This is a genomic window from Streptomyces angustmyceticus, assembly GCF_040701845.1.
Taxonomy (GTDB): Bacteria; Actinomycetota; Actinomycetes; order Streptomycetales; family Streptomycetaceae; genus Streptomyces; species Streptomyces angustmyceticus_A.
Genome location: NZ_JBFBHQ010000001.1, coordinates 371,039 through 598,846 on the forward strand (window position 1 = coordinate 371,039; position 227,808 = coordinate 598,846).

A 227,808-nucleotide genomic window follows, 5' to 3' on the forward strand; every position below is an offset into this window, starting at 1 on the left:
ACGGCTTCGAGGTCTGCCGGCTCATCCGCGCCGAGCGGCAGCTGCCGATCATCATGCTCACCGCCCGCGGCGACGATCTCGATGTGGTGCTCGGCCTGGAGGCCGGCGCCGACGACTACATCGTCAAACCGGCCCGTGGTGAGGTCCTCGAAGCGCGGATGCGCGCGGTGCTGCGCCGTACCGCGCTGCCCGCCGACGGCACCCCGGCCGCCGCCGAGCCGGGCCCCGCCCCGGTGGAGACCTACGGCGAACTGGCCATAGACCGCGCCGGCCTGGTCGTCGGCAAGGGCGGCCAGGATCTGGCGCTGGCCCCCTCGGAGATGAAGCTGCTGCTGTTCCTGTCCGCCACCCCGGGGCAGGTCTTCAGCCGCCAGCAGCTGCTGGAGCACGTGTGGGAGCACAGCTACCACGGCGACGCGCGGCTGGTCGACGCCTGCGTCATGCGGCTGCGGACGAAAATAGAGGACATCCCGCGCAGCCCCCGTTACGTCCAGACCGTGCGCGGTTTCGGCTATCGCTTCGGGCCCCTGTGAAGCGCCCCGCCCTCCGGATACCGCTCCTCCCCCGCCTGCGCACGGGGAACCCCCAGTTGCTGCGGGGTCTGCGGGCCAGGCTCGTCGTGGGGTTCCTGGTGGTGGCCGCCCTCAGCGCACTGACCACCGCTCTGCTGACGTACCAGGAGGCCCGTAACGCCATATTGCAGCGCTCCCAGGACATCGCCGTCAACGACCTGAGGGCGCAGGTCAACTCGCTGGCGCCGGAGCTGCCGGTCCCGCCGGCCCAGGCGGATCTGGACTCCCTGCGCGTCCAGCTGGAGCGCTCCGGGAAGTCCCGCGATTGGGACATCTCCGTGCATTACAGCGGCGTGCGGGACAGCGGCGACGGCAGCCTGCGGGGCGACGTCGTGGTCCCGGACGACCTCAAGGCGTCGGTGGAGAAGCGCCATGTGCCGGCCTTCCAGCGCGTGGACCGCGGCGGGGACCCCTGGCTGCTGATCGGGATGCCGGTACGGCAGTCCGACGGCCGGGCCTCCGCACTGACCGTCTACGCCCAACTCCCGCTGAGCGCCGAGGAGTCCAATGTCGAGGCGCTGGTGAGCGCCGCCCAGCGGGGCGCGCTGCCGGTACTGGTGCTGACCGTGGTCCTGGCGCTGCTCGCCGCGCGCGGGGTACTGCGGCCGGTACGCGGTCTGCGGCAGGCCGCCGGACGGATCGCCGAGGGCAAGCTGGACACCCGGCTGGAGGTCAAGGGCGCCGACGAGATCGCGGACCTGTCCCGGACGTTCAACGACATGGCGGCCCGGCTGGAGGAGAGCATGGCCGAGCTGCGCCGCCTGGAGTCCAACTCCCGGCGGTTCGCGGCCGATGTCTCGCACGAGCTGCGCACGCCGCTGGCGGCGATGACCGCGGTCACCGACGTCCTCGACGAGGACGCCGACTCCCTCGACCCCGACACCGCCTCCGCGGTCCGGCTGATCAGCCAGGAGACCGGGAAGCTGGCACGGATGGTGGAGGACCTGATGGAGGTGTCGCGATTTGACGCGGGGGCCGCGGCGCTCCATCTGGACGAGGTGGACGTCGGCGAGACCATCCGCAAGACCCTGCAGGCCAGGGCCTGGCAGAAGCGGGTGACGGCACAGCTGCCGGCGGACGTACGGGCCGGACTCGACCCGCGGCGTCTGGACGTCGTGGTCGCGAACCTGGTCGGCAACGCCCTGCACCACGGCGGCGAGCCGGTCCGGGTGCGGCTGCACGCCCCGGAGCCGGGCGCCGACCGGCTGCTGATCGAGATCTCCGACAGCGGCCCCGGCATCGACCCCGAGGTCCTGCCGCACGTCTTCGAGCGCTTCTACAAGGCGGACTCCGCCCGCGCCCGCTCGGAGGGCAGCGGCCTGGGGCTGGCCATCGCGATGGAGAACGTACGGCTGCACGGCGGCTCCATGCGCGCCGCCAACTCCCCCGAGGGCGGCGCGGTGTTCACGGTGGATCTGCCGCTGCGCCACGAGGAGGCGGGGGAGCCGGCGTCCGAGGGGAGCGCGGACCCACCGGACGACGAGGCATCGACGGCCGGTGGACCGGCCGCGGACGACGAACGGGACGGCGTACGCTCCCGAGCCGGGAAAGAGACCCACGCATGAGCACCACGAACGCCCCGGGCGCCGCGAACGCCACGGAGACCCCGGACGCCGCGCGGGCGACGCGGGCCCGCCGGCGAGTGGTGACCGGCGTGCTCACCGCCGTGGTGGGCGGGGTGCTCACCGGCGCGCTGGGCGGCGCACTGACCGGCTGCGGTATCGCGCCCACCGATGTCATCGACGCCGGTGAGCCCGCGACCGGAGTACGGTCGCCGGGCCAGCGCACGGCCGATGTCCAGCTGTTCTTCTACGGGCCCTCGGGACTGCGCTCCGCCACCCGGCGGGCGAAGGCGCCGGTCGACCCGGAGGAGGCCATCGAGCTGTTGATGAAGGGACCGAACCACGCGGAGCGGATGCGCGGCCTGTCCAGTGTGCTGCCGAAGTTCCCCGGCCCGCTGACCGCGGTCACCCATCCGGGCAATGTCGTGATCACCCTGCCGATGAACGTCAAACTGCTGGACTCCGGCTCGCTCAACCAGCTGGTGTGCACCGCGGCCAACGCCCGGGTGCCCGGGGGCCGGCCGCCGGGGGAGGTCACCGTGACACTCGTGGGCGACGCCGTCCGGATCGGCCCCATGGTGTGCGGCGGCAACAACGCCTTCCCGGTCGTCGAGCCCAGCCCGACGGGGACCTCATCGGGCCGGGCCACCCCCGTCCCGACGCCGGGACAGCCGGGCCCGACCGACGTGGGCCCGGCGGAACCGGACCCCACGGACTGACCGGGACGCCCACGCCCCCGGTGCCGGAGTTACCGTGAAGACGGGCGGCCCTCCCCCGGCACCGCGCCGGGAGCAGGACCACCGGCCGGCCCCCGGATCCTCGGGAGAATCACGCGATGACCGAGCGCAAACCCCCCGGTGTCAGCTTCGAGACCTGGGTCGACAGACAGATCCGCGAGGCGACGGAGCGCGGCGAGTTCGCCGGTCTCTCCGGGGCCGGCAAGCCCCTCCCCCACGCCGACCAGCCGTATGACGAGATGTGGTGGATCAAGGAGAAGCTGGGCCGGGAGCACCTCTCCTGGCTGCCGCCCGGCCTCGCCCTGCGCAAGGAGGCCGAGGACGCTCTGGAGGCGGCCGCCGAGGCCCCCACGGAGGCCGCGCTGCGCCGCATCCTGACCGCGGTCAACGACCGGATCCACGCGGCGCTCCGCACGCCGCTCGAAGGCCCGCCACTGCGCCTCGCGCCGATCGACATCGACGAAGAGGCCCGCACGTGGCGGGAGCGGCACGGGAGTTGAGCGGGCGGGGCGGCCGGGAGAACCGGCGGTTCACCGCGTCCGCCGCCGCGCCGCACCTCACCCCCCGACGGTCCCCGTCCGCACCCGCAGGAAGCGCGGCCGGTAGAGCTCCACATCACCGTTGAGCCGGGCGTCGGGCGGGACGCCGGGCGGGCCGAGCCAATTGATGTCGTAGCTGAGCAGAAACTCCCCGTTCGCGGTGAATCCGCGGTGTACCTGGGGGTTGTAGGCGGCGACGTACCGCGGGTCGGCGGCCGGTGGGCGGGGCGGGGTGAGACGGCGGTCCGGCCCGTGCCAGGGGCCGCGGGGCGAGCAGGACCAGTAGGTGGTGATCGACCGCATTCCGGCCGCTCCACCGCCCCCGGTGTCCATGGTGAACAGCAGCCAGGCCGGACCGTCGCGCACGACGGTGAAGGCGCTGCCGACGCCCCGCCGGCCGCCGGCGCGCAGCACGGGCGCGGCCCGCCCGGCCCGCCGCTGCCAGCGGGCGCCGTCCCAGAACCGCCAGCTGCCGCGGTCCGCGAGCCGTCCGTGGGGGACCCGTGCGAGAGAGGCGCTGGAGGCGGGCGACGAGGCGGGGTCGTCGCCGCCGAAGGCATCGGTCCGGCCGCCGTCGCGGACCGCCGCCGCTCCGTTGAGGACGCGCCGGTCCGGGTCGGCGGAGGTGCGGCCGACGGTTGGGGCGATGCTCTCCAGGCGCAGGCCGGGCAGCGACAGCGTGGCCACCTCGGTGCCGCGCGGCACGCCGAAGATCCACGGCCCGGTGCCGGGGACACGGTTCCACAGCAGCACCCGGACGACCTTCTCGGCCGCGCCGGGCGTACGGGGCTCCACGCTCGCGCCGACGGGCCAGCGCCGGCCGCCGCCGGGCGGGTCGGGGAAGAACGGGCCGGGGGCGGTCGCGGTGCCGCCGGTCAGGGTGCGCGCCGGCCGGCCCGAACGGGCAGTCACCACGACGGAGTTGTGCCGCAGGAGCGGGGTGCCGCCGGTGTCCGCGGTCCGCCAACGGTGCCGCTCGCCGCGCGGGTTGGGCGGTGGCTGGATCCGGTCGAGGAAGGTGTCGGAGAAGAGCCAGAGCGTGCGGCCGCCGGGGAGGCGCACGGAGTGGGTGCCGTCACCGCCGGTCCAGTCGTCCACCCGGGTTGTCGTCGCCGTAACGGGCGAATTCCGCGGTATGCCGGGAATCGGCGGACCAGGAGGCGATCCGCCGCCCGCGGCAGTCCGCGGCGCGGCCGGGCGGGGGCGCCCACGGCAGCGCCACCGGCAGGGCGGCGGAGGCGAGCAGCGCGACGGCGACGGCCGCGGTGCGGATCATCGGCGGCTGGGGCATCGCACTCCTCCGAGGATCCCCCCTGTCCCTTCAAGCGCTCGGGGGAGGGCGCCGCGTCCACGGTACGGACCCCCGGACTCCGCGCGGCAGGCGCGGCGCGCAGGGAAAAAGACGACTCCGTGCCCTCCGGCCGAACCGCCCCACCTGTCCCTTCCGGCGCATAAATATGAAGATCCATGAGAGGTCAACGAGGGCAACGTCACAGCTGGAGCCCCTGCTCCAGCTAACGGTCGTTCGCCTAGCCTGCTGCCATGACCGCCGAGTCCCCCGAACTCCCCCTGGCCGCCGCCTTCCCCGATGCCGATCGAGAGCAGTGGCAGCGCCTCGTCGAAGGTGTGCTGCGCAAATCGGGCGTCACAGAGGCGACGGGCACCGCCGCCGAGGATGCGCTCGCCACCGACCTGCAGGACGGCATCCGCGTCCGCCCGCTCTACACCGCCGAGGACGGTACGGCCGCCCTGGGCCATCCGGGCTTCCCACCGTTCGTACGGGCCGGGCGGCCCGAGGGCACGACCGTCGCCGGGTGGGACGTACGCCAGCGCCATGTCCACACCGACCCCGTGCGCGCCAATGAAGCGGTGCTGGCCGACCTGGAGAACGGCGTCACCTCGGTCTGGCTGGCCGTCGGCGACGGCGGGCTGCCCGTGGACGGCATGGCGCGCGCGCTCGACGGTGTCTACCTGGACCTGGCCGCGGTGGTCCTGGACGCCGGCGCCGATTTCGCACCGGCCGCCGAGGAGTTGCTGCGGCTGTACACCGCGTCCGGCGCGGCGCTGGGCGAGGCCGTCGGCTGCCTGGGCGCCGACCCGCTCGGTCTGCTGGCCCGGACGGGTGACGACGCCAAGCTGCGCCTGCAAGGGGAGTCGGCCGCCCGGATCGCCGCGCGCTGCGCCGCGGAGGCGCCCGGCGTGCGCGCGCTGGCCGTGGACGCGCTGCCGTACCACGAGGCGGGCGGCTCGGCCGCCGAGGAACTGGGCGCCTCGCTGGCGACCGGTGTCGCCTACCTGCGGCAGCTGACGGAGTCCGGCCTGGGCATCGACGACGCCTGCCGGCAGCTGGAGTTCCGCTACGCCGCGACCGCGGACCAGTTCCTGACGATCGCCAAGCTGCGCGCCGCCCGGCGGCTGTGGGCCCGGGTCGTCGGGGTCTGCGGGGCCTCCCCCGCCGCCTCCGCGCAGCGCCAGCACGCCGTCACCTCCACGGTGATGATGACCCGTCGGGACCCGTGGGTGAACATGCTGCGCACCACCGTCGCCGGGCTCTCCGCCGGCGTGGGCGGCGCAGATGCGGTGACGGTGCTGCCGTTCGACGAGGCGCTCGGCGTGCCCGATGCGTTCGCCCGCCGGATCGCCCGGAACACCCAGTCCGTGCTGCTGGAGGAGTCGCACCTGTCCAAGGTGATCGACCCGGCGGGCGGCTCCTGGTACGTGGAGAGCCTCACCGCCGAGCTGGCCCGTGCGGCCTGGGCGTTCTTCCAGGAGATCGAGGGCGCGGGCGGCCAGGCCGCGGCGCTGCGCTCCGGACTGATCGCCGGCCGGCTGGCCCGTACCTGGGAGCGCCGCGCCGGCGACCTCGCCCGCCGGCGCGAACCGATCACCGGGGTCAGCGAGTTCCCGCACCTCGCCGAGGCCCCGGTGACCCGCGAGCCGGCACCCGATCCGATCGGCGGAGGGCTGCCGCGGGTGCGCAGGGACGACGCCTACGAGCGGCTGCGGTCGCGCTCCGACGCCCACCGGGCGGCGAGCGGCGCCCGCCCCAAGGTCTTCCTGGCCGCGCTGGGCCCGGTCGCGGCACACACCGCGCGGGTGACGTTCGCGGCCAATCTGTTCCAGGCCGGCGGCATCGAGACGGTGCAGGAGCCCGGGCCGGTGGATGCCGAGTCGGTGGCCGAGGCGTTCGCCCGCAGCGGCGCGCGGATCGCCTGTCTGTGTTCGAGCGACGCGGTGTACGGCGAGCAGGCGGCGGCCGTGGCGGCCGCGCTGAAGTCGGCGGGTGCGCTGCGGGTGCACCTGGCGGGCAAGCCGGGCGAGCACCGGGAGGAATTCACGGCGGCCGGGGTGGACTCCTTCGTCTTCGCGGGCTGCGACGCGGTCGAGGTGCTGTCCTCGGCCCTGGATGTCATGGAGGTGGCGTGATGAACGACACGACACAGCAGACGGGCGCCATCCCGGACTTCAGCACGGTCGAGCTGGGGAAGCCGGACACGGCGGATGCCGCGGGCGACACCGGCGAGTGGGCCGCGGCGGTGGCGCAGTCCACCGGCAAGGCCGTGGCGGACCTGACCTGGGAGACGCCGGAGGGCATCGACGTCAAGCCGCTGTACACCGAGGCGGACCTCGACGGCCTGGACTTCCTGGGGACCTACCCGGGCATCACGCCGTATCTGCGCGGCCCGTACCCGACGATGTACGTCAACCAGCCCTGGACGATCCGGCAGTACGCCGGCTTCTCCACCGCCGAGGAGTCCAACGCCTTCTACCGCCGCAACCTCGCGGCCGGCCAGAAGGGCCTGTCGGTCGCCTTCGACCTGCCCACCCACCGCGGCTACGACAGCGACCACCCGCGGGTGACCGGCGACGTCGGCATGGCGGGCGTCGCGATCGATTCGATCTACGACATGCGGCAGCTCTTCGAGGGCATCCCGCTGGACAAGATGACGGTGTCGATGACGATGAACGGCGCGGTGCTGCCCGTTCTCGCCCTCTACATCGTGGCCGCCGAGGAGCAGGGCGTACCGCCCGAGAAGCTGGCCGGGACCATCCAGAACGACATCCTCAAGGAGTTCATGGTCCGCAACACCTACATCTACCCGCCGCAGCCCTCGATGCGGATCATCTCCGACATCTTCGCGTACACCTCGCAGAAGATGCCGCGCTACAACTCCATCTCCATCTCCGGCTATCACATCCAGGAGGCGGGGGCGACGGCCGACCTGGAGCTGGCGTACACCCTCGCCGACGGGGTGGAGTACCTGCGCGCGGGCATGGCGGCGGGCATGGACGTGGACGCCTTCGCGCCGCGGCTGTCGTTCTTCTGGGCGATCGGCATGAACTTCTTCATGGAGATCGCCAAGCTGCGGGCGGCCCGGCTGCTGTGGGCGCGCCTGGTGCAGCGCTTCGAGCCGAAGAACCCCAAGTCCCTCTCCCTGCGCACCCATTCGCAGACCTCGGGCTGGTCGCTGACCGCGCAGGACGTGTTCAACAACGTCACCCGCACCTGTGTGGAGGCGATGGCGGCGACGCAGGGCCACACCCAGTCCCTGCACACCAACGCCCTGGACGAGGCGCTGGCCCTGCCCACCGACTTCTCCGCCCGTATCGCCCGCAACACCCAGCTGTTCCTGCAGCAGGAGTCGGGCACCTGCCGGGTCATCGACCCGTGGGGCGGCAGTGCCTACGTCGAGAAGCTCACGCACGATCTGGCGCAGCGGGCCTGGCAGCACATCGAGGAGGTCGAGGCGGCCGGCGGGATGGCGAAGGCCATCGACGCGGGCATCCCCAAGCTGCGCGTCGAGGAGGCCGCGGCCCGTACCCAGGCCCGGATCGACTCGGGGCGGCAGGCGCTGATCGGCGTCAACAAGTACCGGGTGGAGACCGACGAGGAGATCGAGGTCCTCAAGGTCGACAACTCCTCGGTGCGCGCCCAGCAGATCGAGAAGCTGAAGCGGCTGCGCGCCGAGCGCGACGAGGACGCCTGCCAGGCGGCGCTGCGGGCACTGACCGCGGCGGCCGAGTCCGGCCCCGGCGAGGGGCTGGAGGGCAATCTGCTGGCGCTGGCGGTGGACGCGGCCCGTGCGATGGCGACGGTCGGCGAGATCTCGGACGCCCTGGAGTCGGTCTACGGGCGGCACTCCGGCCAGATCCGTACGATCTCCGGTGTGTACCGAGACGAAGCGGGCCCCTCCTCCGGTGTCGAGCGCACCCGGGACCTGGTGGCCGAGTTCGAGCGCGCCGAGGGGCGCCGGCCGCGCATCCTGGTGGCCAAGATGGGCCAGGACGGCCATGACCGCGGCCAGAAGGTGATCGCCACGGCCTTCGCCGACCTGGGCTTCGACGTCGACGTCGGCCCGCTGTTCCAGACCCCGGCCGAGGTCGCCCGCCAGGCCGTGGAGGCGGACGTCCACATCGTCGGGGTGTCCTCGCTGGCGGCCGGCCACCTGACCCTGGTGCCCGCGCTGAAGGAGGCGCTCGCCGCCGAGGACCGCGAGGACATCACGATCGTGGTGGGCGGGGTGATCCCGCCGCAGGACGTGCAGCCGCTGCGCGACATGGGCGCCGCCGCGGTCTTCCTGCCCGGCACGGTCATCCCGGAGGCCGCGCACGACCTGGTGCGGGACCTGGCGTCGGTCCTCGGCCACGAGCTCTGATCGGGGGGTCATGCCTGCGACGATCGATGTCGAACGGTACGCCGAGGGGGTCCGCGCGGGCTCCCGGGCCTGGATCGCCCGCGCGGTCACCCTGGTGGAGTCCACCCGGCCCGACCACCGGGCGGCGGCCCAGCGGCTGCTGGTCGAGCTGCTGCCGCACTCCGGCGCGGCCCGCAGAGTGGGCATCAGCGGGGTGCCGGGTGTCGGCAAGTCGACCTTCATCGACGCGCTCGGCTCGCTGCTGACCGGCGCCGGGCACCGGGTGGCGGTGCTCGCCGTCGACCCGTCCTCCAGCCGTACCGGCGGCTCCATCCTGGGCGACAAGACCCGGATGGAGCGGCTGGCGACGGACCCGGCGGCGTTCGTCCGCCCCTCCCCCACCTCCGGCACGCTGGGCGGGGTGGCGCGGGCCACCCGGGAGTCCATCGTGGTGATGGAGGCCGCGGGCTACGACGTCGTCCTGGTGGAGACGGTCGGCGTCGGCCAGTCCGAGACCACCGTGGCGGGCATGGTCGACACCTTTCTGCTGCTGACCCTGGCGCGCACCGGCGACCAGCTCCAGGGCATCAAGAAGGGTGTGCTGGAGCTGGCGGACCTGGTCTCCGTCAACAAGGCCGACGGCCCGCACGAGCGGGACGCCCGTTCGGCGGCCCGTGAACTGTCCGGTGCGCTGCGCCTGTTGCAGCCCCCGGACGCGGCCTGGACGCCTCCCGTACTGACCTGCAGCGCCCGCGAGGGCACCGGGCTGAAGGGGGTCTGGGAGCGGGTCGAGCAGCACCGCACCCTCCTGGAGTCCACCGGCGCACTGGCCGAGCGGCGCCGCGCCCAGCAGGTCGACTGGACCTGGTCGATGGTGCGCGACCGGCTGATCGACCGCCTCCAGGAGCACCCGGAGGTGCGCCGGCTGGGCCCCGGTGTGGAGCAGGCGGTGCGCGACGGCGAGATCACCGCGACGCTCGCGGCGGAACGGCTGCTGGAGGCGTTCGGGCTCGGCGACGGCCTGGCGGCCGGGACGTAGAGGACCACCGCGCGCGACCGGCACGGGGGCGGTGGCCGGCTACCCGGCCCCCGCCTCCCCTCCCGACCGGGTCCGTTGTTCCCGTGCGGCGAAGTGGGCGACGGCCATGTCGCGGAACCGCCCGGCGGCCCTGGAGAGATAGCTGTCCTCGCGCCGGACCAGGCTCAGGGTCCGTACGCAGTCCGGGGTGTCGAGGTGCAGCCAGGCGAGCGGCACCTGCGGGAGTTCGGGGCGGGCGAGGGCGGGGATCAGGCCGATGCCGAGCCCGGCCGCGACCAGGAAGTGCGTGGCACCGGGTTCATCGCCCTCGCAGGAGATCACCGGCCGGCGCCCGATCGCGGTGAACAACCGCTCCAGCAGGGCGCGTTGCCAGTGCCCCGGCCTGGTGGTGATGAAGGGCTCATCGGCGATCTCGGCCACCGTGACCCGCTCCCGCACGGCCAGCGGATGACCGGTCGGCACGACGAGCAGCACCTCTTCGCGCAGCAGCCGCACCGCGCCCAGACCGGGCCCGGACAGCGGCTGGGAGGCGATGCAGAAGTCGACGTCCCGCGCCCGCAGTTGGGCCCGCATCACCTCGGGGGTCGACTGCAGGCACCGGACGGTGACGCCGGGGTGGGCGGCGCGGAACCCGGCGAGCAGGTCGGTGAGGGGCAGCAGGGTCTCGGCGGCGACGGCGAGGGAGCCGTCGTCCAGCGCGGCGGCATCGGCCATCTCCCGCCGTGCGTCGTCGAGTTCGTCCAGCGCCCGCTCGACCCGGGCCAGGAACGCGGCGCCATGGCGGTTGAGCCGGATGGTGCGGCCCTGCCGGTCGAAGAGCCGCACGCCCAGCTCCGCCTCCAGCCGGGCGATCGTCCGGCTCACCGACGGCTGGGCCACCCGTAGTTCCTCGGCGGCCCGGCTGATGTGCTCCCGGCGCGCGACCTCCCGGAAGTAGCGCAGCGACAGCAGGTCCATCGGCTTCCCGGGCCTTCCGTGCGGAGGGGACGACCCGGGAATCGTCACACACCCCGCAGGGCCGTGTCCGCCGCGCACGGCGGCCCGCACCGGATCCGTGACGGGCCCGGCCTCAGCCGCGCATCGGCACCGTCGCCCACACCGTCTTCCCGGCCGGGTCCGGCGCCGTCCAGCCCCACGCGTCGCTCAGCCGGTCGACGATGTGCAGACCGCGCCCGGACTCCGCGAGGTGATCCGCCGGCTTGACGACAGGAGCGCCGCTGCCCGCGTCCGACACCGCGCACAGCACCGAGGAGTTCTGCCGGGTCAGGGCGAGCCAGGCGGTGCAGAACGGGGCCGCCGCGCCGGGCGCCCCGGTCTTCCCGGAGTCCTTGGCGCCGTAGCGCAGGGCGTTGCTGACGAGTTCCGAGACCACCAGGGCCACGTCGTCGGCCACGTCGGCGCACATCTGCCAGCCGGCGAGGGTGGCCCGGGTGAACCGGCGGGCCTCCGGCACGGTGCGGGCGGACCCGCTGAGGGCACAGGCGGCGAATGCGTCAGGAGCGGGCATCCACCAGCTGTCCTCACACGGTTCATCCCGAAGGGCGTCGTGCACGGTCTCTGCCGGATGAGTGGTCATCAACATCTCCGCGAGGGGGATTTCGGGGCTGGGCCGGACTGCCTCGGAGAGCTAATATCCTCGTCAGCCGTCGCATGATGCAAGTGCATCTGCAATTACATCAGTAAGGACGGTCGCTCAGGGGCTCGTTCACGCCAAGGTGATCGCAGGCCCGGATCCGTCGGAGGAGCGACCTCCAGCAAGGGAGCAGCTGTTATGGAGCCGGTGACCAACGGCATGCAGGCGACCAGCATCGAAGGCGCCGTCTGGCGCAAGAGCCGCCGCAGCAACCCCAGCGGCAACTGCGTGGAACTGGCGGTCCTTTCGGACGGCGGGGTGGCGGTCCGCAACTCCCGCTTCGCCTCGGGGCCGGCGCTGGTCTACACCCGCGACGAGATGGTGGCTTTCGTCCAGGGCGCCAAGGACGGTGACTTCGACGACCTCATCGCCGGCCGCTGAGCGTGCGCCGGTGCGATTGGCGCATATGTCGGCCGGATAGTCGCCCCGGCTGTACGAAGCACTCGGGGCGGTGGGACACTGGGCGTTCGCCCGACCACTCAGGGGAGTCAGCATGACCGCCGCGCAGCCGAGCAGCGATCCGTCCCTGCGCCGCTACCTGGAGCACCCGCGGGGCGGCCCGACCGTCCTGCGCATCGTGCTGGGCACCCAACTCCGCCGGCTGCGCGAAGGCGCGGGCATCACCCGCGAGGCCGCCGGGGACGCCATCCGCGGTTCGCACGCGAAGATCAGCCGCCTGGAACTCGGCCGGGTGAGCTGCAAGGAGCGCGATGTCGCCGATCTGCTGACGCTCTACGACGTCACGGACGAGGCGGTCCGCGACGACTTCCTCAAGCTGGCGCGCAAGACCAGCAGCCCGGGCTGGTGGCATCAGTACAACGATGTGCTGCCCGGCTGGTTCGAGACGCACATCGGCCTCGAAGAGGCCGCCTCGGTGATCCGCACCTACGAAGTGCAGTTCGTTCCGGGCCTGTTGCAGACGCCGGACTACGCCCGCGCGGTGGCGCAGCTCGGGCATCCGCGGTCCGCCCCGGAGGAGATCGAGCGGCGGGTGCAGCTGCGCGTACAGCGCCAGGAGCTGCTGACCGTCCCGGACGCGCCGCGGGTGTGGGCCGTGATCGACGAGGCGTCGCTGCGCCGGCCGCTCGGCGGACCGGAGGTGATGGCAGGTCAGCTCAGACACCTGCTGAAGATGGCCGAGCTGCCCAACGTCACGCTGCAGATCGCGCCGTTCAGCCTGGGCGGTCTGGCCGCGGCCGGCGGGCCGATCACGATCCTGCGGTTCCTGGAACCGGACCTGCCGGACATCGTCTACCTGGAGCAGCTGACCAGCGCGCTCTATCTGGACAAGCGCGACGACGTCGATCACTACCTCGCGGTGATGGACCGGCTCAGCGCACAGTCCGAGTCGCCCCGCGAGTCCCTGGCGATCCTGGAGCGGCTGCTCAAGCAGGAGGACTGACGCGCGCTACGCACAGACGGAGCGGGATCACGCAGACAGAGCAGACAGAGGGGCGGGGCGCCCACCGGGCACCCCGCCCCTCCGACCGTGCCGTGAGCGCGCTACGGCTTGCGGGCCACTCCGCCGAACTCGATCCACTCCTGGGTGAGCTGCTTGGGCCCGAGGTCGGCGTCCGGCTTCCAGGTGGAGACCTCCACCAGCCCCGGCTCCTGGATCTCCAGCCCCTCCAGGAAACCGGCCAGCTCATGGGCCTGCCGCACCCGGCCCCACTGGCCGTGGGTGCTCACCCGCATGAACTCGGTGACGAAGTCGCGGGTGGCGGCGTCCTCGCTGACCAGCTGGCACACCACCAGGAAGCTGCCCGGCGCCAGCCGGTCGGCGACCCTCTTGATGAGGCCGGCCGGGTCGTCGGCATCGGGTATGCAGTGGAGGACCGAGACGAACAGCGCGGCGACCGGCCGGTCGAAGTCGATCAGCCGCTCGACCTCGGGGCTGGCGAAGATGCCGTCGGTGTCCCGCATGTCCGCCTGGATCACGGCGGTGTGGGCATTCTCCTCCAGCAGCGCCCGGCCGTGCGCCAGCACGATGGGGTCGTTGTCGACGTACACCACCCGGGAGTCCGGGTCGACCTGCTGGGCGACCTGGTGGACGTTGTCCTGGGTCGGCAGGCCTGATCCGTGGTCGATGAACTGGCGGATGCCGTGTTCGCGAGCCAGCCAGCGGACCACCCGCTGCAGGAAACGCCGGTTGTTGATCGCCAGCACCTGGGTGCTCGGGACGACCTTGCTCAGCTCTTCACAGGCCTCGCGGTCCACGGCGTAGTTGTCCTTGCCGCCCAGGTAGTAGTCGTACATCCGCGCCACACTCGGGATGCTGACATCGACGGCACTGGACTGCGGTCGTGATTCCTGGCTCATTCCACACTTTCCCGTCGCTTCGACAGTCATCAGCCATGGGGCAGGGGTGATCGCTCCGTATAGGAGTGACCACGCGCTGCAAGGCCCCAACATACCCACCGGACGGCGGTTGTTGCAGACGAGCGGCAGGGTCCCTTGGGGAGAAGTGCGGGGTGTCGCGCCACTGGTACAGCCGAGCACCCCAACAGACGTACGAATCAAGGGTGTTCAATCGGCCAGAGCACGAGCCCGCGTCCGCCGGCGCGGGGGTACGGGCCGCCGCCACGCCACTCACGGGCAGCGGCCCGTTCCACTTCCCCGGCGACACCCGACGCCGGGCACGCCCCCCGCGCGGTCCGGGCAGTCCCAGGAGCGCACTCCGACCCGGTCCGCATCCGGTTCCGTCACGGCAGGCACCCGAGCAACTCCCGTAGCGGAATGGAGCGTTGTGAGACCACGCCTACCACCGTCGGGCCGCTTTACACCCGTCCATCGAACCCGCCCGTGAGGGCCCGCGGCGGCCCACTGCCTTACTTCGACGTAAACTTACCCGCCAGTAACGTTACGGTAGGCTGGCCCGGATGACTGATACACGCAGGCGACGCGTTCCCCGCCCGGTCCGGGAGCAGCAGATCATCGACGCGGCGATCAGGGTCTTCGCCAAGCGCGGCTACCACGCCGCCTCGGTCGAGGAGATCGCCGAACTCGCCGGAGTCTCCAAGCCGATGGTCTACCTCTACCTCGACTCCAAGGAGGGGCTGTTCCTCGCCTGTCTGCGGCGCGAGACCGAGCGCCTGGTGACCGCGCTCCGGGCCGCGGCGGGCCCGGCACACGGTCCCGAACTCCGGCTGCGGGCCGGGCTGCTGGCGTTCTTCACCTTCGTCGCCGAACACCGGGACAGCTGGGTGGTGCTGCACCGTCAGGCCGCGGAACTGAGCCCGGCGATCGCGGCGGAGCTGGCCCGCACCCGCCGGGCGGTGGTGACGGAGGTCTCCGGGCTGGTCCGGGCCGACGACGCGGCGGACGCCGCTCCCGCCTGCCCCGACGACGAGGCCGACTTCGTGACGTACACCCTGGTCGGCGCGGCGGACTCGCTCACCGACTGGATGACGCTGCACCCCGAAGAGCCCCCGGAGCGGATCACCCTGCGGCTGATGAACATGGTGTGGGTGGGGATGCGCAATGTCCTCGACGGCGAGGTGTGGACGACGCCGGGCCGGGAGCCGTAGCGGGCGGATGCCGCGGCGGCGCGCCGACGTGGCGCCTGCCGTACTGGCCGGGGCCCCTGCCCGGCCGGTACAAGAGAAGGATGACCACAGAGCAGAATGAGCTGTCGGCCGCCCCGGGGGCCTCGCCGGGCACCGAGGCGCCCACCGTCGAGGACATGGTGCGGGCCAACGAGGCGAACTGGGACGCCCGCACCCCGGTGCATGTGGCGAGCCGGTTCTACGGCCTGGACGGGTCCCGGACCGCCGAGGACTGGTTCGCGCCCTTCGAATGGACGGACCTGGGCGAACTGGCCGGGCGGGACGTCCTGCACCTGCAGTGCCATCTGGGCACCGAGACGGCCGCGTTCGCCGAGCGGGGCGCGCGCACGGTGGGGCTCGACTTCTCCGCCGCGGCGGTCGGCGAGGCACGACGGCTCGCCGAGGAGGCCGGCCGCGGCGTGGAGTTCGTCCGGTCGGACGTCCACCGGGCCGTGGAGGCGCTGGGCGAACGCCGGTTCGACGTGATCTACACCGGCAAGGGCGCGCTGTGCTATCTGCCCGACCTGGCCGCCTGGGCGGAGATCGTCAGCTCGCTGCTCCGGCCGGGCGGGACGCTCTACCTCGTCGAGTTCCATCCCCTGCTCGACTCGCTGGGGCCGACGCCGAGCCCGGACCGGCAGCAACTACAGCTTCGTCATGACTACTTGGGCGGCCGCGGTCCGCTCAGGAGCGATACGCCGTGCACCTACACCGACGGTCCGCCGGTGGCGGGTGCCACCACGAGTTACGAGTGGCGGCACGGCCTCGGGGAGGTCGTCTCCGCCGTGGTCGGGGCGGGGCTGACCGTGCAACTGGTCCGGGAGACCGAGCTGCTGCCCTGGAAGAGGTTCGACGCGATGGTGCCGTCCGAGAACGGCTGGTGGCGGCTCCCGCCGTCGGAGCCGATCATTCCGCTGCTGTACGCGCTGCGGGCGGTCAAGGCCTGAGCCGGCGGCCGGGGCGGGCGCCCGGCGGCCACTCCGGCCCGCTCCGGCCCGGTCCGGCCCGGCGGCCCGTCGATGCCGGAGCCCGCGGACGCCTCAGCTCGCCGGGCCGTGGATCCTGCGGTGCGTCAGCGCCCACCACACCTCCGCCAGATCGGCCGGATCACGCAGGCTGGTGCCGGTGATCTCCTCGAAGCGCCGCAGCCGGTTGCGCAGGGTGTTGGGGTGGACGTAGAGGGTCCGCGCGGCCGCCTCAAGACGCAGCCCCTGCTGGAGAAAGGCGGCCGCGGCCTCCTCCAGCTGGGCGCCGTCCTCGCCCCGTTCGGCCAGCGGCGCCAGGCGCAGCCCCACCAGCTGCTCCCCCACGGCCGGCAGCGCCACGACCGTGGCCCGCAGCCCCAGTTCCTCACGGGTGAACGCCCCGACGAGCCCAAACCCGACCGCGGCCCGCAGCGCCTGGGTGGCCCGGGTGAACTCCGCGGCGAGACCGGACGCGGGGGCCGGGGCGCCCAGCCCCAGGACCAGGCCGCGGCACAACCCGCCCGGCCGGCCGGTCAGCAGCCCAGCCACATCCCCGTCCACGGTCGTGACCAGCGGCTTCCCGCCCCCGTCCAGGGCGAGCCAGGGACGCAGCAGAGCGACGACCCGGTCGAAGGCGCGGTCGCCGGGGCCGAGATGAGCGGCGGGGGGCGGGTTCGGACCGGGCTCGGGTATGCGGTCCGGCGCGCCGGACGGGGGATCCTCGGGCAGGCGTGCACGGAAGGGCAGCCGGAGCGCGCCGTGGTCGTAACCGCCCTCCGCCGCGGCCCCGTCGTCCGGGTGCCCGCCGTCCCCGCGCCCCTCGCCCGTGCCGTCGCCGGCCGGCCCGGTTCCCCACGCGCCGCCCGGGGAGGAGGTGCCCCACCGTGCCTCGCCGAGCAGCAGCGCGCGGACCAGCGCCGCGCGCCGGCGGTCCGTCGCCCGGTCACCCGGGAAGCCGACTCGGCAACTGCGCACGATGCGGAGCGTGTTGGCGTCGACCCAGGCGCGCAGGGTCTCGGCGATCGGCAGCAGGTCCTCGGCGGTGCCGCGCCGGGCCGCCATCTCCTCGCCGAACCGCCGCCAGACGATGTCCGTTCCGATCCGGTAGGCCGAGATGATGTCCTCGGCGGGCAGGGAGCGGGCCAGCGCCGTCACCTCGTCGAGGTGGGTCTCGGGGATGCCGTACGCCCGGTCGTCGCCGTGCCCGGACCGCCGGGAGGACCGCCGTTCCTCGGACCAGCGCTGCACCAGGGACAGGCCGTTGCGCAGGGACGCCAGCACCCGTGGCCGCAGCCGGTCCGCCGGCACCGCGGCGTAGGAGGGGAGCTGGGCGCGCAGGCCGCCGATGACCTCGTCGGTGAGGGCGTCGATTCCGGCGTGCAGCGCGGCGACGGACTCCGGCACCGTTGTGGAAGTCTCCACCCGTCCCCTCCCGACTCGGTGTCTTTCCCCATGGCGAAAGCGATCATTCGTCGCCATGCTACGAGGAAGCCGCCCGAACCCCTACAGATGTTCGATCTTGGACGACTTTTCCCCAGCCGTCCGGATCCGTCCGGCAGTTCGGCGCCCGGCCCCGCTGTACCTCCCCATCACCCCCCGCACCACCAAGGAATCCCATGGCCGTTTCCTGGCGCCGTATCGCGGTGCCCGCCGCCGCGGTCGGCGTGCTCGTCCCCGCCGCCCTCGGCACCCATGCGCTGCTCTCGGGCCCCGACACCCCGCGCACGTCCTCGGCCGGCATACCGGCCACCGGGCCGACCGCCCCCGGTGCCGTGCCGGACGACGCCCGGGCCTCCGGTCCACAGGGCACCGCCGCCGTCGCCCGGCCGTCCGACGCGCCGACCCGCTCCGGCAATTCGGTCTCCGTGCAGCTCTCGTCGTACGACGCGCAGCACAAGCAGGCGGAGCTCAAGCCGTCGGCCGGCAAGACCGTACGGACCGGGGACGTGATCGCCGCCGCGCCCAACCGGCACGCCCCCTCGGGTGCGCTGTTCAAGGTCGGCAAGGTCACCGGTTCCCGCGACGGCAAGGTCCGCGTCACCACCGCCCCCGCCACGCTCTCGGAGCTGCTCGGCGATCAGAAGGTGGACCAGCGCGCGGCGTTGCGGCCCGGTGAGGTCTCGGTCAGGCCGCTCTCCTCGGGTGTCACCGTCCAGAAGCCCGCAGCCGGTTCCGCTTCGGAGAGCGCTGCTCCGGCCACCCCGTCCGGCAGCCCCGACGTCACCGCCTCCGGCTCCCCGAGCCCCTCGGCGTCCGGCTCCTCCGGGGTCCGCTCCCCACTCGTGCCCTCCGGTACCCGCCCGGCCCCCACCTCCTCCGGCAGCGCGCTGTCGCCCGACGCGCGCAAGGCGCTCACCACCCTGCGGCTGGGCGTCAAGGTGCCGCTGCCCAAGGGCATCGAGGCGACCGACAAGTCTCCCGCCCGGCTGTCCGGCGAGGTGACCTTCCGGCCCGAGCTGATCTTCCAGTACGAGAAGCGCGGCGGGCTGAACCTGCTGCCGCAGCGCGCGGCCATCGGCCTCGGCGGCTCGTACGCCTACGGCTGGCAGGTGCACGGCAAGGTCCGCGGGACCGCCGACACCGGGCAGGTCGCGGTGCCGCTGGCGGCGGTCACCGGGCGGCACGTCTTCTGGGTGGGCCCGGTCCCCGTCGTGGTCAGCACCGAGGTCACCTTCACCTACCGCTTCACCGCGGGCGGGCGCATCGTGCTCGACGCCGACCAGCGCACCTCCGGCGCGTTCGCCGTCGGCGCGAAGTACGACCGCCAGGGCGGGTGGCAGCCGCTGCACGAGGCGCAGCAGCAGACCCGGGGAGCCGCTCCCCGGGTCGAGGGCGCGGCCTCCGCGACGGCCCGCGTCGGGGCGCACGCCCAGGTGTTCCTCTACGACACCGTGGGCGTCGGCGGCGATCTGTCCGTGCACCTCACCGGACGGGCCGCGGCGGGCGGCGGCAGCGCACCGGCCTGGGCGCTCAGCGCGGGTTACGACCTGAAGACCGAGCTGATGCTGCAACTGAAGATCTTCGGCATCCAGATCGCCGACCTGCGGACCACCCCGTTCGCCCTGCACGACGAGCGCAAGCTCTTCGGCCGGGGGAAGCTGCCGGCCGCCTGAGCCCACGCTCCCCCACGCACGACCGGCGCCCCCGGGACCGTTCTCCCCGGGGGCGCCGGTCGTCCGCATCCGGGACACGGCGGTCGTCCACCTGTCATCCGGCGGTCGTCCGCGTACCGGCGCCGCCGCGCTCACCCCAGCCGCCGGTACTCCGAGCGCAGCAGTTGGTCCTTCGCCGGTCCGGCGACCCGCCACTCCAGGTGCCAGGTGTCCGCCCCGGTGACGGTGAACGTTCCCGCGTAACGGTCCGCGGCGCAGGGGTGGACGGTGCTCCAGCGGCCGGTCCTGAGGTCGAGGTCGTGGAAGGGCCGGCCGTCGGCGAAGTCGACCTCGGCGGTGCCGTCCGGCCGGGGCCGCAGCCGCAGGGTGCGGCTCGCCGGTTGCTCCGCCCCGCCCCAGCGCAGCCGCCCCTCCTCGAGGTGCAGCATCCCGGGACCCGCCGGGTCGGGACGGAACTCGGCGGTGCCGCGGAAGCTGCCCTCGACGCCGGCCCGCAGGTCGTACACGGTGCGCTCGATGCTCCAGCGGCCGCGGAGGTACGCCGCGGCGTCGGGGACGGGGTGCGGAGACGCTCCGACGACCGGCCCCGCGGCCTGGCCCGGTGGCGCGTCCGGACCTGCCGCCCGCACCGGCTCCGCGTCCGGACCCGCCACCGGCGCCGACTTTGCGCCCGGCCCCGGCTCCGCGTCCGGCCGCGCCTCAGCGCCCCGCCCCGGCTCCCGTTCCCGCCCCCGGTCCCGCTCACTGCCCATCCCCTCATTCTCCCGTCCGCCCGCCCGGGTCACTCCGTCGGCCCCACCCGGTGCCGCTCCCCTCTCCCCCGGCCCCTCGTACCGTGCGGAGCCGCACCGCCCGTCTTACTCTCGGTTCAGTGATCGTCACCGAGGCCCGCACGGCGGGCCGCCCGTCGGCCCGACGCCGTCGGCCGGGGCGCCGCGCCCGCCGCTGCCGCCTCGTACGAGCCGGAGACCGAAAGGCACCACCATGCCGGAGCTGTTCATCGGCGGTCAGTGGACCGCAGCGGCCGACGGGGAGGTGCGGGAGATCCGCTGCCCGGCGGACGGCACGCTGGTCGCGACCGTCGACGAGGGCGGGCCGAAGGACGCGGCAACCGCCATCGGCGCCGCCCGGACCGCTTTCGACGACGGGCCCTGGCCGCGGACACCCGCGGCCGAGCGCGGCCGGCTGGTGCTGCGCGTCGCCGAGCTGCTGGAGCGCGACAAGGACGCGCTGGCCAGGGCCGAGTCGCTGGACACCGGCAAGCGGCTGGTCGAGAGCGCCTACGACATGGACGACATCGCCAACTGCTTCCGCTACTTCGGCAATCTCGGTGCGGCCGGCGGCACCGACCGGGTGGTGGACGCGGGCGATCCGGAGATCGACAGCACGGTGCGGCACGAGCCGGTCGGCGTCTGCGCGCTGATCACCCCGTGGAACTACCCGCTGCTGCAGACCGCATGGAAGGTCGCCCCCGCGCTGGTCACGGGCAACACCTTCGTCCTCAAGCCCAGTGAGCTCACCCCGCACACCGCCGTCCACCTCATGCGGCTGCTGGCCGAGGCGGGCCTGCCGGACGGCGCGGCCAACCTGGTACTGGGCACCGGCCAGGCCGTGGGCGCGCCGCTGACCGAGGACCCACGGGTGGACATGGTGTCGTTCACCGGCGGACTGGTCACCGGCCGGCGCATCATGGCCGCGGCGGCCCCCACGGTGAAGAAGATCGCACTGGAACTGGGCGGCAAGAACCCCAACATCGTCTTCGCCGACGCCGATTTCGACACCGCCGTCGACTACGCGCTGATGGCGGTGTTCCTGCACTCCGGGCAGGTGTGCTCGGCGGGCGCCCGGCTCCTCGTCCAAGAGGAGCTGCACGATGCGTTCGTCGACGAGCTGGTCTCCCGCGCCCAGCGGATCCGGCTCGGCGGACCGTTCGACGAGCACGCCAGGACCGGCCCGCTGATCTCGGCCGCGCACCTCGCGAAGATCGAGGCGTATGTGGCGGCCGGGCTCGACGAGGGCGCCGTGCTGCTGTGCGGCGGCGCCCGGCCCGACGATCCGTCGTTGTCGAACGGCTTCTACTACCTGCCGACCGTGCTGGACGAGTGCACCCCGGACATGACCGTCGTCCGCGACGAGAGCTTCGGCCCGGTGCTGACCGTCGAACGGTTCCGCACCGAGGACGAGGCGGTCTCGCTCGCCAACGACACGGTGTACGGGCTGGCCGGGGCGGTGTGGACGCAGGACAGCGGCCGTGCCCACCGGGTCGCCGCCCGGCTGCGCGCGGGCACGGTGTGGATCAACGACTTCCACCCCTATGTGCCGCAGGCGGAGTGGGGCGGTATGAAGCAGTCGGGCGTCGGGCGCGAGCTGGGGCCCGCGGGGCTGGCCGAGTACCAGGAGGCCAAGCACGTCTGGCGCAACACCGCGCCACGTCCGCAGAGGTGGTTCGAGTGACCGACGCCGAGTCCCCCCGCCCCGGCACCCGGGCCGACGGTTCGCACGACGACGACTCGCTCGCCGAGCTCGGCTACAAGCCGGAACTCAAGCGCACCCTGGGCAACTTCCACACCTTCGCCGCCGGGATCAGCTACATCTCCATCCTCACCGGCACCTTCCAGCTCTTCTACTTCGGCATCGCCCACGGCGGACCGGCGTACTGGTGGTCCTGGCCGATGGTCTTCCTCGGGCAGCTGATGGTGGCGCTGTGCTTCTGCGAGCTGGCGGCCCGCTACCCGGTGGCCGGATCGGTCTACAACTGGTCCAAGAAGCTCGGCGGCCCGCACATCGGCTGGCTCGGCGGCTGGATGATGCTGACCGCCACCATGGTGTCGCTGTCCGCGGTGGCGCTGGCGTACCAGGTGACGCTGCCGCAGATCTCGTCCTGGTTCCAGTTCATCGGCGACGGCACCGGCAAGTCCGCGGCCGAGAACGCCGTGGTGCTCGGCACCATCCTCATCGCCTTCACCACCCTGGTGAACGCCTTCGGCGTCAAGCTGATGGCGCGGATCAACTCCGCGGGCGTGGCGATCGAACTCATCGCCGCCGTCGTCCTGGTCATTCTCCTCGCCGCGCACGTCACCCGCGGCCCGGGCGTCGTGTTGAACACCTTCGGTCTGGGCAGCGGCCAGAACCTCGGCTACTTCGGTGCGTTCCTCACCGCGGCACTGGCCTCGGCGTACGTCATGTACGGCTTCGACACCGCCTCGTCGCTCGGTGAGGAGTCCAAAGACCCCGGCCGCAACGCGCCCCGCGCCATCCTGCGGGCGCTGGTCGCGTCCTTCCTCATCGGCGGCCTGATCCTCCTGTTCGCCCTGCTCTCCGTGCCCGATCTGCACTCCGCGAAGCTGTCCGTGGACGGCCTGCAGTACGTGGTGCTCTCCACGCTCGGCTCCACCATCGGGCAGATCGTGCTCTGGTGCGTGGTCATCGCGATCACCGTGTGCGAACTGGCGGTGCACACCGCCGGCATCCGGCTGGCGTTCGCGATGGCCCGGGACAACAACCTCCCGGCCGCCTCGCTGCTCGCCAAGGTCAGCCCCCGCTTCCAGACGCCGGTGCTGCCGGCCGTCATCATCGGCCTGGTGGGGATCGGCATCCTCCTCATCAACGTCAACCAGCCGCAGATCTTCTCGGTGATCACCAGCATCGCGATCATCATGATCTACCTGGCCTACCTGGCGGTCACCCTGCCGATGCTGTTCCAGCGGCTGCGCGGCAACTGGACGCCGGTCAAGGGGCGGTTCTCCCTGGGCAGGTTCGGCCTCCCGGTGAACATCCTCGCCGTGCTCTGGGGCTTCGGGATGTCCCTCAACCTCGCCTGGCCGCGCGCCGCGGTGTACAACGCGACCGGCCCGCAGCACTGGTACCTGCGCTGGGGCGCCTTCTTGTTCATCGGGGTCGTGGCGATCGGCGGGTTCACCTACTACTGGTTCGTCCAGCGCAAGCGCACCGGCGTGCTGGCCATGCACGCCGCCGGCGCCCCCGACAGCGGCAGCCCGGGCAGCAGCACCCCCACCCCCTGATCAGGAGCGCGCGATGTCCCCAGAGGTCCCCGTGGACGAGTTCGACTACGTCGTGGTCGGCGGCGGCACGGCCGGTGCCGTCGTGGCGGCCCGGCTCAGCGAGGACCCGACGGCCACCGTCTGCCTCCTGGAGGCCGGCCCCTCCGACGTCGGCGACGACAACGTGCTGCGCCTGGACCGCTGGATGGGGCTGCTGGAGTCCGGCTACGACTGGGACTATCCGGTCGAGCCGCAGGAGAACGGCAACAGCTTCATGCGGCACGCCCGCGCCAAGGTGCTCGGCGGGTGCTCCTCGCACAACTCCTGCATCGCCTTCTGGGCCCCGGCCGAGGATCTCGACGAGTGGGCCGCGATGGGCTGTACGGGCTGGAGCGCGGCCGACTGCTTCCCCCTCTACCAGCGGCTGGAGACCAACGACGCACCCGGCGACCACCACGGCCGCAACGGCCCGGTCACCCTGCGCACCATCGCGCCCCACGACCCGTGCGGGGTGGCCCTGCTGGAGGCCTGTGTCGCGGCCGGCATCCCGACCACACCGTTCAACACCGGCAAGACCGTGGTCCGGGGCGCGAACTGGTTCCAGATCAACTGCCGCCCGGACGGCACCCGTTCCTCCGCGTCGGTGTCCTATCTCCACCCCCTGATGGGCACCCGCAAGAACCTCGACATCCGCACCGGCCTCCAGGCCAAGCACCTGAACTTCGACTCCGCCCGGCGCTGCACCGGCGTGGACTACCTCGCGCCCGACCTGATCCACACCCGCACGGTCGACGCCCGCCGCGAAACCGTCGTCTGCTGCGGCGCCATCGACACCCCGAAGCTCCTCATGCTCTCCGGCATCGGCCCGGCCACCCATCTGCGGGCCACCGCCATCGAGCCGATCGTCGACTCCCCCGGTGTCGGCTCCTCCCTCCAGGACCACCCGGAGGGCGTGATCATGTGGGACGCCAAGCAGCCCATGGTCAAGACGTCCACCCAGTGGTGGGAGATCGGCATCTTCGTGAACACCGAACCGGGCCTGGACCGCCCGGACCTGATGTTCCACTACGGCAGCGTGCCCTTCGACATGAACACCTACCGCCGTGGCTACCCCACGTCGGAGAACGCCTTCTGCCTCACCCCGAACGTCACCCGGGCCCGCTCCCGCGGCACGGTCCGGCTGCGCACCCGCGACTTCCGCGACAAGCCCATGGTCGACCCGCGCTACTTCACCGACGAACACGACATCCGCGTGATGACCCACGGACTGCGCCTGGCGCGCGAGATCGTCTCCCAGCCGCCCATGGCCGAGTGGGCAGGTACCGAACTCGCCCCCGGCCCGTCCACCCACTCCGACGCCGACCTGTTCGACTACCTCCGCGCCACCCACAACACGGTCTACCACCCCGCGTCCACGGTCCGGATGGGCGCTCCCGACGACCCGTCGACGCCCCTCGACCCCCACTTGCGCATCAAGGGCGTGACCGGTCTGCGGGTGGCCGACGCCTCGGTGATGCCGTTCCTGCCGGCCGTGAACCCGTGTATCACCACGATGATGATCGGGGAGAAGTGCGCGGATCTGATGCGCAGCGACTGACCGCCGGCCCGGCGCACAGCAACGACCTACGAGGTGGGCTCCCTTCGCCGGCATGGTCCGGATCAGGTGCTAGGGGTCGCCGTCCGGTCTTCCGACCTTCCGGCCTCTCAGCCCGGCCTTCCTTCACGTCCTCGGCGGCAACCAGAGCTGCCTTCCCCGAGGCCGGTCCGGTCGGACTCCCTCGCTCGCCCCGTAGGCCTGGTATCAGAGTACTCCCGACCAAAGGGGATGGAACAGGCAATTCAGACTTTTTCTCCACGCTGCCCGGAAATGCAGAAAACCCCTGCTCAGCAGGGGTTTTCGTGAGTGTCCGAGGGGGGACTTGAACCCCCACGCCCGATAAAGGGCACTAGCACCTCAAGCTAGCGCGTCTGCCATTCCGCCACCCGGACTAGGTGTGATCTTCACGGGGCGTTCCCCGCGGCGACGTGGACAACAATACCAAGGTTTCGGAGTGCCTTTCACCTGCATATCCGTCCGCCACATAACCTCGATTTATGGGCATTGAGGGACATGTCGCGCATATCAGTGGTCCCCGCAGGCCACGTGCGCTTTCGCCGCTGCGGGAGCATCTGCGGGACACCTTCTGGTTCGCGCCGACCGCGGGGCTGCTGTGCGCGGTGCTCCTGTGGTGGGCGGCGTCGGCGGTCGACCTCAAGATCATCGCGTTGCTCCAGCAGGCGCATGCGTACGAGGCGGTGCGGGAACTGGTCTCGATCGCCGAGGACACCAAGACGATCGTGACGACGGTCAGCTCGGCGATGATGACCTTCATCGGCGTGGTCTTCAGCATCTCGCTGGTGGCGGTGCAGATGGCGAGCGGTCAGCTCACCCCGCGCGTGGTGCGGATCTTCATCCGGAGCCGGATCAGCAAGATCACGCTCACCGTCTTCCTGGCGACCTTCCTCTTCTCCCTGCTGGTGCTCACCTCGTACGAGAGCGAGACCAACGCCCGGCAGGTCACCTCGGTGCCCGTGGTGCAGAGCCTGCTGACGATGGTGCTGGTGGGGCTCAGCCTGCTCCTCTTCATCGCCTATGTGTCGGCCACCTTGCGGTTGATGCAGGTGGGGCCGGTGGCCGACCGGATCACGCGGGAGGCGCTGCGGATGCTGGCGCGGCAGGGCACGGGCGGGGAGGGCTGGGAGGACGAGGTGGCCGGTCTCGCGGCGGAGACGGGGCGGACGGCGCACGAGGGGCGGGCCGGGGTCGTGCGGGATGTGCATGTGGCGCGGCTGGTGCGGGTGGCGCGGCGGCAGGGGGTGGTGCTGCGGCTGGTGCCGCGGATCGGGGACTTCGTGATGCCGGGGACACCGGTGCTGGCGGTGCACGGCGGAGCGCCGCCGCCGCGGCGGGCCCTGCGGTACACGGTGTCGGTCGGGGTGGAGCGCACCTTCCACCAGGATCTCGGGCTCGGGCTGCGGCAGCTGTCGGACATCGCGCTGCGGGCGCTGTCGCCGGCGGTGAACGATCCGACGACGGCCGTGCAGTGCCTGGACCGGATCGTGCAGATCCTGGCGGCGGTGGTGCGGCGCCCGCTCGGGTCGGTGCTCCACCGGGACCGCCGGGGCGTGGTGCGGCTGGTGCAGAACGTGCCCGGCTGGACGGATCTGGTGGACCTCGGGCTGACCGAGGTCCGGGTGGCCGCCGCGCACAGTCCGCAGGTGACCCGGCGGATCCTGGCGGGGATCGATGATCTGCTGCTGCTCGCGCCGGAGGGGCGGCGGGAGCCGCTGCTGCGGCACCGCACGCTCCTGGTGCAGTCGGTGGAGCGTGCGGTGCCGGCGGCCGCGGACCGGCGGTTCGCCTCGTCGCCCGACCGGCAGGGGATCGGGTAGGGCGGGTCCGGGTGGGGCTTGCGGCCCCTGCCCGCCCTGCCGCCGTGCGGCCGTGCGGCTACGGCATCAGGTGGTAGTCGGGGAAGTTGCCCGGCAGGCGTTCGGAGGCCGGGCCCTCGGTGACCGCGCGGACCAGGAGCTCGCCGCCGACGAACGCACCGCTCCAGGAGTTGCCGAAGCCGCCGAAGAGCTCGTCGCGGTCACCGCGGGAACGGGGCTTGCCGTGGCCGACCTTGAACGCACGGATCTGCGGGGCGAGGCGGTCGAAGGTCCCCTTGTCGTCGCAGGACAGGCTGGCGACCAGGGCGCCGTTGCTGGCGTTCATGGCGGCGAGGAGCTCGGCCTCGGTGTCGACGAGGACGAGGGTGTCCACGGGGCCGAAGGGCTCGGCGTGGTGGAGCGGGGAAGAGGAGGGCGGGGCCAGCAGGGTGGTGGGCGGGAAGTACGCCGAGGTGTCCTGGGAGGGCAGGAAGTGGCCGTCGGCGAGGCCGCCGCGGTGCAGGGGGACGGCACCGCGGGAGATCGCCTCGGTGGTGAGGTCGGCGAGCTCCTTGGCCTTGGCGGCGTTGATCAGCGGGCCGAAGTCGAGTTCGGGCAGCGGGTCGGCGGGGTCGGCGACGGCCAGCGGGTGGCCGAACCGGACGCTGCGCACGGCCGGGAGGTACGCGGCGAGGAAGTCGGCGAAGGCCTCGCGCTGGACGACGAAGCGGGGGTAGGCGGTGCAGCGCTGCTTGGCGTAGTCGAAGGTCTTGCGCACCAGCGGGGTCAGGGACTGCCAGTCGGTGTAGTTCCAGATGCCCCAGGTGTTGAGGCCCTCCTGCTCGAGGATGTGGCGTTTGCCGAGGTCGGCGACGGCGGTGGCGACGCGGGCGCCGGTGTCGCGGCCGCCGACGAAGGAGACACAGCCGATTTCCGGCGAACGGACGAGGGCGGGCGAGAGCTCTTTGCCGCTGCCGCTGACGAGGGTGGCCGGGACTCCTTCGCGGGCGGCCAGGGCGCAGGCCAGCGTGAGACAGGCCAGACCTCCGTCGGTGGGGGTCTTGGCGATCACCGCGTTGCCGGCCAGCGCCTGGACGAGCATCGCGTGGATCAGCACCGACATCGGGTAGTTCCAGCTGGCGATGTTGCTGACCGGGCCGGGCAGCGGTGCGCGGTCGGCGAGCATCCCGTCGATCTCGGAGACGTACCAGCGGACGCCGTCGATGGCGCGGTCGACGTCGGCCTGGGCGAGCTTCCAGGGCTTGCCGATCTCCCAGACGAGCAGCAGCGCGAGCAGTTCGCGGTGCTCGGTCAGCGCGTCGAGCGTCGCGGAGATCCGGGCCTTGCGGTCCGTCAACGGCACATGGCGCCAGGCCCGGTGCTGGTCGAGCCCGGCACGTACGGCGTGCAGCGCGGCGTCCGCGTCGAGGCGCGGCGGGCCGGCGATGGGGGTGTTGTCGACGGGGCTGGTGGCGGGCAGCGGGTCGCCGTCCGGATGCCAGGCGGCGGCCCAGAAGTTGAGGACCCGGTCGTCGCGGAAGGCTTCGGGGGCGGCGGCCAGGCTGCGCTGCCAGGCCTCCTGCCAGGACGTCCCGGGTTTGAGGGCGAGGGTCGGGGCGGGCGTGGTGTGCGCGTGGTGCTGCGGGTTCGAGGAGGTGGTGGGGGCCATCGGTGTCTCCGCTCTCGGTGCACGGCCGGAGGGGCAGGGTGGTGGCGCTCGGGCGGCTCCCGGAGGAACCGTGTTACTGGACGGTAGTGGGCAGGGCGGCACCGCGGGGACGGTCCGGCGTCAGGTATGGCGAGTGTCACGCGGCGCGGGCGGCGGGGCCACCCGGGTGAGGCGACCGCGTGGCTGCCGGGGGCGGCACGGGCCGCCTGCGCTCTCGGCGGACCGGCGCCAACAGGCCGTGGTGGCCGGAAAGTTCCCCGGTGCGCAACACAGCGAGGGCGGGCGGCGCCGCGATGGCACCGCCCGCCCTCGTCCGTCGCACGTACGGGCTCAGCCGGCCGCGGGTTCGGCCTGCTCCCCCGTCTCCTCCTGGGTCCGGTCGGCGATCGCCCGGTGGTGGCGGACGACCTCCCCGATGATGAAGTTGAGGAACTTCTCGGCGAAGGCCGGATCCAGCTTGGCGTCCTCGGCCAGCCGGCGCAGCCGCTCGATCTGCGCGGCCTCCCGGGCCGGGTCGGCGGGCGGCAGGCTGTGCCGGGCCTTGAGCTCGCCGACCTGCTGGGTGCACTTGAAGCGCTCGGCGAGCAGGTGCACCAGGGCGGCGTCGAGGTTGTCGATGCTGCCGCGCAGATAGCTCAGCCGTTCACGGGCCGCCTCGTCGGCGACGGCGGCCGCTTCGCCGGCCGCCGGTGCTGTCCCCTCGCTCATGTGCGTCTCGCCATTCGTGGTTCGGTTGCCTGGTGCGGTGTCGTGCGGGTGCTGCTTCCGCAATGATCGGGTGCACATTACCCGGACGGTGACCGGCGGCCGGGCCGGTCTCGCCGATCGGACCGGAGCGAGCCCTTCCGGGAAGGCCGGTGGGACCCTGCCGGGCCGGAGCGGCGGCGGACGCGGTTCCCCCCTGGCCTTGACGCCCCTCGGGGCCGGATGGCCCGGGGCTTCCCTCGTGGACCACGCCCGGTGGCAGGCTCCCCCACAGAACCCGCCACCGGGCCGCTCATCCTGGGACGCGGCGCGCGGCCCGTCCCCGGCTCAGGCACATACCCAGGTCGCGACCCGGCCATCCCTCATTTCGCTCCGGGGATCCGGGTGATGCGGGTGATGCGGGTGCCCCTGACTGCGGGTCCGCCGTCGTCGGGCCCGTGGGCGCCGGCCGGCACGCGACCGGGGCGGACCTGCCGCTTGGACGCCGCGGGCTTCCCGGCACCGTCCGCCCGCGCGGACAGTTCACTTGACCGGCGGTGGCACCGGGGCCGACCGCCATACGGGCGCACGGACGACGGGACGGTACGGGCTCCCCCTGGGAGGATGTGCCCGGTCGCACCTGGCAGCCGACCGACCATCGGCGCCGGACAACGCAGGGGGTATCCGCCGTATGAGCAGGGACCGTATCCGTATCGCAGGGGCCGATGTCGCCGTCGTGGGCGGCAGTATCGCGGGGTGCGCCACGGCGTTGGCCGCGCACCGGGGCGGCGCGGGCCGGGTCACCGTCTTCGAACGCACCACCGGGCACCTCGCGGACCGCGGGGTCGGCCTCGCGGTGCACAACGCCCGGTACGCCGAACTCGCGGCCGCCGGGTATCTGGACACCGGCATGCCGTGGGTGCAGCTGACCACCCGTCGCTGGTATGTACGCGACGGTGCCGCTCCGCTCGGCCGCGAGATCGGGACGCTGCCCTTTCCGTTCCGCTCGTACTGCTGGGGGCCGCTCTGGCGGGAGTTACGGCGGCGGCTGCCGCAGGAGACCGTCTTCCGGCCGGGGGTGCGGGTGGACGCGGTCGCCGAGACGGCGGACGGCGCCACCCTCCGCCTCGACGGCGCCGGCGGGGGCACCGCGGGCCACGGCGAGCGGCAGCGCCCCGCCCCTGCCAGCGGCCGTCGTACCGAGCGCTTCGACCTGGTCATCGGCGCCGACGGCTATCGCTCGGTGGTCCGGGAGGCCGCGTTTCCCGGCGTGCGGCCCGACTACGCGGGCTATCTCGCCTGGCGCGGCGCGATCCCGGCCGAGCGGCTGGCGGAGCTCCGCTTCCCCGGTCTGCCGGCCGGTCCCTGGGCCGAAGAGGACTGCATCTACGGCGTCTTCGACGGCGGCCATGTCATCATCTACCGCATCCCGGACGGCGCGGGGGGCCACCGCGCGAACTGGGTCCTGTACACCGCCCCGCCCACCGGTCTCGACCTGGGCCTCGACACCCCCACCAGCCTGCCGCCCGGCACCCTCACCGACGCCCTGCACGCCCATTTCACCTACGTCACGGACGAGCTGCTGCCGCCCTACTGGGGCGGTCTGATGCGGCTGACGCCACGTCACGAGCTGTTCATCCAGCCGATGTACGACTTCACCGCGGCGCGCTACACCGAAGGCCGGCTGCTGCTCGCGGGCGACGCGGCCACCGTCGCCCGCCCGCACACCGGCGCCGGCGCGGTCAAGGCACTGCAGGACGCCGCCGCCCTGGAGGCCGCGCTGCGCGCCACGCCGGAGCGGCCCGACGCGCTGGCCGGGTACGGCACCGAGCGCGGCGCGACCGGCCGGACGATGGTCGAGCTGGGGCGCCGGCTGGGCCGGTTCCTGGTCCAGGACACCCCCGACTGGCGGACGCTGGACCAGTCCGGACTGGCGGCCGCCTGGGCCGCGGCCGACGGTTCGGGCTCCTTCGGCGGCCGGGAGCTGAAGAGCTGACGCCGCGGAACACCGCGCACCATGCGCCGCGCACCGTCGGCCCGCGGAGCCGGCAGGTGCGCGGTGCGACGCCCGGCTGCCGCGCCGCTCCCCCGTGCAGGACAATGGAACGCCGGGGCCGCCGCGCCGCATGCCCCCGGTGACACAGCGGCGACCTGCGCACCACGGGCTTCGGCTCGCCACACGGACAGCACCGGGACCGAGCCGGCCCGGTGAGGACAGGACTGATCAGACATGGGACGGGTCACCGAGCGACGCCGCGTCATCCGCATCCGCGACGGTGCCGTGAGCACCCGCCCGGACACCCTCGTCGCCGAGGAGCCGCTGGAGATACGGCTCGGCGGCAAGCCGCTGGCGATCACCATGCGCACGCCGGGCGACGACTTCGCCCTCGCCGCCGGCTTCCTGGTCAGCGAGGGCGTCCTGGCGAGCGCCGACGAGCTGGCGAACATCGTCTACTGCGCGGGGGCGACCGCGGACGGCGTGAACACCTACAACGTCGTGGACGTCCGGCTCGCGGACGGGGTCCCGGTCCCGGACATCACCCTGGAGCGCAACGTCTATACGACGTCGTCGTGCGGGCTGTGCGGCAAGGCGAGCCTGGACGCGGTGCGCACCACCACCCGCTGGCCCCTGGACGCCGCCCCCGCCGCCCCGTTCCGTATCGAGCCGGCGACGCTCGCCGCCCTGCCCGACCGGCTGCGGGCCGCGCAGCGGGTGTTCGAGCGGACCGGGGGGCTGCATGCCGCGGCGCTGTTCACGACGGACGGAGAGCTGCTCGACATCCGGGAGGACGTGGGGCGGCACAACGCCGTGGACAAGATCGTCGGGAGGGCGCTGCAGCAGGGGCGGCTGCCGCTGTCGTCGAGCGTGCTGATGGTCTCCGGCCGGGCGTCGTTCGAGCTGGCGCAGAAGGCCGTGATGGCGGGCGTGCCCGTGCTGGCCGCGGTCTCGGCGCCCTCCTCGCTCGCCGTCGACCTGGCCGCGGAGACCGGGCTGACGCTGGTCGGGTTCCTGCGCGGTTCCTCGATGAACGTGTACGCGGGCGAGCACCGCCTCGCCCTGCCGGCCGAGGCCGCCACCCCCACGGACTGAGGCCGCGTACGGGCGCACCGGTCGATCCTGCCGCCCCCTTCGCCGGCCAGCCGTCCCGGCCCGTGGTTCACTCCTCCGGCAGCGCGATCCGGGTCAGCAGCGCGACCAACTGCTCGCGCTCGGCCGGGGTGAGGTCCGCGGTGAGCTCCGCGTTGGCCTCGTCGCCGAGCTGCTGGGTGCGGCGCAGCCGCCGGCGGCCGTCGGCGGAGATCTCGACGGCGTTCTTGCGCCGGTCGTGGGGGTCGGGGGTGCGGGTCACCAGCCCGTCCCGCTGCAGGTCGTTGACGATCGCGACCATGTCCTTGGGGTCGATGCGCAGCGTCCGGCCGAGCTCCGCCTGGGAGACCGGGCCGAGTTCGCCGACGGCCGACAGCACGGCGTGGTGCATCATCCGCATGCCCTCGGCGGCGAGGGCGTCGGCGACCAGCCGGTGACCGCGGGCGGCGGCGCGGCCCAGCAGCCAGCTGGGGAGCGCGCGGATCCGGCTGGGGGCGTACGGGGTGTCGGCCATAAGACCACCGTACCCAGGAATCCGTTGGAGGGCCCCACGAAAAACCATTGGCTTCCCCAATGAATCTGGTTATTGTTGGGGAACCCAACGAAACCCGGTCGGCGCGTGCCGACCGACGCATCCCGGAGGTGCCCGCCCATGCGCCGAGTCCGATTCCACGCCTACGGCGGCCCCGAGGTCCTGCGCGTCGAGGAGGCCGAGGCGCCGGCGCCCGGCCCCGGCGACCTGCTGGTGCGCACGGAGGCGATCGGCGTCACGCTGCCGTGCGTACGACGGGTGCGCGGGGACGGCAAGGGCGGCGGCGACCCCCTGCCCGCCACGCCCGGCGGCGAGATCGCCGGCACGGTCGTCGCGCTCGGCCCGGGCGTCACCGGCTTCGCCCCCGGCGACCGCGTCACCTCGCTCACCCTCACCGGCTCCTACACCGAACTCGCCCTGGCGCCGGCCTTCCTGGCGAGCCGGATACCGGACGACGCCGGTGCCGTGGAGGCGGTGGCGCTGGTGCGCAGCGGCCAGGTCGCGCTCGCCGCGCTCAGCACCGCGGCACCGCGGGGCGCCGAGTCCGTACTGATCACCGGCGCGGCGAGCGGCACCGGGCACCTCGCCGTCCAACTCGCCAAGCTCCAGGGGGTGCCGCGGGTGGTGGCCGCGGTCGGCTCGGCCGCCAAGGCGGAGTTCCTGTACGGGCTGGGGGCCGACGACGTGGTGGTCTACGACCAGGAGTCCTGGGGCGAGCCGGTCGATGTCGTCCTGGACGGCGTCGGCGGCGACCTGCTGCCCCGCGCGCTGGCCGCACTGGCTCCCGGCGGCCGGCTGATCTTCTTCAACTCCGGTGGCGGGACGGTGCCTGCGCACGAGCTGCTGGCGGGCGCCAAGACCATCACGGGCCTGACGATGCGCCGCTTCTCCACCGTGCACCGCGAGCGGTACGAGCAGCACCGGGCGCAGCTGTGGGAGCTGGCCCGTACCGGCCGGCTGCGGGCCGCGGTGCACGCCGAACTCCCCCTGGACGAGGCCGCGAAGGCGCACGAGATCATCGAGGCCAGGGCCAACCTCGGCAAGGTGGTGCTGCGGCCGTGAGGCACGGCGGCCGTCGGCGGCCTCAGCGGAGCACCCGCCCCACCGGGCGCTCCCGGCACTCGCACCGCACCGGGCGCTCCCGGCGCAGCACCCGCGGGGCCGGGAGAGTGAATTACGGCCGCGGCGCGGAGAACCGGCGCACGCTCCTTGTCGCGGTCCGCACGCGGCAGTAGCTTCCGTCGCGATGCACATAGGACGTGGGATGTCCTGATGACCCGACGCCGATGCCTCGAAGGGCAGGCCGGACCATGACGTCAGTTCTCCGCGCACACCCCAGCCGCCGCAGCAGACCCCGGCGCCCGCGCGCCGCGGCCCTGCTCGCCGCACTGGCCGCCACCGCCCTCGCCCTCCTGCCGACCACCCCCGCACAGGCCGCGCCTGACGGAGCGTCGGGCGGCGTCCCAGCCACCGCAGCACCGTCCCCCGCGGGCGGCTTCGAGCAGCAGATCCTCTTCAAGGCCTCCCAGGAACAGGGCTACTTCTGCTTCCGTATACCGGCCGTCGTGCGGTCCGTGCGCGGCACCCTCCTCGCGTTCGCCGAGGGCCGGCGGCACGACTGCGGCGACGCGGGCGACATCGACCTCGTCCTCAAGCGCTCCACCGACGGCGGCCGGACCTGGGGCCCGCTCCAGGTCATCAACCACGGCGAGGGCGACACCCACGGCAACCCGGCGCCGATCGTGGACCGCCGCACCGGCCGGATCGTGCTCGCCGAGACCTACAACAAGGGCCGCACCGACGGCCTCAGCTGTGATGTCCCCTGCGACCGCACCCCGCACCTCCAATACAGCGACGACGACGGCGCGACCTGGTCCGCGCCCCGGGACCTCACCGCCGCCATCCGCCCCCCGCAGTGGAACTCCTGGTACGCCACCGGGCCCGTGCACGGCATCCAGCTCACCCGCGGACGGCATGCGGGCCGGCTGGTCTTCGGCATCAACTCCGAGAGCTTCGCGGGGGGCCGGGTCACCGCCAACCACGCCGCCCTGGTCCACAGCGACGACGGCGGCGCCACCTGGAAGGTCGGCGCGCTGGACACCTGGCCCGTCGCGGCCGGCTCCGCCCTTGACGGTCCGTCGAGGAACGGGAGCGGAACGCAGGGGAGCGGGACGTTCCGTCAGAAGCCCTCGGAGATGACGCTCCTGGAGCGCTCCGACGGCACGCTCTACATCAACGGGCGGGAACAGGACGGCACCGACCTCGGCCACCGCACCGCGGCGGTCAGCCGCGACGGCGGCGCCTCCTTCGCCGCGCCGTTCCGCGCCCTCCCCGACCTCTACTCCCCGATGGTGCAGGGCTCGGCGCTGCGGCTGGCGCACCCGCGTGACGGCCGCAGCCGCACCCTGTTCGCGGCGCCCGCCGACCCCGACCGGCGCCGGACCATGACCATCCGCTCCTCCTGGGACGAGGGCCGCACCTGGGAGGGCGTCGACCGCGGCGCCCGGGTCACCACCGACTGGTCCGGCTACTCCGACCTGGTCGCCGTCTCCGACGACGTCACCGGCCTGATGTACGAGGGCGGCGCGGTCGACGCCCGGGACGAGATCCGCTTCGCGCGCTTCACCGAGGACTGGCTCGGCCCGCGCCGCGGCCCGGACCCCACCACCCACGACGCCGCCCCCGGCGCCCGGCCGGCCCTCGTCCTGGGCGGCGCCCGGACCACGGCCGGCCGCTTCGGGCAGGCACTGTCCTTCGACGGCACGGACGACGCGGTACGCCTTCCCTTCCGCGGCTCCCTCCCCCTGGGCACCCACGACTTCACCTGCGGCCTGTGGTTCCGCTACGACGCCGCCACGGGCGAACAGCCGCTGCTGTGGATGGGCGGGGTGGGCGCCAGGGCCCCGCAGGTCGCGGTGGAGGGCGACCCCGGCCACCACCGGATCACCGCCCGCCTCACCGCCGTCGACGGCGCCGCCCCGGCCGCCACCGCGCAGGCCGTGACCCACGACGCGTACGACGACGGCGGCTGGCACCACCTCGCGCTGCGCCGCACGGGCGGCCGGCTGCTGCTCACCGTGGACGGCGGCGAGACCAGCGTCGTCCCCGATGTCCCGGGGTCGGTGAGCCAGGGCTCGGTCTTCGGCGTGCACCTGGGCCAGCGGCCCGACAGCCGCGCCCAGTTCACCGGCGCGCTGGACGAGGTGCGCGTCTACCGGCGGGCCCTGACCGACGCCGAACTGTCCGGTGTGCGCAGCGACAACGCCCCGGTGCGCGGCCCGCTGGTCCTGGGGCTGCCGCTGGACCGGGTGCGCGGGGCCGCGAAGAGCTGAGCCGGCGCGCCGCCCGGCCTGCCCGGACGCCACCGCGCCGGGCGGGCCTCAGCCCCGCGCCCCGCCCACCGCGGCCGCGCGCCCCGCACCGGCCGCGGTCGCCGCCGGTTCGGCCGCCGGGCGGGCGGTGCCGGCACAGCGCTTCGCCAGCACCGCACACACCATCAACTGCATCTGGTGGAAGAGCATCAGCGGCAGCACCGCCAGTCCGGCCTGCGCGCCGAACAGCACGCTGGCCATCGGCAGTCCGGCCGCCAGGCTCTTCTTGGAACCGGCGAAGGTGATCGCGATCCGGTCCTCGCGGGGGAAGCCGAGCCGCTTCGCGCCGTACGAAGTGGTGGTCAGCATCACCGCGAGCAGCACGGCCTCCACCCCCAGCAGACAGAACAGCCGCGGGGCCGAGACCTGGTGCCAGATGCCCTCGACCATGCCGGCGCTGAAGGCGGTGTAGACGACGAGCAGTATCGAGCCGCGGTCCACCGTGCCGAGGGCCTTCTTGTGGCGGAGGAGAAAGCCGCCGGTCCACCGCCGCAGCAGTTGCCCGGCCGCGAACGGCACCAGCAGCTGGCAGACGATCGACAGCAGCGCGTCGGCCGAGAAGCCACCGCCGCTCCCGTCCAGGACGAGGCCCGCCAGCAGCGGTGTGACGACGATGCCGACGAGGCTGGAGAACGACCCCGCGCAGATCGCCGCCGCGACATTGCCGCGGGCCAGGGAGGTGAAGGCGATCGAGGACTGGATCGTCGAGGGCACCAGGCACAGGAACAGCAGCCCGGTGTAGAGGGCGGGCGGCAGGACGGCGGGGACCAGGGCGCGCGCGGCCAGTCCGAGCACCGGGAAGAGCACGAAGGTGCAGGCCAGGACGGTGAGATGGAGCCGCCAGTGGCGCAGCCCGGCCATCGCCTCGCGGGTGGAGAGCCGGGCGCCGTACAAGAAGAAGAGCAGTGCGACGGCGCCGGTGGAGGTGCCCTCGGCGACGGTGGCGGCCGGGCCGCGGGCGGGCAGCACGGCGGCCAGGGCGACCGTGCCCACCAGCGCCAGGACGTAGCCGTCCACAGGCAGCCAGGAGGGGAGCTTCGGCAGAGGGCGGCGCATGGTCTCTCTTCGGTCGTTCGACGGCTCACGTACAGGTGGCACGGCCACGGGCCCTCCAGGGTGCCGCGAGCACCGGAAATCGGGAAACCCTCTTACCGTGGTCACTGTTATTCCGTTTCGCGATGCCCCGGACCTCGGGGAGTACGGGGAGGGCGGCAGCGGACGGCAGAGCCGGAGCGGAGGGCCCGTGTTCGACCCCGCGCAGTTGCGCACCTTTCTCGCCGTGGCGCAGACCCTGAGCTTCACCCAGGCCGCGCACCGGCTCGGGCTGCGGCAGTCGACCGTGAGCCAGCACGTACGGAAGCTGGAGGACGCCGCCGGGCGCCGGCTGTTCGCCCGTGACACCCATGCCGTGGAGCTGACCGAGGACGGCGAGGCGATGCTCGGCTTCGCCCGCACGATCCTGGAGGCGAACGAGCGGGCCGCGAGCTTCTTCGCGGGCACCCGGCTGCGCGGCAGGCTCCGCTTCGGCGCTTCGGAGGACTTCGTGCTGACCCGGATGCCGGAGGTCCTGGAGGAGTTCCGCCGGGACCACCCCGAGGTCGACCTGGAGCTGACGGTCGAGCTGTCGGGGACGCTGCACGAGCTGCTGGCGGCCGGGCGGCTCGACCTCGTCCTCGCCAAACGGCACCCGGACGAGGCGCGCGGACGGTTGGTGTGGCGCGACCGGCTGGTGTGGGTGGGCGCCGAGCGGCTGCGCCTCGATCCCCTGCGCCCGGTCCCGCTCGTCGTCTACCCGCCGCCCGCGCTGACCCGCGCCCGGGCGCTGGAGGTGCTGGAGCGGGCGGGCCGGGAGTGGCGGATCGCCTGCACCAGCGGAAGCCTCAACGGACTGATCGCCGCAACTCGGGCAGGTCTGGGCGTCATGGCACATACGAGGGGCATGATCCCGCCAGGCCTGGTCCGGATTCCGCCACGTGCGGGCCTGCCGGAACTCGGCGGAGTGGAGTTCGTTCTGCTCTACGGGCGGCGCGAAAGCGCCGCCCGGGGCCCGGCGGAGGCGCTGGCCGACGCGATCCTGGCGGGCGGCGACCGACTGCAGCTCCCCTAGGGGCGCACCCTTGATCCACCGGAAAAGCCGCTGGCCGCGGGCTCCGCGCCGAGCCGGCCGGTGCGTTCAGCGCCAGGTGCAGAGATTTGGTGCAGATATGGTCCCGGCGTCGTGATCGTCCGGCGTTGAACCGGCTGGATCATGTCCAAGCTTCTCCGAAGTAACCCGATTTCGGCGCGTGGCCAGATCCCGTGCGGCCCGATTCACGACGTGGTACGGCTCTGCCGGATGCCGTCACGGTGGGGTACGGTCGCGGCCTTGTGAGCAACACCACGAGGAGCTGGGTCATTGCGCGAGTTCACCGTCCCACCTTTGGCGACCGCGCCCCGGGTCGGCGGGCTGGCGGATGTCGTCTACGAGTACGCCGAAGCCGATCCCGAGCGCGTCGCCTTCGCCCGTAAGGACGACGCGGGCAACTGGCAGAACGTCACCGCCGGGCAGTTCCGGGACGAGGTCATCGCCCTGGCCAAGGGCCTCCTCGCGCAGGGCGTCCGGTTCGGCGACCGCGTGGGCATCATGTCCCGTACGCGCTACGAGTGGACGCTGTTCGACTTCGCCCTGTGGTCGATCGGCGTCCAGTCCGTACCGCTGTATCCGACGTCGTCGGCGGAGCAGGTCTTCTGGATGCTGCACAACGCGGGCGTCTCGGCGTGCCTGGTCGAGCACGAGGACCATGCGATGACCATCGGCTCGGTCATCGACCGGCTTCCGCACCTGCGCAAGCTGTGGCAGCTGGACGCCGACCCGGTGGCCGAACTGACCGCGGCGGGCGCGCACATCGACGACGACGTGGTGCACCGCCACCGGATGGCCGTCACCCCGGACGCCACCGCGACGATCATCTACACCTCCGGCACCACCGGCCGCCCCAAGGGCTGCGTGATCACGCACGCCAACTTCATGGCCGAGGCCGACAACATCGTGCTGCGCCACGAGACGGTCTTCACCTCCAAGGGCGACGAGGAAGCCGCCACCCTGCTGTTCCTGCCGCTGGCGCACGTCTTCGGGCGGATGGTCCAGGTCGCCGCGGTCCGCGGCCGGGTCAAACTGGGCCACCAGCCCGAGCTGGCGGCCCGGGCGCTCCTGCCCGACCTGCAGACCTTCCAGCCGACGTTCATCCTCGCGGTGCCGTACATCTTCGAGAAGGTCTTCGCCGCGGCCCGGCGCAAGGCGGAGGCGGACGGCAAGGCCGGACCGTTCGACAAGGCCGTCGAGATCGCGGTCCGCTACGCCGAGGCACAGGAGCACAAGGCCTTCGGCACCGGGTCCGGGCCGAGCGCCGCGCTGCGGATGCAGCATCAGTTCTTCGACAAGATGGTCTACAGCAAGGTCCGGGCGGCGATGGGCGGCCGGGTGCGGCACGCGATGTCGGGCGGCTCGGCGATGGAGCGCCGGCTCGGGCTGTTCTTCGACGGCGCCGGCGTACGGATCTTCGAGGGCTACGGCCTGACGGAGAGCACCGCGGCCGCCACCGCCAACCCGCCCGAGCGGACCCGCTTCGGCACCGTCGGCACCCCCGTGCCCGGTACCACCGTGCACATCGCGGAGGACGGCGAGATCTGGCTGTACGGCGGACAGATCTTCCACGGCTACCACAACGACCCCAAGGCGACCGACGCCGTGCTGCACGACGGCTGGTTCTCCACGGGGGACCTGGGCGCGCTGGACGAGGACGGCTATCTGACGATCACCGGCCGGAAGAAGGAGATCCTGGTCACCTCCGGCGGCAAGACCGTCTCGCCGGTGGGGCTGGAGGAGCGGGTGCGGGCGCATCCGCTGGTGGCCCAGTGCATCGTCGTCGGCAACGACCGGCCGTTCATCGCGGCGCTGGTGACCCTGGACCCGGAGGCGGTCGCGCACTGGCTGGCCATGCGGGAGAAGCCGGAGATGCCGCCGACCGACCTGGTGCGCGACCCGGACCTGGAGACCGAGATCCGGCGCGCGGTGGTCGCCGCCAACACGCTGGTCTCGCAGGCCGAGTCGATCCGTACCTTCCGGATACTGGCCAACCAGTTCAGCGAGGAGCACGGGCTGCTGACCCCCTCGCTGAAGCTCAAGCGCAAGGCGATCGAGACGGCGTACGAGGTCGAGGTGGACGCGCTGTACCGGACGTGACGGGCAGTGGGGGCGGCCGCCGGTGCGGCGCCCCACCGCACCCGCGTCCCCACCGCACCCGCGTCCCCGCCGGCCCCGCTCCCCCGTCCGGCGGACCCGGATCGTCCCCGGGGCGGATGGTCGCCGCCCCACCTCCGGCGAGGCTGCTGCCATGAAGAGCAGCCGCCTCACCCACCTCGGCCGGATCGCGGTCGCCGCCTGCGTTCCCTACCTCGCCCTCAAGCTGCTGTGGGTGCTGGGCCTCGACGTCGGCGTCCTCGACACCTCCCGCTTCAGCCGCACCACATGGGTCGCGGGCAATGCCGTCACCTTCCTCCTCGACGCCGTGGCCGCCGTCGTGGCCCACACCCTCACCCGCCCGGCCGGCCGCCGCGCCCCGGCCTGGCTGCTGGCCCTCCCCCTGTGGGCGGCCTCCGGGCTGCTGCTCCCGCTGCTGACGGGGCTCATCGGCGGCAGCCTGACCGGCCTGGTCACCGGTGCCCGCAACCCGTTGGCCGCCGGCGACTTCCTTCAGCCGTGGGTCTTCGGCGTCGTCTACGGCGGCTTCCTCGTCGAGACCGTCACCCTGCTCGGCGCCTTCGCGGTGTACGCGCACCAGCGCTGGGGCACCCTGCTGCGCCGCCCGCTGCACGCGCTGCCCCGCACCGGCACCCGGGCGGTGCAGCGGCTCTTCCTGCTGCCCGCGGCCGCGGTGCTCGCGGCACTGGGCACCGTCCGCATCCTGTGGGGCGCGGGCGCCGACCTCGGCGCGCCGGCGGCCGGTGAGCAGGCCCGCACGGTCCTGTCCGCCGCCTCGGACTGGGCCCAGGGAGGGTATGCGGTCGCGGGCGCCACCGGGCTGGTGCTGCTGGTCCTGCCCGGTCTGCTGCCCCGGCTCCGGGTCCGGGTGCCGCTGGCCCTGGCCTGGGCCGGGAGCGCCACGGTCGTCGCGTGCGGCGGCTGCACCTGGCTGGTACAAGCGGTGGCCGGTGGTCTCTTCGGCGCCGGTGCGGTCCCCGGCGGCCTGCCCGGGCTGGTGGGCGCGCTGGAGCTGTGCACGGGTCTCGTGGTGCTCTGCGCCGGTGCGTTCACCCTCTGCGAACTGACCGCCGCGGCAGGCCCCGCACCGGCCGCGGAGCAGGCCCTACAGGCTCCGCCGGCCCTGGTCGCACAGGAAGACTCCGTTTCGTCCGCATCGCTTCGCGCTGTGCGGGAATGCGCGCCCACGGATGATCGTTGACATCCCTGAACGAGAAAGCCGACGTAAGGATCGATTCCCCCGTGAGCAAGGTTCCCTCCATCACGCTCAACAACGGCGTTGCGATGCCGCAGCTCGGCTTCGGCGTCTGGCAGGTCGAGGACGCCGAGGCGTTCACCACCGTCGGCCAGGCCCTGGACGCCGGGTACCGCAGCATCGACACCGCGGCGATCTACGGCAACGAAGAGGGCACGGGCAAGGCGCTGGCCGCATCCGGCATCCCCCGTGACGAGCTGTTCGTCACGACCAAGCTCTGGAACGCCGAGCAGGGCCACGACGCCACCCTGCGTGCCTTCGACACCTCCCTGGCCAAGCTCGGCCTGGAGTACGTGGACCTCTACCTGATCCACTGGCCGCTGCCGTCGAAGGACCTCTACGTCGAGACGTACAAGGCCTTCGAGAAGATCCACGCGGAGGGCCGCGCCAAGGCCATCGGTGTCTCGAACTTCCTGCCCGAGCACCTGGAGCGGCTGATGGGCGAGACATCCGTCGTCCCGGCCGTCAACCAGATCGAGCTGCACCCGCAGCTCTCGCAGGCCGAGTCCCGCGCCTTCCACGCCCGGCACAACATCGTCACCGAGGCCTGGTCGCCGCTCGGCCAGGGCAAGGGCCTCCTGGAGAACCCGGCCATCGCCGAGCTCGCCGCCAAGCACGGCAGGACGCCCGCCCAGGTGGTGCTGCGCTGGCACCTCCAGCTCGGCAACGTCGTCATCCCGAAGTCCGTCACCCCCTCGCGCATCGCCGAGAACATCGACGTCTTCGGCTTCGAGCTGGACGACGAGGACCTCGCCACCCTCGCCCGTCTGGACACCGGCAACCGCCTCGGCCCGGACCCGGCCACCTTCGACGTGGCCTGACCGACGCGCTCGCACGGCGCCGTCCGGCTCGTCCGGGCGGCGCCGTCGTCGTACCCGAGTGGCGGGCCCGGCGGACGGCAGGAAGTGTGGAGGGTGAGCGTGGGGCGGTCACGGCGGTCCGCCGACCGGGGCCGGTACCCCTGCGCTCCGCCCTTGCTCTCCCGTGCCCAGGCGTGGGAGGTGCCCCCATCGAGGAGGCCACGATGCCCGAAGTCACCTCTCCCTACCAGGCCGGGACGCCCTGCTGGGTCGATCTCGCGGCTCCCGACCAGCAGGCCGCCATCGACTTCTATTCCGAGGTCTTCGGGTGGGCCGGAGAGGTCGGGCCCGCGGAGACCGGGGGCTATGCCGTCTGCACCCTGAACGGCAAACCGGTGGCCGGCATCATGGCCGCGGTCCCGATGGGCGGCCAGCCCGCGCCGCCGACCGTGTGGACGAGCTACCTGGCGGCCGCGGACGCGGGCGCCACCTCCCAGGCGGTGAGCCAGGCCGGCGGCACGCTCCTGATGCCGGTCACGGATGTGATGTCGCTGGGCCGCATGTGCATCGCGGCCGACCCCACCGGAGCGGTGTTCGGCATCTGGCAGCCCATGGACTTCCCCGGTGCCGGCATCGTCAACGAGTCCGGCGCGCTGATCTGGAACGAGCTCAACACCACCGAACCGTCCGCCGCCGCCGCGTTCTACAAGGCGGCCTTCGGCATCGAGAGCGCCCCCATGGAAGGCGCCGAGCACTACTACGGCCTGACGGTGAACGACCGGCCGGTGGGCGGCATGCAGCCGATGTCCGAGCAGATGCCGGCCGACACCCCCTCGCACTGGCTGGTGTACTTCGCGGTGGCGGACACCGACGCCACCGTCGACAAGATCACCTCGGCCGGCGGCGCGGCGCTGCAGCAGCCCTTCGACATGGTCGCCGGGCGGATGGCGGTGGTGACCGACCCGCAGGGCGCGACCTTCGCCGTGATCAACCCGAAGCCGATGAACCAGGGCTGATCGGGGGTCGGCACCCTGATGTGACGTCATGGGCGCCGCCGCCCGGGGCGCACCCGCGGGGACGGCGGCGCTCCCGGCCGTCGACTACTGCGCGCGTGCCGTGTGGACGGTCTGCGCGGACAGCAGGAAGGCGTCGGGACGGCGGACGATGCCGGACGCGTCATCGGGATCGGCAAGGCGGGCGAGGGTGGTGCGGTCGTCTTCGTCCAGGCGGTCGCCGTACAGGTCCAGACCCTGGGTCAGGAGGTCCTGGAGGCACTCGCGCGCGGCGGCGGACAGCGGGCCCGGCAGGTCCAGCAGGAAGCTGCGGCTGCACGGGGTGCGCAGTCCGGCGTCGGCGAGGAAGGCGGGCCAGTCCTCGATGTCGTCGACGGTGCCGGGCAGCGCCGCGCGCATCTCGCAGAACCAGTCCTCGCAGGCCGCGTCGAGCCGGGCCTGCAGCCCCGGGCGCCCGATGCCGATGTCGCGCGGCAGGAAGCGGAGGGCGAGACCGCCCTCGCAGACGGCGAGCAGTCCGCCGGGCCGCAGATGGGCACCGAGGGCGGCGACCACGGCCCGCTGGTCACCGACGTGGTGCAGGGTCCTGGCGGCCCAGATGAGGTCGGCGCCGCCGAGGGCGTCGAGCCCGTCGGGGAGTTCGGCGAGATGGGTGCGGACCCGGTCGCCGAGGCCGAGGCGCCCGGCCCGGGCGTGCGCCCGCTCCAAAAGGGCCGCGCTCGCATCCACCGCGACCACTTCGGCGGCCGGGAAGGCCCGGGCCAGCAGGCAGGTGATGACGCCCGGTCCGCTGCCGATGTCGAGCACCCGGTCCACGTCCCGGCCGGCGTCCGCGGCCGGCCCGACGAGGAGTTCCCGCAGCCAGGCCGCGGCCTGCTCGTGGAGCGGCAGGTGCAGTTCGGCGCCGCGTTCGAGGAGCGGGCCGGCCACCTCCCAGTCGATCTGCCCCCCGTCGTGGGGGCCGTGCCCGGGTGCGGGCCGTTCGTCGTTGCTCATGACATCGAGCCTCCGTTACCGGTCGTGCCCGTGCAATCCGCGTTGCCGCTCCGGCAACCCCGGATTCCGGCGGGGAGCGGCGTAACCGTAGGGTCTGGCCCGTGGCTACTCCGGGATGGATGCCGCCGACGGACACCGAGCGGCGGCTGTGCGAAGCGACGGCGCGTGGGGACTGGGACGGTCAGCTCGCGGCGATCGCCGGTGAGGACCTCTACCTGGCGGCACCGCAGCAGGGGCAGGACCCGCTGCCCGTCTACGACGACCCGGCCGCGGGTGGTAAGTGCATTCCCGTCCTGACCCGCGGCATGCTGCCGCCGTGGCAGCCGCAGCAGTTCTTCGACCGGGTTTCGCTCGACGAGCTGGCGCAGGACTGGCCGAACGACAAATGGCGGCTCGCGGTCAATCCCGGGACGCCGTGCGCCGCGTACCTGGCCGCCTCCCCGGCCCACCGCGCCGGCTGGCTGCAGCGGCGCGGCCAGATCGGGCCCCGGCCCGGCGGGCTGCTCGTCACCCACTTCGGGGGCCCGCTGCACGGCCCCGTGGCCCAGGGGCTGGCGTGCGGCGCGCCGATCGCGGTGCATCACAGCGTGCCGTGGAACGAACTCGGTACGGCCTTCCTCGACCACGCCGCCGACGCGCAGACGCTGCGCGAGCAGTGGTCGGTGACCGACCCCGCCACCTGGCAGCAGCGCCTGGACCAGCTGCTCGGCGGGCAGTTCGTACCGGCGGAGACGGAGGCGGCGCTACGTGCCAGGGCCCGCGACCGGACCGCTCCGGGCACCGGGGGCGCCGAGGACGCCGTCGGCGGCGAGAAGGCCGCAGGCACCCCCGACGCCGCGCCGGCGCCCCCCGTCCCCGAGCTCGTGACCAGGTACGAGGAACGGTTCCGCGCGGACGGACTGCTGCCGGCGGACGGCCGGGTCGTCTCCCTCGTCGCGCTGGACCACGCCCATGCCGTCGGTCTCGTCCGCTGGGGCCTGGGCGCCCGGCTGTGCGCACCGCAGCAGGCCGAGCAGGCCGTGGCGCAGGCCCATGCCAGGGCCCGCGAGGTGTACGGCTCGTGGGAGGAGTTCGCCGCCGGCTATGTGCTGGGCCGGATGCTGGCGTTCGACAACGGCTGGTTCGGCCCGCAGTACGCCGAGGCCGTGCACCTGCACCGGGTCCTCGCCCAGGACCCGTCCTCGCCGTGGCGCGCGCTGCCCTTCGCCTGACGGGCCGCTGCCCGGCGAGGCTCGCGGGGCGCGGGTTCGGTGTAGACGTAGGGCATGGATGTAGCGATCTGCCTGTTCAGCTCCGACCTCCGGCTGCACGACCAGCCGGTGCTGCATGCCGCGCTGCGCTCCGCGACGCAGGTGGTACCGCTGTTCGTGGTCGACAGCGGGGTCGCTGACGCCGGGTTCATGGTGCCGAACCGGGCGGCGTTCCTGGCCGACGCGCTGGCGGATCTCGACGCCGGGCTGCGCGCTCGCGGCGGTCGGCTGGTCATCCGTACGGGGGATGTCGTCGCCGAGACCTGCCGGGTGGCGGCACAGACCGGGGCCGGGGAGGTGCATCTCGCGGCCGGGGTGAGCGGATATGCGCTGCGCCGGGAGCGGCGGCTGGGCGCGGAGCTGGCGGCGGCGGGACGTGCGCTGGTGGTGCACGACGCGGTCGTCACGGCGCTGCCGCCCGCCGCGGTGCTGCCCTCGGGCCCCGGCAAGGACCACTTCGCGGTCTTCACGCCCTACTTCCGGCGCTGGCAGGCCGCGGGGCTGCGGTCGGTGCTGCCCGCGCCGCGGACCGTACCGGTCCCGGACGGGGTGCGGTCGAGGGGCGTGCCGTCGGCGGCGGAGCTGTGCCCGGGCGGGAAGCCGTCGCCCGCGCTGCCGGAGGGCGGCGAAGGCGCCGGGCGCCGCCGGTTCGGGGCCTGGCAGCGCGCGGGCATGGCCGACTACCAGGACCGGCAGGACGATCTGCCCGGCGATGCCACCTCGCGGCTCTCGCCGTACCTGCACTTCGGGTGCCTGTCGCCGGTGGAGCTGGTGCACAAGGCGTCGGCCCGCCGGGACGCCGGCGCAGGGGCGTTCGTACGGCAGCTGGCCTGGCGGGACTTCCACCACCAGGTGCTGGCGGCCCGGCCCGACGCGGCGCAGGCCGACTACCGCACCAAGGGCGACCGCTGGCGGTACGACGACGCCGAGGTGACGGCGTGGAAGGAGGGCCGCACCGGCTACCCCGTGGTCGACGCGGGGATGCGGCAGCTGCTGCACGAGGGGTGGCTGCACAACCGGGCCCGGATGCTGGTGGCGAGCTTTCTGACCAAGACGCTGTACGTGGACTGGCGGGTCGGCGCCCGGCACTTCCTGGACTGGCTGGTGGACGGCGACCTGGCGAACAACCAGCTCAACTGGCAGTGGGTCGCCGGGACCGGCACCGACACCCGGCCCAACCGGGTGCTCAACCCGCTCGTCCAGGCCCGGCGGTTCGACCCGCAGGGCGAGTACGTACGGCGCTGGGTGCCGGAGCTGGCCGGTCTCGCCGGCGCCGCGGTGCACCAGCCCTGGAAGCTGACCGGGCCGGAGCGCGCGGCCTACGACTATCCCGATCCCGTGCTCGACCTGGCGGACGGACTGGCACGGTTCCGGCGGGCACGTGGGCTGGAGTAGCCCGGCCACGGACGGCCGCCGTGTCGTGGACGGCCGCCGTGCCGGGAGATGATGCAGGACGGACCGACGGAGAGGACGGACACGACATGGGCGGGAGCGGTATGCGCCGTGGGCTGGACCGGACGCAGCTGGACCGCGCACTGGGGGCGGTGGGGCCGCGGCAGCCGGCCACGCTGCCGACGTGGGCCCAGTGCCGTACCGCACTGCGCCGTACGCCGCTGTCGGTGTGGCACGACGATGTGACGGACTGGGCCGCGAGCCTGACGTACTACTCGGTGCTGGCGCTGCTGCCGTCGCTGATCGTCACGGTGTCGCTGATCGGACTGGCCGATCCCCCGGCCACCGAACAGCTCATCAACCAGCTCAGCTCGATCGCCCCGGCCCAGTCGGGCCCGACCGTGCACCGTGCGCTGATCGGCATGGCGCACCAGCGCACCGCCGCATGGGTGGTGCTGGGCGGCGCCCTGGTCAGCGCCCTGTGGTCGTCCTGCAGCTATCTGGCCGTCTTCCGCCGCGCCCTGCACGCCATGAACCGGACCAAGGACGACCGCCCGCCGTGGCGCAAGGCTCCGCGGATCCTCATGACGGCGCTGCTGCTGATGGCGCTGCTGATCAGCAGCGCGGTGGCGCTGCTGGTGAGCGGGCCGATCGCCACCGCCCTGGGCCGGGCCATCGGGCTCGGCGAGGCGGGCGAGGCGACCTGGAACCTGCTGAAGTGGCCCCTGCTGGTCGTCCTGGCCACGGTCTTGGCCATGGTCCTCTTCCGTTCCGGACCGCCCAGCTCCCGCGGCGTGCGCAGAGCGGCACCCGGCGGCATCGTCGCGGTCCTCCTCTGGCTGATCTCGTCCGCCGCCTTCGCCCTCTACGCCTCGTACGTCGGCACCTTCAACCGGCTCTACGGGTCGCTCGCGGGGCCGGTGGTGTTCTTGATCTGGCTGTGGTTCTCCCACCTGTCCCTGCTGTCCGGCGCCCAGTTCAACGTGGAGCTGGCACGGGCCGGGCGGGTGGTGCGGCCGCGGTCGGGGAGCTGAAGGCCGGGGGGCGGCAGGCCGGTGGCTCAGCGGGCCCCGTGCACCGGCGCGATCTCCTCGATCCGGTGGGCCAGACCGAAGTCGAGATGGGTGATCCGGCCGCCGATGCTGTGCGTGTTGACCGAGACGGCGAGCCGGTTGTATCCCAGCGTCAGATCGGCGTGATGCCCCAACTCCTCCTGGATCTGCGCGATATGGATGACCATCGCGGCAGCCGGGAAATGCCCGTGAAAGGCATAGCCGCGGCACAGCATCCCGCCCTCGACGGACCAGCCGGGCAGCTCCGCGAGGCGGTCCTCGATCTCCTTGAAGGTGAGCGGTTCCAACGGAGCGTTCATGGCGCTCGCCTCTCGCCGTGCCGGCCGCGATGAGCCGGTTCCCGATACGCATGCCGACCGCGCCACCGTCCCTGCCGCGACGGCCGCGCTCCTTCCAGCCTGGCATGCCGACGGCCGTTTCGCGCACCCACGGCACGCCCCTCCCGTACGGCACACCCGCACCGGCCCCTCGGCTACCGTCCCTCCCATGACAACTGCTGCGGTGTCCTCACCGGAGACGACCACGGGAGCAGGCGTGGGCGCCCTCCTGCGCGAGTGGCGCGACCGGCGCCGGATCAGCCAACTGGAACTGGCGCTGCGTGCCGACTCCTCCGCCCGCCACATCAGCTTCATCGAGACCGGCCGCTCCCGCCCCAGCCAGGAGATGGTGCTCCGCCTCGCCGAACACCTCGACGTCCCCGTACGGGAACGCAACGCCCTGCTGATCGCGGCCGGCTACGCCCCGACCTTCCCGGAGACCCCTCTCGACGACCCGTCGATGGCCGCCCTGCGCTCCGGCATGGAACGCCTCCTGACCGGCTACGAGCCCTTCCCCGCCCTGGTGGTCGACGGGACCTACCACGTCCAGGCGGCGAACCGCGGCATCACCCTGCTGCTGGAAGGCGTCGCCCCCGACCTCCTCCGGCCCCCGCTCAACGCCATGCGCCTCACCCTGCACCCGGACGGCCTGGCCCCCCGCATCCGCAACTACCGGGAGTGGCGCGGCCATCTCCTCGCCCAGATGGAACGCCAGTTGGCCCTGCTGCGCTCCGCCCCCCTGCGCGCGCTCTACGACGAGGTGAGCGCCTACCCCTTCCCCCCGGGCGGCAACGAAACGGCGGCCTCCGGCGAACACGCCCCCTTCGCCCTGCCGATGATGATCGAGCACCACGGCACCGTGCTCTCCTTCATCTCGACCATCGCCACCTTCAACACCCCGATGGACGTCACCGTCTCCGAACTGGCCGTGGAGACCCTCCTGCCGGCCGATCCGGAGACGGCGGCGTACCTGCGGGGGCTGGATCTGTAGCAGCCGGGCGGCCGGGGGTGGCGGCGGTGCGCCGGTCCCCAGGGCCGGGGGCCGCGGCTCGGCTGCCGGTCCCGGCCGGCCGAGGCGTCCGCAGGCCGGCCCCCTCGTGCGGCTGCTCGGCTCAGACCGCGGGCACCCGGTCCAGGAACCCGCACACGGACCGGATCCGCCCGTCCTCCCCCAGCCGCACCACATCGAATCCGGCCACCGGCGCCGAGCCATCCGCCGCACTGACCAGCTCCCACCCGAACCGCGCGAGGTCGTGGTGCCCGTCCACACTCCCCGACTGCCGGAACACGAACCCGGGGAACTGCGCATGCGCCCCCGCGATGGCCGCCGCCAGCCCCGCGTGCCCCGCGACGTCGACCAGCGGATCGGTGTACGTCGCGCCCTCGCCGAAGGCCGCCGCAACCGCCTTGTCCAACGCCGCCTCCCCCGTCGCGTTCCACGCCTCGAAGTACCGCGCCACGGCCACCTCGTACCGCGCTCCCGCATCCGCTGCCTGCGACCCGACCTGCTGCTCGTGCTCCGTCATGGCGTACTCCCACTCCTGATGAGGTCCGAACGGCACTGCTGCCGCTCGCACCGGTTCACGGACCGGAGTGCGCCGGCCCGTGAACCGGTGCCTTCACCTTGCCGGGAGGTGCGGTGGGGGTCGATTACGCGGGAGGTAATGGCGGAAGGGGCCTGTGCTGCCTCCGTACAGGGACCTCGATGGACGCACCGTCCCGTCTACCGGGACGACGACAGGACCCGGACGACCTCGTTCAGTGGCTCCGGCGACGTGGCGAGCTCACCGACGAAGGGACACGTCAGTTCTGTGACGAGGAACAGGTTGGCGGCGACGAGGACGCTCACCGCCGCGACCATCCCGTAGTGCATCCAGGTCTGCTCGGTGCCGAAGATGACGGCAAACCCGAGGACCAGTCCGCTGTTCAGAAAGATCACCAGCCACAACGACAAGGGTGGGCCGGTGTTGGTGCGCGCCTGGAGCAGCCGAGCCGTTCGTGCACCGCTCAAATCCCTCAGGGACGCGAGCGAACTGGTGAGGAAAGCGCGCTGGATGTCGTTGCGCGGTTTGATCGCGTCGTACGTGCTGCTCAGGCGGTTCAGCGCGTTCTCGGCCTCGGGGGTGGTATGCCCGCCCGCCGCGCGCGGCCACTCGGCCGCCGCCGCGCGTCCGTAGTCCAAAAGGCTCTGCCGGATCCGCTCGCCCTCCGCCTTGCCGAACGCATGGAGACCTCCGGCCATCTGCACCGCAGCGGCGCCCTCGGTGCGCGTCGTCTGGTCCGCCGAGTTCACCTGGCCCCAGAGCGCGAGGACCAGGAAGCCGATGAAGAACCCGTAGACGACGGCGACAACGGGAAAGATGAAGTTTGCGATCTGGTTGTGCGCTCCCTGCTGGAGGCCGGGGAAACAGTGCCGGACACATGCCTGGACGACCGCCGTCCCGCCGGCGATGACCACGACGAGCCCGGCGAGCAGCAACCAGGGGGGAACGTTGATCACGAACCAACGGGCCACTGTTCCACGCTCCTGACGTACCCCGCCCCCGCCACCACCGACGCGGTGGCCAACGACCGCACCGGCCCGCGGACACGCCCGCTTCGCCCCTTCGGCGCCGGGACCGGTTTCCGGGCGGGCCTTCGGGCTCTGGAATCCTCAGGGGAGGACAGACGCACAGCCGCCCCCAACTGCCCTTCCACGGGCCGCCGTTGCTCGCCCGCTCGTCGTCGCGCGGTAGACGGGGAGCACGGTGACGACGACGAACACCCCGAAGACCGTGATCGCCGGCCGCGCTGATCGCTCGTCCCGGAGAGGGCACGATCGGACGCCGGCGACCGGGCAGCGAGCGATCCCGGGGGCTTGTCCGAGTCCTGACGTGTGCCTGGCCCGGCTCAGGACGTGCACAGAACGTGGGGCGGCCTAGCCTGGGAGGTATTGCCGCGCTCGCCCCCGGTCCCTGCCGCTGGGCGGCACCCGGCGGCTGCGGCAACCGCGGCGGCCCGTGCCGAGCGGGCGGCCGGTGAGCAACGCCGACGAGAGGACAGGCCATGAGCACTCCGACCCCCGATGAAAACTCGCCCCCGAGCGAGGTCAACGGTTCGCAGGCCGCGGCGGAGGCCGAGGACACCCAGGCCGCCCTGATCGCGCTCGCGACCAGCGTGGCCCTGCTGCCGCAGGCGCCGCCGGCCGAGGGCGAGGGGGAGCGCCCCGAGGGCGCCATCTCACTGCCGGTGATCGAGCAGGACGGCAATCGCTATGTGCCCGTCTTCACGACCGAGGACGCGCTGCTGGCGGCGGGCGGAGACGTGGACACCGCGCTCCGTGTCCCGGTCGTCGACCTGGCCGCGAACTGGCCGGCGGACGACCTGTGGCTGGCGGTCGATCCGTCGAGCGAGGAGGGGCTGGCCCTTCCCCCGGACCTGGTGCGGGCACTGCCCGTGTTCAGCCAGCAGGGCGGCGCCGCCCCGCCGGGCGAGGCCGGTGCGTAGGCAGACGCAGGGGGCCTGACAGCGAAGGGCGGACGGAGCCCAGGGCCGGACGGGCCCGGGAGCGGAGGGAGCCCACGCGGCACGAGGCAGCGGGACGTGCGGAGGGGCAGGGCGGGCAGCGCAGGCCCGGCGCCGCCCCGATGGTGTGCGCCGCCGCGTGCCAGGGGGGTGCGGGCACCCCCTTCAGGGTGCGGCAATCCCCCGGTCGGGTCGGGGGCGGACCGGCTGTCGGGGTGGGCGTGGCGGCTGAAGACTCGGCGGTATGACGACGAGTGTGGAGACCTCTTCCGCGGCCGCCGGTCCGGGAGCGGGCACCGGCAGTGATTTTGCGCGGCTGTCGCGGCGGATCGTGGCGGCGGGGCTGTTGAAGCGGCGGCCCGGGTACTACGCGGTGCGGCTGTCGGCGGTGAGTGCGGCGTTCGCCGGTGGCTGGGCGATGTTCTTCGTGCTGGGCGACAGTTGGTGGCAGCCGGCCGTGGCGGTGTTCCTGGCGTTCGTGTACGGGCAGATGGCGCTGGTCGCCCATGATGTGGCGCACAGGCAGGTGTTCCGCGGGCGGCGGCCGAGCGGGATCGCCGGTCGGCTGTTCGGCAATCTCGGGGTGGGGATGTCGTACGGCTGGTGGATGGACAAGCACACCCGGCACCACGCCAACCCCAACCATGAGGAGCTGGACCCGGATGTCGCGCCGGACATCCTGGTGTGGTCACCGGCCCAGGCACGGGCCGCCACGGGGCTGCCCCGCCTCGTCGGCCGGTATCAGGCGCAGCTGTTCTTCCCGTTGCTGACGCTGGAGGGGTTCAACCTGCGGGTGGCGAGCGTCCGGGCGCTGCGGTCGCCGACCATGAAGCACTGGGGCAGCGAGGCGGTGCTGCTGCTGGCGCACATCGGCCTGTACCTCGGCGCGCTGTTCCTGGTGCTGTCCCCCGGGAAGGCGCTGGTGTTCCTCCTCGTCCACCAGGCCCTCTTCGGTGTCTACCTGGGGTGCACGTTCGCGCCCAACCACAAGGGGATGCCGACGCTGACCGGGGACGCCCGGCCGGACTTCCTGCGCCGTCAGGTGCTGACCTCGCGCAATGTCCGGGGCGGTGCGCTGACCTGCTTCCTGCTCGGCGGGCTCAATCACCAGATCGAGCACCACCTCTTCCCCGGCATGCCGACGCCGCATCTGCGCCGGGCGCGGAAGATCGTGCGGGACTACTGCGCCGAGATCGGCGTCCCGTACCACGAGACGGGGCTGATCAGCTCGTACGCGGAGGCGTTGCGGCACTTGCGGCGGGCCGGGGAGCCGCTTCGTGGTCCGCGGGCCTAGGCAGCTCCGGGGCGGCCTCGGTCTCCGCCTGCCGCACCGTACGCCGGGCGGCCATGAAGGCGTAGACGAGGATGCCGACGAAGAGGAAGAGCACGCCCTGGTAGATCGCGGCGTATCCGGCGCCGGCGACGAGCCAGAAGGTGAAGCCGAAGGCGGTCAGGGCGAGGGTCAGGTCGCGGGCGAAGCGGGCGGGACGGACCTTGTCGCGGCGGCCGGTCAGCAGGAAGTAGACCTGGGCACCGGCGGCGAGGAGGTAGGGGACGGTCGCCGAGAAGGTGGTGATCAGCACCAGGATCTCGAAGACGCCGCCGGCGCCGGTGAGGTAGTTGAGCACCGTCAGGGCGCTGGCCAGCACCCCGGCGGCGAGGACGCCGAAGGTCGGGACGCCGCGCCGCTTGGTCAGGAAGGGCGCGGGGAACAGCCCGTCCTTGGCGGCGGCGTACGGGGACTGGGCGCTCATCAGGGTCCAGCCGTTGAGGGCGCCGACGATCGAGACGACGGCGGCGAGCGCGACGACCGTGCCGCCCCAGTGCCCGCCGAACATGGCGTTCACCGCGTCGGAGAACGGCGCCTTCGACTTCACCAGCTTGTCGTGGGCGACGGTGCCGAAGACGGCGACGGTGCCCAGGAGGTAGACCACGGCGGAGCCGATGGTGCCGAGGACGGTGGCCCGGCCGACGTTCCGCTCCGGGTCGCGGACCTCGCCCGCGCTCATCGCGGCGGACTCCACACCGACGTAGGAGTAGAGGAGGATCGCGGCGGCCGCGGACATCCCGCCGAGCGCGCTGCCGCCGCCCTCGTGGAACGAGCCGAGGTTGGACGGGTCGAAGAAGAACAGGCCGACGACGGCGATGAAGAGCAGCGGGACGAACTTGAGGACGGTGGAGACCGTCTGGACCAGGCCGACGTAGCGGGTCCCGGCGAAGTTGGCGAGGGCCGGCAGCCAGAGCGCACCGAGGGCGATCGCGAGGTCGGTGCCGCCGGACGGGTGGCCGGGCAGCAGGACGTGGACGTAGCCGACGATGGCGACCGCGAGTGCCGCGTTGCTGACCCAGGTCATGGTCCAGTACGACCAGGCGGAGAGGAAGCCGGCGAAGTCGCCGAACGCCTCGCGCGCGTAGACGTAGGGGCCTCCGGTGTCCGGGTGGCGCTCGGCGAGCCGCCCGAAGACCAGGGCGAGGGCGACGGCGCCGACGGTCAGTACGCCGAAGGCGACCAGGCTGACGGTGCCGAACGGGGCCACCGAGGCCGGCAGCAGGAAGATGCCGCCACCGATGATGTTGCCCATCACCAGGCAGGTGGCGGTTCCCAGTCCGAAGCGGCGGGTGTGCCGGTCGTTCATGACGTGGCGGGCCTCTCGTCGTGCGCTGTGCACCCGGGGTTACCGAGCAATGCACATGGTCGGGGATCGGCGGCGTCCGCCAAAATCAGCGGGTTTTGTCCTGCGGGGCGGGGGTCGCCGGTGAAAAACCTTCGGCCGGGGGCACCATGCGCCGCAGTTCGTCCTTGCAGAGCCCTGCAAAGGCCGCGGGGCCCCGGTGTGCGCGGCCCCCGCCCTCGGGGAGGGAGCCGGGGGTGGTGGTCAGCCGCCCGCGGGTGTGATGAGGCCGGCCAGTGCGCGGGACAGGGCGGTCAACGCCTCGGTGAGGTGCGGGAGTTCCAGCGGGTCCGGCGCGGTCAGGACGCGCTGCCGCAGTTCCGGCTCGGCACCGAGCAGGGCCTCGGCGCCGAGCCGGACCCGCAGGGTGCCGGGCGCGTCGCCGAAGCGGTGTCCGCCGCGCGCGCCCCATGGCGCCAGCTTCCGCTCCAGAGCTCGGGACTCCACGATCCCGCGGGCCGCCAGCGGCCGGCGCAGCGGTTCGAGGTCGGCGTAGAGATGGCTGCCGGAGTGCGGCGGACGGCAGACGGCGCCGGCCTCGGTGACGGTGTGGTGGAGCGCGGCGGCGAGCGTGCCGTAGACCCGGGCCATGGCGGCCGTCCGGGCGCGCACCTCGTCGGGTTCGCCGAGCGCGTGGGCGACGGCGCAGCCGAGCGGGCCCGGGACCGGCACCGGGACGGCGGTGAGCGCGTCCAGCGCGGCGGCCCGGAGGACGGCTCCCCGGTCGGTGGCGGGGAAGCGGGCCATGGCGGCCGGCCAGGAGGCGGGCACCAGCGTGGCCCGCAGGTCGGTGAGCACCACGACCTCGCCGGGCAGCATCTCGGCGGGGCTCAGCATGACGGTGTCGTGCGGATCGTGCAGCAGATCGCGGCGCGTCTCGTCGCTGATGATCCACAGACCCTCCTCCGCCGCCGCTTCGCAGACCTCGTGCAGCTGCTCGGGCGCGGGGCAGGTGCCGGTCGGGTCGTCGGCGACGGACAGCACCAGGACGCGCGGGCTGTCGCCGTGCATCCGGGCCCTGCGGACGGTCTCCAGCAGCGCGAACGGGTCGGGCACCCCGCCCGACTCCGCCGGTACGGGCGCGAGGTGCACCGGCCGTCCGAGCAGCCGGGCGGGCGGGGCGTACCACTCGGAGCAGGGCCGCGGCAGCACCACCGTGCCGTCGGCCGCGGCGAACAGCGCGAGGAGCAGGGCCGGCGCCCCGGGGGCGACGAGGACGCGGTCGGGGGTGGTGGCCTGGCCGCGGCGTTCCCAGTAGCCGCAGGCGGCGGTGCGCAGCGGTGCGCCACCGCCGGGGGGCTCGGCTTCGGTGCGGTCCGCGGCCGCGGCGAGGTGCGCGGCGAGTTCCGGGAGGACCGGCAGGCCCGCCGGCGGTTCCGGGTCCGGCTCCCGCTGCGGATCCGGCGCGGTCCGCTGCATCCGTACCTCCACTCCACGACGGCGGGTCGATCGTGGGGCCCAGGGGCGGCCCCGTCCACCTTGGCAGATCGCGGGGGTGGCGACGGGGCCGACACGTCAGCGGGGGGCGGGTCGGGCGGTCAATGCGCCGGGTGCCCGGGTGCCTCGTAGCGGTGCACCGTCACCGCCTCGCCGTCGCCCCAGTCCTGCCGTTCGGTGGCCCGGCGGATCCAGCCCCTCCGTTCGTAGAGGCCGATGGCCGCGGTGTCGGTGGCCTTCACCGCCAGTACGGGACGCACACCACGGGCCGCGGCACGGGTCTCGGCGGCGCGCAGCAGCCGGCCGCCGAGGCCCGTGCCGCGGGCGGCGGGTGCGACCCACAGCCGGCTGACCTCGTCCCCGCACAGCGCCGCATGGCCGACGAGGGCGCCGTCCGCCTCGGCGACCCAGGCCTCGGTCAGCCCGTCCGGGGTCAGCCAGCGGGCCGGGTCGTCCGGCCACCGGTGGGGGTAGCCGCTGTGGGCGTGCACCGCGGCGAGCAGCGCCACACAGGCGTCGAGGTCGGTGTCGCGCCGTTTCCTGATCATGCGGACAGCGAAGCACAGCCGGCCGGTGGGTGTCCGCCGGCCGTGCGCCCGGTGGTGCGCCGCGACACCGCGCGGCGGCCCGAGCTGTCCGTTCCTGCCTGTTGCGGGCAGTCTGGGGTACAAGGTGGCGCATGCGATCGCTACTGACCCATCTCGACCGGCGGACCTTCCACCAGATTGCCGCGCGCGAATGGCCCGGTGCGCAGCGGGTGCTGCCCCGGCTGACCCGCAGCGCCAACCACGGGCTGCTGTGGTTCGGCATCGCGGCCGGCGCGGCCGCGCTGGGCGGCCGGCCGATGCGCCGGGCCGCGCTGCGCGGGGTGGCCTCGCTGGCCGTGGCGTCGGCGACGGTGAACACCCTCGGCAAGCGCTCGGTGCGGCGCGAGCGCCCGCTGCTGGACGCGGTGCCGGTCATACGGCAGCTGCAACGCCAGCCCGTCACCTCCTCGTTCCCGTCCGGGCACGCGGCCTCGGCGGTGGCCTTCGCGACCGGTGTGGCCTTCGAGAACAAGTGGTGGGGGCTGGCGCTGGCACCGGTCGCCGCCTCGGTGGCGTTCTCCCGCGTCTATACGGGCGTGCACTATCCGGGTGATGTGCTGGCGGGTGCCGCGCTGGGAGCGGGCGCGGCGTTCGCCGTCCGCGGCTTCGCGCCGACCCGCGCCCAGCTGGCGCCGCCCGCCAGACCGCGCGCCGAGGCGCCCGCGCTGCCCGGCGGCCGGGGCCTGGTCGTGGTGGCGAACCAGGGCTCGGGGCAGCGCTCGGGCCCCCGCCCGGACCGGGCCGAGGAGGTGCACGGGGTACTGCCGCAGGCCGAGGTGACGCTGTGCGGCGGGCCGGACGGCGAGCCCCTGGACAAGGCCCTCGAAGACGCCGCGGAGCGGGCCAGGACGCTGGGCGGTGCGCTGGGCGTGCTCGGCGGGGACGGCACCGTCAATGCCGCGGCGGAGGTCGCGCTGAGGCACGGGCTGCCGCTCGCGGTGCTGCCCGGCGGCACCCTGAACCACTTCGCCTACGACCTCGGGATCGAGACCTGTGCCGAGGCGGCGCGTGCCGTGGAGTCCGGTGAGGCCGTCGCGGTGGACGTGGCGCGCTTCCGGGCGGGGCCGCATCCGGAGGCGCGGCACTTCCTCAACACCTTCTCGATCGGCGCGTACCCGGAGCTGGTGCGGATCCGCGAGCGGTGGGCGGGGAAGATCGGCGCCTGGCCCGCCGGGGTGCTCGCCGCGTGGGAGGTGCTGCGCACCGCCGAGCCGCTGACCGTACGGATCAATGGCGAACGGCGCGCGGTGTGGCTGCTGTTCGTCGGCAACTGCCAGTACCGCGGGCTGGGGTTCGCGCCGGTGCGCCGGCACGACCTGGCGGACGGGGTGCTGGATGTGCGGGTGGTGCACGGCGGCCGGCTGGCCCGCACCCGGCTGCTCGCCGCCGCCCTGACGGGTACGCCGCGCAGCTCTCCGGTGCTCGGTGAGGCGCGTCTGTCCCGGCTGCGGATCAGCGACCTCCCGAAGGGCACCACGCTGGCCTTCGACGGTGAAGTGGCCCCCGCTCCGGACCAGTTGACGCTGGAGAAGAAGAACGAGGCGCTGACGGTCTACCGCCTGCTGCCCGAATAGTGAGACCGCACTCTCATGATGCGAGATTGCGGCGTACGGTGTGAGCACCACGCCGCACGGCGGCCGCGCCCCGGGGGCGTGCGGCCGCCCGGGCGGTGGCCCGGGGCGCCGCGCGCCCGCCGGCCACCGCTCCCCCGCATGCGAAGGAGCCGGCCATGCCGCAGGAATCCGCCGTCTACACCCACGGCCACCACGAGTCCGTACTGCGTTCCCACACCTGGCGCACCGTCGCCAACTCGGCCGCCTACCTGCGTGATTCCCTGCGGCCGCACATGCACATCCTGGACGTCGGCTGCGGCCCCGGCACCATCACCGCCGACCTGGCGGCGCTGGTGCCGGACGGGCAGGTCACCGGCCTGGAGCAGGCACCGGACGTGCTCGGGCAGGCGCGCGCCACGGCCGCCGACCGGGGCCTGACGAACGTCCGCTTCGCGGTCGGTGACGTCCACGCACTGGACTTCCCGGATGACACCTTCTGCGTGGTGCACGCCCATCAGGTGCTGCAGCACGTCGGCGACCCCGTCCAGGCGCTGCGCGAGATGCGCCGGGTCACCCGGCCCGGCGGGATCGTCGCCGTCCGGGATTCGGACTACTCCGCCATGACCTGGTACCCGGAGGTCGACGGGATGGCCGACTGGCTGCGCCTGTACCTGCGGGTGGCCCGCGCCAACGGAGGCGAGCCGGACGCCGGGCGGCGGCTGCACGCCTGGGCGCGGCAGGCCGGCTTCGCCCCGGACGCGATCACCGCCACCGCCGGCACCTGGTGCTACCGCACCCCGCAGGAGCGCTCCTGGTGGAGCGAGCTGTGGGCGGACCGCACGGTCAACTCCTCCTATGCGCGCCTCGCGGTGGAGGGCGGGCACGCCACGACGGAGCAGCTGGACCGGATCGCCCGGGCCTGGCGGGCGTGGGGCGCCGACGAGGACGGCTGGTTCGGCATCCTGCACGGCGAGGTCCTCTGCCGGGTCTGACACCCGGCCCCACCACCCGCGGCCCGATCCCTGCCAAGTGATCGCGTACCTGCGGGCCACCCAACTAGGGTTGCCCGTATGGACATTCTGGGGACCTCATTGCGGGTGTGCGTCGGCGATCTCGGTGCGGCGATCGGCGTCTACGAACGACTGACCGGCGCCGAGGCGATCCGCTTCCAGCGCGGCGGGGTGGCGGTCGCGGCCGTCGGGCCCTTCTTCCTGATGAGCGGCCCCGAGGCGGAGCTCTCGGTGCTGCGGAAGATCACGGCGACCATCGCCGTCAAGGACGTGGACGAGGCGGTGGCCGACCTGACGGCGGTCGGCGCCGAGATCATCGCCGGCCCCCTGCCGACTCCGATCGGTCGCAACCTGGTGGCCCGTCACCCGGACGGTTCCGTCTTCGAGTACGTCGACCGGCAGCAGGACGGGGAGGCCTAGGAGCCTCCCCGCCCGGGGCGCCGGCAGGCCACCGGCAGGCCGCCGTCAGGCCACCTCTAGGACGATCTTGCCGCGGGTCCGGCCGGCCATGCTCCGCCGGAACGCCTCGGCGGCCTCGGGGAGCGGGAGGGTCACCTCGACCGGCACGGTCAGCTTCCCGGCGTCCGCGAGGGCGCCGAGCGCGGTGAGGTCGGCGGTGTCCGGGCGCACCCACACCATGTGGCCGCCCTTGCCGGTGACCTCGGCGTCGGCGATGGACGCCACCCGGCCGCGGTCCTTGAGCAGCTCCTGCGAGACGTCCACGACGCCGCCGCCGACGAAGTCCACGGCCGCGTCGACGCCTTCGGGCGCCAGCGCCCGCACCCGGCCGGCGAGACCGTCGCCGTAGGTGACCGGCTCGGCGCCCAGGGACCGCAGGAAATCGTGGTTGCGCTCGCTGGCCGTGCCGATGACCCGGGCGCCCCGGGCCACCGCGATCTGGACGGCGAGCGAACCGACACCGCCCGCGGCGGCGTGCACCAGGACGGTCTCGCCCGCCGTCACGCCGACCCGCTTGAGCGACTGATAGGCCGTCAGCCCCGCGAGCGGGAGTCCGGCGGCCTCCTGCCAGCTGAGCGCGGCGGGCTTGCGCGCCAGGGTCCTGACCGGCGCGGCGACCAGCTCGGCGTAGGTGCCGTGCTGCACCTCGTCCTTGCGGACATAGCCGATGACCTCGTCGCCGACCGCGTATTCGGTGGCGTCCGCGCCCACCGCCTCGACCACGCCCGCCACGTCCCACCCGGGGATCAGCGGGAAGTGCCCGTCCATCATCGGGTCCAGATAGCCCGCGACGATCTTCCAGTCCACCGGGTTGATCCCGATCGCCTTGACCCGGATCAGGAAGGAGTCCGGGCCCACCTTCGGGTCGGGGTGGTCGGTGTATTCGAGGACCTCGGGGCCGCCGTAGCTCTTTGCGATGATTGCCTTCATGATCCGCCAGAACACGTGACGGCCCGCGCGCATTCCAGGGCCATGGGCGATCACCGCAATGGCGTACGGCGGTCGCGGCCGGGGAGCGGGGAGGAACGCCCGGCCCGCCGGTCAGCCCGCCCGGGCCCCCAGGGCGCGCAGCAGGAACGGGAGGAGTTCGCGGATGGCCGCCTCGCCGGACGAGGGGCCGCCGGTCGTGCCGGGGTGTGCCGCGTCGGGGGTCAGGAAGAGGCGGCTGACCATCGAGCCGACGACCAGGTCGGCCAGCACATGGGCGTCCTGGAGCGGGGGGATGTCGCCGCGGGCGACCGCGCTGCGCACCACGGCGGCGGCCCGGTCGCGCACCGGCTGGATGATCGCGGTGTCCAGGACGCGGGCCAGCGCCTCGTTGTGCGCGGACTCGCCGATCAGGACGTGCAGCAGCCGGCCGCCGGGGCCCTCCAGGGTCTCGGCCTTGTCGCGCAGCAGGGCGGCGAGGTCGCCTTCGAGGCTGCCGGTGTCCGGCTGGGGGCCGAGGTCGCTCGCCCAGCGGACGGCGGTGCCCACGACCAGGTCCTGCTTGGAGCGCCAGCGGCGGTAGAGGGTCGCGGTGGACACCCCGGCCCGCTTGGCGACCGCAGCCGTGGTCAGGCCGCCGTAGCCGCTCTCCTGGAGGACCGCGACGGTGGCCTCCAGCAGCGCCCGGTCACGTCCGGCGTCCCGCGGCCGGCCCCGGGCGGGCTGCCGCTCGTCGGGGGCGGACTGGTTGCTCTCGGTGCGTTCGGCCACGCCGGGAGTCTACCGGCAGACTTACGAAACGAAATGTTTTCGTTTCGTGTAACCTCGCCGGCATGGCACCGCAGACCTCCACCACCGACCTGGACGCCGCCGCCGTCGTCGACCGGCTCCGCCGCACCTTCGCCACCCGCCGCACGGCCGCACCGGACTGGCGGCGCGACCAGCTGACCGCCCTGCGCGGCCTGCTCACCGGCCACCGCGACGAGCTGCTCGCCGCGCTCGCCGCCGACCTCGGCAAGGGCCCCGAGGAGGCCTACCGCACCGAGATCGGCTTCACCCTCCACGAGATCGACCACACCCTGGCCCACCTCGACGACTGGCTGGCGCCCCGGCCCGCCGAACTGCCCGACCGGCTGCTCCCGGCGACCGCGCAGGTCGTCCGCGAACCGCTCGGCGTCGTGTTGGTGATCGCGCCCTGGAACTACCCGCTGCAGCTCGCGCTCGCCCCGCTCGTCGGCGCGCTGGCCGCGGGCAACTGCGCCGTCGTCAAGCCCAGCGAACTCGCCCCCGCGACCTCGGCCGCCCTCGCCCGGCTGCTGCCGCGCCACCTGGACCGCGAGGCGGTGACCGTCGTCGAGGGCGCGGTGGCGGAGACCACCGCCCTGCTGGCCGAGCGCTTCGACCACGTCTTCTACACCGGCAACGGCACCGTCGGCCGGATCGTGATGGCCGCCGCCGCACGCCATCTGACCCCGGTCACCCTGGAGTTGGGCGGCAAGAGTCCGGTCGTCCTGGACCCGGGCACCGACCTGGCGGCGGCGGCCCGGCGGATCGTGACCGGCAAGTTCCTCAACGCCGGCCAGACCTGTGTGGCGCCCGACTACGTCCTGGCGATCGGCGACACCGCCCGTGCCGTCGAACCGCACCTCGCCGAGGCGGTGCACGAGGTCTACGGCGCCGATCCGTCCGGCGCCGACGAGTACGGACGGATCGTCAACGAGCGGCACTTCGACCGGCTGACCGCCCTCCTCGGCAGCGGCCGCACCGTCATCGGCGGCACCCACGACCGCGCCACGCGCTATCTCGCGCCCACCGTCCTGGCCGAGGTGTCCCCCGACGCACCGGTGATGCAGGAGGAGATCTTCGGCCCGATCCTGCCGATCGTGCCGGTGCCCGATCTCGACGCGGCGATCGCCTTCGTCAACGGGCGCGACAAGCCGCTGGCGCTCTACGCGTTCACCCCGTCCGAGGCCACCAAGCACCGGCTGCTGACCGAGACCTCCTCGGGCGCGCTCACCTTCGGGCTGCCGGTCGCCCATCTCACCGCGCCCGACCTGCCGTTCGGCGGGGTCGGCGAGAGCGGGACGGGGCGCTACCACGGCGAGTACTCCTTCGACACCTTCAGCCACAGCAAGGCGGTGCTCGACAAGCCGCTGGGGTGACGGCGGGCGGCGCCGTGCCGCCCGCCCCGCCCGCCGGCTACACCGGCCGCATCCGGTAGTCGTAGCGCTCCGGCAGCGGATGCCCCGTCCGGGCCTCGGCGCGGACCTGTGCGGTGACCGGCCCGCCGCCGGCGACCAGCCGCTCGGCGATGGCGTACCAGGTGTCGGCGAGCACCTCGTCGCCCTCCCGCAGGCCGGCGATCTCGAAGCCGGCGTCGAAGATCTCCCGGGCCGCTTCCGGCTGCCCCTGGACGAGCAGCACCTGAGCGGTCAGCAGCCGGAGGCGGCCGTCGGCCGGATCGGTCCGCGGCAGTCCCGCCAGCAGCCGCGCCGCCGCATCGGCCCGGCCGGCCGCGAGCAGCGCGGGCACCGCCTCCCGGACGAGAGCGGGCAGCACGGCCTGCCGGTCCCCGGCGGCCGGCCCGTGCTCCGGGGCCGTCCGCGCCGCTTCGTCGCAGGCCTGCAGATAGCGGTCGGCGGCGCGCCCGGTCTCGCCCGCCTCCGCCTCGGCAACGGCCAGGCAGTACAGCGGCAGTGCGCCGGCACCGTGCCCGAGCGCACGCTCCCAGCTGCGGACGGCCTGGGCACGGTCGCCGGCGTGCCACTGGGCGAGCCCCAGGTGGTAGTCGGTGGCCGCGCCCGACGGGGCGGATTCCAGCAGATCGCGCCAGGCCGGCCCGACCAGCGCCGTTCCGGGCACCGGGCGGGCGGCCGGCAGTTCCCCGGTGCTGAGCAGCGTCAGCCAGGGCTGCTGCTCCTCGCCCAGCGTGGCGGCGTCGAACGGTGTACCGGGCAGGTCCAGGCCCGCGCGGGCGGTCTCCAGCGCGCCCCAGCCGGAGCCGGTGGCCAGCGACTCCTTCGGTTCCTGGTCGGCGTACGGCAGCCAGGCGGCGTGGGCGGCGTCGACGTCCGCGCGCGGCAGGGCGGCTGCCAGCCGGGACGCGACCTCCTCGCGGGCCGCGTCCCAGTCCGTGCCGTGCACCGCCGCGGGATCGGCGGCCAGCGGCCCGTACGCCTCCAGCCAGGTGAACTCCCCGCCGGCGTCCAGCGGCAGCTGTTCCAGTTGGGTACGGGCCAGTCCGGCCTGGATCTCGGCGTAGCCGCCGGTGCCCGGCTCGGTGAGCCACTGCTGCCAGCGCCGGCCGCCCCGGCCGGCGCCCCACAGGAAGAGCTTGCGGCCGCGCAGGGTGTCGGTGGAGGTCTGCACCAGGCCGCGGCCGCCGGCGTCGAGGGCGGCGATCCAGCGGCGCGCGTCGTCGGGCACGTCGTAGAAGTAGTCGGCGGGGAACTCGCTGCGCAGCGGGTAGGTCCGGTCGACGCCGCCGTCCTCGGGCACCGGGACGCGGCGCAGGCTGCGTGCGTAGCCGAAGTGCCAGGCCGCGTCGGCGGGGGCCAGCACGCGGGTGCGCTCGTCCTCGGGAACGGCGGTGTTGGACCACCAGTAGACGGGGACCGTGTGGTGGTGCGGATTGCGGATCCGTACGCCCACGTGCAGGAAGTCGGAGCCGTCGGGCAGCCACAGGTCCACCTGGAAGGGCAGGTCGCGCAGCCGCTCCCACTCCCACAGCCGCAGCATCTCCCCGCCGTCCGGCGCCGGGACACGGGCGGCGTGCAGCGGGGCGCAGGAGAGGGTGGTGTGGCCGGGGGCGCCGATGTTCCATTCGATGCCGCCGGAGAACCAGGCGCCGTTGAGGGCGAAGGCGGCGGGCTGCCAGACCGGGTTGCGGTAGAGCAGTTCCCGGCCGGTGGGCTTGTGGTGCAGGGAGTGCACCCGGCCGCCGAGGCCCGGCAGGACGGTGGCGCGCAGCCGGTCGTTCTCGATGACCAGCGCGTCGAGATCGGTGGACCGGCGGGTGCGGCCGTAGCCGTCGCGCATCCGGGCCGGCAGCAGCGAGCGCAGCGGGGCGGCGCCGATCTGCCGTGCCATGTCGGCGGGCAGGCCGGCGTCCCGGGGGATCTCGATGCGGTGGAGGTCCTGGCCGCCGCGCAGGGCGGGGAGGGGGTTGTCGGGGCCGAGGGGGGCTGCGGGGAGGGTCAGGGTGGTGCGTCGCACTCTCGTGGCCACGGCTGCCTCGCAATGCTGGACCGGGCCGCCTCGGCTGCGGCGGCCTCCTGTTGACCATGGAACCGCGTGCCTGCCGCTCTGCACAGGGCTGCCGGCCGCCGGGTGAGGTCAGGGTTGCGCAAAGAGGTCCTCAAGGAGACCCGCGAGCAGCGCCGCGCCGGTGCCTTCGGGGTCGCGGTCCGGGTCGTAGATGGTGACGTTGATGCCGGCACAGCGCGGCGAGGCGGCCAACGGGCCCAGCAGCGCGCGGAGTTCCTCGGTGAGCAGGCCGCCCGGGTCGGGGCTGTCGACGGCCGGCATGACGGACGGGTCGAGGACGTCCGCGTCGAGGTGGATCCAGAAGCCGTCGAGCGGTGCGTGCGCGAAGTCGGTGAGGACGGCGCGGGCGACGGCCTGCGGGCCGCGCCGCCGGATCTCGCCGACCGGGACGTGGCCGATGCCGAGGGCGGTCAACTCCGCCCGGTCCTCGTCCGCGTCGCGCAGGCCCAGTGCGCGCAGGTCCTCGTCGCGGACGTACGGCCGCAGCCCCTCGATGTCGGTGAGATCCGCCTGCCCGCGCCCGGTGATCTGGGCCAGCCCCTCGCCGGCCGCGGCGCCGAGCGGACCGGAGACCGCCGTGTTGCCCGGGTGCCGGAAGTCGCCGTGGCCGTCGAGGTAGGCCACGCCGTACCGCCCCAGCCGGCGCAGCGCGAGCACCACCCCGAGCAGAATGCTGCAGTCCCCGCCCAGCACCACCGGGAAGTCACCGCCGCCGACGTGCTCCTCGACGCGCGTGGCGAGCTTGCCCGTATAGGCGGCGAGGGCGGCGGCGTTGAAGTCCCCGTCGCCCTCCCGCCACTCCCCCAGGTCGTAGCGGGGCGGCACCACCACACCGCCCTCCAGCGCGCCCAGCCGCCGCAGCAGGCCCTGTTCGCGCAGTGCGCCCGCGAGCTTGTAGCAGCCGGGGACGGTGCCGGGCGCGGGCGGCCGCAGTCCCAGGTTGGAGGGGGCATCGATCAGTACGGTCCGGCGCATACCGGGATCGTCACACAGGTGCACGGAAAATGGGGAGGCCCCGGAAGATCCGCTGACATAGCCTGTCCGCCCGGCCCACCGGCGATCGGCAGAACGGACCACGACCCCATGGCGACCCAGCACACCTACCGCGTCATCGTCCGCGGCAAGTGGGACGGCCTCACACCGCAGTCCCGGGCCGACCTGCTCGCCGGGGCGGACGGCGACGCTCTGGCGCAGCTGCGGTTCACGCCCGAGGGCAGCCTGGCGTACGACAGGGCGCTGCACTCCTTCAGCTACCGCTTCGTCGTCGTCTCGGACGCGGCGGACGGCGAGGAGATGGCGGCCGCGCTCGCCGAGGACAAGGCGGAGCGCGCGCTGCGGGCCGCCGGCCTCGGCTACCGGGAACTGCGGTCCACGGTCACCGACATGGACGCCATGAAGATCAACCGCAAGTCCCGCTGAGGCGCCCGGGCCGCGGCCGCGCCTCCCGAACCGGCCGGCTACGCGCCGGCGTCCGGCTCGGTGAAGCGCAGCCGGTTCCCGAACGGGTCGGTCAGCGTGAGCGAGGTACCGGTCTCGTCCTGCTCCAGGCCGGGCCGCAGATACGGATAGCCCTTGCCCGCCAGCTCGGTGTGGAGCGCGCGCACCCCGCTGAGCTCCGTGTGGAGCGTGGAGCCGGGGGTCGCGTCGCCGTGGTGCTCCGACAGGTGCAGCACGAGGTCACCGCGCGAGACCTGGGTGTAGAGCGGCATACCGGGCTCGAAACGGTGCTCCCAGTCGACCGTGCAGCCGAGGTAGTCGAGGTAGAACTCATGGGCCTTGGCCACGTCGAAGATCCGGAAGACCGGCACGGTGCGGTGGAAGACGATGTCCATGGCGGACAGGGAATCACACGGCTTCCCCGGCGACCATCTCGGCGGTGATCGCCCAGCGTTCGTGGTCGCGCCAGGCGCCGTCGATGAACAGGAAGTCGGGGGAGAACCCCTCCAGCCGGAACCCGGCCCGCTTGACCAGGGCGATCGACCGCTCGTTGGCCGGCTGGACATTGACCTCCAGCCGGTGCAGCCCCATCTCCCCGAAGGCATGGTGCAGGACGAGCCGCAGCCCCTCGCTCATCAGCCCCCGCCCGGCGGCGTGCGCGAAGGCGCCGTAGCCGATCGCGCCGCAGCGGAACGCGCCGTGCACGATGTTGTTGATGGTGAGGAAGCCGGCGATCCGGCCGTCGGCGAGCTCGCAGATCAAGAAGCCCTCGCGCGGCGGCTCCTGGAGCCGGTGCAGATAGGCGTCGTAGGCGGCGTCCTCGGCCGGCGGGAACAGCCAGGGCCGGTGCAGCCCGGCGCTCTCCCGCGCCAGCGCGGTGAACTCGTCCCGGTCGGCGGCGGTGAAGTGCCGGATGCCCACCCGCGGGCCGCGTGCGAGGTAGCGGTCGTTGATCGTCACCGGAGGATCGTACGGAGGGTACGGGCGGCGGGCCAGCGGTTTCGGGATGCTGCCGCGGGAGGGTGGGGGCGACGACGTCACCTCGGTGCCCCCGGGCGGCCCGCCGGCTTCACCGGCCGCGCGCGGCCGCACCAGCACCTGCCCCGTCCCGCGGCCGCGTCCCCCTGCTCGCGCGACGGCCCGCCCCTCCCCGCCGCACCGGCGGGTCCGTGGCGCGGCGGCCCCGCCCGGGTCACGCCCGCGCGGCCTCCCGCGCCCCCGCGCTCGGTGCGGCGAGCGCCAGCCGGCGGTGGCAGCGGCGCAGCAGCATGCGGGCGAGGAAGGGGTGGAAGCGGCGCACGACGGCGAAGTAGAGGCGGCCGGTGGTGCGGTGGAGGCGGACGACAGTGCCCAGGGTGACGTGGCCGTCGGCGACCTGGACCGAGGCACGGAAGTCCAGGTGGCGGGCGTCCTTGCCGAGCAGGATCTCGTGGTCCGTGCGCGCGACGACGGGGAAGCCCGGCCGGCCGAACACGCCCTGCCAGGCCTCCGGCTCCTGCGGCATGCCGGGCCGCAGCTCCATCTGCCAGGCGTCCTGGAAGTCCGTGCGCGGGAAGGCGCCGTGCGCCAGGCGGGCCGTGGCGGGGAGGGGGACGGCCCGGGGACGGTCCCACAGCAGCCGGTGGAGCAGGCGGACGCGGGCGGAGCGGCGGACCGGGGCCGGGCAGCGGCCGGTGGCGGCCCGCTCGATGTTGTCGAAGGCCTCCTCCACGACGGCGCCGTGCAGGAGGCGGACTCCCAGTGCCCACCGCAGGGCCGCGGCGGGCGAGGGCCGGCTCTCCAGGACGTGCTCCACCCGGCAGCTGTCGGGCCCCAGCGGCCGGACGCGGAACTCGTGCCACCCGGCGTCGCCCGAGGTGAAGCCGAAGCGGACGCGGCGGCCCGGCTCGTAGGCGGTGACGCGGTAGCGGACGAAGGCGTGCCCGCCGTCGGCGCCGACGCCCAGCGGGCGGTCGAAGCGCATCGGCGGCCAGGCGGGGGTGGGGAAGAGCGGGTCGCCCTCGCCCCGGCCGAGGCGGTCGAGGAGGGCCCCGACCGTCTCCGCCGGGGCGCGGACCTCACGGGCGTGGACGTCGCGGATGGCACGCACAGGACACCTCCATACGGTGGCGTATGTATATCCGTACGGTACCGTATGGATATGGCTCCACCACGGGCGAAGACACCCCGCGACAGCGGTCCACGGCAGCGGCTCACCGCTCGGGACTGGGCCGACGCCGCCCTGGCGGCCATGGGTGAGGGCGGGCTCGCGGCGGTGGCCGTGGAGCCGCTGGCCGCCCGCCTGGGCGCCACCAAAGGCAGCTTCTACTGGCACTTCGCCAACCGGAACGCGCTGATCGAGGCCGCGCTGGCGCGCTGGGAGGAGGTCGGCACGGAGGCGGTGATCACCGAGGTGGAGGCCGTACCCGACCCCGGCGAGCGGCTGCGGCGACTGCTCCTGCGGGCGACGAACTGGTCCGCCGCCGACCCCCGGGACGCCTCGCTGCTGGCGAGCGCCGCGCATCCGCCGGTGGCCGCCGCGCTCGCCCGGGTGACCGCCCGGCGCCTGGGCTACATCGCCGCGCTCTTCACGGCCATGGGCTTTCCCGAGGAGGAGGCGCGACACCGCGGCCTGCTCGCCTACACCGCCTACCTCGGGCACGCCCAGCTCGGCCACGCCGTACCGCAGAGCCTGCCCGACGGCGCCGCGCGCGAGCGCTATGTGGACGTGGTGATCGAGACCCTCGTACGGCCCTGAACGGAGGTGAAGGTTCCGAAAATGAGCGAACCTGAACGAAGTTGGCCGAACTGCGCGTAGACGTGCCCGGCTTCCGCGGCATGAGGTGAGATCGGCGCGCCGAACACGGCGTGCTTGAGCAGGGTCATCGCACACCCGAGCAGCTCGCCCCGCTCGCGCTCCTCGTACGGGAGGAATTCCGTGACCGAAGCCGTCTCCTACTTCCAGGACCGCACCTGTCCCTACCATCCGCCCGCCGGCTACCAGCCGCTGCGCGAGACCGGACCGCTGACCCACGTCGCGCTCTATGACGGCCGAAAGGTGTGGGCGGTAACCGGCCACAGCGAGGCCCGGGCCCTGCTGAGCGACCAGCGGCTCTCCTCCGACCGGCAGAACCCCGCCTTCCCGATGCCGATGGAGCGTTTCATGGCGGCCCGCGAGGTCCGCACCCCGCTGCTCGGGGTCGACGACCCGGAGCACAACACCCAGCGGCGGATGCTGATCCCCAGCTTCAGCATGAAACGGATCGCCGCGCTGCGGCCGGACATCCACCGCATCGTCGACGAGCTCCTCGACCGGATGCTGGCCGAGGGCCCGCCGGCCGAGCTGGTCTCCGCGTTCGCGCTGCCGGTCCCCTCGATGGTGATCTGCTCGCTGCTCGGCGTCCCGTACTCCGACCACGAGTTCTTCGAGGGCCGATCCAGCCGTCTCCTGCGCAGCCGTACCGCCGATGAGGCGAGGGACGCCCGGGCCGAGCTGGAGGACTACTTCACCGAGCTGATCGCCCACAAGGAGAAGCACCCGGCCGAGGGGCTGCTCGACGAGCTGATCACGGACCGGCTGCGGACCGGCGACCTCTCCCACGAGGACCTGGTCGGGCTCGCCATGATCATGCTGGTGGCCGGCCATGAGACCACCGCCAACATGATCTCGCTCGGCACCTTCACCCTGCTCGAACACCCCGAGCAGCTCGCACAGCTGAAGGCCGAGGAAGGCCTGATGCCGGCCGCGGTCGAGGAGCTGCTGCGGTTCCTGTCCATCGCGGACGGCATGCTGCGGGTGGCGACGGAGGACATCGAGATCGGCGGGCAGCTCATCCGCGCCGACGACGGCGTGCTGTTCCCCACCTCGCTGATCAACCGGGACGAGGCCGTCTACGCGTCGCCGGACGAGCTGGACCTCGGCCGTTCCGCCCGCCACCACGTGGCGTTCGGCTTCGGGATCCACCAGTGCCTGGGCCAGAACCTCGCCCGCGCGGAGATGGAGATCGCGCTGCGCTCGCTGTTCACCCGGATTCCCGAGCTGCGCCTCGCGGTTCCGGCGGCCGAGGTTCCCTTCAAGCCCGGCGACACCCTGCAAGGAATGATCGAACTTCCGCTGGCCTGGTAGTGGCCACGACGGCGGACGAACGAAAGGGGTCCGGGATGCGGATCACCATCGACACCGACATCTGTATCGGCGCCGGCCAGTGCGCCCTGACCGCACCGGGGGTGTTCACCCAGGACGACGACGGTTTCAGCGCCCTGCTGCCCGGACGCGAGGACGGCGCGGGCGATCCGCTGGTGCGCGAGGCCGCCCGCGCCTGTCCCGTGCAGGCCATCACGGTCACGGAGGACTGAGCCACCACCCTCGCGGACGGCCCGGCCGGCGCGCGCGGCTCCCGGCGCCGCGGCGCGCCCGGCCCGTTTGCGCTCGCCCGCCTTCCCCACGGCATCCACCCCGTCCGCTACCGCAACACCCCTTGCACGACGGGCAGTTCGAGCACACCGGGGTTCCCGGGCGCCGCGCCGACCGTCACCGGCTTCACCCCTCGATTGCCCGCATAGGCGTCGTCGCTCGCGGCGAGGACGAGCCGCAGCCGGTGCCCCGGCTCGTACCGGTGCACGAGGCCCGGGAGTTCCACGGTGAACCTCCGGGTCACATCGGGCACCCGGGCCGGGGCCACCAACCGGTGCACCAGCGTCTTCCCGCCGTCCGGCGCGATGTCGTAGAGCTTGGCGAAGAGCACCAGCTTGTCGGCCGCGTCCGGGGAGCGCTGCGCCCGCTCGGCCTGCGGCGAGGAGACCTTCAGCGTCACCCTGGGCGCCCCCACCACGTCCACCGGCCCGCCCGCCACCGGCTTCGAGGTCCAGTCCAGGTAGGTGCCCCGGGCGTCGTACGGCGCGGCGTCCGGCAGGCCGAGCAGCCCGGTCAGCGACGTCTCGGAGTGGCTGGTGGGCGTGCGCAGGTTGCGGTACTCCCGGCTGCCGCGCACCACCTCGCCGCGGGTCCCGACGAGCTTGCCGTCCCCGGACAGGTACAGCCGCCGGCTGCCTCCCGCCGGGAAGACGGGCGAGGCGGCATAGGCGGAGCCGGCGGTCACCCAGTCCCGGTAGTAGGCGAAGGCCGGGCCGGTGCCGGTCGCCGTCCGCCGGTGCAGATACCGGTCGAACCACGCGAGGATCCGCCGTCCGACATAGCTGGCGTCCAGGTTCCCCTGGGCCAGGGAGAGTTCCCCCGGTGCGGGCTTCCTCATCCCGCCGCTGTGGCCCCAGGACTGCCAGATCATCTTCGCCGGGGTGCCCTGTGCGGCCAGGGTCCGGTAGGTGGCGGCGGCCTCGTTCAGGTTGAACAGGGTGTCGTCCTCGCCCTGGACGAGCAGCGTGGGCGCCTTGACCGAGGACAGGTACGACACCGGGGAGACGCTGCGCGCGTACGCGAGCACCTCCCGGGTCCGCGCGGCCGGGTATCTGCCGGAGTCCAGCAGCCGCTTGGTGTCGCAGGCCCGCGCGACGAAGTGCAGACAGCCGGCGCCGCCGGTGCGCGACGGGTCGAGGTTCGGGTGCAGCAGCCCCTGCGCCTCGCCGATCAGGAAGAACCCGCCCGTCCACTGCCACTTGTACGCACCGGGCAGCGGTCCGCCGACGCCGTGCGTACGGCCCGCGTTGTCGGGGGCGAGGGAGTAGGCGAGGTCGTGCCAGGTGATGAGCGGGACCAGGGCGTCGATGCGGTGGTCGACGGCGGCGGTGGCCAGTTGGACCGCCCCGCCGTAGGACCCGCCGATCATGCCGACCCGCGGATCGCCCGGCCCGTCCTTGGCGACGTAGTCGATCCGCGTCCCGTCGTCGGCGGTACGGGTACCGGCCAGCAGGTCGACCAGACCGCCGGCCGCCCGGCCGTCGATCCGGGGGTCGTCGAGGGAGATCGGGCAGCCGGTCCGGCCGAAGCCGAGCCCGGAGTAGGCCAGCGCCACATAACCGCGGGCCGCGAGGGCCTTGGCGAGGGCGTCGGTGGAACCGTCCGCCTTGTCGCCGCCGAAGCCGTTGGTGGTCAGCACGGCGGGCGCCGGGTGCGCGGTGCCGGCACCCGCCGGGCGGTAGACGTCCGCGTCGACGGTGCAGGTGCGGTCTCCGGCCCTGACGGTGACCTTCAGCGCGGTGACGGTGTACGGGCCGGCGGCGGCGACCGCGGGGGCGGTCGTCGTGAGCGGGGCGAGAAGGGCGGAGCCGGCCAGCAGGGCGAGGGAGATGCGGAGGGCGGGTCGGGACCCGCCTCGGGACACCTTGCGCACGAAGACCTCCACACACGTCGTACCAACCAGTCGGTACCGGCGCGCTCATGCTGTGGCACCCGTCAGGGGATGTCAACGGACCCGCCGCGCGCCGCCGTTCGGACGTGCGTTCAGTGTCGCCCCCCGGCGCCGCGGTTCACCGGGGGATGGCAAATGGGCCCGTACGGTTGACTTTTGATGCTTCGTCAGTCCAGTCCGGCTGCGGACTCATACGGTCGCCGGCACCTCGAACGTCAGTGTCCCGGCCGTCGCGTCCAGCTCCGCGGGGACGCCCAGCGGCAGGGTCAGCGCAACGTCGCCGTGGCCGAAGCCGAACTCCTCGGCCACCGGCACCCCGAGCCCGGCCAGGCGGTCCACCAGCACCGCCCGCACCTGGTCGTAGGGACCGCAGCGGGCCCAGGAGCCGAGCACGATCCCGGCGACACCGTCCAGCCGGCCGGCGCGCAGGAGTTGGGTGAGCGCACGGTCGAGGCGGTACGGCGGCTCCCCGACGTCCTCCAGCAGCAGGAGCCCGCCCGCCGCGTCCCGCCTGGCCCCCACGGTGCCCACCTCGGTGGCGAGCATGGTCAGGCAGCCGCCGGAGGTGACCCCGCGGGCCCGGCCGGGCACCAGCGGGCGGGCGGACGGCGAGGTCAGGGTCCGCACGCTCTCCGGCGCGAAGAGGGTGCGCCGCAGATGCTCGCGGGTGGCCTCGTCCTTGAGGAAGACCTCACCCGCAACGGCCGGGCCGTGCAGGGTGGACACCCCGGCACGCACCGCGAACGCCTCGTGCAGCACCGTCACATCGCTGAAGCCGACCAGCGGCTTGGGGTCCGCGGCCCGGATGGCGTCCCAGTCCAGCAGGTCGACCATCCGCTGGGCGCCGTAGCCGCCCCGGGCCGCGAACACCGCCTTGACGGACGGGTCGCACCACGCCTCCTGGAGATCGCGGGCCCGCTGCTCGTCGGCGGCGGCCAGATAGCGCAGGGTGGGGTGGGTGTCCCTGGCGTGGGGCGCGGCGACCGGGTCGAGGTCCCAGCCGCGCAGTACGTCCAGCCCGCCGTCGAGCCGCTCCGGCGCGAGGGGGCCGCTGGGCGCCACCACCGCCACCCGGTCGCCGGGCCGCAGCCGCGGCGGCCTGACCGGCAACGCCGGCGTCATCCGCGCAGCTCCAGCGCCGGGACATCGGTCCGGTCGAGGCCGAAGGTCCGGGAGTAGAGGGAGAGTTCGGCCTCCACGGCGCGCACGATGGTGTCCGCCCGGCGGAAGCCGTGCCCCTCCCCGGCGAAGGCGAGGTAGGCGTGCGGTATGCCCCGCCCGGCGACCGCGGCGAGGAAACGCTCGCACTGCGCGGGCGGGCAGATCACGTCGTCCAGGCCCTGGAGCAGCAGGAACGGTGCGGCGATCCGGTCCGCGCGGTGCAGCGGCGAGCGCTCGCGGTAGCGGTCGGGCACCTCCGCGAGCGGGCCGACCAGCGACTCCAGGTACCGCGACTCGAAGTCGTGGGTCTCGTCGGTGGCCCAGCCGGTCAGGTCGAGGATCGGGTAGCTGATGGTGCCGCAGGCGTAGAGGTCGGTGGCGGTCAGCGAGGCGGCGGCGGTCCAGCCGCCGGCGCTGCCGCCGCGGATGGCCAGCCGTGCGCGGTCGGCGGTGCCCTCGTCGGCCAGGCTCCGGGCGACGGCCGCGCAGTCCTCGACGTCCACCACGCCCCACTGGCCGCGCAGCCGCTCGCGGTACTCCCGTCCGTAGCCGGTCGAGCCGCCGTAGTTGACCTCGGCGACGCCGATGCCCCGGGAGGTGAAGTAGGCGATCTCCAGGTCGAGCACCATGGGGGCGTGGCCGGTGGGGCCGCCGTGCGCCCACACCACGAAGGGCGGCAGCTCGCCGTCGGGGGCGACGTGGTCGGGGCTGTGCGGCGGGTAGATGTGGGCGTGGATGTCCCGCCCGTCGGGGCCGGTGAAGGTACGGCTCCGCGGACGGGGGTAGTAGGCCGGGTCCAGGACGTCGGCATGCCGGCAGGCGATCACCCGGGCGCGCCCGGTGCAGGTGTCCAGCTCGACGATCTCGTACGAGCTGTGCGGGCCGGCGGCGATGCCGAGGACGCGGCTGCCGTGCGCGGCGAGGCTGGGCGCCCACTCCGTCCACGGTCCCGCGGAGTCGACGAGGTCGCCGCTCACCGGGTCGAGGATGCCCAGGGCGGTGGAGCCGCGGCCGTGGATCACCGCGAGGGTGCCGTTCTCCAGGGGCAGGAACCAGCGCTGGCCGACGTTCCACAGCGGCCCGCCGAACTCCTCCTGCCGGGAGGGGCACAGGCCGCGGCCCGCCACCGGGCCGCCGCCGTCCGCATCGGGGTCGAGGCGCTGCACCTCCCACCAGCCGCCGGCGTCCGAGACGTAGAGCAGCGAGCCGTCGGCCGCCCACTCGACCTGGGCGACGGACTCGCCGGCCGCGCCACCGTCCGCCGCGCCGGTGCCGAGGTCGCCGGCCAGCGGCCGGATGTCCTCGAATGCGCCCTCGCCGGTGATCCGGGCCCCCATCACCAGCGTGCCGTCCCAGGGCATCAGTGGGTGGTCCCAGGCGATCCAGGCGGCCCGCCGGCCGTCCGGCGAGATCCGCGGCCCGGTCACGAAGCGGTGCCGGTCGTCGCTCAACTCCCTGATGCGGTCGCGGTGTTCAGCGGCCGAGCCGTCGAGCGGCACGGCGGCGATCACCCTGCGCACATCGGTCGGCCGGTCGCCCGTGAACTCCTCCAGGACGCACCACACCTCGCCGAGCTCCGGGCGCAGCACCGGATCGACCCAGCGCAGTCCGGCACCGACGCCGGACAACGGGGTGAGCGGGCGCGGGGCGTCGCCGCTGTCCGGCGTGCAGACGTACAGCCGCTGGTCGGCGAAGTTGCTGAAGACGACGAGCGGTCCGTGCTCGGTGACCGTGCCGGCCCAGGGCTGGCCGCCGTACTCCACCACCCGGCTGCGGACGTTCCAGGGCGCGGGCAGCACCGACTCCCCGGTGCCGTCCGGCCGCAGGCGGAGCAGCGCCCGCCGGCCGCCCTCGGCGGGCCGCGGCTCCGTCCACCACACCTCGTCGCCGACCACCCCGACGAAGCCGGGCCGGCCGTCGTGCGCGGCGACCGCCCGGGCCTCGATCGGGGACGTCCAGGCGCCGTAGGGAGCCGTGGTCACCATGTGCAGTTCCTCTCCTCCACCGGCCGGGCAGCTGCCGGCCGGTCAGACGGTGCGCAGGAAGTGGTCGAGCACCCGGACACCGAAGTGCAGTCCCTCGACCGGCACACGCTCGTCCACGCCGTGGAAGAGCGCCTGGTAGTCGAATCCCTCGGGCAGTTTGAGCGGCGAGAAACCATAGCCGGTGATGCCCAGCCGGGAGAACTGTTTGGCGTCCGTGCCGCCGGACATGCAGTACGGCACGACATGGCCGTCCGGGTCGAAGCGCTCGATCGCGGCACGCATCGCGGCGTACGCCGGGGCGTCGACCGGGGCCTGCAGCGCGACCTCACGGTGGTCGTACTCCCAGCTCACGTCGGGTCCCGTGAGCTGGTCCAGGGTGGTGCGGAACTCCTCCTCGCCCCCGGGGACCACCCGGCCGTCCACCTGGGCGACGGCGGCTCCCGGGATCACGTTGACCTTGTAACCGGCCGACAGCATCGTCGGGTTGGCGCTGTTGCGGACCGTGGGCTCGACCAGCTTGGCGGCCGGGCCGAGCGCGCCGAGCAGCGCGTCGACGTCGAAGTCCGGCGAGGAGACGTCCGCCTCGACGCCGTGCAGCGCGGCGAGTTCGCTCAGCGCCGCCCGCACCGTCGGGGTGAGGCGGACCGGCCATTCGTACGCGCCGATCCGGGCCACGGCCGCGGCCAGCCGGCTGACGGCGTTCTCGCGGTTCACCTTCGAGCCGTGCCCCGCCCGGCCCCTGGCGGTCAGCTTCAGCCAGGCCGTGCCGCGCTCCCCCGCCGCGACCGGGTAGAGCCGCCGCCCGCCGCCCGCGTGGAAGGTGAAGGCCCCGGACTCGCTGATGCCCTCGGTACAGCCCTCGAAGAGCCCGGCGTGCCGGTCGGCCAGGAAACCGGAGCCGTCCTCGGCGCTGGCCTCCTCGTCGGCGGTGAAGGCCAGCACGATGTCGCGCCGCGGCCGCACCCCGCTGCGGGCCCACTCCCGTACGACGGCGAGCACCATCGCGTCCATGTTCTTCATGTCGATGGCACCCCGGCCCCAGACCACGCCGTCGCGGACCTCGCCGGAGAAGGGGTGCACGCTCCAGTCGGCGGGCTCGGCGGGGACCACGTCGAGATGGCCGTGGACCAGCAGGGCGTCGGCTCCGGGGTCGGTGCCCTCGATACGGGCGACCACGTTCGTCCGGCCCCTGCTGCGCTCCAGCAGCGTCGGCGCCGTCCCGGCGTCGGCCAGCCGCTCGGCGACGTACTCGGCGGCCGGCCGCTCGCGGCAGGCGCCGTCACCGGCGTTGCCGGTGTCGATCCGGATCAGCTCGGAGGTGAACCGCACCACCTCGTCGAGCGCCTGCTGACCGACGCCGCCGGTCCGCCCGGCCACCGGGTCCCCGGCTCCTTCGCGCTCAGCCATATTGCTCCTCCACGGCGGACGACACGACCGTCGTGACGGCCTTGAAGCACCGGATCGCCTCGTACATGTCCCCACTGGTATACGCAACGCGGCGCTCCCCCGTTCGCTCCACGCCGGGAACGCAGGTCGCCGCACCCACCAGATGCTCGGCGTCGAACTCCAACTCGACCCGGAACGGCCCGCCCCGGGTCGGTTCATGACGCACCGCCAGCGCCGCACCCTTGCGGGCCGCGGCCCGGATCCCGGCCGCCGTACGGGCCGGCGGCCGGCACACCGCCGCATAGCGCGACACATAGTCCTTGACCGCCACGGCGGGTGCCTGCGGGGCGTAGCCCAGCGCGTCCTGGCAGGTGCGGTCGTCGCCGGTGACCAGCACCACCGGGACCCCGTACTCGGCGACCACAAGGGAGTTCAGATAGCCCTCGCTCGCGCGGATGCCGTCGACCCAGACGCCGGTGACGGTGTTGGCGAGGTAGGTGTGAGCCAGGACACCTTCGGTGCCCGCCCCCGTGTGGTAGCCGACGAAGGCGATGCCGTCGACATCGCCGTGCTGCACACCCTCGACCATGCTGAGCGATTTGTGTCGCCCGGTGAGCATCTGCGCCCGTTCGTCGAGCTGTTCCAGCAGCAGGTTGCGCATCGTCGAGTGCGCCTCGTTGACCAGGACGTCCTCGGCCCCGCCGTCGAAGAATCCGGCGATCGCCGCGTTCACGTCGGAGGTGAACATCCGGCGGCAGCGCTCCCATTGGGGGGTGCCGGGGAGCACATCGGCAGGCCATGTCACGCCGGTGGCGCCCTCCATGTCCGCGGAGATGAGGATCTTCACATTCACCAGTCCTATCGCAGGTAGGAGGCGGTACGCACGATTCCTGACATCACTCGTTCACATCGCGTTCGGAGGGCCCGAACAGCTCACCAGCCTAACCAGCGCCTCCGGGGCTGACACCCCGTCCAGGACGTTCCGGGGCGGCCGCGTTGGCGGCGGCATCACGATTTCTTCGTCTCAGCAACACGATTCCTTCCAAGCGGAACCTGGGGGTACGCTCTTGTGGCGCCGCATCTCGCACAGTTTCTGTCGCAAAGTGGAAGAGCTTCCGACGGAATCCGTAAGGACTTCCGAACGAGTTCTGTCAGCTGCCGACGGCACGTGCCAGGTGAGGTAGAACAGGCCGGACCAGCTTCCCACGCGATGAAACAGAGGCAGAATGGTGAGCGAAGCCCTCAATGACGCCTTACCGCAATGCGGCATCCGGGCCGACAGCGAAGACGACCAACTCGCGATCCTGACCGAACTGATCGCGCAAACACTTTGCGATCGCAACCCAGGCTTCCGGGAAGTCATCGAGCGAGGGGGCCATCAGCAGGTCACCCGCCTGATCGAGGAGGTACTACGCCGCGGCCGGCCGCTGCCCGACAAGGTGCGCGCGATCATGCTGCGCACCAACACCGACATCCACCTCGTGGCGTCCGCACTGGGCGACTGTCTGGTCAGCGCGCCGGACGAAGCGCCCGGACTGCTGATCCCCGCCCAGCTCGCCGACGGCAAGAGCGGACGGGCCCGGCTGAAGGGCGTACTGCGGCACCGCGCCGCGGTGGTCGGCCATGCCGTGCCGGCGCACGAGGCGGCCGCGTCCGCACGCTCGGCGTCCCGACTGCTGGACCTGGCGTCCCCGCAGGACGGGCCGGAGGCCGGCGTGATGTTCGTCGACGACCACCTCTCCGCCCTCCTGCTCCTCCAGGACGAATCGCTCTCCCGCACCCTGATCGCCCGCCACCTGAGCCCCTTGGCGGGACTGACACCGGAGCGGTGCGAGCGACTCGAAGCCACCCTGCTGGCCTGGCTCGGCGGCATGGGGGCACCGGAGGTGGCCAAGGCGCTCAGCATCCACCCGCAGACGGTGCGCTACCGGATGCGCCAGCTCGAGAAGCTCTTCGGGTCCCGCCTCCGCGATCCCCGGACCCGCTTCGAGATCGAGATGGCACTCCGCAGCCGCCAGCTGATGGCCGGGGCGCGCCGGCGCCGGGCGGCCGCCACCCGGCGCCCCCGCGCCGTCGGCAAGGCCCGCAAGGCCCTGCCCCGCCCCTGAAAACGACCCCTGACCACCCCGTCCCACCCCGCGAAGCCACCCCCTGACCACCTCCCGTCCACCCCCCGCACGCCACCCCCTGCCCACCCGCCGGTTTGTCGAAAGTCACACCACGACATACCGCATAAATACGGACATTCCATCCCATCCGTCCGGAGCGTCCCCTTCCCCGCCCCGTATCGTCACCGTGACCTCTCGTCCGGGACCCCGGCCGCCGCGCGGCCACTCAGGCCCGGCGCACCGTCGGTCGCCCGAGGCCGGCCGCCCCATCGCGGGCCTCCGATACCCAGCGGGACAGGACACACCTCCATGCACGGATCACGCACAGCGACCCGCACGCGCCGCGGGCTGGCCGCGGCCGTGGTCGCCGGAGCACTGCTCACGGCACTCACCACGGCGACCTCGGCCTCGGCCAGCTCCGCCAGCACGCCGGTGGGCGGCTCCAGGGTCGTGTGCACCTCGAAGAAGCCCGGCCTGGCGCCCGCGCTGTCCCGGGACCTCGCCGACGCGCTCCACGGGCGCAAGGGCTCGTCGGCGCTGGCGCTCTACGACCGGCAGACCCGCACCCGCTGCGAGTTCAAGGCCGGCGCCCACTTCGACTCCGCGAGTGTGGTGAAGGTCACGGTGCTCGGGGCCCTGCTGCGGCAGGCCCAGGAGGCGCACCGCACGCTGAGCCCGCGCGAGGTGAAGCTGACCACCGACATGATCACCAAGTCGGACAACGCCGCCACCTCCGCCCTCTGGCACCAGATCGGCGCGGCCGGCATCCAGCACTTCCTGTCCCTCGCCGGTATGCGGCACACCGTCCCCGGCGCGGGCAAGGCCTGGGGCCTCACCCAGGTCACCGCCGGCGACCAGCTCAGGCTGATGCAGCTGCTCACCACGGACAACGCGGTGCTCACCACGTCCTCCCGCGGCTACGCCCTCGACCTGATGCACCGGGTGGAGGCCGACCAGCGCTGGGGAGTCCCCGCCGGCGCCCCCGCCGAGACGTCCGTGCACGTCAAGAACGGCTGGCTCCCGCGCGACACCGGCGGCTGGCGGGTGAACAGCGTCGGCACCTTCACCCGCACCGGCCACGACTACGGCCTGGCCGTCCTCTCCACCGGCAACCGCACCATGGACTACGGCATCGACACCGTCGAGAGCGCCGCCCGGGTCGTCCACCGCGATCTGACGCACTGACGCCCGCGAGGCGCGAGCGTTCCGGAAGCGGTGCCTGCGGCCGCCGGCTCGGAGCGCTGGGCACCCGTCGCCTCTCAACCATGCTTTTCCGAGGGGGCGTTGGGGGACCGGGGGCCGAACGCCCGCTCCATCGCCATGAAAGCGGTGGTGCTGCCCCCTGTCTCCCCCTCCCCTGGTGTCTCCTCCGTCCGTTCCGTCCGTGCGGGCGATTCCCGCCTCCTGCGTTGCAGGCATGGCGCCCGGTGCGCGGTACGACTAAGCACCCCCCGGGGTGACCGGTCCCCCGATCGGCCCCGTGCGGGGCGGGTGCGGCGGTATCAACGCGGCATGGGGGCGGTGCGGTCGGTGGGCCCGGGGGGGGCGTGCCGTCGGTGCGCCGCCCTGTCGCACTCTGGGAGGAACTCGGTGCCCGTCCGTGTCATGACAGACCTCAAGGGAGTTCCCGCAACGGCGTTGTGGACGCTCCAGCACCGCGCCGCCGAGGCCGCCCGTCCCGACACGGTGCTGCCCGATCCGCGCGCCGTACAGCTCGTCACCGAGGTCGACTTCCCCTTCACGGAACGGCTGGGAGGCGTCCGGCCGTGGCTGGCACAGGCCCTGGCGCTCCGGGCCCTCGGGTTCGACGGGGTCGTACGGGCGTTCCTCGACGCACACCCCTACGGCACCGTGATCGCGCTCGGCGAGGGACTGGAGACCCAGTTCTGGCGGGTCGACAACGGCCGGGCCCGCTGGGTCAGCGTCGACCTCGCCGAACCGCTGGCACTGCGCGGCCGCGTACTGCCGCACGGGGCTCGGCAGCGGCTCGTCGCCTGCGACCTCCGCGAGCGCCGGTGGATGGCGGGGATCGATGTCGCACGCGGGGTGCTGGTGACCGCGCAGGGGGTGCTGATGTACCTGCGGCCCGCTGAGGTGAGCCGGCTGATCGCCGCCTGCGCGGAAGCGTTCCCCGGTGGCTCGATGGTGTTCGACACCGTGTCCCGGCGCTTCAGCGCCCGCACCCGGGCCGGCGCCAAGGGACTCGGCGGACATCGGTTGCCCCCGATGCCGTGGGGCATGGACGCCGCCGAGCGGGAACGGCTGCACTACGCCCATCCGGCCATCAGCGACGTGGCCGATGTGCCGCTGCCCGCGGGCCGTGGATTCCTCGGCGCGCTCGCACCCCGTGCCGCGGCCGTGCCCCTGCTCCGCGGGGACCGCCCGCTGATCACCCGGCTGCAATTCGGCGCGCCGCCGGCCGAGTGGGCCGCGGGTCGGCTCTGAGGGGTGGGCCCCCGGCCGCTCGCCCGCCCCGCCCCTGGACGGGCGTCCCGCCTCCGACCGACCGCCCCGATCCCGGTCTCCACGTCCCGCTGTTCGTCCGGCTCGGGCAGGGCGTCCCTCGCCTCCCGGTGCCCCGCGGCGAACCGCTCGAACGCCTCCGCGTACCGGAAGCACCGATCCGCCGACGGGCCCGTCCCGGTCCGCGGCGCGACTCCGGGAAACCGAGGTCCGTCATGCGCCCCTCTCCTCACGCGCCCCGGGCGCCACGGGGCACGACCGGACTCTCAGTCCAGGGTCACCGGAAACCGCTCCTGGAGGCTGACCTCCAGTACCGGACAGCCCAGTTCGAGGATCCGGGCGACGATCCGGGCGCTCTCCTGGGGACCTATGCTCGGCAGGATCTCCGGCAGCCTGCGGGCCAGGTCCGCGGCGCCGGGCACCTCGGTGTGCGGCCCGAAGGCGGGCGCGAAGCGCTCGTGTCGCGCGCCGTGGCCCGTGGCTCCCTCGCCGGGCAGCCGGTCGGCGGCCACCGCGAGGACCAGGACACGTCCGGCGCCGGAACCCACCAGGGGGTACGCCCACCACAGCAGGTCCACCGGGCCGGCCCCCGCGGCGGCCATCCGGGCCCGGCCGGCGGTGGGGCAGGCGCCGCCGCCCCATGCGCCCTCCCGGCCGGGCCCGTTGGGCTCCTCGTAGCCGTTGCCCGCCTCGGGGCCGCCCGTGCGCCCGCCCCACCCCTTGTCGCCGAGCGCACCGGTGACCGGCATCAGATCGACGGCGGGGGCGCCCACCGCCTCGCCGGGGGTGGGTCCGAAGAGCCGGTGGGCGCCGCTGCTCCAGTGGGAGATCCGGCCGTCCGCGCCCACCACCACGACCGCCAGCGGAATCCGTGCGGGCACCGCGTCCCGGGGCACGGGCGCCGCGAGGGTCAGGTCGTCGCCGTTCGACGGGCCACGCTCCATGGGTGGTTGCTCCTTCGTACACCGGCCGTGCACCACCCCCACCACGGTACGACCGCCGCACAGTACGGCGGGCGGCATTCCCCGAACAGGGAGTGCCGCCCGCGCACCGTCCGCCGCAGCCGTCGCCCGGAGCTCAGTCCTCGTGCCCCAGTTGGAGATCGCGCTCCGTGCGGCCGCCGCCCGCCATCCGCAGGACGGTGGCCACCGGCGGGTATCCGGCGGCGATGACGGTGTACTCCCCGGCCGACAGGTCCACGAAGCGGAACAGCCCGTCGGCCCCGGTGGTCGCGGTGTCGACGACATTGCCCCCGGCGTCCAGGAGGGTGACCCGGGCGTCCTCGACCGGGCGGCCGCCGCCGGCCCGTACGGTCCCGCGCAGCACCGCGCCGCCGGCCAGCTCGATGTCCTGGCGGGTCTCCCGCGACGCCTGCACGGTCACCGGCAGGGCGGCGGGGCGGAACGCGGGCGCGCTGGAGGCGAGGGTGTACTCGCCGGCCACCAACTCCCCGATGACGTAGCCGCCTTCGCGTCCGCTGCGGGTGGTGGCGACGACCTCGCCGCGGACATCGGTGAGGGTGACCATGGCATCGCGCACGGGCGTGCCGTCGGCGGTGGTGACGGTGCCCGCGAGGCGCCCCGCGCCGCCGAGCACGACGTCCAGCTCGACCGGCCGCTCGCCGACGGTGACGCTGACGGCCTGCGGCTGGTGCCCGCCGGCCGCCGCGATCAGCACATACGAGCCGGCTCCCGGCGTGCTCAGGGCGTAGCGCCCGTCGTCACCGGTGGCGCCGCGGCCGACCTGGCGGCCGGCGACGTCGATGAGGGTCAGCGCGGCGCGCGGCACGATGCTGCCGTCGTGGTGCTGGACGGTGCCGCACACCGGGACGCCGGCCGTGACGGGAGGCGCTCCGGCGGCGCCGTAGCCGTGTGTGCGCGGATACGTCGCCCTGCTGTCACAGGAGTGGGGGGCACTCGCGTCGGTCGTCGAGCGGGCCGGGGGCACGGCGGCGGGGTCGATCGGATCGCCGTACGGGGCCGACGGGGTCGCGGAGGTCTGCGGGGCAGGAGAGGCGTGGGACACCAGGGGTTTCTCTTTCAGGAAGAGGGCGAGCACGAGGCCCAGGACGAGCACCGGCACGAGGTAGAAGAAGATCCCCGGCATGGCGTGCGCATACGCGGCGATATAGCCGTCGCGCAGCGGGGCGGGCAGGGCGCGCACCAGTTGCGGGGTGATCGACTCCGGGTCGGGCAGCCGCGCCGGCCTGGGCAGCCGCTCGCCGAGCCCGCGGGCCAGCCGGTCGGCGAAGAGGGTGCCGAAGACGGCCGCTCCGACGCTGCCACCGATCTGCCGGAAGTAGTTGTTGGCGCTGGTCGCGGTGCCCAGATCGGCGGCGCGTACGGAGTTCTGCACGGCGAGCACCAGCACCGGCAGCACGAGGCCGATGCCGACGCCGAGGATGCCCATCCAGAGGCTGTAGACCTCGCGCGGGGTGTCCTGCTGCAACCGCGACAGCAGCCACATCCCCACGGCGGCCGCCGCGCAGCCCAGGACGGGATAGGTCCGGTAGTGCCCGGTCCGGCTGATCAACTGGCCGGAGACGAGGGAGGCGAGGACGATGCCGCCCATCATGGGCAGCATCAGCAGCCCGGACTCGGTGGCGGTGGCCCCGTCGACCATCTGCAGGAAGGTCGGCAGGTAGCTGGCGGCGCCGAAGAGCGCGACACCGACGACGGCGCCGATCAGACCGGTGAGGTTGAAGACCGAGTCGCGGAACAGCCGCAGCGGGATCAGCGGTTCGGCGGCGATGTGCTCGACGGCGAGGAACAGCACGGCGCAGCCGAGCGCACCGGCGCCGAGCCCGAGGACGACCCGCGAGGTCCAGGCGTACTCGGTGCCGCCCCAACTGGTCAGCAGGACCAGGCAGGTGGAGAACGCGGCGAGCAGCAGGGCGCCGGCGATGTCCAGCCGGGCGCGGCGCGCCGGCCGGGGCAGCTTCAGGACGAGGGCGATGACCAGGAACGTCAGCACGCCGAACGGGACGTTGAGGTAGAAGCACCAGCGCCAGGAGGCGTGGTCGGTGCAGAAGCCGCCGATCAGCGGTCCGGCCACGGAGGCGATCCCGAAGGCGGCACCGATCAGGCCCATGTAGCGGCCGCGGGCCCGTGGCGGTACGACATCGGCGATGATCGCCTGCACGCCGATCATGAGCCCGCCCCCGCCGACGCCTTGGACGGCGCGGAAGGCGACCAGTTCGTCCATCGTCCGCGACCAGCCGGTCAGCGCCGAGCCGGCGGTGAAGACCAGGATGGCGAAGAGGAAGACGGGCTTGCGGCCGAAGAGATCGCCGAGCTTTCCGTAGAGGGGCAGTCCGATGGTCGAGGCGAGGAGGTAGGACGTCACCGCCCAGGACATCTCGCCCAGGCCGTGCAGCTCACCGACGATCTTGGGGAGCGCGGTCGCGACGATGGTCTGGTCGAGGGCCGCGAGCAGCAGCGTCAGCATCAGGCCGAGGACGACCAGGCGGAGGCGGCGGGGGCCGAGCGGCGCCGGTGCGCCGGGGGCGGGGTCCCGGGGTACGCCGGGGGCGGGACCGGGCAAAGTGCCGTACGCGGCCGGGGCCACGGCCCCGGCCGGGCCCGTGGCCGCACCGGCGGCGGGCGGGCCGGTCCGCCCGGCCCGCCCGCCCCGCTCGCTCAGGGTGGTCCCGCCCACGTGCTGCTCCCCTCGTCACGCCTGTTGCCGCCCAATTTCTCGCATTGGGCGACAACACCGATCAACCGCGGCGAAAGGGCGCGTGATGGGCGGGAAGGGACGTCAAGTGCGGTGCCCGGAGCGCCTCTTGGGCTCCCATCAGGGCTTTCCGTACGGAAGCGTTCCGGTGGGCCCAACGCCTCGGCCCACCGGAAACCACCCGAACCGGTGAGTGTGAGGGCAAGCGCTCAGGGTGACGGGTGGGACAGGCCGATCACTTCGCGACGTGGGCGGCGAGCTTGTCGAGGATGCTGTCGTAGATCCGGCCCAGACCCTTGGGCGCGAAGGTCCGCTCGAAGAAGCCGCCGATGCCGCCGGCGCCCTGCCAGGTGGTGGTCACGACGACCTTGGCGCGCTTCTCGCCGGCCGGGGTGACGACCCAGGTGGTCACCATCGAGGAGTTGCGGTCCTTCTCCACGAGCTGGCCCTCGGTCGGCTCGTCGACGTCCAGCAGGCAGTCGCGCACCCGCTTGCTCGTGGCCTGGAGCTTCCAGTGGACGAGGGTGCCCTTGCCGTCGCCGCCCTCCCGGACCTCGTACTCGCTGAAGTGCTCGGGCAGCAGCTGCGGACGCGTGCCGGAGTAGTCGGCGAGCGCGTCGAACACGTCCTCCGGGTCCGCCGCGATCTCGCGCTGCGTGATGGCTTCGACCTGCCCCATGTGTGTGGTCCTCCAGTACTCGGCTGCCGGTCCTGCGATGCGCCGCCAAGCCAACCACCCCGGGGCGGCGCACCCAAATTCAGGGCCGCCGAGCCTCAAGGGAACATGTGTTCTATTATGGCGCAGGGGGGCTCTGCTGGTTCCTGAAGGAGGCCCGATGCGCTGGGACAACCTCGGCGACGGCCCGTCCGCGCTGTTCGGTGCGGACGTCGTCAGCCGGACGGTCGACACCCCCGAATTCCGCGGGATCACCTTTCACGAAGTGCGCGCCCGCTCGATCGTGAACCGGGTGCCGGGCGCCTCCCGGATGCCGTTCGAATGGACCGTGAACCCGTACCGCGGCTGCAGTCACGCCTGTGTGTACTGCTTCGCGCGCAAGACGCACGGCTACCTCGACCTGGACACCGGGCAGGACTTCGACTCGCAGATCGTGGTGAAGGTCAACGCTCCCGAACTGCTGCGCAGGGAGCTGGCCGGGCGGCGCTGGCGCGGTGACCACATCGCCATGGGCACGAACGTCGACTGCTATCAGCGCGCCGAGGGCCGCTACCGCCTGATGCCCGGCATCATCACGGCGCTGCGCGACTACGCCAACCCCTTCTCGATCCTCACCAAGGGCACGCTCGTCCTGCGGGACCTGGCGCTGCTGCAGCAGGCCGCCGAGGTCACCGATGTCGGCATCTCCGTCTCCGTCGGCTTCCTGGACCGCGAGCTGTGGCGCACGGTCGAGCCCGGCACCCCGGCGCCGGAGCGCCGGCTGGACGTGGTGCGCACGCTCACCGCGCACGGCATACCCTGCGGTGTGCTGATGGCGCCGGTGATCCCCTTCCTCGGGGACGCGCCGGACCAGCTGCGGGCCACGGTGCGCGCCATCGCCGAGGCCGGCGCCGGCTCCGTCACCCCGCTCGTGCTGCATCTGCGGCCCGGTGCCCGGGAGTGGTTCCTGGCATGGCTGGAGCGCCACCACCCGCATCTGGTGGGGCGCTACCGGACGATGTACGGCGACGGCGCCTACGCTCCCACGTGGTACCAGCGCCAGATCACCCGTCAGGTCCACGAGTTCGCCGCGGAGTACGGCATCGGCCCCTCCCGGCCCGGCGCGGCCCGCAGGCTCCCGCCGGCGGACCCCGCCCCCGGCCCGGCCGGCGCGCCCGCGGATGACCGGCCCGGATCCCCCCCGGAACCCACCCAGCTGACCCTGATGTGACCGGCGGGCCGGCCCCCGCTCGCCGGCCCCGGCCCGCCGGCCCCGGGAAATCAGGAGGAGCCATCCTCCCGGGGCCCCTACCCTCTGCGGCATGCAGGGACCTGAGGAACGCAGCCGGGCGCAGCCGCCGCGCCCCGTACGGGTACGGGAGATGGCCGAGGCCGACGTGGACGCGGTCTCGGCGGTGCGGGTCCGCGGCTGGCAGTCGGCGTACCGCGGGCTGATGCCGCAGGCGTATCTGGACGCGATGAGCGTGGCGGCGGACGCGGAGCGGCGGCGGGCGTGGTTCGGACGCCGGCCGCCCGAGGTGTCGGAACTGGTGGCCGAGCGGGACGGCGCGGTCGTCGGCTGGGCGAGCGTCGGACCGGCCAGGGACCCCGATCTCGCCCCGGGGCCCGCACAGTTGCCCGCGCCGCTGCCGACCGCCGGTGAGCTGCTCGCCCTCTATGTGGCGCCCGAGTTGATCGGCACGGGTGTCGGGCGCGCGCTGATGGCCGCCGGTACCGCCCGGGCGCGGGCGAGCGGCTACCGTGCGCTGTATCTGTGGGTGGTGCGCGGCAACGCCCGCGCCCGGCGGTTCTACGAGCGGGCGGGTTTTGTGCCGGACGGGGCACAGGAGGCGTACGAGGTGGGCGGCCGCAGCGTCCCGGAGGTGCGCTACCGGCGCCCGCTGACACCCGAACCGGGCGGGCCGCCGCCGGTCCCCTCGCCCCGCTCCGCACCCTGAGCCGGGCCGCCGTCTCCGGCGTCGTCCCCCGCCCCGGGGCCACCGGCCTGCGCCGGCACGTCCTCGTGCACCCCCAGCCGTGCCAGTGACGCCGCCGCCGCGGCCGCGAGCCGGGGATGGGCGACGGCCGCGGTGAGCGCGGGGACCGCCCGCCGGTCGCCCAGCGCACCCAGGCCCTCGACGCAGGCGAGCGCCACCCGCCAGTAGGGGTTGTGCGGGGTCAGCAGGCGCTCCAGGGTCGCGATCAGCGCGGGCACGGACTGCGGCGCGCGGAGCTCGGCCAGCAGCCGGACCGGGTGCAGGGCGTAGGCGGTGCGCAGCGGGTTGGTGGCGAGTGCGGCGGCGGCGCGGGCGGTGCGGGGGTCGCCGAGGCGGCCCAGGGCGTGGGCGGCGGTGGCGCAGCGCACCGGGTCGCGGTAGTTCAGCAGCAGCACGAGCGTCTCGAAGGCCCGCTTGTCGCCGGCGCAGCCGAGGACGAAGGCGGCGATCTCCCTGGCCCACAGCGGACGTTCGACGGCGACCAGCATCCGGGCGAGCTCCTCCCGCCCGGCGGGGGTGTTCTTGCGGGCCAGCCCCAGCAACCGTTCGTAGGCGACCAGATCCTGTGGGGAGCGGAGTTCGGTCCGCACCCGGTCCGTCAACTCGTGGAATTCCTCTTCCATTTGCCGATCCCCTCCCGCCGGGCCGCCCCGGTTCCCGCGACGTGGCCTGCACCACAGCCTAATGACCCTCGCTACCCCTGGCGCTCTGGTTACTCACCGGTTAACCTGCTGGAACGAGCAGCACCACTGCTCGGGCGGCCTGGTGACGCAGCCGCCACAGAGTGAAGTCGGTTCGGCACCGCACAGCACGACATCAGTACGGAGCACACGGCACGGCCCCGGGACAGGGCCCGCCGCGGCTCCCGCACCGCAGGCGTTCCTGCGGCGCTGCGGCTCCCGCGGTTCACCGCCGCGTTTACGCCGCCGCGTACGACAGGCCCCGCGCCCTGCGGACACCCTCAGTCGTCACTTCTCCCCTGTTTTCAGGGGAACACCCTCAGGAGTCTCGCGATGGGCCCTCAGTCCACCCCTGATCTCTCAACTGAAGCCTCCCCCCTGTCCCTTTCCACCGTGGCCGTCGTCGGCCTGGGCACCATGGGTACCGGTATCGCCGAGGTGCTGACCCGGGCCGGCCGCGAGGTCATCGGCATCGACACCGACGAGGCCGCGGCCCGGCACGCCGTCACGGCCCTCGAAACCGCCACCGCCCGCGCGGTGCGGCGCGAGCGGATCACCGAGCGGGAGCGGCAGGACATCCTGGCCCGGTTCCGCACCTTCACCGACCTGCAGGCCGCCGCGGACGCCGACCTCGTCATCGAGGTCGTGCCCGAGGACTACGAGCTCAAGCGGCAGGTGTTCGCGGGGCTCGACGCCGTGGTCCGCCCGGACACCATCCTCGCCACCGGCACCAACGCCCTGTCCGTGACCCGGCTGGCCGCCGATTCGCAGCGCCCCGAGCGGGTGCTCGGTGTGCACTTCTTCAACCCCGCGCCGGCCATGAAGCTGGTCGAGGTGGTCTCGTCCGTGCTCACCGCGCCGACCGCGGTCGCGGCCGTCACGGAGCTGGCCCACGCCCTGGGCAAGGACCCGATCGCGGTGGGTGACCGCCCCGGCTTCGTCGCGGACGGCCTGCTGTTCGGCTACCTGAACCAGGCCGCGGCGATGTACGAGTCCAAGTACGCCACCCGTGAGGACATCGACGCCGCGATGCGGCTCGGCTGCGGCCTGCCCATGGGCCCGCTGGCGCTGCTCGACCTCATCGGCGTCGACACCGCGCGGACGGTCCTGGAGGCGATGTACGCCGAGTCCCAGGACCGGCTGCACGCCCCCGCGCCGATCCTGGGCCAGCTCGCCGAGGCGGGGCTGACCGGCCGCAAGGCGGGCCGCGGCTTCTACACGTACGACGCGCCGGGCAGCGCCACGGTCGTGCCGGACGCGGAGAGCCCGGCGGACGCCGACGAGCTCGCCGGCGGGCGGACCGTCACCGGCGTCGGCGTGGCGGGCTCCGGGACGATGGCCAGCGGTATCGCGGAGGTCTTCGCCAAGGCGGGCTACAAGGTCGTGCTGGCCGCCCGCAGCCTGGAGAAGGCCGAGAAGGCCAAGGCCCGGATCGCGAAGTCGCTGGGCCGCTCGGTGGACAAGGGCCGGATGAGCGCCGAGGCCCGGGACACCGCGCTGGCCGCGATCACCCCGGCCGGGTCGCTGGACGCGTTCGCGGACGTGGATCTCGCGGTCGAGGCGGTGGCCGAGGACCTGGCGGTCAAGCAGGAGCTGTTCACGACCCTGGACAAGGTCTGCAAGCCGGGCGCGGTGCTGGCCACCACCACCTCGTCGCTGCCGGTCGTGGCCTGCGCCCGCGCCACCTCGCGCCCCGAGGACGTCATCGGGATGCACTTCTTCAACCCGGCGCCCGCCATGAAGCTGGTCGAGGTGGTCCGTACGGTCCTGACGGCCGACGACGTCCACGCCACCGTGCGGGCGGTCTGCGCCCAGGTCCGCAAGCACCCCGTGGACTGCGGCGACCGGGCCGGCTTCATCGTGAACGCGCTGCTGTTCCCGTACCTGAACAACGCGATCAAGATGGTCGAGGAGCACTACGCGTCCCTGGACGACATCGACGCCGCCATGAAGCTCGGCGGCGGCTACCCGATGGGCCCGTTCGAACTCCTCGACGTGGTCGGCCTGGACGTGTCGCTGGCCATCGAGAAGGTGCTGCACGCGGAGTTCCGCGACCCCGGGCTGGCCCCGGCGCCGCTGCTGGAGCACCTCGTCGCCGCGGGCTGCCTCGGCCGCAAGACCGGCCGCGGCTTCCGTGAGTACGCCCGGCGCTGACGCGTGGCGGCACCCCGGCCCGGCCGGGGGAGGGTGGGGTGGACTGCTGGAACCCGACGGCGGTCCACCCCCGCTCACGGGGACGAGGGCTGCACCTCATGCCGCAGGTCGCGTAAATATGCAGTACCGTCCCCACATGTCCCAGCCCGCTCGCACGCAACCCTCCGACACCTCCGACACCGTCACTCCCGGCACCCGCCGGGCGGCCGCGCAACGGCTCAAAATGCGCCGCGAATTGTCGGCGGCGGCGATGGAACTGTTCGCGACCAAGGGCTACGAGGCGACGACGGTCGACGAGATCGCGGCCGCGGCGGGCGTCGCCCGGCGGACGTTCTTCCGCCACTTCCGCTCCAAGGAAGAGGCGATCTTCCCCGACCACGACGACACCCTCGTCCGCGCGGAGGCCGTCCTGGACGCCGCTCCGCCGCACGAGAACCCGCTGGACACGGTCTGCCGCGGGATCAAGGAGGTCATGCGGATGTACGCGGCCTCCCCGGCCGTGTCGGTGGCCCGCTACCGCCTGACCCGTGAGGTCCCCACCCTGCGGGAGGCCGAGATCGCCTCGGTGGCCCGCTACGAGCGGCTGTTCACCCGCTATCTCCTGGGCCACTTCGACGAGGGGGCGCACCGCGAGGGCGACGACGATCCGCTGCTCGCCGAGGTCGCGGCGTCCGCCGTGGTCACCGCGCACAACCATGTGCTGCGGCGCTGGCTGCGGGCCGACGCCCAGGGCGATGTCGAGGCGCAGCTCGACCACGCCTTCGAGATCGTCCGGGAGACCTTCGGCGCCGGCATCGGCGCGGGCCGCACCGGCAGCGGGGAGAACCCCCCGGCGGCCGTCTCGCGGGAGGGCGAGGTGCTGGTCGCGGTGGCCCGCACGGACGCCCCGCTGGACGAGGTCATGCGCACCATCCGCAAGGCCATCAAGGAACGCAAGTAACGGCCCTCCGTCCGAAAGCGGAGACGAGCGCGGCCCGGCGCCCTTGGGCGGACCGGGCCGCGACACGGATGGCGTAACGCCGTCCCTGCGCACGCTGCGCGCATACACCCTTTCTCTGGGTCATCTCCAGGCCTCCCATCGGCCCTCTTTTGCTCATGCGTGCCGCCCGGATGACATCTGAGAGAAATTCTTGGCACTCAGTGTCTTGTCGCCTGGCACGCGGTGTCATACGTTGAAGGTGTCCGGGCGGCCGGCGTGCTGAGAACCAACGTGCGCCGGCTGTCCCACCAGCCGTACGCGGCTGTCCGCCCGGATGCCTGCGTCACAGGCAATTCCCAGCTACCGCTGGGCATCGCGCTCACCAGCGCTGCCAGGCTTCGCGGCCGACGGCTCTGCGACCCCCGCAGAGGCGACGGAAGCGGCGCCGCCCCGGCCGAACCGACGGCACCACCTCTGCACCACCCCCGACGTTCCCCAAGCCGTTTCCCTCAACGGTTCCCCGAGCCCGCCGTTCCGGTCGGGCCGGGGAGGCCCCAACCGCCGGAGGCACCCCCGTGAACGAAATCCTGGACGCAATCCTTGCGCCTGACACCACCAGCGCCGACTTCGCCGGCCTGACCATCCCCGAGTCCTACCGCGCGGTGACCGTGCACAAGGACGAGGCCGAGATGTTCGCCGGTCTGGAGAGCAAGGAGAAGGACCCCCGCAAGTCGCTGCACGTCGAGGACGTGCCGGTGCCCGAGCTGGGACCGGGCGAGGCGCTGGTGGCCGTGATGGCCTCCTCCGTGAACTACAACTCCGTGTGGACCTCGATCTTCGAGCCGATGTCGACGTTCGGGTTCCTGGAGCGCTACGGCAAGCTCTCCCCCCTCGCCAAGCGCCACGACCTCCCCTACCACGTGATCGGCTCCGACCTGGCCGGCGTGGTCCTGCGCACCGGGCCCGGTGTCAACTCCTGGGGCCCCGGCGACGAGGTCGTCGCGCACTGCCTGTCCGTCGAGCTGGAGTCCTCCGACGGCCACAACGACACGATGCTCGACCCCGAGCAGCGGATCTGGGGCTTCGAGACCAACTTCGGCGGCCTGGCCGAGATCGCGCTGGTCAAGTCCAACCAGCTGATGCCCAAGCCCCAGCACCTGAGCTGGGAGGAGGCGGCGGCACCCGGCCTGGTCAACTCCACCGCCTACCGCCAGCTCGTCTCGCGCAACGGCGCGGCGATGAAGCAGGGCGACAACGTCCTGATCTGGGGCGCCAGCGGCGGACTCGGCAGCTACGCCACCCAGTTCGCGCTGGCCGGCGGCGCCAACCCGATCTGCGTGGTCTCCTCCGACCAGAAGGCGGAGATCTGCCGGAAGATGGGCGCCGAGGCGATCATCGACCGCAACGCCGAGGGCTACAAGTTCTGGAAGGACGAGCGCACCCAGGACCCGAAGGAGTGGAAGCGCTTCGGCAAGCGCATCCGCGAATTCACCGGCGGCGAGGACATCGACATCGTCTTCGAGCACCCGGGCCGCGAGACCTTCGGCGCGAGCGTCTACGTCACCCGCAAGGGCGGCACCATCACCACCTGCGCCTCGACCTCGGGCTACATGCACGAGTACGACAACCGCTACCTGTGGATGTCGCTGAAGCGGATCATCGGCTCGCACTTCGCCAACTACCGCGAGGCGTGGGAGGCCAACCGCCTGATCGCCAAGGGCAAGATCCACCCGACGCTGTCGAAGACGTACACCCTCGAGGAGACCGGACAGGCGGCGTACGACGTGCACCGCAACCTCCACCAGGGCAAGGTCGGCGTGCTGGCACTGGCCCCCGAGGAGGGAATGGGCGTGCGCGACGAAGAAATGCGCGCCGAGCACCTCGACGCCATCAACCGCTTCCGGAACGTCTGAGGCAACTCGGACTCCGGACCAGGAAGATTCGGGCCTGATATGACTGAGCGTCAGAAGGATCGTCCGTGGCTGATGCGGACGTACGCCGGCCACTCCACCGCCGAGGCGTCCAACGAGCTGTACCGTCGCAACCTCGCCAAGGGCCAGACCGGCCTGTCGGTCGCGTTCGACCTCCCGACGCAGACCGGTTACGACCCCGACCACATCCTCGCCCGCGGCGAGGTCGGCCGGGTCGGGGTCCCGGTGTCCCACCTCGGCGACATGCGACGGCTGTTCCAGGACATACCCCTGGACCAGATGAACACCTCGATGACCATCAACGCGACGGCCATGTGGCTGCTGGCGCTGTACGAGGTGGTCGCCGAGGAGCAGGGCGCCGACATCTCCAAGCTGTCGGGGACGACGCAGAACGACATCGTCAAGGAGTACCTCTCGCGCGGGACGCACGTCTTCCCGCCGGGACCCTCGCTGCGGCTGACCACCGACATGATCACGTACACGGTGGCGCACATCCCCAAGTGGAACCCGATCAACATCTGCAGCTACCACCTGCAGGAGGCGGGGGCCACTCCGGTCCAGGAGATCGCCTACGCCATGTCCACCGCCATCGCGGTGCTGGACGCGGTACGGGACTCCGGGCAGGTGCCGCCGGAGAAGTTCGGTGATGTCGTGGCCCGCATCTCGTTCTTCGTGAACGCCGGCGTCCGCTTCGTCGAGGAGATGTGCAAGATGCGCGCCTTCGGCCGCATCTGGGACAAGATCACCCGCGAGCGCTACGGCATCCAGAACGAGAAGCAGCGCCGCTTCCGCTACGGCGTCCAGGTCAACTCGCTCGGCCTGACCGAGGCGCAGCCGGAGAACAACGTCCAGCGGATCGTCCTGGAGATGCTGGCCGTCACGCTCTCCAAGGACGCCCGCGCCCGCGCCGTGCAGCTCCCCGCCTGGAACGAGGCGCTGGGGCTTCCGCGGCCCTGGGACCAGCAGTGGTCGCTGCGCATCCAGCAGGTCCTCGCCCACGAGAGCGATCTGCTGGAGTACGAGGACATCTTCGCCGGCTCGCACGTCATCGAGGCGAAGGTGGACGCGCTGGTCACCGACTGCCTCGCCGAGATCGAGCGGATCCAGGAGATGGGCGGCGCGATGGCCGCGGTGGAGTCCGGCTACCTCAAGTCGCAGCTGGTCACCGCGCACGCCGAGCGGCGGGCCCGGATCGAGGCCGGCGAGGAGAAGATCGTCGGCGTCAACTGCTTCGAGGGCACCGAGCCCAACCCGCTCACCGCCGACCTCGACACCGCGATCATGACCGTCGACCCGGCCAACGAGGCGCGGGTGGTGCAGGCCCTGCACGAGTGGCGGGACAACCGCGACGAGGTCCGGGCGCAGGACGCGCTGTCGGCGCTGAAGAAGACCGCGGCCGGTGACGGCAACCTCTTCGCGGCCACCCTGGAGTGCGCACGCGCCGGCGTGACGACCGGCGAGTGGGCCTGGGCGCTGCGGGACGTCTTCGGCGAGTTCCGGGCCCCCACGGGCGTCTCCAGCGCTCCCCTGGCGGTCGCCGCCGAGGAGGGCAGCCCGCTCGCAGCGGTCCGCGAGAAGGTCGCCAAGACCGCGGCCGAACTCGGCAGCGGAAAGCTGCGCCTGCTGGTCGGCAAGCCCGGCCTGGACGGCCACAGCAACGGTGCCGAGCAGATCGCCGTACGGGCCAGGGACGCCGGCTTCGAGGTGATCTACCAGGGCATCCGGCTGACCCCGGAGCAGATCGTCTCGGCCGCGGTCGCCGAGGACGTGCACTGCGTGGGCCTGTCGATCCTGTCCGGCTCGCACGCCGAGCTGGTCCCGGACGTCCTGGCCCGTCTGCGGCGCACCGGCGTCGACACCACTCCCGGGCCGGGCGGGCCTCCCATACCGGTCATCGTCGGCGGCATCATTCCCTCCGCCGATGCGGCGGCGCTCAGGGAAGCCGGAGTGGCGGCCGTGTTCACCCCCAAGGACTTCGGTATTACGGAGATCATCGGCCGTATCGTCGACGAGATCCGGAAAGCGAACCAGCTCGACCCCCTGGAGGTCCCCGCATGACCCAGGCCGCACCCCCGGTGTCCCGGCTGCGCCCGCGCCGCTCCTGTCTCGCGGTCCCGGGCAGCAACCCGCGCTTCCTGGAGAAGGCCCAGGGCCTCCCGGCCGACCAGGTCTTCCTGGACCTGGAGGACGCCTGCGCGCCGCTCGCCAAGGAGGGCGCCCGCCACCACATCGTCGAGGCGCTGAACGAGGGCGATTGGACGGGCAAGACCCGGGTCGTACGGGTCAACGACTGGACGACGCACTGGACGTACCGGGACGTCATCACGGTCGTCGAGGGCGCGGGGCAGAACCTCGACTGCATCATGCTGCCGAAGGTCCAGGACGCCCAGCAGATCGTGGCGCTGGACCTGCTGCTGACGCAGATCGAGAAGACCATGGGCTTCGAGGCCGGCCGGATCGGCATCGAGGCCCAGATCGAGAACGCCAAGGGCCTGGTGAACGTCGACGCGATCGCCGGCGCCTCGCCGCGCCTGGAGACCATCATCTTCGGCCCGGCCGACTTCATGGCCTCCATCAACATGAAGTCCCTGGTGGTCGGCGAGCAGCCGCCCGGCTATGGGGCGGATGCCTATCACTACATTCTGATGCGCATTCTGATGGCAGCACGTACCTACGATCTGCAGGCTATCGACGGCCCGTACCTTCAGATCAAGAATGTTGACGGCTATCGCGAGGTCGCCGGCCGCGCCGCCGCCCTCGGCTTCGACGGCAAGTGGGTGCTGCACCCGGGTCAGGTCGAGGCCGCCAACGAGGTGTTCTCCCCTTCCCAGGAGGACTACGACCACGCCGAGCTGATCCTGGACGCCTACGAGTACCACACCTCGGAGGCGGGCGGGGCCAAGGGCTCCGCGATGCTCGGCGACGAGATGATCGACGAGGCGAGCCGGAAGATGGCGCTGGTCATCGCCGGCAAGGGCCGGGCCGCCGGCATGACCCGCAGTTCCAAGTTCGAGGCCCCGGAGGCATAAGCACCATGCAGTTCGGCCGTACCTACGAAGAGTTCACCGTCGGCGATGTGTACAAGCACTGGCCCGGGAAGACCGTCACCGAATACGACGACCACCTCTTCTGCCTGCTCACGATGAACCACCACCCGCTGCACATGGACAGCAACTACGCGGAGCGGACCACCGATTTCGGCAAGAACGTCGTCGTCGGCAACTACATCTACTCGCTGCTGCTGGGCATGTCGGTGCCCGACGTCTCCGGAAAGGCCATCGCCAACCTGGAGATCGAGTCGCTGAAGCACGTGGCGCCCACCTTCCACGGCGACACGATCTACGGCGAGACGACCGTGCTCGACAAGACGCCCTCCCGCTCCAAGACGGACCGCGGCATCGTGCACGTGGAGACCAAGGGCTACAAGCAGGACGGCACCCTGGTCTGCGTCTTCCGGCGCAAGGTCATGGTCCCCACGGCCACCTACATCAAGGAGCGCGGCGGCGAGCAGCCCGGCCGCCCGGAGCTGCAGGCCCCGCCGGCCAAGAAGGAGAAGTAGCCATGACCCGTCTCGCGCAGACCGAGGGCCTGACCGACATCCAGCAGGAAATCCTCTCCACCGTCCGCGACTTCGTGGACAAGGAGATCATTCCGGTCGCCACGGAACTGGAGCACCGCGACGAGTACCCGTCGCAGATCGTCGAGGGCCTGAAGGAACTCGGCGTGTTCGGCCTGATGATTCCCGAGGAGTACGGCGGGCTGGGCGAGTCCCTGCTCACCTACGCGCTGACCGTCGAGGAGATCGCCCGCGGCTGGATGAGCGTCTCGGGCATCATCAACACCCACTTCATCGTGGCGTACATGCTCAAGCAGCACGGCACGCAGGAGCAGAAGGACTACTTCCTGCCGAAGATGGCGGCCGGCGAGATCCGGGGCGCCTTCTCGATGTCGGAGCCGGCGCTGGGCTCGGACGTTTCGGCCATTTCCTCCAAGGGCGTCCGCGACGGCGACGATTACGTCCTCAACGGCCAGAAGATGTGGCTCACCAACGGTGGTTCGTCCACGCTCGTCGCGGTGCTGTGCCGCACGGACGAGGGCCACCCGGAGGGCACCGCGCCGCACAAGTCGATGACGACCTTCCTCGTGGAGAAGGAGGCCGGCTTCGGCGAGGTGCGCCCCGGGCTGACCATTCCGGGCAAGATCGACAAGATGGGCTACAAGGGCGTCGACACCACCGAACTGATCATGGACGGGCTGCGGATCCCGGCCGATCGGGTGCTCGGCGGCGAGACCGGACGTGGCTTCTATCACATGATGGACGGCGTCGAGGTCGGCCGGGTGAATGTGGCCGCCCGCGGCTGCGGCGTCGCCCAGCGCGCCTTCGAACTGGGTGTTTCGTACGCGCAGCAGCGACACACCTTCGGCAAGCCGATCGCCCAGCACCAGGCCATCCAGTTCAAACTGGCGGAAATGGCGACAAAGGTCGAAGCGGCGCATGCGATGATGGTTAATGCCGCTCGCAAAAAGGACTCGGGCCAGCGAAACGACCTCGAGGCGGGCATGGCGAAGTACCTGGCCTCCGAGTACTGCAAGGAGGTAGTGGAAGACGCTTTCCGCATCCACGGCGGTTACGGCTTCTCCAAGGAGTACGAGATCGAGCGGCTCTACCGCGAGGCCCCGATGCTCCTGATCGGCGAAGGAACCGCCGAGATCCAGAAAATGATCATTGGGCGACGGCTACTCGAGGAGTACCGGATCCAGGGGTGAACGTCCCGTTTGGGCTGCTTTGGCCTAGACGAAGATCACACCCCGTCATCGTTCTTCGGCCACGGATTGGCTCTGGCTCTTGGCCAGTTGCCGCTTGTAACCGATAGCATCCCCGGAAAGCCGCCGTCCCCCGTATCCATACGCGGCATCCTCCGCTACGAAGGTCATCCATGCCCCACAGCCAATCCTCTGCACAACGCGGTAGCGTCCGCCTCGCGCGCGGAGCGTCGCCGTGGCTCCTGCCGACCGTTGCCACGGCAGCGGTCAGCCTCGCCCGGTCCCGCCGGTCCGGACGCTGGGCCGCCGTTGCCGTGCCCACCACCGCTCTGGCGGCGGGCATGCTGTGGTTCTTCCGCGACCCGGAGCGGGAGATCGCTCAGGGCCGTGTCATCTCCCCGGCCGACGGCGTGGTGCAGAGCATCATGCCGTGGAAGGACGGGCGCACCCGCGTCGCGATCTTCATGAGCCCGCTGAACGTCCACGTCAACCGCGCGCCGCTGGCCGGCACGGTGACGTCCGTGGAGCACATCCCCGGCGGGTTCGTCCCGGCGTTCAACAAGGAGAGCGAGAACAACGAGCGGGTGGTCTGGCACTTCGACACCGAGCTCGGCGACATCGAGATGGTGCAGATCGCCGGCGCGGTGGCCCGCCGCATCGTCCCCTACGTGCCCCAGGGCACCAAGGTCGAGCAGGGCGAGCGGATCGGGCTGATCCGCTTCGGCTCGCGCGTCGACGTCTACCTCCCGGAAGGCGTCGAGGCCGCGGTCGAGGTCGGCCAGGCCACCACCGCGGGGGTGACACGCCTTGACCGTGATTGATCCCGAGACACAGGCGGGCTGGGCGCCCGAGACCGACGAGGACGAGGACGACATGCCGCTGTCCACGCGGCTGTCAATAGCGGACACCCTCACCCTCGGCAACGCGATCTGCGGCTTCATGGCCGTGTACTTCACCACCACCGGGGTCCTCATCCCGCATCTGACGGGCACCGACGACGGCGGTATGGCCCGGCACAGTGCGGCGATGGCCGTGATCCTGATGCTGCTCGCGTCGGTCTTCGACCTCTTCGACGGGCTGGTGGCGCGCAAGCTGCGGGCCTCGGCGATGGGGGCCGAGCTCGACAACCTCTCCGACCTGATCAGCTTCGGCCTGGCGCCCGCGTACTTCGTCGTGACCTGGGGCATGGTCGCCCAGGACGCGCACCAGCGGGTGTCGGTGGTGGCCGCGGTCGTGGTGCTGTTGGCGGTGGTGCTCCGGCTTGCGCGGTTCTCCTGCGTCACCCTGCGTGACGGCATCTTCCAGGGCATGCCGAGCCCCTTCGGCGCCCTGACCGTCGTCGCCATCGTGCTGCTGGAGCTGCCGTTCGTGCCGACGCTGCTGGCGATCGTCGGGGTGGCCTGGCTGATGGTGAGCCGGGTCGAGTACCCCAAGCCGCGGGGCCGGCTCGCGGTGGCGATGCTCAGCTGGATCGTGCTCAGCATGGGCATGCTCGCGGCCTGGGCGCTGGACGCCCCCGGCGGCCAGCTGCTGCTGCAGACCGGCTGTGCCCTTCAGGTGGTCATGGGCGCGATGATCCCGCTGTTCGCGACGGCCCGGAGGGTCAACACCTTCCGCGACAACCGCCGTGAGTCGCGGGCCGAGTCCCGCGCCGCACAGCTCCCCTAGCAAGAACCACGACGCCGCGGGCCCCGAGCGAATTCCTTCGCCCGGGGCCCGCGGCGTCGTGCGGTGCGTGCGGCCCGCGGGCGGGCCGCACCGCGCCTCAGACCAGGAAGTCCCGCGCCAGCTGCGCCGCCGCCCGCTCCAGCAGCGGGCCCGCCTCCGCCATGCAGCGGGCCGGGTCGGGCTCCAGATCCGTCAGGGCATAGGCCCGCCGGATGCCGGCCGCGGAGAGCGCCTCCTGTGGCAGCTGGAGGCGGCCGCAGACCGCCACCACGTCCAGGCCGGCCGCCCGGGCCGCGGCGGCGACCCCGGCCGGTGCCTTGCCGTGCAGCGTCTGGGTGTCGAGCGAGCCCTCACCGGTGATGACGAAGGTGGCCTTCGCCAGCGCCGGGGCGAAGCCCAGGACGTCGAGCATCACGTCGATGCCCGGCCGGAACGTCGCGTCCAGGCCGACCAGCGCGCCGTAGCCGATCCCGCCCGCGGCGCCCGCGCCCGGCGCCGAGGCGGCCTCCGCGGCCTTCGGGCCCACGGCGCGCCCCAGCACCTCGGCGTAGTGCGCCAGCGCGGCGTCCAGCGCGGCCACGTCCTCCTCGCTCGCGCCCTTCTGCGGGCCGTAGACCGCCGGGGCTCCCTTGGGGCCCGTGAGCGGGTTGTCGACGTCGCTGGCGAGCACGATCTCCGTCGTCGCCAGCCGGGGGTCCAACATCGACAGGTCGGCCGTGGCCAGGTCGCGCAGCGGGCCGCCGCCGGGGGCGACCGGCTCGCCGTCCGCGTCCAGGAACCGGGCGCCCAGCGCCGCGAGCATGCCCGCGCCGCCGTCGGTCGTGGCGCTGCCGCCGACGCCGAAGACGATCGAGGTCGCGCCCGCGTCGAGCGCCGCGCGCAGCAGCTCGCCGGTGCCGTACGTGGTCGCCGTCAGGGGCGCGAAGACGCCCGCCGGGAGGTGCTGGAGCCCGGAGGCCTCCGCCATCTCCACCACTGCCGTACCCTCGGCGCGCAGCGCGAAGGTGGCCGTCACCGGCGCTCCGGTCGGGCCGGTGACCCGTGCCTCGTGGCGGGTGAAGCCGGCCGCGAGCGCCGCCGCGACCGTCCCGTCGCCGCCGTCCGCGACCGGGACGGCCGCGACGTCGAGGCCGGGGACCACGCGCCGGAGACCGGCCGTGACGTGCTCGGCGACCTCGACGGCCGTGAGCGAGCCCTTGAATTTGTCCGCGGCGATCAGCACCTGTGCCGACGGTGTCCTTGCTGCGTCCGCCACCGTGTTTCCCCTTGCTTCCGTACTGGCAGTCGCGCCGCTGTGACCTTATCCGGCGCGGGGCCCGGCGAACAGGGCACTCGAGGCGGCGGTGCTGCCGAGCGCCCCCCGGGTGCACCGCGAAGATCCGCGCGACCGGCACGGCCGCCGGCCCGTTCCGTCTAGGCTCGCGCCGTGACCACCATGGACTACGCCACGTACATCGCCGGCCTGCCCCGCGTGCTCGCGGGCGCGGCCGTCCTCTTCCGCGACGCGGAGGGCCGTCTGCTGCTCGTGGAGCCCAACTACCGCGACACCTGGGTCCTGCCGGGCGGCACGGTCGAATCGGACCAGGGCGAGTCGCCCCGGCAGGCCGCCCGGCGGGAGACCGCGGAGGAGATCGGCCTGGACGTCGAGCCGGGCCCGCTGCTCACCGTCGACTGGGTGCGCGGCAAGGAGCGGCCGCCGCTGGTGTCGTACCTCTACGACGGCGGAGTGCTGGACGCCGCACAGCTGTCCGCGATCCGCGTCCAGGAGGAGGAGCTGCTGTCCTGGCGCATGGTGCACTGGGACGAGGCCCAGACCCTGGTCAACCGCGACCTGGCCCTGCGCATCGGCGCCGCCCTGAAGTCCCTCGCGGACGGCCGCGGCCCGGCGGAACTGGAGGACGGCGTGCCCCCGCACGGGGGCTGACGGTGCGTCGGAGCAGGACGGAAAAATGGTGTGTGGAGCGGGCGTCCGGTTGACAGGCTGAGGGCATGAACCCCTCGCACGATCCCGCCCCCGGCTCCTCCCCCGCACCCACGGCCTCCGGGGCGACGGACCGGATCACCACCCCCGTCACCGCGGACCTCCTGCGCGGCGCGCTCGACCTGGAGCGCACCGAGCACGGGGTGCTGCCGCACCGGCTCCCGGCCCGGGCCCGCGCCCAGTGCGCCGACGGGCAACTCGCGATAGCGGAGTCCCAGCCCTCCGGCGTACGGCTGGTGTTCCGTACCCGGGCCACCGCCATCGAGCTGGACACGCTCCGGACCAAGATGGCCTACCAAGGCGCCCCGCCCCGCCCCGACGGCGTGTACGACCTGCTCGTCGACGGCCTCCTGGCCGGGCGGGGCAGTGTGACCGGCGGCAACACCCTGACGGTGGACATGACCACCGGGGCCGCGGAAACCCGGCCCGGCCCGGTCGGCACCGTCCGGTTCACCGGTCTGCCCGACCGGGTGAAGGACGTCGAGATCTGGCTGCCGTACAACGAGATCACCCAGCTGGTCGCGCTGCGCACGGACGCTCCCGTCGAGGCCGTGGAGCCGGGGAGCCGCAGGGTCTGGCTGCACCACGGCAGTTCGATCAGCCACGGCTCGGACGCCACGAGCCCCTCCACGACCTGGCCCGCCCTGGCCGCCTCCCTCGGCGGCGCGGAACTGATCAACCTCGGTCTGAGCGGCAGTGCCCTGCTCGACGCGTTCACCGCCCGCGCGCTGCGGGACACCCCCGCCGACCTGGTCAGCGTCAAGATCGGCATCAACCTGGTCAACACCGACCTGATGCGGCTGCGGGCCTTCACCCCGGCCGTCCACGGCTTCCTCGACACCATCCGCGAGGGGCACCCGACCACGCCGCTGCTGGTCGTGTCGCCGATCCACTGCCCCATCCACGAGGACACCCCCGGCCCCAGCGCCCCGGACTTCAGCAACCTCGCCGCGGGGAAGCTGCAGTTCCGGGCGGCGGGGGATCCCGCGGAGCGGGCCGCCGGGAAGCTGACGCTGGGTGTCATCCGCGCGGAGCTCGCCCGCATCGTGCGCGAGCGGGCGGCCGAGGACCCGCACCTGCACCACCTCGACGGCCACGAGCTCTACGGCCCGGCGGACTTCGCCGAACTGCCGCTGCCCGACCAGCTCCACCCGGACGCCGCCACCCACCACCGCATCGGCGCACGCTTCGCCGAGCGGGCCTTCGGGCCCGGCGGGCCCTTCGCCGCCGGGGAGGGCTGAGGTGCCCGGTCCGCCTCGCCCGGAAGCCGCCGCCGGCGCGCCCTACTCTGGCGGGATGGACGACATTGCCGCAAAGGTCGCGCAGGTGCCGGGAGTTGTGGGGGTGATGCTCGGGGGCAGCCGGGCGCGGGGCACCCATCGGCCGGACTCCGACTGGGACCTCGGCGTCTACTACCGGGGCACGCCGGATCTGGGGGCGCTGGAGGAGCTGGCCGCCGAGGTGACCGGCGGCCCCGTCGAGGTGTACGGGCCGGGCGCCTGGGGCGCCTGGGTCAACGGCGGGGCCTGGCTCGTCCTGCCCGACGGCAGCCGGGTGGACTGGATCCTGCGGGACGTCGACCGGGTGCGGCGGGTGTGGGCGGACTGCCGCGAGGGCCGCTACGAGATCGGCGTACAGGCCGGGCACCCCCTCGGCTTCTGGTCCCCCGCCTATCCGGGCGAGGCGGCCCTGGGCCGGGTGCTGGCCGACACCGACGGGGAGCTGGCCCGCCTCCGGCAGGAGACCCGCGCCTATCCCGAGGCCCTGCGCACGGCGCTGACCGAGGGCGCGGTGTGGGACGCGGGGTTCTCGGTGGCGATGGCGGGCAAGTCCTGCCGGGCACGGGACGTGCTGCATGCGGCGCTGTGCCTGTCCCGCGCCGTCGGCGGCCTCGTCCAGGCGCTGCACGCCCATCACCGCGTCTGGTGTCTCAACGAGAAGGGCGCGCTCGCGGCGGCCTCGGCGATGCCGGGGACACCGCGTGACTTCGGCGCCCGTGCCACCGCCCTGCTCGGCGGCATCGGGTGCGGGGAAGGGGAGTTGAAGCAGTCGCTGGAGGCCGCGACGGGATTGGTCGACGAGGTGCGCGGCGTCGTCGGGGCCGGGGCGTGATCGTCTGACGTCGCCGGCACCGCGGCACTGCCGTCGCCGCCCCGCACCGCAGCGGACGTCTTAGGGTGGGCGCCATGGCCAGCGCTTCTTCGTCCACGTACCGCGACGACCGTCGCACCGAGCTGCGGGAGTTCCTGCGCAGCCGCCGCGCCCGGGTCTCGCCGGCCGATGTCGGGATGCCGGCGGGCGGCCGGCGGCGCACGCCGGGTCTGCGGCGCGAGGAGGTCGCGGTGCTGGCCGGCGTGGGGGCCTCCTGGTACACGTGGCTGGAGCAGGGGCGGGACATCACGGTGTCCGGCCAGGTGCTCGACGCCATCGCCCGGGTGCTGCTGCTGGACGCCGCGGAGCGCTCCCATCTGTACCGGCTGGCCGGGCTCACCCCGCCGCAGGCGCCCTCCGTGCCGTCGGTGGCGGTCTCGCCCGAGGTGCGGCGGCTGCTGGACGCCTGGTCGCCGAGGCCCGGCTATGTGCGCGACCGGCACTGGAACTTCACGGCCGTCAACGACGCGGCGCGTGTGGTGTTCGGCTACCGCGAGAGCGACCACAACTGCCTGGTCTCCTTCTTCACCAACCCGCGCTACCGGGTGCTGCACCGGGACTGGGAGGAGACCGCGCCCGAGGTCGCCGCCGCGTTCCGGGCCGACGCGGCGCGCTACCCGGACGATCCGGAGTTCGGCCGTATCGCCGCCGAACTGGCCGCCGCCAGCCCGGAGTTCGCGGCGCTGTGGGCGCGTCATGACGTCGCCGAGCACACCAGCGCGGTGAAGGCGGTCGATCACCCCGAGGCCGGGACGATGGTCTTCGACGCCACGCTGCTGCCGCTGCCGCAGCACCCCGGGCACCACCTGATCATGCACAACCCGCGGCCCGGGACCGGCACCCGGCAGCGGCTGGAGACGCTGATGCGGCAGCACAGCCTGGTGGTGGCACACCCAGGATGAGGGGACACTGCCCGCGCCGCTGACATGCCCGCAGGATCGGGGGCATGAACCACAACAGCACGCAGATGAACGCCGTGACCATCCCCGAGTTCGGCGACGCCGAGGTGCTCGGCAGCGCCGCACTGCCGCTCCCCGAGCCCGGACCGGGCCAGGTCGCCATCGACGTGGCGTACGCGGGCGCCAACTTCGCCGAGGTCCTCTACCGGCGCGGGGTGGTCGACGTGCCGCTCCCGTTCGTGCCCGGGATCGAAGTGGCGGGCCGGATCCGGGCCGTGGGCCAGGGAGTCACGCACCTGACCGCCGGGCAGCCGGTGGCGGCCCTGACCATCGTCGACAGCGGCGGCTACGCCGAGGTGGTGGTCACCTCGGCGGACCTGGTCGCGCCGCTGGACGGCCTCGGCATCGGGCTGGGCGTGGCCGCGGCGCTGCCGTCCAACAGCACCACCGCGTTTCTCGTGCTCGACCGGGTGGCCCGCATCGCCCCCGGGGAGAGCGTCCTGGTCCATGCGGCGGCCGGTGGTGTGGGAAGCCAGCTCGGCCAGGTCGCCCGGCTGCTGGGCGCGGGCCGGGTGGTCGGCACCGTCGGCAGCGAAGCCAAGATCGAGACTGCCCGGCAGTTCGGGTACGACGAGGTGATCCTGCGCGATCGGGCCGCCGGGGCCGGTCCGTTCGACATCGTGGTCGACATGGTCGGCGGCCCGGCCCGCCGCGCCGGCCTGGATCTGCTGGCGCCGATGGGGCGTCTGGTGGCGATGGGCAACGCCTCGGGAGCCGAGGACGTGGGTCTCCCGGCCAACGACCTGTGGTTCACCAACAAGACCGTCTCCGGCTTCAACCTGGCCGCCTTCGCCGCGGCCTTTCCCGAGGAGACGGGCCGGGCCCTGCGCCGGGCGGTGGCGGCCGCCGCGGCGGGGGACCTGCGGGTGCGGGTCGAGTCCCTGCCGCTGGGGCGGGCCGCCGAGGCGCACCGCCGCATCGAGTCGGGGACGACCACCGGGAAGCTGGTGCTGGAGGTCGCGGCGTGGTGAACCGGTCCGGCCGGGGGCCCGTTGCCGCCGGGGTCCGGCGGGGCCGCGAGCCCGTTGGGCCGTACCGCCGGTGATCGTCCCCGGCCGGCCTCCGTCACCCGGCCGTCTCCGCGGGGAACAGGGTGTCCGGGGTCCGCTCGAAAGCGAGCAGCCGGCGCTTGCGGTCGAGGCCGCCGCCGTAGCCGGTGAGGCTGCCGTTGGCGCCGACGACGCGATGGCAGGGGACGATGATGCCGACCGGGTTGCGCCCGTTGGCCAGACCGACCGCGCGGGCCGCCGTCGGGACGCCGAGCCGTTCGGCGAGCTGCCCGTACGAGAGGGTCCGGCCGTACGGGATGGTGCACAGCGCCGCCCAGACCCGGCGCTGGAAGGGCGTGCCGCGCAGGGCCAGCGGCAGGTCGAAGGTGGTCGACTCGCCGCGGAAATAGGCCCCGAGCTGGGCGATGGCGGCGGCGAACGGCGGCTCGCCGGGGTCCGCGGGAGCGCCGAAGGTCTCCTGGGGCGGGCGGTGGCGCTGGTCGGTCATGTACAGGCCGGTGAGGGCCTCGCCGGCGGCGACCAGGGTGAGCGGCCCCACCGGGGTGCCGTCCAGGACGGTGTGGGTGCGGGGCGCGTCGGACGCGGGGATGTGCACACTCATGGCTGCGGGCTCAGTTCGTCGGAAGGTGGTTGATGGGGTGGTCGTCGGTCGCCCAGAGGTACTGGACGGCGTAGGCGCGCCAGGGGCGCCAGCGCGCGGAGTGCCGGGTGAGGGCCGCCGGGGTGTGCGGCAGGCCGAGGCCGGCGGCCGCGCGGCGCAGTCCCAGGTCGGTCGGGGTGAAGGCGTCCGGGTCGCCGAGTGCGCGCATGGCGACGCATTCGACGGTCCAGGGGCCGATGCCCGGCAGTGCCGCGAGCCGGGCGCGGGCCTCGTCCCGGTCGCTGCCGACGCCCAGGTGCAGCGCCCCGGAGCCGAGGGCGGCGATGACGCCGGTGAGGGTGGCCCGCCGGGTGCGGGGCATCGCCAGCGACTCCGGGTCGAGGTGGGCGAGCGTGGCGGTGGACGGGAAGAGGTGGCTGAGGCCGCCGCCGGGGTCGTCGACCCGTTCGCCGTGCGCACGGACCAGCCGTCCGGCGTGGGTGCGGGCCGCCGCGGTGGACACCTGCTGGCCCAGGACGGCGCGGACCGCGAACTCCTCGGCGTCGACCGTGCGCGGGACCCGTCGCCCCGGTGCCTTGTCGACGAGCGGCGCCAGCAGCGGGTCGTCGTGGAGCAGCCCGTCGACCGCTTCCGGGTCCGCGTCGAGGTCGAGCATCCGGCGGCAGCGGGCGATGGCGCCGGCCAGGTCGCGCAGATCGGTGAGGGAGAGGCGGCAGTCGATGTGGTCGGGGCGCGGTGCGAGGGCGACGATGCCGTGCCCGTAGGGGAGGCGCAGGGTCCGGCGGTAGGCGCCGTCGCGCCACTCCTCGACGCCGGGGACCGCGGTGGCGGCGAGGTGCCCGAAGAGGTTGTCGGGGTTCAGCGGCTGCCGGAAGGGGAGCCGCAGTGCGAGCGCGCCGGGCGCCGCCGCTCGGGGCCCCGGCTTGGCGCGCTGCCGCAGCTCCGTCGGGGACAGCGCGAAGACCTCCCGCACCGTCTCGTTGAAGGTGCGGATGCTGGCGAAGCCGGCGGCGAAGGCGACCTCGGCCATCGGCAGCGCGGTGGTCTCCACCAGGAGCCGGGCGGTCTGGGCGCGCTGGGCACGGGCCAGGGCCAGCGGCCCCGCCCCCAGCTCGGCCAGGAGCTGGCGCTCGGTCTGCCGGGTGCTGTAGCCGAGCCGGGCGGCGAGTCCGGGGACGCCCTCGCGGTCGACGATGCCGTCGGCGATCAGCCGCATGGCGCGGGCGACGAGGTCGGCCCGCTCGTTCCACTCGGGAGAGCCGGGGCTGGCGTCCGGGCGGCACCGCTTGCAGGCCCGGAAACCGGCCTGCTGGGCGGCGGCCGCGCTCGGGTAGAACCGCATGTTCTCCGGCTTGGGCGGCACCACGGGGCAGCTGGGGCGGCAGTAGATCCGGGTGGTGAGGACGGCGGTGTAGAACCAGCCGTCGAAGCGGGCATCCTTGGACTGCACGGCGCGCAGACAACGCTCGGTGTCGGTGTGCATGACCTCAGGATTGCTCAGTCGACGGCATCCGGCTGGCGAGAATCCGACATCAACGTCGGGCCACCAGGGGCGGCGCCGGTCACCCGGTCCCGTCCCCCGGGCGTTCAGGTCCCGGCGAACCGGTCCAGCGCGCCGATCACCTCGGCACGCATCGCCTCGCTCCCCTTGTGCCCCGCGTCGGGGACGACGGTCAGCCGGGCACCGGGCCAGGCGCGGGCCAGCTCCCAGGCGGTGTGCGGCGGGCCTCCCATGTCCTGGCGGCCGTGGACGAGCACCCCGGGGATGCCCGCCAGCCGCCCGGCGTCCCGCAGCAGGGCGCCCTCTTCCAGCCATGCGCCGTGCGAGAAGTAGTGCGTGCAGATCCGGACCAGGGCCAGCCGGGCCCGGGAGGGCCGGTCGCCGTAGGGGCGGGCGGCGCCGTACGGCTCCAGGGAGAGCACGGCGTCCTCCCAGGCGCACCAGTCGGCCGTGGCCCGCTCGCGCACCGCGGGGTCGGGGTCCGCCGCCAGGCGGGCGTACGCCCCGACGACGTCGCCGTCCGGCCCCACGCCCGGAGCGCCGGCCAGGAAGCGGTCCCACGCCTCCGGGAAGAACCGGCCGGCGCCGCGGTAGAGCCAGTCGATCTCCGAGCGCCGGGTCGTGGTGACACTGGGGATGACGATCTCCGACACCCGCTCCGGATGCCGCTGCGCGTACGCCAGGATCAGCGTCGAGCCCCACGAGCCGCCGAACAGCAGCCAGCGGTCGATGCCCAGATGCGCCCGCAGCCGCTCCATGTCGGCGAGCAGATGGCCGGTGGTGTTGTGCCGCATGTCGGTGGCCGGGTCACTGGCGTGCGGGGTGCTGCGGCCGCAGCCGCGCTGGTCGAAGAGGACCACGCGGTAGCGGTCCGGGTCGAAGGACCGGCGCGCGCCCGGGCCGCAGCCCGATCCCGGCCCGCCGTGGACGACCAGCGCGGGCTTGCCCTCCGGGTTGCCGCAGACCTCCCAGTACACGAGGTTGCCGTCGCCGACGTCCAGCATGCCCCTCTCGTGGGGCTCGATCGGGGGGTAGGGCCGCCTCATCGCACCTGCTCGGCGAAGGCCGCGTACGCGCGCTCGTCGAAGAGCACGAAGCGCACCTCGTCCACGGCCGTGTCCGCGTCCCGGACCGTCGCGACGGCGATGCGGGCGGCGTCGTCGAGGGGCCAGCGGTAGACGCCGGTGGAGATGGCCGGGAAGGCGACCGTCCTGGCGCCCAGTTCGCCGGCGATCCGCAGGGATTCGCGGTAGCAGGAGGCCAGCAGGTCGCTGCGGTCCTCGCTCTCGGAGTGGACCGGGCCGACGGTGTGGATGACCCAGCGGGCCGGCAGCCGGCCGGCGGTGGTGGCGACGGCCTGGCCGGTGGGCAGGCCGCGGCCGTAGTGCGCGTCGCGCAGGGCGCGGCACTCGGCGAGGATCTCCGGGCCGCCGCGGCGGTGGATCGCCCCGTCCACTCCCCCGCCGCCCAGCAGCGAGGAGTTGGCCGCGTTGACCACGGCGTCCACGGTCTGTTCGGTGATGTCGCCCTGGATGAGGGTGAGAGTGGGGCTCATGGTGTCCGAGCCTAGGGACCGTCGTACGGCGCGGCCACCCGATTCGGCGACCGGGCGGCCGGCGGGTCAGCGGCGGTGCGCGCGCAGCCTGCGCCAGACGGCCTTGGCGGCGTAGTGGCCGGACATGCCGTGGACGCCGGGGCCGGGCGGGGTGGCCTGGGAGCAGAGGAAGACGGCCGGGTGGGCGGTTTCGTAGGGGACGCGGGCGAGCTTGGGGCGGATGAGCAACCGCAGGCCGGCCGCGGAGCCGGTGGCGGTGTCGCCGCCGACGTAATTGGCGTTGCGCGCGGCGAGTTGGGGCGGGCCCGCGACCGCACGGGCCAGGACGAGGTCGCGGAAGCCGGGGGCGAAGCGCTCGATCTGCCGCTCGACGACGTCCGTGGCGTCGCCTTCCCAGCCGTGGGGGACATGGCCGTACGCCCAGAAGGTGTGCTTGCCCTCGGGGGCGCGGGTGGGGTCGATCAGGCTGGGCTGAGCGGTGATCAGGAAGGGGACGGAGGGGGCCCGGCCCTGGGTGGCGGCGTTCAGCGCGGCGGAGATCTCGCCGCTGGTGGGGCCGATGTGGACGGTGCCGGCGCGGTGGGCCTCCTCGGCCGTCCACGGCACCGGGGCCGACAGGGCGTAGTCCATCTTGAAGACGCTGGGGCCGTATTTCACGTCGCGGTAGGCGTTGCCCAGGCCCGCGATCCGGGCGAGCGCGGTCGGTGAGGTGTCGAAGACATAGGCGCGGGCCGGCGGCAGGTCGTCCAGGCGCTTGACCTCGAAGTCGGTGTGCACCACGCCGCCGTGGGCGCGCAGCAGGCCGGCGAGCGCGTCGGAGATGGCCTGGGAGCCGCCGCGCGGCACCGGCCAGCCCTTGGCGTGTGCGGCGAGCGCGAACATCAGGGCCATGCCGGAGGTACCGAAGCCGCCGAGCGGGGCGTTGGCGTGCGCCGCGAGCCCGGACATCAGGGCGCGGGCCTTCTCGTCCTGGAAGCGGCGGTTGAGGAGGGTGACCGGCTGCGCCGCGACCAGGCCGAAGCGGGCGTAGGTCAGCGGGTCCTGGGGCAGGCCGAGCCACTGGGTGCGCAGGAAGTCATGGGCCATCGTCTCCCATTTGCCGGTGAAGGGCTCGACGAGCCTGCGGTAGGTGCCGGCGTCGCGCGGTCCGAAGGACATGGCGGTCTCGCCCACGGAGTGGCCGAGCACGGCGGCCGTGCCGTCCGGGAAGGGGTGCGCCATGGGAAGGTCGGCATGCAGCCATTCGAGGCCGTGGCGCTCCAGCGGCATGGTGCGGAAGGCGGGCGAGCCGACGCCGGTGGGGTGCACCGCCGAGCAGGGGTCGTGGCGGAAGCCGGGGAGGGTCAGCTCCTCGGTGCGGGCGCCGCCGCCGATGGTGTCGCGGGCTTCGAAGACCTCCACGGACATGCCGCGGCGGGCGAGTTCGACCGCCGCCGTCAGGCCGTTGGGACCCGCTCCGATCACCACGGCATCGAGCATCCTCGGCACCTGCGCCACTCCCCTCATGTCCGACCCTCGTCGGTGAGGGTCAGTTGGCGGCCGCCAGCAGTCCGAGGATACGCCGCGCCGTTGCGGTGTCCCGCGCCGCGGTGAAGGGCAGCGCATTGCCGCCCTCGATGCGGAACGGCTGCCCGGCGACGGTGCCGCTCGCGCCGCCCGCCTCATGGACCAGCAGCAGTCCGGCGGCGTGGTCCCAGGCGTTTTCCCAGCTGAAGGCCGTGGCGTCGATCTCGCCGCGGGCGACGTGCAGATACTCCAGGCCCGCCGAGCCGCAGGGGCGCGGGGCGATGCCGCCGGTGTCCAGGGCGGCGAGCACCTGCTTCTGGGCGTCGGTCGTGAAGTCGTAGTGGGACGTGGCGACATCGAGGACCGCGCCGGACGACGGGCTGCCGGCCCGGAGCGGTACGCCGTTGAGCCGGGCACCGGCGCCGCGGCGGGCGACGGCCATCAGGCCGAGCGCGGGGGCGTAGGTCCACGACGCCAGGACCTCACCGCGGTGGGCGAGCGCGACGAGCGTGGCGAAGCCGGGGTCGCCGTGCACGAACTGGCGGGTGCCGTCGACCGGGTCGACGATCCAGACGGGGGCGTCGCCGTGCAGCGCGTCGAGGACGCGGGGGTCGGCGTGCACCGCCTCCTCGCCGACGACCACGGACCCGGGCAGCAGCTCCGTGAGCGCGGCGGTGAGGTGCTCCTCGGCGCGCCGGTCGGCGACCGTGACGAGGTCGTGCGGACCGTTCTTCTCGACGATGTCCTCGGCGGCGAGCTGCCGGAAGCGGGGCATGATCTCGTCGGCCGCGGCGCGGCGGACGGCGGCCTCGACGGCGGCCAGGTCCAGCGTCGACACGTCGAACAGCGGGGTCTCGGGGGTGTCGGGGGCGGTCGCGGCGGCCGGTGGGGTGGCAATCGGGGTAATCGTGGTCTCTCCGGTTTCTTCGGTACGAAGTGCATCGATCATGTGTCCATCGAACCATGAGCCACTGACACGGCGGCTGGACTCCAGGTGAACTCGGGATGCCGCGGAGGGCACGGGGCGAGGCCGCGGAGCGCACGGGACGGGGGAGCCCCGGTGCCCCGGGGCGCGCCTCCCCTCGGCGTCAGCCCCTCTCGGCGCCCGTCAGCGCCCGTCAGCGCCCCTCGGCACCGCTCGGCGCCCCCTTCCGCGCCCCGCGGCACCCACCAGCGCTCAGCGCCCCACGGCGTACCCCTGCATCCCCCGGGGATTCGCGGCGGCGGACAGCACACCGGTCTCCGGGTCCCGTGCCACGGCGCAGAGCCGCCCCTCGGACCAGGCGTCACCCACCGTGACGTGGTGCCCACGCCGGCGCAGCTCGGCGATGACCCCGTCACCGATGCGCGACTCCACGGTGACGCTGCCCGGCCGCATCCCGCGCGGGAAGAAGGAGCCGGGGAACGCGTCGTTGTGCCAGTTGGGGGCGTCGACGGCACCCTGCAGGTCGAGGCCGCCGCGGACCGCGCCGCGCAGCGCCACGGCCAGGAAGAAGTGCACCTGCCACTGGTCCTGCTGATCGCCGCCCGGCGTGCCGAAGGCCATCACGGGGACCCCGTCGCGCAGCGCGAGGGACGGGGTGAGGGTGGTCCGCGGGCGGCGCCCCGGGGTGAGGGAGTTGGGCAGGCCCTCCTCCAGCCAGGCCATCTGCAGCCGGGTGCCGAGCGGGAAGCCGAGCTCGGGGACGACGGGGTTGGACTGCAGCCAGCCGCCCGACGGGGTGGCGGAGACCAGGTTGCCCCAGCGGTCGACGATGTCGAGGTGGCAGGTGTCGCCCCGGGTGGCGCCGTTCCGGTCGGTCTCGGGCGCGACGTCCGCCGGAACACCACCGGCCGGAGCGGGCGCGCCGGCCGCCGCCCCGCGCGCGACGGTCGGCTCACCGGCTCCGCTGCCGGCGACACCGCCCGTACCGAAGCCGGACTCCCCCGCCTCCCCGGTCGCGGCCGCCGCCGCGTGCTTGCTCAGGCGCGGGGTGCGGCCGTCCGGGCTGCCGGGCCGCAGCTCGTAGGAGGCCCGCTCGCCGATCAGGGCCCGGCGGGCGGCGTTGTAGCGGGCGCCGAGCAGGGTGGCGAGCGGGACCTCGCTGGCATCGCCGTACCAGGCCTCGCGGTCGGCCATCGCCAGCTTGCAGCCCTCGATGAGCCGGTGGACGTAGGCGGCACTGCCGTATGCGGGCAACTCGTCCGGGAGCAGGGCGAGTTGCTGGAGGAAGGCGGGGCCCTGGGACCAGCCGCCCGCCTTGGCGACGGTCCAGCCGTTCCAGTCGTGGGTGACGGGTGCCTCGTACGTGGCGGAGAAGGCGGCCAGGTCGTCGCCGGTGAGGGTGCCCGCGTGGCGTTCGCCGGAGGTGTCCATGGCCGGGCGGGCCGCGAAGGCGGCGAGCGCCGCACCGATGAAGCCCTCGCGCCAGATGCGGCGGGCGGCCTCGATCTGCGCCTCGCGGCCCGCCGCCGCGGCCTCCGCCTCCGCGAGCAGCCGGCGCCAGGTGGCGGCCAGCGGCCGGTTCCGCAGCAGCCCGCCGGGGGCGACGGACCTGCCCCCGGGGAGGTAGATCTCGGCGGAGGTGGTCCACTCCGTCTCGAAGAGGGCCCGGACCGTCTCGACGGTCGCACCGATGCGTTCGACGGCGGGGTGGCCGTGCTCGGCGTAGCCGATGGCGTACCGCAGCACCTCGGCGAGGGAGCGGGTGCCGTGGTCGCGCAGCAGCAGCATCCAGGCGTCGAAGGCGCCGGGGACCGCGGCGGCCAGCGGCCCGGTGCCGGGCACCAGGTCCAGGCCGAGCGAGGTGTAGTGCGCCACGCTCGCGCCGGCCGGCGCCGGGCCCTGCCCGCACAGCACCCGTACGGGCCCGCCGGCCGGCGCCAGGATGATCGGCACCTCGCCCGCCGGGCCGTTCAGATGCGGCTCGACCACATGCAGCACGAACCCGGCGGCCACGGCCGCGTCATAGGCGTTGCCGCCGTCCTCCAGAACGGCCATCGCGGACTGGGAGGCCAGCCAGTGCGTGGTGGAGGCCATCCCGAAGGTGCCTTGGAGGGTCGGGCGGGTGGTGAACACGGGAGCTCCTCTGCCTGCCGGGGTGGCTCCGCGAGAGGGGCGCGGGCCCCGCGGAGACGGGCAGACCGTATGCCCCATACAACCATCGGGCAAGACGCCCGCCCGGCCCCGGCCGGGCGCCTCGGGCAACCCGCCGTGCGCCCGGCGCACCCGCCCCGAATTCCCTCGCCCTCCCCCGCGCCGCTGCGTACGCTCGCCCCATGACCGGCTCCGATACGCCCCCCGTTCAGCCTCCTCGGCGCCCGCTCGTCGCGATCCTCTCCGGAGCGGGCATCTCCACCGACTCCGGGATCCCCGACTACCGCGGGCCGAACGGGCTGTGGCGGCGGGACCCGGAGGCCGAGAAGCTCGTCACGTACGACGCGTACATGGGCGATCCGGAGATCCGGCGGCGGTCGTGGCGGATGCGCCAGGACAGCCCGGCGTTCCGGGCCGAGCCCAACGCCGCGCACGAGGCGGTGGTCCGCCTGGAGCGGTCCGGGACACCGGTGCGGGTGATCACGCAGAACGTGGACGGGCTGCATCAGCGCGCCGGGATGCCCGAGCGCAAGGTCCTCGAACTGCACGGCACCGTACGGGCGGTGACCTGCACCCGCTGCCATGCGCGGTCGTCGATGCAGGAGGCCCTGGCCCGGGTGGCCGCGGGCGAGCCGGATCCGCCGTGCCTGGTGTGCGGGGGCATCCTGAAGTCGGCGACGGTGATGTTCGGCGAGCGGCTGGATCCGGAGGTGCTCGCCACGGCGCTGGGGGTGGCGAAGGCGGCGGAGGTCTTCCTCGCGGTCGGCACCACGCTGCAGGTCCACCCGGCGGCCTCGCTCGCCGGGGTGGCCGCGGAGCACGGCGCGCGGCTGGTCATCGTCAACGCCGAGCCCACGCCGTACGACGAACTCGCCGACGAGGTGGTCCGCGAGCCGATCGGCACGGCGCTGCCCAGGCTGCTGGCGGGGCTGGCGGAGGGCGCCTGAGCCCGCGCGCCGCCCGGCGGGAGGGACGAGGGTGCACCGGGCCCGGCCGCCGGGTGCGGCCGGGCGCCGTGGCGGTCAGGCCACCGGCGGCGCCCCGGTCACGGCGGCCAGGGCCGTGGGAGTGGGGTGCCGGTAGAGGTCGCGCATGCTCACCGTGCCGAAGCCGTGCCGGCGCAGGGCCTCCAGCAGCCGCACGGCCAGCAGGGAATTGCCGCCGGCGGTGAAGAAGTGGTCGTCCGGGCCGACATCGGCGGCGATCACCGAACGCCACACGGCGAGCATCGCCGCCGCCGGGTCCGTGCCGTCGGGTGCCGCCTGCGCCCCGGCGGGCGGCGCGGTCCGCGGCCGCCGGGCGGCGGGCAGGGCCGCCCGGTCGAGCTTTCCGTTGAGGGTCAGCGGCAGTGCGGGCAGGGCGACGAGCTCCGCGGGAACCATGTAGTCGGGCAGGACCGCGGCGCTCCTGCGGCGTACGTCGGCGGGCGCCGTGCCCTCCGTGAGGACGGTGTATCCGACCAGACGGGCGTGCGCGGGGCCGGCCTCCTGTCCCTCCACGACCACCGCGGCGTCCACCACCCCCGGGTCGTCGACCAGCACCGAGCGCACCTCGCCCAGTTCGATGCGGAAGCCGCGGATCTTGACCTGTTCGTCGAGCCGTCCCTCGTGGTCCAGCGCGCCGTCGAGCCGGAGCCGCCCGAGGTCGCCGCTGCGGTAGAGCCGTTCGCCGCTGAACGGGTCGTCGGCGAAGCGCTCCGCGGTGAGTTCGGGGCGGTTGAGGTAGCGCAGGGCGAGGCCCGCGCCGCCCACCCAGATCTCGCCCACCGCACCGGGCGGCAGCGGCCGTCCCCGGTCGTCGCGGACCGACACCGACCAGCCGGGCAGCGGCCGGCCGACGCAGCGGGGCCGCTCGTGCCCGTCCCAGGAGCGCACGTCCCGCGCGGTGACGTGCACGGTGGTCTCGGTGATCCCGTACATGTTGACCAGGCGGCAGGCGCTGTCGGGATGTCTGCCGAACCAGGTGCCGAGCATGCGGGGGTCGAAGGCCTCGCCGCCGAACACGATCAGCCGGGGCGCGGGGGCGGCGGCCGTCCTGGCGTCCATGTCGAGGAACCCGGAGAAGGCCGACGGGGTCTGGCTGAGCACCGTGACGCCCTCGCGGAGCACCAGGGCGTGGAAGTCCTCGGGCGACCGGGTCACCAGGTGCGGCACGACGACGAGGCGGCCGCCGGTGAGCAGGCAGCCCCAGATCTCCCAGACCGAGAAGTCGAAGGCGGCGGAGTGGAAGAACGTCCAGACGTCGCCGGCGCCCAGGCCCATGTCGGGGGCGGTCGCGTCGAGCAGCGCGCGGACGCTGCGGTGGGCGACCACGACTCCCTTGGGGCGGCCGGTCGTTCCCGAGGTGTAGATGACGTACGCGGGGTCGCCGGCGCCGGCCGCGGGCAGGGCGGTGCCGGCCAACTCGGGGGCGGCCGCGGTGAGTGCGGCGGGCCGGAGGACCCCGGTGCCCTCGGCGGCCGGGAACCCGGACAGGGTGGTGACGACGAGGGCGAGGCCGGCGTCCTCGGCGATGAAGCGCAGCCGTTCGTCGGGGGCCTGCGGGTCGAGCGGGACGTAGGCGGCGCCGGTCTTGAGGACCGCGAGCAGGGCCACCACGAGGTCGGTGGTGCGCTTGAGGCAGACGCCCACGAACTGCCCGGGTCCGGCTCCGCGGTCCACCAGCACCCGCGCCCAGTTGGTGGCCCGGGCGTCGAGTTCACGGTAGGTCAGCCGCCGGGTGGCGTCGCAGACCGCGACGGCGTCGGGCTGTGCGCGGGCGAGGCGGGCCACGGCGTCGTGGAGGGTGGCGGGGCCGGGCGCGCCCGGGCGGGCGGTGCGGCCGAGCGCGAGGACGGCGTCGGCGCCCGCGTCGTCCAGCAGGGCGAGGTCGCCCACGGTGCGGCCGGCGTCGGCGTCGGTGAGCTGGGCGGCGAGGTGCCGGATGTGCCGGACGAAGTCCCGTGCCACGGCGGGGTGGACCGCGCCCGGGGCAGGGGTGTGCCCGGCGGGGCGGACCGCGCTCTCGTCGCCGTGCCAGGTCAGGATGAGGGGAACGGTCCCGGGGGCGAGCGGGACGTACGCCTCGTCCGGGGTGTGGCCGGCGAGGACGACGCACACGGGCGGGAGAGCGCCGGCGTCCTCCCCGGCCGGGGACCCCAGGGCCGTCCTGACCTGTGCCACCAGCGCACTCAGCGGGAGGGCGTCCCCGGTCCCGACCCGGATCACCTTCGCGCCGGGTGCCCGGCCGGCCGGTTCGGTGAGGATCACGGCGAGGCGCACGGTGGTGCTGCGCTCGTACCGGGACAGCGCCACGGCCGCGGCGGCCACGACGACCTCGGGGGCGAACGCATCCGTGGGCAGGGGAAGTTCCGACTCCACGGACTCCGGAAGCCCGGAGGGCGCCGGCGGCTCCGGAGTCTCGTCCTCGGCGAGGCCCCAGGGCGGGGCCGGGGCGGGGGACCAGCCGGCGGCGCCACGGGCGGTGCGCTCGCGCAGTGCCGGGACGAGCGCGGACACCTCGCGGTCCGGTGCCGTCAGTTCCCGGGCGAGTGCGCGGAGTCCGGCGTGGTCGAGGACCCCGCGGCGGGCCACCACGACGAGATCGGCGACGCCGTCGGGGTAGCAGGTGAGCACGGTGCGCAGGCCCGGGTCGCCGTGGTGCAGCGGGCGGTGCGCCTCCCGCTGCCGCATCCGGTCGGCCCGCGGGGCGGTGGAGGGGGTTTCGGCGTGCTGCACCCAGTAGCTGCCGGTGTGCCGCGCCGCGGCGGAGGCGGCCGCCCGCTCGGTGTTCGTCCGGGCGGCCCGGAGGTGTGCCGGGTCGGTGAGCCGCAGCACGATGCCGTGTGCGGCGTCGTCACCGAGGGCGGCCGGGCCGTCGGTACGGGGGCGGGGCTGCTCTGTCATGCTCTCCATCCGCATCGGAGGTCCTTCGGGGTGGCTCATCGCGCGGTGAATCCGCCGTCGACGGTGACCGTGGTGCCCGTCACCTGGCGGGAGCCGTCACCGGCCAGCCACAGCGCGGCGTCGGCCACGTCCTCCGGCTCCACCAGGGCGTTCATGGGCTGTGCGGTGACGAAGGTCTGTTCGTGGTCGTCGGTGTCGAGGTCGAGGCAGCGGGCGATCTCGGACAGCATCCGGCCCTCGACGTGCGGGGCGTCGCGCACCGAACCGGGGCAGACCGCGTTCACCCGGACCCGCAGCGGCGCGAAGTCCAGGGCGGCGGCCTTGGTGAGGCCGACCAGTGCGTGCTTCGCCGCCACATAGGCCGCGAAGTGCCGGTAGCCGACCAGGCCGGCGGTGGAGGCCACATTGATGATGCTGCCCGCGCGCTGTTCCAGCATCGCCGGGGCGACCGCGCGGATCATGCGCCAGGCGCCGGAGAGGTCGACGTCCAGCATCAGCTGCCACTCGTCCTCGCCGATGTCGTGGACGGGCTTGCCCGACGGCGCGGCGATGCCCGCGTTGTTGACCAGGACGTCGAGGCGGCCGAAGCGCCGCAGGGCGGCGTCGACCGCCGCCCCGACGGCCTTGCTGTCCCGCACGTCGGCCCGCAGGCCCAGGACGTCGGCGCCGGACCGCCGGCACAGCTGGGCGGTGCGCTCCAACTGGGCCTCGTCGGCGAGCGGATAGGGCACGCCGGGGATGTCCCCGCCGGTGTCCAGCAGGACCAGGTCGGCGCCCTCCTCGGCGAAGCGCACCGCGCACATCCGGCCCAGGCCGCGCCCCGCGCCGGTCACCACCACCGTCTTGCCCGCTAGTCGCACGGCGCACCGGCCCCGGTGAACCGGCCCGTGGACGGGGCCTGCTGGGCGGTGGTGCCGAGCGCCGCCGCGACCAGCTCCAGGAGCTTCGGGGCGGCATCGGTGAGGTACATGTGGCCGCCGGGCAGCTCGGTGTAGGTGAACGGGCCGGAGGTGGCGGTGTGCCACTCCCGGGCGTCCCGCTCCGTCACCAGGACGTCGTCGGCGCCGCGCAGACAGGTGACCGGGGCCTCGACGGGTTCGTCGGACGGCGGCCGGTAGGACTCGTGCATGGTCACGTCGGCGCGGAGCGTGGGCAGCATCAGCTCCCGGAACTCGGCGGACTCGAAGGCGGGGTGCCGGTAGCCGGCCAGCTCCTCCACCCGGGCGAGGAACTCGTCGTCGTCCAGGGCGGCCGCCTGTGGCGCGCGCCCCCGTGCCGGGGCCGGGGAGCCGCTCACGAACACATGGGCCACCGGCACTTCGGTCCGTTCCTCCAGGGCGCGGGCGAGCTCGTAGGCGAGGACGGCGCCGAGGCTGTGGCCGAAGACGGCGACCCGGGAGTGGCCGCGCGCCGCGTCGAGGGCCTCGGGCAGCAGGGCGTGCACCGCACGGGCCACGTCGCGGTGCGGCTCCTCGTCGGTGCGCTCCTCGCGGCCGGGCAGTTGCAGGGGTTCCAGGCGCAGCCCGGCCGGGGCGGACTGCTGCCACTTGTGGAAGAAGGCGGCGCCGGCGCCGGCGTGGGGCAGGCACAGCACGGGCACGGGGTCTGACGTCATGGCACTCCTTTCGTTGCGTACCGGGCGCTAGGGACGGACGATCGCCGGGGGCCAGGAGGCGGGCTCGTTGACCCGGGACACCAGCGGGATGTCCCGGATGTCGTCGTGGTGCAGCACCCACATGAGGAACCGCTCGACCCCCATGCCGAAACCGGAGGTCCGCATCGGGGCGTCCGCCCGCATCCGGACGTACCAGTCGTAGTCCTCCTCGTGGACGTCGTGCAGCGCGATCGACTTGCGCAACAGGTCCGGGTCGGTGTGCCGTTCGCCGGAGCCGACGACCTCGCCCATGCCGAAGAGCAGGTCGGCGGCGCGGGCCGTACGGGCCTCGTCGTCGCCGAACGCCTGGTAGAAGGGCACCGCCAGGGTGTCCAGGTGGTGCATCCAGACGAACTCGCTGACCCGCTCCATCAGCAGGCGCTCGCCCTTGCGGCTCAGGCTGCGCCACTCGCCGTGGTCGCGCACCGCGCCGTCGACGTCGCCGACGATGCCGACGGCCTCCTCGAAGGTGACCCGGGCGAACGGTGCGCTGTGGCCCGCCATGCGCTCCAGGTGGGAGATGTCGCCGCGGGCCGCGGCCAGCCGGTCGCCGTGCCGGTCGAGGACGGCGGAGGCGAGCGCCTTCACATAGCCGTCGACGTACCGTATGAGGTCGTCGAGGCCGCCGGGTATCTCGGCCTCGCTGTGGGTGAACTGCGTCAGATGCGTCGCGTCGGGCGTCTCGACGCGGAAGCTCGGCAGGAGGCTGTAGCAGCCGCCCGGGGCGAGCCGGCAGCCGTACTCCAGCAGGTACTGCATCGAGTCCTGCAGATAGGTGTCGACGCCGTTGACCCGGACCTTGACCGCCTCGGTGTCACTGCCGAAGCCGTTGGGGCAGGTGACGGTCCGGGTGGTCAGCGGCAGCGGCAGGCTCTTCAGTCCCTGCGCGCGGGCGTACTCCATCGTGGCCCACTGCACCGTGTCCTGCAGATCGGCGACCAGGGAGTACCAGGGGGAGCGCAGGGCGGTCACGAAGGCACGGGGGTCGTTGCTGTCGAAGGTGGCCGGCGGGGTCACGCGCGGCTGCGCGGTCGAAAGCTGCGTCATGGGGTCTCTCTCCAGACGTGCGGACTAGGCGTGCGGGTGCGCTGAGGGAGGGATGTTCTGGTTGCCGGCCAGGACGTTGTCCGGGTCGTAGCGGCGCTTGAGGGCGGCGAGACGTTCGTAGCGGGCGGTGCCGTAGACCTCGGCCACCCGGCCGGGCCGCTCGTCCTGCAGGTAGTTGACGTACGCGCCGCCGTACTGCCACTCGGCGAGCCGCGCGGTGCCCTCCCGGCTCCAGGCCGCGTTCGCCTCGTCGTCCGCGGGGTCGGTCCACTGGGCCGACACCGTGCAGATGTAGGGCGCGTCCCGGCGGGGGAAGGCGGACTCCGCGTCCGGCACCTCTTCGATGGCGCCGCGCAGGTACTCGAAGTCGATGGACGACAGCGCCGACGGCATCTCCCGGGCGGTGTCGGTCAGTTGGGCGACCGCCCCCTCGGTCAGGTCGGTGAGGTAGCAGGACTTGGTGAAGTAGCGGTGGCCGTGCGGCTCGCCGTGGTCGCCGAGGGCCTGCAACTGCGCGTACGACAGCACACGGGAGTCGGTGGCGTCGGGGGCCGCCGTGGCGAACAGCGGCGCGGTGTGCCGGGGGCCGTCGGCCGGGTCGCCGAACCAGACGGCGGTCAGGAAGAGCGCGGGCCGGCCGCGCAGCCGCTCCGGGATCCAGGGGTGGTGGCCGGCCTGCTTGAGGGCGGCGGTGGCGTGCAGGTCGGGGCCCTGCGCGACGGCGAACTCGCGGTAGCGGGCGAGCGCCTCGGGCACGTCCGCCAACGGGTGGACGCCCGTGTGGTAGTGCACGGGGCCGACCGGTCGCAGGCGCAGCGTGAAGCGGGTGACGATGCCGAGGTTGCCGCCTCCGCCGCGCAGGCCCCACAGGAGTTCGGCGTGCTGTTCCTCGGTGGCTCTCACGATCGTGCCGTCGGCCAGCACCACTTCGGCCGCCACGAGGTGATCACAGGTCAGGCCCCACTTACGGGCGAGCCATCCGTATCCGCCGCCGAGGGTCAGTCCCCCGAGGCCGGTGTGCGCGACCACGCCCGACGGACACACCAGGCCGTGGGCGAGGGTGGCGGCGTCGACATCGCGCAGCAGGCAGCCGCCCTGTGCCCGCACGAGGTGTGCGCCGGGGTCGACCTCGACCTCGTTCAGCAGTGACAGGTCGATCATGACCGCGTCGTCGGCGACGGCGGTGCCGGCGACGTTGTGGCCGCCGCCGCGCACGGTCACCGCGAGGCCGGCCGCGGTGGCGTACCGCAGGGCGGCACTGACGTCCGCGGCGCCGGTGCAGCGGGCGATCAGGCGGGGCCGGCGGTCGTGCATGGCGTTCCACACCGCGCGCACCTCGTCGTACGCCGCGTCGTCGGGTCCCAGCAGCGGGCCCTGGAAGTGGTGGCGCAGATGCTGCTCGGCAGAGTCCGGGGACGCCGGGTCCAACAGGTCGGTCATGGGGGTTCGTTGCCTTCCGGTCGGTCAGTGGTCTGCTTGTCGGGCGAGCAGTTCGGCGGTGACGACGCCGGCGATCTGCCGGCGCGGTGCGGGGTCCATGGCCTCTTCGTGGCGGCAGGGCAGGTCGTACCGGTCGAGGTCATCGACGTAGGGGGCCCAGGACGCCGGGTCGGGGCGGGCCGCGCCGCGGCCCTCGGTCGCGGTGAAGTAGACGGTCCGTCCGCGGACCCGGCGGGGCCGGTGGGCGGCCACCAGCCGGCTGCTGGTGACGCCGGCCGCGATCAGCCGGTCGAACGCGGTCTGTTCCAGGCCGAGTTGCCGCTGTCCGGCACCGCGGAGGGCGGCCAGTGCGGCGCCGGGGTCGGCGGCGAGGGCCGCCTCGTCGGCGGCGGCGGGCACCAGCGTGGCCAGCAGAGCGAACTCGTCCCACTGCTCGGGCGTCGCGAACGCGGGGCAGGGCCAGACCTCGCCCGGGTAGGCGTCGACGAGGACGAGGAGCTCGATGCCGGCGCCCTCGTGCTGCAGCCGGCCGGCCAGCGCATGGGCGATGTTGCCGCCGAGCGACCAGCCGAGCAGGCGGTAGGGGCCCTCGGGCTGTACCCGGCGGATCTCCGCCAGCATCCGGTCGAGCAGCTCGTCCATGTCCCGCGGGAGCACGCTGTGTTCGGCGAGTCCGGGCGCCTGCAGGCCGTAGAGGGCGAGGCCGTCCGGCAGGTGCGCGGCGAGGCCCGCATAGCTCCAGGCGAGCCCGGTCGCGGGGTGTACGCAGAACAGCGGGCGCGGGTCGGTGCCGGTGCGCAGCGCCAGCAGCACGTCGTGGTCGTCCGCTGCACCGCTTCGCCCGAGCGCGTCCAGGATGCCCGCGACGGTGGGGGCGTCGAACAGGGTGCGGATGGTGACCCGTTCGCCCAGCGCCGCATGGATCCGGCTCAGCAGCCGCATCGCGAGCAGGGAGTGCCCGCCCAGGTCGAAGAAGCTGTCGTCGACGCCGACCCGGGGCACCCCGAGCACCTCGGCGAACACGCCGCACAGCAGGACCTCCTGGGGCGTGCCGGGCGGTGCGCCGGGGGCCGCCTCCTGCGGGTCCGGGACCGGCAGGGCGCGCCGGTCCAGCTTGCCGTTGGGGGTGAGCGGCAGTGCGGGCAGCTCCACGAAGAGCGAGGGGACCATGTACTCGGGCAGCGCCTGCGCGGTGCGCCGGCGCAGCGCGGCGACGTCGAGGGCGGCGCCCTCGACCGGGACCGCGTAGGCCACCAGCCGCTTGTCGCCGGGGCGGTCCTCGCGGGCCAGCACCACCGCCTGGCGCACCTGCGGGTCCCGCTCCAGGACGGCCTGGACCTCGCCCGGCTCGATCCGGTAGCCCCGGATCTTGACCTGGTGGTCGATGCGGCCGAGGAACTCCAGCTCGCCGTCGGCGTTCCAGCGCACCAGGTCGCCGGTGCGGTACATCCGCTCGCCGGGCGCGCCGAACGGGTTCGCCACGAACCGCTGCGCGGTCACCCCGGCCCGGCCGGCGTAGCCACGTGCCAGTCCCGCTCCCCCGACGCAGAGTTCGCCGGCGGTGCCGGGCGGCACCAACTGCAGATGGCCGTCGACCACATAGGCCTGCATGTTGCGCAGCAGCCGGCCGATCGGGGCGCGGCTGCGGCGATAGGCGTCGCCCGCCTCGATGACGGAGATCGACACGTCGTCCGAGCACTCGGCGGGGCCGTAGACGTTGGCGAGCGGGATGTCGGGGTGCCGGGCGAACCAGCGGTCGACGAGGTCGGGCGGCAGCTCCTCGCCGTGCACCAGCATCCACCGCAGCCCCTTGAACAGGCCGACGGTGCTCTCGTCGAGGTCCCCCATGTCGAGGACCGCGCGCAGCACCTGCGGCACGATCTGCAGCACGGTGATGTCCTCGTCGGCGACGCAGCGGGCGAGCAGCAGCGGATCGCGGGTGGTGTCCTCGTCGAGGACGTGCACCCGCCCGCCGACCAGGGACATCGTCAGCGCCTGCCACACGGCGACGTCGAAGGTGAGCGGCGCGTTGAAGGCCATCGTGTCGTGCGCGCCGAGGCCGTAGAGCTCGGCCACGGCGAGCAGATGGTTCGACAGGCCGCGGTGCGGAACCAGGACGCCCTTGGGGCGCCCGGTCGAGCCGGAGGTGAACACCGCATAGGCGAGCAGGCCGGGGCGGTCCGCGAGGTCCGGCCGGTGCCAGGGGCGCGTCGCGTCGGGTGTGCCGTCGGGCGGGACCACGGTGACCCGGTCCGGCCCGGCCTGGGTGAGCGCCCGGGCGCGGGCGGCGAGTTCCGGGGCGGCCACCAGGTAGCGTGCGGCGCTGTCCGTGAGCATCTGCCGGGCCCGGCCCTCGGGCAGGCCGCCGTCCAGGGCCAGGTATCCGCTGCCGGCGCCGAGCACACCGAGCGCGGTGGTGACGAACCAGGCGCTGCGGTCGGAGAGGATCGCGGTCAGTTCGTCGGGTCCTGCACCCGCTGCTGCCAGGGTGCGGGAGAGGCGGTCGATGTCCTCCGCGAGGTCCCGGTAGGTGTGGCGGACGCCGCCGTCGGACACGGCGACCGCGTCCGGCCGCTCCGCTGCCCAGTGGCGGATGCGCGCGCCGAGGTCGACCGGCGTCTCGGGCCGGTCGGGGCCGTTCCACTCCACGATCTGGCGGTGGCGCTCGGCCGCGGACAGGACGGGCACCTCGCGGATGCGCTGCGCCGGGTCGGCGGCGAACGTCTCCAGGAGCCGGACCAGCCGGTCGGCCATGGCCTCTGCGGTCGCCGCGTCGAACAGGTCCGTGGCGTATTCGAGGGTGACCCCGAGTCCGGCGGGCGCGCCGTCCGGGTGGCGCCGGTCGTCGAAGTCGACGGAGAGGCTGAACTTCGCGGTGTCGGTGGTCTCGTGCAGCGCCTCCACCGCGATGCCGGGCAGTCGCAGCGCCTCGCCGGGCCGTCCCTCGTTCAGCGCGAGCAGCACCTGGAACAGGGGGTGCCGGTGCGGCGCGCGCCCGGGGTTGAGCACCTCGACCAGCCGGTCGAAGGGGACGTCCTGGTGGGCGTAGGCGTCGAAGTCGCTCGCGCGGACCCGGCGCAGCAGCTCGGAGAAGGTGGGGTTGCCGGAGGTGTCGGTGCGCAGCACGAGGGTGTTGACGAAGAAGCCGACCAGGTCGTCGAGGGCCGCGTCGGACCGCCCGGCCACCGGGGTGCCGAAGGGGATGTCGGTGCCGGCCCCGGAGCGGGTGAGCAGCACGGCGACGACGGCCTGCAGCACCATGAACAGGGTGCAGCCGTGGTCCCGGGCGGTCTCCAGGAGGCGTGCGTGCAGCTCGGGGCCCATGCTGCGGTCGGCGGTGGCGCCCCGGGAGGTGTCGGCTCCGGGCAGCCGCACCCGGTCCGAGGGCAGCGCGATCTCCTCCGGGAGGTCCGCCAACTGCTTCTGCCAGAAGGCGAGCTGACTGTTGATCAGACTCTCGGGATCGTCGTCCGCGCCGAGCAGCTCGCGCTGCCACAGGGTGTAGTCGCGGTACTGGACCGGCAGCGGCTCCCAGTCCGGTGCGCGTCCGTCGTGCCGTGCGCGGTAGGCGGTGGACAGGTCGCGCAGCAGCGGGGTCAGGGACCAGCCGTCGCAGACCACGTGATGCATGACCAGGGCGAGCACCTGGTCGTCGGCCGCCACCCGCAGCAGCCAGGCTCGGAACGGCAGGTCGGTGCGCAGGTCGAAGGGGCGCCGCACCACGTCGTGCAGATCGGCGTCGAGCCGGTGCGCCCCGCTGTCCAGGACGGCCAGCAGCGCACCGGTCTCCTCCGGCGGCAGGACGCGCTGGTGGGGCTCGCCGTCGGCCTCCCCGAACACGGTCCGCAGGCTCTCGTGGCGGCCGACGACATCGGCCACCGCGGCCTGCAGCGCGGGCACGTCCAGGACGCCGCGCAGCCGCACGACCACCGGCACGTTGTAGGTCGAACCCGGCCCTTCCAGCCGGTTCAGGAACCACAGCCCCTGCTGTGCGTACGACAACGGGAACACGCTCACTCCTCACCACACAGGGCCACCGGGCGCACCATGGCCGCCGTCATGAGCGGCGCGTCAGCTTCGGACGGGCGGCCGCGGCCGCCGGGCTCCGCTCCAGGGCGGCCACGACGCCGGCCACGGTGGGGGCGTCGAGGATCTGCCGCAGCTCGACCGCCCGGCCGGTGACCGAGCGGATCCGGTTCCACAGCCGCATCATCCGCAGCGAGTGGCCGCCGAGGTCGAAGAAGCTGTCGTCGAGCGAGACCGACGGCACGCCCAGCGCCTGGGCGAAGAGGCCCGCCACCGTGACCTCCAGGGGCGTTGCGGGGGCCCGTCCCGCCCCGGCGGCCGCCGCCGCGTCCACCGGCTCCAGGGCGGCCAGCGCCGCCCGGTCGGCCTTGTGGTTGCGGTTCAGCGGCAGCTCGTCGAGCTGCCGGAAGGCGGTCGGGACCATGTGGTCGGGGAGTTGGGCGAGCAGATCGGCGCGCAGTTGCGCCGGGTCGAGCGGCTTCTCGGCGGTGAAGTAGGCGCTCAGGACGCCCGTGCCGTCGGCACCGCGGCGCAGCAGCACCACACATGCGCGCACCGACGGCAGTCGGCAGACATGGCTCTCCACCTCCGCGGGCTCCACCCGGTAGCCGCGGACCTTGACCTGGTCGTCCGTCCGGCCGAGGTAGTCGAGGAGGCCGTCGGCGTTCCAGCACGCGAGGTCGCCGGTGCGGTACAGCCGCTCCTCGCGGCCGTCGGGGCGGGCCCGCACGAACGACGCGGCGTCGAGGTCGGGCCGGTGGAGGTAGCCGTCGCTGAGCCCGTCACCGCCGACGTAGAGCTCACCGGGCACCCCGAGCGGCTGCGGGTTGCCGTCGCGGTCCAGCACCCAGGCGGTGGAGTTGGCGATCGGACGGCCGATGGGCACCCGGCCGGTGTACCGGCGCGTGAGGCGGTGGGTGACGGAGAAGGTGGTGTTCTCGGTGGGGCCGTAGGCGTTGATGAAGACGCTGTCCGGGCAGGCGTCCATGGCCTCGGCGAGGTGCCGGGCGGAGACCGCCTCGCCGCCGACCAGCACCTGGCAGCCGGCCAGGACGGCGGGGTCCTGCTCGACGAGCTGGTTGAAGAGCGTGGAGGTCAGCCACAGGGTGTTGACCCGGTGCTGCTCGATGGCGACCCGGAGGTCCACCGAGTTCAGGACGGTGGCGGGCGGGACGAGGACGAGGGTGCCGCCGTTGAGGAGCGCGCCCCAGTACTCCAGGGTGGTGGCGTCGAACGCGAGGGCACCGGTCTGCAGGATCCTGGTGGCGGCCGAGAGGTCGGCGTAGTCGGTGCCGCGGACCAGCCGGACCACGGCCCGCTGGTTGACGAGCACGCCCTTGGGCCGGCTGGTGGTGCCGGAGGTGTACATCACGTACGCGGCGTCCTCGGGCGCGCAGGCGAGGTCCGGCAGGCCGGCGGGGTCGGCGTCGTGCGGCCGGGTGAGGTCGAGGACCGGGAGGTCCGCGGTGACCGCCGGGTCGTCGACGAGCAGCAGCCCGGCGCCGCTGTCCGCCAGCAGGACGTCCCGGCGGGCCGCGGGCAGTTGGGTGTCGAGGGGGACGTAGGCCGCGCCGAGCCGCAGCACGGCCAGCACGGCGACCAGCAGCCGGGGCGTGCGCTCCAGGGCGAAGGCGACCCGGGTGTGCCGCCCCACGCCGTGTGTGTGCAGCAGCGCGGCCAGCCGCAGGGCCTGCCGCTCCAGTTCGCGGTAGGTGAGGGAACCGTCCTGATGGCTGATCGCGGGCTGCTCGGGCCGGGCCGCGGCCTGGGCGGCGAACAGCGCGTAGAGGCAGGAGTCGCGGGGATAGGGGCGGGCGGTGTCGTTGAAGCCGCGCAGTTGCTCGGCCTCGGGGCCGGTCGGCAGCCGCAGGGCGCCGATCGGTGCGTCGGGGCGCTCGGTGAGCTGCCGCAGCAGCTGCGCCAGATGGCCGAGCATCCGGTCGGTGAAGGCCGCGTCGTGGACGTGCGCGTGGCAGTCCGCGTGCAGGAGCACGCCGTCGGCCGTGACCTCGCAGGCGAGCACCACATCGGCGCCGGCCGGCTCGGTCGCGGGGCCGTCGACGGCACAGACCACTTGCGGCGGGGTGCCGGCCGCGGTGTCCGCGGTGGCGGGGAGACCGGCGAGGCCGGCCGTCACCGTGCTCAGGTGCTCCGCCGCTGTGGTGCCCGACGGCATGGCGACGGCGAGCGGGGCACCGGCGGCGTCCCCCGCCCGCCGCACCCCGATCCGGAAGGCGGTGCTGTCGCTGTACTTCCGGGCGAGCAGCAGGGCCGCCGCGAGGACATGGTCGGCCGTGCGGTCGCCGAGCGCGGCGGCCGTCGCGGCGGGCAGCCGCCGCGACGCCCGCACCCTCGGGCAGGGCCCGGGTGCGGCGCACGGCCCGCCGAACGCGAACGCGGACGGCACATCCGTCTCTTCCTCGCGCACATCCCCCACGCCCACACCCCACCATTCCTGATCGCTCGGCAGGGCGTGATGCGACCTCGCACCGCCCGCCGGCCTCCCCCGTTCGGGATGGCAGCCAAATCCTGAGACAGACAGTAGATTTTGGTGCGGAGCGGCGGCGGCAGATGCCGAGGCAGAACACCGGCAGTTGCCGCCGGAAAGGAAAAGCAAAGGGGCCGGCCAAGGCGAGTTTCGCGCCTTGGCCGGCCCCTTTGTATCAGCCGTCAGTGCAGCGGGAGTTCCAGGCCGTTGAGGGCGTGCACACCGTCGTCGAACCGGAACTCGAAAGTGAGCGCCGCACGGGCCGCGTCAATGGTGCGCATCACCCCTTCATGGCCTTCGCACACGCCCGAAATGGTGTCCAGGGTCAGGGTGCTGGTGCCGCCGGGAAGGTCGTCGCCCGGGCGGACGAAATTCCGGTAGGCGGTGATTCCGGGCAGTTCGCGCACGGCTTCGGCGCCGTGCACGGCCACCAGACCGCCGGGCCGCAGCGGGGCAAGATTGTTGTACTGGAAATGGACCTTTCCGCCGAAGTCGAAAGTCGGCAGATAAGGCTCTTCACCGAGGGCCAGCAAGGCGCCGACGCGCACCAGATCCAGGCCGCAGGATTCCCGGGACATCATGTTCACATGCCCCGAGAGCCGTCCGTTGAGTTCGATGATGCGGGGCCCGTCGGGAGTGAGCTTCAGTTCGGTGTGGGCGAATCCGTGGTCGGCCCCCACCGCTTCCAGGGCGCGGGTGACGAGGTCGAAGATCTCCGCTTCTTCCGCGCACGGCAGATGGCTGGGCCAGATCCGGCCGGTGCCGCGGAACGGCGGTACCACCGGGGACTTGCCGGTCAGCACGAGGTGGGTGATGCCCGAGGGCGTGCAGACGCTCTCGACCGACACATAGTCGCCGAACGGCTCGCTCGCCCGGCCCTCCAGGAACTCCTCCAGGATGAACGGCTCCCAGGTCCCCTCGGCGGCGAGGGCGTCGAGGCGGGCCCGGACCAGGCGGGCGTCCTCGGGCGTGCGCAGCGCGTGCGCCTCCCGGCTCCGGGAGGCGGTCACCGGTTTGGCGAGCGAGGGCAGGCCGATGAGGCGCAGGGCCTCGTCCCAGTCCTCGGGCGACTCCACGACCCGGAACGCCGTCCCGTCGACGCCCGCCGCGCGCAGCGCCCTGCGCTGGGCGCCCTTGTCGGTGTAGAGGCGGGCGGTCTCCGGGGACAGGCCGGGCAGGCCCGCGGCGGCGGCGAGTGCGGCCGCCGGGCGGATCATGTCCTCGCAGAAGGTGAGGACCGCGTCCGGGGCGAGCGCGCGGACCAGGTCCGCGTCCTGTTCCGGCCGCCCGGTCAGGGTCCGCACCTCTCCCAACAGCTCCATGACGGGACGGAGTTGGGTGACATGTGCGGAGTGGTCCGGGACCAGGAAGACGATGTCGCCGAGGTCGGCGAGGCCCGCGCCGACCTCCCCGGCGGGCACCGCACCGGCGTCGTAGAGAACGGCGAAGAGCGGCCGCTGAGGTGGCGTCATGGTCACTTCCCCTTGTTCCCGGGCGCGGACGGCGCGGCCGGGCTGACCGGATTGGCGACCAGCGCGGCCAGCGCCCGCCGCAGGGTGCTGGCGTAGGCCTCCACGGAGGTCCGCGCCACGAAGGCCGGGTCGAAGCCGATGCGCACCTGGCCCTCGGCACCGCTGATCTCGACGTTGACATGGAACGGGAAGCTGGGCTTGCCCCGGCGCCACCAGCCGCGCGTGGGCACGGACGTCAGCCGGTCGAGTTCCCGGTAGGCGTGGAAGTGCATGAAGTTGAAGGTGACGTCGAACGGTGGCCGGCCGAGCCGCTCCACGATCTGCGCCTGGGGGTACGCCTGGTGCGCGGCGCCCTCGCTCTCGGCGTCGGCGGCGGCCCGGACGAGCCCCGCCCAGGTGGCGTCGACCGTCGCGAAGCGCACCGGGAGCGTGTTGAGGAAGAGGCCCGCCGCCAGGTCGGAACCTGCGCTCTCCGGACGGGTGTTGAACACCAGGCCGGTGACGATGTCGTGGTCGCGCCGGGTCCAGGTGCCCAACGCCCGTACGTGGGCGGCCAGCGCGACGGCCTTCACCGGGACACCGAGCATCCGGGCCACCCCGGACAGGGCCCGCACCAGCGTCGCGTCCAGGGCGAACTCGACGCGGCCGCCCGCGTCGGGGGTCTTCCGGTGCTTCGCCGCGTCGAAGAGCAGGGCGGGCGCGTCCGCCTGCCGCAGCCAGTGCGCGGCGGCGGCCGGCGAGTCGGCGGCCCTGCGTTCGGCGGCGAGGAAGTCGTGCTGCACGTCCGGGGACAGCGCCGGCAGCTCCGCGTCCACGCCGTCGTGCGCCGCGGCGTAGAGGGTCATCAGCTCCACGGCCAGCCGGCTCAGGCTCCAGCCGTCGAGGACGGCGTGGTGGACGGCGAGCACGGTGTGGAAGGAGTCGGGGAGCGCCACCACATGGCAGCGGACCAGGGACGGGACGCGCCAGTCGATCGGCGCGGCGAGCTGCTGGTCGCACCAGGCGCGCAACAGGGCGTCGCCCTCGTCGGCGTCGGCGGCCCGCTCGACGGTCAGTGCGGGGCGGGCGTCGGCCCAGACGAGCTGGGCCGGCACCGAGAGTCCGCCGAAGTCGAAGGCGGTGCGCAGGGCCGGGTGCCGGCGGGCGAGCGCGTCGAGGGCGGTGCGGAAGCTGCTCTCGTCGAAGCGGGCGGCGACCTCCCAGCCGTCCATGCTGTGGTAGAGCAGCGGGTCCTGGCTGGTCTCGCAGAGGTAGAGCATCCCGGTCTGCAGCGCCGAGGCGGGCAGGGCGTCCTGCACCCCCTCGGGGATCCGGGCGCGGTCCTCCGGGTCGAGGAGGGAGAACGGCGCCGCGCTCCCCGCCGGCCCGTGCCCCGCCGGGGAGCCGCCGCCGGGCGGCGGCGCGGCCGCCGAGCGGGAACCCAGGATGGCGCGCACGCTCTGATGCACCATCAGGTCCCGCAGGGTGAGCGGAACGCCCTGCTCCCGGGCGTCATTGAGCACACGGAGGGCGATCAGCGAGTCCCCGCCGAGGGCGTAGAACCTGTCGTCCATGCCGATCTCCTGGACCGACAGGTGCTCCCTGAGCACGCCCAGGAGTATCTCGGCCGGGTCGCCCGCGCCGGCCGCGGCGGACTCCCCCGCCACGAGCGGTTCGGTGCCGCCGCTCTCGTTCCGCGATTCCGCCATGCCCTGCGTTTCCCTTCGGTAGTGAGACCAATCGGCGGCACGGGGACGGAGGTGCGCCGCGGGCGCCTGCGCCGGCGGCGCGCCCGGCCCCGCCGTCAGGCGGCCGCCGTTTCCGGAATCTGCACCTCGCGCATCGTCCTGAGGGGCGAGAACACCACGAACAGCGAGGCGCTCCACATGCCCAGCGCACACACCCACAGCGCCGGCCGCAGCCCCGCCCAGGTGGCGAGCGCCCCGCCGCACAGCGAGCCGAGCGGAACGACGCCGTAGCTGATCCAGAGGTAGACCGCGCTCACCCGGCTGAGCAGCCCGCGCGGGCAGACCAACTGGCGGTAGGACAGGGACGCGGTGTTGAACAGGGTGCTGTTGGCGGACAGCGCGGCCAGGCCGACCGCGTACAGGAAGACCCCCCAGCCCGGCTGCGACAGCGGCATCAGGAAGTACAGCGGGCCGGGCAGCAGCATCGACACCCAGATGACCCGCGCGCTGCCGACCCGGGCGGAGATCCGCCGGGCGAAGGCCCCGCTGACCAGGCCGCCGACGGAGCCCAGGGTGAACACCAGGCCGACGGAGGTCGCGGACGCGTGCAGGTCGCGCAGCAGGAAGGTGACCGCGATCGAGGAGGTCGCGGTCACGAAGAAGTTGCACACGCTGGTGCACAGCAGCAGCCTGCGCAGGATGACCTCTCTGCGGACGAAGGTGAGCCCTTCGCCCATCGCCGCCCGGAACGAGACCGGGCGGGGCCCCGGCGGCGGGCCCTGCTCGGACTCCGGCACCCGTATCAGCCCCAGCGTCAGGGCGCTGAGCGCATAGGTGAGCACATTGGCGTACAGCGTTCTGGTGGCGCCGACCAGGCCGACGAGCGCACCGCCGAGACCGGGGCCGGCCACCTCCGCCAGCGACTCGCACATGCCGAGTTTGCCGTTGCCGTCGACCAGTTGGGAGGCGCTCACCAGCTTCGGCAGCTGGCTGCGGTAGGCGACCGTGAACAGCACGGTCAGGACGCCGGAGACGCCGACGACCACGTACAGGTACCACAGGGTCAGCCGGCCGGCCAGGGCGACCAGGGGAACGGAGAGGATCAGCAGCAGCCGGGCGGCATCGCAGAAGATCATGATCTTCCGCTGGTCGAGCCGGTCGGCGAGCACGCCCGCCGGCAGCGAGAACAGCAGGTACGGCAACCAGCCGAGGGACGTCAGCAACGACACCTGGAACGTGTCGGCGTGGAGGGTGTCGAGGGCGAGGACGGGCAGGACGATCAGCGCCGTCCGCGGACCGAGCGTTCCCGCCCCCTGCCCGCACCACAGCAGCATGAAGTTCCGGTTGCGCCACAGCGACGTGGGCACCGCTGCCGTGCCGCCCCGCGGCCGGGCCGTCTGCGTCATCGATGGATCCTGCCTTGGTGAGGTGGGCGCTTCCCTCGCCCGTACCCCCCAACCCTGCCCAACCGCCCCGGCCGCTCCTAGCCCGACGGCCGGAACTACCGATGAAGTGCCGCTGCGCCCGCCACTGCCGGCGACCGGGCCGGACCTTGGGACGGGGCCACGGCTCGGAGCGGCGGGCCGGAGCCGTGACCGGGGGCGGCCGCCGGGGACGGCCGCCAGGGGCGAGGCCAGGACCGGCCGCCTGGCCATCCCAGGCGGCCGGGGGGCGCGAACGCGGCCCCGATTCCGGGAGGTTCAGCCACTGCCGGGGCCCGGGACCCCGCAGCGGCACTTCCTCCGAGGACAACTGCCCCCGCACCGCCCGCGATTACGCCCCCACCTGAGGGACCGCTCCCCCGGGCGGCCCCTGGAGGTAGGTGCGGATGACGTTGAGGAGCGTGAACCGGACAAGGTTGTCACCGCAGGAGGCGACTTTCATGATGAGGCCGCACTGCAGAAAGGCGTGGACGGCACGGGCGACCTGGGCCCGCGGGATGCCGATGCTGGCGACCACCTTCTCCACGGTCCACGCCCCCGGCCAGTCGCTGAGCCTGACCAGCAGGTCGCGATAGGGGCGCGGCTGCGCCGCCACCGCGTCCCGCACCGTGCTCGCCACGTCCGTACGGTCCCCCGGGTGGGTCGCCAGCAGGTGAGGTTCCTCTCGGGCCATGCCCACGATCTCCTCGGGCGAGATGAGGGTGAACCAGGAGGCGGCCGCCTCCAGGGCCCTCGGCAGCCCGTCCAGCCGCCGGCTCACCTCCGCACAGACCGCCAACGTCGCCTCGTCCAGGAGGAATTCGGGCTGGAGGTCCGTGATCAGTTCGACCAGCAGGGCCACCGCGGGCGCGGCCGCGGTCTCCTCCCGGCCGGCGGCGGTCGCGGCGACGGACAGCGGGCGCAGGGCGAGCCGGTAGTCCTCCGGCCCTCCCTGCGGGGTGCGCGCCGTTTCGAGGATGCGGAGCTTCGGGCACTCCCGGAGCAGCGCCCACAGGGTGGGGCGGGTCACCTGCCCCGCGTCGTTGCCGTCGAGGACCAGCAGCACATGCCGGTCACCGATGAGCCGCACGAGCTGGTCGACGCTGCCGTCCTCGCGGGTCAGCAGCGACTCGATGCGCTCTCCCCGGTCCCCCGGACGGTGGCCGGGCGGACCCGGCACCCGCGCCCCGCGGGCCGCGTCCGCCGCGGGCCCGCGGAACGCCGCCGGCGACTGCGCGGCCTCGTGCCGCAGGGACGCCCACAGTGTGGGCACGCCGTTCAGCGAACGGAGTGTATGGGCCACCGCGGTGGCCAGATGAGTCTTGCCCACGCCCCCGAACCCCGTGAGGGCGGTGACGCGTTCGTACCCGCTCCGTACGCGCCGGAGGACCGTGTCGACCTCCCATTCGCGGCCGTACAGCGGCCGGGCCGCCGCCGTGGGGGACAGGGTGAGCGACTCGAACATCGCCTCGCCCGCCTCGCACCCGGCGGCCCGCTCGAAGACGACGCGCTCCTGCGCGGTCAGCCGCAGGGCGTCCGCGAGCAGCCGGACCGTGTCCCGGCGCGGAACCGCCACTTGCCCCTGCTCCAGATTCCGGACAGCCCGCACGCTGACCATGGACAGTCCGGAGAGCTCGGTCTGGGTGAGCCGAGTGCGCTCCCGGAACTTTCGAAGCTGCTGTCCAAATTCCTCACCGTTGACTGCGACAACCATCGAGATCGCTCCATGAAGGGGTGTTTCATAGCCGACAGGCCGTCACCGTGGGTGGGGGTGACGGCTCTTCACATCTCTCGTCGACACCCGGCCGCACCAGGCATCAACGGTTGCTTACGTACGTCCCGGCAAACGGTGTGCAGGACTGCACAAAACGGCCCGGCCCGACCGCAGAAATCCTTCTTGCTGCACGATCCCCCCTGGTCAACACTCATTCTGGACAAGTTTTGGCAATGTGCGGCCCCGGTGAAGTCGGCAGAACGACGGGTGGGGCCGACGACTGACGACTATAGGCACGCCCTCCGACAGCCTCGGGAGTTTTCCCCAGGAGGTGAGCCACGACATAGCGGCGCCCGCACAACACCGGACCCCACCAGTGGAAACCCTCCGCACACCCCCACGGAGGAACGCCCCCACCTGGGGTTTCCCTCCTGTCCACCGGAAATCAACGTGCATAGGCAGGAATAAAGGGATTCACACCAATTGCCCGAGGTGAATTCCGCACCGACGAGCACCCGCACACCCCGCCCATAAATCCCTTGCCCGACCGCGGAGAGATCTGTAGGGTCCTTTTCGGTCGAAGGCAGAAAATTTCGGGGACGGGTGCCGACCGATCCCTCTCCACGGGCTACCCCTTTTCACCCGTCACGTTCATCGACGCTGCCGCCGGAATTGATGAATCCCGACTCCCCGGAATTCCGGCGATACGGCCGTCGGCGCATTATCGAGCACGCGCACTGCGGCGAAAATCCGGGCCGCGGATACAGACCCGCCGGAATACGGCCGACGTCCCCGAAGTTCCCGGCACTGCCCTTCGGGGACGGCGGGACTCCCACCGCCCCTCCCGTCCGCGCGCCCCGATGCTCTCGGATGCCCTCGCGTCCCCGCGGGGACCGGCCCCCACCCGTCCCACCAACTCGCGTACGGAGCCCGGCGTTCCGCCGCCGGCCGTGCCGAACTACCCCCGATCTACCGCCCGTTCTGCCGTTCCACCGGATTTCGGCGCTCCTACACTGGCCGCAGATCTTGCCCTTCCGTCCGCACCGTACCGAGTGCGCACAACATTCAGGTATCCGGCTCGGCGGCACAAAGGCCGGCCTCTCCGAAGTGGGTGCAATGTGAGCAGTTCGCCGTACACACAGTCCTTGCCCTTTGCCACCGGCGTCGCCGTCCAGCGCTATCTGAGCGCCGAGGAAGGACTGGCCGCGGCCCAGGAGGAGGGGTGCAGCCACTGGTACATCGACGCCAGCCTGATGGCGGACATGCCGCACAACTGGTCCGGCGAGCGCAGCCGTTCGCTGGCGGCGGCCGCGGCCGACCAGGGCCTGTCCCCCATCCTGCACGGCAACTTCCGGGCGCCGCTGGCCTCGGAGATCCCGGAGGTGCGGGAGGCGTCCCTGCAGTACGTGCGCAGCGAAATCGACCTGGCCGCACGGCTGGAGGCGACCTCGCTGGTGATCCACGGCGGCGCCTTCGTCGAGCCCCGCCCGACGAAGGCGCACCGCGACGCCGCGCTCGAACGGTTCCTCACACTGCTCGCCGAGGTCGTCGCCGAGGCGACCGAGAAGGGGGTCGAGGTCTGGCTGGAGAACCTCTCCTACTACCCGAAGTTCCGCCCGTTCTCGTATGTCTTCACACGGGAGGCGGACTTCGCGGTGGCGCTGGACGCGATACCCGGCATCAAGTTCATCCTGGATGTCGGCCACGCCAACGTGAACCAGTCGGCCGCCGCTCCCGCGTTCGAGAAGTTCTCGTCGTCGATCGCCGCCCTGTCGCTGAGCAACAACGGCGGCGACCAGGACGCCCATCTCGCGCTCGACGAGGGCACGCTGTCCGTCCGCGAGATCACCGACGCCGTCCGGGCCCGGAACTGGCAGGGCATCATCGCCTTCGAGACCCGCAACGAGAGCGTCGAGAGCGGAATCGCCTACCTCACCAAGCTCTGGGAGTCCGCCGCCGGTTCCCCGGCCTGACGCCCGGGGCGGCCTGTCGCACGGCTCGGTTAATGTGGGGCAAACAGGGCGCAGGCTCACGGCCCGGTGGCCGCTACGGGGAGGCAGCACGATGCACGGCGAGTACAAGGTCCCCCACGGCAAGCTCGTCGTGGTCGATCTGGACGTCGAGGGCGGCGCCCTGCGGAACGTACGGGTGGCCGGGGACTTCTTCCTGGAACCCGACGAGGCCCTCCTCGCCATCGACGCGGCCCTGGAAGGCGCCCCGGCGCACACCGACGCGGCCGGCCTCGCCGCCCGCGTCGACCGGGCCCTGCCCGACGGCGCGGTGCTCCTGGGGATCACGACCGAGGGGGTGGCCGTCGCCGTCCGCCGCGCCCTGGCGCAGGCCACCGGGTGGGGCGACTACGACTGGCAGCTCATCCACGAGGGCCCGCAGCCGCCCGCCCTCCACATGGCGCTCGACGAGGTGCTCACCGCCGAGGTCGCCGCGGGCCGGCGTCCGCCGACGCTCCGGGTCTGGGAGTGGGACTCCCCCGCCGTGGTCATCGGCAGCTTCCAGTCGCTGCGCAACGAGGTCAGCCCCGAGGGCGCAGCCCGCCACGGCATCACCGTCGTGCGCCGGATCTCCGGCGGCGGCGCCATGTTCGTGGAACCGCACAGCACCATCACCTACTCCCTGGCCGTCCCCGAAGCGCTCGTCTCGGGCCTCTCGTTCGCCGACAGCTACGCCTACCTCGACGACTGGGTCCTCGCCGCGCTCGGCGACATGGGCATCAAGGCGTGGTACCAGCCGCTCAACGACATCGCCACCGACGTCGGGAAGGTCGCCGGCGCCGCGCAGAAGCGGGTGGTCGGGCCGGGCGGCGGACCGGGCGCGGTCCTGCACCACGTGACCATGTCCTACGACATCGACGCCGGCAAGATGCTCGACGTGCTGCGCATCGGCAAGGAGAAGCTCTCCGACAAGGGCACCCGGAGCGCCGGGAAGCGCGTCGATCCGCTGCGCCGTCAGACGGGGCTGCCCCGCGAGACCGTCATCGAGAAGATGATCGGCTCCTTCCGCGCCCGCTACTGCCTCACTCCTGGCGGGATCACCGACGGGGAACTGGCCCGCGCCCAGGACCTCGTGCGGACCAAGTTCACCACCCCGGAGTGGACCGCACGCGTTCCCTGACCATCAGCAGCGTGTAGAGCGTCAGCGCGGTGGCCAGGCCCACCGCCCAGCCGTAGTCGGCCAGCGGCTTGAGGAGGGGGACCAGGCCGTCGGCGGGGAAGGGGCCCTTGCCGGGCTGCGAGTACGAGCCGCCCACGGCCAGCAGTCCGCCGGTGACGAAGGCGAGGACGGCCCGCCAGTTCCAGCCGGCGGTGTACCAGTAGGGGCCGCCGGGGCGGTAGAGGCCGGCGAGGTCGAGGACGGTACGGCGGACGATCCAGTAGTCGGCGATGAGGATGCCGGCGACGGTGCCGAGCAGTCCGCCGACCACCCCGAGCCAGGTGAAGATGTACAGCTCGGGGGTGGCGGTGAGCTTCCACGGCAGGATGACCACCCCGACCACACCGGTGATCAGCGCGCCGGTGCGGAAGCTGATGAACTTCGGTGCCAGGTGGGCCAGGTCGTAGGCGGGCGAGACGACATTGGCGGCGAGGTTCACGGAGATCGTCGCGATCAGGACCGTGACCAGGGCGAACAGCAGGCCGAAGACGCTGTCGGACTTGCCGGCCAGGGCGACGGGGTCCCAGATCGGCGCCCCGTAGACCGCCTGGGAGCCGGAGGTGACCAGGACGGAGAGCAGGGCGAACGCCGTCATCGTGGTCGGCAGCCCCAGGGACTGCCCCCAGACCTGGGCCCGCTGCCCGGCCCCGAAGCGGGTGAAGTCGGGGATGTTCAGGGACAGCGTCGCCCAGAAGCCGATCATCCCCATCAGGGACGGGAAGAAGACCGGCCAGAAGTGCGCGCCCCAGCCCAGTGCGCTGGGCTGGTCCAGCAGCGGGCCGAACCCGCCCGCCTTGGCCGCCATCCATCCGAGCAGCGCCAGCGCACCGACGAGGACGAAGGGCGCGGCCCAGTTCTCGAAGCGGCGCAGGGTCTCCATGCCCCGGTGGATGATGGCCAGTTCGACGACCCAGAAGACCAGGAAGCAGAGCCACAGGGTCCAGGGGTAGCCGCCGATGGACGCCGCCGAGGCCCAGTCACCGCCGAAGACCTTGCCGAGCAGGATGTAGATGCCCTGGCCGCCGATCCAGGTCTGGATGCCGAACCAGCAGCAGGCCACGGCGGCCCGCACCAGCGCGGGCAGATTGGCGCCGCGCAGCCCGAACGACGCCCGCGCCAGGACGGGGAAGGGGATGCCGTACTTCGGGCCCGCATGCCCGGTGAGCAGCATCGGGACGAGGACGACGAGGTTCGCCAGCGCGATGGTCAGCACCGCCTGCTTCCAGTCCATGCCGAGCGCGACCAGCCCGGAGGCGAGCGTCCAGGACGGGATGTTGTGGGCCATGCCGACCCAGAGGGCGGTGAAGTTGTAGGTGGTCCAGCGGCGTTCGGCGAGCGGCACGGGGCGCAGGTCGGCGTTGACGTACCGGCCGTGTGCGGCGATCGCGCCCGGCGCCGGTTCGACGCGGCCGTCCGGGGCGGTGAGTTGTCCCGAGGGCGCTATGGGGAGTTCCGGCGGCACGGGTGCGGAGGTCGCGGGCATACGGGCCTGGCCTTTCGTCCGGGTGCGGGCCGCCCGGCGGCCGGGCGGCGCAGCAGGTCCTCGGTCGTGGCGGCCCGGCCGGTCGGGCCGGCCGCCACGGCCGCTGGGGCACTCGCGGGCCACCGCGCCGAGGGCGGTGTGCACCGCCCCGTACCGGCGCCCGTTCAGTCGGCGAACGCGGGAAGGATCTCTGCTCCGTAGGCGTCGATGGTGGATTCCTTGGCGTCGTGCATGGCGTAGAGCGCGAACTGGTCCACGCCCAGCGCCTGGAGCTGCCGCAGCTTCTCGATGTGCGCGGCGGCCGGGCCGAGCAGGCAGAAGCGGTCGATGACCGCGTCCGACACGAAGCCGGCGTCCGGGTTGCCCGACCGGCCGTGGTGGGCGTAGTCGTAGCCCTCGCGGGAGGCGATGTAGGCGGTCAGCTCGTCGGGCACCATGCCGGAGTGCTCGCCGTAGCGGGCGACGAGATCGGCGACGTGGTTGCCGACCATGCCGCCGAACCAGCGGCACTGCTCGCGGGCGTGGTCCAGGTCGTCGCCCACATAGGCCGGGGCGGCGACACAGATAGTGAGGTCGGCCGGATCGCGTCCGGCGTCCTTCGCCGCGGTCCGCACCGCCTTGATCATCCATTCGGTGAGGAAGGGGTCGGCCAGCTGGAGGATGAAGCCGTCGGCCAGTTCGCCGGCCATGGCGAGGGCCTTGGGCCCGTAGGCGGCCATCCACACCGGGAGCTTGCCGTCCTTGATCCAGGGGATCTTGATCCGGTGGTCGCCGACGTACGCCTCGCGCCCCTCGGCCAGATCGCGGATGACCCCGATGGACTGGCCCAGCCGGGCCAGGGTGTTGGGCGGCCGCCCGGCCACCCGCATCGCGGAGTCGCCGCGGCCGATGCCGCAGACGGTGCGGTTGCCGTACATCTCGTTGAGGGTGGCGAAGGTGGAGGCGGTGACCTCGGGGGCGCGGGTGGAGGGATTGGTGACCATCGGGCCGACGATCAGTCGCTCGGTGTGTTCCAGGACGCGGCTGTAGAGGACGAACGGTTCCTGCCACAGCACGGTCGAGTCGAAGGTCCAGCCGTAGCGGAAGCCGTTGCGTTCGGCACGGCGCATCAGGGACACGACGGCGGAGGAGGGCGGATCGGCCTGCAGAACAACTCCGAAGTCCACGGCGGCGCTCCTTAGATGAGGTACTGGCAGGTGCCACGCGGGATGTACTGGCCGTGCCCCGCGTGGCCGGTGAACTCCCGCCGGTCGATGACGAGTTCGCCCCGCGAGAGGACCGTTTCGACCTGTCCGGTGAGCTGTTTGCCCTCGTACGCCGAGTAGTCGACGTTCATGTGGTGGGTCGCGGCCGAGACGGTCTGCTGGGCGGTGGGGTCGTAGATGACGAGGTCGGCGTCGGCGCCGGGGGCGATGGTGCCCTTCTTCGGGTAGAGGCCGAACATCCGGGCCGGGGTGGCGCAGGCGATCTCGATCCAGCGGCGACGGCTGATCCGGCCCTCCACGACGGCCTGGTGGAGGAGATCCATCCGGTTCTCCACACCGGGCATCCCATTGGGGATCTTGGAGAAGTCACCGCGGCCGAGCTCCTTCTGCCCCTGGAAGCAGAAGGGGCAGTGGTCGGTGGAGACCACCTGGAGGTCGTTGGTGCGCAGCCCGCGCCACAGCGCCTCCTGGTGCTCCCGGGGCCGCAGCGGCGTGGAGCAGACGTACTTGGCGCCCTCGAAGTCGGGCTCGGCGAGGTTGTCGGTCGACAGGAACAGGTACTGCGGGCAGGTCTCGCCGAAGACGTTAAGCCCCTTGTCACGGGCCTGGGCGATCTCGGCCAGGGCCTCCTCGGCGGAGACATGGACGACGTAGAGCGGCGCGCCGGCCACCCGTGCCAGCTGGATGGTGCGGTGGGTGGCCTCGGCCTCCAGCAGGACCCGGCGGACCTCGCCGTGGTAGCGCGGGTCGGTCTTCCCCTCGGCCAGCGCCTGTTCGACGAGGACGTCGATGGCGATGCCGTTCTCGGCGTGCATCATCACCAGGCCGCCGTTGTCGGCGGAGCGCTGCATCGCGCGCAGGATCTGTCCGTCGTCGCTGTAGAAGACGCCGGGGTAGGCGGTGAACAGCTTGAAGGAGGTGACGCCCTCCGCCACCAGGAGGTCCATCTCCTTGAGGGTGTGCTCGTTCACGTCCGAGAGGATCATGTGGAACGCGTAGTCGATGGCGCACTGGGCGTCGGACTTGGCGTGCCAGGTGTCCAGGCCGGCCCGGAGCGACTTGCCGCGGGACTGGACCGCGAAGTCGATGAGGGTGGTGGTGCCGCCCCAGGCGGCGGCGCGGGTCCCGGTCTCGAAGTTGTCGGAGGAGAAGGTCCCGCCGAAGGGGAAGTCCAGGTGGGTGTGGGCGTCGACGCCTCCCGGGATGACGTATCTGCCGGTGGCGTCGAGGACGCGGTCCGCCGACTCCACCCAGCTCTCGGCGCCGGGGCTGCCGTGCGCGGCGAGGGCGGCCACCCGGCCGTCCTCCACGAGCACATCGGCATGGATCTCATCGGCGGCTGTGATCACCAGTCCGCCCCGGACGACCGTACGCGTCACCATTCCTGCTCCTTCCACACCAGCGACATCGGCGGCACGGGAGTGCGGAGCCCGAAGCGCACCATCCCCTCGGCAGATCTGCTCCGCTGACGCCACGCCACAACCGGATCTACACCCGTAGATCGCGGTCGAGAAGGAGACCGTAGAAGCATGTCACCCACCGTGGCAATACCGTGACCGTTGATCAGCGGAGACCTTCGTGTTGCGCCGACGATCATCTGGACGGTTCAACGCGGCGGCCGGGCGCCGCGGCCGCGCCGCCCGGCGGAGGGGTGCGGGGGCGGCCCGATGGGCAGGTATCCGCCCGACGCCGGCGGCCATTCCTCGCGAGCGCCACGGCATCCTGGCGGACGAGGCAGAGAGGCGGGCGGCATGGAGCACAGCACACCGTGGGAGTTCTCCGACGACCGGGGGCGCCTCGTGGTGGCCGGGGAGCGGCCGTTGCGGATCGTGGCGTACATACAGGCGGCGGCGACACTGTGGGACCACGGTATACGTCCCGTGGGGCTGTTCGGGTCCCAGCACGACGGCGCCGCCCCCGACCCCGCCAAGGCCGGTGAGCTGCCGCTCGCCGAGCTGCGCTATCTGGGATCGGGGGGCGCCCTGCACCCGGACACCCTGCTGGAGGCGGAGCCGGACCTCGTCGTGGCCGTGACCTACGACGGCGAGCAGGTCTACGGCCTGGAGCCGAAGACCGCGCTGGAGCTGGAGGCGCATGTCCCGGTGGTCACCCTCGCGGTGGGCCCGGGGCGCAGCCTGGCCGGGGTGCGCGAGCGGTTCGCGGCGCTGGCCGGTTCGCTGGGGCGCGGCGAACCCCTCGGCGCCGCATGGGAGTTGGACGCCGCCGAGGACGCCCTGCGGCAGGCGGCCGGCGGTGCGCAGCGGCCGCGGGTGCTGGCGCTGTCGCCGGCGGGACCGGAGCGGGTGCATCTGGCCCGGCCCGGCTCCTGGCCCGACCTGCGGGCGCTGACCGAGCACGGCGTGGGGCTGCTGGAGCCGGCCGCGGGCGCCGGGGTGAACTGGTCCACCGTCGGCTGGGCGGAGGCCGCGGCGATGGCCCCGGACATCGTGCTCATGGACGTACGGGCCAACGCCGCCCGGCCCCAGGAGCTCCGGGCCGACGGGCACTGGCGCGCGATCGAGGCCCGGGCGCGGCTGCTGCCGTGGAACCCGGAGGCGCCGTGCAGCCGGCGCGCGCACACCCGCTTCTTCACCCTGCTGGCCGAGACCGTGCGCGCGGCGGCCGGGGCGGACTGAGTCGGGCCGGGGCGCAGCGCGCAGGAGCGGGGGCGTCCCTCTCCACGAGGCCCCGCCCCCGGTCCGCGGCGGTGCCGGCTATGAAGCGGCCAGCATGCCCTGGGCCGATCGCAGCGCGTCCGCGAGCAGTTCCGCGCCCTCCTCCGCCTCGGCGACCGTCAGCGTCATCGGCGGCGCGATCCGCAGCGAGGAGCCGCCCTGCCCGCCCTTGCCGACCAGCAGACCGCGTTCCCTGGCGGCCTCCACGACCAGCGAGGCGGCCTCGGGCGAGTGCTCGTCGGTGCCGGGCCGGACCAGTTCGATGCCGATCATCAGGCCGCGGCCGCGCACTTCCCGTACGACGTCGAGTCCGGCCGCGACCGCCCGCAGCCGCTCGATGAGCAGGCCGCCGACCCGCCGGGCGTTGCCCTGGAGGTCGTGTTCGAGGAGGTAGGTGAGGTTGGCCAGGCCCGCGGCCATGGTGACGGGGCTGCCGCCGAAGGTGGAGATGGAGTTCGCGGAGAGCGAGTTCATCACCTCGGCGCGGGCCACCACGCCGCCGATGGACATGCCGTTGCCGATGCCCTTGGCGAAGGTGAGCATGTCGGGCGGGCCGTTGCCGTCGTGCGCCTGCCAGCCCCAGAAGTGGTCGCCGGTGCGGCCCCAGCCGGTCTGCACCTCGTCGCTGATCCAGAGGATGCCGTGCCGGGCGAGCACCTCGCGGAACGCGGCGTAGAGGCCGTCCGGCGGCATGGTGAACCCGCCGACGCCCTGGACCGGTTCGGCGATCAGCGCGGCGACGCCGCCGGCGGTCTGCTGGAGCACGTCCTCCAGGTCGGCGACGCAGGCGGCGGTGTACGCGGCGTCGCTCAGCTCCGCGTACGGGCCGCGGCTGCGCACCCCGCCGTGGACATAGAGCGTCTGCAGCGGGGAGAGGCTGGTCGGGGACCAGCTCTGGTTGCCGGTGATGCCGACGGTGGAGAACGACCGGCCGTGGTAGCTGTTGCGCATCGCCAGGATCTGGTTGGAGCGGCGGTGCGTGGTGGCCAGCAGCAGGGCCGCGTCGTTGGCCTCGGTGCCGGAGGTGGTGAAGAAGACCCGGGCGTCGGGGATGCCGGAGAGCGCCACGATCCGCTCCGCCAGCTCGACCATGGGGCGGGAGAGGTAGAGCGTGGAGGTGTGGATGATGCGGCCGGCCTGCTCGCCGACGGCCTTGGTCACCTCGGGCAGCGCGTGGGCCGTCATGGTGGTGAGGATGCCGCCGAAGAAGTCGAGGTAGCGGTTGCCCTCGGCGTCCCAGACGTGGCGGCCCTCGCCGTGGGTGAGTTCGAGGGGCCGCTCGTAGTAGAGGCTGAGCCAGGAGGGCAGGACGGCCTGGTGGCGGGCGTACAGGCTCGCGGGGTCATGAGTCATGGCTGCACCAGCCCGTCGTAGGCGTCGGGGCGGCGGTCGCGGTAGAACGCCCACTGCTGGCGGACCTCGTCGATCAGGTCGAAGTCGAGGTCGCGGACGACCAGTTCCTCCTTGGAGTCGCTGGCGACCTCGCCGACGAACCGGCCCCGGGGGTCGACGAAGTAGCTGGTGCCGTAGAAGTCGTTGTCCCCGTACTCCTCGACGCCGACCCGGTTGATCGCCGCGATGAAGTACTCGTTGGCGACGGCCGCCGCGGGCTGTTCCAGCTGCCAGAGGTAGGCGGACAGGCCGCGGGAGGTGGCGGAGGGGTTGTAGACCAGCTGGGCGCCGTTGAGGCCCAACTGCCGCCAGCCCTCGGGGAAGTGGCGGTCGTAGCAGATGTAGACGCCAATCTTGCCGACGGCGGTGTCGAAGACCGGCCAGCCGGCGTTGCCCGGCTTGAAGTAGTACTTCTCCCAGAATCCCTTGACCTGCGGGATGTGGTGCTTGCGGTAGGTGCCCAGCACCGTGCCGTCGGCGTCGATGACGGCCGCGGTGTTGTAGTAGAAGCCGGACTGCTCGACCTCGAAGACGGGGACGACGATGACCATGCCGGTCTCCCGGGCGAGATCCTGCATCCGCCGCACGGTCGGCCCGTCGGGCACCGGCTCGGCCCAGCGGTAGTGCTCGGGCTCCTGGACCTGGCAGAAGTACGGGGCGTTGAAGACTTCCTGGAAGCCGATCACTTTCGCGCCCTGCGCGGCCGCCGCTCTGGCGTACTCCTCGTGCTTCGCGATCATCGATTCGGTGTCGCCGGTCCAGGTCGCCTGGACCAGTGCGGCACGCACAACATCGGCCATGAGCTGCTCCTTTGTCGATGCGTCAGCCTGCAGCCCGCGCGGGATCTACGCGTGTGGAGGTGACCGTAAGCCCCGTCACGCACCGTGGCAAGACCATCTCTCCATGGCGCGCCCCGGAGATCGACAGGCAAACTTGCAAGTTTGCCTGTCGAAATCTACGCTGGGGATATGCCGGAAAAGGACCAGGAACAGCTGGCGACGGAGCTCGGCCGCACCGTCTCCCTGCTGATGCGCCACCTGCGCGCCGCCTCGCCGCACGGGGAACTCACCCCGACCCAGCGCGCGGTGATCAGCCGGATCGAGACCGACGGCGAGGCCACCATCGCCGATCTGGCCCGCGCCGAGCTGGTCCGCCCGCAGTCGATGCGCATGACCGTCGGGGCGCTGGAGGAGCGCGGCGTCCTCGCCCGCCGCCCGCATCCGACGGACGGCCGGCAGGTGGTCTTCTCGCTCACCGAGGAGGGCCACCGGATCCTCACGGTCGTACGCGAGGCCAAGCACAACTGGCTGGCCCAGGCCATCGCCGACCGGCTGACGCCGCAGGAGCAGCGGACCCTGGAGACGGCCACCGAACTCATACGGCGGCTGATGCCGCGATGACCGGCCCCCGCGCCGCCGGCCGGGGCGGCACCCCGGAGACGGCCCCGGCCCCGGCGGCCGTCGCCCCTCCGCAGGACTCGGGGGGATCCGCAGCCCCGGCCACCGGCGCCGGCCGTGCCTTCGGCGCCCGGCTGATGGCGCCGCTGCTGCTCGGCTCGCTGCTGAACCCCATCAACTCGACCATGATCGCCACCGCGCTGGTGGCCATCGGCCGGGACTTCCACGTCGGTGCCGCCGACACCGCCTGGCTCATCTCCGCGATGTACCTCGCCAGCGCGGTGGGCCAGCCGTCGCTGGGGCGGCTCGCCGACCGGATCGGCCCCCGCCGGGTGTTCACCGCCGGCGCGCTGACCGTCTGCGCCGCGGGCTTCATCGGGGCCCTCGCGCCCTCCTTCACGCTGCTGATCGTCTCCCGGGTGGTGCTGGGCATCGGCACCGCGGCCGCCTACCCCGCCGCGATGGCGGTGCTGCGCGCCGAGTCGCGGCGGACCGGCCGCCCGACTCCCCGCCGCGTCCTCGGACGGCTCTCGCTCGCCGCACTGGGCAGCGCCGCCATCGGCCCCACGCTCGGCGGGCTGCTCGCCGCGACCGCGGGCTGGCGCGCGGTGTTCGCGGTCAATGTCCCGCTCGCGCTGCTCGCCCTGGCCGGCGCGCTCGCCTGGCTCCCGGCCGACCCGAAGGGCGCCCGGCCGGAGCGCGCGGGCACCCCGGCGTCCCTCGACCCACTGGGCATCGCCCTGTTCGCCGGGGCGCTCACCTGCGCCATGGTCTTCCTGCTGCGCCTGGCGGACCCGCAGTGGCCGCTGCTCGCGCCGGCCGGGGTGCTCGCGGGCGTCCTGGTGTGGTGGCAGCTGCGCCACCCGGCGCCCTTCATCGACCTGCGGATGCTCGCCGGGAACGGCCCGCTGGTGCGCACCTACCTCCGCCAGGGACTGACCTATCTCGTCATCTACTGCGTGCTGTACGGCTTCAGCCAGTGGCTGGAGCAGGCCTACGGTGCCTCGTCCTTCCAGGCCGGGCTGATCATGCTGCCGATGTCCCTGGCGGCCGCGGGCTGCTCGCTCGTGGGCGCCCGGACGAAGGGCATCCGCGCTCCGCTGACCCTCGCCGCGGCCTGTCTCGCCCTGGGCAGCGGGGTCTTCCTCCTGCTGCACGGCACCGGCCCGCTGGTCGCGCTGCTGTGCGCCGGCGCGCTCTTCGGCATCCCGCAGGGCCTGGCGTCGACCGGCAATCAGGCCGCCGTCTACGCCCAGGCCCCGGCCGACGGCGTGGGCGCGGCCGCCGGACTCCAGCGCACCGCCCAGTACCTCGGCGCGATCACCGCCTCCGGCCTCATCGGGCTGCTCTACGGGCAGCGCGCCGGGGACGCCGGGCTGCACCAGATCGCCCTGATCGGCGTCGTGCTCGGCCTGCTGCTGCTCCTGCTGACCCTCGCCGACCGCGGTCTGCGGCCCGGCGCCCTCGGGAGCGGCGTCTGAAACCGGCCACCGGCCACCCGCCGCAACGGCCACATCTCCACCACCCGTCACCACGCAAGGAGCACCCGTGCCCGCCACCACCCTCGATGCCACGACCGCCCTGGTACTGATCGACCTGCAGAAGGGCATCGCCGGGCTGCCCGGCGCCCCGCTGCCCTCCGCCGAGGTCGTCGAGCGCGGCGCGCGGCTCGCCGCCGCGTTCCGTGCGCGCGGGCTGCCGGTCGTCCTGGTGAACGTCACCGGCGGCGCCCCCGGTCGTACCCAGGCCGCGCGGCCCGCCGGCAGCCCGCCCGCCGACTGGGCGGAGCTGGTTCCCGAGCTCGACCGGCAGCCCGGCGACATCCTCGTCACCAAGCAGCAGTGGGGCGCCTTCCACGGCACGAACCTGGACCTGGAGCTGCGCCGCCGCGGGGTGACCCAGGTCGTCCTCGCCGGCATCGCCACCAGCATCGGCGTGGAGTCCACCGCCCGTGCCGCGCACGAACACGGCTACCACGTCACCCTCGCCACCGACGCGATGACCGACCTGGACGCCGACGCGCACCGCAACAGCCTGGAGAAGATCTTCCCGCGGCTGGGCGAGACCGACACGACCGCGGCGCTCCTCACGCTCCTCGGCTGAGGCTCGGGGCGCGCCCTTGAGGGACGTCCCGATCGGGCCGGATCAGGCAGCCGCCCCCGCCGGGGACGACGGGAGCTTCCTCAGCGGCGCGCCCCGTCGAGCGGTGCCGGATGGCCGGCCGGACGCCGCTCGTGCCAGCGCAGATCGTCCTGGAGCTGGGCGGCCAGCGAGATCAGCCGCAGCTCGCCATGGGCCGGGCCGAGCAGTTGGGCGCCCAGTGGCAGGCCGTGGCTGCTGAAGCCGGCCGGGACGCTCACGCCCGGCCAGCCGAGGACGTTCCACGGCCAGGCGTACGGACAGGCGGCGATCATGGCCTGATCCGTACGCCAGCCGCTGAGCTTGGCCAGGGTGCCGATGCGCGGCGGCGGAGTGGCGGTGGTCGGCGTCAGCAGGACGTCGTAGGGGCCGAACAGCGCGCCGATCCTGCGTTGTTGGCGCCTCTCGGCGGCGCGTGCCCGGCGCAGCACGGGCCCGCCGAGCAGCCGTCCCATCCGCGCCGCCTCCCGGGTGCGGCGGTCCAGGAGGGAGCGGTCGGGGACCCGGTCGGCCCACTCCCCCACCCCGGCCGTGGCGCGCGGGACGAAGGCCAGTCCGACCAGCCCGTAGTCCGGTTCCGCCTCCTCCACGAAGTGCCCCAGCCGGGCCAGGGTGCGGGCCACGCCCGTCACCGCCTCCCGGACGTCCGGGTGCAGCGGCTTGGGGGTGAAGGTGAAGGCGGCCTTCCACGACAGCGCGATGCGCAGCCGTCCCGGGTCGCGGCCGGCCGCCTCGCGCGCCGCGATGGCGGGCGGCCGGTGCAGATCGCCGTCGTGGTTGCCGCTGGCCACGTCCAGCAGCAGCGCGGCGTCCTCGACCGTACGGGCCAGCGGCCCGATGCCGGTGATCCCCTGGAAGGACTCCGGGTCCGGCCAGGTGGAGATGCGGCCGCGCTGGGGCTTGATGCCGACGAGATGGGACCAGGCGGCGGGGATCCGGACCGAACCGGCGCCGTCGGTGCCGAGCGCGGCGGGGACCAGCCCGGCCGCGACCGCGGCGGCCGAGCCGCCGGACGAGCCGCCCGGGGTGTGGGCGAGGTTCCAGGGGTTGCAGGTGTTGCCGAAGGCCGGGCCCTCGGTGAACGGCCACTGCCCCAGTTCGCAGGCGTTGGTCTTGCCGACGATGATCGCGCCGGCCGCGCGCAGCCGCCGGACGACCTCGGCATCGCGCTCCTTGGGCGGGAACTCGCCGGCGCAGCCGAACGCGGTGGGCTCGCCCGCCACATCGGTGTCGTCCTTGACGGCGACCGGCACCCCGAGCAGCGGCAGCCGCTCCCCGCCGGCCAGCCTGCGGTCGGCCCGGGCGGCCTCCGCCATCGCGGCCTCGGCCCGTACCCGGCGGAAGGCGTTGACGCTGCCCTGGGTGGCCTCGATGCGCTCCAGCGACCGCCGTACCAGCGCGATCGAGGTCACCCGCCCGTCGGCCAGCGCCCGTGCCTGCTCGGCGAGGCCTTCCCACTCCCCGGCCGTGACACCGATGTGCCGGGCCGGGGAGCGCCCGGTCTCGCTGTCCTGGCTCTCGTCAACGCTCACGCTGCGCGCCCTCCCTGGGACCGTCCATTCGAACGAACGGTCCCAGGAGGCTAATCGTCACGGCGGAGACCATCAACGATGCCGCGCGGTGCGCCACCTCGACGACACACGGACGGCACACAGCGGCCCGCCGTGTTCCGGAGAGGTGACGTCCCGCGCACCCACCGGGGGCGCGACGGGTGGCGCGGATCCCTCACGAGGGGCGGACGACCATCGCCGAGCCGCCACCGCGCCGTACCTTCTCGGCGGCGGCCAGCCAGCGGCCGTCCGGCAGCCGCTGGACGCCGGTCGCCGCGCCGATCTCCGGGTTCTGCTTGAACGCGTGTCCGATCGCTTCGAGTTGCCGGCGGACCGGACTGTTCCACAGGCCGGGTTCGAGTTCGGTCGTCGCCGCGTTGCGCTGGCTGGCGCGCGGGGCGGCGATGGCGTCGACCAGCGGCATCCCGCGGTCGAGGTGGTTGACCAGGGTCTGCAGCACGGTCGTGATGATGGTCGCGCCGCCGGGCGAGCCGAGCGCCACCACCGGCCGGCCGTGGCGCAGCACGATCGTCGGCGAGATGGACGAGCGCGGCCGCTTGCCCGGGCCCGGAAGGTTGGGATCACTGACCGCCGGATCGGCGGGCGCGAAGGAGAAGTCCGTGAGCTCGTTGTTGAGCAGGAAGCCGCGGTGCGGGACGACGATGCCGCTGCCGCCGGTCTGCTCGATGGTCAGGGTGTAGGCGACGACGTTGCCCCACTTGTCGGCGACGGTCAGGTGGGTGGTGTTCTCCCCCTCGTACGTCGTCGGGACACCCTTGCCGCCGCCGGCGCAGCGCCGCGGGTGGCGCGGGTCGCCGGGCGCCAGCGGGCTGGTCAGCGCCTTGTCGTCGCGGATGAGGCAGGCGCGGGAGTCGGCGAAGCGCTGGGAGGTGAGGGCCTTGGCCGGCACGTCCTCCTGCGACGGGTCGCCGACCCAGCGGCCGCGGTCGGCGAAGGCGATCCGGCTCGCCTCCAGGTACCGGTGGAGGTACTGCTTCTCGCTCAGCCGGGAGACATCGCTCCTCTCCAGGATGTTGAGGGCCTCGGCGACGCTGGTGCCGCCGGAGGAGGACGGCGCGATGCCGTAGACGTCCAGGCCGCGGTAGCGGGTGCGGGTCGGGGCGTGACCGAGGGCCCGGTAGGCCCGCAGGTCGCCCGCGGTCAGTTTGCCGGGCCGCACGTTGCGGGTGGCTCCGGAGCGCACCGGCGGCTTCTGGACGGCGCGGACGATGTCCCGGCCCAGTGCGCCGTCGTAGAGCGCCCCGACCCCCTTCCTCGCCAGCTCCGTGTACGTACGGGCCAGGTCGGGGTTCTTCATCGTCGAGCCGACCGCCGGCAGCTCGCCGCCGGGCAGGAAGAGGCCTGCGGTCGCCGGGAAGTCCTTGAAGCGCGCCTCGTTGTCCGCGGTCTGCTGGCGGAACGTCTGATCGACCGTGAAACCGTCCGCGGCCAGTTTCGTGGCGGGCCGCAGCACCTGCCCCAGCGAACGGCTGCCCCATGCGCGCAGGGCGGTGTCCCAGGTGGCGGGGGTGCCCGGGGTGCCGACGCCCAGGCCGCTGGTGACGGCGTCGGCGAAGGGTATCGGGGTGCCGTTCTCCAGGAAGAGGTCCCGGCCGGCGGAGCGCGGGGCGGTCTCCCGGCCGTCGAGGGTGCGTACGGTGCGGGTTCTCGCGTCGTAGGAGACGAAGTAGCCGCCGCCACCGATGCCCGCTGAGTAGGGCTCGGTGACGCCGAGGGCGGCGGCGGTGGCGACCGCGGCGTCCACGGCGTTGCCGCCCTGCTTGAGCACCGCGATGCCGGCGGCCGAGGCGTCCGCGTCGACGCTGGAGACGGCCCCGCCGTAGCCGACGGCGACCGGCGTCTTGCCCGGGGTGGCGGTGGTGGCGCTGTCCTGGGCCGCGGGGGCCGGCCGGGCGGGCGCGGCGGACCCGGCGGCGGCCGGGACCGCCATCAGGGAGCCGGCCAGCGCGGTGGCCGCTCCCAGGACGGTGAGGCGTCGGGCTCTGCTCATACCGGATGTTCCTCCAAGAGCGTGCGCGGGGGGCGGCAGGGGCCGGTGAGCCTACTCGGCCCAACAGCGCGCGGACAGAGGGCATTTCGCCTGCCGCCGCCCCGGCGACGGCAGGGATCAGCTGCGTCTTTCCGGTACGGATCCGGTAGGCAGGCACGGACCGGGACAAGCCTCCCCTGAGCCACGCCCCGCCCTCGAACACACACCCGGTGAGCCGCTACGCTCCCCGGCCATGGACGACACCCTGCTGCTCCTGACCGCGGCGGCCGTGGCCCTGATCGTGGGCCTGGCGGCCGGCTGGGCCGTGCAATCGGCGACGGTCCGCCGGAAGCTGACCCGCGAACAAGGCTTCTTCGGGCTGCCGGACGGTTCGGAGTGCGTGCTGGTCACCCACCGGGACAGCTCCTCGGCCCACTGGAGCATCCCCCGCCATGACGCGCTGGCGCTGCTGGGTCTGGCCGCGGTGATCGAGAACTGCGGTGCGCACCCCGAGGTCGCCCCGCACGACACCGGCCTGCAGGGCTTCGGGGCGCGTACCGAGTTCTGCGTCGGCGACCCGACCGCGCACCGGCGGCTGGCGGCCCACCTGGCCAATCTGCTGCCGGGAGTCGCGGTGCACCCCGGCGACGAGTCCGGCGCCGACCGCGGCACCTTCACCATCGGCGGCACGGCGTACCGGATGGAGCCCGGCGCGGTCGAATACGTCCTGCTGGCCCGGCTGACCGCCGGTGAGGGCGGCGACCGCCCGGTGTTCCTGGCGGCCGGGCAGCGCCCGGTCACCCACCGGGCCGCGGTCCGCCATCTGGTCCGCAACCGGGCCCGGCTGGCCCGCAAGCACGGCACCGACGGCCAGTTCTGTCTGCTGCTGAAGGTGGTCAACTCGCAGGCGTACGGACCCGATGTCGTCGAGCTGGTCGCCGATGTCACCAAGGCCGCGCTCACCGCCGCGGAACCGAAGGGCCACCGGGCGGCGGCCTGAGCCCGGCGGACGCACCGGCGGCCCGGTCACCGACTCGGCGACCGCCCTGCGCCCGCCCGTCCGCCCGGCGCACCGACGGGCAGCCGCCCCGCCGTTCTGCCAAGCTCGACGCATGATCGCCGGACTCCGCTCGTCCGTCCTGCACTGGACCGGTGTGCTGCCGGTGCTGGCCGTGGTGCTGCTGGCCCTGGCCTGGGGCCGCTCGCTGCCCGTCGCCCTGGTGGTGCTGGTGTGCTGCTTCCTGGCCGGGGCGGTGCTGGCCGCGGTGCACCATGCGGAGGTGATCGCGCACCGGGTGGGTGAGCCGTTCGGGTCGCTGGTGCTGGCGGTCGCGGTGACCGTCATCGAGGTGGCGCTGATCGTCGCGCTGATGGCCGACGGCGGCACCAAGAGCGCCACGCTGGCCCGGGACACCGTCTTCGCGGCGGTGATGATCACCTGCAACGGCATCGTGGGCCTGGCCCTGCTGGTCGGCTCGCTCCGGCGCAAGGTCGCCGTCTTCAACCCCGAGGGCACCGGCGCGGCACTGGCGACCGTCACCACGGTGGCGGGCCTGAGCCTGGTCCTGCCGACGTTCACCACCAGCACGCCGGGCCCGCGCTTCTCCACCCCGCAGCTGATCTTCGCCGCGCTGGCCGCGCTGGTCCTCTACGGCATGTTCGTGACCACCCAGACGGTCCGGCACCGGGACTACTTCCTGCCGGTGACGACGTCCGGCGAGGTGATCCACGGCGAGGACCACGCCGACCCGCCCTCCGCACGGGCCGCACTGACCAGCCTGGGACTGCTGGCCCTGGCGCTGATCGCGGTGGTCGGCCTGGCCAAGACGGTGTCACCGGCCATCGAGTCCGGTGTGATCGCGGCCGGGCTGCCCTCGTCCGTGGTGGGCGTGGTGATCGCGCTGCTGGTCCTGCTGCCGGAGAGCATCGCGGCGGTCCGCGCGGCGCACCGCGACCGGGTGCAGACGAGCCTGAACCTCGGCCTCGGCTCGGCGATGGCCAGCATCGGCCTGACCATCCCGGCCGTGGCACTGGCCACCGTCTGGCTGCCGGTCCCCCTGGTCCTGGGCCTGGGCGCGAGTCATATGGTGCTGCTCGCCCTGACCGTGGCCGTCGGCACCCTGACGGTGATCCCCGGCCGCGCCACCCCGCTGCAGGGCGGCGTCCATCTGGCCCTGCTGGCGGCGTACCTCGTGCTGGCGGTCAGCCCGTAGGACGAGCAGGAAGGCGCAGGCCGGCGGCGCCGCCGCCACCCACGCGGGCGAGCGGCGCCGGGCCGTCTTCCCGGCACCCGTCTCGCCCGTCGCCCCGGCCAAGTCCCCGGCGCCGGACTCCTGGAGTGCGGTGGCGACGATGACGCGCGGGTCGCCCGGTTCGCGCAGGATCTCCGCATCGCTGCCGGGCCGCCCGGCGAGCGCCGTCTCGATGTGCTCGGCGTCTCCACCTCCCGCAGCAGCTCCACCCCGTACCGGGCGCCGTCGCGCATCAGGGCGAGCACGCAGTCCTCCAGCACGCCCTTGCGGAGTTGGCTCGCGGCCCCGCGTCCTCACGGCACGCCACGGGGGCCGGTGCCGGGGCGGAACAGCCCACGGCAGCGGCCCCCGACCCGAGCCCCGGCCCCGGCCAGGCACTCCGGCGCTCCGGCAGCCGGAACTCCGGCAACCGGCGCTCCCGACTCCGGCTATCCGAACTGCCCGGGCTGGTAGTCGCCCGCGGGCTGCCGGGTCATCACGTTCAGGCGGTTGAAGGCGTTGATGAGGGCGATCTGGGACACCAGGGCGGTGAGCTGCTCCTCGTCGTAGTGCTCGGCGGCGTTCGCCCAGGCCTCGTCCGTGACCCCGCCGGCCGCATCCGCGATACGGGTGCCCTGCTCCGTCAGCTCCAGCGCGGCGCGCTCGGCCTCGGTGAAGACCGTGGCCTCCCGCCAGGTCGCGACCAGGTTGAGGCGCACCGACGTCTCACCGGCGTGCGCGGCGTCCTTGGTGTGCATGTCGAGGCATCCGGCGCAGCCGTTGATCTGGCTCGCGCGGATCTTCACCAGTTCCTGTGTCGCGGCGGGCAGCGCCGCGGACGCGGCCTCCTTGGCCGCCGCGACGAAGTGCTTGAGGATCTTGCCTGCGATCGGGTTGCCGATGAGGTGCAAACGGGCATCCATGGCGGGCTCCTTGGCCGTTGTCGATGACTACACACCTAGGACCGGACGACGCAGCGGGATGTGACATGCCCGCATGTGACGTGCGTCTCCCCCGCGTACGCCGCCCGCCGCTCCCACCGCTCCTCCGCCCGTGGGACCAGGTCCAGCGGACCAGGACCACCGTCGGCGGACCAGGACCAACGGCCGATCGCGTCCCCGTCGGCCCGGCCGGTACGTTCCTCGGGCAGCCGTCCGACGGGGCCCCGGCGGGGACCCGGTGTCCTCAGGGGAACCCCTATGCGCGTCATCGCCTTCGACCACCTCGTGCTGAACGTCGCCGACATCGAGCGGTCGCTCGCCTTCTACTGCGGGCAACTCGGCCTGGAGCCGGTCCGGGTGGATGGCTGGCGCGCGGGCGAGGTGCCCTTCCCCTCCGTGCGGGTGAGCCCGACGACCCTCATCGACCTGACCCAGGGGCCCCGCGAGGGCTCCAATGTCGACCACCTCTGCCTGGTGGTCGAGCCCCTCGACTGGCAGGAGGTCATCGACTCGGGCGAGTTCACGGTGGTCGACGGCCCGGGGCCGCGCTTCGGCGCCCGCGGCGACGGCCAGTCCCTGTACGTCGACGACCCGGACGGCAACACCGTCGAACTCCGCTGGTACCCGCAGGACGCCTAGAGGCGGTACCCCGGGGAGAGGCCCTCCAGGGGCGCCGCCCGGCTCCTGGTCGGTGCGTCAGGTGCGCCGCCCCGGCGCATGGTCGGCGTCGCGCGCACGGCCCGACGGGAGCCGGTAGGGCACGCTGACCACACTCACCTCCGGTGTGAACAGCAGCCGGGCCTTGAGGCGCAGGGCGCTCTGGTTGTGCAGCGGCTGTTCCCACCAGCGGCCGACGAGGTACTCGGGGAGGACGATCGTGACGGCGCCGCGCGGGTGCCGAGCGCAGATGTCCAGGACGTAGTCGATCACCGGCCGGGTGAAGTCCCGGTAGGGCGAGCTGAGCACCCGGAGCGGCACCTCGATGTCGTGGGCGTCCCACTGCTCGCGCAGCCCCCGCACATCGCGGGGATCGACCGCCACGATCAGCGCGTCCAGCGACGTGGGACGCATCGCGCGGGCGTAACCGAGGGCCTTGAGGGTGGGCGCGTTCAGGGCGTTGACCAGCACCAGCACAAAGTTCCCGGCCGGCTCCCAGGGCCGGGCGTCGGGGGCGACCGCCAGGGCCCGTGCCACCCGGTCGTAGTGCTGGTGCACCGCGCGCATCCCCAGGAAGAGCAGCGGCATGGCGATCACCACGATCCATGCGCCGTGCGTGAACTTGGTGATCAGCACGACGATCAGGACCACGCCGGTGAGCACCGCGCCGACCGCGTTGATCGCCTGGGAGCGCCGGTGCCGGACCCGCTCCCGGGCCGGCAGTCCGGGGGCGGCGAGTACGGTCCGCCAGTGCCGGACCATGCCGGTCTGGGAGAGCGTGAAGGAGACGAACACGCCGATGATGTAGAGCTGGATGAGGTGGGTGAGCTCCGCCTTGAACAGCACGATCAGCCCGATGGCGGCCAGCGCGAGCAGGATGATGCCGTTGGAGAAGACCAGCCGGTCGCCCCGGTTGCGCAGTTGCCGGGGGACGTAGAGGTCCTCGGCGAGGATCGACGCCAGCATCGGGAAGCCGTTGAAGGCGGTGTTGGCGGCGAGGATCAGCACCCCGGCCGTGAAGGCCTGCAGGAGGTAGAAGAGGACGGTGACCTCGCCGAAGGTGGCGCGGGCGATCTGGGCGAGGGCGGTGGAGGTCGGGGTGCCCGGCGGCAGGCCCAGCTCGGTGGGCTCCACCGCGACGTGCACGTCGTAGAGCATCGCCAGGGCCGTGATCCCGGCGAACATGGTGACGGAGAAGAACCCCATGACCAGCAGCGTGGTGGCGGCGTTGCGGCTCTTGGGCCTGCGGAAGGCGGGCACTCCGTTGCTGATCGCCTCCACACCGGTCAGCGCGGTGCAGCCGGAGGCGAAGGCCCGCATCCCGAGCAGGACCAGCGCCAGGCCGGTGTAGGAGGAGACGGCGTGCAGCGGCAGGCCGGCGGACTCGGCGCGGGGCGTCGCACCGGTGGCGATCCGGACCGCCGCGAACGCGAACATCAGGTAGATGAAGAGGACGAACCCGTAGGTGGGGACGGCGAAGACCCGCCCCGACTCCCGTACGCCGCGCAGGTTCATCATCGCCAGCAGCGCCACGAATCCGACGGACAGTGCCAGGTCATGGCCGCCGAGCGAGGGAATCGCGGAGGTGATCGCGGCGACGCCGGAGACGACGGACACGGCCACGGTGAGCACATAGTCCACGAGCAGCGCGCTGGCCGCGGTGAGCGCCGCGTTGCGCCCGAGGTTCCGTGCGCTGACCAGGTAGGCCCCGCCGCCTCCGGGATACGCGTAACAGGTCTGCCGGTAGGACGCCACCACGACCACCAGCACCAGCACGATGGCGGCCGCGGCGTACCAGGTCAGATGGAGCAGAGCGATCCCGCCGAGGCCGACGACCAGCAGGATCTCCTCGGTGGCGTACGCGACCGAGGAGAGCGGGTCGCTGCAGAAGATCGGTAGCGCCAGTCGCTTCGGCAGCAGCGTCTCGCCGAGCCGCGCGCTGTCCAGCGGACGGCCCACCATCATCCGCTTCGGCCTGAAGAATTGGCTCATAGGCGGTCAAACTAGGGGCGGTTCCGCGGGGGCAGAGGGAGGCTCGCGGGGCCGTCGCACCTCGCGGCCGGGGGCCCGCCGCCCCCTTCGGCCGCTGCCCGCCCGGCCGGCCCGTGCGGGCCGATCGGGTGCGGATGCCGCCCGCGCCGGTGTCGTTCCCGCGCCCGTCGCGGACCGCGTGAGAGCACGTGGAGATGGCATCCGACAAGCGCACGCCCACGCGGCGGAGGTTCCTGCAGGCCGCGGTCGTGGTCGGTGCGCTCGCCGCCGGCCGCGCCCTGCTCCCGCCCGGCGGCGCCCCGGAGACCATGGACCCGCCGCGGGCCCGGCCCCGCCCGCCCAGGCCGCCCGACACCACGGCCGGATCGCGCTCCGCCGCCGGTGCGGCGCACACTCCGGAGCCCTACCGGCTCCGCCCGATGGCCGGCGAGACCTCCCGCTCCGGCCCGGGCGCCTCGCCCCCGCACCCGGACGTCGCCTTCCACCTCGCCGGCGCGCACCGGGAAATCTTCCTCACCTTCGACGACGGCCCCCACCCCCGGTACACCCCGGACATCCTGCGGATCCTGCGTCGCCACGGGGTCCGGGCCACGTTCTTCGTCATCGGCGAGAACGTGGCCGAATTCCCCGGCCTGCTGTGGGACATCGCCGACGAGGGCCATGCCGTCGGCAATCACACCTGGACCCATCCGCAGCTCACCACGCTGCCGCCGGGCGCCGTCCGCGGGGAACTCGGCCGCACCAGCAGCCTGATCGAGGACATCCTCGGCACCGCCCCCGACCTGGCCCGCGCCCCGTACGGCGAGTGGGACGATGCCTCGCTCGACATCTGCAACGACCTCGGGATGTCCCCCGTCGGCTGGGCGATCGACTCCCAGGACTGGACCCTCCCCGGGGCGGAGACCATCGCGTACACCGTCCTGGAGGCGATGCATCCCGGCGCGATCGTCCTGTCGCACGACGGGGGCGGCCGGCGTCGGCAGACCGTCGAGGCGCTGGAGTGGTACCTGCCGCGCCTGCTGGCCGAGGGCTACCGGCCGCTGCGCATCCGGCCCTGACCGCCGGGACGAGGAGCCCGGGCCGGCCTGGAAGGCCGGCGGCAGGTGAGAGCGGTCACCCGCTGCTCCGGAACTCCGGCCAATGGTTTATCGTTCAATCGGAAGCGGGTGCCGGCACGACGGCGTCCGAGGGCCCTCCCCAGGGAAGCCGGCCCACCGCCGCGCGGCAGCAGGCCCCGAGGGGCCGCCGCCGTCACCGCCCGCGCCACCAGAGCCGCCCCGGCCGAATTCCCCCGTTCGGCCGGGGCTTCCCCTTGTCCGGCGCGCGGACGACGCGCTCGGTACGGGGGCGACGCGGTCAGCGCAGGTACGACGCGCCGTTGACGTCGAGCACCGTCCCCGAGCTCCAGACCGCCGCGGGCGAGGCCAGATAGTGGACGGCGGACGCCACCTCCTCGGGCGAGGCGACCCGGCCGAACGGGCTCTGCTGCCGGACGTCGTCGGTGAGGCGGTCCCCGACCCGCTCGGTGGCCACGAATCCGGGCGCCACGGAGGCCACGCCGATGCCGTACGGCGCCAGATGGACGGCCAGCGACTGCCCCATCGCGTGCAGCCCCGCCTTGGACGCGCCATAGGCCGGGTGCTCGGGCTCACCGCGGAACGCCCCGCGCGACCCGATGTTGATGATCCGGCCCTCCACCTCCCGCTCGATCATGCTCCGGGCCGCGTGGTAGGTGACGTCCGCCGCCCCCAGCAGGTTCACGTCCAGGGTCTGCCGCCAGGCGCTCCGCCAGTCCTCGAACGACGTACGGTCCAGCGGATGGGGAATGTTGGCGGCCGCGTTGTTGACGAGCACATCGACGCCGCCCAGCCCGTCCACGGCCGCCCCGACGATCGCCGCCGCCCCCTGCGGGGTGCTCACATCCCCCTGCACCAGCACATGCCCGGTGCCCGCCAGCCCCTCGAACGCCTCCTGCGCCGCCGCCCGCCGCGACGCGTAGTGCAGCGCGACCCGGTCCCCGTGCGCGGCGAAGATCTCGGCGACCGCCCGGCCGATGCCCCGCGAGGCCCCGGTCACCAGCACCGCCCGGCTCATCGGACGCCCTCCGTCCCGGCGTGCGGACGGCTCGTGCCGCCTGATACGCCACGGGACCACAACCACTCGGCAAACGACCTGGAACGGCTCATCAACAGATCAATCCTTACCTCGTGCCACCAACGTGCGTAACGAATCGTAAGGAGCGGGCCCGCGTCCGGAGGTCCCCACTCCTTCGGACGACACCCGTCTCCCCTTGCCGGCATGCCGCGGCGGCCGGGCCGCCGTTGAATGCTGTGTGTCCGCCTGCGCCGGGAGCGCCGGCCCGCACCGGGAGCACCCCATGTCGTTGCCGAAGACCCCGAGCGCTCCCGCCGCGCCGGCCCCCCGCCCCCGCAAGGAAGCGCTGCGGCGCATCGGCGAGTGGTGCGCCCGCCGCTGCGTCCTGGTCATCGTGCTGTGGCTGGTCGCCCTGGCCGGCCTCCAGGTCCTGCAGCGCGCGTACGGCGGTGACTACTCCGACGACTTCGCGCTGCCCGGCGTCCAGTCGACACAGGGCCGCGATGTGCTCCAACGACACGAGCCGAAGGCCGGCGGCTACAGCAGCCAGGTCGTCCTGCACGACACCGGCAAACCGCTGACCGGGTTCCGCAGCCAGATCGACGGCGCCGTCACCGCGCTCGGCAAGCTGCCCGAGGTGCTCTCCGCACAGAACCCGCTGCCCGCGCCCGGCACACCACCCGCCGCACCGCCGCCCGGCACGCCGGACGTCGGCCCGCTGTCCACCGACGGCCGCACCGCGTACATCACCGTGCGGTTCGCCGTGCAGCCCTCCACCCTCGACCCGGACTATCTCCAGGGTGTCGACGCGGCGGTGCGGCCGCTGCGCTCGGCCGGGGTGGAGGTGGAGTACGGCGGGTCGCTGGGCGAGCTGGCCAGGCCCGCGCCCAACGACCTGGTCAGCGAGGTGGTCGGCTTCGCGGTGGCGGTCCTGGTGCTGCTGGTCGGCTTCGGGAGCGTGCTGGCGGCCGGGGTGCCGCTGCTGACCGCGCTGATCGGTGCCGTGTGCGGGCTGGCCTGCCTGGGACTGCTCGCCGCCGTCTTCGTCTTCGCCACCGTCTCCCCCACCCTGGCCACGATGATCGGCCTGGGCGTCGGCATCGACTACGCCCTGTTCCTGATCACCCGGCACCGGCAGAACCTCATGGACGGCGCGGATCCGGTCACCGGCGCGGGGCGGGCCGTGGCCACCAGCGGCCGGGCGGTCCTGGTGTCCGGCTGCACGGTGATCATCGCGCTGATGGGCCTGTGGGTCTCCGGCCTCTCCTTCATCGGCAAGCTGGGGTTGGCGGCCGCCCTCACCGTGGTCTCCGCGGTGCTCGGCGCGCTCACCCTCGTACCGGCCCTGCTCGGGCTGATCGGCCGCCGCATCGACCGGCTCCGCGTCCGCCGGCCGATCGCCGAGACGGAGGCCGCGCCCGGCCAGGAGGCCCGCGGCACCTGGCACCGGTACGCGCAGCGGGTGGAGCGCCGCCCGTGGTGGTACCTGGCGGGCGGGGTGCTCGTCATCGTGGTGCTGGCCCTCCCGGTGTTCTCGATCCAGCTGGGCCACATCGGCGACGGCGCCGACCCGAAGTCCTTCACCGACCGGCGCGCCTACGACCTGATGTCCTCCGCGTTCGGGCCGGGCTCCAACGGCCCGCTGACCCTGGTCGTCGACGAGTCCGCGGTGCCGCAGGCGGACCGCCCGATGGTGGCGGCGCAGGCGCAGAAGGTGCTGACGAAGGTGCCGGGCGCCGCCTTCGTCACCCCGCTGAAGGCCACGCCGGACGGCGAGGTGCTGACCGGTACCGCGTACTCCGCCCAGGCCCCGCAGAACGCGGCCACCACCGACCTGGTCAACCGCCTCGAGCACGACCTCCTGCCCCGGGCCGTGAAGGGGACCGACGCGCACGGCTATGTGACGGGCACGACCGCCGCCCAGGCGGACTTCCTCGACCTCGTCGCCGGCCGGCTCCCGCTGATCATCGCCGTGGTCGTCGCCCTCGCGTTCCTCATCATCCTGACCGTCTTCCGCGGGGTGCTGGTCGCCCTGAAGGCGGCGGTGCTCAACGTCCTGTCGATCGCCGCCTCGTACGGGGTGGTGGTGGCGGTCTTCCAGTGGGGCTGGGGCGGGCCGGCCCTCGGGGTCTCGGGCACGGTGCCGATCGAGAGCTATGTGCCGATGATGATGTTCGCGATCGTCTTCGGACTGAGCATGGACTACGAGATCTTCCTGCTGTCGCGGGTGCACGAGGCGTGGCTGCGGACGGGCGAGGCGAAGGCGAGCGTGGCGCACGCGCTGGAGATCACCGCCCGGGTGATCACCTGTGCCGCACTGATCATGGTGAGCGTGTTCGCCGCGTTCATCATCAGCGACAACACCGTGGTGAAGATGCTGGGCCTCGGCTTGGCCGTGAGCGTGCTGATCGATGCCACCGTGGTCCGGCTGCTGCTGGTCCCCGCGGTGATGACGCTGCTGGGCCGGGCGGCGTGGTGGACGCCGCGGTGGCTCGACCGGATCCTGCCGCACGTGCGCACCGAGGGCGAGGAACAGCTCCCCACGACCGGTCCGGCCTGACCCGCCCGCATCCGATCTGCGCGCGCCCCCGGATCCGACGACCATCGACATATGGCCCCGCACGCCGAGCCCGGCTCGGCCCCGTACCCCGTGATCCGGCCGATGCTGGCCACGGTCGGTCCGCTGCCCGCCGCGCACGAGGAGGCGGCCTGGGCGTTCGAGGCCAAATGGGACGGTGCGCGCTGCATCGTCAGCACCCCCGGCGACGGCACGGTCCGGCTGGTCACCCGGGCGGGCAACGACGCGACCTCGACGTATCCGGAGCTGGGGCCGCTGGGCGACCAGCTGCGGGGCCGGTCCGCGGTGCTCGACGGCGAGGTGGTGGTCCTGGACGCCCGCGGGCGGCCGGACTTCGGGCTGCTGCAGCGCCGGATGGGCGTGGTGAACCCGCGCCGCACGGCCCGGCTGGCCATGGAGCACCCCGTGCACCTCGTCCTCTTCGACCTGATGTACCTGGACGGGTCGCTGCTCGGTTCGCCCTATTACGAGCGCCGCCGCCTGCTGTCCGGGCTGGGGCTGCGCGGCCCGAACTGGTCGGCGCCCGAGTATGTGGCGGGCCATGGGCAGCAGGCCTGGGAGGCCTCGTTGCAGGGCGGCCTCGAAGGCGTGGTGGCCAAGCGGCTGGCCTCCGCGTACCTGCCGGGGGTCCGGTCGCCCGAGTGGCGCAAGACGAAGCATCTGCTGACCCTCGACGTGCTCATCGGGGGCTGGACCGAGGGCCACGGCGGGCTGGCCGGGCTGCCGGGTTCCGTGCTGGCAGGGGTCGCCGAGCCCGCGGGGCTGCGGTACGTCGGCTCTGTCGGCTCGGGGCTGTCCGACCGGGAGCGGCAGGAGCTGGCGCTGTACCTGGGCGTGATCTCGCGCGAGAGCTCCCCCTTCATCAATCCCGTGGACGCACCGGGCGCGCACTGGGCCGAGCCCCGGCTCGTCGCCGAGATCACGCTCAGCGGCTGGACCTCGGCCGGCCGGCTGCGGCATCCCGTCTGGCACCGGCTGCGCCCCGATCTGACCCACCTCGGATGAGGGAGGGGAGACCGGCGCCGCGCCGGGAAGGCTCGCCATGGAGGCACCGAGCAACGGACGACGGAAGGAGCCGGTGATGCCCCGCCCCACCGACCGCAGCGCCGACGGCGCACCGGACGGCACCCCGCACGCCACCGCCGAGGGCAACCCGGCGTACGGCAGGAAGCCCTTCACCCGCTCCAAGAGCCACTTCGCCGACCGCATCACCGCGGACGGCCGCGACGGCTGGCCGGTCGAGGCCGGCCGCTACCGCCTGGTGGTCAGCCGCGCCTGCCCCTGGGCGAGCCGAGCCGTCATCTCCCGGCGGCTGCTCGGCCTGGAGGACGCGATCTCGCTGGCCCTCACCGACCCGCTCCAGGACGACCGCAGCTGGCGCTTCACCCTGGAGCCGGACGGCCGCGACCCCGTACTCGGCATCCGCTTCCTGAGCGAGGCCTACGACGCCCGCGAGAAGGGCTACCCCGGCGGCGTCAGCGTCCCCGCCCTCGTCGACGTGCCCAGCGGGCGGCTCGTCACCAACGACTACCAGCAGCTCACCCTGGACTTCGCGACCCAGTGGCGGGCGCTGCACCGGCCCGGCGCCCCCGATCTGTACCCCGAGCCGCTGCGCGAGGAGATCGACATCGTGATGGCGGGCGTCTACCGGGACGTCAACAACGGCGTGTACCGGGCCGGTTTCGCCACCGGGCAGGGCGATTACGAGGCCGCCTTCCACGACCTGTTCCGGCGCCTGGACCTGCTGTCCGTGCGGCTGTCCGACCGGCGCTACCTCGTCGGCGACAGCATCACCGAGGCCGACATCCGGCTGTTCACCACGCTGGTCCGCTTCGACGCCGTCTACCACGGGCACTTCAAGTGCAACCGGTTCAAGCTGGCCGAGGACCCGGTGCTGTGGGCCTACGCCAAGGACCTCTACCAGACCCCCGGCTTCGGCGACACCGTCGACTTCCACCACATCAAGCAGCACTACTACCGGGTGCACACCGGCATCAACCCGACCGGCGTCGTCCCCCTCGGGCCGGACCTCTCCGGCTGGCTGACCCCGCACCACCGCGAGGAGTTGGGCGGACGGCCGTTCGGCGACGGCACCCCGCCCGGCCCGGTCCCGCCGGCCGAGGAGGTCCCGCCCAGCGGACGTCCCGAACCCGCGCCGACCCGCTACTGAACCGGCCCCCGGCCGGCCCGCAGGCCGCCGCCGTCATCCGGCCCCGGCTCCCGGACCGTGAGACCCTGAGAACAGGACAGTGACGGACAGGGACGCCTGCGCCGGCCGGGCCCGTCGGGCCACCGCCTCCCCGCCGCAGGCCACCCGCCCACGCGATCCACCCGCCCCCGCGATCCACGCACTCCAGCGAGGAGTGAGCCCGATGAGGATGGTCCTGACCGCCCGGATACCCACCCCGACAGGCAACGAACTGATCCAGAACGGCGAGCTGTCGAAGATCCTGGAGTCGGCCTACGCCGCCCTGCGGCCGGAGGCGGCCTACTTCACCCTCGGCGACGGCGAGCGCACCGCCTTCTTCTACTTCGACATGAAGGAGTCGTCGCAGATGCCGACCCTCCTCGAATCGTTCTTCATGGACCTGAACGCGAAGGTCTCGCTGCAGCCGGTGATGAACGCGGACGACCTGCGCACCGGACTCTCGGAGCTGATGAGCGGCACCTGACGAGCCGGCGGCCGCGCCCGCCGCCGCCCCCGCTCACTCCGGCGCACCGTCCTCCGGCGCGCCCCGGGCCAGCCCGGCCAGGACATCGAGCGCCCCGGCCAGAGTGCCGGCCGGCGGCGAGGCGAGGGCCAGGCGGACGGCGTTGGGCGCATGGCCCGACCCGACGGTGAACGCCCCGGAGGGGGTGACCGCGATGCCGCGACGGGCAGCGGCGGCGACGAAGGTGTCGGCCCGCCAGGGGTCCGGCAGTTCCCACCAGCAGTGATACGCGTGCGGATCGGCCCGCACCCGGAAGCCGGCGAGCCGCTCGGCGACGAGGCGCTGGCGCGCGGCGGCATCGGCGCGCTTCTCCTCCTCGACGGCCGCCGCGGTCCCGTCGGCCATCCAGCGGGTGCCCGCGTCGAGCGCGAAGCGGGGGGCCGCCCAGGTCCCCGACCTGAGGGCCGTCCCGACGTCCTGGGTGGCACCGGCGGGCACCGCGAGGAACCCCAGCGAGAGCCCGGGCGCGAGCCGCTTGGACAGGCTGTCGACGAGCACGGTGCGCTCCGGCGCGAGGGCCGCGAGGGGCGGCAGGTCGGGGCGGAGGAATCCGTAGATGGCGTCCTCGATGGCGTGGATGTCCAACTCCCGCAGAAGCGCGGCGAGTTCGGCGCGGCGATGGTCGGGCATCGTGATGCCCAGCGGGTTGTGCAGGGCCGGCTGGACGTAGACGGCGCGCAGCGGGGCGGCGGCCCGCAGCGCCTCGGGGGTCGGACCGTGCTCGTCCATGGCGAGCGGCACGAGGGTGACGCCGAGGCGGGCCGCGATGCCCTTCACGACGGGGTAGGTCAGCGCCTCGACGCCGAGGCGCTCACCGGCCGGGACCAGTGCGGCGACCGCGGCGGCCACCGCCTGCCGGCCGTTGCCCGCGAAGAGCAGCTGCCCGGGGTCCGGTGCCCAGCCGGCGCGGGCGAGGTGGGCGGCCGCGGCCCGGCGGGCCGCGGCCGTGCCGGCGGCGCCGACCGGGTGGAGTGCGGCGGCCAGGGCGTCGGGGCGCGCCAGGTGTTCCAGGCTCTTGGCGAGGAGCGCGGGGTGGTGCGGCAGAACGGGGAAGTTCATCTCCAGGTCGACGCGGGCGCCGACCGGCTCGGCGAGGGCGGGCTCGTCCGCGGGTGCGGCGTCGCGCACGAAGGTGCCGCGGCCGACTTCGCCCACCGTCAGGCCACGTCGGCTCAGTTCCTGGTACACCCGGGCCGCCGTCGAGCTCGCGATGCGCCGGTTCCTGGCGAACCGGCGGAGCGGCAGCAGCCGGTCACCGGGGCGGAGCCGGCCGGCGGCGATATCGGCCGCGAGTTCATCGGCAATCGCGCGATAGTCGTCCATCGCCCACTCCCACATTGCACCGAGTACATTTTTCACATTGCACCGAGAGATTGCCCTCTATAGCATCGAGGAGTCAAGCCACAGCAGAGGGGGAACCTCCCATGGGATCGGTCTTTCGCGGGGACATCGCCGTCGGGTACGAGGACGAGGGCAGCGGCGAGGCGCTGCTGCTCGTCCACGGACACCCCTTCAACCGTTCGATGTGGCGCCCGCAGACCGAGCGCTTCAGCCGGGCCGGATGGCGGGTGATCGCCCCGGACCTCCGGGGCTACGGGGACAGCGCCGTCGTGCCCGGCACGACCCCGCTGGCGACCTTCGCCCGCGACCTCGTCGACCTGCTCGACCACCTCGGGATCGAGCGCTGCGTCCTCGGCGGCCTCTCGATGGGCGGCCAGATCGCGATGGAGTGCTACCGGCTCTTCCCGGAACGGATACGGGGCCTGGTGTTCGCCGACACCTTCGCCTCGGCGGAGACCGCGGACGGCAGGACCGCGCGGTACGCCATGGCGGAGCGCCTGCTGCGCGAGGGCATGGACGGCTATGCGCACGAGGTGCTGGCCAAAATGATCTCCCCGGCCACGATCGCCTCCCGGCCGGACGTCGCCGCGCACGTCCTGCGGATGATGACCACCACGCCCCCCGAAGGCGCGGCCGCCGCACTCCGCGGCCGCGCCGAACGCCCCGACTACACCGGGCTCTTGTCACATATCGCGGTACCGGCCCTGGTGGTGGTCGGCGCGGACGACGCCTACACCCCGGTGGGCGACGCCCTGGACATCCACGAGCGCGTCCCCGACTCCCGGCTGACGGTCATCGAGCAGGCGGCCCATATGCCGAACCTGGAGCAGTCGGACGCCTTCAATGCGGCGCTGGGCGCCTTCCTCGACGCGCTGGGGAGGACCGCGGCACCGTCCGCGCCGCAAGGCTGAACGCCGGCACGGCCCTCGTACGGCAACGGCGTCGGGGCCCGGCGGCCGGCCCGGCCCCACCCGGCGGCCGCCCCGGGCCCTCACCCGACGGCAGCGTCCGGGCCCCTCATCCGGCGCCACCACCCGGCCCGGCCACCCGCCCGGACGCCAGCAGGGCCCGGTGCGGGAGCACCAGCGCTCCGTCGCTCCCGGTGAACTCCCGTGCCAGCACGACGAATTGCCGGCGGATGCGCTCCGTCACGGCCTCCCCCCGGCTCCGTACGATCCGGCCGATGGTCGCCACCCCCGCCGCCGGGCCGCTCCACCACTCCTCCGGTGTGGTGCGGTGGTCCCAGGACAGCGGCCGGCAGACCGCATCCGTCAGACCCGCGCCCCGCAGCAGACCGACGAGGCCCTCTTCGGTGCGCGGGAAGTCGTCCTCGGGGGCGAGCGCGGGCAGGTCCGGCGGACGGGACACCCCGGCCGCCCGGACGGCGCGGCCGAGCAGCGCCTGCCCCGGCGCGGCGGGAGCCGCCCAGAGCGTCAGCGCGATCCGGCCGCCCGGCCGGGTCACCCGGCGCAGCTCGTCGAGGGCCACCCGCGGCCGCCCCACATGATGGAGGACGAAATTGCCGACCACGGCGTCGAACTGCCCGTCTCCATAGGGAAGGTGCGGCAGTGCGGCGATCTGGACGCATGCGCCGGGGACGGCACGGGCGGCACGCCGGGCCATATCGGGCTCGGCGTCCACGGCCACCACCCGCGCGCCCCGCGCACAGGCCGCAGCGGCCGCCGACCCCGGGCCCGTGCCGACATCGAGCACCCGCGCGCCCGCGACCACCCCCGCGGCGTCCAGCAACCGCGGCACCGGATGGGCACAGAGCCTGCCGAACCCGGCCTCGTACACGGCCGCGGCCCCCGCCCACGCCCGGCGCTCACTCTCATCGAACGGCGTCTCAGCCACCGCTCCCCCTCTCCCGGCCGGCCACTCGACCGGCAACTCGGCCCGACAGCAAGCCCCGAGACGCGGCCCGGCAGCCAGCCCGGGACCTCGCCCCGGCAATGCCACCAACGATCGACGGGGGACGATCTGCACCATCCTCCCCGCTCCCCACTCCCCGCCCACCGGGTTCACCCTCCCCTCCCACCCCGCCGACTCCCCCTGGCACCAAGGGCGTTACTCACCCGTAACCTACCGATGGGTTACCTCAGGTAAGGCGTGGCCCTTAATCTCCAGTTCACATTCGGGTGGCCGTATGCCCCTCCTGTCCTCGGACAGCGTGCGGCCCGCCCGCGTCGAGATCTGGAGCAGAAGATGAGGCCCTCCCGTACGACACTGCGCGCCGCGATCAGCACCGTCTCCGCCGCGGTGCTCGCCACCACGGTGCTCGCCGGCGCACCGGCCACCGCCCGAGCGGCCGAGCCGGAATCCGCCCCCGCGGCAGCAGCGTCGGGCGCCCCCGCCGTGCGGTTCGTCGACATCCAGGGCGACGGCGGCACCACCCTCAAGGCCAACGTCTTCACTCCGGCCGGCGCCGACGGCACCCGGCGCTACCCGGTCATCGTGCTGCCCACCAGCTGGTCGATGCCGCAGATCGAGTACATGGCGCAGGCCGAGAAGCTGGCCGAGAAGGGCTATGTGGTCGTCGGATACAACTCGCGCGGGTTCTGGCAGTCCGGCGGGGAGATCGACACCGCCGGGCCGAAGGACGTCGCCGACGCCTCGAAGGTCATCGACTGGGCGCTGGCCCACACCCCGGCCGATCCGCAGAAGGTCGGGATGGGCGGTGTCTCCTACGGTGCCGGGATCAGCCTGCTGGCCGCCGCGTCCGACAAGCGGATCAAGGCGGTTGCGGCGCTCAGCGGCTGGGGCGACCTCGTCGGCTCGATCTACAGCGGCCGCACCGAGCACCGGCAGGCCGCGGAGTTCCTGGGCGCCACGGGCGCGCTGACCGGACGCCCCAGCCCCGAATTCCGCACGATCATGAAGGACTTCCTGGCGTCGAACCTGGACAAGGAGAAGGACCTGATCGCGTGGGGCCGCAAGCGCTCTCCCGCCACCTATCTCGACAGGATCAACGCCAACGGCGCCGCCATCATGCTGGGCAACGCCTGGGGCGATTCCATCTTCCCGCCCAACCAGACCGCCGACTTCTACGAGAAGCTGACCGGCCCCAAGCGGCTGGAGTTCCGCCCCGGTGACCACGCCACGGCCGAGGGGCTCGGGCTGTTCGGGCTGCCCAACGACACCTGGACCGACACCCAGCGGTGGTTCGACCACTACCTCAAGGGCGCCGACAACGGCGTCGACCGGGAGTCACCGGTCCTGCTCAAGTCCCGTTCCACCGGCGCGTACGAGGGCTACAAGAGCTGGCAGGACGTCCCGTCCGCGCAGCGGCGGATCGAGCTCGACGGCAGCAAGCAGATCAACACCAACTGGGACTCCGGCGCCGACGGCGGACTGGTCATCCTCTCCAGCATGCTGGACCAGTTCCTCCGGCTGCCGCCGATGGCCTCGATCCCCCTGCTGCCGCGCTCCGTTGCCGCCGTCTGGAAGTCCGAGCACTACGACACCGAGCAGCGGGTCCGGGGGACCACCCGGCTGCACACCACCATGACCAGCACCGCGGAGAGCGGCACCGCCATCGCCTACCTCTACGACGTGGGCCCGCTCGGCATCGGCAAGCTGGTCTCCCATGCGCCGTACACCTTCCACGACAAGACGCCGAACCAGCCCTTCGGCGTGGACCTGGACCTGTTCTCCACGGCCTACGACGTCCCGGCCGGCCACCGTCTCGCGGTGGTCGTGGACACCGTCGACCCGCTGTACAACGAGCACAACCCGAGCGGCGCCCGGCTGACCTTCTCCTCCCCGGCGAACGACCCGTCGTATGTGTCGGTGCCGGTGCGCGACTAGGGCGTGCGCCAAGCGGGGCAACATGGTGCCGTCCGCTCCGGACGGCGAGGGTGGCTCGCGTCAGGTCTGCTGCCGGAAGGCCCGCTGGGCCAGCAGGTCGTCGGCAGCGAGCAGGGCCCCCTCCCCGTCGGTGGCCTGTACTTCTTCGGCCCGGACAGATCGATCCACCGGGCCGGGGGCGGCCAGGCGCTCCGCATACGGCGAGTCGGGATGGGCAGCAAGCAGGCGCACCCGGCCGTCGCCGGAGCCGCGCGGGGAGACCGGCACCACCGCGACCGGGAGCCCTCGGTCGTCCGTGACGAACAGCTCGAAGTCGTCGTACCGGAAGTGGTCGATGTCCACGATGGGCTTCGGGTAGTGGTGGTACCCGGCCGCCTTAGGGAGCACCCCTGAGTGGGTACCGGCGGGCAGCGGAACCGAGGCGTTGAATATCGAGTCCGTCCACTCGGCCACCTGCTCGACAGTCTCTACGGGGGTGTCCAGGAGCCGTTGACCGTGGTCGTAGCCGAAGCTCGCATACCCGGGCAGGGTGTCCGGGAATGCTCCGACCACCCGGGCGGCGCAGCGGCGGATGCGGTCCACCTTCGAAGGGTCCGCGCAGAATTGCGCCGACCACTCGATGCCGAGCGGCAGAAGCAGGCACAACCAGCCGTCGTCGTCCTTCACCCACACTCCGCCGCCGTGGTGGTCCTGATACGGGCCGGGCGCGAACGCCCAGTCCCCCGTGGTCCCGACGAGCTTGACCATCAATTTGCGGCTCGCCCGGTACTGGGAGCTCTCGGTACGGGGCGGATGGTCCGCCACAGTGATGGTCCACGGAAAGTCTTCGTGCTCCGGGTGGCCCCGTTCCGGGCTGTTCATGGCGATCTCCTCGGTGGAGGTCCCGGCTGCGCCGGGAGCAGACTCACATGCGCGAAAGTCAGGGTCGTGCAGGCCGTTGACAGGCATCCGGGGCCCGGGAAAGGCGCTTCGCTGAAATCGGGGAGCAACTACCCTCGGCTGCAGGCCGTGCCACTGCCCGGGAGAATCACAGGTGAGTCGATCCACGGCGCCGGGGAATGTCCCCCGGACGGGCCCGCGCTGATGCCGCGGCGCCTGACTCCAGACCCTCGGCCCATCGCAACGCGGCGAAAGATGAAGCCACTAGCACGTCAAGCTGCCGACTACGGCAGTCATCGACTGCTCCTGTTGCCAGCTCTTGAAATGTGCGACACGGGTGCACACCGCCCCATAGGGGCGATGCTACCTCTGGCCTGGAAGACGCGCCTTCTGGGCAGGGTGACCGGCTCCGGTCTCGACACCGCTCGGCGCGCGTACCACCGGCTCGCACGCGCGGCGGCATCCGAATGGCAACCCGATGGATCGCCACGGACGATGGTGCTCGAACCCTCGGCGCGGCGGCAGATCTCCTGAGTCCGCGCCGCACACGTGCAGGGCACGACCGGCGGCCTCAGGAGGCGATCGCGTGCGGACACCCCCCAGGCCACACTCCCGCCCGCACCCGAAAGCGCGACGGCCCTCGCTGAGCACCTGGCAGTCGCGGGTGACCCTGGCCGTGGTCGTGCTGGTCCTCTTCGGGACCACACTGCTGCTGGCCCAGATCGGCCTCGAGGACTTCGTCCATGATCTGACCTTCGCCGGCCGCCTCACCGGTGCCGCGCTTCTCGTCGTCTCGTTCACCACGCTCGTGGGCGCCGCCGCGGTCCTGGACCACTGGATCCGGCAGAGCTTCCCCTACTCCGGCCTGGTCGCACTGATCGGCACGTTCGCGGCCTTGCTGACCAACGCCATGCTCCTGGTGCAGACGGTCAAGGACGGCGAGTCCACGACCTATCCGGTGCTGTTCGGCGTGCTCACCGCGGGTTCGGCGTACGCGGTCTTCGCGGTGTGGCGGACGTCGGTGGCGATCCCCGCTCCGAAACGGGTGGCCGCCGCGCTGATCGTCTCCTCGGTCATCGCGATCGCCAATTTCGGCTACCAGAACCTCTATCAGCCGTACCAGCGGCAGACCAGGCCTCTCATCACGGTGGCCATGGGAAAGCCGGTGCTGAGCAAGGACCGCACGGCATTCGCCGTACCGGTCGACATCACCCTCCACAACCACGGCGACGTGGGTTTCTACGTGCTCGGCACCGAGTTCCACGCCATGGGGAAACAGGTGCCGCTGAGCACGAAGGACCGGCTCCGACGGCAGTGGCGAACCGATGCCGAGCAGTGGAGCAAGTCCTCGGAAGTGAATCCGCTCTCCCGCCGGGAGATCCACCAGCCCGGCGAGCTGGTCGAGGCGAAACCGTGGATGCAAGATGGCACGTGGATCGAGTCGAACGACACCTACGCCACGCGAGTGGTGGTGCAACTGCCCATGGACACGCCGTACGACCAGGTGGCGTTCTATGCCTCCGCGAGCCTCGCGCGCAAGGACCGGCTCGTGCTGCAGCCGCCGCTCGACTTCGTGGCGTACTCCTGGGGCAGGGAAAAAGTCCCCGGATGGATGAAGCAGCAACAGAAGAACGGTCTTGACTCTCTCATCCACCGTGCCAGGGTGCACGAGAACAATGCGATCGACGAACGCACGAGGGCCCCGCGATTCGTCACCGTCTACTGGACGTTCGGCACGCACGGCGCGCAGGTGCAGACATCCATTACGCGAAAAGGCGAGGAAGGCCGCGTCGCCACCCCGGAGGAAAATCGCCAGACGTCGAGCCGGTACGGCCTCGTCGACCTCGTCACCGGCCCGGTCGAGCGGACCCTGTGGGACATCAAGAGCCAGCGGTGACGGGCACCTCCGCGCCGGGCACGCCGGAACGCCGGTCCAGGCGCTCCAGCCAGGCCACCAGGGCGAGCGAGCTGTTCACGCGGTCCCAGGAGTACGAGTCCCCCAGGCCGAGCTGAGCCTCCCGCACGGCCCGGCACAGCATCTCGACGTCGAACATCTCCGCGATCAGCGGATGCCGGGCGGAGCGGCACAGGGCGATGAGTTCGTCGCCGTGCGTCCGCAGGCCGCGGGCATAGAGGTCGTTGAAGGGCACCTTGACCGCCCTGCCGAGGATCGGGGCCGGGAGGAGATCGGCCATGGCCTCACGGAGCACGGCCTTCGGACGGCCCGGCCGGAACGTGGCTGCGGCAGGCAGCCGGCTCATCGTGGCGACGACCTCCGGGTCGAGGAACGGGTGCGAGAGGAAGAACCCGTCCCTTCGTGCGCGCTGCCAGGACAGCGGGTCGGGAGCGGCGACGTAATTGGCGGCGTCGTACAGCGCCTGTTCCGGCTTGCGTCCGAACACGAACCGGCTCTCCGCGATGCCCGCCTCCCGATAGCCGTGAGCGCGCGCGAATCCGGATCGCAGCCATCGGGGGCGGCTGAAGCTGCCGAGGCCGCCGAGCACCGTTCCGCCGCCGCGGAGCGCGGCGATCCGCTCGGAGGCCAGTGGAAAGGCCGGCTGCACCACGTAGGCGCGGACGATGTCCCGCAAGCCCCGCTCGCTTCCCGAGGCCCAGGCGCGTGCCTGCTCGGTCATCTGCCGGAGCGCTCCCGTGCGGGCCAGCCTGTGCAGGTGGTACGGGTTGGCGTCCACGACCGGATCGGCCCCGCAGCCGGTCAGGAGCGTGTCACAGCCCAGCTCGGCGGCCGCGGCGTGCAGCCTGGCCCAGAAGGGGGCGCGGAAGGCGTGCGCAGAGGGCTCGTCGGCGTCTCCCGCGTGGTGCTGGAAGTCGTCGAAGTCGGCTACGTCGTCGGCATCGACGAGCACGGTGCGGGCCGCGGGGGTGTGACGGCGGATCGCCTCCATCGCGACGTCGAGGTACGGCCGCTCCGCGGCCAGCTCCCCGCGGGAGAAGCGCCCGGCGAGCAGGACCAGGTCCCCGGCGCCGCCCCGTTCCGCGGCCAGCAGGCCTGCGGCGAGCAGCGCGACGCTGGTGGAGTCGGTACCGCCCGAGACATGGCATGCCGTCATGGTGCCCATGCGGCGTCCGACGGCGGTCTCCAGCGCGAGGCGCAACTCCTGCGCGGCCTCATCGAGGCCGGAGCCGTCCGCGGTCGGCTCGGGCGGGCCGGTGGCCCGGCGGGCCCGCCGCGGCGTACGACGGCGCATCTGCCCGGTGAGGGACAGCTCGACCACCTCGCCGCCGAGGACGCGGTGCACCCCGGCGAAAGGGGTGAGGTCCGAGTGCGGTTGTGCCATGTTCCCGGTGAGGTACCGGCAGAAGTAGCGGGGTTCCAGCTCTGTGACGCTCCCCAGGCAGCGGGCCGAGGTGCTCACGGCGCTCACGCGGCCACCGGACTCCCTGAAGAAGAGCGGGATGCGTGCCTGCTCGTCGCGCGTCAGCAGGATGCGGTCGCGGTACACCAGAACAGCCGCGTAGTCGCCGACCGGCACGGGCGGGGCGGCCCCCTGCCTGCCGGAGTCGTCGAGGAGGCCCCGCGCGCCCGCCGCCCGTTCACGGGCCGAGCCGACCCAGCCGACGACGACCGCGGTGCCGGCCCGCGAGGAGACCGTCGTGACGAGCCCCTGACGCGCCATGGCCTCGCTGGGCCGGAGCCTCGGTGCGCCCCCGGCCCACTCGAGGCGGAGCGCTTCCATGTCAGGGTCCTCCGCAGTCGATCGAGAGCACGGGTGTGAAGGCGTGTCCTCGCGGATCGGCGTCGGGGATGCACAGGCCGCCCGAGACTGTCCACGCGTGCAGGGCGAAAGGGTGTTCGCGCACGCCGACGTGGAGTACGGCCTTCAGGCCGCACCGCCGCAGCAGGACGAAGGCCGTCACCGCCTCGGACTTGCAGTCGCCGTTGACCAACCAGCTCCTGCTGCTGTGCGACTGCACTGCCCGTTTCAGCCGTCCGAGCTCCTCCGCGGAGGGGAGATCCGTACGGGCGTAGCCCGGGGCGGCCAAGGACAGCAGCCGCAGGACGCGCCCGAATCCAAGGATCCGGATCAGCAGGTGCACTCCCCCCAGCCAGGGCCCGACGCCCACGCCCGCGTATGTCGTCCGGCGGCGCGTCGCGCACCCGGCACGCATGAGACCGATGACGAGTTCGGCGCGTTCCTCAGGGCTGCCGGAGGCGAATTTCTGAACTTCCGTCATCGCCAATCCGAGAAAACGCGTCCGTTTCCAGTCCGCGATCAGCACTCCGTCGGACATCCGGGTGACACGGCAATGCGGTGACAGGATCCTTGCCATGGCTGCCAGGGCATCGATATCCTCTGCCACCGCATATCCTCCTGGATTCGACCGTGAACGGTGTCAGTGCTGATATCCGTGACCGTCGTAGAATCCGCCGCTGAAGCCGCGGATCAGACAGCCGTTACCGAGAAAAACGAGCCGATGCGGCTTACGGCGCCGCAGCAATCGGAGAACCATCGCCCACCTCCAGAACGGGCAGCACATCAACTCCAGGCTACTCCCGCCCGAATGCCCCGCAACCGGGCTGCCGACGTCAATCGGCCGACGTTCGGCACCTTTTCGGGACCGGTGACGCCCAAGACCCCGAATTGACTGGCCCTCATTCCGTCCTCGACACCGCACCCTTGTCGACAATTCAACAATGCCTTGGGGTCGCTCCTGAAATGAGCGTTCTCAAGTGAGGGGCGCTTTCTCCCAGTCGAGGGATCTCATCCGGGAGGAAGGCGCTCCGGACTCGGGTCAGGGACAGTCCTGAGGACCTACTGGATCGGGGAGTCGGGCGGGGGGAGCTGGAGGGTGCGCTCCCGGTCGAGGGATTCGACGCCGTCGATTGTCTCCAGGGTCGGTATCCGGTCCTCCGCGACGGTTCCGGAGAGCGTGCCGAGGGCCGGCTGCTCTCCCGTGACCGTCAGCCCGGCCCGTCGCAAGGCCTCGGCCACTTCCGCGAACCGGTCGGGGTCGACCGCGAGGATGATCCCGACCGGCGCGGGCTGGGCCGACTCGCTCACGGTGCCTGGAGCAGACCCGAGCCGACGTCCCTGGCGGGCTGCGTCAGCGGGAAGGCACCGGACATCAGACTCTCTTTGAGGTCGGCCGCGGAAGCGTGGGGGTTTGCCTGGGCGAGCAATGCGAGGACGCCCGCGACATGCGGCGTGGCCATGCTGGTGCCGCTCAGGCTCTGGTACCCGCCGCCAGGGGCGGCCGAGCGCACGTCCCTGCCGGGCGCGGCGATGTTGACCTCGCCGCCCTGGCCGTTGATGCCGCCGTTGGAGAAGAACGACGGCGTGAGTGCCTTGTCGAGTGCGCTCACCGCGAGGATGGAGGGGCAGTTGGCGGGCCGGCTGACGGGCCGGATCTCCGGGGGCCGGTGGCTGTCGTTGCCCGCGGCAGCGACGATCACCGTCCCGCGCTCGAGCGCGCGCTGGGCCAGCTTCTCGTACGTCTGCGGGAAGAGCTCACCCGGTCGGACCCGCGCGCCGAGCGACATGGAGATCACCTGCGCGCCGTGGGCGACGGCCCAGGCCATGCCCGCCAGGATCTGGCCATCGGTGCCGCTGCCCGCGTTGCTGAGCACCTTCGCCACGAGGATCCGGGCGTCGCAGGCCACCCCGTAGCGGGGCCCCTGCCGGGGGTTTGCCGGACCGGCAACGGTGCCGATGCAGTGCGTGCCGTGGCCGTTGCCGTCCTCGACGGCCTCGCCGGGCACGAAGGAGGCCGACGCCTCGATGCGCCCGACCAGGTCCGGGTGGTCGGTGTCCACGCCGGTGTCGATGACGGCGATCTTCACGTCGCGTCCGGTCAGGCTGGACAGATTGGCCCGGATCGCCTGCAGGCCCCAGGTCCAGTGCTCCTCGTCCGAGGCCGGGCCCTGGGCAGCGGCGATTTCGGCCATGGTGTGATGGGCGACCACTTCCTCGTCGCTGCGGTAGGCGGGGAAGAACTCGGTCGGCGCCTGCTGCGGGGCGGTGATCGGCGAGGCGTAGACCATGCGCTCCGGTTCTGCCGCGATGATCGAGGATTCCGCCTCGGCCGAGGTCACCAGCGCGTGGCGCTGCTCGGGCCGCACCTCGACGACGGCGGCCCCGAGTTCTTCGAAGAGCACCGAGACGTCAGGGCGCTCGAGGAGTTCGGCGACATTCGCGGCCTCGGTTCCTCGGACGCGTTCGACGGACGCGATGTCGGCGGAGGAACGCAGGGCGTTCAGCCCGCTCTCCTGGTCACCCGGTTCGAACAGGACGACGTATCGGCCTGTGTACTCCGTGCCCTGGCCCATGACGGTGCCATTGGGCCGATCGGGATGCTCGCCGAAGGCGCGCCTGTCCATGGGTCCGTTCGCCATTGAATTTCCCGCTCTCTGTGCGCTTCCCCCGGTTCGTGGACGCGCGCCGATTCACGGAATGTCAGGCGCCAAGGCTGGTGGGGCGCGGATCAGTCGCGTATCGACACGTAGTGCCGTCGCCTGTAAGGCTGTCCATCGCCAGGCCGTCGGCATTGCCCCCCGCTCACCGTCTCACTGGGCGCGAGGGCCCGCAACACAGCGCCGCCATCCATGACAGGAGGGCGCCGCCCCGCACTGCCCGGTGGTTCAAGCCTCCGCAAGGAGGTGTACGGCGGGCACGCGACGACAACATGCCGCTGGAAGCCGGCGTCCACTACCGCCCTGCTACCACCACGAGGTGCCCGTGAGTCGTGGGGCGGGTGGACGTGAACGGGAACCGCAATGGCTGCTCCGCTCTCGCTGCGGCTCCTGAGCCGACCGCGTGCTCCGGGAGGGCGAAGAGGCGTCGCCACCCGTCGACCGGGCCGGTGGACGCTGGGTGCACGACGCTGTGCGTCGTGCGATAACGGCAGCATGACAGGGACTCCCACGGCCACGGCCACGGAAATCAAGATCAGCTTTTCCGGAGACGAGGCCAGGAAGGCGGCCTGCGCGCTCGCGCTCCAGGGCGGCGAGGGCCGCAGTCGCAGCATCCACTTCTGGGACAGTCCGAGGAAGGGCGGCGACGGCATCTCGTTGCCTTTCCTCGACCGCGGGGTCATCTTCCGCCTGCGTCTGGAGGACGGGGACCATGGGTCCGAGCGCGAAACCAACATGACCGTCAAGCTGCGGCCGTGCCCCCGGCTGCCGCACGACTGGCGCAAGAACCGCAAGGATGACGACGGGGCCTGGGACTTCACGATCGAGGAGGACCGGATCGGCCCCGCCTTCACGCCCGTGGTCTCCGCCTCGCTGCAGGCCGACCGGAAGGTCGAGGCGAAGCGCGTCGAGTCGGCGCTCGGAGCCGGGCGCGGAGCGCTGGGCCCCCTCCTCACCAAGCCGCACCGGAACCTCCTGGAGGACGCCGCAGGGTTGAAGCAGGGCGACCTCGCGGATCTGAGGGCACTCGGCCCGGTGTACACCGTCAAGTGGAAGCAGGACTGGGACGCTCTGCCCCGCCCCGTGGTCATTGAGGAGTGGATCACCAAGGACCTGCGCTTCCTCGAGGTCTCGATGCGTACCAGCACGGCCGACGCGGCTGAGGCCGGGAAGCTGCTCGAACAGGCCCTGCGACAGCAGGGCGTTGCCCCGCCGCGATGCGGCGAGACCAAGACCCGGGCCGTGCTGACCGTCCTCGCCCGCGACCTGGCACTCTGACGACGCCGCCGTCAACCGCCGCTTTCCCGAATGGCTTTGGTGGACAGCCTCCGCCGGCCTTCGCCGACCGCGCCCAGGACGCATTTCCGTCGGCGCCCGCATCCGGTGGCCGGCGTCTGCGCCGGGGCGCCCCGTCTGGCCCGGACGGGTTGGTGCTCCGCACGCTCCTGCCGCAACCTGGCCTGGTCACCGATTGACCGCGCGCCGGCCTCACCGGCCGCACGTGCCTCGGGAAGGCGTTGCACCATGGCGGAGCGATCACCCATCATCTACCTGCGGGGATATGCCGGTCCGCCGAGCGGTGTGGACAAGCAGACCGACGACCCGTTCTACGGGCTCAACAGCGGTGCCACCCACATTCGCGTCGGCGGGGAGGGGACGCCGCGCTTCTACCAGTTCGAGGGTCCCCTGCTGAGGCTGATGAGCGACGAGGGCTATCAGCTCCTGGTGCGCGGCGATCAGCACGCGTATCTCCAGTCGCAGGCCGATGGCGCGGTCGCGCCCGAGTCCATCTGGGTGCACCGCTTCTACGACTGTGCCGCGTCCACCTTCGGTACGTCCGTCACCGCGGCCCCGGAGGAATTCGACCTCGAAAGGGCGGCAGAGCGCCTCTATGACTTCGTCCAACTCGTCCGCCTGAAGACCGGCGCCCCCAAGGTGCATCTGGTTGCCCACTCCATGGGGGGACTGCTCGCCCGCTGCCTGATCCAGAAGGTTTCCCGCACGGCCGATCCGCGCACGGGTGAACCTCGCCGCCCCGGCAGCGAGCTCGTGGACAAGCTCTTCACCTACGGCACCCCGCACGGCGGCATCGCCTTCGACCTCGGCGGAGGGCTCGTCGACTGGGCGATGGAGACCTTCGGGCCGAATGGATCGGACATCTTCGCCCCCGACCGCATGTACACCTATCTGACCCCCGGGGCGTCCAACGGCGACGATCCCCCGCCGGACTGGCGGCCCAACGAGATCCCGGCGGAGGCCTTCGACACCCGCCGGGTGTTCTGTGTCGTCGGGACCAACGCGGCCGACTACGGACTGGTCGAGAAGGCGGTCGGGCCGCGCAGCGACGGGCTGGTCCATATCGACAACGCCTATGTGCGCCACGCCCACCGGGCCTTCGTCCACCGCTCCCACTCGGGCCGCTACGGATTGGTGAATTCCGAAGAGGGCTACCAGAACCTGCGCCGCTTCCTCTTCGGGAACTACCAGGTCCGGGCAGACCTTCGCGGCCTGGAGCTGCCCGATCAGCCCTCCGGTGCATCACGGGTGTGGCAGGCAGAGGTGCGGCTGGCCGTCCGGGGCCTGCCGACCGTCATGCATGAGCAGCGCGCGGCCCACTACTGCCCCATTCAGCTGAACCAGGAATCCGCCCGGCACGGCTCCGCCGAGGGCGACGCCGGCGGCGTACCCCTGGCCACCGCCTTCCTCCTCGACCGGGGTACCGGCCGTGGCCTCGACCGGGGTACCGGCCGTGGCGGCCGGGAAAGCCGGCTGACGCTCCGCTCCCGCTACACGCTGGTGCTGCGCGTCTTCCACCTCGTGGAGAAGAACGGCCGGTTCTTCTGGGAGGACCACCTCGAGCAGGTGCCCGACTGGGAAGACACGCTCATCGTCGACGTCGGCCCTCGTGACTTGTCCGCAGAGACAGGCGCGCAGGCCTGGGCGGCATGGAACTCACAAATCCCCGGCAGCATCGACGACACCGACCCGATCGCCGCGGAACCATGCCGGATGGTCGAGGACGGCGACGACCTGCACACCGAGATCCCGATGCCCGAGATCGTCCGTCCCCTCCTCGGCAGCACGTCGCGGCTGCGCCTCACCGTGAGCCGCTTCGGCTGAGCCTCAGTCGAACGAAGCCAGCTGCCGGTGTGCGGACCACGCGCGCAGTGCCACCTTGTCCTTGAAGTTTCCGACGCTCGTATCGACCGGGTGGTCGGTGTACTGGTGGAACAGCCACGGGTGCTGAATGTCGGGCCGACCGGGCCTGCCGTTGTACTGGGCTATCCACAGGCCGTCCCCGGCGAACGACGTACTGTCACGGTGCAGCCAGAAATCCCGGTTGCAGTAGAGCACCGTTCTGTGCCCGGGAGTGCGGTGCTGCACGCGCTTGATCCAGTTGTCCTTGAAGGAATGCGAGACGCCCTGGTCCTCCCAGTCGAGGACGAGGATGTCCCCCTCCACCAGATTGATCTTGGAGAGGAAGAACTCGGCCTGCTCTTCAACGGATCCGGGCCGGGCGAAATGATAGAAGCCGGTCACCATTCCGGCGTCTCGTGCGGTCTTGCGCTGAGCGACCCACTTGGGGTTCGTGTAGGTGGTCCCCTCCGTGATTTTGATGAATACAAAGGCGAATCCGCCGGTGTGGTATTTCTCCGGCTGGAACGACGAGACATCGATTCCTTTGATGGTCATGGTCAGCTCCTCAGTCGGCGGCGAGGCGCCTGGCGATCCTCGCGCGCATGCTCTCCATCGTGAATCCCTTGGGATCGATCTTGCCGGGCTGCCACTCCAGGTGGCCGATCACGCTGCCGGCGTGCCATCCGTAGACGCGGCAGATCGCGGCCGCTGCCTTTTCGATCGCCTCGAGTTGCTTCTCCGGCCAGGGGTCGATCCCATCGCCGAGGTTCTCGCATTCGAATCCGTAGAACCTCGCGTTGCCGTCGGTGTTCTGCTCATTGTCAGGAGGCAGCGGCCTCTCCTCGATGACGGCCCGAAGCACATCGTCGTCACCCCGGCCGGCGTGGTTCGTGCGGCCGTTGCCCACCATGTAGACGACTCCGTTCTTGCCGATGACGCCGTGGCACAGCGGGCCGGGCAGATCCGGGCGGCCGTCGTAGCAGAGCTTGACGGTGCTCTTCGTGTCGGAAGTGACGGTGTGGTGGATCATCACGCCGTGCACGTTGTTGAACGGACCCTTGTGGTTGCGGTTGTGGTGGCGCCAATCGCGGGTCTCCTCGATGACCAGGTCTTCGTCGCGGAGTGCCCGGAGCATCCGGTCCGCGGTCATGGGTGCGGCCATGGTGTCCTCCCTCCAGGGATGGAGGGTTCCGGAGCGAACCCCCGTTGCGGGGGCCTCGGTCGATGAAGGCGGTGTGATGGGCTACGGGACCGCCTGCGGGGGGGGCCGGGCCGCAAGCCCGTCCTGGAACCTGCCGCTGTGGTGGGCTGGTTGCCCCTTTTCAGCCGGGACGGGACAGGGGAGGAGACAGGAGGAACGAACGTTCCTCTCCCCTGCGCTGCCTCAGGTCGCGGACGGCACGGTGGACCTCATGGGCTCCGGCCGTCCGGGCTCCGGCAGAGCGAGCCGCCCTCGACGTCACGTGACCGCCCGCGCCCGTCCGGGTTCGGACCTTCCTGGCTGCCGGCGCCGGCGTCCAGCGGTGCGCCGATCCAGGAGGCCTGCCCCACTTCTTGTCGATGGCGGTGCTGGAACCCTCCCGGAGCACTCACCGTCTGTCTCCATTTTCGCGCTGCGCCTCGACTGTGGCATCTGGATCAACCTGCCCTGCCGGGGCGCGACACCGGTACCGGAGCCACCGTCGGAAGTCCTGCGCGCACTTCTGCGGACTGTCGATCGCGAGAAAGCCAGGCCGCTCCCTCCGGCGCGGCAGCAGCCCGCTCCCCGGTCCCCCCTTGAGATCGCCTCGCGCAACGGCGACGATGGCTGCCGTCACAGTCCTTGGCGGCATGCGGCCTCAGCGGGTTCATCGCACTGCGCCAGAATGGTGGGGAGCGATGAACAGCCGACCCGAGGCGCCGGAAACAGGGTGACACCATGACCACACGGCAGGTCCGCAAGCGGTGCCAGGCGCTCGTCAACGCCCTCGACTTGCCCAGTCCCTTCTCCGTCGAGGCCCTCGTCCGCGAACTGTCGGTCCGGCGGGGCCGGCCCATCCGGATCCACACGCTGGCGATCGGCTCCGCCGTGAACGCCTGCGGCCTGTGGGTCGCCACCGAATCCTGCGACCACATCTTCGTCGAGGAGAAGACCACCAGGTTCCACCAGGAGCACATCGTTCTCCACGAGATCGGTCACATCCTGTGGGATCACGGCGCCGGCGAGGACGAGAACCGCAGCGCACTGGCCACGCTGCTGCCCGGCCTCCGCCCCGACGTGGTCAGCCGGCTGCTGGGCCGCACCAGCTACACCTCCGAGCAGGAGCAAGAGGCCGAACTCGTCGCCAGTCTCATCCACTCGGCCGCGGGCATGCTGCCCCCTTCGTCGTCCCCAGGGGTGCGCGGCACGCTCGAAGTCGCCCTAGGAATCCGCAGGTAGGTGCGTGGACACTCACTCCCTCTACGAACTGGGCACCCGCGTCGAACTCACCGGCGCGCTGGCCCTCTGGCTGGTGATCGCCCTCCGGCTGCCCACCGCCCGCCGCTCCCGGCAGCAGAAGATGCTGCTGCTGTCCGCGATCGGTCTCGCCGGGTCGATCACCGTCTATCTCGACCCCGTCACCGCGGCACTGACCCACACCTTCCGCTTCGCCGAGAGCTGCGGCCTGTTCATGAACGGCTGGGGCGTCCTCAGTTCGGCCCTCATCCTCGACTTCGTGCTCGCCGCCATGTCCCGGCGCCGCCCCTGGCTCGTCTACGGCCCGATGGTCCTCACCATCGCCGCGCTGATCGCGCTCAACTACACGGTCTCGCCGGATGCCGGCTGCGTCACCAGCCAGCCCGTCGCCTGGTACAGCCCGTTCTGGTGGCTGCTCATCGCGGCCCACCTCATCGGCACCATCCCGTGCGCCGTGCTGTGCGTGCGCTACGGGCGCCGGGCCGGCGACGACCGGCCCGTGCGCACCGGGCTCCTGCTGCTCGCCGCGGGGTTCACCTCGTCCGCCACGTTCTGGTGTGTCGTCCTGGCCTTCCTCCTCGCCCGGCCGGCCTGGCTGGGGGCGCTGTTCCCGCTCAACATCGGGGTCACGGCCTGGATGATGACCGCCGGGGTCGGTCTGCCCCTGGTCGTCACCGTCCGCCGGGCCGTCCGCGACATGAGCGCCCTGTGGCGTCTGCACCCCCTGTGGCGCGAGGTCACCGGAGCCGTTCCCTACGTGACCCTGGACAAGCCGGTCCCCCGCCTCCGCGCGGTGCTCGGCGGACCCCGCACGATCCGCCTCCGGCTCTACCGCCAGGTCATCGAGATCCGCGACGCCCTGCTCGTCCTGCACGACTACGTGTCCTCCGAGGCGATGGAGGCCGCTCGGCACCACATCGGGGCACAGCAGCTGCCCGGGGAACAGATCGAGCCGGCCGTCACCGCCTGCTGGCTGTGCACCGCCCTCGACGCCCGGCAGGCCGAGGCCACCCCCCGGCCGAACCAACTCGCCCCCGGAGGGCCCGCCCACGACGGCCTCCGCAGTGAGGCCGACTTCCTGCTCGCCGTCCTCCGGGCCCGCGCGCTGCCCGCCGTCCGCTCGTTCGCCGTTCCGCCCGCACCGGCCGGTCCCGTTCGGGCCCGCCCCGCGGTGCCGGACCTGCGTACCCCCCACTCGCCACCTTCTCGTACGCGTTAGGAATCCATGACCCAGCAGTCCGCCCGCACCCCCTACACCAGCGGCATGTTGAGCAATGACGCCGACCGTGAGCGGGACCGTCTGACGTCCATCCAGGGCAGCGTGGACGCGTTCACCACCGGAATCCTGGACCGCCTCCCCGTCGAAGCGTCCTGGAACTGCCTGGAGTTGGGCGCCGGCGCCGGCTCCATCGCCTACTGGCTCGCGGAACGGTGCCCGGAAGGACGCGTGGTCGGCGTCGATCTCGACACGCGCCACCTCGACGCCGGCCGTGCCGCGAACCTGGAGGTCCAGCAAGCCGACATCACCGACGAGGACTACGCCCCCGGCAGCTTCGACCTCATCCACGCGCGCTACCTGTTCTGCCATCTCGCGGCACGCGACGACATGGTCGCGCGGGTCGGCCGCTGGCTCGCCCCCGGTGGCTGGCTCGTCATCGAAGAGCCCTACCACCTGCCCGGCGCCACCTCCCCCTTCCCCGTGATGCGGCGCATCCTCGATGCCTACCAGCGCAGGTACCACGAGCACGGCGCGGACCTCCACTGGGTCCGGGGCCTGCCCGCCCTCCTGGCCGGCAGCGGTCTGTCCGACGTCGCCTTCGCCGCGAACCCCGGTTGCATGGGCGGACTCGACAAGGACCGCTGGCTCCCGCTCATCAACCAGGCCGCACCCGGCCTCCTCGCCGACGGTGCGGTCACCGAGGCCGACCTGGCGGAGTTCCACACCCTCCTCAAGGACCCGGCCTTCATCGACATCCCGCAGATGACCCTCTCCGCCTGGGCCCGCCGCCCGGCGGAGTGAGCGTCCACGGGCGGACCGGGGTGAAGCCGGCGTGTGCGATCCCCGCCGCTGCGAGAGGATCACGGGGATGAGGAACGACCACCCGCACCTGCCCACCACCGAGTCCGCCGTCGCCGCCCTCCGTGCGATCGCGGCCGAGTACCGCCTCGGCCTGACCGTCACGGACGACATCGGCGCGGACCGGACCTCCCGCCGCACCGCGGCCGGGGCGTTCGCCGTCCTGGACGCGGACGGCTCGCTGCCGCACGAGGCCTTCGTGGAACTGGACGGGACGCCCGCGGTCACCGTCCAGGTCTTCCCCGAGGACGACGCGACGATCACCGTGGAGGGGGTGGAGTTCGCCGATGTCCCGCGGAATGCGGTGCCGGCCTTCCTGCGGTCGGTGTACGGCGGCCTCGCCCACGTCAGGACGCGGTTCTTCCCGCCGGGCCAGTGGCTGGTCGTGCCGCTGCCCGGCGACGAGACGTACAAGGAGCGCATCTTCGGCGGCGGGCTCAGTCCCTGGCTCGTGCGCAGCATCCGCTGAGACGGAGGCATCGGCCGGGGCGGGGGCCGGCTCCCGCCCCTCTCACGCCGGCGGCCGGTGGCCCCCCGGCAGCAGGGTGCCCGGCTCCGGGGCGGCCACCTCGACGGCCTCCACCTTGGGGTTGCGCCGCTGGCGCTGGGAGACCCAGTGAGCCAGCCAGGACAGCAGCATGCACATCCCGATGTAGATCGGCGAGATGATCATGACGACGGGGATGAACGGCAGGTCGTAGTCGAGGTTGGAGGCGATCAGCTTGCCGGCGTGCAGGAACTCCTCGTAGGTGATGAGGTAGCCGAGCGAGGTGTCCTTCAGGGCGACCACCAGCTGGCTGATGATCGCCGGGAGCATCGCCCGGACCGCCTGCGGCACCAGCACATGCGTCATGACCTGGGTCTTGCGCATCCCCAGCGCGTAGGCGGCCTCCCGCTGGCCGCGGTCGACGGAGTGGACGCCGCTGCGGAAGACCTCGGCCAGCACCGAGCCGTTGTACAGGGTCAGGCCGGCGACCAGGGCGATCAGCGGCTCCGCCTGCAGCGCCACATAGATGAAGAAGATCATGACCAGTACGGGCATGGCGCGGAAGAACTCCACCAGCACCGTGGACACCCAGCGCGCGATCCGGTGCTCGGAGAGCCGGCCGGTCGCCAGCACCCCGCCCAGCGCCAGCGACAGCACCGCCGCGAGGGCGAAGGCCTTCAGGGTGTTGCCGAGGCCCCGCAGGAGGAGCTCCTGAATTCCCTTGTAGGTGAAGGGAGTCCATTTCGCCGCGGTGAACTGGCCGGTGGAGAAGAGGAGGTAGACGACCCCGCCGAGCAGGGCGAGGATCAGCGCCGTGGAGAGCAGCCCGTAGAGCCGGTGCCGTTGCCGGGTCCGCGGGCCGGGGATGTCGTAGAGGGCGGTGGTCATCGGGCGACTCCGTAGCGCTTCTCCAGCACGTTGAAGAGCGCGCTGATGGTCAAGGTCACGATCAGGTAGCCGACGGCGATCCAGACGAAGGTCCAGATGATGCTGTAGCCCAGTTCGCTGAGCGGCTTGTAGACCCCGAGGAGTTCGGTGACGCTGAACGCGCCGGCGATCGCGGAGTTCTTGGCCAGCGCGATCAGGGTGGAGCCGATGGGCGGGATGACGGACCGGAAGGCCTGCGGGAGGACGATCCCGCCCAGCGTCTGCGGGAAGGTCATGCCCAGGCTGCGGGCCGCCTCGCCCTGCCCGACCGGCACGGTGTTGATGCCGGAGCGCACCGCCTCGCAGATGAAGGCGGAGGTGTAGCAGCCCAGCGCCAGGATGGCGAAGAGGTTGAAGGGCAGGACGAGCCCGAAGCGCGGCAGCCCCAGCACCACCGCGAAGAACAGCAGCGTCAGCGGCGTGTTGCGCAGCACCGTCACCCATGCCGTCCCGAAGGCCCGCAGGGAGCCGACCGGAGCCACCCGGAACGCGGCCATCAGGAAACCGAGGACGAGCGCGAGCAGCGAGGCGAAGACGGTGAGTTCGACGGTGCCCAGCAGGCCCTTCCCGTAGAGGGAGAGGTTGTCGAGGAGAACGTTCATCGGTCAGTTCCTTGGCGTCTCAGGTCGCCGGGTAGCGGTCGATCGGGGGCGGCTCGGGGGCGGGCACGCCGGACGCGCCGAGCGTCGCCTCGTACGCCTTTCGCCAGTTGCCGTTCTTCTCGTTCGCGGCGAGGGCGTCGTCGAGCGCGAACCGCAGCGCGTTGTCGCCCCGGGGCACGCCGATGCCGTACGGCTCCTCGGAGAACGGTTTGCCGACCACCTTCAGCTCGTCGGGCACCTTCGCCGCGTAGCCCAGCAGGATCGCGTCGTCGGTGGTGACCGCGGCGACCTGGTAGGTGAGCAGGTTGTCGACGCACACCGAGTAGGTGTCGTAGGAGACGAGCACGGCCTTGGGGTAGTCGGCCTGGATGCGCTGGTAGGGGGTGGATCCGGCCGCCGAGCAGACCCGCTTGCCGGCCAGGTCCTGCGGGCCCTTGATGTCGTTCTCGTCGGTGCGCACCAGCAGCGACTGGCCGGCCAGGTAGTAGGGGCCGGCGAAGCCCACCAGCTTCTTGCGCTTGTCGTTGATGGTGTAGGTGCCGACGTAGAGGTCGATCTGGCCGTTCTGCAGGGCCGTCTCGCGGTTGGCGGAGGCGATCGTCTTGAACTCGATGGTGTGCGGCGGGAAGCCGAGTGCCGCGGACATCATCTTGGCGATCTCGATGTCGAAGCCGGTGTACTGGCCGGAGGCCGGGTCGCGTTCGCCGAGGTAGGGCTGGTCCTCCTTGACGCCGATGACGAGATGGCCGCGGCGCTTGGCCTTCACCCAGGTCGGGGAGGCGGGCAGGGAGAAGTTCTTGGCGACCGGGTACTGCGGCAGTTCGCTGCCCTTGGGGCCCTTGACCGGCGGACTGCCTTCCCGGCCGCAGCCTGCGAGGGCCAGGGCGAGCACGGCGAACACGGCGAACACGACGCCCGCGAGGGCACGGCGCAGGGGCGAGGAGTGGCTGTGCGGCATCACGGCACCCCCGTTCAGTGCTTGAGGATCTTGGAGAGGAAGTCCTTGGCCCGTTCGCTGCGCGGCGCGGTGAAGAAGTCGTCGGGCGTGCGGTCCTCGACGATGCGGCCGTCGTCCATGAACACCACGCGGTTGGCGGCGGAGCGGGCGAAGCCCATCTCGTGGGTGACCACGACCATCGTCATCCCGTCCCGGGCGAGCTGCCGCATGACCTCCAGCACCTCGTTGATCATCTCCGGATCGAGGGCCGAGGTCGGTTCGTCGAAGAGCAGCGCCTTGGGGTCCATGGCCAGTGCCCGGGCGATGGCGACGCGCTGCTGCTGGCCGCCGGAGAGCTGCGCCGGATACTTGTCGGCCTGGGAGGCGAGCCCCACCCGGTCCAGGAGTTCACGGGCGCGCCGCGCGGCCTCGTCCTTCTTTTTCTTCCTGACCTTCATCGGCGCCAGCATCACGTTGTCCAGCACCGTCTTGTGGGCGAAGAGGTTGAAGGACTGGAAGACCATGCCGACTTCGGCACGCAACTGGGCCAGCGCTCGGCCCTCTTCGGGCAGCGGCTGCCCGTCCAGCTCGATGGCGCCCGACTCGACGGTCTCCAGGCGGTTGATGGCCCGGCACAGGGTGGACTTCCCGGACCCGGAGGGCCCGATGACCACGACCACCTCCCCGCGGCCGACGGTGAGGTCGATGTCCCGCAGGACATGCAGTTTTCCGTAGTGCTTGTTGACCCCGCGCAGTTCAATCAGCGCATCACCGGCCATATGCAGACCTGCCCACTCTCATCCGTACAGCGGAGAGCCCGCAACCTACCGGGGCGAACAGGGCGCCTCTCCCCTGACACGCACGCATGCACGGAGATGGGCGGATAAATCAGGGTTACGGATGAACCTTCCGCACAGCCCTGCGGGAGCCTCGGGGACCGCCGCCCGCACTCCCGGCCCGAGGTCAGCTCTCCGCGGCCTCGGCGTAGACCTGCGACAGCTCGGGCGCGCCGATGTCGGCCCAGTCATGGCCCATGGCCACCACGTCGATCTCCCGCCCGGACGCCAGCCGGACCACCGGCTGCCCGTCCGGCCAGACGTGCCAGACGGCGCCGCGCACCGTGCGGACCAGGACCGTGCCCAGGTAGAGACCGGCGTCGTTGCCGAGCCAGGGCAGCACCTCCGGGTCGTCCCGCCAGACCGGCTGCAACTGGTCCAGGGCCTCCAACGACCGTACGGAGTCGTCCAGTTCCACGCCCGCGGTGGCGGCCTGGGCCCGCAGCAGCTCGCACTCGGACAGCAACTCGACGACGCTCTCGGGGTCGGCGCGCACCGACTCCGCGAGCGGTACGGACCGGTGCGCGTTCCGCCGCTTGCGCCACCTGTCCAGGAAAGACATGTTCATGGTCTGCAGGGTCCCACCCGCCTTCTGGTCGCGGCCACAGGCGCGCGGCACACCCGTGCCCCGTTCGTCACCTTGACGCCTCCCCTTCGCCTCCCTACCTTCATGGCGCTCGGATCGGATCTGCCAGATCCCAGGTACCCCCCTGCCCCTCGCGGGCCCGGCCTGGAACGCAGTGCACACCTGCCCGTTGGCGCCAACCGGAGGGACACGGACCGATGCGTGGACGACGATGGGGCACCGCCCTGACCCTGCTGCTCACCGCGACCGCACTGCCGGCCACCGGAGCCGGAACCGCGACGGCCGCCGCGGCGCACCGGCCGCCCCCCGCGCTGCCCCTGGCGCGGCTCTTCGACAACCGGGCGGTGAGCGACAACTCCCGGCCCGGCGCGGCCGACTTCGACGGTGCCGGCCGCTCGCTGTCCGCCCAGGACCTCGCGGCGGCCGGCTGGTCCCCCGGCAGCACGCCGACCCTCGACGGCACCCGGCTCGGCCTGCCGCGCACCGCTCCCGGGACGCCGGACAACGTGCTGGCGGACGGTCAGGCGGTGGCCGTACGCGGCCGGGGCGGGGCGCTGACCTTCCTGGTCGCCGGGACGGGCGGCCCGGCCACCGGCACCGGGACCGTGCGCTACCGGGACGGCTCGCACAGCAGCTATGAACTCACCGCCCCCGACTGGCGGTCGGGGCCGATGAGCACCAAAGCGGTGGCACTGCCGCACGTCAACGCTCCGGACGGGCAGCTGACCGGGGCGGCGCGGTTGTATGCGGTGACCGTCGCGCTGCGGCCGGGGCGGGAGGTGAGCTCGGTGGTCCTGCCCCAGCGGGCCGCGGCGTCCGGCGCGCTGCATGTGTTCGCGGTAGCCGTACGGGACAGCGGCCGTGGCAGGACCGGGAGTTGGGCGGCGAGCACGGCCGGCTACCGGGCAGTGGGGCCCTGGACCGACCGTACGCTGCGGCTGGTGGTGCACAGCGGCGCGGGCGGGCCGCGGGCGCGGATACGGATCGCCAACACCTTCGCCGCGGCGCCCGTGGACATCGGGGCGGCCAGTATCGCGGTGCGCGGCGCGGGGGCGGCGGCGGACCGTGCGCCGGTGCCCCTGACCTTCGGGAAGGGGCGCTTGGGGGTCCGTGTTCCGGCCGGGGCCGAGGCGTTCAGCGATCCCGTCGGCTTCACCGTCCCGGCCGGCACCGATCTGCTGGTGAGCATCCATCTGCCGGGGACGGTGACGGCGGCGCCGGTGCACCAGGAGGCGGCCCAGCTGTCGTATCTGAGCGCCGCGGGCAGCGGGGACCGCACCGCGGACACCGGGGGCGCGGCGTACCCCGGAACGATGACCTTCTGGCCGTTCCTCACCGGCGTCGATGTCGAGGGCGGTCCCGGCTCGGTGGTGGCCCTGGGCGATTCGATCACCGACGGGGTGAAGTCGACGAGCGGCACCAACCGGCGCTGGCCGGACGTCCTGGCCCGCCGCTTCCGGGCGCAGCACGCGCTGCCCCGCTACGGCGTGCTCAACCAGGGCATCTCGGCGAACCGCATCGTCACCGACCGGTATCCGGGCGACGGCGTCAGCGCGGACACCGGCGGGGTGAGCGCCCAGCACCGGCTGGAGCGCGATGTGCTGGCGCAGCCCTCGGCGCGGACGGTGGTGATCTTCGAGGGCATCAACGATGTGCGCTGGGGGACCCCGGCCGACGAGGTCGCCGCCGGTCTGCGGGCGCTGGCGCGGCGGGCGCACGAGCGGGGGCTGCGGGTGGTGGGGGCGACCGTCGCGCCCTGTGAGGGCTACCCCGACTGCACCCCGGCCGTGGAGGCCCGCCGCCGGGCCGTCAACGCCTTCGTCCGCGAGCAGGCCGGCACCGTCTTCGACGCGACGCTGGACTTCGACGCGGTGCTCCGCGATCCGCAGCGGCCCGCACGGCTGCTGCCCGCCTACGACAGCGGCGACCACCTCCATCCCGGCGACGCGGGCCTGAAGGCGCTCGGCGAGGCGGTGGACCTCCGGGCGCTGGTACCGGGGCAGGGCTGACGCCGTCCCCGGCCGGTCCCGCGGGCCGGTCCGCGGGGGCCTGCCCGGACGGGTCCTGCGGGGCCCTGCTCGATCGAACCCCGCGGACCGGACCGGCCCCGCGGGCCTGGCCCGGCCGGCCCCAGGTCCCAGACGCCCCGCGTCCTCCTGCCGTCACACCGCCCTAGACGTCGAGGTCCACCACGACCGGGGCGTGGTCCGAGGCGCCCTTGCCCTTGCGCTCCTCGCGGTCCACATAGGAGTCCGAGACGGCCTTGGCGAACGGCTCGTTGCCGTAGACGAGGTCGATGCGCATCCCGCGGTTCTTGGGGAAGGCGAGCTGGCGGTAGTCCCAGTAGGTGTACGGCCGGTCGTACTTGAGGGGGCGCGGCACCACGTCCGACAGGCCCGCCTCGCGCAGGGCGCTCAGGGCGGCACGCTCGGCGGGCGTGACATGGGTGGCGCCCTCGAAGACGGCCGGGTCCCAGACGTCGTCGTCGGTCGGTGCGACGTTGTAGTCGCCGAGGACCGCGAACGGGCGGGAGCCCGCCGCGTCCTCGGCGACGGCCGTCTTCAGCGCCTCGAACCAGCCGAGCTTGTAGGTGTAGTGCGCATGTCCGACCTCGCGGCCGTTGGGGACGTACACCGACCACACCCGGGCCGGGCCGCAGGTGGCCGATACAGCCCGCGGCTCCTGCACCCCGTCGTACTCCGGGCCGCCGGGCAGGCCCAGGACGACGTCGTCGAGCCCCACCTTGGACAGCAGTGCCACGCCGTTCCACCTGCCGTCGGCGTTGACCGCGGCTTCGTAGCCGAGCGCGCGCAGCTCGTCGTACGGGAACTGCTCGGCGCTGCACTTGGTCTCCTGGATGCACAGCACGTCCGTGCCGGTGCTCTCCAGCCAGGCCAGCAGCCTCGGGAGGCGGGCGGTGATCGAATTGACGTTCCAGGTCGCGATGCGCATGCCGGTAAACCTACCGCGCGGCACTGACAGTCGGCCCTCAGCCAAGGGCGGTCCGGTTCCCCGGGGTGAGACGGCCGTGCTCGGCCCCGCCGCCCAGTTTGTCGATCATGGAGTCGTAGATCGGGCGGGCGTGGTCCTGCAGCAGGCTGTCGTGGATGTCGATGGCCCGTCGCGGCGCGACCTCGCGCACATAGTCGATGATCTCGGCGATCTTGTTCCAGGGGGCGTGCACGGGCAGCAGCAGGGTGTCGACCGTACGGCCCTCCGGGACCGTGAGGGCGTCGCCCGGGTGGAAGACCGTGCCGCCGTCGATCAGGAAGCCGACGTTGGTGATGCGCGGGATGTCGGGGTGGATGACGGCGTGCAGTTGGCCGTGCACCTCCACCTCGAAGCCGGCAGCGGTGAAGGTGTCCCCGTCGCCGACCGTGTGCACCCGGCCGGGGAACGCGCCGGCGAGCTGGTCGGCGACGCTGGACAGGGTCCAGATCTCGGCCGCGGGGTTGGCTTCCATGCCCGCCCGCAACCGGTCCTCGTTGAAGTGGTCCATGTGCTCATGGGTGACCAGGACCGCGTCCGCGCCGACGGCCGCGTCCTCCTCGCTGAAGACACCGGGGTCGATGACGAGCGTCCGCCCGTCCTTCTCCAACCGGACACAGGCGTGGGTCTTCTTGGTGAGTTCCATGGGCCCATCTTGCCGTGGCGGGCCGCGGCGGGTGCGCTCCCGCCCCAGGCCGCGGCACATCCGCACGCCACTACGGGAGCCGCCTCGCTCCGGGGAGCCCCGTCATTCGCCCGAGGAGCCCCTCAGGCTTCCGGCGTCGTCTCCTCCCGGATCACCCGCTGGGCGACCGCGAAGGCGGAATTGGCCGCCGGGACACCGCAGTAGACGGCGGTGTGCAGCAGGACTTCCTTGATCTCCGTGGGGGTGAGGCCGTTGCGCAGGGCCGCGCGGGTGTGCAGCGCCAGCTCGTCGTGGTGGCCGCGGGCGACCAGCGCGGTGAGCGTGATGACGCTGCGGGTACGGCGGTCCAGGCCCGGCCGGGTCCAGGTCTCACCCCAGGCGTAGCGGGTGATGAAGTCGTGGAAGTCGCCCGTGAAGTCGTCGGCGGCGGCCTCGACCCGGTCGACATGGGCGTCGCCGAGAACCTCACGGCGGACCTTGATGCCCGCTTCGTACGTGGCGCCGCGGGCCTGCTCCGGCTGCGCGAGACCGGACTCTATGGCGGCGGGCGGCGCCATCGGGGGCGGCGGGGGCGCGATCTGCGGCTTGGGGGCCGCGGCGCCGATGGCGGTCTGGCCGCCGGGGCCGGGCTTGTCGTGCCAGGCGGTGGAGAAGTGCCGGATGAGGAGCTCGGTGACGGCCGCGGGCTGCTCGACCGGCGCGAGGTGGGAGGTGCCGGGCACCAGCGCCATGCTCGCGTCGGGAATCCCGGCGACGAGGGTGCGGGCGTCGGTGGTCGGGGTGACCTGGTCCTCGGAGCCGACGACGGCGAGCGTGGGCACCCCGATCCGGCCGAGGGAGGACCGTACGTCGAAGGACGCCAGCGCCTCGCAGGCGGCGATGTAGCAGCCGGGGTCGGTGGTCCGCACCATCTGGACGGCCCATTCGACGATCGCGGGCTGGGCGCCGGCGAAGCCCTGGGTGAACCAGTGCTCGGGCGCGGTGCGGGCGATCGGGTCCAGCCCGTTCGTGCGGATGACGACGCCGCGCTGGCGCCAGGCGTCGGCGGTGCCGTAGCGCGGCGAGGTGGACACCAGGGCGAGCGAGGTGACCTGGTGCGGGCGGGTGAGCGCCAGCTGGATGCCGATGGCCCCGCCGATGTTGCAGCCGGCGTAGCCGAAGCGGTCCACGCCCAGGGCGTCGAGGGTGGCGATCAGCCGGTCGGCCAGTTCGGCGACGGAGGCCGCCGCGTGGGCGGGCGAGCCGCCGTGTCCGGGAAGGTCGAACCGGATGACCCGCCAGTGACGGGTCAGCTCGGGGATCTGCCGGTCCCACATGTGCCAGGTGGTCCCGAGCGCCGCACCCAGTACGAGTACGGGGGCGTCGTCGGGGCCGTCGATCCGGTGCTGCAGGGTCTTCTCACTCACCCGGCCACGCTACCCACTCCGCGGGGCGGTCCTGACACCCGGGTCAGGAAGGGGCGGGGCATTTTGGACGGAAGCGGATCCGGCGCCGGAACCGGTACCGGATCGCAACCGGAACCCGGTCCGACACTCCCGTACCGACGAGGACGGGGCGGGAGCAATCCGGCATCGGGGACCGATCGGAATTCCCGGATGGAACCTCTCGGTCGAGCCTGTCGGTCGCGTCTCTCGGGCCGACCCGGCCTTCCCGTCGGGCCTTCCCGGCCGGCCGTTCCCGGATCTGCCGCCGAGCCCGGTCAGAACCTCACGGTCGACACGGTGTAGACGACCGGGTGCCCCGGCTCGTCGTAGCTGACCATGATCCGCTGATAGGGGTGCGGCGCCTTCCCGGAGGTCGTCGTGCCGGCCCAGGGCACGTCGGTGCCGAAGTCCCAGCCGACCTTCGCGGCCTGCTCGGCCGGGATGGTCTGCTGGTTCTTCTTGAGGGCGGCGGTGCTGGTGCCGATGGCGTTGAGGTAGTGCTCCAGGCCCCACGCGTTGGTCCTGAACTGCACGAACAGCGAACTGGTCTGCCAGGAGTTGGTCTCGTAGTAGTAGACCGGGGTGGAGCCGATCGGCACCGGGACGTTGTAGATCCGCTGCTGGACCTTGGAGGGGAAGGCGTTGGTCAGGCCGGTGGCGGCGGCCTCGGCCTCCTTGCCCTCGCCGCTGTCCCGGCTCTGCTCGGCGGAGATGACGATGTAGCCCGCCGGGATCGCGATCAGCAGGAAGACGATCAGCGCCATCAGCACCGGGCGCCGGCGCTTGGCGCGGGGCGGCGGGGCGGGCTGGGCGTCGTCGTGCACGGTGTGCAGGTCGGTGTCGGTCATCGGCGGCCTGCCCGTTCGTAGCGTTCGTAGCGCTCGACGCGCCGCCGGTTGGCGCGCCGGAAGCGGCGGGCCACCAGCCGGGCCAGGTCGGCGGCGCCGACCATCCCGGCCTCGGGGCCGAGCTGGGCCTTGGCGATGGTGGCCTCGGGACGGTAGCCGCGGCCGGTGAGATGGCGCCGGAAGGCCTCTCTGGCCGGGCCGATCAGCAGGTCGTCGGCGGCGCTGACGCCACCGCCGATGACGAAGCAGGACGGGTCGAGGGCGGCGGCGAGGTTGGCGATGCCGACGCCGAGCCACTGGCCGATCTCCTGGAGGAGTTCGACGCACATTGCGTCGCCCTCCCGGGCCAGCTCGGTGATCAGCGGTCCGGTGATGTCGCCGATGCGGCCGCCGACCCGGTCGATGATGTTGTACGCGACCGGGGAGTCGGCGGCGGCCAGCTCACGCGCCTCGCGCACCAGGGCGTTGCCGGAGCTGTACTGCTCCCAGCAGCCGCGGTTGCCGCACGGGCAGCGGTGGCCGCCGGGGACGACCTGCATATGGCCGAATTCGCCGGCCACGCCGTACTTGCCGCGCTTGACGGCGCCGTCCTCCAGGATCGCGCCGCCGATGCCGGTACCGAGCGTGATCATGACGAGGTGGTCCTCGCCGCGGCCGGCGCCGAAGCGCCACTCCGCCCAGGCGGCGGTGTTGGCGTCGTTGTCGACCATGACCGGGACCGCGAGGCGGCCGGCGAGACGGTCGCGCAGCGGCTCGTTGCGCCAGTTCAGGTGGGGTGCGAACAGCACATTGCTGCGGTCCGCGTCGACCCAGCCGGCCGCGCCGATGCCGACCGCGTGGACGTCGTGCCGGTCGGAGAGGTCGAGCACCAGCTCGGTGATGGTGTCCTCGACGACCTTCGGGCTCTTGGACTTGTCCGGCGTCTCGGTGCGGACCTGCTCCAAGATGGTGCCGTCGGCGTCGACCACCCCCGCCATGACCTTGGTCCCGCCGATGTCGATACCCACGGTGGGTACCCGGGGGGCGGTCAGGTGCGAGCGCCGCTCGCGGGTGCCGACCGTGCGCAGCACGGTGGCCCTGGCGGAGCCTCGGTGCACCCGGTCCCGGTACATGCTCATCGACCGACCTCTTCGCCGTTGCTCCCGCACTGCCTGGTGGGCGTGGGCAGTGCCCCCATGCGGCGGCTGTGTGCTCGCAAGAGTCGTCTCGTCCCTGCGGGTCTCGGGAGGCCGGGGCCTCGATGTGCGGGTTCGGTGCGATTGTGCATCACCGGCGGCGTCCGGCGCACCGCGACGGAGAGTGATGCGCCCCGCACAGCCCTGGGGCCGTGCGGGGCGCGGTGGTGATCACTCGGGGCGATGGCCGCCGGGGAACTCCGGGGTCGCGCTCCGGGCCAGCTCATGACTGAGCTGTTCCAGTTCGCTGCCGCCCGCCATTTGACGGGTGAGCTCCTCCAGGGCGATCTCCGACTTGGCGTGGCTGCCGGCCATGGTGCCGCGCTTGAGCAGGACGAAGCGGTCACCGACGAGATACGCGTGGTGCGGATTGTGGGTGATCAACACCACGCCGAGCCCGGCGTCCCGCGCGGCCGCGACGTACTTGAGGACGACGCCGGACTGCTTGACGCCGAGCGCCGCCGTCGGCTCGTCCAGGACGAGGACCTTGGCGCCGAAGTAGACGGCGCGGGCGATGGCCACGCACTGGCGTTCGCCGCCCGAGAGGGTGCCGATGGGCTGGTCGACGTCGCGCAGGTCGATGCCCATCCGCAGCAGCTCGCTGCGGGTGGTCTCGCGCATCGTCTCGACATCGAGCCGCTTGAAGGGGCCGGCGCCGGTGGTGGGCTCGGAGCCGAGGAAGAAGTTCCGCCACACCGGCATGAGGGGGACGACGGCCAGGTCCTGGTAGACCGTGGCGATCCCGCGGTCCAGGGCCTCGCGCGGGGAGGCGAGGGAGGTCTCCTCGCCGTCGATGGTGAAGGATCCCGCGTCGTGCCGGTGCAGCCCCGCGATGATCTTGATGAGGGTGGATTTGCCGGCGCCGTTGTCCCCGAGCACACAGGAGATCTCCCCCGCGTGCACCTCCAGGGACACGCCTTCCAGTGCCCGGACGTTGCCGTAGTACTTGCTGACATCGGTCAGCTCGACCAGCGCTGTCATGCCTTTTCCTCCGCCCGCTTGCGGACCCATGCGTTCAGGAGCGTGGCGAGCAGCAGCATCGCGCCGAGGAAGAACTTGTACCAGTCCGGATTCCACTGCGCGTAGACGATGCCCTTGCTCGCCATGCCGAAGATGAAGGCGCCGACGGCCGCGCCGATCGCCGAGCCGAAGCCGCCGGTCATCAGACAGCCGCCGACCGCCGCGGCGATGATGTAGAGGAACTCGTTGCCCACCCCGTCGCCGGACTGGATCGCGTCGTACGAGAACAGCAGGTGCTGGCCGGAGACCCAGGCGGCGAAGGCGACGCCCATGTAGAGGCCGATCTTGGTCCTGGTGACCGGGACACCCACCGCCCGCGCGGCGTCGGCGTTGCCGCCGACCGCGAAGATCCAGTTGCCGACGCGGGTGCGCAGCAGGATCCAGGTGGCGAGGGCGACCAGCACGATCCACCACAGGATGGTGATCTGGATGTCGACGTCGCCGAGCGTCAGATGCGAGGCGAAGACCCGGCGGGCCGAGTCGAAGCCCTCCATGTCGGCGATGGACTTCGTGGAGACGGTGCCGTCGATCAGCTTGGTGAAGCCGAGGTTGAGGCCGGTCAGCATGAAGAAGGTGCCGAGCGTGATGATGAAGCTGGGCAGTTTCGTACGGGTCAGCAGCAGGCCGTTGAAGGCCCCGATGGCCAGGGTGACCAGCAGGGACACCCCGACGCCCACCCAGGTGTTGGCCGTCATCTGGTAGCTGAACATCGAGGAGATCAGCGCCGCGCTGACGACCATCACACCGGCCGAGAGGTCGAACTCCCCGCCGATCATCAGCAGCGCCACCGGCACGGCCATGATGCCGATCGTCGAGGACGCATAGAGCACGGTGGAGAGGCTGGAGGCCCGCAGGAACGGTTCGGCGACGATCGAGAAGAACACGAAGACCGCGGCGGCGCCGACGACCGAGCCCAGTTCGGGGCGGCCCATCAGCCGGCGTGCCAGGGAGCGGTGCAGCAGCCGTTCGTCGCCGGCGCTCTTGGCGGGCGGCCCCGCGGGGACCGGCGTCGGTGCGTCGGTGTGACTCATCGGGTCCCCCGCTTCGTGTAGTCCTGCAGGGCGGCGGCGTCCTTCTTGGTGATCACCTGGGGTCCGGTGAGCACCGGCTTTCCGCCGCCGAGGACGTCGGAGTTGTACTTGTAGAGCCACAGCAGGTCGACGGCCTCGTAGCCCTGGAGGTAGGGCTGCTGGTCGACGGCGAAGCCGAGGGAGCCGTCCTTGAGCCCGGTCGCGACCTGGGCGTTGAGGTCGAAGGTGTCGATCTCGGCCTTGCTGCCGGCCTGCTCCTTGGCCTTGACGGCGGTGGGGGCGAACGGGGCGCCGAGCGTGACGACTGCGTCGATGGAGCTGTCCGACTGGAGCTTGGACTCGATGGAGGACTGCACATCGGGCATGTTGGTGCCCTCGACGTACAGCTTCTGCAGATCGCCCTTGAAGGTCTTCTTGGCGCCGTCGCAGCGCTGCTCGTGGCCGACGTTGCCCTGCTCGTGCAGGACGCACAGCGCCTTCTTCCGGCCGCGCTTGTTCAGCTCCTCGCCGACCGCCTCACCGGCCACCGTCTCGTCCTGCCCGATGTGGCTGAGCGCACCGAAGGCCTTCGACGCCTCGGCGCCCGAGTTCACCGTGATCACCGGGATGCCGGCCTTCTCGGCCTTGGCGATCACGTCCTTCATCGCGCTGGGCTTGGCGAGCGAGACGATCAGCCCGTCGACCTTCTGGTCGATGTAGGACTGCACCAGCTGGCTCTGCCGCTGGGCCTCCTTGTCGTGCCCGTAGACGAACTTGATGTTGTCCTTGACGGCGGCCTGCTGGGCGCCGTTCTGGACGATGTCCCAGAAGGTGTCGCCGTCTCCCGAGTGGGTGACCATCGCGAACGTCCACCTGGGGGTGTTCACCGCGGCCTTGCCGCCGGCCGCCTGGGCGGCGCGCTCCTGCTCGGCGCGCAGACCCCCGGTGCTGCTGCACCCCGCCAGACCCACGCCGACCACTGCCGCCAGCACGGCGCCGACGACGCGTCCCCTTCTCCGAACCCGTGCCACGAGGACTCGCCCTTCCCGCTGATGCTGCCGTATCGACTGCGTTGGTTGTCTGCTCGACTGCGTTGATCGCCCGCGCCGTCCGGACCGGCCGGTCCGGGTGCGTGCGGTGCCGTGCACCGGCTCCGGCACCGGTCGGCCGGGCCCAACCGGCCAAGTATCCGTTACCGGTGATCTGTCCCGGTTCATCGGGTCCCGTCTTCCCTGTGGCCTCACCGGGTGCCTCGCCCGGTGTACTCGGTCAGCTTCGGTACGTCCTTGCCGGTGACCAGGGCCGGCCCGGTGAGCACCGGCCTGCCGCCGCCGAGCACGTCGGCGTTGGCCTTGTGGAGCCAGAGCAGGTCCACCGCCTCGTAGCCCTGGAGGTAGGGCTGCTGGTCGACGGCGAAGGTGACGTCCTTGGCCTTGAGCAGCTTGACGACGGCGGAGTTCAGGTCGAACGTCGCGAGCTGCGCCGCGCTGCCCGCCTCCTGCTCGGCCCTGACGGCGATCGCCGCCATCGGCGCGCCGAGGGTGACGACCGCGTCGAGGTCCTTGTCGGACTGGAGCTTGGCCTCGACGGAGGACTGCGAGGCCGGCGCGTTGGTGCCGTCGACATCGAGGTTCTCGACCGTCCCGTGGAAGGCCTTGCGGACACCGGCGCAGCGGTCCTCCAGCGACACATTGCCCTGCTCGTGGACGACGCAGAGGGCCTTCCTCCGGTGCCGGCGGTTCAGCTCCTCGCCGACCGCCCGCCCCGCCACGGACTCGTCCTGCCCGATGTGCGTCAGCGCCCCGTAGGCCCGGGAGAACTCGCCGCCGGAGTTGACGGTGATCACGGGTATGCCCTGCGCCACGGCCTTGCGGACGGCGGCCCTGACGGCCTGCGGCTTGGCGAGGGTGACGATCAGCCCGTCGACCTTCTGATCGATGTACGACTGGATCAGCGCGGCCTGCTGGGCGCCCTCCTTGTCGTGGGCGTACAGGAACTTCACGTTGTCCTTCGCGGCCGCCTGCTCGGCGCCGTTCTGCACGATGTCCCAGAAGGTGTCGCCGTCGCCGGCGTGGCTGACCATCCCGATCGTCATGCGCGGGGTGCCGGCACCCTTGCCGGAGCCGGCGGCCGCACCCGCGGCGTCCTGCCCGCCGGCGGCGCATCCGGTCGCCAGGGCGGCAGTGGTCAGTAAGGCGGCGGCGGTGCGCACCGTGACGCCGCGGACAGTGAGGGGACCAGCCGTACGCACGCCGATCATCGTGGGACCGCCTTTTCTCCCGGCCGCCGGACTGCGGCTGGAGGAGTTTGTAACGGCGCGCGCGGAGCCACGTCAATGGTTTGTCAGAACATTCTGACGAGAAGACGTCGTCCAGGGGTGCCATAGCGGGACATCGCAGCCGAACCCGCTGCGCCCGGTTGCCCTCAGGACGGCGGATCGCCGCCTCCGCGCCCCTTCAGGAGCGTTCAGGGCCGTACGAGCAGCTGGAACTCGAAGGCATAGCGGGAGGCACGGTAGACGTGCGTGCCGAACTCCACCGCGCGCCCGGTGTCGTCGAAGGTGGTCCGCTGCATCGTGAGCAGCGGAGCGCCCTCGGGCTCCCCGAGCCGCTCCCCCTCCTCGGCGGTCGCGGCGCGCGCGCCGACCGCCTGCCGGGCGCTGTGCAGGGTGATGCCGGCCGACCGCATCAGACGGTAGAGACCGGTCTCCTCCAGTTCGGCGGTCTCCAGCGTGAGCAGCCCCGCGGGCAGGAGGTTGCGCAGATGCGCGACGGGCTCGCCGTGCGCCAGCCGCAGCCGCTCGACCAGCGCGACCTCGGCCCCCTCGGCGATGCCCAGCGCGGCGGCGACCTCGGCGTCGGCCTCGGTGGTGGTGTTGAGCAGCACCCGGGTGGCGGGCTTCTGCCCGGCCGCCTCCAGGTCGTCGTAGAGGCTGCTCAGCTCCAGCGGGCGCTTGACCTGGCTGTGGACGACCTGGGTGCCGATCCCCCGGCGGCGCACCAGCAGCCCCTTGTCGACCAGCGACTGGATCGCCTGCCGCACGGTCGGCCGGGACAGGCCGAGCCGGCCGGCCAGCTCGATCTCGTTGCCGAGCAGGCTGCCGGGAGCCAGCTTGCCGTGCTCGATCGCGGCCTCCAGCTGCTGGGACAGCTGGAAATACAACGGGACCGGACTGCTCCGGTCCACGCTGAACTGGACGGGGCTCTCGGCACCCAGGGCTTCTGTATCGCGTTTCCCCACGTTCGCGAGCGTATCCGCCCGGACAGATGACGGGAAGTCCGGAGGTCACATTGTCCGGACAAGGGGGCCGGGGGCCGGGGGCAGCCGGGCGGACGGGCGCACGGGGCGGCCGGGCGCACGGGGGTGGACGGGCGTACGGGGCGGCCGGGCGTACGGGATCGCCGCGTCCACGGTGCTTGCCCGCGCATCCGGGCAACCCGGTGACTTCCGGGGACACCCAGCCCCTTCTCTGGTAACCAAGGACCGGCGAGTGCACCACCCCACCACCCGTCCGCCCCTCCCCGAGGAGTCAGCCGGTATGTCCGTACGTCGCGTCGTCCCCGACATCCAGTCCGACGCCCTGGAGGAAAGCCGCGCGTTCTACGGCCTGCTGGGGTTGGTGGAGGTCATGAACCAGGGCTGGGTCATGACGCTGGCGTCCCCCGCCAACCCCACCGCCCAGCTCACCTTCATGACCCACGACGAGACCGCCCCGGTCACCCCCGACATGAGCATCGAGGTCGAGGACGTGGACGCGGTCCACGCCGCCCTCCAGGCCGCCGGCGCGGACATCGTCCGGTCGCTCCGGGACGAGGAGTGGGGCGTCCGCCGGTTCTTCGTCAGGGATCCGAACGGCCGGATCGTCAATGTCCTCGCACACCGGGCGCCGCCCCGCGAGCACGGAAACGGGAACGGGGCCGGCGACGGGACGACGGGCGGGCGCTAGGCGCCGAGGACGAGCGCCGGGCGTTCTCCGCACGGCCGTTGAGCAGTTGGCCGGCCGGCTCCCGACGACAGGCCGGGAGGTCGGGACCTCGGCGCCGACGGCCCCGGCGCGGCCGGGCGCCCTACTTCATCCAGGCGTCCTCGTACTTCCGGTACGTGCCGTCATGAGTGGCCAGATGCACCCACTGGTCCACGTACTCCTGGAAGTCGTGGTCGCCGCGGGGCAGCGCATAGGCCTTCTCGGAGAAGGAGAAGGGCTTGTCCGGGTGGAGCGAGCAGAGTTCGGGGTGGATCTTCGCCTGGTAGCGGGTCTCGCCGGCGTCGGTCATCATCACGTCCGCGCGGCCCGCGATGATCTCGTCGAAGATCGTGGTGTTGTCCGGGTGGACCGTGAGCGTGGCCCGCTTGAGGTGGGCGCGGGCGAACTCCTCGTTCGTGCCGCCGGGGTTGACGACGACCCTGGTCCCCGGCCGGTCGATCTGGGACAGGGTCCGGTACTTGTCCTTGTCGGTGCAGCGCACGATGGGCGTCTTCCCGTCGGTGCGGGTGGGCTCGCTGAAGGCGACGGAGCGGGCGCGCGGGAGGGTGACCGACACGCCGCCCATCGCGATGTCGCAGCGGCCCGACGACAGGTCGCCGACCAGCCCGGCCCAGGTCGTCGCCACGTAGCGGGGTGTGGCGTCAAGGCTCTTGGCGAGGTCCGCGGCCATCGTGATGTCGACACCGCTGTACTTGCCGGTCGCGGGGTCGAGGTGGGTGAAGGGGCGGTAGTCGCCGGTGGTGCAGACACGCAGCACCCCGCGCCGGGGAACGGTGTCGAGGGCCGATGCCCTGCCGGCGGCTGCGGTGGTGGTGGTCGCCCCTCCGCCGGCCGGTGTGTCCGACGCCGCCGGGGCGGCGGCGGTGACGGCGAGCAGACAGGCCAGGGCGGAGAGGGTGGCGGCGCGCTTCATGGGGGCTCCTGTGACTCCTGGACGCGGCGGCGTGATCGCATGATCGAAGCGCTCAGGGTGGCAGAGCCCGCGATGCGGGTGAAGCCCCCGACCGGCCGCCGGGACGGCCGGAGGGCAGCGGCGGCGGCGAGCCGAGGGGCCGTCAGTCCTCGTAGAGGTCCGCGGTGCCCCGGGTCGTCGGGCGGTCGGGGGCGGCCTCGTCCAGGCGGTTGAGGAGGTCGGCGGCGCGCTTGGCAACGGTGTCGCGGTCGCCCTCGGAGAGCGCCGCCCCCATGCCGACGGCGACCGCGCCCGCCGCGATCCACTCCGGCGCGTTGTCGACCGTGACCCCGCCCGTCGGCAGCACCGGCACCTGCGGCAGCGAGGCGCGGACCTCCGCCAGCCAGGCCGGGTCGTACGCCGAGGCGGGGAACAGCTTGACCGCGTCCGCGCCGAGTTCGAGCGCGCGGACCATCTCCGTCGGCGTGCAGACCCCGGGAAAGACCGGGATGCCGTAGCGGTGGCCGGTACGGATGACCTCGGCGTCGAGGCTCGGCGAGACCAGGTAGCGGGCGCCCGCGTCGACCGCCATCCGGGCCGATGCCGCGTCCAGGACCGTGCCGGCGCCGATGATGGCGTCGTCACCGAGTTCACGGCTGAGCGTCGTCACCGCCTCCAGGGCGAAGGGGGTGGTGAGGGATATCTCCAGGCTGGTGATGCCCGCCGACAGCAGGGTGTCGGCCGTCGCGCTCGCCTCGTCATAGGTTCTGCTGCGGACGATGGCGAAAACCCGCTGCGCCAGTGCGGCCCGGGTGATCTCCCAGCGATACACGGCAGTTCGCCGTCCTTCCTTGTCTCCGACGCTCCATGCCGGCCCACCATGACCCATGGCGGATACGGCACTTTCCGGGGCGTGCCCCAGCAGCCGACCGCACATGGTCTTTTTCCGCCGATGCCCGCCCGCTCCTCGTTTCTGCCGAAACGCTACCGGGAACCACTGACAATCCTCTCGCGGGGGTGCGCCCCGTGCGCCCCTTCTGCCAAGAATGGGAAGAAGAGGGAGGTCGGAGGGGGCGCACGGCGAAGACGCCCAGCACCGGCGCACAGCACAGCGGCGGCCGGGGTGCGTAGTGCACCCCGGCCGCCGCGAGTTGGGGGCGGCCCCTGGCAGGGACCGCCGCTCCGCTGTTCCGTCGAGCCGTCAGCAGCCCCGGTCGACGAGGTCGAACGTCTTGTAGTGGTCGGCGGTGTAGTAGTCCTCTTCCTTCTTCTCGCCGGTGACGATGCGTCGCGCACCGCGGTCGGGCGAGCCGGGCGTGACCACGGTGAACTCGTGGTAGTAGTCGGAGCTCTGGGACGGCAGGATGCCCTCCCGGTTGTCGAAGACCGTCCCGTCCTTGGGGTACGGGTACGGCCCGCCCTTGGCGATCAGGTCGAGGGTGTCGTGGGCCTGCGAAGGCAGCTTGGAGTAGCAGACCTTGCCGACGTCCGCGACGTGCACGGACGGAACGTGCGCCGTCGCGGCGTACGAGGCGGCCGTGGGGGTCGTGGCGAGGGCAGGCGTGGCGGAGACCGCGGTCCCGCCGATGAGAAGGGCCGAAGCGAGGGCGCCGGCGGCGCCGAACCTGGTGATCCGTGGGGGGATTCTCATGCCTCCAGAATGACGCGCGTAGACATGATCCTGTCAATCCCAACGGGCGGAAGTTTTCCGGGAGTTCACAACCCCACGGCCCCCAACTGCCCCAATCGTCCCAAAATCGCGCTCCCGTCCCGACGCTGTCTTTACCTCGGGATTGCCCACGGCACGGGCGGCCGCGGGCGGTTCACCGGCAGCACCGGCGGCACCCGCGGCACCCGCGGCACCCGCGGCACCGGTCGAGCGGTACCCCAGGCGGCGGCTGCCCCCAGGGCGCGTCTCCTTGGCGCTCCGAGGGACCGCGCTCCGCGAAGGGTGCGGGTGCATGGCCGGATCCGGTCAGTCCGGTCACCCGCGGGAGTGGCAGGTGCGCCGGGTATCGGCCACACGGGGTGGCCTGCCCTTTCCCCATGCCGTCGACGGGGCAGCCTGAGCGGTGCTGACCAGTGGCGAGTGTGCGAGCTGGCGCGTCCCACGAAGGAGAAGAGGCCCGTGATCGGCACCATGATGAGGTTCCTGCGACGGCCGGCAGTAGCCGTAGCCGGCGCAGCGGCAGTCCTTGCCTCCATGATCGGAGCAGTTCGGCCCGCGCAGGCGTACCCGGCCTATCACCTCGTTCAGATCAAGACGTCCACGGGCAAGTGCCTGACCATCAGGAACCAGAGCACCGGCGACGGCGCTTCGCTGGAACAGAACCGGTGCCAGAATCTTCCCGCCCAGCGCTTCAAGAGCATGAACGACGGCGTGGCGAACCCGACCCACGAGATCAGAACGTTCGCGGACAAGTGCCTGACCATCCTCGGCGCATCCGGGGGCAATGGGGTCACGTGGCCGATCAGCCAGCAGGAGTGCAGGGAGGGCTCGTATCACCAGCGCTTCACCTACTTCGCCGAGTACGGCCGGCCGGACATCGGGTTCAGGTCGTTGTCCATGGGACTCTGCTGGACCGTGACGGGCGTCAACGACGGTGCCAGGATCGAGGGCGATGCCTGCGACGGGTCTGCCGCTCAGCGCTTCACACTCGTCGACGTGTGAGCCGTGCCGCTGCTCACCCGCAGCGGCGGCCTGGTGAGCGAGGGCGGGCTTGTCGCCTCATGTGGCCGGGCCGCGCCACCGCTTGAGGCGGTTGACGCATCGTTCGACGGCGTTCCGCTGCGTGTCCGTCACACCGTCGAAGCCGGGCGGGCGCCGCCTCGGCTTCCTCGAACGGGTTGCGGCCGGAGCGGGGGGAGCGGCCCGGCAGGCGCACCGGGAGGCCCGGGGTGTGCACCGGCGAGCCGCTGAGCCCCGCGACGGCGTCTAGACCTCGGCGACGGCGCGCCGGTCGCGGCGCTGCTTGAGGTAGCCCGCACCCGCCAGCGCCGAGGCCACGACGGCCGTGCCGAGGAGTTGCTGCCGGCCGTCGGAGCTGCCGGCCATCACGGCGAAGACGCCGAGGATGGCGGCGAGCGCCAGCCAGGTCAGGTAGGGGAAGGCCCACATCCGCACCAGGAGCAGGTCGGGGGTCTCGCGCTCCAGGCGGCGGCGCATCTTCAGCTGGGTGAGGCAGACGATGGACCAGACGACCAGCACCGAGCAGCCCGCGATGTTCAGCAGCCAGGCGAACACCGTGGTCGGCCAGACGATCCCGGCGATCACGGCGGCGAAGCCGAACAGGCAGGACGCCACCACGGCCGCGGCGGGCACGCCCCGGGTGACCTTGGCCAGGAGGCGCGGCCCCTGGCCCCGGTTGACGAGGGAGTACGCCATGCGCGACGAGCCGTAGATGTTGGCGTTCATCGCGGAGAGCAGCGCCACCAGCACCACGATCTGCATGATCGTGCCGGCGGCCGGGATGCCGAGCCGGTCGAGGACGGTGACGTACGGGCCGTCCGTGGCGACCCGCGGGTTGTTCCACGGCACCAGGGTGACGACCACGGCCATGGAGCCGATGTAGAAGACGGCGATGCGCCAGACGGCGGTGCGGACGGCACGCGCCACGTTCCGGCTCGGGTGGTCGGACTCGGCCGCCGCGATGGTGACGGTCTCCAGACCGGCGAAGCCGGAAATGGTGGTCAGCAGTCCGGCGGCGAGTCCGGCGGCGCCGGTCGGGAAGAAGCCGCCGTGGCCGGTGAGGTGGTGGGTGCCGGGCGCGTCGCCGAAGACCCCGAGAATGCCGAGCACGCCCAGTACCAGGAAGGCGACGATCGCGGTGACCTTGACGGCGGAGAACCAGAACTCGAACTCGCCGAAGTTCTTGACCGCGGTCAGGTTGCTGGCGCAGAAGAACACCATGAAGACCGCCACCCAGCCGTAGGCGGGGACGAACGGCACCCAGCTGTGCATGATCGTGCCCGCCGCGGTGGCCTCGGCGGCCACGCCGGCGCAGAGCATCAGCCAGTACATCCAGCCCGAGGTGGCCCCTGCCCAGGAGCCGAGTTCCTCCTCGGCGTGCACCGAGAACGAGCCGGTGGAGGGCCGGGCAGCGGACATCTCGCCGAGCATCCGCATGATCAGCATGACCAGCGCGCCGGTCCCCGCGAAGAGCAGGACGATGGCCGGTCCGGCCGCGGCGATGCCGACGCCGGAGCCGACGAAGAGCCCCGCGCCGATGACCCCGCCGAGCGCGATCATCGAGAGATGGCGCTGCTTGAGGCCGTGCGACAGCACGGACTCGCTGTTCTGCGCGTCCTGCGGGGCGGCCTGGGGCGACCGGGTGGAAGTCCGACTCATGGTCGTGCCTGTTCACTAATTGAGACGTTCGGTGAGCCTCACGAGTGTGAAGACACGTACGCGCGCGGGAGGTGAACGCCCGCTATTCGGACTTTTTGAGTACACGTGGTGAGGAGGGCGTTACGCACTGAAGGTGCCGATTCCCCGGCCGGGTCGGCAGTGGCCGACGCGCCGTGCGCCCCGCCCGGGGGCACGCAAGGACCACCGCCCGCGCCACCTTCCGTACTCCCCGCGGAATTTGCCTCTCAGGCAAATCTTTTGCCCGGGAGGCGAAGGGTCGCTATACCGGGGTTATGACCGAGCTCCCCGACGGGCCCGCCGGCGCTGTGCCGGAGGACCTGTCCACCGTGGCGCCGCGCCTTCGTGATCTGCGCAGGCGCAGTGGTCTCACGCTGGAGACCGCGGCCCGGCTGGTGGGACTCTCGCCCGCGCACCTGTCGCGGCTGGAGACCAATCAGCGGCAGCCGTCGTTGCCGATGCTGCTGGCGCTGGCCCGTACGTACGGCACCACGGTATCCGACCTGCTCGGCGAGACCGCCGCGGAGCGGGACCCGGTCGTGCGCGCGGGCCGTACGGAGCCGTCGGAGGCCGGCGGCTGGACGTACTGGACCGTGGGCGGCGCCGGGCGGGCGATGCAGGCGCTGCGGGTCCATGTGCCGCAGCGGGCGCAGGGCGATCTGGTGCGGGTGCACCCGGGCGAGGAGTGGCTGTACGTCCTGGAGGGGCGGCTGCGGCTGACGCTCGGCGCCGCGGTGCATGTGCTGGACCCGGGGGACGCCGCGCACTTCGACTCGCTGACGCCGCACCGGATCGCCGCCGCCGCACCGGGCGGTGTGGTGCTGCTGTTCGTCCACACGCTGCTGCAGAGCGGGGCCGCCGAGCTGTGCCTCGGCGACGACGCCAGGCGCCGCGGGCTGTGAGCCCCGCGCCTTTCCTGACGGAAGGACCGTACGTCGTGCCTGATCAGATCACTCCTGCCACTCCCCCGCCGGCGGAGCCGCTGCCCGAGGCGGGGCCCGCCGCCCGGACGTACAAGGAGGACGCGCCACCGCGCGGGCTCTATGTGCGGGTGTTCATCTATGTCGTGGCGACGCACGTGCTGTTGGCGTTCTTGAGCTTCCTGGTGATCGTCGCCAAGACACGGTGACACCGCGGGCGGCCGGTGCGTCCCAACGTCCATCCCTTCGGTGCGAAAGTCCATTGCCGCGGCGCGGCGGGCGGGTGAAGCCTGCTGGCGCGAAGGCTCGCACGACGCTCGTCCCGCACCTCGCCGCACCGAGGAGGACCGAAGGATGCACCGTACGCGCACCGCGGCGGCCACGGCACTGGCCACGGCCCTGGCCGCGCTCCCCCTGACGGGCATGGCGGGGCCGCCGGGCGCCGGCGGGAAGGCCGGGCACAACGGCCCGCGGGACGGCACGGGAACGTCCGTCTCCCGTCCCCTCTCCCCCACGCCCCGATCCGTCCGCAGCCGGCCCGACCGGGTCACCGTCACCCCCTCCGTGACCGTCGTCGCCGGGCCGGACACCGACCGCCCGGCACTGGCCGTCGTGGAGAAGGCGCTGGCGGACGCCGGTGCGGACCGGGTGGTACGGGCCGGACGGGCGCCGGGCGGCGGGCAGTTGACGGTGTACGTGGACGGCGCGGGCGCGGCCCGGACGTTGCGGGCACTGGGGGCACGGGGCAGCGACGGGCTGCCGGCGGAGGGCTATGCGCTGGCCGTCGGCGCGGGCCGGATCGCCCTGTCCGGCAAGGACGCCACCGGTACGTACTACGCCGCGCAGACCCTGCGGCAGCTGCTGCCCCACCGGGAGCGGCCGGGTGCCCAGGTGCCGGGCACCGCCGTACGGGACTGGCCGGCGACCCCGCTGCGCGGCGTCATCGAGGGCTTCTACGGGACCCCTTGGTCGCACGCGGCCCGGCTCGACCAGCTCGACTTCTACGGCGAGCACAAGATGAACCTCTATGCGTACTCGCCCAAGGACGACCCCTACCTGCGGGCGAAGTGGCGCGACCCCTACCCCGCGGACCGGCTCGCGCAGCTCAAGGAGCTGGTGGACCGGGCGCACGAGCGGCATGTGGAGTTCACCTATGCGCTCTCCCCGGGGCTGTCCGTCTGTTACAGCTCCGACGCGGACCTCAAGGCGCTCACCGCCAAGTTCCAGACGTTGTGGGACATCGGCGTGCGGACCTTCGCGGTGCCGCTGGACGACATCAGCTACACGGACTGGAACTGCGCCGCGGACAAGGACGCGTTCGGGACCGGCGGCGGCGCGGCGGGGGCGGCGCAGGCCCATCTGCTCAACCGCGTCCAGCAGGAGTTCATCGCCGGGCATCCGGGGGCGGCGCCGCTGCAGATGGTGCCGACCGAGTACTACGACGTGAAGCCGTCGCCCTACAAGAAGGCGCTGGCCACCCGGCTGGACAAGGACGTGCTGGTCGAGTGGACGGGGGTGGGGGTGATCGCGCCGACGATGACCGTCGCCCAGGCACGGCAGGCGCGGGAGGTGTTCGGGCACCGGATCCTGACGTGGGACAACTACCCGGTCAACGACTATGTGACCGACCGGCTGCTGCTCGGGCCGTTCAACGGCCGGGAGAAGGGGCTGCCGGAACAGTTGGCGGGGATCACCGCGAACCCGATGATCCAGCCTGCCGCGTCCAAGCTCGCGCTGTACACGGTGGCCGACTACGCGTGGAACGACACCGCGTACGACGCCCGTGCCTCGTGGGGTGCGGCGATCGGTGAGCTGGCCGGCGGCGACGCCCGCGCGGCACGGGCCCTGCGGGCCTTCGCCGATGCCCAGTACGCCTCCTCGCTCAACCCGCGGCAGGCGCCCGAACTGTCCGCCGCCCTGGCGCAGTTCGGCGAGGACGGGGACGCGCGACGGCTGGACGGGGTGCTGGGGACCCTGCAGGAGGCGCCGGCGGTGCTGCGGGAGCGGCTCGCCGACCGGGGGTTCGTCCAGGACAGCGGGCCCTGGCTGGACGCGACCCGCGCCTGGGGCACCGCGGCGCGTACCGCCCTGCGGCTGGTCGAGGCGGTGAAGGCGGGCGACGGTGCGACGGCCTGGCAACTGCGGCAGCGGATCCCGGAGTTGGTGCGGACCGCCAGGTCCTTCGTCTACGTGGACATGGCGGGGAAGCGGGTTCCGGTGCTGGTGGCGGACGGGGTGCTGGACACCTTCGTCGAGGACGCGGTGGCCGCGCACGATGCGGCGCTGGGCGTCGCCGGCCGCCCGAAGGGAGCCACGGACCTGTCGGCCCACCAGGACAACGCGGTGTCCCGGATGACCGACGGCGATGACGCCACCTACTTCTGGAGCGGCACGGCGCCCGGGGCCGGCTCCTTCGTCGAACTGGATCTGCACAGGGAACGGCCGCTGGGTGCCGTACGGCTGGCGATGGGCAAGAGCGGCAGCCCGGACGACTACCTGCGGCACGGCGTCCTGGAGTACTCCTCGGACCACGAGAACTGGCACCCGCTGGCCGCGTTCGACCAGCAGGCGGATGTCCGGGCCGAGCCGCCGGCCGGGACCCGGGCCCGGTACGTCCGCGCCCGGGCCACCCGGGCGCAGGACACCTGGCTGGTGGTGCGGGAGTTCGCGGTGGCCGGGGCCGAGGCGGCGACGGTGGCCGGCGGCCCGCCCGCGGCACCGGGCAGCACGCTGCGGTCGGCGGGGGACGGCGACCCGGCGACCGCCTATCAGGCCTCGCGGGCCGCGCAGCCGGGTGAGTCGCTGGAGTTCACGCCCGACGCGCCCCGCGCGGCCCGCTCCGTCACCGTCCTGCGGCCGCAGGGGGCACCCGCCGGGGCGGCGGGCGTCGAGGTGCTGACGGGCGGCGCCTGGCGCAGGATCGGCACCCTGTCCGGGCCTTACACGCGGCTTGCCACGGGCGGTGGCGCCGTCGGGGGCGTGCGCCTGGCCTGGCGGGCCGGGGCGGCGACGCCCGAGGTCAATGAGGTGATTCTGCGCTGAGGGGGGCCAAGGGGCTGAAGGGAACGACCATTTCCCGACGGGCCGCGCCATCGGGCCCTCGGTCCGCGCCGTGCGCCCTACTCTGAGGCTCCGTCGCCGCCCTCGCCCCGGAGGAGACCGACCCCATGGCCCGTCCTGCGCCCGATGCCCCCCGCCCCACCGCGGCCGCCGTGCTCGATGACGCGGTCCGTTCCCTCGCCCCGGACACCGACGCCAACCGGCTGGTCGCGCGGATCGAGGCGGGGGCGGCGCCGCGCTCCGTGTTCGCCACCCTCGCCCTCGAACAGCACCATGTGATCAGCGCGGACCGGGTCAGCTTCCAGCACCTGGCGCGGCGGGCGGACGGCGACCCGCCGGTGGCCGACTTCTTCGACCTGCTCGCCCAGGGCGAGGCACTGGCCATGAAGCAGCTCGCCGGGCTGGCGGACGCGTGCGAGCTGAGCGAGCGGGAGATCGCGGAGTACCAGCCGCGGCCCGGCTGCCAGGCGTACCCCTCGTATGCGGCGCGGCTCGCCCTCGGCGGCGAGCCGACCGATGTGGCGATCGCGCTGAATGCCAACTTCGCGGCGTGGGGCCGCTGCTGCGCGATCGTCGAGACCGCGATGCGGGACCGGTACGCCTTCCCCGAGGAGGCGTGCGGGTTCTTCGGCTTCTTCGCCGGCCCCGCACCGGACGTCGGGGAGAAGGCGCGCGCGGCGGTGCAGCACGGCCTCGACACCGGCCAGGCGGAACCGGCCACGGCGCACCGCTACGGCCGCCTGCTCCAGGCGTACGAGCTCATGTTCTGGAACTCGGTCGCGGACTGAGGGGGTCTGCGGGGTGGGGCGGCCGGTGCGGGCAGCGGCCGGTGGTCCGTGCCCGCCGCGGTCAGCCGTTCAGCTCGTCGTGGCGGGCGGCGAGCCGGCGGGCGCCCTCCTCGGTGAGGGAGCCGTGCAGCCGCAGCCTGGCGATGCCGCCGTCCGGAAAGATGTCGATCCGGACGTGGGTGACGGGCGGTGCGCCGGCCGGCAGCAGGAAGCGGTGGACGGTGTCGGGCTGCAGTCGGGTGCGCGGCAGCAGGCAGGTCCAGTCGCCGTGCTCGCCGTCGCGTCCGCAGAGGGCCGCCCAACCGGGCGAGTTGCCCTGGAAGCCGCTGGTGTCGATCTCCACCGCGCGGATCACGGCCTGTTCGGTGAGGCGGTAGCGGACCCAGTCGTTTCCGGAGCCGCGCCGGCGACGGGTCTCCCAGCCGTCGTCCATCCGCCGGGGACGGCCCGGGTACAGGGTGTGGGCGGGCGAGGAGTAGAAGCGGTCGGAGGCGTCCTCGACCCGGCCGCCGTTCTCCAGCGCGACGACGTCGAAGGTGCCCGCCGCGGCCGGCCGGCCGGGCGCGGGGACGACCTCGCCGTGGACGCGGAGCCGGGCCACGCCGCCGTCGGGGTACTGGTCGAGGCGCAGGTGGGTGAAGCGGCGGGCGGCGTCGACGGCGAAGCCGTTGGCGGCGTGCCCGCCGACGGCGGTGCGCGGGACGAGGGTCGTCCAGGGCACGTCGGCGGCGAGGAGTTCGGCCGGCGACGGCGAGCCCTCCACGCAGGCGCCCTGGATGCCGACGGACTGCGGGTGGTTCCCGCGGAAGTGCGCGGTGTCGACGACGATGCCGTGGATCACGCCGGGCGCCCCGAGCCGGACCAGCGCCCAGTCGTGGTCCTCGTCCGCCGGGAACGGGTGCGCACCGTCGGGTCCGCGCCGCCTGCGGGTCTCCCAGCCGTCCATGATCTTGCCCCGGTGACCGAAGGCCTCCGGGTCGAAGCGGGCGGGCCCGGGCCGCAGGAGGTTCTCCCGCTCGGCGAAGAACTCGTCGTTGGCGGCGAGCACGGCCGCGCCCAGCCGCCGGTCGGCGAGGTCGGGGAGGTGGGTGAAGGGGAAGCCGGCGGGACCCGGGGTGCGGTAGTCCGCGTAGGGGTCGCCGCCGGCGTACGGCCGTGCGTCACCGGTGTAGCGAGGCAGGCCGGTGGGGGTCATGGCCGCGGCGGCCGTTCGAGCAGGGTGCCGGTGGGCCCGGTGAGGGCGGTGCCGTCGTTGATCTGCCGGCCGCGCAGCCAGGTGGACCGTACGACGCCGTGCAGGGTCTTCCCGGCGTACGCGGTGATCTTGTTGCGGTGCTGGAGGGCCTGCGGGTCGACGGTGAAGGTCTCCTCGGGGGCGAGGACCGCGAAGTCCGCGTCCCGGCCGGGCTCGATGGCGCCCTTCCGGTCGAGACCGGCCAGCGCGGCCGGTGCGGTGGCCATCCAGCGCACGACGTCGTCGAGGGCGTGACCGCGCTTGCGCGCCTCGGTCCAGATGGCGGGCAGGCCGAGCTGGAGGGAGGAGATGCCGCCCCAGGCCGCGCCGAAGTCGGCGGTCTTGAGGTCGGCGGTGGAGGGCGAGTGGTCGGAGACGATGCAGTCGATGGTGCCGTCGGCCAGCCCCTCCCACAGGGCGTCCTGGTTGGCGGCCTCGCGGATCGGCGGGCAGCACTTGAACTCCGTTGCGCCGTCCGGGATTTCCTCGGCGGTCAGGGTCAGGAAGTGCGGGCAGGACTCGACGGTGATCCGTACGCCCTCGCGCTTGGCGGCGGCGATCAGCGGCAGCGCGTCGCTGGAGGACAGGTGCAGGACGTGCACCCGTGCGCCGAGCCGCCGGGCGAGCGCGATCAGCCCGGCGATGGCGTCGTTCTCGCTGGCGCGGGGGCGGGAGGCGAGGAAGTCGGCGTACTTCGGGCCGTGCGGCGCGGGGGCCGCGCCCAGGTGGCCCGGGTCCTCGGCGTGCACGATCAGCAGGCCGTCGAATCCGGCGATCTCACCGAGGGCGGCGGCCAGTTGTTCCTGGTCGAGCTCGGGGAACTCGTCCACGCCGGAGGGCGACAGGAAGCACTTGAAGCCGAAGACGCCGGCGTCGTGCAGCGGGCGCAGGTCCTTGACGTTGCCGGGGATGGCACCGCCCCAGAAGCCGACGTCGACATGGGCCTTGGGGCGGGCGACCGCGCGCTTGGTGTCGAGGTGGGCGGCGGTGGTGGTGGGCGGGAGGCTGTTGAGCGGCATGTCCAGGAGGGTGGTGATACCGCCGGCCGCGGCCGCGCGGGTGGCGGTCCAAAAGCCCTCCCACTCGGTGCGGCCGGGGTCGTTGACGTGGACGTGGGTGTCGACGAGGCCGGGCAGCAGGACGTCGTCGCCGAAGTCCCGCACCTGCGCCCCGGCCGGAGCCTCGGCGTCGTGCGGCAGCACCGCGGTGATCGTGCCGTCGGTGACGGCGACGGACGCGGCGCGCGTCCCCTGCGGGGTGACGACGCGCGTGGAGCGCAGCACCAGCTCTGTTTCGGACACCCGGTCCCCTCCTCGTATCTGTCTTCATCGTTGCGTGACGGCGTGCGGGGCGCACGGCCGCCGGGGCCGCACACGTCAGCGGCACGGGGTGCACGCGGCAGCGAACTGCAAAATTCAACAGTCTGTTGAACGAGTCTTCACTCCGGACCGGTGCCCGTCAAGACCCCTCGACGGGCACCGGCCCGGCGAGCGGCCGGGCCCCTTCCGAGGCCGCGGGCTCCGCCGCCATGGCGGCGCCGACCTGCGACGGGATGATCTCCTCCGGGACCGGAGCGGCGCCCGCCGCGGCCCGCTCGCGGCGGGAGAGCAGCGCGTAGAGCGCACCGGCGAGCCCCATGCCGACGATCCAGGAGAACGGCGCGACCACGTCGAAGGCCGGGACCAGGGCGAGCACCGCACAGACCGCGGCGGCCGGCAGGAAAGCGGCCGCGGCCTTCGGGTTGTAGCCCCTGCGGTAGAAGTACGCGCCCCGGGCATCGGCCGAGAACAGCGCGTCGACGTCGATCCGGCCGCGCCGCACCAGGTGGTAGTCGACGAGCAGGATCGCCACCAGCGGCCCGAGGAAGGCGCCGAGCGCCCCCAGGAAGTACTGGATCACCAGCGCGGACGAGTAGAGCTTCCAGGGCATGACGACGATCGCCAGCACCGCGGTGATCATGCCGCCGCGCTTGAAGTCGAGGTACTTCGGGGCGAGGTTGGCGAAGTCGTAGGCGGGCGAGACGAAGTTGGCGACGACATTGATGCCGATGGTGGCGACGATGAAGGCCAGCGCGCCGATGACCGTGACCACCGGATTGTCGATCTTCTGGATCACCTTCACCGGGTCGTAGATCGCCTCGCCGAAGACGGAGATCGTGCCCGCGGTGACGAGGACGGCGACCACGGCGAAGGCGGTGAAGTTCACCGGCAGCCCGATCAGATTGCCCCGCCGGTAGGAGCGGTGGTCGGGGGTGAAGCGGGCGAAGTCGGCGTAGTTGAGGACCAGCGTCAGGAAGGTGGCGACGGTCAGACTGACCGCGATCAGGCTCTGCTCGACCTGCGCGGAACCGCTGAGGCCGGTGAGACTGCGGGTCAGCGAGATGTCGCCGCCGGCCTTGACGACCAGGTACACCGCGAGCGCGAGGACGACGAGCCAGACCACCGGCCCGGTCGCGAAGTCCTGGACCTTGCGGATGAACTCCATCCCCCGGGTCAGCAGAACGGCCTGCAGCCCCCACATCACCAGGAACGCGATCCAGCCCAGCGTGGACAGCCCCAGCACCGAGTTGTGGTGGTAGGCCGCCAGACCCGGCGCGAGCTGCAGCGTCAGCAGGACCACGGCGGTCGAGGCCAGCCAGGTCTGGATGCCGTACCAGGCCACGGCCATGATCGCGCGCAGCAGGGCGGGGATGTTGGCGCCGTAGACGCCCCAGCTGGCGCGGGCGAGCACCGGGTAGGGGACGCCGGTCCGGTGCCCGGCGTGCCCCATGCGGTTCATCAGCCAGTAGACGATCGTGATGCCGGCCAGCAGCGCCAGGAACACCTCCCAGGCGGGCAGACCCAGCACGAACAGGCTGGCGGCGAAGGCGTAGTTGCTGATCGCGTGGGTGTCGGACATCCACAGCGCGAAGATGCTGTACGTGCCCCAGGTGCGCTCGGGGGCCGGTGCGAGGTCCGCGTTGAACAGGCGCGGGTCCGGCTGCGGGGGCTTCGGGGGTGCGGTCACGTGTCCTCCCAGGCAGATGGGGTGGAGCTTAGGGGTTAGTTGTCAGATGCCTGATGTCTGTGCGGAAAATTCGGTGTTACGGGGTGAGTCCTGAACGCGCTCCGGGGAAGGCCGCAGATGCGCGCTCAGCGGCCAGGAGCCGATCACCTTCGGGCGGGGAGGCGCGAAGCTGCGTGCCGTACTGGTCGCCAGCCCGAGGCCGACGACCGCCTCGGCGAACTTCACCGCCGCGGCGACGCCGTCCACCACGGGCACCCCGAGCACCGCGGCGACCTTCTCCTGCAGCCCGGCCATCCCGCCGCAGCCCAGGCAGACCACCTCGGCGCCGGCCCGGACGACCTCGCGGGCGGTCTCGATGATCACCTCGACGGTCCGCTCCCCGTCCCGCTCCAGCTCCAGGACGCCGAGCCCGGTGCCGCGGACCGCGGCGCAGCGCTGGAGCAGGCCGGCGGTCAGCAGCCGGTCCTCGATCTGCGGCACGGCACGGTCGAGGGTGGTGACGATGCCGTAGGCGTGACCGAGCATCATCGCCATCTGGGCGGCGCTCTCGGTGATGTCCAGGACGGGGACGTCCAGCAGCTCCTGGGCGCCCTCCCGGCCCGGCTCCCCGAATCCGGCCATGACCAGCGCGTCGAAGGGGAAGTCGAGGGTGGCGAGCCGGTCCAGGACGGCCGCGGCGCTGAGGTAGCCCTCGAAGTGGCCCTCGATCGACTCCGGGCCCCACAGGGGTTCGGTGGCGATGATCTCGGTGCCCGGGGCGGCGGCCGCGGCGGCCGTGGCGCGGATCGAGGCAGTCATGGAAGCCGTGGTGTTCGGGTTCATGACGAGAATGCGCATGACTCTCCAACGATTTGGAGGATTCCATAGAATGGACAGTAGGTTTCGCGCAGCAGAACGTAGCTATGGCCACTGGCGCCGTCAAGGGATCGCGGCTAGGTGGTTGCCCGCCGGCTCGCACCGTGGGACGAAGAGGGCCTGACCGGCGCGAACGAGTGTGCGAGAGACCGTGTGTCAACGTAGGGGGACCGGTAGGCTTCTCCGGTCGGGCCCGGCGCCCGCAAGCCCCGGCCGAGACCGATCGACCCGCCCCGAAAGGAACGCGACGTGCCGCCGTCCAGCGCCAGCACCTCCGCCGCCGAAGCCAAGCCCGCGGGCGCCAGCGGCGGCGTCCAGTCCCTCGAGCGCGCCTTCGACCTGCTGGAGCGGATGGCCGACGCCGGCGGCGAGGTCGGCCTGAGCGAGCTCTCCACCAGCAGCGGGCTGCCGCTGCCCACCATCCACCGCCTGATGCGCACCCTCGTCGCCTGCGGCTACGTCCGGCAGCAGCCCAACCGCCGCTACGCGCTGGGCCCCCGCCTGATCCGGCTGGGCGAGAGCTCCGCGCGGCTGCTGGGCACGTGGGCCCGTCCCTTCCTGGCCCGCCTGGTCGAGGAGACCGGCGAGACCGCCAACATGGCGCTGCTCGACGGCGACGAGATCGTCTACGTCGCCCAGGTGCCGTCGCGGCACGCGGTACGGATGTTCACCGAGGTCGGCCGCCGGGTGCTCCCGCACTCCACCGGCGTCGGCAAGGCCCTGCTGGCCCACCACGCCCCGGAGGAGGTCCGCGCCCTCCTCGGCCGTACGGGCATGCCCGCCGCCACCGACAAGACGATCACCGACCCGGACCGCTTCCTGGAAGCACTCGCCGACGTCCGCCGCCTGGGCTACGCGGTCGACGACAACGAGCAGGAGATCGGCGTCCGCTGCCTCGCGGTACCGGTACCCAACTCCCCCACCTCGGCCGCGATCTCCATCTCCGGCCCGACCGGACGGGTGACCGAAGCCTCGACGGACAAGATCGTCCCGGTGCTGCAGGACGTCGCGGCGCAGCTGTCGGTGGCGTTGGCGAATCAGACGCCGGCGTAAGCGCGGCGGGTTCCTCCCAGGGTCCTACAGGGCGCTTGCCGGCCCGGGTGGCGGTAGGGCTCAGGAGACGGCGCGCGAGGCCCGCCCCCGGACCGCAGGCGGTCCGGGGCGGCGGGCGCGGGCCGGCCCGCCCCCCGCTCGCGGGTCACCAGGAACGCGGCAGCCCGCCGAAGCGGTCGATCCCCTCACGTACCTCCGCCAGCGCCGGCGAGAGCGCGCTCACCGATCCGACCGCCCCGGCGATCAGCAGGAGCGAACGGCGCAGCCGCGGCACCTCCGGCAGCCCGTGGCTCACCATCGCGTCCAGCGCGGCCAGTTCGTCGTCGGCAGCCGTCCGGTCCGGTAACTCCCCCGGGAGTACGGCCAGTTGCCTGCGCATCCGGGCCACCGCCCCGCGCAGCTCCTGGACACGCGGGTCGCCCTGCCCCCCGGTCACTCGTGGGTCCCTCTGCAGCTGTTCCACAACGACGGCGTCCTCCCAAGCCGTTGCCCGTACCGCAATGCGGGACAGTTAACGCCACTCTCCGCTGATCGCGCCACACGGAGAGCGAAAAAACCGGATCACCGAGCGGATCCGCCCTCCCCGACCGAGGCCTGACGCACCTTCGGTCACGGCGCCCCGAAAGGGACCCCCGCCGCCCGTTCCGCACGGCCGGCGCAGGCTCGCGGCAAGGGAAGAGCACCGTCCGGCCATGCGCCGCACCGCGACGACACAGGTGAGCGGTCGTCATACCTGCCCGAAGGGCCGGTTTCGCGACGACCCGTCGGACTCCGCAACGGCCTGGGCTCGGCCGGCTCGCGCGTTACCCGTGCATCGACCTGATGATGCGTCAGCACGTCTGTTCGCCCTGCCACCCTTTGGTGTGGGTGCGTGCGCTCCGAAGCGTATGCCGCGGCACGATGGAGCATTCTCCCTTTCAAGGAAATATCCGGCATATCACTGAATCGGAGAGTGCCATGGAGTCCAACTCCGGCCCCGACACCGGCTCGAACCACCACCGCGACGTCAGCGTCGTGCAACTCATCTGCCGTGCGTACGGACTCTCCGACGCATCGGAGATCACGATGGAGCACATACACCGCTACGTCGACGAGCACCGGCGCGCGGAGGAACGCACACCTCACCTGCACAGCCGGTTCCGCCCGGGCATCCCCCGCCCGCGAGCCTCCGGCGACGCCGCCTGACCCGGCCGCCGCCGCCAACGGGCCGCGGGGCCGCGCGCCATGAGGTATGCAGTCCCCATGGCACCGACGACACCCGGGCAGCCCGGAGAACCGCAAGGACAGCCGCCGCACACCCGGCCCGGCGCCCCCGAGGGAACGCGCGGCACCGGGCGGCCCGAGGGGAGGGTGGCCGGCCTGCTGCTCGCCGCGGGCGGCGGGCGGCGCCTGGGGGGACGACCCAAGGCGCTGCTCGACCACCGGGGACGGCCACTGGTCGAGCACGCCGCACGGGCACTTCGGGACGGCGGCTGCGACCCCGTGCACATCGTGCTGGGGGCGGCCGCCGGTTCCGTACGGGAGCGGGCCGGCCTCTCGGCGTACGACCTCTCGGAGAATCCGGACTGGGCCCAGGGTATGGGCTCCTCGCTCCGGGTGGGCCTCGCCGCGCTGGCCGGCTCGGGGGCGGATGCGGTCGTGGTGTCGCTGGTGGACCAGCCGGGCATCGGCGCCGCGGCGGTGGCGCGGGTGGTGGCGGCGTACGAGGGCCGGGCTTCGCTCGCCTCCGCGGCGTACGACGGCCGCCGCGGCCATCCGGTGCTCTTCGGGGCCGACCGCTGGGCGGACATCGCCGCCACCGCGCAGGGCGACCGCGGTGCGCGCGCCTATCTCCAGCAGCATGCGGACGCCCTCACCCTCGTCGAGTGCGCCGACATCGCCGAGCCGTACGACATCGACACGCCGGAGGACCTCGGCCGGCTGGAGTGAGCGCATCCGGGAGCGGCCCCGTCGGGCATGCCCGCCCGGAGCGGAGGCCCGCGCCGGGCGGGCAACTGGCCCGCGCGGTACGGGAGTAGGGGCGAGAGCGGGGGTAATGGAGAGTGACCGGCGTGGCACCGAGAGCCATTCGATCAAGCCGTCTGTCGACTCGGAGAATCTCGACATCAACAAACCATTGAAGTTCCGCGATAAGGAAACTAGTCTCCACTGGTCAGAAGCGCCCTGAACCCAGACGGCGCCCGCGACCGTATCCCGGAGCCCGCGGCACCCCGTGCCGTCCCAGGCCCCGTGAGGCCGCCAGGCACCGCCGCTGAATGGAGTGACACTCATGTCCGCACCAGCGCCGTCCCCGCTGGCCATCGCCGAAGTCGACCCCGCGCACACCCCCGAACGGCAGGGCGAGGTCCTCACCGACGCCGCGCTGGCGTTCGTCGCCGAGCTGCACCGCCGGTTCACCCCGCGCCGCGACGAGCTGCTCGCCCGCCGGGCCGAGCGCCGCGCGGAGATCGCCCGGACCAGCACGCTGGACTTCCTCCCCGAGACCGCGGAGATCCGGGCGGACGACAGCTGGAAGGTGGCCGAGGCGCCCGCCGCGCTCAACGACCGCCGGGTGGAGATCACCGGTCCCACCGACCGCAAGATGACCATCAACGCGCTCAACTCGGGTGCCAGGGTCTGGCTCGCCGACTTCGAGGACGCCTCCGCCCCGACCTGGGAGAACGTCGTCTCCGGTCAGCTCAACCTGATCGACGCCTACGAGCGCCGGATCGACTTCACCGACGCCGCGTCCGGCAAGTCGTACGCCCTCAAGGACGCCGGGGAGCTCGCCACCGTCGTGATGCGCCCGCGCGGGTGGCACCTCGACGAGCGCCACCTCCAGTTCGAGGGCCGGCCGGTCCCCGGCGCGCTGGTCGACTTCGGCCTCTACTTCTTCCACAACGCCCAGCGCCTGCTGGACCTGGGCAAGGGTCCGTACTTCTACCTGCCGAAGACCGAGTCGTACCTGGAGGCCCGCCTCTGGAACGAGATCTTCGTCTTCGCCCAGGACTATGTCGGCATCCCCCAGGGCACCGTGCGCGCCACCGTGCTCATCGAGACCATCACGGCCGCGTACGAGATGGAGGAGATCCTCTACGAGCTGCGCGACCACGCCTCGGGGCTGAACGCCGGCCGCTGGGACTACCTCTTCTCCATCGTCAAGAACTTCCGTGACGGCGGCGCCAAGTTCGTCCTCCCGGACCGCAACGCGGTCACGATGACCGCCCCGTTCATGCGCGCCTACACCGAACTCCTCGTCCGCACCTGCCACAAGCGCGGTGCGCACGCGATCGGCGGCATGGCGGCCTTCATCCCCAACCGCCGCGACCCCGAGGCCAACGAGCAGGCCCTCGCCAAGGTCAAGAACGACAAGGACCGCGAGGCCGGCGACGGCTTCGACGGCTCCTGGGTCGCCCACCCCGACCTGGTCCCGGTCGCCCGCGCCTCCTTCGACGCGGTCCTCGGCGACAAGCCGCACCAGAAGGACCGCCTCCGCGAGGACGTCGACGTCCGGGCCGCGGATCTGATCGCGATCGACTCGCTGGACGCCAAGCCCACCTACCAGGGCCTGATCGACGCGGTCCAGGTCGGCACCCGCTACATCGAGGCCTGGCTGCGCGGCCTGGGCGCCGTCGCCATCTTCGGCCTCATGGAGGACGCCGCCACCGCCGAGATCTCCCGCTCCCAGATCTGGCAGTGGGTCGACGCGGGGGTCGTCTTCGAGAACGGCGAGAAGGCCACCGCGGAGCTGGTGCGCACGGTCGCCGCGGAGCAGCTGGCCGCCATCCGCGCCGAGGTCGGCGAGGACGCCTTCACCTCCGGTAAGTGGCAGCAGGCCCATGACCTGCTGCTCCGGGTCGCCCTCGACGAGAACTACACGGAGTTCCTGACGCTGCCCGCGTACGAGCTGCTGGGCTGAGGCCCTCGCCCGTCGCGCCCGAGGGGCCGGTGCGTACCGCCGCGCGGTGGTGCGTACCGGCCCTTCGCCGTCCCGGGCCCCGGCGGACCGGCAGGTCGCGCCGCGGTCCGCCGGGAAGGCCACCTCCGTGATCAGCGTGCGCCGCGGAGCCCGCTTATAGTGACGGACACTACAAACGTAGTGAGAAGCAACTCGGCACGAAGGACACTCAGGGTGGCACGACGACGGGAGCAGGTGCTGGACGCGGGCATCCAGGTCCTGGGCAGCGCGGGGGCACGGGGGCTGACCTACCAGGCCGTGGATGCCGCGGCAGGGGTCCCGCCGGGCACCACCTCCAACTGCTTCCGCAACCGGACGGCCCTGATCGACGGCATCGTCGACCACCTCCAGGCCCTGGAGCACCGCGACTGGGAGGCCTTCGCCACGGCGGCCGACCCGGCCGACGCCGGCGAACTCGCCGATGCCGTCACCCAGTTCCTCCGGTACGCGACCGGCCCGGAGCGGGCCAGGACCGCCGCCCGCTTCGCGCTCTACCTGGAATCCTGGGCCCGCCCCGAGCTCCGCCCCGCACTCACCCGCAGCCGCGAGACCGTCGTCGGCTGGGGAGCGGAGTGGCTGCGGCGCATCGGCTCGCCGGCGCCGCGGCGGCACTGCGCGATCCTCTGCGACTACCTGGACGGCGTCGCCTTCCGCCAACTCGCCTTCCCCGCGGAGGACTTCGATCCGGGACCGGGCCTGCGGGAACTCCTGGGCGGGCTGCTGGACTGAGGGCCCACCGGACCACCGTCCGCGCCGCCCTGCGCCTCGCGCTGCCCGCCGTGCCGGCCATCGCGGTCGCGGCCCCCCCGGAACGCCCCACGGCCCCCAGGAGAGCTGCGGATGCCGCTCCCTGGGGGCCGTGGGGCGCTGCGGCGTCAGTGGGCGGTGACCGCCGGAGCCTCGTCGGCGCCGTCCGCGCTGCCGGAGGCGGGCGGCTGCGCGATCCCCGGGTCGACCGGGCCGGCGGCGGCCGGGCCCCCCGCCGGGTCCCCCTCGGTGTCCCCGTCCCCCGCCTGCTTGCCGAGGTGGTTGAAGGCGAGGTTGAGCACGAGGGCGACCAGGGCGCCGGTGCTGATCCCGGAGTCCAGGACGACCAGCAGGTCCTTGGGGAGGTGGTGGTAGAAGTCCGGCGCGGCGATCGGGATCAGACCGATGCCGACGGCCGCCGCGACGATCAGGGCGTTGTCGCCCTTCTCCATCGCGGCGGAGGCCAGGGTCTGGATGCCGCTGGCGGCCACCGACCCGAAGAGCACGATGCCGGCGCCGCCGAGGACCGGCAGCGGGACCAGCGAGATGACCGAGGCGGCCACCGGGCACAGACCCAGCACGACCAGGATCAGGCCGCTGGTGGCCACGACGAAGCGGCTGCGCACCTTGGTCATCGCGACCAGGCCGATGTTCTGCGCGAAGGCGCTGTTGGCGAAGCCGTTGAACAGCGGGCTGAGGGCGCTGCCGAGGGTGTCGGCGCGCAGTCCGCCCTCGATGGTGCGCTCGTCCGCCGGGCGGTCGACGATCCTGCCGAGGGCGAGCATGTCGGCCGTCGACTCGGTCATACAGACCAGCATCACGATGCACATGCTGACGATGGCGGCGAGGTCGAACTGCGGGGCGCCGAAGTGGAAGGGCGTCGGGAAGCCGATCAAGGAGGCCTGGGAGAGCGCGGAGAAGTGGGTGATGCCGACGGGTATCGCGATCAGGGTGCCGGCGATCAGGCCGAGCAGGATCGCGATCTGCTGGAGGAAGCCGCGCAGCACCCGGCGCAGCACCAGCACGATCAGGAAGGTCAGCGCGGCCATGCCGATGTTCGTCAGCGAACCGTAGTCCGGGGCCCGGTCGTTGCCGCCCTGGGACCAGTTGAAGGCCACCGGCAGCAGCGAGACACCGATCAGGGTGATGACGGTGCCGGTGACCACCGGCGGGAAGAACCGTACGAGCTTGGAGAAGTAGGGGGCGAGGAGGAATCCCAGCAGACCGGCGACGATCACCGCGCCGAAGATGATCGGCAGTGCGTCGGCGGGGCTGTGCGCCTTGCCGATGGCGACCATCGGTGTGACGCCGGCGAACGAGACGCCGTTGACGAAGGGCAGCTTGGCGCCGACCTTCCAGAAGCCCAGCGTCTGCAGCAGCGTCGCGATGCCGGCGGTGAAGAGGCTGGCTCCCATCAGGAACGCGGTCTCGGTGGCGCTCAGCCCGCAGGCCGGCCCCACGATCATCGGCGGGGCCACCACTCCCGCGTACATCGCGGCCACGTGCTGGAGGCCGCTGGTGAACATCTTGAAGGGCGGGAGGGTCTGGTCGACCGGATGCTTCCGGTCCCCCTCCGACTTCTGCCCGGTGATTGCGGCCACTGCGGGCCTCCTTCGTTTTCTGCGTCGCCGGGGCCGGCGAGGCGAGGCTGTCACGGAGGGCTTGCCATGTGGTGCGTGGTGCAAGAAGTTGCCTGGTGAGCGAGGGTGCGGCAGGGGCGCTCGTGGCGCGCGGGGACGGCGGTGGGGCCGGCCGGCCCGGGGTGGGAGCCGACCGGCCCGGGGGTACGAGAAGCTCCCGCACCCCCGGGTCCGGCGCTTGTGGATCCCGCTCGGATCCACAAGCCCGGCCGGGAGCCGTCCCTCCCGGCCGAGTTCAGGTGGCGTCGGCCGCGGCCGCGCCGAGGGGTCAGCCCTCGGCGGCGATCCGGGCCAGACGCTGCGCCTCGGCCCGCGCGGTGCGGGCGACGGCGTCCTCGTCGACGTTGCTGAGGTGGTTGTCCTCGACGACCGGCCGGCCGCCGACGAGGGAGAGGGTGACCGGCGCTGCCGGGCCGAAGACCAGGGCGGTGACCGGGTCGGCGATGGAGGAGTGGCCGAGGCCGTCCAGCTTCCACAGCACCAGGTCGGCGAGCTTGCCGGCCTCCAGCGAACCGATCTCGGCGGTCCGGCCGAGGACCTGGGCGCCGCCGTAGGTGCCCAGCCGCAGCGCCTTGCGGGCGTTCAGCGCGGCCTCCCGGTGGGCGCCGAGACGGTTGATCAGCAGGGCGTTGCGCAGCTCGGTGTGGAGTTCACCGGACTCGTTGGAGGCGGTGCCGTCGACGCCGAGGCCGACCGGGACGCCGGCCGCGAGCATGTCGGGGACACGGGCGATCCCGGCCGCGAGGCGGGCGTTGGAGGACGGGCAGTGCGCGACGCCGGTGCCGGTGCGGGCGAAGGCGGCGATGTCGGAGTCGTTCATGTGGACGCAGTGCGCCATCCACACGTCGTCGCCGAGCCAGCCGGTGGACTCGAAGTAGTCCGTCGGGCCCATGCCGAACAGCTCGTGGCAGAACTTCTCCTCCTCCACGGTCTCCGAGCCGTGGGTGTGCATCCGGACGCCCTTGCGGCGGGCCAACTCGGCTCCCTGCCGCATGAGTTCGGTGGACACGGAGAACGGCGAGCAGGGCGCGGCGGCGATGTGCACCATCGAGCCGAAGGAGGCGTCGTGGTGGGCGTCGATGGCCTCCTCGGTCGCGAGCAGGGCGCCCTCGGTGGTCTCGACGGCGAAGTCCGGGGGCAGCCCGCCGTCCTTCTCGCTGCGGTCCATGGACCCGCGGGCCAGGGTGATCCGGGCGCCGATCCCGGCGGCGGCCGCGAGCTCGGCGGCGACGAGGTCGCCGGAGCCCTGCGGGAAGACGTAGTGGTGGTCGGAGGCGGTGGTGACGCCGCCCTTGACCATCATGCCCAGCGAGCCCTGGGTGGCCGCGGCGAGCATCGGGGCGTCGATCCGGGCCCACGTCGGGTAGAGCGCGACCAGCCAGTTGAACAGGTTGTGGTCGGTGGCGAGGCCCCGGGTGATCCACTGGTAGAAGTGGTGGTGGGTGTTGATCAGGCCGGGGGTGACCAGGTGCCCGGTGCCGTCGATCCGGCGGACGACACCCGCCAGGCCCTCGGGTGCCTTGCCGGCGCCGACCGACTCGATGACGTTCCCGGCGACGACGACGTGGCCGGTGGCGTACTCGGTGTCGTGGACGTCGACCGTCGCGATGGCGCAGTTCTCGATGACGAGGCGCTCGATCGCGCCGTCAGGGGATGCCGAGGCAGCCATGGTGCTCCTACTTTCGGTTCCGGCGGTGGGCACGGCATGGCCCTACGGGATTTGAGTGCCGGAGCCGGGCGAGGCGGCTGACAGTACCGCTGCCCGTGGGGTGCTCCGGGTGCCGAGGTGATGGAAGAACAGGTTGAGCAGCACCGCGACCAGGGCGCCGGCGCTGATCCCCGAGCCGAGCACGGTCTGCGCCCAGGCGGGGAAGTCGTCGTAGAAGCCCGGTGCGGCGAGCGGAACGAGGCCGGCGCCGAGGGAGACGGCCACCAGGATGATGTGGGAGCTCTCGTCGAGACCGGCCTCGGCGAGCGTACGGATGCCGCTGACCGCGATCGATCCGAACAGCACGATGCCCGCGCCGCCGAGGACCGGCATCGGCACCAGTGAGACCACCGCGCCGAGGACGGGGAAGGCGCCGAGGACCAGCAGCGTGGCGCCGGCCAGCGCGACGACGTACCGGCTGCGCACCCGGGTCAGCGAGACCACGCCGACGTTCTGGGCGAAGGCGCTGGTCGGGAAGCCGCCGAAGACGGGGCCGAGCAGGGTGGCCAGGCCGTCGGTGCGCAGTCCCCGGGTGAGGGTGGCGCCGGTGGCCGGCCGGTCGCAGATCTCGCCGAGCGCCAGCATGCCGGCCGACGACTCCGTCATCA

190 protein-coding genes, 1 tRNA gene and 3 pseudogenes (2 of these 194 only partly in view) are annotated in these 227,808 nt (G+C 72.9%); 94 read left to right on the plus strand and 100 right to left on the minus strand.

Annotated elements, in window-relative coordinates; genetic code table 11:
- From AB0411_RS01570 to AB0411_RS01585, 4 genes are all read left to right on the plus strand, one after another.
- Positions 1-533, plus strand: the 3' portion of a protein-coding gene (locus tag AB0411_RS01570; RefSeq protein WP_366415146.1) for a response regulator transcription factor. The gene continues 175 nt to the left of window position 1, outside the view; 533 of the gene's 708 nt are visible here — the last part of the coding sequence; its start codon lies beyond the left edge, outside the window; the stop codon is at positions 531-533.
- A 17-nt stretch (positions 534-550) separates the two neighbouring features.
- The gene (locus AB0411_RS01575; protein WP_403145311.1) at positions 551-2,137 is read left to right on the plus strand and encodes an ATP-binding protein; all 1,587 of its coding nucleotides are present in this window, start codon (positions 551-553) and stop codon (positions 2,135-2,137) included.
- Positions 2,134-2,853, plus strand: coding sequence for a hypothetical protein (locus AB0411_RS01580; RefSeq protein WP_366415148.1), 720 nt, complete (start codon positions 2,134-2,136; stop codon positions 2,851-2,853). The genes AB0411_RS01575 and AB0411_RS01580 overlap by 4 nt, the downstream gene beginning before the upstream one ends.
- A gap of 116 nt (positions 2,854-2,969) precedes the next feature.
- The gene (locus AB0411_RS01585) at positions 2,970-3,371 is read left to right on the plus strand and encodes a DUF1992 domain-containing protein (protein WP_366415149.1); all 402 of its coding nucleotides are present in this window, start codon (positions 2,970-2,972) and stop codon (positions 3,369-3,371) included.
- Positions 3,372-3,428: 57 nt separating this feature from the next.
- Here AB0411_RS01585 and AB0411_RS01590 read toward each other — a convergent pair.
- Positions 3,429-4,701: pseudogene (locus tag AB0411_RS01590) on the minus strand (hypothetical protein).
- Between the two features lie 251 nt (positions 4,702-4,952).
- Here AB0411_RS01590 and AB0411_RS01600 point away from each other — a divergent pair.
- The 3 genes from AB0411_RS01600 to meaB are packed head-to-tail and all read left to right on the plus strand — an operon-like array spanning position 4,953 to position 10,085.
- Entirely contained in the window at positions 4,953-6,836 is a 1,884-nt protein-coding gene (locus AB0411_RS01600; protein ID WP_366415152.1) for a methylmalonyl-CoA mutase family protein, read from the plus strand.
- Positions 6,836-9,067 (plus strand): methylmalonyl-CoA mutase, encoded by a 2,232-nt coding sequence (gene scpA / locus AB0411_RS01605; RefSeq protein ID WP_366415153.1) that lies wholly within the window; start codon positions 6,836-6,838, stop codon positions 9,065-9,067. Before AB0411_RS01600 ends, scpA begins: the two co-directional genes overlap by 1 nt.
- Positions 9,068-9,077: 10 nt before the next feature.
- Entirely contained in the window at positions 9,078-10,085 is a 1,008-nt protein-coding gene (gene meaB, locus AB0411_RS01610; protein ID WP_366415154.1) for a methylmalonyl Co-A mutase-associated GTPase MeaB, read from the plus strand.
- 39 nt (positions 10,086-10,124) lie between these two features.
- On the opposite strand, the gene AB0411_RS01615 is transcribed toward meaB, so the two are convergent.
- Positions 10,125-11,042, minus strand: a complete 918-nt coding sequence (locus tag AB0411_RS01615) for a LysR family transcriptional regulator (RefSeq protein WP_366415155.1) — start codon at positions 11,040-11,042, stop codon at positions 10,125-10,127.
- A 112-nt stretch (positions 11,043-11,154) separates the two neighbouring features.
- Positions 11,155-11,592, minus strand: a complete 438-nt coding sequence (locus AB0411_RS01620) for an ATP-binding protein (RefSeq protein ID WP_366415156.1) — start codon at positions 11,590-11,592, stop codon at positions 11,155-11,157.
- A 264-nt stretch (positions 11,593-11,856) separates the two neighbouring features.
- On the opposite strand from AB0411_RS01620, the gene AB0411_RS01625 reads away from it, so the two are divergent.
- Together AB0411_RS01625 and AB0411_RS01630 are read left to right on the plus strand one after the other, a co-directional pair.
- Positions 11,857-12,099, plus strand: coding sequence for a DUF397 domain-containing protein (locus tag AB0411_RS01625; RefSeq protein ID WP_366415157.1), 243 nt, complete (start codon positions 11,857-11,859; stop codon positions 12,097-12,099).
- Between the two features lie 112 nt (positions 12,100-12,211).
- Positions 12,212-13,120: a helix-turn-helix domain-containing protein gene (locus AB0411_RS01630; RefSeq protein WP_366415158.1), complete on the plus strand. Its 909-nt coding sequence runs from the start codon at positions 12,212-12,214 to the stop codon at positions 13,118-13,120.
- A 101-nt stretch (positions 13,121-13,221) separates the two neighbouring features.
- On the opposite strand, the gene AB0411_RS01635 is transcribed toward AB0411_RS01630, so the two are convergent.
- Positions 13,222-14,037 carry an SAM-dependent methyltransferase gene (locus tag AB0411_RS01635; protein ID WP_366415159.1) on the minus strand — a complete coding sequence of 272 codons (816 nt, stop codon included), beginning with the start codon at positions 14,035-14,037 and terminating at the stop codon, positions 13,222-13,224.
- Between the two features lie 560 nt (positions 14,038-14,597).
- On the opposite strand from AB0411_RS01635, the gene AB0411_RS01640 reads away from it, so the two are divergent.
- Both AB0411_RS01640 and AB0411_RS01645 read left to right on the plus strand, forming a co-directional pair.
- Positions 14,598-15,245 carry a TetR/AcrR family transcriptional regulator gene (locus AB0411_RS01640; protein ID WP_366415160.1) on the plus strand — a complete coding sequence of 216 codons (648 nt, stop codon included), beginning with the start codon at positions 14,598-14,600 and terminating at the stop codon, positions 15,243-15,245.
- 80 nt (positions 15,246-15,325) lie between these two features.
- Positions 15,326-16,210 (plus strand): class I SAM-dependent methyltransferase, encoded by an 885-nt coding sequence (locus AB0411_RS01645; protein WP_366415161.1) that lies wholly within the window; start codon positions 15,326-15,328, stop codon positions 16,208-16,210.
- A gap of 93 nt (positions 16,211-16,303) precedes the next feature.
- Here AB0411_RS01645 and AB0411_RS01650 read toward each other — a convergent pair whose 3' ends face one another.
- A complete protein-coding gene (locus AB0411_RS01650) occupies positions 16,304-17,650 on the minus strand; it encodes a helix-turn-helix domain-containing protein (protein WP_366415162.1) in 1,347 nt (448 codons plus the stop codon).
- A gap of 194 nt (positions 17,651-17,844) precedes the next feature.
- Here AB0411_RS01650 and AB0411_RS01655 point away from each other — a divergent pair, with 194 nt between their 5' ends.
- On the plus strand, positions 17,845-19,341 hold the full coding sequence (locus AB0411_RS01655) for a hypothetical protein (protein ID WP_366415163.1): 1,497 nt from the start codon (positions 17,845-17,847) through the stop codon (positions 19,339-19,341).
- A 131-nt stretch (positions 19,342-19,472) separates the two neighbouring features.
- On the opposite strand, the gene AB0411_RS01660 is transcribed toward AB0411_RS01655, so the two are convergent.
- Entirely contained in the window at positions 19,473-20,093 is a 621-nt protein-coding gene (locus tag AB0411_RS01660; protein WP_403144767.1) for a DUF6314 family protein, read from the minus strand.
- 232 nt (positions 20,094-20,325) lie between these two features.
- Between AB0411_RS01660 and AB0411_RS01665 the strand changes: the two genes are divergently transcribed.
- Genes AB0411_RS01665 through AB0411_RS01675 form a run of 3 tightly spaced genes read left to right on the plus strand, consistent with a single transcriptional unit; the run spans position 20,326 to position 24,939 of the window.
- Positions 20,326-21,795 carry an aldehyde dehydrogenase family protein gene (locus AB0411_RS01665; RefSeq protein ID WP_366415164.1) on the plus strand — a complete coding sequence of 490 codons (1,470 nt, stop codon included), beginning with the start codon at positions 20,326-20,328 and terminating at the stop codon, positions 21,793-21,795.
- Positions 21,792-23,363 (plus strand): APC family permease, encoded by a 1,572-nt coding sequence (locus AB0411_RS01670; protein WP_366415165.1) that lies wholly within the window; start codon positions 21,792-21,794, stop codon positions 23,361-23,363. The genes AB0411_RS01665 and AB0411_RS01670 overlap by 4 nt, the downstream gene beginning before the upstream one ends.
- 13 nt (positions 23,364-23,376) lie before the next feature.
- The gene (locus AB0411_RS01675; protein ID WP_366415166.1) at positions 23,377-24,939 is read left to right on the plus strand and encodes a GMC family oxidoreductase; all 1,563 of its coding nucleotides are present in this window, start codon (positions 23,377-23,379) and stop codon (positions 24,937-24,939) included.
- A 307-nt stretch (positions 24,940-25,246) separates the two neighbouring features.
- Here the strand turns inward: AB0411_RS01675 and AB0411_RS01680 are convergent.
- Positions 25,247-25,331, minus strand: a tRNA-Leu gene (locus AB0411_RS01680).
- Between the two features lie 105 nt (positions 25,332-25,436).
- Here AB0411_RS01680 and AB0411_RS01685 point away from each other — a divergent pair.
- Entirely contained in the window at positions 25,437-26,774 is a 1,338-nt protein-coding gene (locus tag AB0411_RS01685) for a DUF2254 domain-containing protein (RefSeq protein WP_366415167.1), read from the plus strand.
- 58 nt (positions 26,775-26,832) lie between these two features.
- Here the strand turns inward: AB0411_RS01685 and AB0411_RS01690 are convergent, their stop codons facing one another.
- Together AB0411_RS01690 and AB0411_RS01695 are read right to left on the minus strand one after the other, a co-directional pair.
- The gene (locus AB0411_RS01690; RefSeq protein WP_366415168.1) at positions 26,833-28,422 is read right to left on the minus strand and encodes an aldehyde dehydrogenase family protein; all 1,590 of its coding nucleotides are present in this window, start codon (positions 28,420-28,422) and stop codon (positions 26,833-26,835) included.
- Between the two features lie 330 nt (positions 28,423-28,752).
- A complete protein-coding gene (locus tag AB0411_RS01695; RefSeq protein ID WP_366415169.1) occupies positions 28,753-29,130 on the minus strand; it encodes a chorismate mutase in 378 nt (125 codons plus the stop codon).
- Positions 29,131-29,797: 667 nt separating this feature from the next.
- Between AB0411_RS01695 and AB0411_RS01700 the strand changes: the two genes are divergently transcribed.
- The gene (locus tag AB0411_RS01700) at positions 29,798-31,102 is read left to right on the plus strand and encodes an FAD-dependent monooxygenase (protein WP_366415170.1); all 1,305 of its coding nucleotides are present in this window, start codon (positions 29,798-29,800) and stop codon (positions 31,100-31,102) included.
- Positions 31,103-31,336: 234 nt separating this feature from the next.
- The gene (gene fdhD / locus AB0411_RS01705) at positions 31,337-32,197 is read left to right on the plus strand and encodes a formate dehydrogenase accessory sulfurtransferase FdhD (protein ID WP_366415171.1); all 861 of its coding nucleotides are present in this window, start codon (positions 31,337-31,339) and stop codon (positions 32,195-32,197) included.
- Positions 32,198-32,264: 67 nt separating this feature from the next.
- On the opposite strand, the gene AB0411_RS01710 is transcribed toward fdhD, so the two are convergent.
- Complete coding sequence (locus AB0411_RS01710; protein WP_366415172.1) at positions 32,265-32,708, minus strand: MarR family winged helix-turn-helix transcriptional regulator; 444 nt, start codon at positions 32,706-32,708, stop codon at positions 32,265-32,267.
- A 138-nt stretch (positions 32,709-32,846) separates the two neighbouring features.
- Between AB0411_RS01710 and AB0411_RS01715 the strand changes: the two genes are divergently transcribed.
- Both AB0411_RS01715 and AB0411_RS01720 read left to right on the plus strand, forming a co-directional pair.
- The gene (locus AB0411_RS01715; RefSeq protein ID WP_366415173.1) at positions 32,847-33,788 is read left to right on the plus strand and encodes a quinone oxidoreductase family protein; all 942 of its coding nucleotides are present in this window, start codon (positions 32,847-32,849) and stop codon (positions 33,786-33,788) included.
- A 248-nt stretch (positions 33,789-34,036) separates the two neighbouring features.
- Positions 34,037-36,058: a sialidase family protein gene (locus AB0411_RS01720; protein ID WP_366415174.1), complete on the plus strand. Its 2,022-nt coding sequence runs from the start codon at positions 34,037-34,039 to the stop codon at positions 36,056-36,058.
- A 48-nt stretch (positions 36,059-36,106) separates the two neighbouring features.
- Here the strand turns inward: AB0411_RS01720 and AB0411_RS01725 are convergent, their stop codons facing one another.
- Positions 36,107-37,153 carry a bile acid:sodium symporter family protein gene (locus tag AB0411_RS01725; protein ID WP_366415175.1) on the minus strand — a complete coding sequence of 349 codons (1,047 nt, stop codon included), beginning with the start codon at positions 37,151-37,153 and terminating at the stop codon, positions 36,107-36,109.
- 187 nt (positions 37,154-37,340) lie between these two features.
- Here AB0411_RS01725 and AB0411_RS01730 point away from each other — a divergent pair, with 187 nt between their 5' ends.
- The 5 genes from AB0411_RS01730 to AB0411_RS01750 all read left to right on the plus strand — a co-directional run bounded on the left by AB0411_RS01730 (position 37,341) and on the right by AB0411_RS01750 (position 43,408).
- Complete coding sequence (locus AB0411_RS01730) at positions 37,341-38,204, plus strand: LysR family transcriptional regulator (RefSeq protein WP_366415176.1); 864 nt, start codon at positions 37,341-37,343, stop codon at positions 38,202-38,204.
- A 288-nt stretch (positions 38,205-38,492) separates the two neighbouring features.
- Positions 38,493-40,319 carry an AMP-dependent synthetase/ligase gene (locus AB0411_RS01735; protein WP_366415177.1) on the plus strand — a complete coding sequence of 609 codons (1,827 nt, stop codon included), beginning with the start codon at positions 38,493-38,495 and terminating at the stop codon, positions 40,317-40,319.
- Positions 40,320-40,470: 151 nt separating this feature from the next.
- Positions 40,471-41,538 carry a hypothetical protein gene (locus AB0411_RS01740; protein WP_366415178.1) on the plus strand — a complete coding sequence of 356 codons (1,068 nt, stop codon included), beginning with the start codon at positions 40,471-40,473 and terminating at the stop codon, positions 41,536-41,538.
- A gap of 41 nt (positions 41,539-41,579) precedes the next feature.
- On the plus strand, positions 41,580-42,413 hold the full coding sequence (locus tag AB0411_RS01745) for an aldo/keto reductase (RefSeq protein ID WP_366415179.1): 834 nt from the start codon (positions 41,580-41,582) through the stop codon (positions 42,411-42,413).
- Between the two features lie 203 nt (positions 42,414-42,616).
- Positions 42,617-43,408, plus strand: a complete 792-nt coding sequence (locus AB0411_RS01750) for a VOC family protein (protein WP_366415180.1) — start codon at positions 42,617-42,619, stop codon at positions 43,406-43,408.
- 84 nt (positions 43,409-43,492) lie between these two features.
- Here AB0411_RS01750 and AB0411_RS01755 read toward each other — a convergent pair whose 3' ends face one another.
- Positions 43,493-44,401 (minus strand): class I SAM-dependent methyltransferase, encoded by a 909-nt coding sequence (locus AB0411_RS01755; RefSeq protein WP_366415181.1) that lies wholly within the window; start codon positions 44,399-44,401, stop codon positions 43,493-43,495.
- 101 nt (positions 44,402-44,502) lie between these two features.
- Between AB0411_RS01755 and AB0411_RS01760 the strand changes: the two genes are divergently transcribed.
- The 3 genes from AB0411_RS01760 to AB0411_RS01770 all read left to right on the plus strand — a co-directional run bounded on the left by AB0411_RS01760 (position 44,503) and on the right by AB0411_RS01770 (position 48,077).
- Positions 44,503-45,612, plus strand: a complete 1,110-nt coding sequence (locus AB0411_RS01760; RefSeq protein ID WP_366415182.1) for a DUF1266 domain-containing protein — start codon at positions 44,503-44,505, stop codon at positions 45,610-45,612.
- 54 nt (positions 45,613-45,666) lie between these two features.
- The gene (locus AB0411_RS01765; protein WP_366415183.1) at positions 45,667-47,046 is read left to right on the plus strand and encodes a cryptochrome/photolyase family protein; all 1,380 of its coding nucleotides are present in this window, start codon (positions 45,667-45,669) and stop codon (positions 47,044-47,046) included.
- Between the two features lie 86 nt (positions 47,047-47,132).
- Positions 47,133-48,077, plus strand: a complete 945-nt coding sequence (locus AB0411_RS01770) for a YihY/virulence factor BrkB family protein (protein WP_403144787.1) — start codon at positions 47,133-47,135, stop codon at positions 48,075-48,077.
- 26 nt (positions 48,078-48,103) lie between these two features.
- Here the strand turns inward: AB0411_RS01770 and AB0411_RS01775 are convergent, their stop codons facing one another.
- Positions 48,104-48,415, minus strand: a complete 312-nt coding sequence (locus AB0411_RS01775; protein ID WP_366415185.1) for a 4a-hydroxytetrahydrobiopterin dehydratase — start codon at positions 48,413-48,415, stop codon at positions 48,104-48,106.
- Positions 48,416-48,602: 187 nt separating this feature from the next.
- Between AB0411_RS01775 and AB0411_RS01780 the strand changes: the two genes are divergently transcribed.
- Complete coding sequence (locus AB0411_RS01780) at positions 48,603-49,424, plus strand: helix-turn-helix domain-containing protein (RefSeq protein WP_366415186.1); 822 nt, start codon at positions 48,603-48,605, stop codon at positions 49,422-49,424.
- Between the two features lie 121 nt (positions 49,425-49,545).
- Here the strand turns inward: AB0411_RS01780 and AB0411_RS01785 are convergent, their stop codons facing one another.
- A complete protein-coding gene (locus AB0411_RS01785) occupies positions 49,546-49,959 on the minus strand; it encodes a nuclear transport factor 2 family protein (protein ID WP_366415187.1) in 414 nt (137 codons plus the stop codon).
- A 197-nt stretch (positions 49,960-50,156) separates the two neighbouring features.
- A complete protein-coding gene (locus AB0411_RS01790; protein WP_366415188.1) occupies positions 50,157-50,948 on the minus strand; it encodes a hypothetical protein in 792 nt (263 codons plus the stop codon).
- Between the two features lie 530 nt (positions 50,949-51,478).
- Between AB0411_RS01790 and AB0411_RS01795 the strand changes: the two genes are divergently transcribed.
- Positions 51,479-51,919 (plus strand): SseB family protein, encoded by a 441-nt coding sequence (locus AB0411_RS01795; protein ID WP_366415189.1) that lies wholly within the window; start codon positions 51,479-51,481, stop codon positions 51,917-51,919.
- A gap of 262 nt (positions 51,920-52,181) precedes the next feature.
- On the plus strand, positions 52,182-53,231 hold the full coding sequence (locus tag AB0411_RS01800; protein ID WP_366415190.1) for a fatty acid desaturase family protein: 1,050 nt from the start codon (positions 52,182-52,184) through the stop codon (positions 53,229-53,231).
- Here AB0411_RS01800 and AB0411_RS01805 read toward each other — a convergent pair.
- The 3 genes from AB0411_RS01805 to AB0411_RS01815 form a co-directional block, all read right to left on the minus strand.
- On the minus strand, positions 53,161-54,573 hold the full coding sequence (locus AB0411_RS01805; RefSeq protein WP_366415191.1) for an amino acid permease: 1,413 nt from the start codon (positions 54,571-54,573) through the stop codon (positions 53,161-53,163). The genes AB0411_RS01800 and AB0411_RS01805 overlap by 71 nt on opposite strands.
- A gap of 240 nt (positions 54,574-54,813) precedes the next feature.
- Positions 54,814-56,028, minus strand: coding sequence for an aminotransferase class I/II-fold pyridoxal phosphate-dependent enzyme (locus tag AB0411_RS01810; RefSeq protein WP_366415192.1), 1,215 nt, complete (start codon positions 56,026-56,028; stop codon positions 54,814-54,816).
- Positions 56,029-56,147: 119 nt separating this feature from the next.
- Entirely contained in the window at positions 56,148-56,594 is a 447-nt protein-coding gene (locus tag AB0411_RS01815; protein ID WP_366415193.1) for a GNAT family N-acetyltransferase, read from the minus strand.
- Between the two features lie 131 nt (positions 56,595-56,725).
- Here AB0411_RS01815 and AB0411_RS01820 point away from each other — a divergent pair, with 131 nt between their 5' ends.
- The 3 genes from AB0411_RS01820 to AB0411_RS01830 all read left to right on the plus strand — a co-directional run bounded on the left by AB0411_RS01820 (position 56,726) and on the right by AB0411_RS01830 (position 59,616).
- On the plus strand, positions 56,726-58,207 hold the full coding sequence (locus AB0411_RS01820; protein ID WP_366415194.1) for a phosphatase PAP2 family protein: 1,482 nt from the start codon (positions 56,726-56,728) through the stop codon (positions 58,205-58,207).
- 155 nt (positions 58,208-58,362) lie between these two features.
- Positions 58,363-59,178, plus strand: a complete 816-nt coding sequence (locus AB0411_RS01825; RefSeq protein ID WP_366415195.1) for a class I SAM-dependent methyltransferase — start codon at positions 58,363-58,365, stop codon at positions 59,176-59,178.
- A gap of 78 nt (positions 59,179-59,256) precedes the next feature.
- A complete protein-coding gene (locus tag AB0411_RS01830) occupies positions 59,257-59,616 on the plus strand; it encodes a VOC family protein (RefSeq protein WP_260635088.1) in 360 nt (119 codons plus the stop codon).
- Positions 59,617-59,661: 45 nt separating this feature from the next.
- Here AB0411_RS01830 and AB0411_RS01835 read toward each other — a convergent pair whose 3' ends face one another.
- Both AB0411_RS01835 and AB0411_RS01840 read right to left on the minus strand, forming a co-directional pair.
- A complete protein-coding gene (locus AB0411_RS01835) occupies positions 59,662-60,585 on the minus strand; it encodes an NADP-dependent oxidoreductase (RefSeq protein ID WP_366415196.1) in 924 nt (307 codons plus the stop codon).
- 111 nt (positions 60,586-60,696) lie between these two features.
- The gene (locus AB0411_RS01840) at positions 60,697-61,353 is read right to left on the minus strand and encodes a TetR/AcrR family transcriptional regulator (protein ID WP_366415197.1); all 657 of its coding nucleotides are present in this window, start codon (positions 61,351-61,353) and stop codon (positions 60,697-60,699) included.
- A 62-nt stretch (positions 61,354-61,415) separates the two neighbouring features.
- Between AB0411_RS01840 and AB0411_RS01845 the strand changes: the two genes are divergently transcribed.
- Positions 61,416-62,744 (plus strand): aldehyde dehydrogenase family protein, encoded by a 1,329-nt coding sequence (locus tag AB0411_RS01845; protein ID WP_366415198.1) that lies wholly within the window; start codon positions 61,416-61,418, stop codon positions 62,742-62,744.
- A 37-nt stretch (positions 62,745-62,781) separates the two neighbouring features.
- Here the strand turns inward: AB0411_RS01845 and AB0411_RS01850 are convergent, their stop codons facing one another.
- Positions 62,782-64,809, minus strand: coding sequence for a DUF5107 domain-containing protein (locus AB0411_RS01850; RefSeq protein WP_366415199.1), 2,028 nt, complete (start codon positions 64,807-64,809; stop codon positions 62,782-62,784).
- Between the two features lie 108 nt (positions 64,810-64,917).
- Positions 64,918-65,823, minus strand: coding sequence for an arginase family protein (locus tag AB0411_RS01855; RefSeq protein WP_366415200.1), 906 nt, complete (start codon positions 65,821-65,823; stop codon positions 64,918-64,920).
- A gap of 108 nt (positions 65,824-65,931) precedes the next feature.
- Between AB0411_RS01855 and AB0411_RS01860 the strand changes: the two genes are divergently transcribed.
- On the plus strand, positions 65,932-66,267 hold the full coding sequence (locus AB0411_RS01860) for a DUF6204 family protein (protein ID WP_366415201.1): 336 nt from the start codon (positions 65,932-65,934) through the stop codon (positions 66,265-66,267).
- Positions 66,268-66,305: 38 nt separating this feature from the next.
- Here the strand turns inward: AB0411_RS01860 and AB0411_RS01865 are convergent, their stop codons facing one another.
- The 3 genes from AB0411_RS01865 to AB0411_RS01875 form a co-directional block, all read right to left on the minus strand.
- Positions 66,306-66,680 carry a glyoxalase superfamily protein gene (locus AB0411_RS01865; RefSeq protein WP_366415202.1) on the minus strand — a complete coding sequence of 125 codons (375 nt, stop codon included), beginning with the start codon at positions 66,678-66,680 and terminating at the stop codon, positions 66,306-66,308.
- Between the two features lie 13 nt (positions 66,681-66,693).
- Positions 66,694-67,245 (minus strand): GNAT family N-acetyltransferase, encoded by a 552-nt coding sequence (locus tag AB0411_RS01870; protein ID WP_366415203.1) that lies wholly within the window; start codon positions 67,243-67,245, stop codon positions 66,694-66,696.
- A 232-nt stretch (positions 67,246-67,477) separates the two neighbouring features.
- Positions 67,478-68,374 (minus strand): DUF2867 domain-containing protein, encoded by an 897-nt coding sequence (locus AB0411_RS01875; protein WP_366415204.1) that lies wholly within the window; start codon positions 68,372-68,374, stop codon positions 67,478-67,480.
- 45 nt (positions 68,375-68,419) lie between these two features.
- On the opposite strand from AB0411_RS01875, the gene AB0411_RS01880 reads away from it, so the two are divergent.
- From AB0411_RS01880 to AB0411_RS01890, 3 genes are all read left to right on the plus strand, one after another.
- Positions 68,420-69,022, plus strand: coding sequence for a TetR/AcrR family transcriptional regulator (locus AB0411_RS01880; protein ID WP_366415205.1), 603 nt, complete (start codon positions 68,420-68,422; stop codon positions 69,020-69,022).
- Between the two features lie 180 nt (positions 69,023-69,202).
- Positions 69,203-70,390: a cytochrome P450 gene (locus tag AB0411_RS01885; protein WP_366415206.1), complete on the plus strand. Its 1,188-nt coding sequence runs from the start codon at positions 69,203-69,205 to the stop codon at positions 70,388-70,390.
- 35 nt (positions 70,391-70,425) lie between these two features.
- Positions 70,426-70,620: a ferredoxin gene (locus AB0411_RS01890; protein WP_086716483.1), complete on the plus strand. Its 195-nt coding sequence runs from the start codon at positions 70,426-70,428 to the stop codon at positions 70,618-70,620.
- A gap of 107 nt (positions 70,621-70,727) precedes the next feature.
- Here AB0411_RS01890 and AB0411_RS01895 read toward each other — a convergent pair whose 3' ends face one another.
- The 5 genes from AB0411_RS01895 to AB0411_RS01915 all read right to left on the minus strand — a co-directional run bounded on the left by AB0411_RS01895 (position 70,728) and on the right by AB0411_RS01915 (position 77,948).
- Positions 70,728-72,542 (minus strand): CocE/NonD family hydrolase, encoded by a 1,815-nt coding sequence (locus AB0411_RS01895; protein ID WP_366415617.1) that lies wholly within the window; start codon positions 72,540-72,542, stop codon positions 70,728-70,730.
- A 216-nt stretch (positions 72,543-72,758) separates the two neighbouring features.
- The gene (locus AB0411_RS01900; RefSeq protein ID WP_366415207.1) at positions 72,759-73,691 is read right to left on the minus strand and encodes a S66 peptidase family protein; all 933 of its coding nucleotides are present in this window, start codon (positions 73,689-73,691) and stop codon (positions 72,759-72,761) included.
- Positions 73,688-75,715 carry a S9 family peptidase gene (locus tag AB0411_RS01905; protein WP_366415208.1) on the minus strand — a complete coding sequence of 676 codons (2,028 nt, stop codon included), beginning with the start codon at positions 75,713-75,715 and terminating at the stop codon, positions 73,688-73,690. The genes AB0411_RS01900 and AB0411_RS01905 overlap by 4 nt, the downstream gene beginning before the upstream one ends.
- A gap of 42 nt (positions 75,716-75,757) precedes the next feature.
- Complete coding sequence (locus AB0411_RS01910) at positions 75,758-77,122, minus strand: M20/M25/M40 family metallo-hydrolase (protein WP_366415209.1); 1,365 nt, start codon at positions 77,120-77,122, stop codon at positions 75,758-75,760.
- Positions 77,115-77,948 carry a M55 family metallopeptidase gene (locus AB0411_RS01915; protein WP_366415618.1) on the minus strand — a complete coding sequence of 278 codons (834 nt, stop codon included), beginning with the start codon at positions 77,946-77,948 and terminating at the stop codon, positions 77,115-77,117. Before AB0411_RS01915 ends, AB0411_RS01910 begins: the two co-directional genes overlap by 8 nt.
- Positions 77,949-78,327: 379 nt before the next feature.
- Here AB0411_RS01915 and AB0411_RS01920 point away from each other — a divergent pair, with 379 nt between their 5' ends.
- From AB0411_RS01920 to AB0411_RS01930, 3 genes are all read left to right on the plus strand, one after another.
- Positions 78,328-79,209, plus strand: coding sequence for a helix-turn-helix domain-containing protein (locus AB0411_RS01920; protein ID WP_366415210.1), 882 nt, complete (start codon positions 78,328-78,330; stop codon positions 79,207-79,209).
- Between the two features lie 309 nt (positions 79,210-79,518).
- A complete protein-coding gene (locus AB0411_RS01925; RefSeq protein ID WP_366415211.1) occupies positions 79,519-80,394 on the plus strand; it encodes a serine hydrolase in 876 nt (291 codons plus the stop codon).
- A 420-nt stretch (positions 80,395-80,814) separates the two neighbouring features.
- Positions 80,815-81,654 carry a class I SAM-dependent methyltransferase gene (locus tag AB0411_RS01930; protein ID WP_366415212.1) on the plus strand — a complete coding sequence of 280 codons (840 nt, stop codon included), beginning with the start codon at positions 80,815-80,817 and terminating at the stop codon, positions 81,652-81,654.
- A gap of 284 nt (positions 81,655-81,938) precedes the next feature.
- Here the strand turns inward: AB0411_RS01930 and AB0411_RS01935 are convergent, their stop codons facing one another.
- The 3 genes from AB0411_RS01935 to AB0411_RS01945 all read right to left on the minus strand — a co-directional run bounded on the left by AB0411_RS01935 (position 81,939) and on the right by AB0411_RS01945 (position 86,026).
- Positions 81,939-82,616 carry a PAS domain-containing protein gene (locus AB0411_RS01935; RefSeq protein ID WP_366415213.1) on the minus strand — a complete coding sequence of 226 codons (678 nt, stop codon included), beginning with the start codon at positions 82,614-82,616 and terminating at the stop codon, positions 81,939-81,941.
- 133 nt (positions 82,617-82,749) lie between these two features.
- A complete protein-coding gene (locus AB0411_RS01940) occupies positions 82,750-85,329 on the minus strand; it encodes an MFS transporter (RefSeq protein ID WP_366415214.1) in 2,580 nt (859 codons plus the stop codon).
- A gap of 253 nt (positions 85,330-85,582) precedes the next feature.
- Entirely contained in the window at positions 85,583-86,026 is a 444-nt protein-coding gene (locus AB0411_RS01945; RefSeq protein WP_366415215.1) for an SRPBCC family protein, read from the minus strand.
- 157 nt (positions 86,027-86,183) lie between these two features.
- On the opposite strand from AB0411_RS01945, the gene AB0411_RS01950 reads away from it, so the two are divergent.
- Together AB0411_RS01950 and AB0411_RS01955 are read left to right on the plus strand one after the other, a co-directional pair.
- Positions 86,184-87,233 (plus strand): Rv2578c family radical SAM protein, encoded by a 1,050-nt coding sequence (locus tag AB0411_RS01950; protein ID WP_366415216.1) that lies wholly within the window; start codon positions 86,184-86,186, stop codon positions 87,231-87,233.
- Positions 87,234-87,384: 151 nt separating this feature from the next.
- A complete protein-coding gene (locus tag AB0411_RS01955; protein WP_366415619.1) occupies positions 87,385-87,960 on the plus strand; it encodes a GNAT family N-acetyltransferase in 576 nt (191 codons plus the stop codon).
- Here the strand turns inward: AB0411_RS01955 and AB0411_RS01960 are convergent.
- A complete protein-coding gene (locus AB0411_RS01960) occupies positions 87,891-88,622 on the minus strand; it encodes a HEAT repeat domain-containing protein (protein ID WP_366415217.1) in 732 nt (243 codons plus the stop codon). The genes AB0411_RS01955 and AB0411_RS01960 overlap by 70 nt on opposite strands.
- Before the next feature lie 390 nt (positions 88,623-89,012).
- Between AB0411_RS01960 and AB0411_RS01965 the strand changes: the two genes are divergently transcribed.
- The 9 genes from AB0411_RS01965 (at position 89,013) to pssA (ending at position 100,115) form a co-directional block, all read left to right on the plus strand.
- Positions 89,013-90,833, plus strand: coding sequence for a 3-hydroxyacyl-CoA dehydrogenase family protein (locus AB0411_RS01965; RefSeq protein ID WP_366415218.1), 1,821 nt, complete (start codon positions 89,013-89,015; stop codon positions 90,831-90,833).
- 136 nt (positions 90,834-90,969) lie between these two features.
- Entirely contained in the window at positions 90,970-91,773 is an 804-nt protein-coding gene (locus tag AB0411_RS01970) for a TetR family transcriptional regulator (protein WP_366415219.1), read from the plus strand.
- A 554-nt stretch (positions 91,774-92,327) separates the two neighbouring features.
- Positions 92,328-93,665, plus strand: coding sequence for a crotonyl-CoA carboxylase/reductase (ccrA, locus tag AB0411_RS01975; RefSeq protein ID WP_366415220.1), 1,338 nt, complete (start codon positions 92,328-92,330; stop codon positions 93,663-93,665).
- Between the two features lie 39 nt (positions 93,666-93,704).
- Positions 93,705-95,741, plus strand: coding sequence for a methylmalonyl-CoA mutase family protein (locus AB0411_RS01980; protein ID WP_366415221.1), 2,037 nt, complete (start codon positions 93,705-93,707; stop codon positions 95,739-95,741).
- Entirely contained in the window at positions 95,738-96,712 is a 975-nt protein-coding gene (locus tag AB0411_RS01985) for an HpcH/HpaI aldolase/citrate lyase family protein (RefSeq protein WP_366415222.1), read from the plus strand. The genes AB0411_RS01980 and AB0411_RS01985 overlap by 4 nt, the downstream gene beginning before the upstream one ends.
- A 5-nt stretch (positions 96,713-96,717) precedes the next feature.
- The gene (locus AB0411_RS01990) at positions 96,718-97,242 is read left to right on the plus strand and encodes a MaoC family dehydratase (RefSeq protein ID WP_086716539.1); all 525 of its coding nucleotides are present in this window, start codon (positions 96,718-96,720) and stop codon (positions 97,240-97,242) included.
- 2 nt (positions 97,243-97,244) lie between these two features.
- On the plus strand, positions 97,245-98,450 hold the full coding sequence (locus tag AB0411_RS01995; RefSeq protein ID WP_366415223.1) for an acyl-CoA dehydrogenase family protein: 1,206 nt from the start codon (positions 97,245-97,247) through the stop codon (positions 98,448-98,450).
- Positions 98,451-98,620: 170 nt separating this feature from the next.
- Complete coding sequence (locus AB0411_RS02000) at positions 98,621-99,268, plus strand: phosphatidylserine decarboxylase (RefSeq protein WP_088800933.1); 648 nt, start codon at positions 98,621-98,623, stop codon at positions 99,266-99,268.
- Positions 99,255-100,115: a CDP-diacylglycerol--serine O-phosphatidyltransferase gene (gene pssA, locus AB0411_RS02005; protein ID WP_174886845.1), complete on the plus strand. Its 861-nt coding sequence runs from the start codon at positions 99,255-99,257 to the stop codon at positions 100,113-100,115. The genes AB0411_RS02000 and pssA overlap by 14 nt, the downstream gene beginning before the upstream one ends.
- A 97-nt stretch (positions 100,116-100,212) precedes the next feature.
- On the opposite strand, the gene AB0411_RS02010 is transcribed toward pssA, so the two are convergent.
- On the minus strand, positions 100,213-101,337 hold the full coding sequence (locus AB0411_RS02010) for a glycerate kinase (protein WP_366415620.1): 1,125 nt from the start codon (positions 101,335-101,337) through the stop codon (positions 100,213-100,215).
- 213 nt (positions 101,338-101,550) lie between these two features.
- Here AB0411_RS02010 and AB0411_RS02015 point away from each other — a divergent pair, with 213 nt between their 5' ends.
- The 5 genes from AB0411_RS02015 to AB0411_RS02035 all read left to right on the plus strand — a co-directional run bounded on the left by AB0411_RS02015 (position 101,551) and on the right by AB0411_RS02035 (position 106,177).
- Positions 101,551-102,039: an NUDIX hydrolase gene (locus tag AB0411_RS02015; RefSeq protein WP_366415621.1), complete on the plus strand. Its 489-nt coding sequence runs from the start codon at positions 101,551-101,553 to the stop codon at positions 102,037-102,039.
- Positions 102,040-102,104: 65 nt separating this feature from the next.
- Positions 102,105-103,337 (plus strand): GDSL-type esterase/lipase family protein, encoded by a 1,233-nt coding sequence (locus tag AB0411_RS02020; protein ID WP_366415224.1) that lies wholly within the window; start codon positions 102,105-102,107, stop codon positions 103,335-103,337.
- A 55-nt stretch (positions 103,338-103,392) separates the two neighbouring features.
- Positions 103,393-104,208: a nucleotidyltransferase domain-containing protein gene (locus AB0411_RS02025; protein ID WP_366415225.1), complete on the plus strand. Its 816-nt coding sequence runs from the start codon at positions 103,393-103,395 to the stop codon at positions 104,206-104,208.
- A 74-nt stretch (positions 104,209-104,282) separates the two neighbouring features.
- Positions 104,283-105,149 carry a helix-turn-helix transcriptional regulator gene (locus tag AB0411_RS02030; protein ID WP_366415226.1) on the plus strand — a complete coding sequence of 289 codons (867 nt, stop codon included), beginning with the start codon at positions 104,283-104,285 and terminating at the stop codon, positions 105,147-105,149.
- A gap of 44 nt (positions 105,150-105,193) precedes the next feature.
- The gene (locus AB0411_RS02035; RefSeq protein WP_366415227.1) at positions 105,194-106,177 is read left to right on the plus strand and encodes a quinone oxidoreductase family protein; all 984 of its coding nucleotides are present in this window, start codon (positions 105,194-105,196) and stop codon (positions 106,175-106,177) included.
- Positions 106,178-106,271: 94 nt separating this feature from the next.
- Here AB0411_RS02035 and AB0411_RS02040 read toward each other — a convergent pair whose 3' ends face one another.
- The 7 genes from AB0411_RS02040 to AB0411_RS02070 form a co-directional block, all read right to left on the minus strand.
- Entirely contained in the window at positions 106,272-106,817 is a 546-nt protein-coding gene (locus AB0411_RS02040; RefSeq protein WP_366415228.1) for a methylated-DNA--[protein]-cysteine S-methyltransferase, read from the minus strand.
- 10 nt (positions 106,818-106,827) lie between these two features.
- Positions 106,828-108,300, minus strand: coding sequence for an AlkA N-terminal domain-containing protein (locus AB0411_RS02045; RefSeq protein WP_366415229.1), 1,473 nt, complete (start codon positions 108,298-108,300; stop codon positions 106,828-106,830).
- A 104-nt stretch (positions 108,301-108,404) separates the two neighbouring features.
- Complete coding sequence (gene pip, locus AB0411_RS02050; protein WP_366415230.1) at positions 108,405-109,364, minus strand: prolyl aminopeptidase; 960 nt, start codon at positions 109,362-109,364, stop codon at positions 108,405-108,407.
- Positions 109,361-109,873 carry an O-acetyl-ADP-ribose deacetylase gene (locus AB0411_RS02055; RefSeq protein WP_366415231.1) on the minus strand — a complete coding sequence of 171 codons (513 nt, stop codon included), beginning with the start codon at positions 109,871-109,873 and terminating at the stop codon, positions 109,361-109,363. The genes pip and AB0411_RS02055 overlap by 4 nt, the downstream gene beginning before the upstream one ends.
- 66 nt (positions 109,874-109,939) lie before the next feature.
- Positions 109,940-111,361, minus strand: a complete 1,422-nt coding sequence (locus AB0411_RS02060) for a phytoene desaturase family protein (RefSeq protein ID WP_366415622.1) — start codon at positions 111,359-111,361, stop codon at positions 109,940-109,942.
- A 40-nt stretch (positions 111,362-111,401) separates the two neighbouring features.
- A complete protein-coding gene (locus AB0411_RS02065) occupies positions 111,402-112,328 on the minus strand; it encodes an inositol monophosphatase family protein (protein ID WP_366415232.1) in 927 nt (308 codons plus the stop codon).
- Positions 112,329-112,556: 228 nt separating this feature from the next.
- Positions 112,557-114,437 carry a gamma-glutamyltransferase family protein gene (locus tag AB0411_RS02070; protein WP_366415233.1) on the minus strand — a complete coding sequence of 627 codons (1,881 nt, stop codon included), beginning with the start codon at positions 114,435-114,437 and terminating at the stop codon, positions 112,557-112,559.
- Positions 114,438-114,637: 200 nt separating this feature from the next.
- On the opposite strand from AB0411_RS02070, the gene AB0411_RS02075 reads away from it, so the two are divergent.
- On the plus strand, positions 114,638-115,402 hold the full coding sequence (locus AB0411_RS02075; protein WP_366415234.1) for an SIR2 family NAD-dependent protein deacylase: 765 nt from the start codon (positions 114,638-114,640) through the stop codon (positions 115,400-115,402).
- Between the two features lie 75 nt (positions 115,403-115,477).
- Here AB0411_RS02075 and AB0411_RS02080 read toward each other — a convergent pair whose 3' ends face one another.
- The 11 genes from AB0411_RS02080 to AB0411_RS02130 form a co-directional block, all read right to left on the minus strand.
- Positions 115,478-118,339, minus strand: coding sequence for an amino acid adenylation domain-containing protein (locus AB0411_RS02080; protein WP_366415235.1), 2,862 nt, complete (start codon positions 118,337-118,339; stop codon positions 115,478-115,480).
- Positions 118,340-118,374: 35 nt separating this feature from the next.
- Positions 118,375-119,199, minus strand: a complete 825-nt coding sequence (locus tag AB0411_RS02085; RefSeq protein WP_366415236.1) for an SDR family oxidoreductase — start codon at positions 119,197-119,199, stop codon at positions 118,375-118,377.
- Positions 119,190-119,954, minus strand: a complete 765-nt coding sequence (locus AB0411_RS02090; protein ID WP_366415237.1) for a thioesterase II family protein — start codon at positions 119,952-119,954, stop codon at positions 119,190-119,192. Before AB0411_RS02090 ends, AB0411_RS02085 begins: the two co-directional genes overlap by 10 nt.
- Positions 119,955-119,981: 27 nt before the next feature.
- Positions 119,982-121,040, minus strand: a complete 1,059-nt coding sequence (locus tag AB0411_RS02095; RefSeq protein ID WP_366415238.1) for an amino acid--tRNA ligase-related protein — start codon at positions 121,038-121,040, stop codon at positions 119,982-119,984.
- Between the two features lie 24 nt (positions 121,041-121,064).
- The gene (locus AB0411_RS02100) at positions 121,065-122,480 is read right to left on the minus strand and encodes an FAD-binding oxidoreductase (RefSeq protein ID WP_366415239.1); all 1,416 of its coding nucleotides are present in this window, start codon (positions 122,478-122,480) and stop codon (positions 121,065-121,067) included.
- 24 nt (positions 122,481-122,504) lie between these two features.
- A complete protein-coding gene (locus AB0411_RS02105) occupies positions 122,505-126,491 on the minus strand; it encodes a non-ribosomal peptide synthetase (RefSeq protein ID WP_366415240.1) in 3,987 nt (1,328 codons plus the stop codon).
- A 46-nt stretch (positions 126,492-126,537) separates the two neighbouring features.
- Entirely contained in the window at positions 126,538-128,943 is a 2,406-nt protein-coding gene (locus AB0411_RS02110; RefSeq protein WP_366415241.1) for a non-ribosomal peptide synthetase, read from the minus strand.
- 233 nt (positions 128,944-129,176) lie between these two features.
- Entirely contained in the window at positions 129,177-130,466 is a 1,290-nt protein-coding gene (locus tag AB0411_RS02115) for a hypothetical protein (RefSeq protein WP_366415242.1), read from the minus strand.
- Between the two features lie 2 nt (positions 130,467-130,468).
- On the minus strand, positions 130,469-132,154 hold the full coding sequence (locus AB0411_RS02120; RefSeq protein ID WP_366415243.1) for a condensation domain-containing protein: 1,686 nt from the start codon (positions 132,152-132,154) through the stop codon (positions 130,469-130,471).
- Between the two features lie 95 nt (positions 132,155-132,249).
- Positions 132,250-133,539 (minus strand): MFS transporter, encoded by a 1,290-nt coding sequence (locus AB0411_RS02125; protein ID WP_366415244.1) that lies wholly within the window; start codon positions 133,537-133,539, stop codon positions 132,250-132,252.
- 367 nt (positions 133,540-133,906) lie between these two features.
- Positions 133,907-135,268: a helix-turn-helix domain-containing protein gene (locus tag AB0411_RS02130; RefSeq protein WP_366415245.1), complete on the minus strand. Its 1,362-nt coding sequence runs from the start codon at positions 135,266-135,268 to the stop codon at positions 133,907-133,909.
- Between the two features lie 1,145 nt (positions 135,269-136,413).
- Between AB0411_RS02130 and AB0411_RS02135 the strand changes: the two genes are divergently transcribed.
- Positions 136,414-137,241: a sugar phosphate isomerase/epimerase family protein gene (locus AB0411_RS02135; RefSeq protein ID WP_366415246.1), complete on the plus strand. Its 828-nt coding sequence runs from the start codon at positions 136,414-136,416 to the stop codon at positions 137,239-137,241.
- Positions 137,242-137,332: 91 nt separating this feature from the next.
- Positions 137,333-138,397, plus strand: a complete 1,065-nt coding sequence (locus tag AB0411_RS02140) for a lipoate--protein ligase family protein (RefSeq protein WP_366415247.1) — start codon at positions 137,333-137,335, stop codon at positions 138,395-138,397.
- Here the strand turns inward: AB0411_RS02140 and AB0411_RS02145 are convergent.
- From AB0411_RS02145 to hydA, 3 genes are all read right to left on the minus strand, one after another.
- Positions 138,363-139,919, minus strand: coding sequence for an NCS1 family nucleobase:cation symporter-1 (locus AB0411_RS02145; protein ID WP_366415248.1), 1,557 nt, complete (start codon positions 139,917-139,919; stop codon positions 138,363-138,365). The two genes, AB0411_RS02140 and AB0411_RS02145, sit on opposite strands and share 35 nt — an antisense overlap.
- Positions 139,920-140,083: 164 nt before the next feature.
- The gene (locus tag AB0411_RS02150) at positions 140,084-141,085 is read right to left on the minus strand and encodes a TIGR03842 family LLM class F420-dependent oxidoreductase (RefSeq protein ID WP_366415249.1); all 1,002 of its coding nucleotides are present in this window, start codon (positions 141,083-141,085) and stop codon (positions 140,084-140,086) included.
- Positions 141,086-141,096: 11 nt separating this feature from the next.
- Entirely contained in the window at positions 141,097-142,506 is a 1,410-nt protein-coding gene (hydA, locus tag AB0411_RS02155) for a dihydropyrimidinase (RefSeq protein ID WP_366415250.1), read from the minus strand.
- A gap of 369 nt (positions 142,507-142,875) precedes the next feature.
- Here hydA and AB0411_RS02160 point away from each other — a divergent pair, with 369 nt between their 5' ends.
- A complete protein-coding gene (locus AB0411_RS02160) occupies positions 142,876-143,760 on the plus strand; it encodes an ABC transporter substrate-binding protein (RefSeq protein ID WP_366415251.1) in 885 nt (294 codons plus the stop codon).
- 78 nt (positions 143,761-143,838) lie between these two features.
- On the opposite strand, the gene AB0411_RS02165 is transcribed toward AB0411_RS02160, so the two are convergent.
- Both AB0411_RS02165 and AB0411_RS02170 read right to left on the minus strand, forming a co-directional pair.
- The gene (locus tag AB0411_RS02165; protein ID WP_366415252.1) at positions 143,839-145,152 is read right to left on the minus strand and encodes an aspartate aminotransferase family protein; all 1,314 of its coding nucleotides are present in this window, start codon (positions 145,150-145,152) and stop codon (positions 143,839-143,841) included.
- Positions 145,149-145,991 (minus strand): nitrilase-related carbon-nitrogen hydrolase, encoded by an 843-nt coding sequence (locus AB0411_RS02170; RefSeq protein ID WP_366415253.1) that lies wholly within the window; start codon positions 145,989-145,991, stop codon positions 145,149-145,151. The genes AB0411_RS02165 and AB0411_RS02170 overlap by 4 nt, the downstream gene beginning before the upstream one ends.
- A 168-nt stretch (positions 145,992-146,159) precedes the next feature.
- Here AB0411_RS02170 and AB0411_RS02175 point away from each other — a divergent pair, with 168 nt between their 5' ends.
- The 3 genes from AB0411_RS02175 to AB0411_RS02185 all read left to right on the plus strand — a co-directional run bounded on the left by AB0411_RS02175 (position 146,160) and on the right by AB0411_RS02185 (position 148,691).
- Positions 146,160-146,591 carry a MarR family winged helix-turn-helix transcriptional regulator gene (locus AB0411_RS02175; RefSeq protein WP_366415254.1) on the plus strand — a complete coding sequence of 144 codons (432 nt, stop codon included), beginning with the start codon at positions 146,160-146,162 and terminating at the stop codon, positions 146,589-146,591.
- Complete coding sequence (locus AB0411_RS02180; RefSeq protein WP_366415255.1) at positions 146,588-148,069, plus strand: MFS transporter; 1,482 nt, start codon at positions 146,588-146,590, stop codon at positions 148,067-148,069. Before AB0411_RS02175 ends, AB0411_RS02180 begins: the two co-directional genes overlap by 4 nt.
- 67 nt (positions 148,070-148,136) lie before the next feature.
- Positions 148,137-148,691: an isochorismatase family protein gene (locus AB0411_RS02185; protein ID WP_366415256.1), complete on the plus strand. Its 555-nt coding sequence runs from the start codon at positions 148,137-148,139 to the stop codon at positions 148,689-148,691.
- An 80-nt stretch (positions 148,692-148,771) separates the two neighbouring features.
- On the opposite strand, the gene AB0411_RS02190 is transcribed toward AB0411_RS02185, so the two are convergent.
- Both AB0411_RS02190 and ggt read right to left on the minus strand, forming a co-directional pair.
- A complete protein-coding gene (locus AB0411_RS02190) occupies positions 148,772-150,259 on the minus strand; it encodes an amidase (RefSeq protein WP_366415257.1) in 1,488 nt (495 codons plus the stop codon).
- Between the two features lie 193 nt (positions 150,260-150,452).
- Positions 150,453-152,288 (minus strand): gamma-glutamyltransferase, encoded by a 1,836-nt coding sequence (gene ggt / locus AB0411_RS02195; RefSeq protein ID WP_366415258.1) that lies wholly within the window; start codon positions 152,286-152,288, stop codon positions 150,453-150,455.
- A 232-nt stretch (positions 152,289-152,520) separates the two neighbouring features.
- Here ggt and AB0411_RS02200 point away from each other — a divergent pair, with 232 nt between their 5' ends.
- Together AB0411_RS02200 and AB0411_RS02205 are read left to right on the plus strand one after the other, a co-directional pair.
- Complete coding sequence (locus tag AB0411_RS02200; protein ID WP_366415259.1) at positions 152,521-153,267, plus strand: hypothetical protein; 747 nt, start codon at positions 152,521-152,523, stop codon at positions 153,265-153,267.
- A 112-nt stretch (positions 153,268-153,379) separates the two neighbouring features.
- Positions 153,380-154,480 carry a calcium:proton antiporter gene (locus AB0411_RS02205; protein ID WP_366415260.1) on the plus strand — a complete coding sequence of 367 codons (1,101 nt, stop codon included), beginning with the start codon at positions 153,380-153,382 and terminating at the stop codon, positions 154,478-154,480.
- Between the two features lie 224 nt (positions 154,481-154,704).
- On the opposite strand, the pseudogene AB0411_RS02210 reads toward AB0411_RS02205, so the two are convergent.
- Both AB0411_RS02210 and AB0411_RS02215 read right to left on the minus strand, forming a co-directional pair.
- Positions 154,705-154,779 (minus strand): annotated as a pseudogene (locus AB0411_RS02210) (PadR family transcriptional regulator); the annotation flags it as partial.
- A gap of 168 nt (positions 154,780-154,947) precedes the next feature.
- A complete protein-coding gene (locus AB0411_RS02215) occupies positions 154,948-155,421 on the minus strand; it encodes a carboxymuconolactone decarboxylase family protein (RefSeq protein ID WP_366415261.1) in 474 nt (157 codons plus the stop codon).
- 276 nt (positions 155,422-155,697) lie between these two features.
- Here AB0411_RS02215 and AB0411_RS02220 point away from each other — a divergent pair, with 276 nt between their 5' ends.
- Positions 155,698-156,078 (plus strand): VOC family protein, encoded by a 381-nt coding sequence (locus AB0411_RS02220; RefSeq protein ID WP_366415262.1) that lies wholly within the window; start codon positions 155,698-155,700, stop codon positions 156,076-156,078.
- A 57-nt stretch (positions 156,079-156,135) separates the two neighbouring features.
- On the opposite strand, the gene AB0411_RS02225 is transcribed toward AB0411_RS02220, so the two are convergent.
- Positions 156,136-158,088 carry an APC family permease gene (locus AB0411_RS02225; protein ID WP_366415263.1) on the minus strand — a complete coding sequence of 651 codons (1,953 nt, stop codon included), beginning with the start codon at positions 158,086-158,088 and terminating at the stop codon, positions 156,136-156,138.
- Positions 158,089-158,282: 194 nt separating this feature from the next.
- On the opposite strand from AB0411_RS02225, the gene AB0411_RS02230 reads away from it, so the two are divergent.
- Positions 158,283-159,146 (plus strand): polysaccharide deacetylase family protein, encoded by an 864-nt coding sequence (locus tag AB0411_RS02230; protein ID WP_366415264.1) that lies wholly within the window; start codon positions 158,283-158,285, stop codon positions 159,144-159,146.
- A 298-nt stretch (positions 159,147-159,444) separates the two neighbouring features.
- On the opposite strand, the gene AB0411_RS02235 is transcribed toward AB0411_RS02230, so the two are convergent.
- A complete protein-coding gene (locus tag AB0411_RS02235) occupies positions 159,445-160,182 on the minus strand; it encodes an SDR family NAD(P)-dependent oxidoreductase (protein WP_366415265.1) in 738 nt (245 codons plus the stop codon).
- A 283-nt stretch (positions 160,183-160,465) separates the two neighbouring features.
- Here AB0411_RS02235 and AB0411_RS02240 point away from each other — a divergent pair, with 283 nt between their 5' ends.
- The 4 genes from AB0411_RS02240 (at position 160,466) to AB0411_RS02255 (ending at position 165,432) form a co-directional block, all read left to right on the plus strand.
- Complete coding sequence (locus tag AB0411_RS02240; protein WP_366415266.1) at positions 160,466-162,742, plus strand: MMPL family transporter; 2,277 nt, start codon at positions 160,466-160,468, stop codon at positions 162,740-162,742.
- A 51-nt stretch (positions 162,743-162,793) separates the two neighbouring features.
- On the plus strand, positions 162,794-163,765 hold the full coding sequence (gene ligD, locus AB0411_RS02245; RefSeq protein WP_366415267.1) for a non-homologous end-joining DNA ligase: 972 nt from the start codon (positions 162,794-162,796) through the stop codon (positions 163,763-163,765).
- 76 nt (positions 163,766-163,841) lie between these two features.
- Positions 163,842-164,930 carry a glutathione S-transferase family protein gene (locus AB0411_RS02250; protein WP_366415268.1) on the plus strand — a complete coding sequence of 363 codons (1,089 nt, stop codon included), beginning with the start codon at positions 163,842-163,844 and terminating at the stop codon, positions 164,928-164,930.
- 202 nt (positions 164,931-165,132) lie between these two features.
- Positions 165,133-165,432, plus strand: a complete 300-nt coding sequence (locus AB0411_RS02255) for a hypothetical protein (protein WP_366415269.1) — start codon at positions 165,133-165,135, stop codon at positions 165,430-165,432.
- 33 nt (positions 165,433-165,465) lie between these two features.
- On the opposite strand, the gene AB0411_RS02260 is transcribed toward AB0411_RS02255, so the two are convergent.
- Positions 165,466-166,794 (minus strand): PLP-dependent aminotransferase family protein, encoded by a 1,329-nt coding sequence (locus AB0411_RS02260; RefSeq protein WP_366415270.1) that lies wholly within the window; start codon positions 166,792-166,794, stop codon positions 165,466-165,468.
- A gap of 101 nt (positions 166,795-166,895) precedes the next feature.
- Between AB0411_RS02260 and AB0411_RS02265 the strand changes: the two genes are divergently transcribed.
- Positions 166,896-167,723, plus strand: a complete 828-nt coding sequence (locus AB0411_RS02265; RefSeq protein WP_366415271.1) for an alpha/beta fold hydrolase — start codon at positions 166,896-166,898, stop codon at positions 167,721-167,723.
- Positions 167,724-167,829: 106 nt separating this feature from the next.
- Here AB0411_RS02265 and AB0411_RS02270 read toward each other — a convergent pair whose 3' ends face one another.
- The gene (locus tag AB0411_RS02270) at positions 167,830-168,666 is read right to left on the minus strand and encodes a class I SAM-dependent methyltransferase (protein ID WP_366415272.1); all 837 of its coding nucleotides are present in this window, start codon (positions 168,664-168,666) and stop codon (positions 167,830-167,832) included.
- 351 nt (positions 168,667-169,017) lie between these two features.
- Between AB0411_RS02270 and AB0411_RS02275 the strand changes: the two genes are divergently transcribed.
- Complete coding sequence (locus AB0411_RS02275) at positions 169,018-170,619, plus strand: alpha/beta fold hydrolase (protein WP_366415273.1); 1,602 nt, start codon at positions 169,018-169,020, stop codon at positions 170,617-170,619.
- A 60-nt stretch (positions 170,620-170,679) separates the two neighbouring features.
- On the opposite strand, the gene AB0411_RS02280 is transcribed toward AB0411_RS02275, so the two are convergent.
- Positions 170,680-171,567, minus strand: a complete 888-nt coding sequence (locus AB0411_RS02280; RefSeq protein ID WP_366415274.1) for a DUF6424 family protein — start codon at positions 171,565-171,567, stop codon at positions 170,680-170,682.
- Positions 171,568-172,174: 607 nt separating this feature from the next.
- On the opposite strand from AB0411_RS02280, the gene AB0411_RS02285 reads away from it, so the two are divergent.
- Positions 172,175-173,395: a hypothetical protein gene (locus AB0411_RS02285; RefSeq protein WP_366415275.1), complete on the plus strand. Its 1,221-nt coding sequence runs from the start codon at positions 172,175-172,177 to the stop codon at positions 173,393-173,395.
- Here AB0411_RS02285 and AB0411_RS02290 read toward each other — a convergent pair.
- From AB0411_RS02290 to AB0411_RS02305, 4 genes are all read right to left on the minus strand, one after another.
- Positions 173,379-175,196: an asparagine synthase-related protein gene (locus tag AB0411_RS02290; RefSeq protein WP_366415276.1), complete on the minus strand. Its 1,818-nt coding sequence runs from the start codon at positions 175,194-175,196 to the stop codon at positions 173,379-173,381. The genes AB0411_RS02285 and AB0411_RS02290 overlap by 17 nt on opposite strands.
- Before the next feature lies 1 nt (position 175,197).
- Positions 175,198-175,695 carry a lasso peptide biosynthesis B2 protein gene (locus tag AB0411_RS02295; RefSeq protein ID WP_366415277.1) on the minus strand — a complete coding sequence of 166 codons (498 nt, stop codon included), beginning with the start codon at positions 175,693-175,695 and terminating at the stop codon, positions 175,198-175,200.
- Positions 175,696-176,273: 578 nt separating this feature from the next.
- The gene (locus AB0411_RS02300; RefSeq protein WP_366415278.1) at positions 176,274-176,522 is read right to left on the minus strand and encodes a hypothetical protein; all 249 of its coding nucleotides are present in this window, start codon (positions 176,520-176,522) and stop codon (positions 176,274-176,276) included.
- Entirely contained in the window at positions 176,519-177,853 is a 1,335-nt protein-coding gene (locus tag AB0411_RS02305) for a S8 family peptidase (protein ID WP_366415279.1), read from the minus strand. Before AB0411_RS02305 ends, AB0411_RS02300 begins: the two co-directional genes overlap by 4 nt.
- A gap of 513 nt (positions 177,854-178,366) precedes the next feature.
- Between AB0411_RS02305 and AB0411_RS02310 the strand changes: the two genes are divergently transcribed.
- Entirely contained in the window at positions 178,367-179,149 is a 783-nt protein-coding gene (locus AB0411_RS02310; protein ID WP_366415280.1) for a hypothetical protein, read from the plus strand.
- 246 nt (positions 179,150-179,395) lie between these two features.
- Positions 179,396-180,991: an esterase/lipase family protein gene (locus AB0411_RS02315; RefSeq protein ID WP_366415281.1), complete on the plus strand. Its 1,596-nt coding sequence runs from the start codon at positions 179,396-179,398 to the stop codon at positions 180,989-180,991.
- A 3-nt stretch (positions 180,992-180,994) separates the two neighbouring features.
- On the opposite strand, the gene AB0411_RS02320 is transcribed toward AB0411_RS02315, so the two are convergent.
- A complete protein-coding gene (locus AB0411_RS02320) occupies positions 180,995-181,564 on the minus strand; it encodes a glycoside hydrolase family 25 protein (protein ID WP_366415282.1) in 570 nt (189 codons plus the stop codon).
- A gap of 22 nt (positions 181,565-181,586) precedes the next feature.
- Positions 181,587-182,171, minus strand: a pseudogene (locus AB0411_RS02325) (N-acetylmuramoyl-L-alanine amidase); the annotation flags it as partial.
- A gap of 756 nt (positions 182,172-182,927) precedes the next feature.
- On the opposite strand from AB0411_RS02325, the gene AB0411_RS02330 reads away from it, so the two are divergent.
- The 4 genes from AB0411_RS02330 (at position 182,928) to AB0411_RS02345 (ending at position 185,992) form a co-directional block, all read left to right on the plus strand.
- Positions 182,928-183,428 (plus strand): hypothetical protein, encoded by a 501-nt coding sequence (locus AB0411_RS02330; RefSeq protein ID WP_366415283.1) that lies wholly within the window; start codon positions 182,928-182,930, stop codon positions 183,426-183,428.
- Positions 183,429-183,432: 4 nt separating this feature from the next.
- Complete coding sequence (locus AB0411_RS02335) at positions 183,433-184,665, plus strand: MAB_1171c family putative transporter (protein ID WP_366415284.1); 1,233 nt, start codon at positions 183,433-183,435, stop codon at positions 184,663-184,665.
- A gap of 6 nt (positions 184,666-184,671) precedes the next feature.
- Entirely contained in the window at positions 184,672-185,466 is a 795-nt protein-coding gene (locus tag AB0411_RS02340) for a class I SAM-dependent methyltransferase (RefSeq protein ID WP_366415285.1), read from the plus strand.
- A 67-nt stretch (positions 185,467-185,533) separates the two neighbouring features.
- A complete protein-coding gene (locus AB0411_RS02345) occupies positions 185,534-185,992 on the plus strand; it encodes a hypothetical protein (protein WP_366415286.1) in 459 nt (152 codons plus the stop codon).
- Between the two features lie 42 nt (positions 185,993-186,034).
- Here the strand turns inward: AB0411_RS02345 and AB0411_RS02350 are convergent, their stop codons facing one another.
- The 5 genes from AB0411_RS02350 to AB0411_RS02370 form a co-directional block, all read right to left on the minus strand.
- Positions 186,035-186,898 (minus strand): amino acid ABC transporter permease, encoded by an 864-nt coding sequence (locus tag AB0411_RS02350; protein WP_366415287.1) that lies wholly within the window; start codon positions 186,896-186,898, stop codon positions 186,035-186,037.
- Positions 186,895-187,539 carry an amino acid ABC transporter permease gene (locus tag AB0411_RS02355; RefSeq protein WP_366415288.1) on the minus strand — a complete coding sequence of 215 codons (645 nt, stop codon included), beginning with the start codon at positions 187,537-187,539 and terminating at the stop codon, positions 186,895-186,897. Before AB0411_RS02355 ends, AB0411_RS02350 begins: the two co-directional genes overlap by 4 nt.
- A 19-nt stretch (positions 187,540-187,558) precedes the next feature.
- Positions 187,559-188,497, minus strand: a complete 939-nt coding sequence (locus AB0411_RS02360) for a glutamate ABC transporter substrate-binding protein (RefSeq protein ID WP_366415289.1) — start codon at positions 188,495-188,497, stop codon at positions 187,559-187,561.
- Positions 188,498-188,511: 14 nt separating this feature from the next.
- Entirely contained in the window at positions 188,512-189,255 is a 744-nt protein-coding gene (locus AB0411_RS02365) for an amino acid ABC transporter ATP-binding protein (RefSeq protein ID WP_366415290.1), read from the minus strand.
- Between the two features lie 184 nt (positions 189,256-189,439).
- Positions 189,440-189,880, minus strand: coding sequence for a DUF6278 family protein (locus tag AB0411_RS02370; protein ID WP_366415291.1), 441 nt, complete (start codon positions 189,878-189,880; stop codon positions 189,440-189,442).
- A 215-nt stretch (positions 189,881-190,095) separates the two neighbouring features.
- Between AB0411_RS02370 and AB0411_RS02375 the strand changes: the two genes are divergently transcribed.
- Positions 190,096-191,907: an SGNH/GDSL hydrolase family protein gene (locus AB0411_RS02375; protein WP_366415292.1), complete on the plus strand. Its 1,812-nt coding sequence runs from the start codon at positions 190,096-190,098 to the stop codon at positions 191,905-191,907.
- Positions 191,908-192,070: 163 nt separating this feature from the next.
- Here AB0411_RS02375 and AB0411_RS02380 read toward each other — a convergent pair whose 3' ends face one another.
- From AB0411_RS02380 to AB0411_RS02425, 10 genes are all read right to left on the minus strand, one after another.
- Entirely contained in the window at positions 192,071-192,850 is a 780-nt protein-coding gene (locus AB0411_RS02380; protein WP_366415293.1) for an exodeoxyribonuclease III, read from the minus strand.
- Between the two features lie 37 nt (positions 192,851-192,887).
- On the minus strand, positions 192,888-193,532 hold the full coding sequence (locus tag AB0411_RS02385) for an MBL fold metallo-hydrolase (protein ID WP_366415294.1): 645 nt from the start codon (positions 193,530-193,532) through the stop codon (positions 192,888-192,890).
- Positions 193,533-193,654: 122 nt separating this feature from the next.
- Complete coding sequence (pcaDC, locus tag AB0411_RS02390; protein WP_366415295.1) at positions 193,655-194,938, minus strand: bifunctional 3-oxoadipate enol-lactonase/4-carboxymuconolactone decarboxylase PcaDC; 1,284 nt, start codon at positions 194,936-194,938, stop codon at positions 193,655-193,657.
- Positions 194,939-195,231: 293 nt separating this feature from the next.
- On the minus strand, positions 195,232-195,804 hold the full coding sequence (locus AB0411_RS02395; protein ID WP_366415296.1) for a hypothetical protein: 573 nt from the start codon (positions 195,802-195,804) through the stop codon (positions 195,232-195,234).
- Positions 195,801-196,922: an ROK family glucokinase gene (locus tag AB0411_RS02400; RefSeq protein WP_366415297.1), complete on the minus strand. Its 1,122-nt coding sequence runs from the start codon at positions 196,920-196,922 to the stop codon at positions 195,801-195,803. The genes AB0411_RS02395 and AB0411_RS02400 overlap by 4 nt, the downstream gene beginning before the upstream one ends.
- A 228-nt stretch (positions 196,923-197,150) precedes the next feature.
- Entirely contained in the window at positions 197,151-197,960 is an 810-nt protein-coding gene (locus AB0411_RS02405; protein WP_366415298.1) for an ATP-binding cassette domain-containing protein, read from the minus strand.
- On the minus strand, positions 197,957-199,030 hold the full coding sequence (locus tag AB0411_RS02410; protein WP_366415299.1) for an ABC transporter permease: 1,074 nt from the start codon (positions 199,028-199,030) through the stop codon (positions 197,957-197,959). Before AB0411_RS02410 ends, AB0411_RS02405 begins: the two co-directional genes overlap by 4 nt.
- Entirely contained in the window at positions 199,027-200,001 is a 975-nt protein-coding gene (locus AB0411_RS02415) for a sugar ABC transporter substrate-binding protein (protein ID WP_403145324.1), read from the minus strand. The genes AB0411_RS02410 and AB0411_RS02415 overlap by 4 nt, the downstream gene beginning before the upstream one ends.
- A 248-nt stretch (positions 200,002-200,249) precedes the next feature.
- Positions 200,250-201,269: a sugar ABC transporter substrate-binding protein gene (locus tag AB0411_RS02420; RefSeq protein WP_366415301.1), complete on the minus strand. Its 1,020-nt coding sequence runs from the start codon at positions 201,267-201,269 to the stop codon at positions 200,250-200,252.
- Positions 201,270-201,475: 206 nt separating this feature from the next.
- A complete protein-coding gene (locus AB0411_RS02425; protein WP_366415302.1) occupies positions 201,476-202,249 on the minus strand; it encodes a GntR family transcriptional regulator in 774 nt (257 codons plus the stop codon).
- Between the two features lie 298 nt (positions 202,250-202,547).
- On the opposite strand from AB0411_RS02425, the gene AB0411_RS02430 reads away from it, so the two are divergent.
- Positions 202,548-202,955 (plus strand): VOC family protein, encoded by a 408-nt coding sequence (locus AB0411_RS02430; protein WP_366415303.1) that lies wholly within the window; start codon positions 202,548-202,550, stop codon positions 202,953-202,955.
- A 121-nt stretch (positions 202,956-203,076) separates the two neighbouring features.
- Here the strand turns inward: AB0411_RS02430 and AB0411_RS02435 are convergent, their stop codons facing one another.
- The 3 genes from AB0411_RS02435 to AB0411_RS02445 all read right to left on the minus strand — a co-directional run bounded on the left by AB0411_RS02435 (position 203,077) and on the right by AB0411_RS02445 (position 205,537).
- Positions 203,077-203,907: a transporter substrate-binding domain-containing protein gene (locus tag AB0411_RS02435; protein WP_366415304.1), complete on the minus strand. Its 831-nt coding sequence runs from the start codon at positions 203,905-203,907 to the stop codon at positions 203,077-203,079.
- 142 nt (positions 203,908-204,049) lie between these two features.
- Complete coding sequence (locus AB0411_RS02440) at positions 204,050-204,718, minus strand: bifunctional 4-hydroxy-2-oxoglutarate aldolase/2-dehydro-3-deoxy-phosphogluconate aldolase (RefSeq protein ID WP_366415305.1); 669 nt, start codon at positions 204,716-204,718, stop codon at positions 204,050-204,052.
- Positions 204,719-205,087: 369 nt separating this feature from the next.
- Positions 205,088-205,537: a ribonuclease domain-containing protein gene (locus tag AB0411_RS02445; protein ID WP_366415306.1), complete on the minus strand. Its 450-nt coding sequence runs from the start codon at positions 205,535-205,537 to the stop codon at positions 205,088-205,090.
- A 477-nt stretch (positions 205,538-206,014) separates the two neighbouring features.
- Between AB0411_RS02445 and AB0411_RS02450 the strand changes: the two genes are divergently transcribed.
- Positions 206,015-206,557 carry an RICIN domain-containing protein gene (locus AB0411_RS02450; protein ID WP_366415307.1) on the plus strand — a complete coding sequence of 181 codons (543 nt, stop codon included), beginning with the start codon at positions 206,015-206,017 and terminating at the stop codon, positions 206,555-206,557.
- Positions 206,558-206,821: 264 nt separating this feature from the next.
- On the opposite strand, the gene AB0411_RS02455 is transcribed toward AB0411_RS02450, so the two are convergent.
- Entirely contained in the window at positions 206,822-208,234 is a 1,413-nt protein-coding gene (locus AB0411_RS02455; RefSeq protein WP_366415308.1) for an amino acid permease, read from the minus strand.
- 293 nt (positions 208,235-208,527) lie between these two features.
- On the opposite strand from AB0411_RS02455, the gene AB0411_RS02460 reads away from it, so the two are divergent.
- The 4 genes from AB0411_RS02460 to AB0411_RS02475 all read left to right on the plus strand — a co-directional run bounded on the left by AB0411_RS02460 (position 208,528) and on the right by AB0411_RS02475 (position 213,020).
- Positions 208,528-209,154: a helix-turn-helix domain-containing protein gene (locus AB0411_RS02460; protein ID WP_366415309.1), complete on the plus strand. Its 627-nt coding sequence runs from the start codon at positions 208,528-208,530 to the stop codon at positions 209,152-209,154.
- 35 nt (positions 209,155-209,189) lie between these two features.
- Positions 209,190-209,381, plus strand: a complete 192-nt coding sequence (locus tag AB0411_RS02465; protein ID WP_366415310.1) for a DUF6126 family protein — start codon at positions 209,190-209,192, stop codon at positions 209,379-209,381.
- 145 nt (positions 209,382-209,526) lie between these two features.
- Entirely contained in the window at positions 209,527-212,214 is a 2,688-nt protein-coding gene (locus tag AB0411_RS02470) for a beta-N-acetylglucosaminidase domain-containing protein (protein ID WP_366415311.1), read from the plus strand.
- A 125-nt stretch (positions 212,215-212,339) separates the two neighbouring features.
- Positions 212,340-213,020, plus strand: coding sequence for a transcriptional regulator (locus tag AB0411_RS02475; RefSeq protein WP_366415312.1), 681 nt, complete (start codon positions 212,340-212,342; stop codon positions 213,018-213,020).
- A 61-nt stretch (positions 213,021-213,081) separates the two neighbouring features.
- Here the strand turns inward: AB0411_RS02475 and alc are convergent, their stop codons facing one another.
- From alc to AB0411_RS02495, 4 genes are all read right to left on the minus strand, one after another.
- Positions 213,082-214,215 carry an allantoicase gene (gene alc, locus AB0411_RS02480; protein ID WP_366415313.1) on the minus strand — a complete coding sequence of 378 codons (1,134 nt, stop codon included), beginning with the start codon at positions 214,213-214,215 and terminating at the stop codon, positions 213,082-213,084.
- Positions 214,212-215,555, minus strand: a complete 1,344-nt coding sequence (allB, locus tag AB0411_RS02485) for an allantoinase AllB (protein ID WP_366415314.1) — start codon at positions 215,553-215,555, stop codon at positions 214,212-214,214. The genes alc and allB overlap by 4 nt, the downstream gene beginning before the upstream one ends.
- 157 nt (positions 215,556-215,712) lie before the next feature.
- On the minus strand, positions 215,713-217,260 hold the full coding sequence (locus AB0411_RS02490; RefSeq protein WP_366415315.1) for an NCS1 family nucleobase:cation symporter-1: 1,548 nt from the start codon (positions 217,258-217,260) through the stop codon (positions 215,713-215,715).
- A gap of 42 nt (positions 217,261-217,302) precedes the next feature.
- Positions 217,303-218,097, minus strand: a complete 795-nt coding sequence (locus AB0411_RS02495; RefSeq protein WP_366415316.1) for an aspartate/glutamate racemase family protein — start codon at positions 218,095-218,097, stop codon at positions 217,303-217,305.
- 267 nt (positions 218,098-218,364) lie between these two features.
- Between AB0411_RS02495 and AB0411_RS02500 the strand changes: the two genes are divergently transcribed.
- Positions 218,365-219,168, plus strand: a complete 804-nt coding sequence (locus AB0411_RS02500) for an IclR family transcriptional regulator (protein WP_366415317.1) — start codon at positions 218,365-218,367, stop codon at positions 219,166-219,168.
- A 145-nt stretch (positions 219,169-219,313) separates the two neighbouring features.
- Here AB0411_RS02500 and AB0411_RS02505 read toward each other — a convergent pair whose 3' ends face one another.
- Positions 219,314-219,604 (minus strand): DUF5955 family protein, encoded by a 291-nt coding sequence (locus tag AB0411_RS02505; protein ID WP_366415318.1) that lies wholly within the window; start codon positions 219,602-219,604, stop codon positions 219,314-219,316.
- A gap of 521 nt (positions 219,605-220,125) precedes the next feature.
- Here AB0411_RS02505 and AB0411_RS02510 point away from each other — a divergent pair.
- The 4 genes from AB0411_RS02510 (at position 220,126) to AB0411_RS02525 (ending at position 223,834) form a co-directional block, all read left to right on the plus strand.
- Positions 220,126-220,353 carry a hypothetical protein gene (locus AB0411_RS02510; protein ID WP_366415319.1) on the plus strand — a complete coding sequence of 76 codons (228 nt, stop codon included), beginning with the start codon at positions 220,126-220,128 and terminating at the stop codon, positions 220,351-220,353.
- Between the two features lie 165 nt (positions 220,354-220,518).
- A complete protein-coding gene (locus tag AB0411_RS02515) occupies positions 220,519-221,097 on the plus strand; it encodes a nucleotidyltransferase family protein (RefSeq protein ID WP_366415623.1) in 579 nt (192 codons plus the stop codon).
- Between the two features lie 340 nt (positions 221,098-221,437).
- Entirely contained in the window at positions 221,438-223,066 is a 1,629-nt protein-coding gene (gene aceB / locus AB0411_RS02520) for a malate synthase A (RefSeq protein WP_366415320.1), read from the plus strand.
- A 213-nt stretch (positions 223,067-223,279) separates the two neighbouring features.
- Entirely contained in the window at positions 223,280-223,834 is a 555-nt protein-coding gene (locus tag AB0411_RS02525) for a TetR/AcrR family transcriptional regulator (protein WP_366415321.1), read from the plus strand.
- A 146-nt stretch (positions 223,835-223,980) separates the two neighbouring features.
- On the opposite strand, the gene AB0411_RS02530 is transcribed toward AB0411_RS02525, so the two are convergent.
- From AB0411_RS02530 to AB0411_RS02540, 3 genes are all read right to left on the minus strand, one after another.
- Positions 223,981-225,453 (minus strand): nucleobase:cation symporter-2 family protein, encoded by a 1,473-nt coding sequence (locus AB0411_RS02530; protein ID WP_366415322.1) that lies wholly within the window; start codon positions 225,451-225,453, stop codon positions 223,981-223,983.
- 307 nt (positions 225,454-225,760) lie between these two features.
- Positions 225,761-227,161, minus strand: coding sequence for an 8-oxoguanine deaminase (locus tag AB0411_RS02535; RefSeq protein ID WP_366415323.1), 1,401 nt, complete (start codon positions 227,159-227,161; stop codon positions 225,761-225,763).
- A gap of 42 nt (positions 227,162-227,203) precedes the next feature.
- On the minus strand, positions 227,204-227,808 hold the 3' portion of the coding sequence (locus AB0411_RS02540; RefSeq protein ID WP_366415324.1) for a nucleobase:cation symporter-2 family protein. The gene runs 799 nt beyond the window's last position; only the last 605 of its 1,404 coding nucleotides appear in the window; the start codon falls outside the window, past its right edge; its stop codon occupies positions 227,204-227,206.

What these genes read in the sequence shown, in the direction of transcription:
- AB0411_RS01580 (WP_366415148.1), top strand. Translation starts at nt 2,134, where the DNA reads ATGAGCACCACGAACGCCCCGGGCGCCGCGAACGCCACGGAGACCCCG.
- AB0411_RS01585 (WP_366415149.1), top strand. Translation starts at nt 2,970, where the DNA reads ATGACCGAGCGCAAACCCCCCGGTGTCAGCTTCGAGACCTGGGTCGAC.
- AB0411_RS01600 (WP_366415152.1), top strand. Translation starts at nt 4,953, where the DNA reads ATGACCGCCGAGTCCCCCGAACTCCCCCTGGCCGCCGCCTTCCCCGAT.
- scpA (WP_366415153.1), top strand. Translation starts at nt 6,836, where the DNA reads ATGAACGACACGACACAGCAGACGGGCGCCATCCCGGACTTCAGCACG.
- meaB (WP_366415154.1), top strand. Translation starts at nt 9,078, where the DNA reads ATGCCTGCGACGATCGATGTCGAACGGTACGCCGAGGGGGTCCGCGCG.
- AB0411_RS01615 (WP_366415155.1), bottom strand. Translation starts at nt 11,042, where the DNA reads ATGGACCTGCTGTCGCTGCGCTACTTCCGGGAGGTCGCGCGCCGGGAG.
- AB0411_RS01620 (WP_366415156.1), bottom strand. Translation starts at nt 11,592, where the DNA reads ATGCCCGCTCCTGACGCATTCGCCGCCTGTGCCCTCAGCGGGTCCGCC.
- AB0411_RS01625 (WP_366415157.1), top strand. Translation starts at nt 11,857, where the DNA reads ATGGAGCCGGTGACCAACGGCATGCAGGCGACCAGCATCGAAGGCGCC.
- AB0411_RS01630 (WP_366415158.1), top strand. Translation starts at nt 12,212, where the DNA reads ATGACCGCCGCGCAGCCGAGCAGCGATCCGTCCCTGCGCCGCTACCTG.
- AB0411_RS01635 (WP_366415159.1), bottom strand. Translation starts at nt 14,037, where the DNA reads ATGAGCCAGGAATCACGACCGCAGTCCAGTGCCGTCGATGTCAGCATC.
- AB0411_RS01640 (WP_366415160.1), top strand. Translation starts at nt 14,598, where the DNA reads ATGACTGATACACGCAGGCGACGCGTTCCCCGCCCGGTCCGGGAGCAG.
- AB0411_RS01645 (WP_366415161.1), top strand. Translation starts at nt 15,326, where the DNA reads ATGACCACAGAGCAGAATGAGCTGTCGGCCGCCCCGGGGGCCTCGCCG.
- AB0411_RS01655 (WP_366415163.1), top strand. Translation starts at nt 17,845, where the DNA reads ATGGCCGTTTCCTGGCGCCGTATCGCGGTGCCCGCCGCCGCGGTCGGC.
- AB0411_RS01660 (WP_403144767.1), bottom strand. Translation starts at nt 20,093, where the DNA reads ATGGGCAGTGAGCGGGACCGGGGGCGGGAACGGGAGCCGGGGCGGGGC.
- AB0411_RS01665 (WP_366415164.1), top strand. Translation starts at nt 20,326, where the DNA reads ATGCCGGAGCTGTTCATCGGCGGTCAGTGGACCGCAGCGGCCGACGGG.
- AB0411_RS01675 (WP_366415166.1), top strand. Translation starts at nt 23,377, where the DNA reads ATGTCCCCAGAGGTCCCCGTGGACGAGTTCGACTACGTCGTGGTCGGC.
- AB0411_RS01685 (WP_366415167.1), top strand. Translation starts at nt 25,437, where the DNA reads ATGGGCATTGAGGGACATGTCGCGCATATCAGTGGTCCCCGCAGGCCA.
- AB0411_RS01690 (WP_366415168.1), bottom strand. Translation starts at nt 28,422, where the DNA reads ATGGCCCCCACCACCTCCTCGAACCCGCAGCACCACGCGCACACCACG.
- AB0411_RS01695 (WP_366415169.1), bottom strand. Translation starts at nt 29,130, where the DNA reads ATGAGCGAGGGGACAGCACCGGCGGCCGGCGAAGCGGCCGCCGTCGCC.
- AB0411_RS01700 (WP_366415170.1), top strand. Translation starts at nt 29,798, where the DNA reads ATGAGCAGGGACCGTATCCGTATCGCAGGGGCCGATGTCGCCGTCGTG.
- fdhD (WP_366415171.1), top strand. Translation starts at nt 31,337, where the DNA reads ATGGGACGGGTCACCGAGCGACGCCGCGTCATCCGCATCCGCGACGGT.
- AB0411_RS01710 (WP_366415172.1), bottom strand. Translation starts at nt 32,708, where the DNA reads ATGGCCGACACCCCGTACGCCCCCAGCCGGATCCGCGCGCTCCCCAGC.
- AB0411_RS01715 (WP_366415173.1), top strand. Translation starts at nt 32,847, where the DNA reads ATGCGCCGAGTCCGATTCCACGCCTACGGCGGCCCCGAGGTCCTGCGC.
- AB0411_RS01720 (WP_366415174.1), top strand. Translation starts at nt 34,037, where the DNA reads ATGACGTCAGTTCTCCGCGCACACCCCAGCCGCCGCAGCAGACCCCGG.
- AB0411_RS01725 (WP_366415175.1), bottom strand. Translation starts at nt 37,153, where the DNA reads ATGCGCCGCCCTCTGCCGAAGCTCCCCTCCTGGCTGCCTGTGGACGGC.
- AB0411_RS01740 (WP_366415178.1), top strand. Translation starts at nt 40,471, where the DNA reads ATGAAGAGCAGCCGCCTCACCCACCTCGGCCGGATCGCGGTCGCCGCC.
- AB0411_RS01750 (WP_366415180.1), top strand. Translation starts at nt 42,617, where the DNA reads ATGCCCGAAGTCACCTCTCCCTACCAGGCCGGGACGCCCTGCTGGGTC.
- AB0411_RS01755 (WP_366415181.1), bottom strand. Translation starts at nt 44,401, where the DNA reads ATGAGCAACGACGAACGGCCCGCACCCGGGCACGGCCCCCACGACGGG.
- AB0411_RS01765 (WP_366415183.1), top strand. Translation starts at nt 45,667, where the DNA reads ATGGATGTAGCGATCTGCCTGTTCAGCTCCGACCTCCGGCTGCACGAC.
- AB0411_RS01770 (WP_403144787.1), top strand. Translation starts at nt 47,133, where the DNA reads ATGGGCGGGAGCGGTATGCGCCGTGGGCTGGACCGGACGCAGCTGGAC.
- AB0411_RS01775 (WP_366415185.1), bottom strand. Translation starts at nt 48,415, where the DNA reads ATGAACGCTCCGTTGGAACCGCTCACCTTCAAGGAGATCGAGGACCGC.
- AB0411_RS01780 (WP_366415186.1), top strand. Translation starts at nt 48,603, where the DNA reads ATGACAACTGCTGCGGTGTCCTCACCGGAGACGACCACGGGAGCAGGC.
- AB0411_RS01785 (WP_366415187.1), bottom strand. Translation starts at nt 49,959, where the DNA reads ATGACGGAGCACGAGCAGCAGGTCGGGTCGCAGGCAGCGGATGCGGGA.
- AB0411_RS01795 (WP_366415189.1), top strand. Translation starts at nt 51,479, where the DNA reads ATGAGCACTCCGACCCCCGATGAAAACTCGCCCCCGAGCGAGGTCAAC.
- AB0411_RS01800 (WP_366415190.1), top strand. Translation starts at nt 52,182, where the DNA reads ATGACGACGAGTGTGGAGACCTCTTCCGCGGCCGCCGGTCCGGGAGCG.
- AB0411_RS01805 (WP_366415191.1), bottom strand. Translation starts at nt 54,573, where the DNA reads ATGAACGACCGGCACACCCGCCGCTTCGGACTGGGAACCGCCACCTGC.
- AB0411_RS01810 (WP_366415192.1), bottom strand. Translation starts at nt 56,028, where the DNA reads ATGCAGCGGACCGCGCCGGATCCGCAGCGGGAGCCGGACCCGGAACCG.
- AB0411_RS01815 (WP_366415193.1), bottom strand. Translation starts at nt 56,594, where the DNA reads ATGATCAGGAAACGGCGCGACACCGACCTCGACGCCTGTGTGGCGCTG.
- AB0411_RS01820 (WP_366415194.1), top strand. Translation starts at nt 56,726, where the DNA reads ATGCGATCGCTACTGACCCATCTCGACCGGCGGACCTTCCACCAGATT.
- AB0411_RS01825 (WP_366415195.1), top strand. Translation starts at nt 58,363, where the DNA reads ATGCCGCAGGAATCCGCCGTCTACACCCACGGCCACCACGAGTCCGTA.
- AB0411_RS01830 (WP_260635088.1), top strand. Translation starts at nt 59,257, where the DNA reads ATGGACATTCTGGGGACCTCATTGCGGGTGTGCGTCGGCGATCTCGGT.
- AB0411_RS01835 (WP_366415196.1), bottom strand. Translation starts at nt 60,585, where the DNA reads ATGAAGGCAATCATCGCAAAGAGCTACGGCGGCCCCGAGGTCCTCGAA.
- AB0411_RS01845 (WP_366415198.1), top strand. Translation starts at nt 61,416, where the DNA reads ATGGCACCGCAGACCTCCACCACCGACCTGGACGCCGCCGCCGTCGTC.
- AB0411_RS01855 (WP_366415200.1), bottom strand. Translation starts at nt 65,823, where the DNA reads ATGCGCCGGACCGTACTGATCGATGCCCCCTCCAACCTGGGACTGCGG.
- AB0411_RS01860 (WP_366415201.1), top strand. Translation starts at nt 65,932, where the DNA reads ATGGCGACCCAGCACACCTACCGCGTCATCGTCCGCGGCAAGTGGGAC.
- AB0411_RS01865 (WP_366415202.1), bottom strand. Translation starts at nt 66,680, where the DNA reads ATGGACATCGTCTTCCACCGCACCGTGCCGGTCTTCCGGATCTTCGAC.
- AB0411_RS01880 (WP_366415205.1), top strand. Translation starts at nt 68,420, where the DNA reads ATGGATATGGCTCCACCACGGGCGAAGACACCCCGCGACAGCGGTCCA.
- AB0411_RS01890 (WP_086716483.1), top strand. Translation starts at nt 70,426, where the DNA reads ATGCGGATCACCATCGACACCGACATCTGTATCGGCGCCGGCCAGTGC.
- AB0411_RS01900 (WP_366415207.1), bottom strand. Translation starts at nt 73,691, where the DNA reads ATGACGCCGGCGTTGCCGGTCAGGCCGCCGCGGCTGCGGCCCGGCGAC.
- AB0411_RS01905 (WP_366415208.1), bottom strand. Translation starts at nt 75,715, where the DNA reads ATGGTGACCACGGCTCCCTACGGCGCCTGGACGTCCCCGATCGAGGCC.
- AB0411_RS01910 (WP_366415209.1), bottom strand. Translation starts at nt 77,122, where the DNA reads ATGGCTGAGCGCGAAGGAGCCGGGGACCCGGTGGCCGGGCGGACCGGC.
- AB0411_RS01920 (WP_366415210.1), top strand. Translation starts at nt 78,328, where the DNA reads ATGGTGAGCGAAGCCCTCAATGACGCCTTACCGCAATGCGGCATCCGG.
- AB0411_RS01925 (WP_366415211.1), top strand. Translation starts at nt 79,519, where the DNA reads ATGCACGGATCACGCACAGCGACCCGCACGCGCCGCGGGCTGGCCGCG.
- AB0411_RS01930 (WP_366415212.1), top strand. Translation starts at nt 80,815, where the DNA reads ATGACAGACCTCAAGGGAGTTCCCGCAACGGCGTTGTGGACGCTCCAG.
- AB0411_RS01935 (WP_366415213.1), bottom strand. Translation starts at nt 82,616, where the DNA reads ATGGAGCGTGGCCCGTCGAACGGCGACGACCTGACCCTCGCGGCGCCC.
- AB0411_RS01945 (WP_366415215.1), bottom strand. Translation starts at nt 86,026, where the DNA reads ATGGGGCAGGTCGAAGCCATCACGCAGCGCGAGATCGCGGCGGACCCG.
- AB0411_RS01950 (WP_366415216.1), top strand. Translation starts at nt 86,184, where the DNA reads ATGCGCTGGGACAACCTCGGCGACGGCCCGTCCGCGCTGTTCGGTGCG.
- AB0411_RS01955 (WP_366415619.1), top strand. Translation starts at nt 87,385, where the DNA reads ATGGCCGAGGCCGACGTGGACGCGGTCTCGGCGGTGCGGGTCCGCGGC.
- AB0411_RS01960 (WP_366415217.1), bottom strand. Translation starts at nt 88,622, where the DNA reads ATGGAAGAGGAATTCCACGAGTTGACGGACCGGGTGCGGACCGAACTC.
- AB0411_RS01965 (WP_366415218.1), top strand. Translation starts at nt 89,013, where the DNA reads ATGGGCCCTCAGTCCACCCCTGATCTCTCAACTGAAGCCTCCCCCCTG.
- AB0411_RS01970 (WP_366415219.1), top strand. Translation starts at nt 90,970, where the DNA reads ATGTCCCAGCCCGCTCGCACGCAACCCTCCGACACCTCCGACACCGTC.
- AB0411_RS01980 (WP_366415221.1), top strand. Translation starts at nt 93,705, where the DNA reads ATGACTGAGCGTCAGAAGGATCGTCCGTGGCTGATGCGGACGTACGCC.
- AB0411_RS01985 (WP_366415222.1), top strand. Translation starts at nt 95,738, where the DNA reads ATGACCCAGGCCGCACCCCCGGTGTCCCGGCTGCGCCCGCGCCGCTCC.
- AB0411_RS01990 (WP_086716539.1), top strand. Translation starts at nt 96,718, where the DNA reads ATGCAGTTCGGCCGTACCTACGAAGAGTTCACCGTCGGCGATGTGTAC.
- AB0411_RS01995 (WP_366415223.1), top strand. Translation starts at nt 97,245, where the DNA reads ATGACCCGTCTCGCGCAGACCGAGGGCCTGACCGACATCCAGCAGGAA.
- AB0411_RS02000 (WP_088800933.1), top strand. Translation starts at nt 98,621, where the DNA reads ATGCCCCACAGCCAATCCTCTGCACAACGCGGTAGCGTCCGCCTCGCG.
- AB0411_RS02015 (WP_366415621.1), top strand. Translation starts at nt 101,551, where the DNA reads ATGGACTACGCCACGTACATCGCCGGCCTGCCCCGCGTGCTCGCGGGC.
- AB0411_RS02020 (WP_366415224.1), top strand. Translation starts at nt 102,105, where the DNA reads ATGAACCCCTCGCACGATCCCGCCCCCGGCTCCTCCCCCGCACCCACG.
- AB0411_RS02025 (WP_366415225.1), top strand. Translation starts at nt 103,393, where the DNA reads ATGGACGACATTGCCGCAAAGGTCGCGCAGGTGCCGGGAGTTGTGGGG.
- AB0411_RS02030 (WP_366415226.1), top strand. Translation starts at nt 104,283, where the DNA reads ATGGCCAGCGCTTCTTCGTCCACGTACCGCGACGACCGTCGCACCGAG.
- AB0411_RS02035 (WP_366415227.1), top strand. Translation starts at nt 105,194, where the DNA reads ATGAACCACAACAGCACGCAGATGAACGCCGTGACCATCCCCGAGTTC.
- AB0411_RS02040 (WP_366415228.1), bottom strand. Translation starts at nt 106,817, where the DNA reads ATGAGTGTGCACATCCCCGCGTCCGACGCGCCCCGCACCCACACCGTC.
- AB0411_RS02045 (WP_366415229.1), bottom strand. Translation starts at nt 108,300, where the DNA reads ATGCACACCGACACCGAGCGTTGTCTGCGCGCCGTGCAGTCCAAGGAT.
- pip (WP_366415230.1), bottom strand. Translation starts at nt 109,364, where the DNA reads ATGAGGCGGCCCTACCCCCCGATCGAGCCCCACGAGAGGGGCATGCTG.
- AB0411_RS02055 (WP_366415231.1), bottom strand. Translation starts at nt 109,873, where the DNA reads ATGAGCCCCACTCTCACCCTCATCCAGGGCGACATCACCGAACAGACC.
- AB0411_RS02065 (WP_366415232.1), bottom strand. Translation starts at nt 112,328, where the DNA reads ATGATCGATGCACTTCGTACCGAAGAAACCGGAGAGACCACGATTACC.
- AB0411_RS02075 (WP_366415234.1), top strand. Translation starts at nt 114,638, where the DNA reads ATGACCGGCTCCGATACGCCCCCCGTTCAGCCTCCTCGGCGCCCGCTC.
- AB0411_RS02080 (WP_366415235.1), bottom strand. Translation starts at nt 118,339, where the DNA reads ATGACAGAGCAGCCCCGCCCCCGTACCGACGGCCCGGCCGCCCTCGGT.
- AB0411_RS02090 (WP_366415237.1), bottom strand. Translation starts at nt 119,954, where the DNA reads ATGACGTCAGACCCCGTGCCCGTGCTGTGCCTGCCCCACGCCGGCGCC.
- AB0411_RS02095 (WP_366415238.1), bottom strand. Translation starts at nt 121,040, where the DNA reads ATGACGCAGCTTTCGACCGCGCAGCCGCGCGTGACCCCGCCGGCCACC.
- AB0411_RS02100 (WP_366415239.1), bottom strand. Translation starts at nt 122,480, where the DNA reads ATGACCGACCTGTTGGACCCGGCGTCCCCGGACTCTGCCGAGCAGCAT.
- AB0411_RS02115 (WP_366415242.1), bottom strand. Translation starts at nt 130,466, where the DNA reads ATGACGCCACCTCAGCGGCCGCTCTTCGCCGTTCTCTACGACGCCGGT.
- AB0411_RS02120 (WP_366415243.1), bottom strand. Translation starts at nt 132,154, where the DNA reads ATGGCGGAATCGCGGAACGAGAGCGGCGGCACCGAACCGCTCGTGGCG.
- AB0411_RS02125 (WP_366415244.1), bottom strand. Translation starts at nt 133,539, where the DNA reads ATGACGCAGACGGCCCGGCCGCGGGGCGGCACGGCAGCGGTGCCCACG.
- AB0411_RS02130 (WP_366415245.1), bottom strand. Translation starts at nt 135,268, where the DNA reads ATGGTTGTCGCAGTCAACGGTGAGGAATTTGGACAGCAGCTTCGAAAG.
- AB0411_RS02140 (WP_366415247.1), top strand. Translation starts at nt 137,333, where the DNA reads ATGCACGGCGAGTACAAGGTCCCCCACGGCAAGCTCGTCGTGGTCGAT.
- AB0411_RS02145 (WP_366415248.1), bottom strand. Translation starts at nt 139,919, where the DNA reads ATGCCCGCGACCTCCGCACCCGTGCCGCCGGAACTCCCCATAGCGCCC.
- hydA (WP_366415250.1), bottom strand. Translation starts at nt 142,506, where the DNA reads ATGGTGACGCGTACGGTCGTCCGGGGCGGACTGGTGATCACAGCCGCC.
- AB0411_RS02160 (WP_366415251.1), top strand. Translation starts at nt 142,876, where the DNA reads ATGGAGCACAGCACACCGTGGGAGTTCTCCGACGACCGGGGGCGCCTC.
- AB0411_RS02165 (WP_366415252.1), bottom strand. Translation starts at nt 145,152, where the DNA reads ATGACTCATGACCCCGCGAGCCTGTACGCCCGCCACCAGGCCGTCCTG.
- AB0411_RS02170 (WP_366415253.1), bottom strand. Translation starts at nt 145,991, where the DNA reads ATGGCCGATGTTGTGCGTGCCGCACTGGTCCAGGCGACCTGGACCGGC.
- AB0411_RS02175 (WP_366415254.1), top strand. Translation starts at nt 146,160, where the DNA reads ATGCCGGAAAAGGACCAGGAACAGCTGGCGACGGAGCTCGGCCGCACC.
- AB0411_RS02180 (WP_366415255.1), top strand. Translation starts at nt 146,588, where the DNA reads ATGACCGGCCCCCGCGCCGCCGGCCGGGGCGGCACCCCGGAGACGGCC.
- ggt (WP_366415258.1), bottom strand. Translation starts at nt 152,288, where the DNA reads ATGAGCAGAGCCCGACGCCTCACCGTCCTGGGAGCGGCCACCGCGCTG.
- AB0411_RS02200 (WP_366415259.1), top strand. Translation starts at nt 152,521, where the DNA reads ATGGACGACACCCTGCTGCTCCTGACCGCGGCGGCCGTGGCCCTGATC.
- AB0411_RS02205 (WP_366415260.1), top strand. Translation starts at nt 153,380, where the DNA reads ATGATCGCCGGACTCCGCTCGTCCGTCCTGCACTGGACCGGTGTGCTG.
- AB0411_RS02215 (WP_366415261.1), bottom strand. Translation starts at nt 155,421, where the DNA reads ATGGATGCCCGTTTGCACCTCATCGGCAACCCGATCGCAGGCAAGATC.
- AB0411_RS02220 (WP_366415262.1), top strand. Translation starts at nt 155,698, where the DNA reads ATGCGCGTCATCGCCTTCGACCACCTCGTGCTGAACGTCGCCGACATC.
- AB0411_RS02225 (WP_366415263.1), bottom strand. Translation starts at nt 158,088, where the DNA reads ATGAGCCAATTCTTCAGGCCGAAGCGGATGATGGTGGGCCGTCCGCTG.
- AB0411_RS02230 (WP_366415264.1), top strand. Translation starts at nt 158,283, where the DNA reads ATGGCATCCGACAAGCGCACGCCCACGCGGCGGAGGTTCCTGCAGGCC.
- AB0411_RS02235 (WP_366415265.1), bottom strand. Translation starts at nt 160,182, where the DNA reads ATGAGCCGGGCGGTGCTGGTGACCGGGGCCTCGCGGGGCATCGGCCGG.
- AB0411_RS02240 (WP_366415266.1), top strand. Translation starts at nt 160,466, where the DNA reads ATGTCGTTGCCGAAGACCCCGAGCGCTCCCGCCGCGCCGGCCCCCCGC.
- ligD (WP_366415267.1), top strand. Translation starts at nt 162,794, where the DNA reads ATGGCCCCGCACGCCGAGCCCGGCTCGGCCCCGTACCCCGTGATCCGG.
- AB0411_RS02250 (WP_366415268.1), top strand. Translation starts at nt 163,842, where the DNA reads ATGCCCCGCCCCACCGACCGCAGCGCCGACGGCGCACCGGACGGCACC.
- AB0411_RS02255 (WP_366415269.1), top strand. Translation starts at nt 165,133, where the DNA reads ATGAGGATGGTCCTGACCGCCCGGATACCCACCCCGACAGGCAACGAA.
- AB0411_RS02260 (WP_366415270.1), bottom strand. Translation starts at nt 166,794, where the DNA reads ATGGACGACTATCGCGCGATTGCCGATGAACTCGCGGCCGATATCGCC.
- AB0411_RS02265 (WP_366415271.1), top strand. Translation starts at nt 166,896, where the DNA reads ATGGGATCGGTCTTTCGCGGGGACATCGCCGTCGGGTACGAGGACGAG.
- AB0411_RS02275 (WP_366415273.1), top strand. Translation starts at nt 169,018, where the DNA reads ATGAGGCCCTCCCGTACGACACTGCGCGCCGCGATCAGCACCGTCTCC.
- AB0411_RS02280 (WP_366415274.1), bottom strand. Translation starts at nt 171,567, where the DNA reads ATGCCTGTCAACGGCCTGCACGACCCTGACTTTCGCGCATGTGAGTCT.
- AB0411_RS02290 (WP_366415276.1), bottom strand. Translation starts at nt 175,196, where the DNA reads ATGGAAGCGCTCCGCCTCGAGTGGGCCGGGGGCGCACCGAGGCTCCGG.
- AB0411_RS02295 (WP_366415277.1), bottom strand. Translation starts at nt 175,695, where the DNA reads ATGACGGAAGTTCAGAAATTCGCCTCCGGCAGCCCTGAGGAACGCGCC.
- AB0411_RS02305 (WP_366415279.1), bottom strand. Translation starts at nt 177,853, where the DNA reads ATGGCGAACGGACCCATGGACAGGCGCGCCTTCGGCGAGCATCCCGAT.
- AB0411_RS02310 (WP_366415280.1), top strand. Translation starts at nt 178,367, where the DNA reads ATGACAGGGACTCCCACGGCCACGGCCACGGAAATCAAGATCAGCTTT.
- AB0411_RS02315 (WP_366415281.1), top strand. Translation starts at nt 179,396, where the DNA reads ATGGCGGAGCGATCACCCATCATCTACCTGCGGGGATATGCCGGTCCG.
- AB0411_RS02320 (WP_366415282.1), bottom strand. Translation starts at nt 181,564, where the DNA reads ATGACCATCAAAGGAATCGATGTCTCGTCGTTCCAGCCGGAGAAATAC.
- AB0411_RS02330 (WP_366415283.1), top strand. Translation starts at nt 182,928, where the DNA reads ATGACCACACGGCAGGTCCGCAAGCGGTGCCAGGCGCTCGTCAACGCC.
- AB0411_RS02340 (WP_366415285.1), top strand. Translation starts at nt 184,672, where the DNA reads ATGACCCAGCAGTCCGCCCGCACCCCCTACACCAGCGGCATGTTGAGC.
- AB0411_RS02345 (WP_366415286.1), top strand. Translation starts at nt 185,534, where the DNA reads ATGAGGAACGACCACCCGCACCTGCCCACCACCGAGTCCGCCGTCGCC.
- AB0411_RS02350 (WP_366415287.1), bottom strand. Translation starts at nt 186,898, where the DNA reads ATGACCACCGCCCTCTACGACATCCCCGGCCCGCGGACCCGGCAACGG.
- AB0411_RS02355 (WP_366415288.1), bottom strand. Translation starts at nt 187,539, where the DNA reads ATGAACGTTCTCCTCGACAACCTCTCCCTCTACGGGAAGGGCCTGCTG.
- AB0411_RS02360 (WP_366415289.1), bottom strand. Translation starts at nt 188,497, where the DNA reads ATGCCGCACAGCCACTCCTCGCCCCTGCGCCGTGCCCTCGCGGGCGTC.
- AB0411_RS02365 (WP_366415290.1), bottom strand. Translation starts at nt 189,255, where the DNA reads ATGGCCGGTGATGCGCTGATTGAACTGCGCGGGGTCAACAAGCACTAC.
- AB0411_RS02370 (WP_366415291.1), bottom strand. Translation starts at nt 189,880, where the DNA reads ATGAACATGTCTTTCCTGGACAGGTGGCGCAAGCGGCGGAACGCGCAC.
- AB0411_RS02375 (WP_366415292.1), top strand. Translation starts at nt 190,096, where the DNA reads ATGCGTGGACGACGATGGGGCACCGCCCTGACCCTGCTGCTCACCGCG.
- AB0411_RS02380 (WP_366415293.1), bottom strand. Translation starts at nt 192,850, where the DNA reads ATGCGCATCGCGACCTGGAACGTCAATTCGATCACCGCCCGCCTCCCG.
- AB0411_RS02385 (WP_366415294.1), bottom strand. Translation starts at nt 193,532, where the DNA reads ATGGAACTCACCAAGAAGACCCACGCCTGTGTCCGGTTGGAGAAGGAC.
- AB0411_RS02395 (WP_366415296.1), bottom strand. Translation starts at nt 195,804, where the DNA reads ATGACCGACACCGACCTGCACACCGTGCACGACGACGCCCAGCCCGCC.
- AB0411_RS02400 (WP_366415297.1), bottom strand. Translation starts at nt 196,922, where the DNA reads ATGAGCATGTACCGGGACCGGGTGCACCGAGGCTCCGCCAGGGCCACC.
- AB0411_RS02405 (WP_366415298.1), bottom strand. Translation starts at nt 197,960, where the DNA reads ATGACAGCGCTGGTCGAGCTGACCGATGTCAGCAAGTACTACGGCAAC.
- AB0411_RS02410 (WP_366415299.1), bottom strand. Translation starts at nt 199,030, where the DNA reads ATGAGTCACACCGACGCACCGACGCCGGTCCCCGCGGGGCCGCCCGCC.
- AB0411_RS02420 (WP_366415301.1), bottom strand. Translation starts at nt 201,269, where the DNA reads ATGATCGGCGTGCGTACGGCTGGTCCCCTCACTGTCCGCGGCGTCACG.
- AB0411_RS02430 (WP_366415303.1), top strand. Translation starts at nt 202,548, where the DNA reads ATGTCCGTACGTCGCGTCGTCCCCGACATCCAGTCCGACGCCCTGGAG.
- AB0411_RS02435 (WP_366415304.1), bottom strand. Translation starts at nt 203,907, where the DNA reads ATGAAGCGCGCCGCCACCCTCTCCGCCCTGGCCTGTCTGCTCGCCGTC.
- AB0411_RS02445 (WP_366415306.1), bottom strand. Translation starts at nt 205,537, where the DNA reads ATGAGAATCCCCCCACGGATCACCAGGTTCGGCGCCGCCGGCGCCCTC.
- AB0411_RS02455 (WP_366415308.1), bottom strand. Translation starts at nt 208,234, where the DNA reads ATGAGTCGGACTTCCACCCGGTCGCCCCAGGCCGCCCCGCAGGACGCG.
- AB0411_RS02460 (WP_366415309.1), top strand. Translation starts at nt 208,528, where the DNA reads ATGACCGAGCTCCCCGACGGGCCCGCCGGCGCTGTGCCGGAGGACCTG.
- AB0411_RS02470 (WP_366415311.1), top strand. Translation starts at nt 209,527, where the DNA reads ATGCACCGTACGCGCACCGCGGCGGCCACGGCACTGGCCACGGCCCTG.
- AB0411_RS02475 (WP_366415312.1), top strand. Translation starts at nt 212,340, where the DNA reads ATGGCCCGTCCTGCGCCCGATGCCCCCCGCCCCACCGCGGCCGCCGTG.
- alc (WP_366415313.1), bottom strand. Translation starts at nt 214,215, where the DNA reads ATGACCCCCACCGGCCTGCCTCGCTACACCGGTGACGCACGGCCGTAC.
- AB0411_RS02495 (WP_366415316.1), bottom strand. Translation starts at nt 218,097, where the DNA reads ATGCGCATTCTCGTCATGAACCCGAACACCACGGCTTCCATGACTGCC.
- AB0411_RS02510 (WP_366415319.1), top strand. Translation starts at nt 220,126, where the DNA reads ATGGAGTCCAACTCCGGCCCCGACACCGGCTCGAACCACCACCGCGAC.
- aceB (WP_366415320.1), top strand. Translation starts at nt 221,438, where the DNA reads ATGTCCGCACCAGCGCCGTCCCCGCTGGCCATCGCCGAAGTCGACCCC.
- AB0411_RS02535 (WP_366415323.1), bottom strand. Translation starts at nt 227,161, where the DNA reads ATGGCTGCCTCGGCATCCCCTGACGGCGCGATCGAGCGCCTCGTCATC.